The sequence below is a fragment of the Hymenobacter terrenus genome (genome assembly GCF_000972495.1).
GTDB classification, from domain to species: Bacteria; Bacteroidota; Bacteroidia; order Cytophagales; family Hymenobacteraceae; genus Hymenobacter; species Hymenobacter terrenus.
Map to the genome: position 1 here is coordinate 173,015 of NZ_LATM01000003.1, position 218,352 is coordinate 391,366.

At 58.9% G+C, this 218,352-nt stretch carries 171 protein-coding genes and 1 tRNA gene (1 of these 172 running past the window's edge); 78 read left to right on the top strand and 94 right to left on the bottom strand.

Annotated elements, in window-relative coordinates:
* Nucleotides 1–142, top strand: the end of a protein-coding gene (locus WX88_RS07300; protein ID WP_046243677.1) for an acyl-CoA thioesterase. It extends 371 nt beyond the left edge of the window; only the last 142 of its 513 coding nucleotides appear in the window; the start codon falls outside the window, past its left edge; its stop codon occupies nt 140–142.
* Nucleotides 143–389: 247 nt separating this feature from the next.
* Here the strand turns inward: WX88_RS07300 and WX88_RS07305 are convergent, their stop codons facing one another.
* The gene (locus WX88_RS07305; protein ID WP_046243678.1) at nt 390–2,252 is read right to left on the bottom strand and encodes a M1 family metallopeptidase; all 1,863 of its coding nucleotides are present in this window, start codon (nt 2,250–2,252) and stop codon (nt 390–392) included.
* Nucleotides 2,253–2,507: 255 nt separating this feature from the next.
* On the opposite strand from WX88_RS07305, the gene WX88_RS07310 reads away from it, so the two are divergent.
* Entirely contained in the window at nt 2,508–2,708 is a 201-nt protein-coding gene (locus tag WX88_RS07310) for a hypothetical protein (RefSeq protein WP_046243679.1), read from the top strand.
* Nucleotides 2,709–2,909: 201 nt separating this feature from the next.
* On the opposite strand, the gene WX88_RS07315 is transcribed toward WX88_RS07310, so the two are convergent.
* The 3 genes from WX88_RS07315 to tssD (WX88_RS29880) all read right to left on the bottom strand — a co-directional run bounded on the left by WX88_RS07315 (nt 2,910) and on the right by tssD (WX88_RS29880) (nt 5,664).
* Nucleotides 2,910–3,344, bottom strand: coding sequence for a tetratricopeptide repeat protein (locus tag WX88_RS07315; protein WP_197076703.1), 435 nt, complete (start codon nt 3,342–3,344; stop codon nt 2,910–2,912).
* A 530-nt stretch (nt 3,345–3,874) separates the two neighbouring features.
* On the bottom strand, nt 3,875–4,336 hold the full coding sequence (locus tag WX88_RS27335) for an Imm30 family immunity protein (RefSeq protein ID WP_052732446.1): 462 nt from the start codon (nt 4,334–4,336) through the stop codon (nt 3,875–3,877).
* 32 nt (nt 4,337–4,368) lie between these two features.
* Nucleotides 4,369–5,664, bottom strand: a complete 1,296-nt coding sequence (gene tssD / locus WX88_RS29880; RefSeq protein ID WP_156175992.1) for a type VI secretion system tube protein TssD — start codon at nt 5,662–5,664, stop codon at nt 4,369–4,371.
* A gap of 344 nt (nt 5,665–6,008) precedes the next feature.
* Here tssD (WX88_RS29880) and WX88_RS07330 point away from each other — a divergent pair, with 344 nt between their 5' ends.
* The 5 genes from WX88_RS07330 (at nt 6,009) to WX88_RS07350 (ending at nt 10,825) form a co-directional block, all read left to right on the top strand.
* Nucleotides 6,009–6,407: a PAS domain-containing protein gene (locus WX88_RS07330; protein WP_156175993.1), complete on the top strand. Its 399-nt coding sequence runs from the start codon at nt 6,009–6,011 to the stop codon at nt 6,405–6,407.
* A 24-nt stretch (nt 6,408–6,431) separates the two neighbouring features.
* The gene (locus WX88_RS07335; RefSeq protein WP_052732448.1) at nt 6,432–6,944 is read left to right on the top strand and encodes an ATP-binding protein; all 513 of its coding nucleotides are present in this window, start codon (nt 6,432–6,434) and stop codon (nt 6,942–6,944) included.
* Nucleotides 6,945–7,138: 194 nt separating this feature from the next.
* Nucleotides 7,139–7,717: a type 1 glutamine amidotransferase domain-containing protein gene (locus WX88_RS07340; RefSeq protein ID WP_046243681.1), complete on the top strand. Its 579-nt coding sequence runs from the start codon at nt 7,139–7,141 to the stop codon at nt 7,715–7,717.
* 397 nt (nt 7,718–8,114) lie between these two features.
* Complete coding sequence (locus tag WX88_RS07345) at nt 8,115–9,668, top strand: lipopolysaccharide biosynthesis protein (RefSeq protein WP_052732449.1); 1,554 nt, start codon at nt 8,115–8,117, stop codon at nt 9,666–9,668.
* A 2-nt stretch (nt 9,669–9,670) separates the two neighbouring features.
* Entirely contained in the window at nt 9,671–10,825 is a 1,155-nt protein-coding gene (locus WX88_RS07350; protein WP_046243682.1) for a glycosyltransferase family 4 protein, read from the top strand.
* Nucleotides 10,826–10,943: 118 nt separating this feature from the next.
* Here the strand turns inward: WX88_RS07350 and WX88_RS07355 are convergent, their stop codons facing one another.
* The 3 genes from WX88_RS07355 to WX88_RS07365 form a co-directional block, all read right to left on the bottom strand.
* A complete protein-coding gene (locus WX88_RS07355) occupies nt 10,944–12,116 on the bottom strand; it encodes an alpha/beta hydrolase family protein (RefSeq protein ID WP_082115904.1) in 1,173 nt (390 codons plus the stop codon).
* Between the two features lie 374 nt (nt 12,117–12,490).
* Nucleotides 12,491–12,994, bottom strand: coding sequence for a DUF6992 family protein (locus tag WX88_RS07360; RefSeq protein ID WP_052732450.1), 504 nt, complete (start codon nt 12,992–12,994; stop codon nt 12,491–12,493).
* Between the two features lie 88 nt (nt 12,995–13,082).
* On the bottom strand, nt 13,083–13,763 hold the full coding sequence (locus tag WX88_RS07365) for a porin family protein (protein ID WP_052732451.1): 681 nt from the start codon (nt 13,761–13,763) through the stop codon (nt 13,083–13,085).
* A 190-nt stretch (nt 13,764–13,953) separates the two neighbouring features.
* Between WX88_RS07365 and WX88_RS07370 the strand changes: the two genes are divergently transcribed.
* A tRNA-Val gene (locus WX88_RS07370) sits at nt 13,954–14,028 on the top strand.
* Between the two features lie 127 nt (nt 14,029–14,155).
* The gene (locus WX88_RS07375) at nt 14,156–15,061 is read left to right on the top strand and encodes a histone deacetylase family protein (RefSeq protein WP_046243684.1); all 906 of its coding nucleotides are present in this window, start codon (nt 14,156–14,158) and stop codon (nt 15,059–15,061) included.
* 18 nt (nt 15,062–15,079) lie between these two features.
* On the opposite strand, the gene WX88_RS07380 is transcribed toward WX88_RS07375, so the two are convergent.
* From WX88_RS07380 to WX88_RS07390, 3 genes are all read right to left on the bottom strand, one after another.
* Nucleotides 15,080–15,778, bottom strand: coding sequence for a methyltransferase domain-containing protein (locus WX88_RS07380; protein WP_046243685.1), 699 nt, complete (start codon nt 15,776–15,778; stop codon nt 15,080–15,082).
* A 10-nt stretch (nt 15,779–15,788) separates the two neighbouring features.
* Nucleotides 15,789–17,009 carry a type III polyketide synthase gene (locus WX88_RS07385; protein ID WP_046243686.1) on the bottom strand — a complete coding sequence of 407 codons (1,221 nt, stop codon included), beginning with the start codon at nt 17,007–17,009 and terminating at the stop codon, nt 15,789–15,791.
* A 284-nt stretch (nt 17,010–17,293) separates the two neighbouring features.
* Nucleotides 17,294–18,412, bottom strand: coding sequence for an NAD(P)/FAD-dependent oxidoreductase (locus tag WX88_RS07390; RefSeq protein WP_082115905.1), 1,119 nt, complete (start codon nt 18,410–18,412; stop codon nt 17,294–17,296).
* Between the two features lie 176 nt (nt 18,413–18,588).
* On the opposite strand from WX88_RS07390, the gene WX88_RS07395 reads away from it, so the two are divergent.
* Nucleotides 18,589–18,975 (top strand): T9SS type A sorting domain-containing protein, encoded by a 387-nt coding sequence (locus tag WX88_RS07395; protein ID WP_082115906.1) that lies wholly within the window; start codon nt 18,589–18,591, stop codon nt 18,973–18,975.
* A gap of 282 nt (nt 18,976–19,257) precedes the next feature.
* Here the strand turns inward: WX88_RS07395 and WX88_RS07400 are convergent, their stop codons facing one another.
* The 3 genes from WX88_RS07400 to WX88_RS07410 form a co-directional block, all read right to left on the bottom strand.
* Nucleotides 19,258–20,358, bottom strand: a complete 1,101-nt coding sequence (locus WX88_RS07400) for a flavin-containing monooxygenase (protein WP_046243689.1) — start codon at nt 20,356–20,358, stop codon at nt 19,258–19,260.
* Nucleotides 20,359–20,370: 12 nt separating this feature from the next.
* Nucleotides 20,371–23,265 (bottom strand): PAS domain S-box protein, encoded by a 2,895-nt coding sequence (locus WX88_RS27345; RefSeq protein WP_052732452.1) that lies wholly within the window; start codon nt 23,263–23,265, stop codon nt 20,371–20,373.
* Between the two features lie 70 nt (nt 23,266–23,335).
* Nucleotides 23,336–24,694 (bottom strand): sigma-54-dependent transcriptional regulator, encoded by a 1,359-nt coding sequence (locus tag WX88_RS07410; protein ID WP_046243690.1) that lies wholly within the window; start codon nt 24,692–24,694, stop codon nt 23,336–23,338.
* Between the two features lie 364 nt (nt 24,695–25,058).
* Here WX88_RS07410 and WX88_RS27350 point away from each other — a divergent pair, with 364 nt between their 5' ends.
* The 16 genes from WX88_RS27350 to WX88_RS07490 all read left to right on the top strand — a co-directional run bounded on the left by WX88_RS27350 (nt 25,059) and on the right by WX88_RS07490 (nt 44,890).
* Complete coding sequence (locus WX88_RS27350) at nt 25,059–27,302, top strand: T9SS type A sorting domain-containing protein (protein WP_052732453.1); 2,244 nt, start codon at nt 25,059–25,061, stop codon at nt 27,300–27,302.
* A 181-nt stretch (nt 27,303–27,483) separates the two neighbouring features.
* Nucleotides 27,484–28,368: a DNA/RNA non-specific endonuclease gene (locus WX88_RS07420; protein ID WP_046243691.1), complete on the top strand. Its 885-nt coding sequence runs from the start codon at nt 27,484–27,486 to the stop codon at nt 28,366–28,368.
* Between the two features lie 586 nt (nt 28,369–28,954).
* Nucleotides 28,955–29,347 carry an amino acid--tRNA ligase-related protein gene (locus tag WX88_RS07425; RefSeq protein WP_197076704.1) on the top strand — a complete coding sequence of 131 codons (393 nt, stop codon included), beginning with the start codon at nt 28,955–28,957 and terminating at the stop codon, nt 29,345–29,347.
* A gap of 180 nt (nt 29,348–29,527) precedes the next feature.
* The gene (locus WX88_RS07430; RefSeq protein ID WP_046243693.1) at nt 29,528–30,376 is read left to right on the top strand and encodes a dihydroorotate dehydrogenase; all 849 of its coding nucleotides are present in this window, start codon (nt 29,528–29,530) and stop codon (nt 30,374–30,376) included.
* Between the two features lie 42 nt (nt 30,377–30,418).
* A complete protein-coding gene (gene pyrF, locus WX88_RS07435; protein WP_046243694.1) occupies nt 30,419–31,198 on the top strand; it encodes an orotidine-5'-phosphate decarboxylase in 780 nt (259 codons plus the stop codon).
* Nucleotides 31,199–31,249: 51 nt separating this feature from the next.
* Nucleotides 31,250–31,876 (top strand): orotate phosphoribosyltransferase, encoded by a 627-nt coding sequence (pyrE, locus tag WX88_RS07440; protein WP_082115907.1) that lies wholly within the window; start codon nt 31,250–31,252, stop codon nt 31,874–31,876.
* Nucleotides 31,877–32,015: 139 nt separating this feature from the next.
* Nucleotides 32,016–35,072, top strand: coding sequence for an AIR synthase-related protein (locus WX88_RS07445; RefSeq protein WP_046243695.1), 3,057 nt, complete (start codon nt 32,016–32,018; stop codon nt 35,070–35,072).
* Entirely contained in the window at nt 35,072–36,625 is a 1,554-nt protein-coding gene (locus WX88_RS28645) for a phosphoribosylformylglycinamidine synthase subunit PurQ (protein ID WP_072052958.1), read from the top strand. Before WX88_RS07445 ends, WX88_RS28645 begins: the two co-directional genes overlap by 1 nt.
* A 38-nt stretch (nt 36,626–36,663) precedes the next feature.
* A complete protein-coding gene (locus WX88_RS07455; protein WP_072052959.1) occupies nt 36,664–38,040 on the top strand; it encodes a phosphoribosylaminoimidazolesuccinocarboxamide synthase in 1,377 nt (458 codons plus the stop codon).
* Nucleotides 38,041–38,058: 18 nt separating this feature from the next.
* On the top strand, nt 38,059–38,442 hold the full coding sequence (locus tag WX88_RS07460) for a nuclear transport factor 2 family protein (RefSeq protein WP_046243696.1): 384 nt from the start codon (nt 38,059–38,061) through the stop codon (nt 38,440–38,442).
* A 106-nt stretch (nt 38,443–38,548) separates the two neighbouring features.
* Nucleotides 38,549–39,085 (top strand): GNAT family N-acetyltransferase, encoded by a 537-nt coding sequence (locus WX88_RS07465; RefSeq protein WP_046243697.1) that lies wholly within the window; start codon nt 38,549–38,551, stop codon nt 39,083–39,085.
* Nucleotides 39,082–40,371 carry a phosphoribosylamine--glycine ligase gene (purD, locus tag WX88_RS07470; protein ID WP_156175994.1) on the top strand — a complete coding sequence of 430 codons (1,290 nt, stop codon included), beginning with the start codon at nt 39,082–39,084 and terminating at the stop codon, nt 40,369–40,371. The genes WX88_RS07465 and purD overlap by 4 nt, the downstream gene beginning before the upstream one ends.
* A 16-nt stretch (nt 40,372–40,387) precedes the next feature.
* On the top strand, nt 40,388–41,068 hold the full coding sequence (gene purN, locus WX88_RS07475) for a phosphoribosylglycinamide formyltransferase (protein WP_082115909.1): 681 nt from the start codon (nt 40,388–40,390) through the stop codon (nt 41,066–41,068).
* A 140-nt stretch (nt 41,069–41,208) separates the two neighbouring features.
* Entirely contained in the window at nt 41,209–42,711 is a 1,503-nt protein-coding gene (purF, locus tag WX88_RS07480; RefSeq protein WP_046243698.1) for an amidophosphoribosyltransferase, read from the top strand.
* 243 nt (nt 42,712–42,954) lie between these two features.
* Nucleotides 42,955–44,127 carry an AIR synthase-related protein gene (locus tag WX88_RS07485; protein ID WP_052732454.1) on the top strand — a complete coding sequence of 391 codons (1,173 nt, stop codon included), beginning with the start codon at nt 42,955–42,957 and terminating at the stop codon, nt 44,125–44,127.
* A 337-nt stretch (nt 44,128–44,464) separates the two neighbouring features.
* The gene (locus tag WX88_RS07490) at nt 44,465–44,890 is read left to right on the top strand and encodes a hypothetical protein (RefSeq protein ID WP_046243699.1); all 426 of its coding nucleotides are present in this window, start codon (nt 44,465–44,467) and stop codon (nt 44,888–44,890) included.
* Between the two features lie 190 nt (nt 44,891–45,080).
* On the opposite strand, the gene WX88_RS07495 is transcribed toward WX88_RS07490, so the two are convergent.
* The 6 genes from WX88_RS07495 to WX88_RS07520 form a co-directional block, all read right to left on the bottom strand.
* Nucleotides 45,081–46,571, bottom strand: a complete 1,491-nt coding sequence (locus WX88_RS07495) for a nicotinate phosphoribosyltransferase (protein WP_046243700.1) — start codon at nt 46,569–46,571, stop codon at nt 45,081–45,083.
* Between the two features lie 142 nt (nt 46,572–46,713).
* Nucleotides 46,714–48,081 (bottom strand): sigma 54-interacting transcriptional regulator, encoded by a 1,368-nt coding sequence (locus WX88_RS07500; RefSeq protein WP_052732455.1) that lies wholly within the window; start codon nt 48,079–48,081, stop codon nt 46,714–46,716.
* A 40-nt stretch (nt 48,082–48,121) separates the two neighbouring features.
* Nucleotides 48,122–48,523, bottom strand: coding sequence for a type 1 periplasmic-binding domain-containing protein (locus WX88_RS30740; RefSeq protein WP_046243701.1), 402 nt, complete (start codon nt 48,521–48,523; stop codon nt 48,122–48,124).
* 230 nt (nt 48,524–48,753) lie between these two features.
* Nucleotides 48,754–50,907, bottom strand: a complete 2,154-nt coding sequence (locus WX88_RS07510; RefSeq protein ID WP_046243702.1) for a glycoside hydrolase family 97 protein — start codon at nt 50,905–50,907, stop codon at nt 48,754–48,756.
* 188 nt (nt 50,908–51,095) lie between these two features.
* Complete coding sequence (locus WX88_RS30745; protein WP_197076705.1) at nt 51,096–51,362, bottom strand: hypothetical protein; 267 nt, start codon at nt 51,360–51,362, stop codon at nt 51,096–51,098.
* A 144-nt stretch (nt 51,363–51,506) separates the two neighbouring features.
* On the bottom strand, nt 51,507–52,892 hold the full coding sequence (locus WX88_RS07520) for a 3-keto-disaccharide hydrolase (RefSeq protein WP_046243703.1): 1,386 nt from the start codon (nt 52,890–52,892) through the stop codon (nt 51,507–51,509).
* 757 nt (nt 52,893–53,649) lie between these two features.
* Here WX88_RS07520 and WX88_RS07525 point away from each other — a divergent pair.
* Together WX88_RS07525 and WX88_RS07530 are read left to right on the top strand one after the other, a co-directional pair.
* Nucleotides 53,650–54,648: an FAD:protein FMN transferase gene (locus tag WX88_RS07525; protein WP_197076706.1), complete on the top strand. Its 999-nt coding sequence runs from the start codon at nt 53,650–53,652 to the stop codon at nt 54,646–54,648.
* Nucleotides 54,645–55,871 (top strand): Gfo/Idh/MocA family protein, encoded by a 1,227-nt coding sequence (locus WX88_RS07530; protein WP_046243704.1) that lies wholly within the window; start codon nt 54,645–54,647, stop codon nt 55,869–55,871. Before WX88_RS07525 ends, WX88_RS07530 begins: the two co-directional genes overlap by 4 nt.
* 157 nt (nt 55,872–56,028) lie before the next feature.
* Here the strand turns inward: WX88_RS07530 and WX88_RS07535 are convergent, their stop codons facing one another.
* From WX88_RS07535 to WX88_RS07565, 7 genes are all read right to left on the bottom strand, one after another.
* Complete coding sequence (locus tag WX88_RS07535; RefSeq protein WP_046243705.1) at nt 56,029–56,469, bottom strand: lipocalin-like domain-containing protein; 441 nt, start codon at nt 56,467–56,469, stop codon at nt 56,029–56,031.
* A 68-nt stretch (nt 56,470–56,537) separates the two neighbouring features.
* Entirely contained in the window at nt 56,538–56,849 is a 312-nt protein-coding gene (locus WX88_RS07540; RefSeq protein WP_046243706.1) for a hypothetical protein, read from the bottom strand.
* Nucleotides 56,842–57,105 (bottom strand): hypothetical protein, encoded by a 264-nt coding sequence (locus WX88_RS07545; protein WP_231590653.1) that lies wholly within the window; start codon nt 57,103–57,105, stop codon nt 56,842–56,844. The genes WX88_RS07540 and WX88_RS07545 overlap by 8 nt, the downstream gene beginning before the upstream one ends.
* 778 nt (nt 57,106–57,883) lie before the next feature.
* Nucleotides 57,884–59,023 (bottom strand): cytochrome-c peroxidase, encoded by a 1,140-nt coding sequence (locus WX88_RS07550; RefSeq protein WP_197076707.1) that lies wholly within the window; start codon nt 59,021–59,023, stop codon nt 57,884–57,886.
* Between the two features lie 59 nt (nt 59,024–59,082).
* Nucleotides 59,083–60,750 carry a DUF6850 family outer membrane beta-barrel protein gene (locus WX88_RS07555; RefSeq protein ID WP_156175997.1) on the bottom strand — a complete coding sequence of 556 codons (1,668 nt, stop codon included), beginning with the start codon at nt 60,748–60,750 and terminating at the stop codon, nt 59,083–59,085.
* 63 nt (nt 60,751–60,813) lie between these two features.
* On the bottom strand, nt 60,814–62,118 hold the full coding sequence (locus WX88_RS07560) for a DUF4876 domain-containing protein (RefSeq protein WP_052732457.1): 1,305 nt from the start codon (nt 62,116–62,118) through the stop codon (nt 60,814–60,816).
* Nucleotides 62,119–62,169: 51 nt separating this feature from the next.
* A complete protein-coding gene (locus tag WX88_RS07565; protein ID WP_046243709.1) occupies nt 62,170–64,950 on the bottom strand; it encodes a TonB-dependent receptor in 2,781 nt (926 codons plus the stop codon).
* Nucleotides 64,951–65,376: 426 nt separating this feature from the next.
* Here WX88_RS07565 and WX88_RS07570 point away from each other — a divergent pair, with 426 nt between their 5' ends.
* The 7 genes from WX88_RS07570 to WX88_RS07595 all read left to right on the top strand — a co-directional run bounded on the left by WX88_RS07570 (nt 65,377) and on the right by WX88_RS07595 (nt 82,052).
* Entirely contained in the window at nt 65,377–68,226 is a 2,850-nt protein-coding gene (locus WX88_RS07570) for a hybrid sensor histidine kinase/response regulator transcription factor (protein WP_052732458.1), read from the top strand.
* Between the two features lie 462 nt (nt 68,227–68,688).
* Nucleotides 68,689–69,582 carry a carbohydrate kinase family protein gene (locus WX88_RS07575; protein ID WP_046243710.1) on the top strand — a complete coding sequence of 298 codons (894 nt, stop codon included), beginning with the start codon at nt 68,689–68,691 and terminating at the stop codon, nt 69,580–69,582.
* A gap of 96 nt (nt 69,583–69,678) precedes the next feature.
* A complete protein-coding gene (locus WX88_RS28650; protein WP_072052960.1) occupies nt 69,679–73,344 on the top strand; it encodes a choice-of-anchor D domain-containing protein in 3,666 nt (1,221 codons plus the stop codon).
* A 512-nt stretch (nt 73,345–73,856) separates the two neighbouring features.
* On the top strand, nt 73,857–77,129 hold the full coding sequence (locus tag WX88_RS27355) for a choice-of-anchor Q domain-containing protein (protein WP_082115911.1): 3,273 nt from the start codon (nt 73,857–73,859) through the stop codon (nt 77,127–77,129).
* Between the two features lie 163 nt (nt 77,130–77,292).
* Nucleotides 77,293–77,454 (top strand): PID-CTERM protein-sorting domain-containing protein, encoded by a 162-nt coding sequence (locus WX88_RS29890; protein WP_156175998.1) that lies wholly within the window; start codon nt 77,293–77,295, stop codon nt 77,452–77,454.
* 71 nt (nt 77,455–77,525) lie between these two features.
* Nucleotides 77,526–79,337 carry an endo-1,4-beta-xylanase gene (locus WX88_RS07590; protein ID WP_046243711.1) on the top strand — a complete coding sequence of 604 codons (1,812 nt, stop codon included), beginning with the start codon at nt 77,526–77,528 and terminating at the stop codon, nt 79,335–79,337.
* Nucleotides 79,338–79,418: 81 nt separating this feature from the next.
* Nucleotides 79,419–82,052, top strand: coding sequence for a beta-mannosidase (locus WX88_RS07595; RefSeq protein WP_046243854.1), 2,634 nt, complete (start codon nt 79,419–79,421; stop codon nt 82,050–82,052).
* Between the two features lie 475 nt (nt 82,053–82,527).
* Here WX88_RS07595 and WX88_RS07600 read toward each other — a convergent pair whose 3' ends face one another.
* Nucleotides 82,528–83,187 carry a response regulator gene (locus WX88_RS07600; RefSeq protein WP_046243712.1) on the bottom strand — a complete coding sequence of 220 codons (660 nt, stop codon included), beginning with the start codon at nt 83,185–83,187 and terminating at the stop codon, nt 82,528–82,530.
* A 261-nt stretch (nt 83,188–83,448) separates the two neighbouring features.
* On the opposite strand from WX88_RS07600, the gene WX88_RS07605 reads away from it, so the two are divergent.
* Entirely contained in the window at nt 83,449–84,099 is a 651-nt protein-coding gene (locus WX88_RS07605) for a LuxR C-terminal-related transcriptional regulator (RefSeq protein ID WP_046243713.1), read from the top strand.
* A gap of 76 nt (nt 84,100–84,175) precedes the next feature.
* Here the strand turns inward: WX88_RS07605 and WX88_RS07610 are convergent, their stop codons facing one another.
* Nucleotides 84,176–84,682: a KdsC family phosphatase gene (locus WX88_RS07610; RefSeq protein WP_046243714.1), complete on the bottom strand. Its 507-nt coding sequence runs from the start codon at nt 84,680–84,682 to the stop codon at nt 84,176–84,178.
* A gap of 160 nt (nt 84,683–84,842) precedes the next feature.
* On the opposite strand from WX88_RS07610, the gene WX88_RS07615 reads away from it, so the two are divergent.
* The 3 genes from WX88_RS07615 to WX88_RS07625 all read left to right on the top strand — a co-directional run bounded on the left by WX88_RS07615 (nt 84,843) and on the right by WX88_RS07625 (nt 86,802).
* On the top strand, nt 84,843–85,775 hold the full coding sequence (locus WX88_RS07615) for a DUF4440 domain-containing protein (protein ID WP_046243715.1): 933 nt from the start codon (nt 84,843–84,845) through the stop codon (nt 85,773–85,775).
* Nucleotides 85,776–85,962: 187 nt separating this feature from the next.
* Complete coding sequence (locus WX88_RS07620) at nt 85,963–86,541, top strand: sigma-70 family RNA polymerase sigma factor (protein ID WP_046243716.1); 579 nt, start codon at nt 85,963–85,965, stop codon at nt 86,539–86,541.
* A gap of 9 nt (nt 86,542–86,550) precedes the next feature.
* On the top strand, nt 86,551–86,802 hold the full coding sequence (locus WX88_RS07625) for an anti-sigma factor family protein (protein ID WP_197076708.1): 252 nt from the start codon (nt 86,551–86,553) through the stop codon (nt 86,800–86,802).
* 152 nt (nt 86,803–86,954) lie between these two features.
* Here WX88_RS07625 and WX88_RS07630 read toward each other — a convergent pair whose 3' ends face one another.
* The 3 genes from WX88_RS07630 to WX88_RS31740 all read right to left on the bottom strand — a co-directional run bounded on the left by WX88_RS07630 (nt 86,955) and on the right by WX88_RS31740 (nt 88,682).
* On the bottom strand, nt 86,955–87,278 hold the full coding sequence (locus WX88_RS07630) for a 2Fe-2S iron-sulfur cluster-binding protein (RefSeq protein WP_046243718.1): 324 nt from the start codon (nt 87,276–87,278) through the stop codon (nt 86,955–86,957).
* A gap of 90 nt (nt 87,279–87,368) precedes the next feature.
* A complete protein-coding gene (locus WX88_RS07635) occupies nt 87,369–88,385 on the bottom strand; it encodes an NAD(P)/FAD-dependent oxidoreductase (protein ID WP_046243719.1) in 1,017 nt (338 codons plus the stop codon).
* A 174-nt stretch (nt 88,386–88,559) separates the two neighbouring features.
* On the bottom strand, nt 88,560–88,682 hold the full coding sequence (locus WX88_RS31740; RefSeq protein WP_262489821.1) for a hypothetical protein: 123 nt from the start codon (nt 88,680–88,682) through the stop codon (nt 88,560–88,562).
* A gap of 173 nt (nt 88,683–88,855) precedes the next feature.
* Between WX88_RS31740 and WX88_RS07640 the strand changes: the two genes are divergently transcribed.
* The 7 genes from WX88_RS07640 to WX88_RS07670 all read left to right on the top strand — a co-directional run bounded on the left by WX88_RS07640 (nt 88,856) and on the right by WX88_RS07670 (nt 99,385).
* Nucleotides 88,856–90,193 carry a hypothetical protein gene (locus WX88_RS07640; RefSeq protein WP_156176000.1) on the top strand — a complete coding sequence of 446 codons (1,338 nt, stop codon included), beginning with the start codon at nt 88,856–88,858 and terminating at the stop codon, nt 90,191–90,193.
* A 195-nt stretch (nt 90,194–90,388) separates the two neighbouring features.
* On the top strand, nt 90,389–90,799 hold the full coding sequence (locus WX88_RS07645; RefSeq protein WP_046243721.1) for a hypothetical protein: 411 nt from the start codon (nt 90,389–90,391) through the stop codon (nt 90,797–90,799).
* A 106-nt stretch (nt 90,800–90,905) separates the two neighbouring features.
* The gene (locus WX88_RS07650) at nt 90,906–92,381 is read left to right on the top strand and encodes a hypothetical protein (protein ID WP_046243722.1); all 1,476 of its coding nucleotides are present in this window, start codon (nt 90,906–90,908) and stop codon (nt 92,379–92,381) included.
* Between the two features lie 186 nt (nt 92,382–92,567).
* Nucleotides 92,568–95,960: an acetate and sugar kinases/Hsc70/actin family protein gene (locus WX88_RS07655; RefSeq protein ID WP_046243723.1), complete on the top strand. Its 3,393-nt coding sequence runs from the start codon at nt 92,568–92,570 to the stop codon at nt 95,958–95,960.
* Nucleotides 95,938–96,870 (top strand): hypothetical protein, encoded by a 933-nt coding sequence (locus WX88_RS07660; RefSeq protein WP_046243724.1) that lies wholly within the window; start codon nt 95,938–95,940, stop codon nt 96,868–96,870. Before WX88_RS07655 ends, WX88_RS07660 begins: the two co-directional genes overlap by 23 nt.
* A 246-nt stretch (nt 96,871–97,116) precedes the next feature.
* The gene (locus WX88_RS07665) at nt 97,117–98,610 is read left to right on the top strand and encodes a hypothetical protein (protein WP_046243725.1); all 1,494 of its coding nucleotides are present in this window, start codon (nt 97,117–97,119) and stop codon (nt 98,608–98,610) included.
* Nucleotides 98,611–98,725: 115 nt separating this feature from the next.
* Nucleotides 98,726–99,385: a hypothetical protein gene (locus WX88_RS07670; protein ID WP_046243726.1), complete on the top strand. Its 660-nt coding sequence runs from the start codon at nt 98,726–98,728 to the stop codon at nt 99,383–99,385.
* Between the two features lie 114 nt (nt 99,386–99,499).
* Here WX88_RS07670 and mgrA read toward each other — a convergent pair whose 3' ends face one another.
* From mgrA to WX88_RS27365, 5 genes are all read right to left on the bottom strand, one after another.
* Nucleotides 99,500–100,492 (bottom strand): L-glyceraldehyde 3-phosphate reductase, encoded by a 993-nt coding sequence (gene mgrA / locus WX88_RS07675; RefSeq protein ID WP_046243727.1) that lies wholly within the window; start codon nt 100,490–100,492, stop codon nt 99,500–99,502.
* A 208-nt stretch (nt 100,493–100,700) separates the two neighbouring features.
* The gene (locus WX88_RS27360; RefSeq protein ID WP_052732461.1) at nt 100,701–102,083 is read right to left on the bottom strand and encodes a peptidoglycan DD-metalloendopeptidase family protein; all 1,383 of its coding nucleotides are present in this window, start codon (nt 102,081–102,083) and stop codon (nt 100,701–100,703) included.
* A 109-nt stretch (nt 102,084–102,192) separates the two neighbouring features.
* On the bottom strand, nt 102,193–103,275 hold the full coding sequence (gene fbaA / locus WX88_RS07685; protein ID WP_046243856.1) for a class II fructose-bisphosphate aldolase: 1,083 nt from the start codon (nt 103,273–103,275) through the stop codon (nt 102,193–102,195).
* Between the two features lie 235 nt (nt 103,276–103,510).
* Nucleotides 103,511–103,933: a T9SS type A sorting domain-containing protein gene (locus WX88_RS07690; protein WP_046243728.1), complete on the bottom strand. Its 423-nt coding sequence runs from the start codon at nt 103,931–103,933 to the stop codon at nt 103,511–103,513.
* 363 nt (nt 103,934–104,296) lie between these two features.
* Entirely contained in the window at nt 104,297–106,231 is a 1,935-nt protein-coding gene (locus WX88_RS27365) for a gliding motility-associated C-terminal domain-containing protein (protein WP_052732462.1), read from the bottom strand.
* Between the two features lie 557 nt (nt 106,232–106,788).
* On the opposite strand from WX88_RS27365, the gene WX88_RS07700 reads away from it, so the two are divergent.
* Together WX88_RS07700 and WX88_RS07705 are read left to right on the top strand one after the other, a co-directional pair.
* Nucleotides 106,789–107,322, top strand: a complete 534-nt coding sequence (locus tag WX88_RS07700) for a hypothetical protein (RefSeq protein WP_046243729.1) — start codon at nt 106,789–106,791, stop codon at nt 107,320–107,322.
* 295 nt (nt 107,323–107,617) lie between these two features.
* The gene (locus WX88_RS07705; RefSeq protein WP_046243730.1) at nt 107,618–107,827 is read left to right on the top strand and encodes a hypothetical protein; all 210 of its coding nucleotides are present in this window, start codon (nt 107,618–107,620) and stop codon (nt 107,825–107,827) included.
* A 135-nt stretch (nt 107,828–107,962) separates the two neighbouring features.
* Here WX88_RS07705 and WX88_RS07710 read toward each other — a convergent pair whose 3' ends face one another.
* The 6 genes from WX88_RS07710 to tssD (WX88_RS07735) all read right to left on the bottom strand — a co-directional run bounded on the left by WX88_RS07710 (nt 107,963) and on the right by tssD (WX88_RS07735) (nt 110,984).
* The gene (locus tag WX88_RS07710) at nt 107,963–108,340 is read right to left on the bottom strand and encodes a hypothetical protein (RefSeq protein WP_156176002.1); all 378 of its coding nucleotides are present in this window, start codon (nt 108,338–108,340) and stop codon (nt 107,963–107,965) included.
* 12 nt (nt 108,341–108,352) lie between these two features.
* The gene (locus WX88_RS07715; protein WP_156176003.1) at nt 108,353–108,766 is read right to left on the bottom strand and encodes a hypothetical protein; all 414 of its coding nucleotides are present in this window, start codon (nt 108,764–108,766) and stop codon (nt 108,353–108,355) included.
* Nucleotides 108,763–108,918: a hypothetical protein gene (locus WX88_RS07720; protein ID WP_197076709.1), complete on the bottom strand. Its 156-nt coding sequence runs from the start codon at nt 108,916–108,918 to the stop codon at nt 108,763–108,765. The genes WX88_RS07715 and WX88_RS07720 overlap by 4 nt, the downstream gene beginning before the upstream one ends.
* Nucleotides 108,894–109,427 (bottom strand): hypothetical protein, encoded by a 534-nt coding sequence (locus WX88_RS29895; protein ID WP_156176005.1) that lies wholly within the window; start codon nt 109,425–109,427, stop codon nt 108,894–108,896. The genes WX88_RS07720 and WX88_RS29895 overlap by 25 nt, the downstream gene beginning before the upstream one ends.
* A gap of 116 nt (nt 109,428–109,543) precedes the next feature.
* Nucleotides 109,544–110,041: a hypothetical protein gene (locus WX88_RS07730; RefSeq protein WP_046243735.1), complete on the bottom strand. Its 498-nt coding sequence runs from the start codon at nt 110,039–110,041 to the stop codon at nt 109,544–109,546.
* A gap of 19 nt (nt 110,042–110,060) precedes the next feature.
* Nucleotides 110,061–110,984 (bottom strand): type VI secretion system tube protein TssD, encoded by a 924-nt coding sequence (gene tssD / locus WX88_RS07735; protein ID WP_046243736.1) that lies wholly within the window; start codon nt 110,982–110,984, stop codon nt 110,061–110,063.
* A gap of 424 nt (nt 110,985–111,408) precedes the next feature.
* On the opposite strand from tssD (WX88_RS07735), the gene WX88_RS07740 reads away from it, so the two are divergent.
* The 11 genes from WX88_RS07740 to WX88_RS07790 all read left to right on the top strand — a co-directional run bounded on the left by WX88_RS07740 (nt 111,409) and on the right by WX88_RS07790 (nt 130,788).
* Nucleotides 111,409–111,633, top strand: coding sequence for a hypothetical protein (locus tag WX88_RS07740; RefSeq protein WP_046243737.1), 225 nt, complete (start codon nt 111,409–111,411; stop codon nt 111,631–111,633).
* 219 nt (nt 111,634–111,852) lie between these two features.
* Nucleotides 111,853–113,592 (top strand): circadian clock protein KaiC, encoded by a 1,740-nt coding sequence (gene kaiC / locus WX88_RS07745; protein ID WP_046243738.1) that lies wholly within the window; start codon nt 111,853–111,855, stop codon nt 113,590–113,592.
* 47 nt (nt 113,593–113,639) lie between these two features.
* A complete protein-coding gene (locus WX88_RS07750; protein ID WP_046243739.1) occupies nt 113,640–113,948 on the top strand; it encodes a circadian clock KaiB family protein in 309 nt (102 codons plus the stop codon).
* Between the two features lie 10 nt (nt 113,949–113,958).
* Entirely contained in the window at nt 113,959–114,288 is a 330-nt protein-coding gene (locus WX88_RS07755) for a circadian clock KaiB family protein (protein WP_046243740.1), read from the top strand.
* Nucleotides 114,281–115,999, top strand: a complete 1,719-nt coding sequence (locus WX88_RS27370) for an ATP-binding protein (RefSeq protein WP_052732463.1) — start codon at nt 114,281–114,283, stop codon at nt 115,997–115,999. Before WX88_RS07755 ends, WX88_RS27370 begins: the two co-directional genes overlap by 8 nt.
* Nucleotides 116,000–116,052: 53 nt before the next feature.
* The gene (locus WX88_RS07765; RefSeq protein WP_046243741.1) at nt 116,053–116,475 is read left to right on the top strand and encodes a response regulator; all 423 of its coding nucleotides are present in this window, start codon (nt 116,053–116,055) and stop codon (nt 116,473–116,475) included.
* A 325-nt stretch (nt 116,476–116,800) separates the two neighbouring features.
* Nucleotides 116,801–117,547 (top strand): ribose-5-phosphate isomerase RpiA, encoded by a 747-nt coding sequence (rpiA, locus tag WX88_RS07770; RefSeq protein WP_046243859.1) that lies wholly within the window; start codon nt 116,801–116,803, stop codon nt 117,545–117,547.
* A 504-nt stretch (nt 117,548–118,051) separates the two neighbouring features.
* Nucleotides 118,052–123,586 (top strand): leucine-rich repeat domain-containing protein, encoded by a 5,535-nt coding sequence (locus tag WX88_RS07775; protein ID WP_082115912.1) that lies wholly within the window; start codon nt 118,052–118,054, stop codon nt 123,584–123,586.
* Nucleotides 123,587–123,589: 3 nt separating this feature from the next.
* Nucleotides 123,590–124,057, top strand: coding sequence for a hypothetical protein (locus WX88_RS07780; RefSeq protein ID WP_156176006.1), 468 nt, complete (start codon nt 123,590–123,592; stop codon nt 124,055–124,057).
* A 603-nt stretch (nt 124,058–124,660) separates the two neighbouring features.
* A complete protein-coding gene (locus tag WX88_RS07785; protein ID WP_156176007.1) occupies nt 124,661–125,290 on the top strand; it encodes a hypothetical protein in 630 nt (209 codons plus the stop codon).
* Nucleotides 125,291–125,298: 8 nt separating this feature from the next.
* A complete protein-coding gene (locus tag WX88_RS07790) occupies nt 125,299–130,788 on the top strand; it encodes a hypothetical protein (protein WP_046243745.1) in 5,490 nt (1,829 codons plus the stop codon).
* 110 nt (nt 130,789–130,898) lie between these two features.
* On the opposite strand, the gene pgl is transcribed toward WX88_RS07790, so the two are convergent.
* The 4 genes from pgl to WX88_RS07810 form a co-directional block, all read right to left on the bottom strand.
* Complete coding sequence (gene pgl, locus WX88_RS07795) at nt 130,899–131,627, bottom strand: 6-phosphogluconolactonase (protein WP_046243746.1); 729 nt, start codon at nt 131,625–131,627, stop codon at nt 130,899–130,901.
* A 4-nt stretch (nt 131,628–131,631) separates the two neighbouring features.
* Nucleotides 131,632–133,146 carry a glucose-6-phosphate dehydrogenase gene (gene zwf / locus WX88_RS07800; RefSeq protein ID WP_046243747.1) on the bottom strand — a complete coding sequence of 505 codons (1,515 nt, stop codon included), beginning with the start codon at nt 133,144–133,146 and terminating at the stop codon, nt 131,632–131,634.
* A 110-nt stretch (nt 133,147–133,256) separates the two neighbouring features.
* Nucleotides 133,257–134,756 carry an NADP-dependent phosphogluconate dehydrogenase gene (gene gndA, locus WX88_RS07805; RefSeq protein WP_046243748.1) on the bottom strand — a complete coding sequence of 500 codons (1,500 nt, stop codon included), beginning with the start codon at nt 134,754–134,756 and terminating at the stop codon, nt 133,257–133,259.
* 274 nt (nt 134,757–135,030) lie between these two features.
* Complete coding sequence (locus WX88_RS07810; protein ID WP_046243749.1) at nt 135,031–135,636, bottom strand: NUDIX hydrolase; 606 nt, start codon at nt 135,634–135,636, stop codon at nt 135,031–135,033.
* Nucleotides 135,637–135,928: 292 nt separating this feature from the next.
* On the opposite strand from WX88_RS07810, the gene WX88_RS07815 reads away from it, so the two are divergent.
* Together WX88_RS07815 and WX88_RS07820 are read left to right on the top strand one after the other, a co-directional pair.
* Nucleotides 135,929–137,146, top strand: coding sequence for a DUF4861 domain-containing protein (locus tag WX88_RS07815; protein ID WP_052732464.1), 1,218 nt, complete (start codon nt 135,929–135,931; stop codon nt 137,144–137,146).
* A 136-nt stretch (nt 137,147–137,282) separates the two neighbouring features.
* The gene (locus WX88_RS07820) at nt 137,283–138,212 is read left to right on the top strand and encodes an ROK family protein (protein WP_046243750.1); all 930 of its coding nucleotides are present in this window, start codon (nt 137,283–137,285) and stop codon (nt 138,210–138,212) included.
* A 332-nt stretch (nt 138,213–138,544) separates the two neighbouring features.
* Here the strand turns inward: WX88_RS07820 and uxuA are convergent, their stop codons facing one another.
* Both uxuA and WX88_RS07830 read right to left on the bottom strand, forming a co-directional pair.
* Entirely contained in the window at nt 138,545–139,729 is a 1,185-nt protein-coding gene (gene uxuA / locus WX88_RS07825; protein ID WP_197076710.1) for a mannonate dehydratase, read from the bottom strand.
* Nucleotides 139,730–139,742: 13 nt separating this feature from the next.
* On the bottom strand, nt 139,743–140,558 hold the full coding sequence (locus WX88_RS07830) for an SDR family oxidoreductase (protein ID WP_046243751.1): 816 nt from the start codon (nt 140,556–140,558) through the stop codon (nt 139,743–139,745).
* 472 nt (nt 140,559–141,030) lie between these two features.
* On the opposite strand from WX88_RS07830, the gene kduI reads away from it, so the two are divergent.
* On the top strand, nt 141,031–141,849 hold the full coding sequence (gene kduI / locus WX88_RS07835; protein ID WP_046243752.1) for a 5-dehydro-4-deoxy-D-glucuronate isomerase: 819 nt from the start codon (nt 141,031–141,033) through the stop codon (nt 141,847–141,849).
* Nucleotides 141,850–141,924: 75 nt separating this feature from the next.
* Here the strand turns inward: kduI and WX88_RS07840 are convergent, their stop codons facing one another.
* Nucleotides 141,925–142,284 carry a winged helix-turn-helix transcriptional regulator gene (locus tag WX88_RS07840; RefSeq protein ID WP_046243753.1) on the bottom strand — a complete coding sequence of 120 codons (360 nt, stop codon included), beginning with the start codon at nt 142,282–142,284 and terminating at the stop codon, nt 141,925–141,927.
* Between the two features lie 145 nt (nt 142,285–142,429).
* Here WX88_RS07840 and WX88_RS07845 point away from each other — a divergent pair, with 145 nt between their 5' ends.
* Entirely contained in the window at nt 142,430–142,687 is a 258-nt protein-coding gene (locus tag WX88_RS07845; protein WP_156176009.1) for a hypothetical protein, read from the top strand.
* Nucleotides 142,688–142,741: 54 nt separating this feature from the next.
* Nucleotides 142,742–143,392 (top strand): NAD(P)-dependent oxidoreductase, encoded by a 651-nt coding sequence (locus tag WX88_RS07850; protein ID WP_046243755.1) that lies wholly within the window; start codon nt 142,742–142,744, stop codon nt 143,390–143,392.
* A 97-nt stretch (nt 143,393–143,489) separates the two neighbouring features.
* Here WX88_RS07850 and WX88_RS31745 read toward each other — a convergent pair whose 3' ends face one another.
* The 4 genes from WX88_RS31745 to WX88_RS27375 form a co-directional block, all read right to left on the bottom strand.
* A complete protein-coding gene (locus tag WX88_RS31745; RefSeq protein ID WP_262489822.1) occupies nt 143,490–143,615 on the bottom strand; it encodes a hypothetical protein in 126 nt (41 codons plus the stop codon).
* Between the two features lie 61 nt (nt 143,616–143,676).
* Complete coding sequence (locus tag WX88_RS07855) at nt 143,677–144,693, bottom strand: NAD-dependent epimerase/dehydratase family protein (protein ID WP_046243756.1); 1,017 nt, start codon at nt 144,691–144,693, stop codon at nt 143,677–143,679.
* A 331-nt stretch (nt 144,694–145,024) separates the two neighbouring features.
* Nucleotides 145,025–146,467: a pyridoxal phosphate-dependent decarboxylase family protein gene (locus tag WX88_RS07860; protein ID WP_046243757.1), complete on the bottom strand. Its 1,443-nt coding sequence runs from the start codon at nt 146,465–146,467 to the stop codon at nt 145,025–145,027.
* 154 nt (nt 146,468–146,621) lie between these two features.
* The gene (locus WX88_RS27375) at nt 146,622–147,473 is read right to left on the bottom strand and encodes an arginase family protein (protein ID WP_052732465.1); all 852 of its coding nucleotides are present in this window, start codon (nt 147,471–147,473) and stop codon (nt 146,622–146,624) included.
* A 149-nt stretch (nt 147,474–147,622) separates the two neighbouring features.
* On the opposite strand from WX88_RS27375, the gene WX88_RS07870 reads away from it, so the two are divergent.
* The gene (locus WX88_RS07870; RefSeq protein WP_046243758.1) at nt 147,623–148,498 is read left to right on the top strand and encodes a LysR substrate-binding domain-containing protein; all 876 of its coding nucleotides are present in this window, start codon (nt 147,623–147,625) and stop codon (nt 148,496–148,498) included.
* A gap of 58 nt (nt 148,499–148,556) precedes the next feature.
* Here the strand turns inward: WX88_RS07870 and WX88_RS07875 are convergent, their stop codons facing one another.
* The 4 genes from WX88_RS07875 to WX88_RS29900 form a co-directional block, all read right to left on the bottom strand.
* On the bottom strand, nt 148,557–149,588 hold the full coding sequence (locus WX88_RS07875) for a DUF1259 domain-containing protein (protein ID WP_046243759.1): 1,032 nt from the start codon (nt 149,586–149,588) through the stop codon (nt 148,557–148,559).
* Nucleotides 149,589–149,634: 46 nt separating this feature from the next.
* A complete protein-coding gene (chrA, locus tag WX88_RS07880; protein ID WP_046243760.1) occupies nt 149,635–150,975 on the bottom strand; it encodes a chromate efflux transporter in 1,341 nt (446 codons plus the stop codon).
* Between the two features lie 101 nt (nt 150,976–151,076).
* Nucleotides 151,077–151,922 (bottom strand): chromate resistance protein ChrB domain-containing protein, encoded by an 846-nt coding sequence (locus WX88_RS07885; protein ID WP_046243761.1) that lies wholly within the window; start codon nt 151,920–151,922, stop codon nt 151,077–151,079.
* Between the two features lie 375 nt (nt 151,923–152,297).
* Complete coding sequence (locus tag WX88_RS29900) at nt 152,298–152,480, bottom strand: hypothetical protein (protein WP_156176010.1); 183 nt, start codon at nt 152,478–152,480, stop codon at nt 152,298–152,300.
* 127 nt (nt 152,481–152,607) lie between these two features.
* On the opposite strand from WX88_RS29900, the gene WX88_RS07890 reads away from it, so the two are divergent.
* Together WX88_RS07890 and WX88_RS07895 are read left to right on the top strand one after the other, a co-directional pair.
* Nucleotides 152,608–157,014: a CusA/CzcA family heavy metal efflux RND transporter gene (locus WX88_RS07890; RefSeq protein WP_046243762.1), complete on the top strand. Its 4,407-nt coding sequence runs from the start codon at nt 152,608–152,610 to the stop codon at nt 157,012–157,014.
* Between the two features lie 38 nt (nt 157,015–157,052).
* The gene (locus WX88_RS07895; RefSeq protein WP_046243763.1) at nt 157,053–158,231 is read left to right on the top strand and encodes an efflux RND transporter periplasmic adaptor subunit; all 1,179 of its coding nucleotides are present in this window, start codon (nt 157,053–157,055) and stop codon (nt 158,229–158,231) included.
* A 91-nt stretch (nt 158,232–158,322) separates the two neighbouring features.
* Here the strand turns inward: WX88_RS07895 and WX88_RS07900 are convergent, their stop codons facing one another.
* The 12 genes from WX88_RS07900 to WX88_RS07950 all read right to left on the bottom strand — a co-directional run bounded on the left by WX88_RS07900 (nt 158,323) and on the right by WX88_RS07950 (nt 171,086).
* Complete coding sequence (locus WX88_RS07900; RefSeq protein WP_046243764.1) at nt 158,323–160,578, bottom strand: sugar-binding domain-containing protein; 2,256 nt, start codon at nt 160,576–160,578, stop codon at nt 158,323–158,325.
* Nucleotides 160,579–161,074: 496 nt separating this feature from the next.
* On the bottom strand, nt 161,075–162,478 hold the full coding sequence (locus WX88_RS07905; protein ID WP_052732466.1) for a sugar porter family MFS transporter: 1,404 nt from the start codon (nt 162,476–162,478) through the stop codon (nt 161,075–161,077).
* A 110-nt stretch (nt 162,479–162,588) separates the two neighbouring features.
* Nucleotides 162,589–163,389: a DeoR/GlpR family DNA-binding transcription regulator gene (locus WX88_RS07910; protein WP_046243765.1), complete on the bottom strand. Its 801-nt coding sequence runs from the start codon at nt 163,387–163,389 to the stop codon at nt 162,589–162,591.
* Between the two features lie 137 nt (nt 163,390–163,526).
* Nucleotides 163,527–164,303 (bottom strand): glucose-6-phosphate isomerase family protein, encoded by a 777-nt coding sequence (locus tag WX88_RS07915; RefSeq protein ID WP_046243766.1) that lies wholly within the window; start codon nt 164,301–164,303, stop codon nt 163,527–163,529.
* Between the two features lie 8 nt (nt 164,304–164,311).
* The gene (locus WX88_RS07920; protein WP_072052961.1) at nt 164,312–166,210 is read right to left on the bottom strand and encodes a class I mannose-6-phosphate isomerase; all 1,899 of its coding nucleotides are present in this window, start codon (nt 166,208–166,210) and stop codon (nt 164,312–164,314) included.
* Between the two features lie 159 nt (nt 166,211–166,369).
* On the bottom strand, nt 166,370–166,915 hold the full coding sequence (locus tag WX88_RS07925) for a glucose-6-phosphate isomerase family protein (protein ID WP_046243865.1): 546 nt from the start codon (nt 166,913–166,915) through the stop codon (nt 166,370–166,372).
* 1,013 nt (nt 166,916–167,928) lie between these two features.
* Nucleotides 167,929–168,504, bottom strand: a complete 576-nt coding sequence (locus WX88_RS07930) for a tryptophan-rich sensory protein (protein WP_046243767.1) — start codon at nt 168,502–168,504, stop codon at nt 167,929–167,931.
* Nucleotides 168,505–168,718: 214 nt separating this feature from the next.
* Nucleotides 168,719–168,916: a hypothetical protein gene (locus WX88_RS07935; RefSeq protein ID WP_046243768.1), complete on the bottom strand. Its 198-nt coding sequence runs from the start codon at nt 168,914–168,916 to the stop codon at nt 168,719–168,721.
* A 174-nt stretch (nt 168,917–169,090) separates the two neighbouring features.
* Nucleotides 169,091–169,465 carry a hypothetical protein gene (locus tag WX88_RS07940; RefSeq protein ID WP_046243769.1) on the bottom strand — a complete coding sequence of 125 codons (375 nt, stop codon included), beginning with the start codon at nt 169,463–169,465 and terminating at the stop codon, nt 169,091–169,093.
* A 125-nt stretch (nt 169,466–169,590) separates the two neighbouring features.
* Nucleotides 169,591–169,875: a hypothetical protein gene (locus tag WX88_RS07945; RefSeq protein WP_156176011.1), complete on the bottom strand. Its 285-nt coding sequence runs from the start codon at nt 169,873–169,875 to the stop codon at nt 169,591–169,593.
* The gene (locus tag WX88_RS30750; RefSeq protein WP_197076711.1) at nt 169,862–170,050 is read right to left on the bottom strand and encodes a hypothetical protein; all 189 of its coding nucleotides are present in this window, start codon (nt 170,048–170,050) and stop codon (nt 169,862–169,864) included. Before WX88_RS30750 ends, WX88_RS07945 begins: the two co-directional genes overlap by 14 nt.
* Before the next feature lie 223 nt (nt 170,051–170,273).
* Entirely contained in the window at nt 170,274–171,086 is an 813-nt protein-coding gene (locus WX88_RS07950; RefSeq protein ID WP_072052962.1) for a DUF1223 domain-containing protein, read from the bottom strand.
* Nucleotides 171,087–171,515: 429 nt separating this feature from the next.
* On the opposite strand from WX88_RS07950, the gene WX88_RS07955 reads away from it, so the two are divergent.
* The 3 genes from WX88_RS07955 to WX88_RS07965 all read left to right on the top strand — a co-directional run bounded on the left by WX88_RS07955 (nt 171,516) and on the right by WX88_RS07965 (nt 174,263).
* Nucleotides 171,516–172,244, top strand: coding sequence for a cytochrome b/b6 domain-containing protein (locus tag WX88_RS07955; RefSeq protein ID WP_046243771.1), 729 nt, complete (start codon nt 171,516–171,518; stop codon nt 172,242–172,244).
* A 41-nt stretch (nt 172,245–172,285) separates the two neighbouring features.
* Nucleotides 172,286–173,128: a molybdopterin-dependent oxidoreductase gene (locus WX88_RS07960; protein ID WP_046243772.1), complete on the top strand. Its 843-nt coding sequence runs from the start codon at nt 172,286–172,288 to the stop codon at nt 173,126–173,128.
* 556 nt (nt 173,129–173,684) lie between these two features.
* The gene (locus WX88_RS07965; protein ID WP_046243773.1) at nt 173,685–174,263 is read left to right on the top strand and encodes a hypothetical protein; all 579 of its coding nucleotides are present in this window, start codon (nt 173,685–173,687) and stop codon (nt 174,261–174,263) included.
* 500 nt (nt 174,264–174,763) lie between these two features.
* On the opposite strand, the gene WX88_RS07970 is transcribed toward WX88_RS07965, so the two are convergent.
* Together WX88_RS07970 and WX88_RS07975 are read right to left on the bottom strand one after the other, a co-directional pair.
* Nucleotides 174,764–175,345, bottom strand: coding sequence for a Crp/Fnr family transcriptional regulator (locus WX88_RS07970; RefSeq protein ID WP_052732468.1), 582 nt, complete (start codon nt 175,343–175,345; stop codon nt 174,764–174,766).
* A 181-nt stretch (nt 175,346–175,526) separates the two neighbouring features.
* Nucleotides 175,527–176,237 (bottom strand): hypothetical protein, encoded by a 711-nt coding sequence (locus WX88_RS07975; RefSeq protein ID WP_046243774.1) that lies wholly within the window; start codon nt 176,235–176,237, stop codon nt 175,527–175,529.
* A 181-nt stretch (nt 176,238–176,418) separates the two neighbouring features.
* Between WX88_RS07975 and WX88_RS07980 the strand changes: the two genes are divergently transcribed.
* Nucleotides 176,419–178,176, top strand: coding sequence for a hypothetical protein (locus WX88_RS07980; RefSeq protein WP_046243775.1), 1,758 nt, complete (start codon nt 176,419–176,421; stop codon nt 178,174–178,176).
* Nucleotides 178,177–178,225: 49 nt separating this feature from the next.
* Here the strand turns inward: WX88_RS07980 and WX88_RS07985 are convergent, their stop codons facing one another.
* Nucleotides 178,226–178,450: a hypothetical protein gene (locus tag WX88_RS07985; protein WP_046243776.1), complete on the bottom strand. Its 225-nt coding sequence runs from the start codon at nt 178,448–178,450 to the stop codon at nt 178,226–178,228.
* Between the two features lie 165 nt (nt 178,451–178,615).
* Between WX88_RS07985 and WX88_RS07990 the strand changes: the two genes are divergently transcribed.
* Nucleotides 178,616–179,485 (top strand): AraC family transcriptional regulator, encoded by an 870-nt coding sequence (locus WX88_RS07990; RefSeq protein ID WP_046243777.1) that lies wholly within the window; start codon nt 178,616–178,618, stop codon nt 179,483–179,485.
* A gap of 22 nt (nt 179,486–179,507) precedes the next feature.
* Here the strand turns inward: WX88_RS07990 and WX88_RS07995 are convergent, their stop codons facing one another.
* The 5 genes from WX88_RS07995 to WX88_RS08015 all read right to left on the bottom strand — a co-directional run bounded on the left by WX88_RS07995 (nt 179,508) and on the right by WX88_RS08015 (nt 184,914).
* Nucleotides 179,508–180,698, bottom strand: coding sequence for an endo-1,4-beta-xylanase (locus tag WX88_RS07995; protein ID WP_052732469.1), 1,191 nt, complete (start codon nt 180,696–180,698; stop codon nt 179,508–179,510).
* A 57-nt stretch (nt 180,699–180,755) separates the two neighbouring features.
* On the bottom strand, nt 180,756–182,384 hold the full coding sequence (locus WX88_RS08000) for a 3-(methylthio)propionyl-CoA ligase (RefSeq protein ID WP_046243778.1): 1,629 nt from the start codon (nt 182,382–182,384) through the stop codon (nt 180,756–180,758).
* A gap of 173 nt (nt 182,385–182,557) precedes the next feature.
* The gene (locus WX88_RS08005) at nt 182,558–183,463 is read right to left on the bottom strand and encodes an SDR family NAD(P)-dependent oxidoreductase (RefSeq protein ID WP_046243779.1); all 906 of its coding nucleotides are present in this window, start codon (nt 183,461–183,463) and stop codon (nt 182,558–182,560) included.
* A gap of 60 nt (nt 183,464–183,523) precedes the next feature.
* A complete protein-coding gene (locus tag WX88_RS08010) occupies nt 183,524–184,237 on the bottom strand; it encodes an alpha/beta fold hydrolase (protein WP_052732470.1) in 714 nt (237 codons plus the stop codon).
* Between the two features lie 110 nt (nt 184,238–184,347).
* Nucleotides 184,348–184,914, bottom strand: a complete 567-nt coding sequence (locus WX88_RS08015) for a Crp/Fnr family transcriptional regulator (protein WP_052732471.1) — start codon at nt 184,912–184,914, stop codon at nt 184,348–184,350.
* Nucleotides 184,915–185,063: 149 nt separating this feature from the next.
* Here WX88_RS08015 and WX88_RS08020 point away from each other — a divergent pair, with 149 nt between their 5' ends.
* From WX88_RS08020 to WX88_RS31335, 4 genes are all read left to right on the top strand, one after another.
* The gene (locus tag WX88_RS08020) at nt 185,064–186,347 is read left to right on the top strand and encodes an MFS transporter (protein ID WP_046243780.1); all 1,284 of its coding nucleotides are present in this window, start codon (nt 185,064–185,066) and stop codon (nt 186,345–186,347) included.
* A 135-nt stretch (nt 186,348–186,482) separates the two neighbouring features.
* On the top strand, nt 186,483–187,967 hold the full coding sequence (locus WX88_RS08025; protein WP_046243781.1) for a flavin-containing monooxygenase: 1,485 nt from the start codon (nt 186,483–186,485) through the stop codon (nt 187,965–187,967).
* Between the two features lie 38 nt (nt 187,968–188,005).
* Complete coding sequence (locus WX88_RS08030) at nt 188,006–188,920, top strand: haloalkane dehalogenase (RefSeq protein ID WP_046243782.1); 915 nt, start codon at nt 188,006–188,008, stop codon at nt 188,918–188,920.
* Nucleotides 188,921–189,263: 343 nt separating this feature from the next.
* Nucleotides 189,264–191,384, top strand: coding sequence for a sensor histidine kinase (locus WX88_RS31335; protein ID WP_231590654.1), 2,121 nt, complete (start codon nt 189,264–189,266; stop codon nt 191,382–191,384).
* Nucleotides 191,385–191,888: 504 nt separating this feature from the next.
* Here WX88_RS31335 and WX88_RS08040 read toward each other — a convergent pair.
* The 5 genes from WX88_RS08040 to WX88_RS08060 form a co-directional block, all read right to left on the bottom strand.
* Nucleotides 191,889–195,458, bottom strand: a complete 3,570-nt coding sequence (locus WX88_RS08040) for an ABC transporter permease/M1 family aminopeptidase (protein ID WP_046243783.1) — start codon at nt 195,456–195,458, stop codon at nt 191,889–191,891.
* Between the two features lie 12 nt (nt 195,459–195,470).
* The gene (locus WX88_RS08045) at nt 195,471–196,361 is read right to left on the bottom strand and encodes an ABC transporter ATP-binding protein (RefSeq protein ID WP_046243784.1); all 891 of its coding nucleotides are present in this window, start codon (nt 196,359–196,361) and stop codon (nt 195,471–195,473) included.
* A gap of 100 nt (nt 196,362–196,461) precedes the next feature.
* Nucleotides 196,462–197,334 carry a carboxypeptidase-like regulatory domain-containing protein gene (locus tag WX88_RS08050; RefSeq protein ID WP_046243785.1) on the bottom strand — a complete coding sequence of 291 codons (873 nt, stop codon included), beginning with the start codon at nt 197,332–197,334 and terminating at the stop codon, nt 196,462–196,464.
* A 158-nt stretch (nt 197,335–197,492) separates the two neighbouring features.
* Nucleotides 197,493–198,257: a LytR/AlgR family response regulator transcription factor gene (locus WX88_RS08055; protein WP_046243786.1), complete on the bottom strand. Its 765-nt coding sequence runs from the start codon at nt 198,255–198,257 to the stop codon at nt 197,493–197,495.
* A 15-nt stretch (nt 198,258–198,272) separates the two neighbouring features.
* Entirely contained in the window at nt 198,273–199,505 is a 1,233-nt protein-coding gene (locus WX88_RS08060) for a sensor histidine kinase (RefSeq protein ID WP_046243787.1), read from the bottom strand.
* A 432-nt stretch (nt 199,506–199,937) separates the two neighbouring features.
* Here WX88_RS08060 and WX88_RS08065 point away from each other — a divergent pair, with 432 nt between their 5' ends.
* Entirely contained in the window at nt 199,938–202,712 is a 2,775-nt protein-coding gene (locus WX88_RS08065) for a TonB-dependent receptor (protein WP_046243788.1), read from the top strand.
* 62 nt (nt 202,713–202,774) lie between these two features.
* On the opposite strand, the gene WX88_RS08070 is transcribed toward WX88_RS08065, so the two are convergent.
* From WX88_RS08070 to WX88_RS08085, 4 genes are all read right to left on the bottom strand, one after another.
* Complete coding sequence (locus tag WX88_RS08070) at nt 202,775–203,275, bottom strand: hypothetical protein (protein ID WP_046243789.1); 501 nt, start codon at nt 203,273–203,275, stop codon at nt 202,775–202,777.
* 174 nt (nt 203,276–203,449) lie between these two features.
* On the bottom strand, nt 203,450–204,310 hold the full coding sequence (locus tag WX88_RS08075; protein WP_046243790.1) for a DNA/RNA non-specific endonuclease: 861 nt from the start codon (nt 204,308–204,310) through the stop codon (nt 203,450–203,452).
* Nucleotides 204,311–204,477: 167 nt separating this feature from the next.
* The gene (locus WX88_RS08080) at nt 204,478–204,993 is read right to left on the bottom strand and encodes a DUF4112 domain-containing protein (protein ID WP_046243791.1); all 516 of its coding nucleotides are present in this window, start codon (nt 204,991–204,993) and stop codon (nt 204,478–204,480) included.
* A gap of 232 nt (nt 204,994–205,225) precedes the next feature.
* On the bottom strand, nt 205,226–205,642 hold the full coding sequence (locus WX88_RS08085; RefSeq protein ID WP_046243792.1) for a TerB family tellurite resistance protein: 417 nt from the start codon (nt 205,640–205,642) through the stop codon (nt 205,226–205,228).
* Between the two features lie 264 nt (nt 205,643–205,906).
* Between WX88_RS08085 and WX88_RS08090 the strand changes: the two genes are divergently transcribed.
* The gene (locus WX88_RS08090; protein ID WP_052732473.1) at nt 205,907–206,467 is read left to right on the top strand and encodes an HdeD family acid-resistance protein; all 561 of its coding nucleotides are present in this window, start codon (nt 205,907–205,909) and stop codon (nt 206,465–206,467) included.
* 99 nt (nt 206,468–206,566) lie between these two features.
* Here WX88_RS08090 and WX88_RS29905 read toward each other — a convergent pair whose 3' ends face one another.
* From WX88_RS29905 to WX88_RS08125, 8 genes are all read right to left on the bottom strand, one after another.
* On the bottom strand, nt 206,567–206,824 hold the full coding sequence (locus WX88_RS29905; protein WP_156176013.1) for a hypothetical protein: 258 nt from the start codon (nt 206,822–206,824) through the stop codon (nt 206,567–206,569).
* 176 nt (nt 206,825–207,000) lie between these two features.
* A complete protein-coding gene (locus WX88_RS08095; protein WP_046243793.1) occupies nt 207,001–207,258 on the bottom strand; it encodes a hypothetical protein in 258 nt (85 codons plus the stop codon).
* A gap of 486 nt (nt 207,259–207,744) precedes the next feature.
* A complete protein-coding gene (locus tag WX88_RS08100; protein ID WP_046243794.1) occupies nt 207,745–208,182 on the bottom strand; it encodes a hypothetical protein in 438 nt (145 codons plus the stop codon).
* Nucleotides 208,183–208,230: 48 nt separating this feature from the next.
* Nucleotides 208,231–210,000, bottom strand: coding sequence for an RHS repeat-associated core domain-containing protein (locus tag WX88_RS08105; protein ID WP_156176014.1), 1,770 nt, complete (start codon nt 209,998–210,000; stop codon nt 208,231–208,233).
* A gap of 53 nt (nt 210,001–210,053) precedes the next feature.
* Nucleotides 210,054–210,500 (bottom strand): hypothetical protein, encoded by a 447-nt coding sequence (locus tag WX88_RS08110; protein ID WP_052732475.1) that lies wholly within the window; start codon nt 210,498–210,500, stop codon nt 210,054–210,056.
* Nucleotides 210,500–214,822, bottom strand: a complete 4,323-nt coding sequence (locus WX88_RS27380) for an RHS repeat-associated core domain-containing protein (RefSeq protein WP_052732476.1) — start codon at nt 214,820–214,822, stop codon at nt 210,500–210,502. Before WX88_RS27380 ends, WX88_RS08110 begins: the two co-directional genes overlap by 1 nt.
* Complete coding sequence (locus WX88_RS08120; RefSeq protein ID WP_046243795.1) at nt 214,819–215,676, bottom strand: hypothetical protein; 858 nt, start codon at nt 215,674–215,676, stop codon at nt 214,819–214,821. The genes WX88_RS27380 and WX88_RS08120 overlap by 4 nt, the downstream gene beginning before the upstream one ends.
* Before the next feature lie 53 nt (nt 215,677–215,729).
* The gene (locus WX88_RS08125; protein WP_046243796.1) at nt 215,730–217,577 is read right to left on the bottom strand and encodes a type VI secretion system Vgr family protein; all 1,848 of its coding nucleotides are present in this window, start codon (nt 217,575–217,577) and stop codon (nt 215,730–215,732) included.
* Nucleotides 217,578–218,352 lie beyond the last annotated feature (775 nt).

Below are 218,352 nucleotides of genomic sequence, written 5' to 3' on the forward strand. Positions count from 1 at the left end.
CACCCGCACCGACCACGCCAACGCCATGATGGAACTACTCGACAAGCTCGACGTGGAGGACGTGAGCTACGACCCCGACGGGTTTGATGAACGCGTGAAGGAAGTGCGCAAGCAGCTGAAGAAGCTACGGCACGAAGAGTAAGCTCGCCGAGCCCGGTCCCACCTTCGCTCGGCAGAAGGAGAGGCGCCGAATGAGCAGGACGTGGAGCCATCAAGCGAAAGTAAGCACCTAAAAGCCCGCTCTGCATGGCGGCCTCCTCAGCAGGAGGGGGGCTAAGTCACAGCTATGGCTGACCACAAAAAAGTAAAGGGATAAAAAGCAGCCGCTTTTTATCCCTTTACACTCAATCATGCATCAATGTCAGGCTCCGGAGCTGGGTTGGGAGAGCTTACCGGGGCCAGACGTTGTCCTTTTCGGTGGCATCCATGAAAATACCGCCGAGCAGGGCCACTGATTTCACGGGTTTTGGTGCCGTGATGACGGCCTGTTTGGGGTTGGCCTTCCACACGGCGGGCGACTGGTGTAGCGTCTCCTGGCTGCCATCGGCATATACCACGGCTACATCGAAGGGGATGGCGAAACCGCCGATGTTGTCGACGGTGATGGTGGAGCCGGCCACGGGCGCCACGACTAGGTCGATGTAGTTGTTGGTGAAAAACCAGTTGTTGAAGAACCAGTTCAGGTTTTGGCCAGCGGTGTCGCTGAAGGAGTTGAAGTAGTCCCACGGAATGGGGTGCTTGCCGTGCCAGCGGTCCATGTAGGTGTGCAAGCATTTCTTGAACAAGGCATCGCCCAGCATGTCTTTAAGGGCCAGGTAGCTGAGCGAAGGTTTGCCGTAGGAGTTGTTGCCGTAGCCGGCCCGCAGCTCACTGCTGGGCGTGATGATGGGCAGGTCCTCGGCCGTGGCGGCGTCGTGAATCCAACGGTCAACGCGGAATTTCTTGTAGAGTTCATCGGCCTCCTTGACGCCGTTTTCAGTGCGGCCGATGAGTAGCTCGAAAGTAGTGGCCCAGCCTTCGTCCATGAAGGCGTAGCGGCTTTCGTTGATGCCCATGTAGAATGGGAACCAGGTGTGAGCAATTTCATGGTCTTGCACGAACTGGGCAAACTTCGGGTCCTGCTGGGGGCTGTCGTTCACCATCATGGGGTATTCCATGTCGGCGAAGCCCTGGAAAGCCGTCATTTTGGGGAAGGGATAGGCTACGCCGGGCCAGTTGCTAGGGTTGGAAAACCACCCCAGCGCATTCTGGCCGTTTTTCACCGACTGGCGGAAGTCCACGGTGGAGTCGGCGTAGGCAGCCTGCATGCTGGCGCGGCGCTTAGTGGCGGCATCGACGATGACGCTGCCAGCATCCCAGACGTAATGGTCGCTCAGGCCCACCGTGACGTCGGAAATGTCGCGGGCAGTCCAGACCCAGGTGTTGGTGGGCCGCTGGGCGGTGATGCTCTTCTTGGCCAGGTCGGCAGCGGTAGCCACGTGAATGACTTTGTCGCTGGTCATGGACTGCTTCAGGCGCTTGGCCGCAGCGGGCTGGAGGACTTGCTGCGGGTTTTGGAGGGTGCCCGTAGCCCACACAATGTAGTTGGCCGGGGCTTTTACGCGCAGGGTATAGTCGTTGAAATCGTTGTAGAACTCCTTACTGTCGACGAAGGGAGTGCGGTCCCACCCGGCGTAATCGTCATAGACGGCGATGCGCGGGTAGAAGTAGGCCAGGAAGAAAGTAGTGGGGTCAATCATGCCCTCACGGCCGCTTTCGACGGAAATGGGGTAGTGCCAGGCAATGGCGAAACGTACGGAATCGCGGGGGGGCAGCGGGCGGGCCAGGCGCACGCCCTGGATGGTGCCGAGGCCCTGGTTGGGCGGCATGACGCGGACTTGGCCGGCGACTTGCAGGCTGTCGATGACGAGGCCGGTGGTGAGATAGTTGGGGGAAACATCGCCGTCGCGGGATACGCCAGGGCGGTGGATGTTCATGATGAGGCGCAGGACAACCTGGCGCAGGGTATCGGGGCTGTTGTTGAAGTAGGTGATGGTTTCGCGGCCGCGGATGTCGCGGGCGGGCGGGGCGGCCTCAACGGTGATGTCGTAGCGGGCGCGGTTTTGCCAGTACTTGGGGCCGGGGCGACCGTCGGGGGAGCGAGTTCCGTTGGCGTAGGCCCGCTGGATGTCGCGTGGCATGTAGAGGGTTTGGGCGGCCGCGGGGCGGAGGCTCCCAGCAAGCAGGAGCACGGCAAGCAGAATTCGAATCATAAGGAACGACAGACGGTAACGAGACAGTGAACGTTGCACTCACAGAAGACAAAAGTATACGCCAGCGTACCGCCAGAAATAGTAGGCGAGATGGAGTGCAAGGAAGAATGTACTAGCTACTTGCGGTTTTCAAACGCAGGCTTCTCGGCAGTCCCGGTGCCCAACTGCATCGGGGCCACCCCCACGAACCTCGGCGACCTGAATGACGACACGGATGAGATTGGTCTCTTACCGGAGTGGTTTACCAGCTGCTGAATGAGCTATTTCGTGTTCACCTACCGGGCGGGCAAGTGGGAGCAACTGGTGAAGCCCTTTCCCACCCATTGCAACCAGTGGGAAAGCAACGTAAAACCCATTGAAAAGGATAGTAGCAAGAAGGGCAATGTCCTGATTCGCTACAGCGAGCTAGCGGATAGTGAGATTGTGGTAAAAACCAAATCGTTGCCCGTTCGATAGTCGAAAGCTGCTTTGGCTATTTCAGGGCCACGCGTTGGATTGCGGATGCTGGCCGGTGGGGAGTGGGTTCGGATGCCCGTGGGGCGAGTCAGTGGGGCGGGCGCATAGGCCTTGGGCTGCCAGGCACGTAGGCTCTGCCTGCAAAACTGCTTGCATTAGCCAGAACGAAGTAGCGACGCTGCCCTTGGCATCACAGCTTCTTTAGAGCACCGCATTCCTTTTGAGGAAGGCAAAGTATTTTTCATCCTCACCCTCGAAAATCTCCTCCCCGCCTCCCATGTAGGCCCTCAACAGTTCGTCGGCTGCTCGCTGGGTGTTGCCTAATTCGAATTGCACTTCCCCCAATCGAAGGTGAATATGGGGGGTGCCGATGGCTCCTGGCACGTGCATGGCCTTGGCTAATGCGGCATGAGCATGGAGGTACTCGCCGGTGAAGTAATAAGCTTCTCCCAAAGAGGCAAGCAGCCCTAACGAAGCATCCGAGTCTTGATAAGGTTCGGGGACTAATTTGAATGCAGCTCTGAACTCGTCAATAGCACTCACATAGTTTCCCTGCTCCATGTATTCATTCCCAGCAGCACTACGCCGTGCAATTTGTTGGTGAGTGTTATCGTCCAATTCCTGAATGGCAGACATAATTAAGTTGTTTTAAATGTAGTCAGTAGCTGTTGTTGAGCTGGCTCCAGTAGAAACCCTGCTGCGTAATTGCTGGGCTCAGCATCCATTTTCGTACTTCAGGGCGCTTTGGTGAGGCTCCGTTAATAGAGTAGCCTAGCCATATAAGCGGCTTCTAAGGTAGCTATTCGGGGCGTCTCCCGCGCCCTGTTCGGGTCTAATCCATAACGGGAGTCCTGTAGCATTCCGGTGGTACGTTTTCCACTCAGCAGCGTGGCCAGAGTCGTCACGGCTGTTAGTAGGCGTTAGCCGAGCCCGCCCGTGCCACTGCCGCCGCGCTCACCCCAGTAGCTCGGTGCCCAGCTCCCCAGCCGGCATAATGACTTTCTTTACCAGCCCGCCGGCCAGCTGCTCGGCCTTGAGAAGTACAGTGTCGTGATCAAAGCAGCCTGCTGATGCTGGCCGCGTGCCTCCAGCCGACAGTCGTAGTACACCAGGGCCGCGTCGCAGAAGGTGTAGCGCTTGGCCGTCTGCCCTCCGCCAGAAAAAACTTAAACGACCTCGTTCACCTTCGCTTTAAATTTGCTTGGGTCGTCGGCAGCGATTTTTTGTAATATGCCCCGGATAAGTTCTTTAGCGTCTGGATTGCTCTTGGCCAGTAACTGGCTAAACAAAAGCCTAGAATTAGCATCATTTAGGATGCGCACAAGCATTGTTCTCAGCCAGTCGGCAGCATGTGGTAGCATAGAAGGAGCAGCTTGTATAAAACTATCTATTGCCTCTAATGGGGAGGATATTCTGTCATATCCTTCAATCGTATGAATCAAGCCAAACATAACTTCACTGTGTTCTGTCTGGTCATCAAAGCCCTGACAAAGAGCAGAAATATGCTCAACCTTTTCATAACTGCTAATTTGTGCTAACGCATCCTCGAAAAGCTCGATTTGCTCATTATTTTTCATCAAACGGTTAGCGCGTAACTGCTGCGTTATTAATTCCATGTTAGTAGCCATTGAGCAAGCTTTTATTAGTGATAGAATTTTTATTAGTGGCCATACAATTTAGGGAATTTAGTCTTGTTCTGGTTGAGTACTTCTTGGAGCTTTTTCTCCATTTTAGTATCAAGTTTACCTTCTTCCCTAAAAATCTCGCGCACATTTTGGATGTCATAATCTAAGGCTTCTTTAGGAGGCAGCTTATAGTAGGCTTCACGCTCAGCATCCGTCATGTTCCGTCCAAATGTTTTGGTTCTTCTATGACGCCCTCCATTCTGAGGCTGCTCCATGTTAATACATACCCCATCATTTTTTGCTACGCCGTGCTGCTTAATATAAGCATCAGAAGGTACATGGTGTGGAGTAATATTGTCACCTCTAGAGCCCGCATCAAGCAATTCTTTATAGGTTCCCACCTCACCCTCACCAGGTAGCAGTGGAGTAAAAATAGGGAGTGCGACTCGTCCATTGGTTTTGGGTCCGGGCAAGTCCGCGAGTTGGTTGATGTGAATGCCTTTGACCTTGGCCAGTAAGGCAATCAACTCCGCTTCCTCCTCCGGGGTAAGGGTTCCGTGCTCATATAGCCGTTCTAGTTGGGCCAAGCGCAGTTGAGCCGGTGTTAAGGAGGGAAATAGCGGAGGCTGGTGATTGCGGTGGTACATCTCCCACTCTGCCGCGTAGCCAGGGTCATCACGGCTGTTCGTGGGCGTAAGTAAAATACCGGCCGTGAGCGAAGCTACCCGTGCCACTGCCGCCGCGCTCACCCCCAGCAGCTCGGTGCCCAGCTCCCCAGCCGGGGTAATGACTTTTTTGACCAAGCCGCTGGCCAATTGCTCGGCCTTGAGCAGGCTTTCGCGCACGACGACCCCGAGCCCGGCCCAGGGCTGCGGTTCGGGCAGCTTGGTTAGGGCCCGGAAGCTGGTGGCCGAGTCGGTCCGCCAGGGGATGACGCTGTAGGTCTCGACGCGCTGGCCTTGCACCTCCACCGTGGGGGCCGAGAAGTGTAAGGTCGTGACCAGCGCGGCCTGCCCGTGCTGGCCGCGCGCCTCCAGCTGGCAGTCGTAGTACACCAGCGCCGCGTTGTAGAAGGTGTAGCGCTTGGCGGTTTGCCCGGTTCCCTTAAAGAAGATGAGATGCCCGCTCACCCGGCGGAAGGGGTCGAGCTTTAACTCAGGCCAGATAGACAAGCAGGCGGCTTGGCCGGTAAGTACCACTTCCAGCAAGCCATTATGCACGGTCGAGCTGGGGCGGCCCTCGTAGTCAGTGGCTTGGTGAAAGGAGAACGAGGCGGTGGCACAGGGCACCTGACGGCCTAGTAGCTGAAGTTCGGCATGAAGAATCGGCACGGTAGAGATGGATTCGGCTGCGGAGGTAGGGCTGGCTAGGCCAGAGTTTTGGCTACCGCACATCACACCCGTGGGCTAACCCTGCGTGCTGCCACGCTGGGTAACAAGTTATTTATTATTTCATAACTCGTTACCATATGGGTAACAAGCTAATTATTATTTTATGACTCGCTACCATATGGGTAACGAGCTAATTATTATTTTTAAACTTGTTACCATTTTGGTAGCGAGTTAATTTATTTTTTATGGCTTGGTACCCACGAACGCACCAGCTATCCCTGACATGTTCCAACCCAATTCTCGAAATGCTCCGCTTATCCTAGTTAGCACCGTGTGCACCTACTTTGGCCTCACTCAAACCGGGCTGGCCCACTTCACCACCGCCGCCCGCCGCTAGGTGCATCCCCAACGGCGAGCCCTTCGAGGGCTTGTTCCGAATGCGACGGCACGATGGGCGCTACCGCTGGCACATCATCCGGGCGCGCCAACTGGCCGATGCGCGCGGCCTCCCGTGGTTTGGCGCCTGCACCGACGTGGACGACCAGCACCGCCTGCGCGAAGTGCTGCAAACCCAGTACGACGAGCTGGCCCGCACCAACCGCGACCGCGACACCTTCGTCTACACCGCCTCGCACGACCTAAAGCAGCCCCTGCTGAACCTGCGGGGGTTGTTCGACGAGCTGCGTCGCAGTGCCTCCTTCGCCGACCCCGACGAGGCCAGCATTCAGCGCATGGTCGGCTAGGCACTCAATCAGCTCGATGCCGCCGTGCAGGAGCTGGCTGCCACCGTGCAGGACCAGCGCGGCCTGACGGCCCCCGTCGAGCCGCTGGACCTGCGCAGCGTGACCGACGAAGTGCTGCTGGGCCCGCGCACCCAGGTGCAGGAGTCGGAGGCAACCGTCGAGCTGGACTTCGGTGCGGCCCCCACGCTGACCTACGGCCAGGCCAACCTGCGCTCCATCCTACACAACCTGCTCAGCAATGCTCTCAAGTTTGCCGACCCCAGCCGGCCGCCTTGCATCAAGGTGCGCAGCGGCCTGGCCGGCCCCGACCGGCCCACCCTCACCGTGGGGGACAATGGTCTGGGCATGATACTGCCCGGCCGCCCGGCGCCGGTGTTCCAGCCTTTTGCCCGCCAGCACCCGGGAATCGGGGGCGCGGGCGTGGGCGTGGGCATGTACCTGGTGCAGCGCATCATCACCAGCCGCGGTGGGCACCTCGAAGTGGCCAGTAAGGTGGGCGAAGGCACCCAGTTTACCATTCATTGGTTTGATGCCTGAAGCAGAGTAGGAAGGTAGGAGGAAAGTGGGCTTAACTCATTGAGTAAAAAGTCAGAGACTGGGGTTGATTCCCGGTGGGAAGCTACGCCGCATCTGGCCCAGCGCAAGGGCGCGCCAGGAACTAAAGACCACGAAGGGCGTACAGCACAAGGCCGGGCATATTCTCGGCCTTCCTTTTTCCCTCCATACCATCGATGAGCCTTTTCAGCAGCGACAAACTCAAGGGCAGGAAAATTGCCATCATTGCCACCGACGGCTTCGAGCAGGCCGAGCTTGACGAACCCAAGAAATACCTGGAAAACGAGGGCGCCGAAACCCACGTCATTTCCCTCAAGAGCGGCTCCATCAAAGGCTGGGACGGCTCAGCCAAAGACTGGGGCGACACGGTGAAAGTAGATAAGGTCATCACCGAGGTCAGCCCCGCCGACTACGACGCCCTCGTGCTCCCCGGCGGCCAGATAAACCCCGATATTCTGCGCATGGACCGGGATGTGGTGGCCTTCGTGCGCGAGTTCGCCCAGTCGGGCAAGGTAGTAGCCGCCATCTGCCACGGCCCCTGGACCCTCATTGAAGCCGACGTGGTACGTGGCAAGCGCGTGACCAGCTGGCCCAGCCTCCACACCGACCTCCTGAATGCTGGTGCCTACTGGGAGGACTCCGAAGTCGTAACCGACCACGGCCTCATCACCAGCCGCAAGCCCGGCGATATTCCCGCCTTCAACCAGAAAATTGTGGAAGAAATGCTGGAGCCCCAGCACGGTGGCCGTCGCTGAGAAGTGGCCAAGCTGCTGAAACGAGTTAGAGGCGCCACCCCCCGCGTCTCATCGCCCGCATTTCGCCCACACATTCTCTGCCAAGTACCATCCTCAGCTAGCAGCCAGTAGGCTTCCACTTATGTTGTTCGGCTCCACCAGGGCCACTTGCCGAAATATTTTAACCGCTACGGCAAGCGGCCCTAGTGCAGTTGGACTATTCCTTTTAGGCCCTATAGTAGAAAAGTAATATGGACTTGATTGTCCAGCTGCATACTACTGGCTCCTTATTGGAGTTAGAAGCATCAGCAGGCCTGTAATAGTCCAGCTTTGATTCAAAGCTGGTTTATTATACTGAACTTGCAGGTCAATTGTGAACCTAAGCTGAAGCACTCACAGCATTAAACAGTTGAAGAGTATGGAAAATGACGTAGTACTAGATGTTGCTAAAGAGGATACTTGGTTTGATACACTACACCTGAAACAGGGTCTTAAGAGCCATTCAATAAAAGGCGGAATAAGCACGATTGCCGGCCAAGCAGGTTCGTTTATCCTAAATACGTCTTCTACAATTATCCTGGGGCGGTTACTTCTGCCGGAAGATTATGGGTTAATTGCCATGGTGGCTAGCATCACGGGCTTTGTCACTATTTTCAAAGATTTAGGCTTATCCTCAGCCGTAATTCAGAAAGAAAAACTAACTCAAAGCGAAGTTAGCTCGGTCTTCTGGGTGAATGTGCTCATAAGTCTAAGCATCGCTTTAGTGGTGGCTTTGCTGTCGCCTCTTATTGTTTCTTTCTATAAAGAAGCTAGGATTCTCCAAATCACGCTCGTCTCCGCCCTCGACATATTTATCGTGGGTCTTTCTTTGCAGCACAACGCGCTGATGAAGAGGCAAATGAGGTTTAATAGTTTGGCCTTGATACAGCTAGGTGCAGTAGGAACAAGTCTGCTGGCTGGTATAGTTTCTGCTTGGTTGGGCTTAGGTTATTGGGCTCTGGTAATCCAAGGATTGGTTTTTTCGGTGGTGCAGACGGTCGCTTTATGGGCAATATGTGATTGGAGACCAAATTTTGGATTTAAAAAAGAAAACGTAAGTTCTTTCTTGAAGTTTGGCGCGGGAGTTACCGGTTTCGATGTAGTCAATCATTTCTCCAGAAACATGGATAATGTTTTTGTCGGAAAATTTGTCGGCTCGGTGGCGCTGGGGCTGTATTCTAAAGCGTACCAGTTGCTAATGCTGCCCATCGTACAGCTAAGGAATCCGCTGAATTCCGTCGCTCTTCCAGCGCTAAGCTCTCTCCAAAACGATGCGGATAAATATCGGAATTTCTACGCCCGATATTTGTTTATTTTAGCTTTTTTCTCAATGCCAGTAGTGGTTTATTTAGGGTTATTCGCTGATGAAGTAATCTTATTAGTTTTGGGAAAACAGTGGGTAGGAGCAGGCGTAATTTTCCAGCTTCTGGCCATTGCTGGCTTTATTCAACCCGTAACCAGTACCACCGGACTGATACTGATAACTACGGGCAGCGTTAAAAGATATTTTATTATTGGGCTTGTCAATGCTATTTGCATGGTTTCAGGCTTTGGCATAGGCGTCATGATGGGCGGAGTGAAAGGCGTAGCAATATCACAGGCAATAGTGGCCTACGGGTTATTTTTTCCATCACTCTATTATAGTCTGCACAAAACCCCCGTTTCGGTTGGGCTCTTTTTAAGAGAAGTATCAATGCCGCTGGTCTTCTCTTTACTAAGTGGCGTGGCTATGTTGGGTTATGTCCGTTATGTGGACCATCTGCATTTGCAGATGCACCCGGTTTTATATTGTGCGTGCGGTTTTGTTGTGGGGGCCGTGACCTATGTTGGGCTGATGAGCCTGTTTAAGCCCACTAGGGAGAAGTTTACTCATATTCTGGATATGGGCTCTTCGCTTTTCGCTAAGTCATTAAGCAAACACACTAAAAAATAGATATGAAGAACCTCGCCATATTCTCACCAAATCTTGGGGCCATTTCTGAGAGCTTCATCAAAAGGCATATGCAAGAGCTTTTGCCTGGGCGCTCGGTAATAGTTGCGGGCTCTGATAAGCCTCCTTACTGCGGACATTGGGATGTGGACGCACCTAAATTCATGCTTCCGGAGCTTGACGGGCAATTAAATTTAGACCGTAAGAAAAAGCTTTATAAAGTGGCTCTGGGAATGGTGGGCATCAAGCAGCGGTCTAACTTTCTTTACAATAGCGCTCTGCAAGGTTTTTTAAAAGACCACAACGTATCCGTACTGTTAGGAGAATACCTCGATGTCAGTACTACCATTATTGACCTTGCCTCTAAGCTGAACATCAAGCTTTTCGCGCATGCTCACGGGTATGATATCTCAGTAAAGTTGCGGGAGAAGTTTTGGCGAAGAGAATACCAAAACTTCAATAGAACTGCCGGCGTTATCACAATGAGCCAGTATAGCAAGCAGCTTCTAATTGATTTAGGGATAAAGGAGCACCTGATCCATATAATTCCCTACGGAGTTTATTTGCCCGAAGCTATAAAAGCCCGGCAGGAAAACGCGACTGTCAAGTGCCTTGCAGTTGGCAGAATGGTACCCAAAAAGGCGCCGGTTCTGTTGCTGGAAGCCTTTGCTAAAGCTGCCAAAGAAAACCCAAAGCTTACGCTGGATTACGTAGGGTCCGGCGAACTATTCCAGTCGGCCGTAGACTATATTAAAGAGCACCAGTTGGAGGATAAGGTCAGCCTGCATAAATCGCTGCCCAATGAAGAGGTTCATAAGCGCATGCTCGAGGCGGATATTTTTATCCAACACTCTATTACCTGCCCATTAACAGGGGACCAGGAAGGGCTGCCGGTTGCCATTTTAGAGGCCATGGCACACGGCTTACCTGTTGTTTCTACTCGCCACGCTGGCATTCCGGAGTCCGTATCGGATACGGTCAGCGGCTTCATTGTTAATGAAAAGGATACGTCCTCAATGGGCCAAAAAATCCTTGAGTTATCGAAGGATAAAAGCCTACGGGAAACGATGGGAAAAGAAGGTAGAAAAATAGTTGAAGCGAAGTTTACTTGGGAGATAGAAAAGAAGTCTTTGCTGAAATTAATTGAAGCCAATCTTTAATTAAATAGCCAACCCTTAACTATGCACACAAACCTGCCCTGCTGAGCGTATTCCAAGCAGGGCAGGTTCGTTTTGTAATGCAGTTCCTTGGCTCGGCTCTTACTGCCAGGTAAAAATTCTATTTCTGACTCATAATCCAGGTGCGGATGTTGGCTGGGGCATCCGGGGAGGTGGGTGCGGGCGACACCCCCGCGGTTTTGGCACTGGAAAACTGCAGGGCATGGTTGAGGCCGGGGTAGCGCAACTCAGCAACGTGCGGATTGCTGTGCAGGCCCTTTTTGAGCAGCGTCAGGTTCACGGTTGCATTCACTTCCGCGTCGTCCTCGCCTTGCAGCAGCAGCACCGGGCAGCGCACGTTGGCCAGCGTTGGCTGTGGGTCGAAAGCGAGGTAGCTGCGGTAGGCGGGCGTGGTGAGCAACTGCACGCTGGCTTGCACATCGGTGGGGGCAATGTTGGGGTAGCGCTGGCGCAGCATGTTGCTCAGAATAGCCTGAGCCTGGGCATTATCAGGAGTTTGACGCACGATTTCAAGCATGGCGCGCTGGTGCTTGATGCGGGCTTCCTCATCGCGGCGTATGGCCGTCTTCTGGCGCAGGTGCTGCTGGTCGAGGTAGGTTTGCACCTGAGCAGCGTTGGAGCCTTGGGTGCGCATTTTGGCAGCTTCCTGCTCAGCAGCCAAGGCTTGGCGCTGATACTCTTGCTGGCGCTGTGCATCGGTAGAGTCGTGGCCCAGCACCTTACCATACATAACAGGCTGATTGGCCAGCAACTCGCGGCCGGGCAGTCCAGCGGCGGCTAGGGCCACCACAAAAGCAGGAGCCAGTGGCTGGGCACCGGCCAGTAGTGCAACGTTGCCACCCTCACCGTGGCCAACCAGGCCAATGTGCGTCACATCGAGCTGAGGCCGGGTACGCAGGTAGTTGAGTGCCGTAATGGCATCGGCCGTGCGTTCGGCGAGTGTGGTGGCGCTGAACGAGCCTTCGGAGCCGCCCTGGCCTCGCTCTTGCAAGCGCAATACGGCCACCCCTTGGCTAACAAAGTAATCAGCCATACCGCCGAGCAGCTGGTTTTCGGCTGAGTTGAAGTCGCTGGCATCGGTGCCGTGCTCGGACAACAGCACCACGGCGGGGAAAGGACCAGGGCCTATTGGCAGGCGCAACGTGCCATTGAGGCGCACGCCGCCAGCCGGCGAGGTAAGCACAACAGCCTCAGCACGGTCAAGGGGCTTGGATAAGGCGCCGAAGCTCAAAAGGATGCAAACAGAAAAAAGGACGATTAGGAGGGAACGCATAGCAAACTGGAAGTGGCAGGAGCGGAATAACCGTCAGGCCTAATGCAACTAACGAGTGCTCAAAATTCAGACAGCCAGAATGTGGAATAAGCTTTATAAGCTGAACCAGGTGTTTTTGTCGATTTACGGCATCTTTTTCTTGGTGAATAAAAACACCTTTTTCTCAGAATGGGGTTGATGTCCCATAATGAGATGAACTTGGCGGCGGTGATTGAGGTAACGTCACGAAAGCCCTGCGGGATGAGCCTTTTCAAACGAGAGGGGAGCCGACGACTATTCTTCGTGAAATTCCTCAAAGCGTACCTTTTTCCGGTTGAGAGAAATTGCGGGTGTGCTTAGCGGGGGGTGAACGGATTTGAGTATCGGGTTTATAATCAGAGCGAATTCAGCAGTATGCGTCCTTGCCAGTGCAGCAAGCTCCACATCATGGCGTCGAAGACAAGCAGGAAACTCCCTTGCAACCACAGCGACTTTCCAAAGCCCAGTAACCGCTCCGATTTCAATTGGTCTGGTACGGCTGCTTGCGCCCGTAGATAGAAGCCGGTCATGATATAGGCCACATCCAGGCCAGCGTTGAGCAGGAATAAGTTTTCGTTGAAAAGCTGCGCCTGAAAAAGTTCACCTATTCGCAAGTTGGTAGGGGCCTTCGGTTGCTGATGAAGGATGCCCCAAACCGCTAGCGCGGTATTGACTAGGCCCCAGCCCACATTCATGCCGTGGAAATAATAGGGTTCGTAGCGGCGGTCGGCTCGGGATAGAAGATACCCGCTTCCCAACAGATTGGCTAAGGCCCAGGCCGCTAGCACGGCCAAGCCTTGGCCCAGTAGCATTTCCCGGGCGTGGTGCAAAGTGGCGAGTTCAGTAGTGGGTACTGGCATGGCAACGAGAAACGGGTGAGAAGTCTACAAACAAAAAAGGAAGCCTGTCAGGGCTTCCTTTTTGAGAAAATAAAGGTGAATGGAAGGACTATTGCGTGAAGCCAATGCCTACGTAAACCTGTAAGAGGTTGTTATAGATGTCAGAGTTACCAAAGTTGGTGCTCACGGCGGCATTCTCAGGGGTGCTATCCTCAAAGATTTTGCCTAGGCTCAGGTTATAGCGAGCACCAATCCGCGCCGGACCCACACGGGCTTCCAGCCCGCCAACGCCCCCAAAATCAAGGGTATTGAAGCCATTACGGGACAGGCCCAAATCCCGGTCTTCGAGCTTGGCCTTGGTGAGCAGCGATACCTGTGGGCCAATATGAAAGCTGATGGTCTCCGTCACGTTGCCCACATACATCACAGGGAGCATCAGGTAATCGAGGCGGTATTGTTGACGCGCCCCGGCTGTGCCGGTGTTAGCTTCAAAGCCCTGCCGCGAATACAGGAGCTCAGCTTGGATGGACGAGAAATTATTGAAACCGAACTGGCCATATAAGCCGGCGTGAAAATCGTTGCGTGACTGACGTTCAATACCTTTGATATCGCTGCCGCGCACGCCGCTAAGGTTGTAGCCTCCCTTAATACCAAAGCCAGTGTTGCGAGAATCAGTAACCCCACCGCCGGTGTAGTCTTTGGAGGAAAGTGAGCCACCCGGACGGGCCTGAGCGAAAGCAGCCGGCATGGAAGCCACAGTCAGTAATAAAAACAGAAGAGTCTTTTTCATGAGTGAAAGCAGATAAGATAATGAGATATGAGCCGGGAAGATTACTATTCCCGCTTCCCACTATACTTTTCCGAGGCCAGAAGGTTGCCCAACATTCCTAGAAGTCAGTAAAAAAAACACGCTAGCCAATGCACTAAAGGCGGCGCGGTACTACCTTTGGGGCGGCCATGCGATAGTATGTAGCCATTCTGGGGTGTTAGCTCAGTTGGTTCAGAGCGCCACCCTGACACGGTGGAGGTCGTTGGTTCGAGCCCAATACGCCTCACGAAAACCCTCTTTTCTGGAAAGAAAGAGGGTTTTTTATTGTCATGTACCCAGTGTGCTCGTGGCTAAAAAGCGCACCCAAGAGAAAGCGTCTTGGCAAACCACGTGGCTCACCTGTTGCTACCCTGATGCTGCCTATTGCTTTTGCTCCCAACTACGCCCATGCCCTGCCTGAGGGGCACCGCTTTCCGATGCTGAAATATGAGCTGCTACCTGAGCAGCTTTTGCGTGAAGGCACAGCCACGGCGGCCGACTTTTTTATTCCTACTCCACCGCCAATAGCGGATATTTTGCTGGTGCACGCCGCCGACTACTACGAGCGACTGCGCCTGGGCCAGCTCACGCGGCAGGAGGAGCGAGCTACCGGGTTTCCATGGTCGGTGGCGCTGTTTGACCGCGAAGTAACTATTTTGGGTGGTACGATTGAGTGCGCCCGTCGGGCATTGCAGCACGGTGTGGCATTTAACATCGCGGGTGGCACGCACCACGCGTTTCGGGCGCGGGGCGAGGGATTTTGCCTGCTAAACGACCAAGCCACAGCTGCCGCCTGGCTGCTGGAGCACGAGCCTAGCATTGGAAAGGTGCTCATCGTGGACCTCGATGTTCACCAAGGAAACGGTACGGCGGCCATTTTCCAGCACGAGCCACGGGTGTTTACTTTTTCCATGCACGGTGCCCGCAATTATCCCGCTCGTAAAGAACTATCCGATCTGGATTTACCGTTGCCCGATGGCACCGACGATACCCGGTATCTGCAATTGTTAGCCGAAGCCCTGCCCCGCCTTGTGGATGAGGTGCACCCCGACTTTATATTCTACCTGGCTGGGGTTGATGTGTTAGCCACTGATAAGCTTGGGCACCTGGCCCTCACCCGTGATGGTTGCCGTCGGCGCGATGAGCTGGTGCTCAACCTCTGCCATCGCCAGCAGTTGCCAGTGGTGGTCTGCATGGGCGGCGGCTATTCCGAGCGCATCATCGATATCGTAGAGGCTCACGCGAATACGTTTCGGGTAGCGGCCGGGCTGTGGGGATGATGAGACCAAGTGAAAGGGTCAGCCAATAATTACTTGCCAGCGAAAGGCCCAGCGCCAGCGCAACTCGTATTTCATGACGCCAGCCCGCGACATTAACTTCACCCAGTCTTGCCGCCGGAAAGCCCGGGCTACTGACAGTGGCGCATCGTGCCGTACCAAGTAGGAGCCACCCAGCAACCGCGTGAGCCATTTGATGCTATGGTAGGCCAGCCAGTGCCGATGCAAGTCGTTGATGACGACGGCGACCCGCGCCTGTTGCTGCCACTGCCGGAGCAGAGTCACCAACTCATCATCCGTGAAGTGGTGACAGAACAGGCTGCATGTGAGAACATCGTAAGGCTGGTCCTGAAACTCCGGCGAAAAAATATCGAACTGCTGATAGCTAATTTCCGGATAGGCCTGGCTTTTCGCCATGGCGTAATCCACCATGAATTGGTTGGCATCAATGCCGGCTAACTCCATTGAAACTCCCTTTTTGCGGGCCCACCGGGCTACGTGGCGCAGCGTGTCGCCGCCGCCGCTGCCTAGGTCGGCCAAGCGCACAGACCGGCCTTTCGGAAAGCGGTGCCGTAGCCGTTCCAGGGCGTTGAGGACGGGCTGGTAGCCGCCCAGCCAGGTGTTGATGGTTTCTAGCTCGTCGAGGTTCTGGCGCAGGGCGTCGGTTGCCAGCGTTAGGTCGTCCATCAATTCCGGACCGGAAGCTCTCTCATTCAGCATGTAACAACGCTCATTTAATAAGTGAAGCAACGGCCCGCTCGCGGGCCGGTTGGTGAGCGGCAACTTTCTCCTGTGACATCACCGCGTGCTCTTGGTCGTTAAATGATGATCGGTAATTCGAAAATGAAACCTCTAGCAGCATGGCTTCCATGGTCAGGCCGGGGCCGAAGGCGAAGCTAAGTACTGGTGCGTCGTGGTCGGCGGGGGAAGCGTGGGTTAGCACGTCGCGCAGCACAAACAGCACCGTGGCCGATGACATATTGCCGTAATCACGTAGCACCCGGTAGGCGTGGCGATTATCATCGCGGGTCAGGCCCAGAGCGGTTTCGATGGTTTCGAGAATCTTGCGACCGCCGGGGTGAATGGCAAAGTGCCGAATGTCGCCCAACTGCACGGACAGGCTGTCCAGCAGCCCATCGGTAAGTTGACGGATGCCGCGCTGAATCAGCTTGGGCACGTAGCTCGAAAGAGTCATCTCAAACCCAAAATCATTGATGTGCCAAGCCATATCGTCGCGCCCATCAGGCTCCAGGCCGCAGTGAAAGGCTTGCAGGGTCAGATTGGGGGCATCGTTGGGCAGTGGCTCGGCCTGCACGAGGCACGCGGCCGCGCCGTCGCCAAACAAGGCGTTGCTGATGAGATGGTCCTCCTCCGGGCTCTTCTGAAAGTGAAGCGTGCACAACTCCACGCTCACAATCAGGACCCGGGCGTGGGCGTCGGCCTGGCAAAAGGCATCGGCTAGCTTCACGGCATTCATGGCGGCGTAGCAGCCCATGAAGTTCACACAGGTCCGGCGCACTTCGCGCCGCAGGCCTAGGGCCTGCACCAGTTCAATATCCAGCCCCGGCGCATACATGCCCGTGCAGCTGACCGTGACGAGGTGGGTGATGCTGGACGGAACCACGTCGGGCACTTGGCGCAGGCAGTCGCCCACGGCTTGGATAGCCAGGGGTAAGGCCTCGCGGCGGTAAGCTGCCATGCGCTGGCCTACGCTCGGAAATGGCTCCAGATTGGGCGTATTAGGGAAAAACGTGTATTCGCCGTTGGGCCGCCCATAATCGGGCAGTACCGAATAGCGGTGCTCAATTCCCGACACCCGGTACAGCGCCCGCAGCTTGCGCGTGTCGCGCTTGCCAAAATCCAGGGCCTGGGCCATGAAGTCGGCAATTTGCGGCTGAGCAATGCGATGGACAGGGTTAGCAGTGCCAATGGCACCTAAATGGCTCGGCATTCGGGGATGAGTTACAGATTCAAAAGAGGGGCTTAAAGCAACTGAATGTACAGGATGTTGGCTACATTCAGCCACTGCTTACGTATAACAAACGGTTTTACGCTTTGCTCAGCCAATTATAACGTCAACAACATTGTGGCGTTGGTAGTATGGGGCCACGCATTTTTATCATGAGCATCCCAATACTTGGGCAAGCTTGGTGCGGCTTTCCGAGCAAGTACCGTGCAGCTATCAGGCACTCGGTCAGCTGAGGAAGTAGTGTCACCACTAAATTACCGGCAATCCTAAAATGCTGCTCCGTGCGTGCGGCGCATAAGGGCCTGGACGGCACTTGGCCAATAGCGCAGGCTACCCACTACCAGCTCACTCAGCACCGGCCCACCAAACAGCCGCTGCACTGCCCGGCCCACCCGCAGCCGGGCTCCAAATTGGGCGTGCCAAGCCCGGGAATAGGCAGTTTCCATTGCTGGCCGCGTGGTGTGGGCTTGCAGAAAATCGTGCGCCGCCCTTGCGGCCAGTGCGGCGCCGTGCAGCGCCATGGCCATGCCATTGCCACATAGCGGAGTTATTAGGCCAGCCGCGTCCCCCACCATCAGCACATGCTGCTCTACCGGCTGTTTGGGCGCAAACGAGATTTCGTTGATGACTTCGGGTTGCGAATACAGCATTTCAGCCGACTCCAGAATCTCCCGCAGCCGGGGGTTCTGGGCTATTACTTCCCGCTCCATGGCTGAAATGGTACCATGGCGCTTGAGGTTTTGACGGGTAGTGAGGTAGCAAAAGCACAGCTTGTCGTCCTCAATGGCCGAGATGCCTGCATAGCCATCGGCAAAGTTGTGCAGGGCAATCAGGTCGCGTGGGAAGCCCGGTAGGCGCAGGTGATATTTTACCCCAAGGTAGGGCGAGCGTTTGGTGAAAAACGGGCGTTGAAGCTGCCGGTCGAGGTTGGCACGCTTGCCGTAGGTGCCCAGTACCACGCGGGCCGTCAGCTGGCGGCCGTCGGCCAGGGTTACGTGGTGTTGATCGGTGACTGGGTCGTAGGTCACGTTGGTTACCGTGTTCTTCAAATGAAAGGTAACGCCCCGGGCCACTGCTAACTGGTACAGGAAATCGTCTAGCACGAAGCGGCTCACTCCAAAGCCACCCAAATCGAGCTTGGCTGTGAGGATGCGGCCGCCCGGCGACGACAGCATGAACCTACTGATTGCTGCTGGGGTCAGTGCCGCCGGGTCGGCATGTAGGCGACGCAGGTAAGGCAGCACCTCATTGCTAATGTACTCGCCGCATACCTTGTGAAAGGGATACTGCTTGCGTTCCACCACGGCCACACGGTGGCCGCGTCCGGCTAAGTCCAGAGCTGCGGCCAAGCCCGCCAAGCCACCGCCAACCATTAAAATGTCCACTTATTTTGTTGATGAAGTGAGAACCGTGGGTGAGAAAATACCGTAACCCATCGATGTTTCCTTATATACTACTAGGCCTACTGGCTTCGTTGACGTACCTTTGCCAAACTAAAATCAACGCCATTCGTTAAGCCAATGCGCTCTGCGCTTGTTGCTACCGTCCACTAACTCTTACTATGATGCAACGCTTACTGCTACCATTGTTATTAATTGTCTGTCTTAGCTTCAGCTTAGGACCGCTCTTTAATACAATGCCCACCGCCGCCGCTACGGCCCTGGTACGTCCCGGCCAGCAAGGCAAGCCCGGCGACGACAAAACCTTGTTAGTATACCCAAATCCCAGCACCGGTATTGTTCATTTGACCATCAATAATTTGCAAGGCAAGAAGGTGGAACTGAGCGTACTAAACGTTATTGGTTCGGTTATGTATCGCGAAACGCTCACTGAGATGAATGACCGGTATACCAAAATGCTTGATCTAAGCAAGTTCGCGAACGGTTTATATTACGTGCGTCTTGAGGCAGATAATACCAGCCAAATGTGCAAGCTTGTCATTCGCTAATTTTGCATAAATACCAGTAAACAGCAATAAAAAAGCAGCTTTCGGGCTGCTTTTTTTATGTCGATACCTGCGAGAATTACTTCTTTACCCGAACCGGAACCGGCTCAGGAGCAAGCATTTCTTGTATGTTCGAAGCTGTTTTGAGGGCAAGGATGGCGGTGGCCGCTAACAGGGAAAGCATGAAAATAAACATAATTCGAGAAGTATCGGGTGAATGAAAAGAGACTCCTAAGATAGGAGGTCGAACTTTAATTATTCAACCCAAAAATATAAAGCTGGGTTTCAACAAAATTTCGGCATTCGGAGCAGAGCCGCTACCACGCGCCGGGCATCGGCGCCGACGCCGTTGAGCAGCGCCGAGCGGCGGCTGTCCAGCCACTCGAGTCCTAAAAAAGCTACGCCCGGAGCCGCTGTCAGGCCCTGCTGGTGCCGGGGGCTGCCGTCGGCCTCAAAAATGGGTAAATCAATCCATGCGTAATCTGGCTGGTAGCCCGTGGCCCACACCACCGCTGCGAGCGGCGCCGACACTGCCCGCTGTCCCTGAATAGCGCCCGTGGGCGAGGCGGCCTCTGCCCGGCCAATAAACTGGGCATTCGCAAAACGGCGCAACTTTGCCAAATCGCCGCTTACCACCGGCTCGGGGCGACTGCGCATTTGGCGGCCCAATGCCGTGTGGCGGGAAATTCCCAATAGGCCGGTGGCCGTCAGAAGTGCCCAGATGAGTTGATTGTTGGGAAAAGCCGGCGTTTTTTCGTCGAAGGCCACAAATACGGCCCGGCCGGTGGCGGCCACATCGGCAGCAATTTGCAGGGCCGAGTTGCCACTGCCCACCACGACTACCGGGCCAGTTTTGGGCAGCTGACTGGGGCGCTGGTAGTCACGGCTGTGCAGCTGAACCATGGCCGCCGGCAATTGGGCGGCCCATTCAGGTACCCGTGGTGTGGTATAAGACCCCGTGGCCACAATGATGCGAGAGGCTGCGAAGGAGCGACCCGCGGCAGTTTCTACTATGTAGCCTGTGCCATCTGGGGCGGGGGCCACACGGGTCACCCGTTGGCTGGTTTCGAGAGGAAAATTAAAGTAGGCGGCGTAGTCGCGCAGGTAGGCGGTAGTTTCGTCGCGGGTGGGGTAGCGTAATGGGTTGCCGGGCCAAGGCCGGCCGGGCAGCCCGCTGGCCCAAGCTGGCGAAAACAAGCGTAGCGAATCGTAGCGGTGCTCCCAGGCTGCCCCTGCCGTAGGAGCCGCATCCAGCAGCCGGAAATCTACTCGGCTTCTCTGTAAGTAGTAAGCCGCAGATAGCCCTGCCTGACCCGCACCGATGATAATAGTGTCGGTGCGGGTGAGTAGCGGGGTGGGGTAAACCGACGCGGCGGGCTCGCTCATGCGAGTGAGATGCTAATAATGCTCGGGGAATTCGAGCCGAAGGTCGGCCATTACCTGTTCGGTGGTAGCGCGCACCCGAGCCACCTGTTGCGCCGCATGGACTGCGGAGGGCGGCGGAGTTTCGCCATAGGCTTCAATCTCACGGATAATGTGGCGCAGGCTTTCTACCCCGAGGCCGTCGAGGGAGCTTTTGAGGTGGTGGGCGGCGTCGCCAACTGCCTCCCAGTCCGCACGGGTCAGGGCCTCGTCGAGGGCCGTGAGAATGGCGGGCGTCGATTCGATAAATGCCCAGGCAAGGCGACGAACAACGGCTTCGTCCTGGCGCACCAGCTGGCGCACGTTGCTCAAGTCGTAAAGAGGGAGGGTAGGAGGCATAGTATTAACTTTATTATATGGCGGGATAGGTTCGGCGGCTAGGTCTTGACGAGCTAGCACCGCATGCATGGTCTCAAGTAGTTGTTCTTCGCGGTAGGGCTTGGCCAGGTAACCAGCAAAGCCCGCCGCCTGCAGCCTTTCGGCCTCGCCAGCCTGGGCGCGCGCGGTGAGTGCAATAATGGGGGTGCCGGCCCGAGCGGGGTCGGGGTGCTCGCGCAGAGCGCGGGCGGCCGTTTCGCCATCCATGCCGGGCATCTGAATATCCATCAGTACGAGGTCGAACGGACGGTACTCAAACAATTGGATAGCCGCGGGGCCACTAGCAGCCGTGGTCACCTGCCAGCCCCAGTTGCGCAGGACAGTTTCGGCTAGCAAGCTATTTACTAAATTGTCTTCTACCAGCAAGATGCGGCCGGCCATGGGCAGTGGTAGCAAGTTGGCCGGCGCGGTAGGTAGCGGAGCGCTGGCAGCCACAGGCGCGAATGCCAGCGTGAAGGCAAACGTGCTGCCTCGGCCCAGTTCGCTGCAGACCCGCAACACCCCGCCCATTAGTTCCACCAGGCCTTTCGAGATACTCAGGCCTAATCCGGAGCCGCCGTACTGCCGGTCGGTACTGGCTGTGGCTTGGGTGAAGGGCTCGAACACCTGTTCCATGGTTTCGGCCGCGATGCCCACTCCCGTGTCGGTGACCGTAAATTGTAGCCATACAGTGCCTTCGGGCTCCGTGTGATTCACGGGGCCGGGCACGGGGCGGCAGCGTAGCAGCACCTGACCGGTTTCAGTGAACTTAATAGCATTGCTCACCAAGTTGAGCAATACTTGCCGCAAACGGTGTGCATCGCCCAACACTTCGGGTAGCTTTTTGGGCTTCTCGACGCGCATGCGCAGGCCCTTCTCGCGGGCCCGCGGCCGCAGCAGCGCGGCGCAGCCCATCAGCAACTCCCCGGGGCTGAAGGGACTGGCTTCGGGGCGTAGCTTGCCGGCCCCCAGGCGGGCAGTAGTCAGCACGTCGTTCAGCACCGTGAGCAAGTGTTCGGCCGACTCACCGAGCAGGCGCAGGTAGTCGTGCTGGCTACGGCTGAGGGTCGTTTTGGCCAGCACGCCCGTCAGCCCGAGGATGCCGTGCAGGGGAGTACGGATTTCGTGGCTCATGTTGGCCAGGAAATCCTGCTTGGCCTTTGCATCCACTTCGGCCTCGCCAATGGCAGCCTCCAGGGCCTGCTGGGTCAGCTTTAGCTCGGTAATGTTGCTGTCGACGCCCAGCACTTGGGCCGTGCCGTCGGCCCGCACGAAAAGGCGCTTCACGCTGCTGAACCACAGCACTTGGCCATCAGGGTAAGTGTAGGATTCCTCCAGGGTTAAATCCTCGCCGGTTGCCAGCACCTGACGGTCCTGAATCATGTAGCGGGTGGTGTCGCCGCTGGTACCCACCGGAATGTTGGCTTCGCCGTAACCCACCAGCTCATCGGGCGACATGTCAAAGAGAGAAGCAAGGGCTCGGTTGGCCAGTAAGTAGTTGCCGTGGCCATCTTTTAAGTAGATAGGATGCGGCAGGGCGTCGATGACCTGCCGAAACAGACGGTACTGTTCGGACAGGCGGTCGGTGGCAGCGTGACTGAGCTCGTCGGCTCGCCGCCGCTGGGAAATGTCCTCGGCTACTCCGATAATACTGGTTACCTGATTGTTGGAATTGCGTGCGAAAGGCGTGTGTGTGCTGCGTAGCCAGAGCAGTGAGCCGTCGCGATGGTGTACGGGGAATTCAAGCGTCAGCGTTGCCCCATCGGGCAGTTTGGTTACTTGGTCCCAATGCGCCCGTAGCTCCTTTAGTGCATGGGCTGGCACGAGGTTCAGCAAAAGCTTGCCCTCGGGAAAGGCGAGGACTTCTTCACTGGAATACCCTAATACCGCCTCCATGCGCTGGTTGGAGTAGGTATTACGCTCCTGCTGCAGGTCGTAGATATAGATGAGGTTTGGCACGAGGTCCACCACTCGCCGCAACATGTGGCGGTTCTGCCGCAGCGCACTCACCGCCGCCCGGTGGCGAGTCACGTCCTCGGCGCTGCCCATGATTTCCAGCACCTGGCCATCGGGGGCTGCCGCACTGGCCCGAAAGCGGATGCGCAGCCACCGCGAAGTCCCGTCACGGTGGTAAAAGTGGCAGTCCCAGCTCAGGGCCTGGTCGCCGGTGAGCAGCGCATTAACATCCTGTTTGAGCAGTTGCGCGCGGGAATCGGGGTCCAACATCTTTGAGGAGAAAGCCGGCCCAAGGTCCAGCAGCTCCTGGCTGGTATAGCCGAGCACCGTCTGGCAATGTCGGTTGCAGTGCAGCAGCTGCCGGCGCCGCAAGTCGTAGCTGAATAAAATGAGCGGCACCTTATCAGCCAGGCCCTGCCCAAATAGCGGGAGGGTGGCGGTGCTGGGCGGCGTACTGGCCTTGGGTAGTACCGGGCGGGTAGTGCTCCTGGTCACCCGCTGCGCAGCCGGAACAGCCGCGCGGCGGGCCAGACGGGAAAGACGGGAGCGGCGCATCATCGGTTGTGAGCTGAGCGGTAGGAGGGGAACGATTCGAGCTAAAGGTAAGGCGGTGAGGCAATGGTTGTGCTTAGCTCACGCGTAGTTCCTGCTGCTGTATCATCCGGTAAATGGTCGACTTGCCAATGCGCAGCTTGGCCGCGACGGCCAGCACGTCGCCGTTCATTTCGTCCAGGCAATTCTGCACAATGGCCGTGGTCTGGTCGCGCAGCGAAAGCTGGCTGCCGGCGCCTATCGTGGCGCGGCCGGGGCGCAGGGGCAAGTCATTGGCTTCAATCTGCTCGCCGTCGGCTAGCACGGTGGCCAGCTCTACCACCGCCTTCAGCTCGCGCACGTTGCCGGGAAAAGGGTGTTCCATCAGCCGGGTACGAGCGCAGTCGGTCAGTATTCGCGGGGGCAGGTTGTTGAGCAGGCAAAACTCGCGTATGAAGGCTTCGGCCAGCAGCAGGATGTCGGTCCCGCGCTGCCGCAGCGGCGGCAACACAATTGGCAAGCCCAGCAGGCGGTAGTATAGGTCCTCTCGGAAGCGGCCAGCCTGTACTTCGGCCAGCAGGTCGCGGTGCGTGGCTACAATCAGGCGTACATCGAAGCCCACTGCCTGGCTGCCGCCCACGCGGGTTACTTCCCGCTCTTGCAGCACGCGCAGCAGCTTAGCTTGCAGGCTGAGGTCGAGGTCGGCTATTTCGTCCAGGAACAGGGTGCCACCGTTGGCTTCTTCCAGGCGGCCCACGCGGCGGGCTACAGCGCCCGTAAAAGCACCCTTCTCGTGCCCAAACAGCTCGCTTTCTACCAGCTCGCGTGGAATAGCGGCCATGTTCACGGCCACAAACGGCTGGGCCGCCCGGCTTGACTGGAAGTGAATAGCTTTGGCCACCAGCTCTTTGCCAGTGCCTGTTTCGCCACTCACGCTCACCGTGATAGTAGTGCGCGCCGCCTTCGTGATGAGAGAATGCACGAGTTGTACCGACGCGTGCTCGCCCAGAATGGCCTGCCCAGGCCCGAAGCGGGCCCCAATGTGCTGGCGCAGCTGCGTGTTTTCGCGGCGCAGTGACACTTGCTGCGCCACTTTGCCCACGATGTTCCAAAGCCGGTCGAGGGTGTTTTCGTCTTTTACCAGATAATCGTAGGCTCCCTGCCGCAGCATGCTCACGGCCGTCCCCACGTCTTCTTGGCCTGATATGACGATTACTTCTGTACCGGGAAGCCGTTCCTTAATCTGGCGTAGCACTTGCTCGCCTTTGGCATCGGGTAGCGAGTAGTCCAAGGTAATAAAGTCGGGCTGTTCGCCCAGTTGGTCGAGGCAGGCACGGGCCGTAGTAAATCGGTGCACACTGTGGTTGGGGTTTTGGCCCAATCGGTGCACGAGTAGCTCGCCATACCATTCGTTGTCTTCAACCACGAAAATCTTGAAGGGTAGAGGTAAGTTCATAAGAAAGAGGTCAGATGAAGGGCTTCGCTACGCAGGATTGTAATAAGCTAATGTATAAGTAAAACAATGAGTTATTTGCGTCATTGGAAAAATTATATTGCAAAAATACGCCACAATATGTCCTCGGAACAAAAACATTAGCAAAATGAGGCATATACGGGGCTTAGGCATAAGAGGATTGCGTTTAGTTTTAATTGTAATTCTCGTTTTAGGAATAAAATCCAAATTTGGGAAAGAAGAAGAGGAGCCCGAAAATGTATGTGGCTGATTCTAAGCCAACCAGTAAAGTGGAACAGATATGGCCGCGGAATTGCAGTGAATATAATGGCATGTTGCCAAGGAGTTAAATAAAATTTATTATATCATGCAAGTGTTTACCTCTCCTTCCGTCTCGTATTTGTTTGCCCAGTTCAGGACCTTGTTGGTGGGGGCTATCATTTTATCGTTAGGCATCGGGCATGCCGGAGCAGCCCCTATTTATTCTAACAATGGCCAAGTATATACACCTAACCCCTATTCTTACACATCCTTCGCCGGAATTATTTTGACGGAGTCGGGTATTCGGTACCCCGAGCGAGCAGCAGATAGCGATTTGAAGAACTACGCCATCGTCAACAGTGGCCTTTCGGTTGCATCGGTCATGCGACTGCAGTTGGGCCTCAACACCACCACTGGGGGGAAAGCCGGCGACCGGGCCGGAGTACTGGTAGGTACTTTTAATACGCTCGGCAATGCGTTGAACATAAACGCCTTGGGCGCTATCACACTGCGTACTTACAGTGGCGGTCTGCTAAGAGAAGCGAAGATAGTATCGGCCGAGGTGGCTCGTGATATCCTGCTCAACAATGAACGGCCCACGCAACTGGAGTTTATAGCAGGGCAGAACTTCGACCGCATCGACATTGAAGTAGGCGGCCTGGCCGGCGTTTCGTACAAGCTCAAAGTATATTATGCTTATGTAGTGCCGGCGCTGGTGAAGCGGCCGGTGCGGGGGCTGGCATCGCGGTTTGCCGGTTCGGGCACGGCTCTGGATTCGTATTACCGGGCGGGTGTTTCGCCCACTCCTGGCATTGTCAGTGCCTGCCTAAACACGGGCGTCTTGGCCCCCGGCAACGCCGTGAGCAGCGACATGACTGATTATGCCTCTTTTGCCAGCACGGCTACAGTTGCTTGCCCAGCCGCTCTGGCCGTGAAGCTGGAAGGAATGCGGACGGCTCCGGCGGGCTACTACGCTGGCTTTGTAGTAGGCGGGGCTGGTGTGCTCGATTTGAACGCGCTTTCGGGCATTCGCCTCACTACGTACCGCAATGGGGTGCCGCAGGAATCAGCCACCGGCCAAGGCCTGCTGGACCTGAAGCTGCTGCCCGATGGTCAGTCGCAGGTGAGCTTTCCTACCACCCAGGCTTTCGATGAAGTGCGGATTGAGCGGTTAGGAACGTTGTCGGTACTCGATAATTTGAAAATCTACTACGGCTTCGGCGTCGAGCCAACTGCTTTTCAGGGAACCACGCGCATTCTATCGAACTTCGGTATGACCACTGCCCCTAGCAAGTATTCAGTGAATGTGAATGCAGGGGTATGCGCGGCCTGCAGCATCACCAATGCTGCCGGAGCAGCCGACAACGACGCCTCCACCAAAGCCGTGCTAAACGTACCCGTTGGGGTTCTGTCCAATGTTGAACTGAAGCTGGACCTCAACGGCGCTGGCGGAGGCAATGTGGGCGTAGCCGGCTACCGTGCCGGAATGGTCATCAGCAACAACCAAGGCTTAGTTGATGCCGGGGTGCTCCAAAACCTGACGCTGACCACGTACGATGCCAGCGGCAACCTCCTCGAAAGCGCTTCGGGGGCGTCGTTGCTGGGGCTGAACCTCCTGCCCGATGGCAAGCAGGAAGTATCCTTCCTTACCACCCAGGATTTCGCGTCGGTGCAACTCAGCGTTACCGGGGTACTAGGGGCGGCGCTCAACCTTAGCGTATACCAAGCCTTTGCCGACAACTTTGCCGGGGCTCAATTCGCCAACATCACCCCGCTGCCAGTGGAGCTAACGGCCTTCAAGGGTCGGTGGACCAACGGCGCGGCCGAACTGAGCTGGAATACCGCCTCGGAGAAAAACAGCAGCTACTTCTTGGTGGAGCGCTCCACTGGCGGCGACGCAACCTTCCGGTCGGTCGGCCAGGTGAATGCGGCGGGCAATAGCAGCAGCCCTTTAAATTACAAACTGCGCGACGCGGAAGCCAGCGCTCAAGGCGTATCTATGCTGTATTATCGTCTGCGGCAGGTAGATTTGGACGGTAAGCAGGTCTTTTCGCAGGTGATATCCTTAGCCGTCGGCAAGCAGGAGGCGGTGGCTCCGCAGCTGGAGCTGTACCCCAACCCTGCTCCCGATGCCCAAGCCGTGATGGTGCACTTCACTAACTTGCCCACCACGGGCGGCACGGTGCAGACCTATTCCCAACTGGGCCAGCTAGTAAGCCAGCTGCCGGTGACGGGAGCCACTGCTAACTTAGCCTTGCCCGCACTGACCCCAGGCCTCTACCATGTAGTACTGCGCGATGCGGCAGGCCAGTCGTTAACCACCCAGCGGTTGGTAGTAGGTGGGCGCTAAGCCTTGTCAGTATTGAAAATAAAAGCCTCGCTGGTAGTGCCAGCGGGGCTTTTATTTTCAATACTGACAAGGCTTAGCGCAGGTAGCCCAACATAGCCGTAACACTGCAATAGTAATGGGGCAACGTGAGGCAAGGAATTTTGTGGTCCCTTTCCACTATTTTCTTTTTGCCATCATTTACATGAAGTACGTTTTTTTCCGAATCAGCAGCCTGGCGTTGTTCGCGGCTCTTGCCACTGCCTGCTCGAAAGAAGAGCTGACTACCCCAGCTAGTCCTACCACTGCTGGGGTAAGCCAGGATGCCAGCCGCGACAGCAACCTAGCCCTAGGTAACCCCAGCGGCGCCGTGACTGACGCTGATAACTCGCCCAACAACTACCTGATGACCAAAACCCAGTACACCCTTTCGTACAGCCGCGATAAGGGCAAACCGAACTGGGTGAGCTGGCACCTGGGCAACGCTTGGCTGGGCAGCACCAGCCGCCAGAATAATTTTGCCGCTGATGCTACCCTGCCCAGCGGCTGGTACCGCGCGGGCAGCACCAGCTACAGCGGCTCGGGCTTCGACCGCGGGCACGTGTGCCCTTCGGCCGACCGCACCAGCTCGACGGCTGATAATTCGGCCACGTTTCTCATGACTAACATGATGCCGCAGGCATCCACTAACAACCAGAGAACCTGGGCCGGGCTCGAAACATATGGCCGCACTCTAGTGGACGAGGGCTATGAAGTGTACATCATTGCTGGAAGCTACGGCCGCGGTGGCACCGGCGCCAACGGTTTTGCTACCACCATCAGCAGTGGCCGCATCACCGTGCCTAGTAACTGCTGGAAGGTGATGGTGGTGCTGCCGGAAGGTTCCGATGACGCCAGCCGCGTAACCGCTGCTACCCGCGTTATCGCCGTGGACATGCCCAATACCAACGCCATTGGTACGGCCTGGGGCAGCTACCGCACCAGCGTCGACGCCATTGAGTCGGCCACGGGCTATGATATTCTTTCGGCCGTGCCGAATACAGTGCAGGAGACTATCGAATCGCGCGTCGACAACGGCCCCACGAGCTAAATAAGGCGGCGGCAGCAGTACCCGTGCCGTGAGAAGACAAAAGCCCGTGACTCCGCAGGAAGGGTCACGGGCTTTTAATTGCCTGATAATTGGCGCACTAAAAAACGTGCGGATTGTGGCGAAATAAAGAGTCAAAGTTACAGCAAAAAGCAAACGTAACGCAACTGCTGGTGCGGGCTTAAAAAGAGATTTCCAATCATTTGACTCAAAAAATGCTGGCTATTTCTTTGCAATCGCAGAAAATAATTGTTGAATATTTTTTTGGAAAAAGGCCCAACAAAAATTTAACATTACCGATGAATTGCGCGGCGTAATCATTTCGTAATTTTGCATCGTGCTTCACCCCCAATTCCAATTGATGAAGTGCGGAACGCTCAACCACGCCGTTCCGCAGCGAGACCAGAAGGTCTTGGCCCCCGTTGGTTTTTCTGTTTTTTCTGGTTATTGCCCCGCTGCCGTTTCGGATTCCGAAACGGTTTTTTTATGCCCGTCGGGTTTGTCGAGATACCTATCTAGCTGCTGTTAAAGCCACGCATTCACTAAATCAGCCATTTTCCTGATGGACTTTAACACCCTTTCTCCAACCGTGGCTGCAGCTACCCTCGCCTCGGCAACCGCCAGCAACTGCAACCTGAGCACCGACCCCAAGCGGATGGCGGTGATTAACGTGCGCAACAACGACGACGACCCTCGCGTAGTGAACTCGTCCGACTTGTTGCTGCCGTTGTCCGGCAAATCAACTGGTTCGGCTGAGCGCGAGTTCGACGGAGCTAAGCTGCATCACAAGTTGGAAACCAATTCGATGCTGGCCGGCCTCATCCGTCAGGGTATGAAAATAGAATACTCTGAGTGGTACCTGAACTTCCATGAGCAGCACGACGTGAAGCTGCACTTGGGTGCTGGCGTGGGCATGGCCCGCGTGGCTCAGTTCATCCTCGGCCAGACCGAATATCCGCGAGTGCGTGCCCTTCCTGATTAACCGCGAAAACGTAATCTAACCTTTCTGTCGGCCGATAGCAGCTAGCTATTAGCTTTATTGACAAGACTCCAGCCACATGGACACTCGTCGATGTTTGGCTCATAAATCAAGTATTGGCTGTTGACTTTTCGAAGGGGAAGCCAACAGCCAACGACTATTAATTGACAGCCCTATTTGACTATGAAACTCGGCGCCATTACGTTACAAAATTCCGTGTGCTTGGCCACGGCTCCCTGGGAGCTCGAAGGCTCCGGTTACGAGCAGCTAGGTGCGATTTTCACCAAAACGGTAACCATGGAGCCCCGGGCGGGGCTGCCCGGTGACGAAGGCATTCTGCAAGTGGCTGACCAAACCCTGCTCAATCGCACCGACCTGCGCATTGAGGGCGCCGAACTGCTGGTGCAGGAGCACCTGCCGCGGCTGCGCCGCTTTGGAGTGCCGGTGTTCGTGAGCATCACAGCACCGGGTGTGCCGGGCTTCCGTAAGATTGCGCGCTACCTGCAACGCGAGGCTGGTGAGCAGCTAGCCGGGCTGGAAGTGTACATCACCTCGCCGCATTCGGGGGCCGGCCCCGATGTGACAGCCCGCTTCGTACGGGAAGCCACCGAAGCCGTGCGCACCGAGCTACGCGACGATGCTGCCGTGATTGTGAAGCTGCCACCGTGGCCCGACCACATTCGGGGCTTGGCTCTGGGTGCGCAGGAGGGCGGCGCTACGGCGTTGGCCGCTACGAATACTCTAAAGGTGCTGCACCTGCCTGCGAACCCCAACGACGCGCCGCTGGTAGGTGGCCTCTCGGGCGAGGCGCTACGGCCGTTGGCTCTGCGTTGCGTTTGGGAGCTGGCCAATGATGAAAAGCTGCACCTGCCAATTTTCGGAACAGGCGGCATTTTTACGTTCCGCGACGTGGAAGACTATCTGCGGGTAGGCGCCCACGCTGTGCAAGTGGCCAGTGGCGAATGGCTCTCGCCGGGCCTCTCGGCGCGGCTGGCCGCTGAGGTTGCTCACAAGGCTCCCGTGGCCCGGTAAGCCGTTACGTTTTTCCCTTCATCTTCCCTGGCCAACGTTCCGATGCAAAAGCTCCTCACTCGCGTTCAAACCGCTAATTCTCTGCTCTGTGTGGGCTTAGACCCCACGGGCGACGATGCCTCAACGGCGCAGCGGCTGCGCGAAGTAATTGCCGAAACTGCCACCTATGCGGCGGCTTTCAAACCCAACCTAGCGTTCTTTCTGAGCCGGGAAAACGGAGTGGCACTGCTTCAGCAAACGGTGCGCAGCATCCCAGCCGACATTCCCGTAATTCTGGATGGCAAGTTTGGCGACATCGCTAATACGGCCGAGCACTACGCCCGCTTTGCCTACGATGTAATCGGGGCCGATGCCGTGACCGTGAACCCGTATATGGGCGACGACGCCATCCGGCCCTTCGCCCGGCCTGGCAAGCTGGTGTTTTCCCTGGCCAAAACCTCGAACAAACCCCAACACGGCCTGCAAGACGAGGCCCTGACCCGTGGCGGCGTGCTTAGTGACGCCGCTGCCCGCATCGCCCGGCTGCTAGACGAGGAGCTAATCGAATCTACCATCGGTTTGGTGGTAGGCGCCACCGAGCCGGCGGCGCTGGCCAACGTGCGGGCCGCTTGCCCCAGCCAGTGGTTTTTGGTGCCGGGCATCGGGGCGCAGGGTGGCGACCTGGCGGCCACGCTGCAAGCCGGCCTGCGCTCCGATGGCAGCGGGGTGCTGATAAACGCCTCGCGCAGCATTTGGCAAGCCAATGACGCGGGAGCCGCCGCCCGCGAGTTGATGGAACAAATTAACCAATTTCGGGCGGTGACGAGCCCAGCCCACGCCTGAACAAAAAAGCCGCTTCACCGCGGCTTTTTGCATAGTAATCTTCTGCAAATAATGACTCTATCTCCCGAAACCAATTCTGTCACTGTGCTTGAGGCCGGCTCGCTGGAGCAGCAGCTGCGGCGGGAAGACGCGCTGCTGAGCGGGCACTTCCGGCTGTCGTCGGGCCTGCACTCGGATACGTATGTGCAGTGCGCTCGTTTCCTGCGCCGTCCCGAATTGGCGGCGCCAGCTGCCGCCGCGTTGGCCGCTCAAATTCAGGCTGCTGGCCTGCAAGTTGATGTGGTAGTTGGCCCGGCCATGGGCGGCGTGGTGATTGGCTACGAGCTGGCCCGTCAGCTGGGCGTGCCCGGCATTTTTACGGAGCGCGATGCCGATGGTCAGATGACGCTGCGCCGCGGTTTCAACATAGCGCCGGGCGAAAAAGTCATCATTGCCGAAGACGTAGTAACGACTGGCAAGAGCACTCTGGAAGTAGCAAAAGTGCTGCGCGAGCTAGGCGCGGAAGTGCTGGCCGTGGCGTCGCTGATTGACCGGACCGGCGGCAAGGGTGGGCTGGATTTCCCACATTTTGCGCTGCTTTCGGTGCAAGCTGCCACCTTTGCCCCCGAAAGCTGCCCCTTGTGTGCCGCCGGTGTGCCGGTGGTGAAACCCGGCAGCCGGCCGGAGAAAGCATTTTGATTGGAGAGTTAATGAAGAACGTCATGCAGAGCGCAGCGAAGCATCTCGCTTGCCACTACTACTAATGATGTTTGAACGATTGGATTACTATCACCGGCGAGATGCTTCGCTGCGCTCTGCATGACGTTCTGATTCCTCAATGTCTGATACCACCCACACCATCCAGCTCACGCTGAAACCCGGCCAGCACGACGGCGACGGCCAGCGTGTAGCCGAAGCCGCCGCCCGCCATCTGGGCCTGGCCACTGGCCGCGTGCGCAGCGCCGCCCTCTACACGGTGCGCTACCCGCTCACCGAAGTACAGCTGCGTAGCTTCGCCACTCGCTGCCTGGCCGACCCAGTGCTGCACGACGTGCGCCTGAACGAGCTAACGGCTGCGGAAGGCTTCGCAACCTATATTTTGGTGGCCCGCCGGCCCGGCGTGACCGACGACGAAGGCACCTCCGCTCAAAATGCTCTCGCCGACCTGCTGAACGAGCCGCTGGATACGCATACCCAGCACATTTTCAGCAAGCGCCTGTATTTGTTTGAAGACGACCTGCCGGATACGGACCTGCGTCGCATTGCCGAAGAGCTGCTTGGCAACAAGCTCATCAACTGGCTGGAAGTGGGCCGCGTGGCCGATGGCATCCGTGACTACACGCCGCGCCCCGGCGGTGGCGCTGAAGCCATTACGCAAGTCATTTCACTGACTGGCCGCAGCGACGCGGAGCTGCTGCAACTATCGAAGGAAAACATCTACGCGCTGAATTTGGAGGAGATGCGGGCCGTGCGCAACTACTTCGCGGCCCCCGAAACCCAGGCCGAACGCCAAGCCGCTGGTCTGCCTGTCGACCCTACGGACTGCGAGTTGGAAATCATCGCCCAAACGTGGTCGGAGCACTGCAAGCACAAGGAATTTTCGGCCCTGATTAAGTACAAAGACGTAGCGACGGGTGAGGAAAAGCAGGTTGATTCGCTCTTCAAAACCTACATCAAAAATGCCACTGCCGAAGTAGACCGCCAATTGCGCGCCAATGGCAACGACTGGTTGGTGAAGGTGTTTTCCGACAATGCCGGCGCCGTGCGTATCAACGCCGATTCGCTCTTTGTATGGAAGGTGGAAACGCACAATTCACCCTCGGCCATCGACCCCTACGGCGGGGCCATCACGGGCATTTTGGGGAATAACCGCGACCCGTTGGCAACCGGTATTGGCGGCGCGCAGCTGCTATTTAATACCAACGTGCTGTGCTTTGGCAACCCGCAGTACGACGGGCCGCTGCTGACCGGGCAGCTACACCCGCGCCGCATTCTGGAAGGCGTGCGCAAGGGCATTGAGGATGGCGGTAACAAGTCGGGCGTGCCGACCGTGAACGGCGCTATCGTATTCGATGACCGGTATGCTGGCAAGCCGCTGGTGTACTGCGGTACCGGCGCGGTAATGCCCATGCAGTTCGCCGGCCTCGACAGTTGGGAAAAGAAGATTGACGCCGGCGACCGCATCATCATGGCTGGTGGCCGGGTGGGCAAAGACGGCATCCACGGGGCTACGTTCTCTTCGATTGAACTAGACGAAACGGCCCCGGCCACGGCCGTGCAAATTGGCTCGCCTATCACCCAAAAGCTGGCCATGGATTTCCTGATGCTGGCCTCACGCCGTGGCCTGCTGAAATGCAGCACCGACAACGGCGCGGGCGGCCTCTCGTCCTCCGTGGGCGAGCTGGCGGGCATCAGCGGTGGCGCGGTGGTGGAACTGGAGCGCGTGCCGCTGAAATACCCCGGCCTGCGGCCGTGGGAGATTTTCGTTAGTGAGTCGCAGGAGCGGTTTACGCTGGTGGTGGAGCCGGGTAAAATGGCCGAACTGCTGGCGTTGGGCCAGGAAATGGAAGTGGAGTTGACCGATATCGGCCATTTCACCGCCGATGGTTTCCTGGACGTACGCTTCGATGGCGCGCCGGTGGCGCGGCTGAATATGGGGTTTTTGCACGAGGGCGTGCCACGCAAAGTCTTGGAAGCGGAGTGGACACAACCGGTGCTCACGGAGCCGGTGATTGCCGCTTCATCCCCCGACTACACCGCCACGCTCGGCCAGCTGCTGGGCAGCCTCAATATTTGCTCGCGCGAGTCGGTCATTCGCCAGTACGACCACGAAGTGAAGGGCCGCACCATTGTAAAGCCTCTGATGGGCGCGACGGGCCAGGCGCCGCAGGATGCAGCCGTGGTGCGCTTCAATTTTGAAAGCTGGGAAGGCGTGGCGGTGAGCAACGGCATCATTCCGCGCTACGGCGATTTGGATGCTTACCACATGTCGGCCGGCGCGTTTGATGAGGCTGTGCGGCAGATTATCGCGGTGGGAGGGAAGCTACCTAATTTGACGCCCGGCGATGGCATTTTCTGGTCGGTGAACGACAATTTCTGCGTGCCCGATTCAGTGTACGACCCTGTCAGCAACCCCGACGGCAAACAGAAGCTGGCCAAGCTGGTGCGCATGTGCGAAGCCCTGCGCGACGCCACCGCTGCTTACTGCATCCCGCTCACCAGTGGGAAAGACAGCATGAAAAACGACTTTAAGGCCGATGGCGTGAAGATTTCGGTGCCGCCAACCGTGCTTTATTCCATGACGGCCAAGATGGAAGACGTGCGCCGCGCCGTCACCAGCGACTTCAAGCAGGCCGATGACGTGGTGTACCTGCTCGGCGAAACCTACAACGAGCTGGGCGGCTCCGAGTTCTACGCCTTGCACGGCGAGGTGGGCGCCAATGTGCCCCAGGTCCGTTTCGAGCAAGCCAAGGAGCTATATATCCTCGTCGGCACGGCTAACGAGCAAGGTCTCATCCAGTCTTGCCACGACTTGAGTGATGGTGGCTTGGCCGTGGCACTGGCCGAATGCACGTTCGGCTACGGCTTTGGTGCTGAGATGGATTTGCCGGAAACGGGCCCGGCGGTTCTGGTGCAGTTGTTTTCGGAGTCACATTCGCGCTTCCTAGCCACCGTGGCGCCGGAAGATGTGGTGGCTTTTGAGCAGCTGCTCGGCCACCGCGCCACTCGGCTCGGTGTGGTTACCAAGGAGCGGCGATTGGTGGTGCGCTACGGTGGCCAGCCGGTAATTTCTGCCGACAGCGATGTACTACGGAGTATTTGGACGAATGGCCCTGTAAATCAGCTGTTGGGCGTTGGTTCGATGGCTTCCCAAAGCCATTCAAACTCCCTGTAATGGCACAAGAATCCTTTCCCTTGGCCCAAAACACTTTTGAAATGGTACAAGAACCCAATCAGGTAGCACATAAAGTTCAATCGGAAGCACAAACTCAAGGTGCGGCGACGCAGGGCTCGGTGCGTGCCCTGATTCTGACAGGCTTTGGCATTAACTGCGAAGAAGAAGTGGCCGCGGCCTACCGGCTGGCGGGGGCTGAAGCCACCATCGTGCATCTCAACCAGGTGCTACACGGGCAGGTGAGCATTCACGATTTCGACACGCTGAATTTCCCGGGCGGCTTTTCCTTTGGCGATGACCTCGGCTCGGGCGTGGTGCTGGCTAATAAGCTGCGCTACCGCCAGACCGGTGCCAACGGCCGCACCCTGCTCGACGACATCAAGCAGTTCATCGCCGACGGTAAGTTTGTCCTCGGTATTTGCAACGGTTTTCAGGTGCTGGTGAAGCTGGGCCTGCTGCCCAACCTGAGCGGCGACGTGACACCCGAAGTGACCCTGACCCACAACGCCAGCGGCCGCTACGAAGACCGCTGGGTAACGCTCCGCGTAAATACACGGGCCCAAACACCTTTCCTGAAGGGCATCGACACGCTCGAAGTGCCCGTGCGCCACGGCGAAGGCCGCCTCGTGATTCCCGATGCCGCCATTCAGCAGCGCATCGAATCCGCGGGCCTCAATTGCCTGAGCTACCTCGATGCCAACGGCGACGGCACCGACGTGTACCCCTTCAACCCTAATGGCGCAGCCCTGAACTGCGCGGGCCTGACGGACCCTACCGGGCAGGTTTTTGGCCTCATGCCGCACCCCGAGGCATTTCTGTCAGCTTACAACCACCCGGACTGGGCGCGGCGGCGGCGGGCTGGGCAGACCAATGAGGAAGGGGAGGGCTTGCGGATTTTCAAGAATATCGTGGAGCACATTGCGCAGTCGCAGTTGCCTCACCCCCCCGGCCCCCCTCTCCTTCAGAGAGGGGGGAGCCTGGAGAATTCTGTAAGTAGGACGGATGGTGATGATGCTGTTGATGGTATTGCTGATGGGGTAGAAGAGCCCGCCGCTGGTTATGGTAATGCAGCCCTGCCGCTGCACCTGACAGCGGATAAGCGGGGCTGGCATCGGCAGATAAAGGGGTTTGGGCAGCACATGCGCAAGCAACCGACCGAAGCAGAAGAAAAGCTGTGGCAGGAACTACGAGGCCGAAAACTGGAAGGCTATAAATTCCGTCGTCAACACGCCATTGAGCATTACATTGTCGATTTCATCTGCTTAGAAGCAGGGCTAATCATCGAAGCAGATGGTGGTGTCCACCACGAGCCTGAGCAAGCCGAGTACGACCAAGGGCGTACCCACGACCTGCAAGCTTTGGGGTATCATCTCCTGCGATTCAGCAACCACGAGATTCTCACCCAGCCAGCGGCAGTATTAGCCACTATTACGCAAGAAATCCGCCTCAAACTAAAACCCAACCTAACCACAGCGCCCCAATCTCCAGGCTCCTCCCTCTCTGAAGGAAAGGGGGGCCGGGGGGGTGAGGCATTTGTTGAACAAGCCGCGTGAACACACTGACCCAATTCGCTTCTCCCCAACTTCCCCTATTGCACCGCGGCAAAGTTCGCGACAGCCTGCGTGCACCCAGCGGCGACCGCCTCATCATCGTCACCGACCGTCTTTCCGCGTTCGATTCGGTGCTGGAAACGGCTATTCCGCACAAAGGGGCGGTGCTGAATGGCTTGGCTAATTTCTGGTTTGACAAGACCCAGGATATCATTCCCAACCACGTTATCAAGCTCGTGGATGCCAACGCCATGCTGGTGAAGGAAGCCGAGCCCATCAAGGTGGAAATGGTTGTGCGCCAGTACCTGACTGGGTCGATGTGGCGCGGATATCAGGCCGGGCAGCGCACGTTTTCGGGGGTGACGGTGCCCGATGGGCTTACCAAAAACCAGCCGTTTCCGCAGGCGATTGTTACGCCGACGACCAAGGAGGAGTCTGACCGCGAAATCACGCCCAATAACCTGGTGAGCGAGGGCTGGGTGACCAAGGAGCTGTATGACCAGATGGCCGTGAAGGCGCAGATGCTGTTTGCCGTGGGCGCGCAGTTGCTTGCGGATAAGGGCATTATTCTGGTGGATACCAAGTACGAGTTTGGCTTGCTCGATGGGAAGTTGATTCTCATTGATGAGATACACACGCCGGATTCGTCCCGGTTCTGGTCGGCCGAGGATTATGCGCAGAACCCCGAAACGGCCGAGCAGATGGACAAGGAGTACGTCCGCCAGTGGCTTATTGCCAACAAAAAGGACGGCCAGTATCCCCGCGCCCTCACGCCGGAAGTAGCTCAGGAAGCCAGCCGCCGCTACCTCGATATTTACCAGCGCATTACCGGCCAGGCCCTGTCTACGGTCGAAACCGAAGCTGCCGACGCGCCCCACACGGGCCGCCAGGATGCCCGCGCCCGCTTGCTGGCCAACCTCGTGCAGTCGGGACTGGTGAAGGACGCCTGGGTAAACATCGTGATGAGTTCGCCCGCCGACAAGGAGCACTGCGAGAAAATCCGCCAGCACTTCGAGGGATATGGCGTTTTCACCCAGCTGCGCGTTACCTCGGCCTATAAAAACGGTGAGGGGATAGCCGACATGGCTGAAATCTGGAACAACAGCATCGAGCCCGGCGTCATCATCGCCGTAGCGGGTCTGTCGAACGGCCTGGGCGGGGCGCTGGCGGCCAACGTAAACGTGCCCGTCATCAGCTGCCCGCCGTGGAAGGACTACGCCGAGTTGGCCATGAACCTCAATTCGTCAGTCATCATGCCCAGCGGTACTCCCAACCTGACGGTGGTGCAGCCCGATAATGCGGCCCAGGCGGCCCTGCGCGCCCTGAACATTGCTCGCCTGCGCGAGCGGCTGAGCCAGGATATCAAAGCCACCACGGCCAAGCTGCGCGCCGCCGACGAGGAGCTGCGGGCGCTGTAATTCGGCAACATAAAAGACATGAAAACTGCAAATTACCGGCAACTTGTTGAGAGATACATCGAAGCCTACAACCAATTTGATGTAGAGGGTATGTTGGTGCCGTTGCACAAGGACGTGGAGTTTCGCAACGTGGCGAACGGTGAAGTAAATTTGGCCACCTCAGGCAAAGCCAGTTTCCGCCAGCAGGCGGAACAAGCCACGCAGTATTTTTCCCAGCGGGAACAACGCGTGACCGAATGGAAAGTAGACAACGACCAAGTGGAGGCAACGATTGACTACTCGGCCATTGCTGCCCTAGACTTCCCCAATGGCTTGAAAAAGGGCGACTCGTTGCGCCTGTCGGGGCAGTCCATTTTTCGGTTTGCCGACGGGCAGATTATTTTCATCGAAGACAGAAGTTAAGTCCCTCAAGTTCTGCTCAGTCCTCCTGACTAGCACCTAAATCCTCCTCAACTGCGCGCCGCCGAGGAACTGCTGGCGTTGTAAACGAGCCGTCATTAAACTCAACATGAGCCTCATCATCCGCAAGCTTCAGCCCGCCGACCGTCCGTCGTACCGCCAGGTGCGGCTCGACTGCCTGCGGGAGTTTCCAGCCAGCTTCGGCTCGTCTTACGAGGAGGAGCGGGAGAAGCCCGAGTTACACTTCGAAGGTCGCATCGAAGCGCAGTCGGATAGTGAATTCATGATGGGTGTTTTCGACGGGGAAACCCTCGTGGGCATTTGCGGATTCCTCCGGGAAAGCCGCGCGAAAACCAGCCATCGTGGCGAGTTGGTTCAGGTATATGTCCGGCCCGCTTACGCCGGCCAGGGCCTCGGGCGCCAGCTGCTGCTAGCCACCATCGCCGAAGCGTTTAAGGACCCCTCCCTGGAGCAAATCCAGTTGGGAGTCATCGCGGGGAATGTGGCGGCGAACAGCCTATATGAGCGGCTGGGTTTTAAAGAATTTGGCTTTTTGGAAAATCATCTGCGGGTCAACGACCAGTACCTACATCAACGTTTTATGATACTGACCCGGCCGGTGGCCGCTAGTATCCTTTCCCTGTGAACGAAATCCCTACCATTCTCCTCCTCGGTTCTGGCGCGCGTGAGCACGCCCTGGCCGAAAAGCTGACCCGCGACGGGGCCACGGTGCACGTGCTGCCCGGCAACGCCGGCATCCCCAATAGCCACCCCGACGTGAATCCGCTGGATTTTGAGGCGGTGAAAGCCTTTGCGCAGGCGCATAATGCTAAGCTGATAGTGGTGGGCCCCGAGGCCCCGCTGGCGGCTGGCATCACCGACTTCTTTACCGGTTCCGATATCAAGGTGTTTGGTCCCACCCGTGCCGCGGCCCGGCTCGAAAGCTCCAAGGTGTGGAGCAAGGAGTTCATGCGCCGCCACGGCGTGGCCACGGCCCAGGCCTGGCAGTTTCGGAGCGACGACATTGCGGCGGCCCGCGGCAAGGCTGCTGAGCTGGGCGGGCACGTGGTGGTGAAGTACGACGGCCTCGCCGCCGGCAAGGGCGTGTACGTGTGCTCGTCATTGGAAGAAGCCGAGGCGGCCCTGAATGAGCTGCAAACGCAGTTTATGGGCTGGTTTTCCTTCCTGCTTGAAGAGAAGCTGACTGGGCCCGAAATCAGCATCATCGGCCTCACCGATGGCCGCGAAATCAAGCTGCTGGCCACCTCGCAGGACCACAAGCAGCTGCTGGCCGGCGACCAGGGCCCCAACACCGGCGGCATGGGCGCCTACTGCCCGGTGCCCTTTGCCGACGATAACGTGCTGGCCGCCATTCGCCGCGACATCGTGGACCCGACGCTGCAAGGATTGCAGCGCGAGCAATTTTCCTTTCGCGGTTTCCTGTATTTTGGCATCATGCTCACGCCCACGGGACCCAAGCTGCTGGAGTACAACGTGCGCCTCGGCGACCCCGAGGCGGAGGTGCTGCTGCCGGCTCTGGAAAGCAGCCTGCTCGACCTGATTGAAGCCGTCTTGGACGGCACGCTGGCCACCCAAACCGTGCGACAGCGGCCCGGCGCCTACGTGGGCGTGGTGCTGGCTTCGGGCGGGTACCCGGCGGCGAAATTCCCGACCGGCTTCCCCATAACGGGCCTCGATAACCTGCCGGCCGACGTGCGCGCCTACCACGGGGCCACCCGCCGCGCCGCCGATGGCCAGCTCGTGACCAACGGCGGCCGGGTGCTCGTGCTCACCGCGCAGGGCCCCGACCTGCAAACGGCCACGGCCCGGGCCTACGAAGCCTGCGCCCAGGTCACGTTTCAGGATGCCTACTTCCGCCCCGACATCGCCCAGCGCCCGGCGCCCGTGCTAACCGCCCGCGTTGTAAATTGAAGCTGCAAACCCAACCATGAACAACGCCGTCCCGCAAGCGCAAAATCGTCAGGCTTCTCTCTCCGCCGGGGAGGGGGCGCACCCGGCAGGGCCGGAGGGGAGGCTAGGGGGCCGCAAAGCCCGCCTGGCCATCCTGCTCTCGGGCCGGGGCTCCAACATGCTGGCGCTGGTGCAGGCCACCCAAACCGGCATGCTGCAAGACTTGGCCGAAGTAGCCGTGGTATTCAGCAACAAGCCCGATGCGCCGGGGCTGGAGCTTGCGGCTGCCCACGGCTGCTCGGTGGCGTCGCTGCCCAGCCAGGGCCGCAAGCGCGAGGCGTTCGATGCCGAGGCGGCGGCGCTGCTCCAGCAGTATCAGCCCGATTTTGTGGTGCTGGCCGGCTACATGCGAATTCTTTCCCCGGCTTTCATTCAGCCGTTTGCGGGGCGTATCCTCAACATCCATCCGGCCGATACCCACCAGCACCAGGGCCTGCACGCCTACGAGTGGGCCTTTGATAATAAGCTGACGGAAACCAAAATCACCGTGCATGTGGTTGACGAGGGCCTCGACACCGGGCCCATACTGGCCCAGCAAGTAGTGGACCTGCGCGGGGCCGACACCCTGGCCGAAGTAGAGCGCCGCGGGCTGGCCGTTGAGCATCGTCTTTACGCCCAAACCCTCGCGGATTTAATTAGAAGCAAACACCCCGTCTAGAAGCAAATGGCCTGTTATGTCGAGCGCCGCCGAGGCATCTCGCTCGCATCATTGCAACAATTGAATTACTACTGCACGCGAGATGTCTCGGCTGCGCTCGACATGACGTTCTTAATTGACAAGAAAAAACTCCAATTGATATGTGTGGAATAGTAGGTTTTCACGGCCCCGACGATGTGGTTGCCGACATGGTGGTGGGCCTCACCGCTCTCCAGCACCGGGGGCAGGACGCGGCCGGTATCGCCACGTTCGACGGCTTGTCGTTTCACCTTCATAAGGGGCAGGGGCTGGTAAATGACGTCTTCAAACCCAAGCACCTGAAGAAGCTGAAGGGCAACAGCGGCATTGGCCACGTGCGCTACACCACGCAGGGGGCCAACGATTCGGACCTGGCGCAGCCTTTTACTACCAGCTACCCCTTCGGCCTGGCTATGGTGCACAATGGCAACGTCATCAACTTCCGCGAGGCGGCCAAGCGCCTGCACGAGAAGTACCACGTGCTGCCCAAAACCACCAACGACCTGGAGCTTATCATGTACACCTTCGCCTCGGAGCTGCGCGTGAAAAACCTGGACAACCTCTCCGTCGTCGATATTTTCGACGCCGTGGAAACCACCCAGGAGCTGGTGAAGGGCGCCTACGCCACCGTCACGCTCATTGCCGGGCACGGCCTGCTGGCCTTCACCGACCCGCTGGGCATCCGGCCGCTGGTGCTGGGCCGGCGCGATACCGCCGCCGGGCCCATGTACGCCTTCGCCTCGGAAAGCACGTGCTTTGACTTCCTGGGCTTCGAGTTCATGGAGAACGTGGGCCCCGGTCAGGCGGTGTTTATTGACAACAACTACAACGTCCACTACAAAAACCCCTACGCGCTGCCCAAGGCTTTCTGCGCGTTCGAGCAAATCTATTTTGCCCGCGAAGACTCCATCATTCACGGCCGGCTGGTGGCCCGCGAGCGGGTGCGCCTCGGCAAGCGCCTGGCCCGCAAGGTGGCCGATGCCGGCCTGAAGCCCGATATGGTGATTGACGTGCCCTCGTCGGGCTACTTCGCCGCCTCGGGGCTGGCCGAGGCCATTGGCGTGCCCTACCGCCGGGCGCTGGTGAAAAACAACCACATGGGCCGCTCCTTCATCGTGGCCACCCAGGCCGGGCGCGAAGACGTGGTGAAGAAGAAGCTCAACCCCATCCGCGAGTTCGTTCAGGGCAAAAAGGTGGCCGTGGTCGATGACAGCATTGTGCGCGGCACCACGTCGCGGCGCATCGTGCGGCTGCTGCGCGATGCGGGCGCTACCGAAGTGTACTTCATTTCCAGCGCGCCGCCCATCGTGTCGCCCTGCATCTACGGCATCGACATGGCCATGAGCACCGAGCTTATCGCGGCCAATTATTCGGAAGATGAAATCTGCCGCTACATCGAAGCCGACCGCGTGATTTACCAGGACCTGGAAGACTTGCAGCAGCTTTTTTCGGAAGAAAAAGGCCACGGCGGTAGCTGCTTCGCCTGTTTCTCGGGCAAGTACCCCACCGGCGACGTGACCCACTACCTGCGCCACGTGCAGGAAGAGCGCGCCAGCCACCGCCCCGAAAAAGGCAAGAAAAACCTCTCCGTGAGTGCCAAGGCACCCGAGCCAACGGAGCATTAAAGGGAGTAGGGGAGGGCAGAACAGCAGCTCCCCTCCTTACCAAGGAGGGTAGGTGAGCGCCGACGAGGCGCGAACGGGGGTGGTTTCGGGCATTGAGCCGAAGGTCGGCGCCGCCAACGACAACCGCCCGCCCAATCTCACGAACCCAACGCAAGTCGTTCAACGAATTCAACCACCCCCGTTCGCGCTGACGCGCGAACATCCCCTCCTCGTCTGAGGAGGGGAGTTGTCGTTTCACTATCCATGTCCGCTTCCACTTCCAACCACCCCGCCGGCTACTCCATCGAAGAAGGCAATGCCGCTTCCCGCAACGCCTACGGCTGGTCGAAAAAAACCTTCGCCAACCGCACCGGCAAGCCCGGCGAGCCCGCCCAGGACTTAGACGGCGGCTTCTCCAACGAAATCCGTTTCGGCCAGGAGCGCCTCGGCATCAGCTCCGACGGCATCGGGACCAAGATTGAAGTGGCCGAGCGGCTGAACAAGTACGATACCCTCGGCTACGACCTCATTGCCATGACGGCCGATGACCTCATCGCCGCTGGTTTCGTGCCCACCAATATCTCCAACATCATCGACGTGAACCACCTCGACTACGACGTGGTGGATGAGATGATGCGCGGCCTACACGACGCCGCCAACTTCGCCCAGCTGGCCATCACGGGCGGCGAAATCGCCGAGCTGGGCAACCGCATCGGCGGCTGGCCGGGCGCCAAAATGAACTTCAACTGGTGCTCCACGGCCATTGGGGTGCTGCACCCCAGCCTGGCCCAGCCCCTGAGCGGCAAAACCGCCCAGGCCGGCCACGTGGTAGTGGCCCTGCGCTCGCCCTCGTTCCGCTCCAACGGCTACTCCCTGGCCCGCAAAACCCTGCAACGCGTGTTCGGCGACAACTGGCACGACGCCCCCTTCGGGGAGTTAGGAGTTAAGAGTTATGAGTTAGGAGTTGAAAATGAGCAACCCGATAGCGAGCAACTCCTACCTCTTAACTCAAAACTTCCAACTCCCCAGACGTGGGGCGAGGCCATGCTCGCGCCTTCGCTCATCTACGCGCCCGGGGTGGCGGCCCTGCTCGACGCGGGGTTGCCGCTCCACGGCGTGGCGCACATCACCGGCGGTGGCTTGGCCGACAACTTCCAGCGCGTGCTCAAAAACGGTCTCGGCGCGGTGCTCGACAACTTGTTTGAGCCCCTGCCGGCCATGCACCGCCTCTGCGAAATCGGCAACATCAGCGCCGAAACGGCTTACCTCTACTGGAACATGGGCACCGGCATGCTCATCGTGACGGAAGAGGCTTCTGCCGCTGCCGTGGTGGCCTCGCTGCAAACCAGCGGCTACGATGCGCAAGTGGCAGGCCACCTCACCGCCGAAAGCGGCGTGACACTGCGGGTGGGCGCGGGGGAATTGCGCTACGCGTAAGGCCCTCCGTAGCCGGATACGATACAGAGAGGCGTGGTTTATGAACAACCGCACGCGGCTACTATACAAAAAGGTGTTTAAATAGCCCAGTCGCGGGGTAATTGCATACATCGCTGCGTATTGATAGACTAGCCGCAAGCGGATGGTGTGCATTCAGGTAGAAAATAGCGACAGCCGTGTGGTGGTACCATACAGCAAGGCTTTAAATAGATAAAGCCACTGGGTGTTACGCTACAATAGCGTACATTTAGGGAGTTGCCGGGCCGCTTTTCAGTACCAAGACTTGGGTTGGTAGCGGGGTGCTGGCGCAGTACTGGTCCTCCCGAAGCTTTTGCCCATGCCCCCGCCCCCCAACGCCACCATTGAGCCGCTGCTTGATGGCCTCGCCAACCGCATTGCCCGGCGCGACCTGCCGCCCGTGCTGCCCAACGTGAACCCCTTCGCGCCCGAGCAGGTGCTGCTGCGCCTCTTGGCCGCGCTGGCGCCGCTGGTGCCCGGCCGCAACTACCGCGGCCGCCTCTCCCAGGCCCGGATGCTGTACCGCTTCTTCGAACACGAAGCGCAAACCGCCGCCGATCTGGCCACGGCCGCTGGCATCGAGCGGGTGGCGGGCAGCCACGCCCACACCGGCCTGGTGCGCGTCGGTCTGCTCCGCTGGGCCTACGAGGGCCCGCGCCGCACCTTCCGCCTCACCCGCTGGGGCGAGGAGTGGCTGCTGGCCGTGGGCCGGTGCGAGGCGGTGCCGGCCCGCCCCACGACCTGAGCGCTTGGTATTGGCGCTATTCAGTTTGAATTCCGGCGTAGCCGCAGCGCAGTCGTGCCCGGTAGGGCGGCAGGCATGTAGAAGTCTTGAGGGAAAGAACCGCAAAGCCGCGTGGCGGCGACAGAGGCGTCTCTGTCGCCGCCACGCGGCTTTGCGGTTCGGTGATAGTCTGGTTTCGTCAGGCAGCCGGCTACGCTCCGCGCACCGGCCGCTTGTCCAGAATGAGCTGGGTGCGGTAGTCGTAGAGGCTCTTTTCGAGGCCCACGGGGTAGGAGTGGGGGTTGAGGAAGCGCCGGATGCTGGGGTCGAGGCTTTGCACTTCGCGCTGGGCGTGGGCGCGGCTTTCGGCCAGGGTGGGCAGGTCGAGCACGCGCCGGCCCTGGCGGAAAACCGGCTCCAGCAGCTCGCGGAAGGTGGTTTCGGGCTTGATGGCCAGGCGGCGGGTGATGTCGAGCGGGTCGACGAGGGTGATGGTATCGGGGAGGGGCTCGGCGGTGTTGTAGAGCATGTCGGCGCGGGGCTTGCCGTACTCGTTGAGGTAGCGGCGCACTTGCAGGATGCCCGGAATGCTGGTTTTGGCCACCTGCTCGGAGAGCTTGATGGTGAAATCCCAGCCCGAGTCGTCGGCTTTGCGCAGGGCAGCGAGCTTGTACACTCCGCCGAGGGCGGCCTGGTTGTAGGCCGTCACGAGCTGGGTGCCCACGCCCCAGGTGTCGATGCGGGCGCCCTGCTGCTTGAGGCTGGTGATGAGATTTTCCTCCAAATCATTGCTGGCCACGATGCGCGTGTTGGTAAAGCCGGCTTCGTCGAGCACCGCCCGCGCCTCGCGGCTGAGGTAGGCCAAGTCGCCCGAGTCGAGGCGGATGCCGGCCAGCTCGTGGCCGTTGGCGCGCATCTCGCGGGCCACGTGAATGGCCTGGCGCACGCCCTCCAGGGTGTCGTAGGTATCGACCAGAAACACGGAGTCGTCGGGGAAGGCCTGCGCGTAGGCCGAAAACGCCTTAATCTCATCACCAAACGACATCACCCAGCTGTGGGCGTGGGTGCCGCGCACCGGAATGCCGTAGCGCTGCCCGGCCAGCACGTTGCTGGTGGCGTCGCCCCCGCCGAGGTAGGCGGCGCGGCTGGCTCCCAGGCCGCCATCGAAGCCCTGCGCCCGCCGCAGGCCAAACTCCAGAATCTGGTCGGTGGGCCCGGTGGCCTCGCGGATGCGGGCCGCCTTGGTCGTGACCAGGGTTTGGAAGTTGACCAGCGTGAGCAGGGCCGTTTCGAGCAGCTGGGCCTGCAACAAGGGGCCGCGCACCCGAATCAGGGGCTCGTTGCCGAATACCACGGTGCCTTCGGGCACGGCATCCATGTCGCAGGTGAACTTCAGCCCCCGCAGGTATTCGAGGAAATCGGCGGGGAACAGCGCGGTGCCCTTGCTGCCGCGCAGGCTGCCCAGGTAGGCAAGGTCGTCTTCGGAAAAGTGCAGGTTTTCGAGCCAGTCCACGGCCAGGGCCAGCCCGGCCGCCACCGCGTAGCCCCCCTGAAACGGCGCCTTGCGGAAGTACAGGTGAAACACGGCTTCGCGGTCCTGCATGCCCTGCTGCCAGTAGCCGTAGGCCATCGTGAGCTGGTAAAGGTCGGTGACGAGGGCGAGCGAGGGCGCGTACAGGCCGGAAAGCGGAGCGGAGTTCATAAAAGGCAACAGAAAAAGGCGTTGAATTATGGTGCAAAGGAAGCTACGGAAGAGGCAATAAGTGTTGGCGGGCGCTGGGGCCTCCCGTCTCACCTTGTGCCCGCTGCCGCCAGCCTCCGCAGATAGGGCAAGCTGGGCCGCCCTACGTCCGGCTCACGATTACCTGCTCCTTCTTAATCCCGAGCTTCTCCATTTTGGCTTCCAGGGTTGTCGGCTTCATGCCCAGGATAATAGCGGCGCCCTTTTTACCCCGGATACGCCCTTTGCACTGCTGCACGGCGGCCAGAATGCGCGCGCGCTCCAGCAGGTCCAGCTCTTCTTTCAGGGAAGTGCTTTCCGGCCGCTCCGGGCCGGGACTGCTGGCCGCCACGCCCGGCGCCGTGGGAGGGGCCTGTAGCCGCCGGGCCCAGGTCAGGGTGCCGGAGCAGATGATGACGGCCTGTTCCACCAGGTTTTCCAGCTCCCGGATGTTGCCCGGCCAGGAGTAGGCCAGCAGCTCGTCGAGGGCCGCTTGCTGAATGCCGAGGTAGGGCTTGCCCAAGGCCCGCGCAAACTTGCGGGCAAAGTGCTGGGCCAGCAGCGGAATATCGGCTGGCCGCTCCCGCAAAGCCGGCACGTGAATGGGGAGCACGCTGAGCCGGTAGAATAAATCGGCCCGGAACCGGCCGGCAACCACTTCCTCTTCCAGCGCCCGGTTGGTGGCAGCCACCACGCGCACGTCGACCTTCACCACCGCATTGCCCCCCAGGCGTTCGAGTTCCCGCTCCTGGAGCACCCGCAGCAGCTTGCCCTGTAGCTCCAGGGGCAGCTCCCCAATCTCGTCGAGGAAGATAGTGCTGCCCTGGGCCAGCTCGAACTTGCCCACCCGCTTCTCCACGGCGCCGGTGAAGGCCCCCTTCTCGTGGCCGAACAGCTCACTCTCAATCAGGTTGGCGGGCAGGGCCGCGCAATTGAGCTTGATGAGGGTTCGTTCCCGGCGCGGCGACAGGTTGTGCAGGGCGCGGGCAATAAGCTCCTTGCCCGTGCCGGTTTCGCCGGTGATAAGTACCGTGGCGGCCGTATTCGCCACTTGGCTAATTTGCTCGAATACGTGGTGTATCATGGGGCTGTCGCCCACGATTTCTCCAAAGTTGTGGGCCGTTCTAACCTCTTCGGCCAAGTACTTCTTCTCCTGCTCGGCGCGTTTGCGCAGCTGGTTTAGTTCTTCGTGGGCCACCAGATTTTCCACCACCAACGCAATCTGGGCGGCGAAGGGCAGCAGTTGCCGCAGGTCATCGTCGGTGAAGGCATAAGGGGGCCGGCTGCCGAGGACCAGCACCGAGTACAGGCCATTCCGCACGGGCAGCGGCAACTCCAGCACCGAGGCAATGCCGAGCCCGTCGCGCTGGAGCTGATAGAGCTGGTGCTGCTTGCACAAGGCCGCGAAGGCTTCACCCGTATAAATGGCTGGTTGGGGGGAGCGCTGGGTGAGCAGGGCAGTTACCTCCGCTTCCGTGGCTGAGTGCGCCACCGGGGAGGCATCGGTGATGTCGGAAAACTGTCCGTCGCTCTTAACTATAGCGGGAGGTCTTTACGCGCTGGTCCAGCACTACTACTGGCACTCCCCGGTCGTAAATCTCTTGCACGGCTGGTGCTACCGTGATGTTATTTGTGCCGCAAGGCGTGACAATTAATAAATCTATTTCCCCGGGGCGCAGGGCTCTTATCTGAGCCAACTGCTTTTCCGGTCCTTTGTCACCGCTGCTAACCACCCGAAACTGCACCTCTGGGTGGAAGATCAGCCCCCGGTTCATCCCGTCCAACAGGGCTTGGCGCCAGCCCCCGCCAGCGCCGCATTGTGATAAGACAATGCGATAGGCGGGGCGTTGCGAAGACTTTGGGGCGCACCCCATGGGTAGCCCCGCGCACAGGCTCCCTATCAGAAGCAGGAAGAACTGGAAATAAGCCCTCACAGGAAATCGGGCGGGAAATACAAAGAGTAAGGACAGGCCTGAAAATATTGAACTAAGGGCGAAAGCGCCGGTAGTAAGGAGGAGATATGAGCATCATTTTACCGCCTGCTGCAACAAGGCGTTTGGCGAGCTACTCCTGCAAGAGTGATTATTCAGCTTCGTCTTTTAGTGAGGCGGTTTTACTGGTTAGCGGCTATAGAATGGGAAAGAGCGTTTATTGTGGCAATACTTCAACGCCGGCCAGCCGCCTCCACCACGCTGATGGCATAGCCGCCCCCCGGTGCGCACAATTGCGCCAGCTTTGACTTACGCGTCACGTTGACTTTGCGGATGGCGTAGGCTTGCGGATTTTTCTCATAGTGCGCGTCCTTGGTGTCGGCGTAGATGGTGGCCACGTACTTCTTGCCGGGGTCGAGGAAATCGAGCTTGATGGTTGAGGTGCGGCCGTTTTCATCGCAGGTGCTGCCGATAAACCAGCTGCTTTTGCCCTTGGCCTTGCGGGCAATGGTGATGTAGTCGCCGGGCTCGGCTTCGAGCACCTTGGTGTCGTCCCAGTCCACGGCCACGTCCTTGATGAACTGGAAGGCATCGAGAAACTTGTTGTAGGTTTCGGGCAGGTCGGCGGCCATTTGCAGGGGGCTGTACATCGTCACGTACAGGGCCAGCTGCCGGGCCAGGGTGCTGTGCACGAAGGAGTGATTATCGGGGTTGTAGGCGCTGACTTTCGTTTGGAAGATGCCCGGCGTGTAGTCCATCGGCCCGCCAATCAGGCGCGTGAAGGGCAAAATGGTGGTGTGGTCGGCGTTGCTGCCACCAAATGCTTCGTACTCGGTGCCGCGGGCCGCTTCGTTGCCTATGAGGTTGGGATAAGTTCGCGCGAGGCCCGTGGGGCGCACGGCTTCGTGCGCATTCACCATGATTTTGTAGTCGGCGGCTTTGGTGATGGCGTAGAGGTAGTGGTTGTTGAGCCACTGCCCGTAGTGGTGCTCGCCGCGCGGAATGATGTCGCCCACGTAGCCGCTCTTCACGGCGTTGTAACCGTTGTCAGCCATGAACTTATAGGCCCGGTCGAGGTGCCGCTCGTAGTTGCGCACCGAGCCGCTGGTTTCGTGGTGCATGATGAGCTTCACGTTTTTGCCGGCCGCGTAGCGGTGCAGCTCCTGCACGTCGAAATCGGGGTAGGGCGTCACAAAGTCGAACACATAGTCCTTGCTCTTGCCGAACCAGTCTTCCCAGCCCGTGTTCCAACCCTCCACCAGCACGGCATCGAACCCGTGCTGGGCCGCGAAGTCGATGTACTCCTTCACGTGGGCCGTGTTGGCGGCGTGAGTGCCGTTGGGCTTTACCTTGCTGTAATCCAGCGAATCGAGCTTGATGTTTTCCTGGTTGGTGTACGACCAGGTGCTCTTGCCGGTAATCATTTCCCACCACACGCCCACGTATTTCACCGGCTTAATCCAGGAAGTGTCCTTGTATTTGGTGGGTTCGTTCAGGTTCAGCACCAGCTTGGATTCCAAGATGTCGCCGGCCCGGTCGCTGACAATCACCGTGCGCCAGGGCGAGTGCACCGGCGTTTGCAGGTGGCCTTTGTCGCCGCGGGCGTCCGGGGTCAGGTGTGATTCCAGTACGAAGTTCTTGTCGTCCAGCTCCAGCGACATGCACGAATAATCGACCAGCGCCGCCTCGTGAATATTGATGTATAAGCCGTCCTGGCTCTTGAGCATGAGCGGAGTTTGCACGCCCGTGGCCGAAAAAGTGGTCTGCGAGGCGTTGGGCGTGACGGCCGCTTTCATCCTGCCGCGCACTTCTGACAGGTTGGACGTCACCGTGCTGTACTCCTGGGTGTCGTAGTCGCCGGGCAGCCAGAACGCCTTGTGGTCGCCGGCCAGCGCAAACTGCGTCCGCTCTTCCTTGATGACGAAATAGTCGAGCTTGGGCTGGCGCGGAAACTCGTAGCGGAAGCCCAACCCATCGTCGAAAACCCGGAAACGCACCCGTACGGTGCGCTGCGTGGCCGCCTGGGTGAGCGTCACGGCCAGCTCATTGTAGTGGTTGCGGATGGTTTTCACCTCGCCCCACACCGGCTGCCAGCTCGCATCGAACGCGGCCTGTTTGGTGTCGGTCACGGCGAAGCCGCTGGTGAGGGCCGGGGCGTTTTTCAGCTCCAATCCCAGCTTGCTGGGTTTGATGACCGGTCGGCCTTTGTAGGTAAGTTGGTAGGTGGGCACGCCATCCGCTTGCAGGGTAAACGTGAGCGTGAGCTTGCTATTGGGCGACTTAATGGTCTGGGCGCCGGCTGTTTGGCAAAGCAAGCCCAAGCAGACGATTAGAAAGCTGCGGGCGGTGAGGAAGAACGAGGACAACAGGGATGGGGGATACTTCATGCAAAAGGGTTGGGGCGTGTCAGGCAACAAACGCTTTGCCACCTACCATTACCTCCTGGGTTTTTTCGTCGAAGGTAGCTTTAAGACCCGTATGGGCCGCCGCTGTGGTCATACATATTGGCAATGGAGTCGTAGTAACCCGCTTCCACCGGAGCATTAGGCTGCTGGCGGCTGCGGATGCACTTCATTCAGTTGCGCACGTGATTGGAGGTGAGGTGGTCGCCGCCCGTGTTGGCCGAGGTCACCGCCGCTTCGGCGTCCGACAAGCTAAACTCCGGCAGTAGGTTGGCCGGCATCTTCATCTCGTCGGCAAGTTTCTTGGTCAGGCCGCCACGGGGCAGCACCTTGTTGGTGTTCAGGGTCAGCATGCCGCCGATGGAGTAGTAAATTTCGGTGGGGCGCTCATCGCCGTTGTGCATGCGCGCGCCAAACAGCACCTGAAAGCCGCTGCTCAAGTCCGTGCTCGGCCCGTAGTCGAACGCTGCCGTGATGGTGTCCCAATTGCGGCGGCCGTCCTTCCACGCGTAAATGCCGCCGTTGTCTTGAGAAATTCACGCCGTGGGTTTGCCATGGGAATTACGTGGTGTAGAGGTGAAAAACTACTTCAGCTCCTTGATTTTAATGCTCCGAAACGACACGTTGTTGCCGTGGTCTTGCAGCAGAATGTGCCCAGCCGGCGCCTCCCCGAAATTGGGCCAGGTTTTATACTTGCTGATGGCCACCAGGTCCCGGAACGCCTGCGAGCCGCGCGTGTATTCCAGCACTTTCGCGCCGTTGAGGTAGTGCTCCACGCGGTTGTCGGGGTACACCACCACGCGCCCCACGTTCCACTCCCCAATCTTGTGGATGAAGCGCGGGCTCTTGTCGGCTTTTATCAGGTCGTAGAGCGAGGCCAGCGTGCGGTTGCCCTCGCGGCCGAGCTTGGCATCGGGATGCAGCTCATCGTCAAGTACCTGGTACTCCAGGCCAATGGCCGAGCCCTGGCTTTTTTCGGCCAATGTCACGAAGTATTTCACGCCGCTGTTAGCGCCCGGCGTCAGCTTGAATTCAAAAGACAGGTCGAAGGCCTTGTATTGGTCGACGGTCACAATGTCGCCCCCGTTGGTTGATTCCTGGCCTTCCGAGGGCAGCACGCTGATGGCGCCGTCGGCCACCTGCCAGCCCTTGGCGGGGAAGTCCGGGCCTTTGGCACTGCGCCAGCCCGCCGGTGTTTTGCCATCAAAGAGCAGCTTCCAGCCGTGCTGCTTCTCGTAGGCGGTAAGCTGGTTGGGGGCGAAGTTGGCCACGTAGATGTCCGCTGGGAAAGCGCTGGATTTCAGGTTGGTGGTTTTGATTCTGATGTTCTTGAAGAACACCTTCTTGCCGGCCTGCTCCCTGGAACTAATGGCGTGGACCTGCAAGCCGATGAAGCCCTGGGCGTCCACGGGGTCCACCACGTAGGCCACGGGCGTGCCGTTGAGCCAGGTTTTGGTTTCGTTGCCGATGCATTCCACGGTCAGGTGGTTATACTGCCCCACCTTGAAGAGCGGTTTGGCCTTGGCATTCAGGTCGAGCGGGTACAGCCATTGCCGCCGCGCCTCGTCGTAGATGCCGCCCGACCAGCTGCGCGCCGAAGGGTCAATTTCTACCTGCCGGCCGTACACCTTGTTCTCGAAGCCCGGCGTGTTGAAGTGGCTGCGCGTCTGCACCCCCGAGTTACTGACTGCGCTTTCCACCATGATGTCCAGCTCCAGCTGAAAGTCGCCGTATTCTTTTTCCGTCACCAGAAAGGTGTTATCCGAACCCTCCACCGTGGTTCCGACAATGGCGCCGTTTTCCACCTGGTAGTCGGCTGTGCCCGCTACGCGCTTCCAGCCCGTCAGGGTCTTGCCGTCGAACAGGTTCTGCCAGGTATCGGCGGCCTTCGTGGGCGCGGCACGAGGCTGCACGAAACCCATCAAGGCCACGGTGGAGAGGGAAGCGAAGGATAAAAGCGTTTTCATCATGCTAATTCTTTGAAGTGAGGTTGGTAGTTGATTTGACGGGCCCGAGGGCCGCGTAGCGTGTAAAGAAAGGCTGCTGGTCTGGCTTGCGTCCTGCAGCCTCTGTCGCAACCGACGCCCTCCACTGGCTTGGTACTTGGCTGGCCTTGAGCAGTTCGGGATAGCGCAGCTGCTCTGGTGGTTTGTGCTAACTGCTGCCTTGCGCCACGTGCTGGTGCGAGCTGGCCAGCGCGGTCGATACCAATGAAGGTGCATATGCCCGGCACAACTTTGGTATTTTGATAAATGGCAGGCCATTAAACAGCTAGCTATAAAAAAGGAAAAGTATCGGTGAAACTGATATCGCAAGTGCTACTTGCTTCAGCTGGTTCAACGCACAAAACCGAATTGACCGAAACTACTATGTTTTAAAACGAAACCTAACCTGATTCTCTGCCAAAGGTAGAAGAGCCACCCATTAAAAAAGAAGAAAAACAAGTGAATTATTTGCGCAAACGTTTGCGATATGATTAACGAATGAAAACAGGTGTTTTATAAAAGTTGGCAATGAGCCTACTAGCAGTTTTTTACTTTTTCAGGTGACTAGTTGCTAATGACAGTAAGACACCTACACACAATTACTTTAACTTTATCAGCTAGCATAACTACCGCTACTGCTGCTTATGTTTATGCTCCCTTGCCGGCGCGTGGTCCTATAGCTACCACCAGCGGCCCCAAGTTAGGGGCGAATTAATATTATCAAGTCGTGGCGTTCCACTTTTTGCTTGCGCTAATTCTAGGATGGTCTTCGCCTTCGTTGGGCGGTGCTCCGCTTTGCCCGTATCAGCTACGGGGCTACGCGCAAGGTACCACCTACAGCATCACCTACTACGCGCCCGACAGTGTCGTGACTAAGGCAGACGTGGACAGGCAATTGGCAGAAATTGACCATTCGCTTTCGCTTTACGAGCCGGGCTCGCTCATCAACCAATTCAATGCCTCGCCCAAAGGCCTAGTGGCCGACCCGCACTTAAAGCGGGTCGTTGCCAAAGCGCTTCGGGTTTACCAGGAAACCGACGGCCTCTTCGATGCGACCGTGGAACCCTTGGTTGCCGCCTGGGGATTCGGCATGAGTCGCGCCGCCACCACGCCCACGCCCGCGGCTATTCAGGCCATTCTGACGAGCGTGGGCTCCGACAAACTGGGACTGCGGGGCGACTCATTGGTGAAAACCGTTCCTGCCCTGCATCTCGACCTCAATGGCATTGCGCAAGGCTACACCGTGGATGTGCTGGCCACGCTGCTGGAACGCAAACGCATCCGCAACTACCTGGTGGAGCTGGGCGGGGAAATCCGGGTGCGGGGCCGCAAGTGGCCGAGCGGGGAGCTGATGCGCATCGGCATTGAGCGACCCGACACCAATGCCCTGAACGCGCCCGTGATGCAGCAGGTGCTGCGCTTGGCGGCCGGCGGGGTCACCACTTCCGGCAACTACCGCCAATTCCACCAAACCGGCACACGAAGGAATGCGCACCTCATCAACCCCAAAACGGGGTATCCCTTCCAGAACGAGCTGATTAGTGCGACCGTGGTTGCCCCCGACGCCCTCACGGCCGACGCCTACGACAATGCCCTGATGGGCATGGGCCTGGCCCACGCGCTGGTTTTCCTGCGGCAACACGCCGATTTACAAGCCTACCTCATCTACCAACGCCCCGATGGCACCACTGCCGAAACGGCCACGCCCGGCTTTCAACAGCTACTTCAGATTCAGCCATGACCAACCTAGAGCGCAGAGATTTTATCAAAAAAACCGGCCTGCTGAGCGGGGGACTGCTACTGGGCCACGGGCTGGCCTCGACCCTCGCCGCCGCGGCTCCAACTGCCAATAAGCTGAAAATCGGCATCATCGGCTGCGGAGACAGGGGCAAGGGGCTGCTGAAGGTGTTGCAGGAATTGCCCGACCAGTTTGAGGTCGTCGCGCTGTGCGATGAGCTGCCGTTTCGCCTGCGCGATGCTCAGCAAATGGCGCCCGCCCGCAAGCTGAAAACCTACGCCGACTACCGGGCCCTGCTCGACGCGCCCACCGTGGAAGCCGTTATCATCGCCGTGCCGCTGTACCTGCATTATGCCGTGGCTAAAGCCGCGCTGCTGGCCGGCAAGCAGGTGTACCTGGAGAAAACCATGACCTACGACAGTCAGCAGGCGGCAGAGCTGGTGGCCCTGGCGCGGCAGCGTCCCGGCCAAACGCTGCAAGTCGGCCACCAATACCGCTCGTCCCCGCTCTACTACCGCGTCAAGGAAATGATTGCGCAGGGCTACCTGGGCAAAGTGACGCAGATTGACTGCCGCTGGGACCGCAACGGCAGCTGGCGGCGCCCGGTGCCTGAGCCCGGCCTGGAACGCAAAATCAACTGGCGCATGTACCGTGAGTACTCCGGGGGCCTGGTCGCAGAGCTACTGTCTCACCAGCTCGACTTTATCCACTGGGCTTTCGACACCTCGCCCGACGAGATATTCGGCACCGGGGGCATCGACTATTACAAAGACGGCCGCGAAACTTACGACAACGTGCAAGTGATGGTGCGCTACGCCCGTGAGGGCATGGTCGGCAGCTTCGGCGCTACCTGTGGTAATGCGCGCGACGGCTACCTGTTCAAACTCAAGGGTACCAAAGGCACCATTTCGCTGCTCATTGACGAAGGCATTTATTATCCCGAGAAAGAAACGCTGAAGCAGTACGGCACTGTGGACGGCGTAACCGGGGCCACCAAAATCGTGTGGGATAAGAACGGCGGCATTCCTATCACCACCGGGCCGGGGCCGCTGAAAGACGGCTCCTGGTACGCTCTGCGTGATTTTCACCGGGCCGTGAGCGAGAAGAAGCTGCCCGATTCCAACGTGTTCACCGGGGCGCGGGTGGCATGCGCCGTGCACCTGGCCAATCAGGCCATCTACAACCACACCATCGAAAAGTGGCGGCCGGAGTTCAGCTTCAGCTAGCGAAGGCGGCACTGATTGGTTTCAACGTGGTATTGCGGCTGGGGCTTTTTTGCACCGTGCCCGTCGCGATTCAACCGTATATGAAATAGGGGAAAACCTCCGGAGTCGGAAGTTTTCCCCTATTTGTTGAACAGCACCCTCGTGCTAACCAATCATTTTACTTCTTGGCGTACACGAGCGTATAGATTTTCATGTTCGTCGGCACAACCCGTGGAGTCAACTTCATGGACGCATCAGTCAACTCACTTATATCATATTCCTGGTTATTAAAGGTGAGGGTGACATCATTATTCGCAAGGGTCCAAGTAGTTTCTTCTACTTGAAGATCATCTGGGTCGCACTTAGTTGGGCCTTCGTTTAGGACGGCAAGGTTGGGCCTCGTAAAACGAATGAAGTCATCTTGTTCACAAGCATCATATTCCTCCGCATATACACTAGTCGTCGTCGTTGAACCGATTGTTGTCTCAAGGTAATCCTTCAACACCCAGTCCTTATCGACTAATAAATCGGTGCGTGATGGAGTCGGGGGAGTGTCTTTATCATCGTCGCAGGCAGAAAACAGGATGGCTCCGGCGGCCAATAGGGTGAGCTTATTCATGAAAACTGGAGTATTCTAAAATGTATGTTGTGAAAAAAAGAGTGTACAGGTAGCCCCGTTAACGGGGGCTATTTGTAAGCATGAGGGAGCCAACAGACAAAAGGTTGTGTGGGGTAGGAAATTTCTTTTCTCGCTTGCGCCTCGCCCCACCGGCGGTTTTTTTGTCCTTTTCTCCCGTAGCTGATGGCATTGAAGTCGCGTTTGGAGAAGTGAACCTCAACGCTGTCCTCGTTTTTCCAAAGAAACAAGCCCGTTTTGGGGTCAAGCGGATAGCGGACGCTGACAAAAATGTTTGAAAAGAGAATGGACGGGCGTGGAATCAAAACCTGGACATCGTGCATGATGATGCCATTGACCTTGGTGGTAGAAAAATCAGCCATTAGTTCGAGTGCGGTTTGATGAAATTAGGGGGGGGCCAGTGGGTGCTGACAAGAAGCGTAGGGTATCGCTAAAATTAGCGGGGCCGGTGGCCAGCAAGGAGTCCCGCAAGCGGTAGATTTCGGCACGTTGGGCGGAGCGGGGGAAAATCATGTTCCGCCGCCGGCCGTTCACGGAGCCGTAGCTGCCGGAGCCGCTGTCAAATTCTTTAGAGTTGGCCGCCGCCGCCGAATCGTCGTCGTGAAAGGCAATTAGCATGTCAGTCACATCCCTGATGAGTGCCTCTCGGGGAGAAAGTTTCGCCAAGTCCGCTTTGGTTTCAAAGTGGTATTGCTGTTGCGGCGGGGGTGTCCCGGTCGTGGCAGCCGGTTAGGGCCGCACAGCTCAACAGGCTAAGGCCAAGGGCGAAAAAAAAGCCGGCTTGGGCCGGCGGACAGTCTTGTACTCATGAGGTAGGCGGTAAAAGAGTGGAACGGTAGCCGCTGGCGAGCTTGCCAGTTGTGGCGCGGGTAAATATAAAGGTTTCCGCTTGTGCCGACCCGTGCTGGCAAGGGTGCCAGCAGGGCGCTTATTCCGCGATGGTAACCCTATGTTTTCAACAGGTGCCAAGCAAAAAGTTTGTGGACTATTTTCACAAAACTGAAAAATAGTCCACACTTTTCTGCCCATTCTCGTGGACTATTTTTCAGTTTTGTGAAAATAGTCCACAAACTTTCATGCTTCCTTTGCCTTGCTGCCCCACGCTGGCAGGGCGATTCTTGCGCTGTTTTTTACAGAAGGTTAGAAAAACAGCGCAACTTTTCCATATTTTTTGCGCTGTTTCTTGTTGAAAGTTTAAAAAACAGCGCAACATTTTTCTCCTCCACTGCTTCCATTCGCATTTGGCTGAGGTGGCATAGGTTGCCCTTCTACTCAGGCGTCAGTCCGCCTTTGGTATGCGCCTTGAAATCGGCCGGCGCTACCGCACGTCCACCACGAACGTGGCCTTGCGGTTGCTCTTCTACTCCCCAGCCGGGCCCGCCATGCGGGACGCTGGCTATTGCGGCAGTTTGGGCCGCTCAATCCGGTAGGAGTTGGTGGTGATGGTGCCCAGAAAGGCAATCAGGGCGTCTCTTTCCGGCTCGGTCAGGCCGAGGGGCTTGAGCAGGGGGGACGTGACGGGGAAGAGCGGGTCGTTTTCCTGGCCGGCTTTGCGTTTGGGGTGGAGCATGCCATTGTTGTACATGCCGACCACGCCATCCATTTCATCGAACATGCCGTTGTGCATCCAGGGGCGGGTGCGCAGCACCTCGCGCAGGCTGGGCGTGCGGAAGCGGCCCACGTCTTCGGGCTTTTTGGTCACGGTGTAGCGGCCCAAGTCCTGGAGCTCCCGGCCGTAGTAGGTGAGGCCGTCGTTGTGAAACTGGTTGTCGGTGAACAGCGGGCCATTGTGGCAATTGATGCAGCGGGCCTTGGTGCGGAACAGGTGGAGCCCGAGCAGCTCCTGGTCGTTCAGTGCTTCGGGGTGGCCGGTCAGGAACTTATCGAAGCGCGCACGGCGGCCCTGCAAGCTGCGCTGGAAGGTGGCCAGAGCGTGGGCAATGCGGAGGCCATCGATGGCCTCGGTGCCGTAAGCCTGTTTGAACAACGGCCGGTAGCCCTTCACCTTGCTGATTTTGCGGGGCAGGCGCTTCACCACCTGGTGCATTTCCAGGGTATCGTCCACTGGTATCAGGGCCTGCTCTTCGAGGGTAGCGGCGCGGCCGTCCCAGAACAAAGGCGCTGGCGCCACGGCCCACACGTTGAGCAGCGAGGGCGCGTTGCGCTTGCCCAGGCGGTGGCCGTGGCCCACGGAGGTGGAGCGGTTGTCGGTGAAGCTGCGTTCGGGGTCGTGGCAACTGGAGCAGGAAATTTGCCCGGAGCCCGACAGCCGCGGGTCGAAAAACAGCGTTTTGCCCAGCTCAACGAGCGGTTTGAGCGAGTCGGTGTGGGCCACGGGCGCGCGGGGCAGCTCACCCAGTTCCCGGAAGTGTGGGCGGGCGGCCGAATCCACGGTGGGGGCGGGCCACTCGGCAACTGGGCGGCTGTAGGCGGCGCGCAGGGCCGCGGGGTCATCGGCCAGGGGCACTACCATCGTGAAGCCGAGTAGCAGCCCGCTCAGGAGGACCAGATAAAAAGAAAGACGCGGAGCAAGCAAAACAGGAAAGGCAATAGATGTGAAGCAAAGATACAGGAGCAACCAGAGGGGCGCTTCGTTCAATGAAACACCTGCAAACTCAGGCGGGCATCCCAGCGGGCGCCGTTCGGAGTAAACGGCGGCGGGTAGGCAGGGGCGGTGCGGGTGGTGAGCGGCGTCAGATAGTTGCCTTCGGCCAGCACTCGCACGCGCACCCCCGGCGCGGCGGCGCGCTCTACGCCCAGGGTGAGGCCGGCGCGCCCGGTATGCTGCAAGTCGTAGGCATGGTCGGGAAATACCACGTTGCGGCTGAAGCGGTTTTGCTGTTGCACAGGCACCGACAAGCTGCTGGCGGCATTCCACTCTGCCCCGCCCTGTGCCCCCACGATGGCGCGCCAGCCGCTGAGCAGCGCGTGGTAGTGGCGGGCCTGCAGGTCGAGGCCGGCGCGGCGGGTCTGGCGGCGGTGGACGGTGGTGCCATCGGCGCGGCGCTCGGCCCGATAGTAGAGGCCGCCGCCGTACTCGGTGAGGTGGCCGGCTGGGTGGCGGCGCAGGGTGCCCGCTTCGAGCCGGGTGTGCTGGGAGGTGTAGCGGTAATTATTGCCCAGTCGGAAGGTGTTGTTCTCATCCTGGCCCTGCGCCAAATTGAGCAGGAGGCGCTGGTAATGCTGGCGGCCGGGGGCAGCCTGCTGAAAGCGGGCGGCGCGCAGGTCGAAGGCGGTGAGGGTGTAAGTGCCAACCAGGTCGTCAATCAATGCCCCGCTCGAAGTCAGCCGCTTCCGAAATTCCTCGGTGCTGCGGTCGGCCGCCACCGTGAGGAGGTAGGTGCTGGCGGCGCAGGTGTGCTGCACGCTAAAGCTGCCGTGGTGCAGCCGACGCTGGCTGCGGAAGAGGTTGTAGCGGGCTTCCAGCAGAAAGCCATACCCGAGCACGTCGTAGATAGTGAAAGGCGTATCGCTGCCCTGCTGACTCAGGTCGCTGCCAAACTGCGTGCGGGTGATGTCGCTGCCGTAGCCATAAGTGTAGCCCAGGGCCAGCAGCCAGGCCGGCCGCAGCGCATAGCCCACCGAGGCCCCCACGCGCAGCTGGTGGCGGGTCATTTCGGGGCGCGGGTCATTGGAGCGGGCGTAGTTGCCCACGTTGTAGGCCGTATTCAGGCCCGCTGTCAGGCGGCCCCCCAGCCAGTGGCGGGCCCCGGCCGCCTGCATGCTGTATACTTGATTGTCCCAGCTGCCGGGACGGCCGGCGGCCAGGTAGTACGGCCGGCTGGGCGCCGGATTGGGCGTGAGGCTCCAGCGGATGCTGTCGTGCCATTGCCGTTCAAACTCGAACTGCCCCCACAAGCGCCAGCCCTTCCAGTCGCGCAGGCCTTCGGTGCGCAGCCCAACTGTTTGGCTACGGGTAGGGTCTTGAGCGCGGCGGAAGTCGCCCTGCTCCCGGCCATACCCCACCTCGGTGCGGGCGTAGCGCCCCAGTGGGGCCAGGGGCAGCAGTGCTGCCTGCCGGCGAAACTCCGTCAGCAGCACCTGCCCCAGATTGGTGGCCGCAACCGGTAGTAGCGTATCAGGCCCAAACCCAGCCCCCAGGTAGCCAGGGGCCACATCTGGTGCGGCCACGGGCGGCGGCACCTGCCGCTGCCCGCTTGTTGAAGCGGTATCGGTGGGCAGCTGCTGGGCCCCGGCGGCAGCGGCTGCCAGCAGCCCAACCAGCCCCAGCCCCACGCTCTTATTCAAGAAAAACAAAGCCATCCGCACGAAAAAGCCAGCCGGCAGGCGGCCCGCTGGGCCCCCAACCGGTAATACCAAAAGAAATTAGAAGCCAAACGGCACCGGCAGGTTGAGCGCCTGGAAGTCGTTGGTCGAGTTGTTGGTATCCTGCAGAATGCGGCGCGTACCGAACGTGCGGACCACCTTGCGGATCACCGCCTGCGACGTGTAGCGGCCACGCGGGCAGTACGCATAGCCCGCGTCCAGCTCAGCCGTAAACTTCTTCGGAACCAGTTGAGTGGAGCTTTCCTGGCATTCCACGGCATCCAGCAGGATGCTCTTGGGAACCTGGTAATAGTAGTTTGTATTCGACGAGACACTGGCCGTATTCGGGCGCGGATATTTATTGAACGTGGCCGCGTCGCTAGTCGAGCGGAAGATGGCAAACCCATCACGGCCGGCGTTGTCGAGAATCATATCCGTACCGAAGGTTTGCACGAGGCGCAGGTTGGGCACGGCCGGGTTGTCGAGGTCCGAATCCAGTCCCTGGTTGTAGTAGGCTTCAAACGAGGCGGTGCTCAGGTCGATGGTCAGGCTGGGGTCCCGCACGGTTACGACCGTCCCGTCGGTGCCGGTGTAAGGTGCTTTATGGTTGAGAGCGGTCTGGGCAATGACGATGCTTTGGCCGGGCTGCACCGGGTACTGCTGACCGGTGCCCGGAATCTGCCATAGGGCGCGCGTATACACGAAGTCCTCATTGGCCCGCACCGTCCGCGGCATCCCAATGGACTTGCTCCAGTCGTACTGGCCGCTGGGCAGCAGGTGGCCGGGCAGCGCGCCGGTGGGGATGGTGCGGTTGCCTTCAATCTGGGCCAGGTACAGGCCATCGGCGTAAAGCACCGCGTCGGTGTTATTATACAGCTCGATGAACTGGTCGCGGGACTGTGCCCCGTTCACCCGGTCGGAGCCGGCATAGTACAGTTGCTTGATGACCAGCTCGCCCGACGTGCCGGCTTTCAGCGTGAGGGCCACCGCGTTGGTTTGGCCCGGCGTAATGGTTTGGTTCTGGGCCGTGGCCTGGAACAGCACCGGCGCGCTCACCTGCACCCCGGCAAATGTCAGAAACTGCGCCGGGCTCATTTCCAAACGGGCCGTCACGTTGTAAGCCCCGGCCGGAATGCTGCCGAACGTGGCCTGCCCCTGGGCGTCGGTGGTGGCGGTCAGGCTTTCGCGGGTGTTGATGTTTTCAAGCTTCACTTCCACGGCTTCGGCAACCTGGTTGGCATAGGCAGCATCAAAGGTCACGGTGGTCTGGGCCTGGGCGGCCGGGGTTTCGGGGTCGTCTTTGTCGCAGCTCCAGAGAGTGGGGAGCAGCAGGCACAGGCACAGCAGGCGCGATAGGTGTTTCATAGGTGGTAAGAGGTAAATATTAGCCGGAGGAAAAGACCAGACCACGGGCGGTTAGAATGTAAGCACCAGCTCCGAGCCGAACGTAGGGTTTTGATTGTAAACTGTAAGTACCTGCGTATCGCGGTTGAACTGCTCCGGGCGCAGGTTGAGGAAGTTATTGGCGAAAAAGGACAGCCGGGCCAGCTTGCCCAGCTCCTTGGCTAGGCGCAGGTGCAGGTTGCCGTACACGAACGGCTGGCGCTCCTCTTCCTGGTCGATAGGGTTGCGCAGGTTCTGATAAGCCCCGTTCTGCTGCTCGGCCCGCGACACGGCTACGTATTGGCCGCTGGGCCGGTAGAAACCCTGGGCGTATTCAAACGGCTCGCGTCGGCTCGACCAGCTGCCCCAGAACAGCTGCCCGCGCAGCGTCACCACGAGGCCCAGCCGCGAAAGATGCGTGGTGGAGCTGACCGTAGACAGGGCCGACTGGCCGTTGCGGTCCGCCTGCTGGTACACCACTTGCTCGATGTCGCGGAACTCGGCCGAAAGCGGGTCTTTGCGGGTATAGGTAAGCCGTCCGGCCGAGAGAAAATAGCTGTTGGTATAGGCCGTGCTCAGATCGAAGGAGGTTTGCAGGGCCCGCAGCTTGGGCGTGCGCACCAGCAGCTCCAGGCCGTAGTTGGTGGTGCGCAGGTTGTTTTCCACTACGCCGTAGTTATAGGAATACACGCGCTGCTGGCCCGTCGGCTCAGCCGTAGGAGGCTGGCCCGGCACCGGGCTCGCCAGCCGGTACTCTGGCAGCTCCAGCTGCAACCGCCGCTGATTGACGCTGAAACCGTCTTCATCCTGCTTGCGGTAGGCCGTCACCGACAGCGCATAGCCCCGGCGACTGCGGACATTCATGCCCACTTCCAGCGTCCGGGCCCGGGCGGGCCGGAGGTTCGGGTTGGCCGGATTCACCACTTGCGTGTGCACCAGATACAGGCTCTCATTCTCGCGGCCATTGAAGCTTACCAGCAGCGGCGACTCGAAATAAAGCAGGCCGGGGTAGCGGTGAATCAGCCCCGGCGCTTTGGCTGACACGCCGTAGGCGGCATTGAGCTGCAGGGCCTCGCTCAAAAACAGCTTGGCATTGAGGCGCGGCGCCAGGGTCGAAAACCCGTTCTGGTTGTCGTAGCGCAATCCCAGGTTGGCCACCAGCCGGCGCGGGCCCCATTGGCGCACCACCTGGTTTTCCAGAAACGCCCCGGCCTGCACCATGCCCGGCACCGAGCTAAAGTCGAAGGGCCGCGTTCCTTTCCCGTCTACGTTAGCCTGCACGGAGGTAATGGGCCGCAGTGGGTTGAAGAGGCGGCCCGCGCCCAGGTTCCGGTCGTAGCTCACCGAAACGCCCCCCGTCAGGGTATGGCTCCAGGCGCCCGTAGCCCAGAACAAGGTGTTGTCGGCGCGGGCGTACAAGTTCAGGGGGCGCCCAATAATGCGCTGCTCGACATCGTACACACCTGGCGTGAAGCTACCCCGGCTGATGCCCGTGGTCATCGCATCGGATACGGGCTTTACCTGCTGGTTCTCAAATCTGTAGTGGTACGTGTCCTGATAAGAATAGGAGGCTCCGAACTGGTAGCTCACGTACTCCGACCAGGGCCGCAACAGGTTCAGGGTGCCCCGGTTGCTGAGTGCCAGGCGCTGGTCGCGGGAGTAAGTGCGGCGGGTGTCTTGGTCATCGGGGTCGGTGCGGGCATCGTCCAGGGTCGAGTGGGCGTCGAAGGCCAGGGAGTTGCGGTGCCGCCGCGCCGGGCCGAACTGAGCGGTATAAATCGTGCCCAGCGTCAGCCGGTTGAAGGCTTTAGTTTTGAATTGCGGCTCCGGGTTGGAGTTCACAAACGTGCCCGATACGTTCAGCGCGTTACCATTAGCCAGCCCGATTCCTTTACTGGCCGTCAGTTCGGTGGTGCCGCTCTGGGTGCGCGTACTCACGCGGTAGGGCGTGCGGCCCGCCTGCCGGTTCACAATGATGGCGCCGCTGCTCAGGTCGCCGTAGCGGGCCGATGGCACTCCCTGAATCACCTCCACGCTCTCGATGTTGTTGGCCGGAATCTGCTTTAAATCCAGCGAGCTGCCCGCGTAGCTGCCCGATGCGTAGTCGCCACCCCGGGAGTTGTCCGGCACCGAAAAACTACCGATAACGCCCCGCCGGCCAGGGTCGTCGGCCTGTAGGTTGCCGTTGTTGCCCCAGGTAGCCCCGTCCACGATGATGGCGGTCCCGAACGCGTTGTTCTGGCTGAAGGCGGCCGTTTGGTCGGTGCCCCGTGTGACGACGGGCGCACTACGCAGTGTAATGGCCTGTGCGCCCTGCAAATTAGTGTTGAGCAGGACCTTGCCCGGCAGCAGCTGGAGTACGTCACCAAGGCTATAGGCCTGGGTTTGCTCAATGGCCTCCCGACCCAGGGTAATGGTCGAGTTAGACACCTGCTGCCCCGAGCGGGTGGCATTGACCTGCACATCGGCCAGGGCCAGGGAGCGGAGCGGTAGTTGCAGGTCACGGCGGGTTTCAGCATCGGCGACCAACTTTATGGGCACTTCCACATCTTGGCGGCCCACGTAGGTGGCGCGCAGCGTAACCTGCCGGGCCGCGCTGGCCGGCACCCGCAGCCGGTACTCGCCGGCCTCATTAGTAGCCGTGCGCACCCCCAACTCCACAATTTCAAGCACTGCTGCGGGCAAAGGCTTTCGGCTTTCGGCGGCCAAAATATTGCCCGTGAGCGTATTATATGACTGCACTGGTTGCGCCTGCAACGTAAAGCGCCCACTTAGAAGAAGAGCTAGAACCAGGATAATGGTAAAAGGACGCATGCAGTGGCGAATGGACAGACCACAAAAGTAACTACCTATTTAGAAGATTCTAAATAAGCATTTAAAAAACCACAAAGTATTCTTGTTTGCGCACTTACAGGGTTGTTTAAAAGCCTGTACTACTTGACTTGCGCCCTGTTTTTGCTAACCCGCTGTCGGTTAAAGATGATTTATTTCCAAAACACAGATTGACAATGCCTCGCGTCCTATTTCAAGTAAGGAAGGTTTCGTTGTGAGGATACGGTTTATTAGCACGCCTACGTTAGATGCGTTCCCTTTATTAATTAGGAACAGTTGACAACCGGTTACACTTCCTAAATTTATGGGATTATTGACTAGCTCAAAATTTCTGCTTTTCTCACCCCTACTACCTTGCTCATTATGCTTCACTTAGCCTCGTATCACTTTGTCAGACACTCTAGGTGGGTGGCAGTCAAGGTACTGGGCTGGGTGCTGGCTATTGCACTGTTTGGAGGCTGCTCCCCAGCACAGCCGAAACGTCCGACCTACCGCATTGTGTTTTCGCAGTGCACCAGCAAAGGTTTGTGGCGGCAGGCAATGCTGGAGGGCATCCAGCGCGAATTGAATTTTCACCCGGAAGTGCAATTTCAGATGCTCGACGCGCATGGCGAAAGCAAGGAGCAGCAGGTTCAGATTCGCTCACTGCCTCGGGGGAAAGTAGATTTATTGATTGTGACCCCCTGCGAAACGGTTACGCTGGCCGCGAATATGCAAGACCCCTTGACGGCTGTCGTGGAACAAGTCTACGAGCAGGGATTGCCAGTAGTCGTGCTCGACCAGGCCCTTAATTCGCGCCGCTACACGGCCTATGTGGGGAGTTCCAACCGGGAAATAGGCCGGGCCGCTGCCAACTACGCTGCCACTCTACCCCAACGGCAAGGGCACGTAGTGGAAGTGTTAGGCATGCCTGGCACGACCGCCGCCGCCGACCGGCACCAGGGCTTTGTGGAGCGCCTGGCCGCTCACCCTCGCCTGCAGTTGGTGGGGCAGGTATCCAGTGACTGGCAGTCTCTTACCAAACAGGCCGAGCTGGAGGCGCTGCTGCGCGCCCACCCCGAAGTGGACCTCATTTTCGCCCACAGCGACGTGCTGGCGTTGGGAGCCTACCGCGTGTGTCAGCAGCTGGGCCGGGCTCGTAAAATGCGCATCATCGGGGTAGATGGGCTCCCTGGCCCTCAAGGGGGAATTGGACTGGTGCAGGACGGCGTGCTCTCGGCCTCCATTTTGAATTTGCCAGCGGGCGAGGAAGCCATGCGTCTGGCCATGCGCATCCTTGATAAACAGCCCTATGTTCGCGAAAACATGTTGGGCATCACGGTTATCGACTCAGCCAATGTGTTGATGATGCGCCAGCAAACCGACCGGCTGGCCAGTCAGCAGCGCGATATTGAGCGGCAGCAGCAGCTAATGGATGCCTTACAAGCTACTTACGCTAGCCAGCAAACGATGCTCTATGGTTTGATGGGGGCTTTGCTGGCCGTGGCAGGGTTTGGGGGCTTGGCGTGGCGGGCCAACCGTCAGCTGGCTCTGCGTAACAAGGAAAATACCCGCATTAACGCCCAGCTGACGGCTCAGAACGAGGAAATCAGTCATCAGCGTAATAAACTGGAGGAGCTGGCCGCCGAGGCCCGCGCCGCCACGGAGGCCAAACTACGTTTCTTCACCAACTTCTCGCATGAGCTGCGTACTCCGCTCACGCTGATATTGGGGCCGGTAGAAGAACTGCTCACGGATAAAGTCGGCCTGACCGCTGTGCAGCGCCATGACCTGGGGCTGGTGCGCCGCAATACCCAACGCCTGCTCCAGCTGGTGAACCAGCTCATGGACTTCCGCAAAATGGAAGTGGGCAAAATGCGCGTGCGCGCTACCGAAGGCAACCTGGTAGACTTTGTCCGCGAAATCGTGGATGTGTTTGAGAAGCCCGCCCGCCTGCGCGGCATCGACCTGCGCTGGCTACCGGCCACGCCCGTGTGCAGCATGTGGTTCGATGCCAATATTCTGGATAAGGCCCTGTTTAACCTTCTTTCTAACGCGCTCAAATTCACCCCCGAGCATGGTCAGATTATAGTGCGGGTGCAGCCCGCCGACTCAGTTGGTCGGGCAGTACGCATTAGCGTAGAGGATACCGGGCCGGGCATCAGCGACGTCGACCAAGCGCACATTTTCGAATGGTTCTATCAAGGGCAGGCGAATGGGTCGGGGTCGGCCCAGGGCTCGGGCATGGGGCTGGCTCTGACCATGGGATTGGTGCGGCTGCATCAAGGCCAACTGGTTGTGCGTAGTCAGCCCGGGCAAGGCAGCGTGTTTGAGCTGACCTTACCCCGCGAGCTGCCCACCGAGTTACGAGCCCCCCTTGTTCCTGCCAGCATTGCCACCCACGAACTACCCGCAACGCAGCGGCTATCTAATAAGTCATTGCTAGAGAATATAGTAGTTGAGCCCGTGACGGAGGCAGAAACCGAGACTAGCGCTGCCACGGTGCTGAACGAAACAGTCGTGCTGGTCATCGAAGACAATGTGGAGGTAAACGATTTTCTGGTACGCAAGCTAAGCGCTGATTATCAGGTGCAATCTGCCGCCGATGGCCTGACGGGACAGCAGTTGGCCATCGAGCTGATTCCGGACCTGATAGTGTGCGACGTGATGATGCCCGGCCTGAACGGCCTCGACTTAGTGACCCAGCTCCGGGAAGACTGGCGCACGAGCCACATTCCGGTGGTGTTGCTCACGGCCCGCAACGCGCCCGAGCAACAGGTAGAAGGCGTGCAAGCCGGCGCCGACCTCTACCTCACCAAACCGTTTCATCCGGCGCTATTGTTGGAAAGTGTGCGCACGCTGCTGGCCAATCGGGCCCGCCAGCGTGAGCATTTCCGCCGCGAGCTGAGCCTCGATAAAACAACGGTGGCGCCAACCGATGGCGACCAGCAGTTCCTAACCGACTTAGCCGCCATCGTCGAAGCCAACCTGGACAATACCGACCTAAGCGTAAACAGCATCGGGCGTAGCATGAACCTCTCGCGCATGCAGCTCTACCGCAAAGTCAAGGCCCTGCTGGGCATCGGCGTTTCGGAGTACATCCAGCACGTGCGCCTGACCAAAGCCCGCCAACTGCTGCTCGATGATACCTTGACTATTGCAGAGGTTGGCTATGAACTGGGTTTTTCCACGCCCTCTTACTTCTCCACCAGCTTCAAAGCAAAGTACCAGGTTTCACCCTCTGAGTTTCGTGCAATACACACCACGCCCGACGCTTGAGCGTGAATGCCGGAAACCCCTGCGCGGCCAGTTGGCGACGCAACTACTACTCCTGCTTGCCGGCGGCACCATTGAGGGCCCGGAATTGAGCAGGGAGTAAACTATCCTGGCAGGAACAATCCGCCAAGGCATTCAAATGCTGTTCCTGCTGACGGACCTATGGTTGCTGTCCGATTTGGGCGGCACACAGGCGAACGTAGTTGGTGGGCACAAGCATAGCCACAGGTTTGGTCAAAACCCGTAATAAAGGTGTTCAACCTAGTTTGAAGGGGTGTGCATTTGCGAAAGTGTGTTTCAAAATTGAAAGTGGAAGAAGTATAGCGAAACTATTTAAATTAATAAAATACTGATAATAATTAATTTATGCTCCAAAAGCACATGTGAAGAATCCGCATAAGCTTTTGTGCAATCCAAGAAAGTGCGGGGTGGGGGAGTAGCGGAACTTTGAGAAAACCGTTTCCCATGCCAGCGCCTACTACTATTGTCTGCTTCGGAGAAACCCTGTGGGATGTGCTGCCCAGCAGCCGTCAGCCGGGCGGAGCGCCCTGTAATGTTGCCCTGCATCTGCTCCAGTTAGGCCAGTCAGCCCAGCTCATCAGCCGCGTGGGCGACGAAGAACTAGGCCACGAATTGCTGACTTTTTTAGTGGCCCGCGGCCTTGATCCGGAGCTGGTGCAGCTTAGTCATTCCCACTTAACTGGCATGGTGAAGGCTAACGTTAACACAAATGGCCAGCAGGTGAACTACCGAATAGTACAACCGCTGGCCTGGGACTATATTCAATTCACGCAAAAGCTGCGCACGGTTACCAGCCAAGCCAATATAATGGTGTATGGCTCCCTGGCCGCCCGGAGTCAGGTTAGTCGCGAAACCTTGTATCGGCTGTTGCAATACGCTAGCTTCAAGGTGTTCGACTTGAACTTGCGGCCGCCGCACTACTCTCGCGAAGTAGTGAAATACCTGCTTAAGCAGGCTGACCTGGTAAAGCTCAATGAAAGGGAACTGACAGAAGTTATGCAATGGCTGGGGCATCCGGCTACCCCGCATTCGGCCCTGCCGTGGCTAGCCCAGCAGTTCAACCTGCGGGCCATTTGTCTGACTAAAGGCGCCGCTGGTGCCTCGCTTTACATTGATGGCGCTTGGTGGCACAGTGCGGGCTTCCCTGTGACAGTAGCAGACCCCGTTGGCTGCGGCGACGCGTTCTTGGCTGCCTTTTTAGCCAGTTGGGTAGCTGGCCAGCCACCTGCCCAGTGCTTGCGCCGCGCCTGCGCGGCGGGGGCCGTAGTGGCCAGTCGGCACGGGGCGACGCCGACTTTAACGGAAATGGACCTTCATGCTATTCTTGAAAAAGGCTAAGCCCCCATTCTTTCAGTTTCACGGTTTGTGTCGCTTGGGCGGCGTCAACCTCCTGCAGTATATTTATTCATCGCTCACCCTTTAACCCAAATTCCCATGAAAAACAAAGTACCGCAACTGCTTCTGTGGTTGTTATTATGCTGCGCGTTTTCCAACGCTTACGCCCAGAATTATTACGTGTCAGCTTTAATCGGCTCGGACAGTAATGATGGCTTAACCCCCGCTACCCCCGTGGCCACCATCCAAAGAGGGTCGGATTTGGTGGGCCCTGGAGGAACGGTGTATATTATGAACGGCACCTACAGGAAAACCACCTTCGGCGCCCTTCTGGACTTCAAAAAGTCTGGTGCCCCCGGCGCCTATATCACCTTCACTCCTTACCCGGGTCATAGCCCTCTGCTAACGGCTTCGGGCGGTTGCTGGGAGGCGGTCGTCATTGATGGCTCCTACGTGATTCTCGACGGCTTGGAATTGGAAGGCCGCAATGCCGATCTAACGTTGGCTGGGGCCGAGGAGGCTTACCTGAAATCCTATGGGACACCGAGAGTATTCGATGCCAAGTATAATACGGGAGGAATTAGCATGGCGAAGACGCCGGGTACCAATCCCCATCATATTATTATTCGCAACTGCAAAATCCATGATTTTCCTGGCGGTGGCATAGGTGCTGGCGTGGGTTCTGGGGACGCAACAACGGCTGCGGGTTGCGATTATGTAACGATAGAAAACAACCTGGTATATAACAACTGTTGGTATACCATGTATGCTGGTAGCGGCATTAGCGTTTTTGGCCCTAAACCGATTGACAGCTTCACGGGCTACAAAATTTTTGTGCGTGGCAACACAGTGTATAACAATTTCATTCAAGTGAAATGGCGGCGGGGCAATCAAGCGACGGATATCTTTTCCGACGGCAACGGCATCATCCTCGATGCCAACAATGGCACCCAGAACCGACCAATCTATACGGGCCGCACGTTGGTGGAGAATAATGTGAGCTACAACAACGGTGGCGGCGGGGTGCATGGCTTCCAAGCCGCACGCATCGATATCATCAATAACACCGCCTATAACAATGGGACGACTGTAGGGTACCCGGAAATCGATGGGCAAGACGGGACGGATGTGAAGATTTACAACAACATCATGTACGCCCGCACCGGTGGCAATTGCAACGGCAACGATGCTGGCGCCACCTACGATTTCAATGTCTACTACAACGGCCCCTATTTCCGGGCGGGCACCAACGACATCGTGGCCAACCCCAATTTTGTGAGACTCGGGGTGGATGGCAGTGCCGATTTTCGGCTCCAGGCCCCTAGCCCGGCCCTGAATTCGGGCAGTGCAACTCCCGGCTTCTTCAGCTCTGTAGACATCACTGGCGCTATCCGCCCGCAGGGCAGCCAATCGGACCGCGGCGCCTACGAGTTTCAATCGGGCACCCAGGCCCAAACCATCACCTTCGCCGCCTTGCCCGCGCTAAAAGTGGGCGATGCCGACTATGCTCCGCAGGCAACGGCTTCGTCGGGCTTGCCCGTGTTCTATCGCAGCTCCAATCCGAGCGTGGCGGTTGTTATTGATGGGAAGATTCAGCTCGTGGGTGGGGGAACCACCACCATCACGGCCTCGCAGGGCGGCAATGTGACCTACGCGGCGGCACCCGAGGTCAGCCAACCGCTTACCGTAGACGGAACCGGCTTTGGCACGCTGAGCATGAACTCCACGTTTGATACTGGCACTCAGGGGTGGCGCACCTTCGTCAACAAAGCACCTGCTACGATAGCAATTGCCGCAGTGCCCAAGGAGGGTTATACTGGCAATGCGTTAGAAACGACGGTGGTCCCCATCACCGGTAGCACCGGTGGCACCTTTGATGTGCAGCTGATTCACCCCCTGCCAGTGGAAGCAGGCAAATCCTACACCATTCGCTTCCGGGCCAGCACGGCCACTCCCGCCCCCGTGGATCTGGTGGTACAGTCCGACAAAGCGCCTTTTACCTCGTATCGGTCGTTTTTTGGGACCCGCTTCACGGCAACCCCCACCACGTACACCTTTACGTTTACGCCGCCCACCAACGACGATACCGCGCTGCTCAAGTTCATGCTGGGCCGCTTCACGTCCCCGGTGTATATCGATGATGTTGTCATTACCTCCACGCCGGCACCCGTGATGGTGGTTAAGCAGGGCACGACGGTTATTGCCGACAATACGCCCACCAACACGAACAGCAATTATGATTTTGGTGCGGTGACGTTCGGCCAACCCAAGAAGGTCACGTTCAGTCTTGAGAATATCGGTACGCGGACCTTGAATTTGCTGTACGCGCAGAAAATAAGGGTGACGGGCGCAGGGTTTTCTCTGGCCACCAATGTGCCCGCGCCTACTATTGAGGCAGGTGGCAAGGTTACGTTTGAAGTGCAGTTCACAGCCCCAGGTAGCGGCGTTTTCAAGGGCAGCCTCATCATCGCCAATAGCGACCCAGCTGTAAACAAGAATCCTTATAACTTCACCTTTACGGCCACGGGCGTGAAGGCCGATCAAACCATCGCCTTCAACGACACCACGGCCCTTACCTACGGCGACGATGCCCGGACGCTAGCGGCCACAGCCGCTTCCGGCTTGCCGGTGACGTATACCTTAATCAGCGGCCCGGGCGCCATTAGCCAAGGCAACGTTCTTTCCTACACTGGGGTGGGCGAGCTGGTTGTCGAAGCCACTCAGGCGGGCAATGTTGGCTACAACGCCGCCGCGCCGGTGCGCCGCACCATCGTGGTGAGCCCGAAAGAGCTGCTGGTAACCGCCGCCGACAAGACCGTCACCTACGGGGCCCCCGCACCGGCCTATACCTACACCATCACCGGCTTTGTGCTGGGCGAGACGGAAGCGCAAATCACCGGCAGCCCGGTGCTCAGCAGTGCATACACACCGGCCACGCCAGCTACCGAGGCGCCCGTTATCAGCGTGGCGCAGGGCTCCTTGAGCGCTGCCAACTACCGCTTCACCTTAGTGAACGGTCGGGTCACCATCAACCACACCTTCCCGCTGTTGCTGGAAGCAGAAACGGCCACGGTAAATGGCGGCAAAGTAGCCTCAATATTCAGTGGCTATACCGGCACAGGCTACGTTGGCAAAATCAACCGGACGAACGACTACGTGGAATGGACTGCCAACGTCTCGGGGGCCGGGGTCAGCAATCTGGTATTCCGGTATGCTTCGGCCAATGGTCCTCAAAGACTGTTTTTAACCGTCAATGGCGTCACGCTGCCGGCGCGGGTTCAATTCGTCAATACCTGTGACTGGAGACATTGGACGACCGTCTCGGTATCGGCCAACCTGAATGCCGGCCTCAACACCATTCGCCTCAGCGGTGGCGGCAATGCCAGCCCCAACATCGACCACCTGCTGATTACCAACGATACTTATGGAACCTCGGCACCCCTGGCTCTGACCAGCCTGACGGGTAATAGCAACCAACAGGGCAGCCCCACATCCGCCCAAAACCTGGACGAACTGAGCATCAAGGTGTATCCGGTGCCTGCCATTACCAACTTGCAGCTGGCAGTTCCGGCGCAGGGCCATGGCGAAATCCTGGTGCAAATCATGGATCAATACGGACGGGTAATCTGCTCGAAGAGCGTCCCGGCTAAGCAGGGCCTGAATGATTTCGACTTCGACGTGCGAGCCGTCCCCGCCGGGAGCTATATCCTGCGAATGACTACTGCTGAATTCAGCAAAACACAATTCGTTTCAATAGACAAATAACCCCTTTCCGGTTTCACGCTCAAGAAACACCCTTGCTGGCTATGTCGGCAAGGGTGTTTTTCGCCGACTACGGTCGGCATCAGAGCTCCTGTATTCGACCAGTCAGTTATCGCCGTTAAACGGCCTCTTCTCTAACTCATCTACAAAAATCCGCCCCATAACAGGAAGCCGTTTCAAATCCTATTTCCTCAAGGATTGCCGGGCATGAACGTTAGCTTCAGGCCTACTTCTCCCGCCTAAAGGGGGCCGTTGTGTGCTCTGCGGTATTTACCACCAACCGTGACACCGCTCATTTGTGAAGAACAGGAAACTAGCTGTTGAATAGGCTCATGCAGTGGATACTTGCCACTGCATGAGCCTATTCAACCTGTCCCTGGCTGGGGACGACAGTGTTTGGTCATTCGACCTAACCACAGGCGCACATAACGTGCTGCCCGCTGCTACCACTGAATTTAGTATTTTTCTCTTTCAATTTTCTTGTTTTTCACTAATCCGTTTCACTAAATCCCACTATGAGGAATACATTTTTACTCTTTTATCTGGTGCTGTGCTGTTTTTCCAGCGCCCGCGCTACGAACTACTATGTCTCGTCGGGAGCCAACTCTCCTGTGCTAGGCATCAACTCTACAACAGGCGGGCGGGGGCTGAGTCCAAACCTGCCTTTTGCCACTATTCAGTACGCGGCCGACCTCACTAATCCTGGCGATACCGTTTTCGTACGTTCCGGTACCTACATCCGGCCCTTTTCCTTTTCCCTCGGGGTGGTCGATATCACCCGCACGGGCACTCCCTCCCAGTGGATTGTATTTCGCAACTACCGCGAGGAGAAGCCGCTGATTACATTCAATACCTACAACGGCTTTCGGATCAACGCCGCGGTGGCATACATCGAAATCAGTGGATTCCGCATTCAGGGCAACAACGGCAATGTGACCCTCGCTGCCGCTACCAACCAACCCGGTAGCTGCGCCCTGAATGGCGTGGGTACACCTCCACCCATCTACAACGGTACTGGTATTTCGGCCGATGGCCGGCCCAGCCAAAGCACGGGCCATCCGCACCACCTGCGCTTCGTCAACAATGAGGTGTTCGACTGTGGCGCGGCGGGCATCACCGCCATCGAGTCCGACTACATCACCATCGAGAACAACCTGATTTATAATAACAGCTGGTACACCGTGTACGGGGGAAGCGGCATTTCCTTCCTCGCCAGCTGGAACCTCGACACGAACCCGGGCTACCACATGATAGTGCGCAACAACCGGGTTTTTGGCAATCGTCTCTTCGTGCCTTGGTATAATAAATTCTCTACTGCCGCCAACAAATGTCAGGGCATCACCGACGGTAACGGCATCATCGTCGACACCAACCGCGAGTTGGCCTACACGGGCAGCACGCTCATCGCCAACAATGTCATTGTTAACAACGGTGGCGCCGGCGTGCAGGTCTTTAAGTCCGACAACGTGGACATCATCAACAATACCTTCTACCAGAATGCGCGCAGTCCCGAGCTAAACGCCAGCCGCGGAGAGGTGTTTACCAATCTATCGGATAACATCTTAGTGCAGAATAATATTCTGGCTACCGACAACCTCAATCCGGTCAGCAGTACCAGCCGCACGCCCAACCTAGTCTACAACTACAACCTCTTGTTCGGCGGCCGGCCCATGACCACGCCCGTGCCCGGTACCAACGTGGTGCGAGCCGACCCGCAGTTTGTGAACCCAACCACGGACCCGTTCACTGCCGATTTCCGCCTAAAAGCTACCAGCCCAGCTATTAATGTTGGAGTCAACAATCTGCTCTCGGCTACTGACCTCCTCGGCAACCCCCGCGTGGCGGGTGCCAACCCCGACTTAGGCGCCTACGAGTACGATGCCGCACTGATCATCCCTTCCACTACTTGGCTGGGCGGTGGTACCACCGATTGGAACGCGGCCAGCAACTGGTCGGCCGGGATACCGACCAGTACTTTGGATGCCTCCATTCCCGCTGGTGCGTCGCCCTATCCGGTGGTTGCCACTGCCGCGACTGTGCGCACTCTGACCATCGGTGCCAGCGCCAGCCTAACGATGGGTGGGGGCACGCTGGAGGTGAAAGGAGATATCCGCAACAGTGGCACCTTCAACGCCACCGGCGGCACCGTCACCTTGAACGGCACCACGGCGCAAACCTTGGGCGGCACCACGCAATTCTGGAACCTGACCGTTGCTAACAGTGCCAATGTGTTCCAGGGCGGGGCCGTGAGTATTCGCCGCGTGCTCACCCCAGTCACCGGTACCCTCATTGCCAACGGCCAACTAACGCTGCTTTCCGACGCGGCGGGTACGGCCTTGGTCGACAACAGCGGAGCAGGCTCGGTGAGCGGCAGCGTAGTGGTGCAACGCTACATCGACCCCAGCTCCAATACCGGCGCGGGCTACCGCCACTACAGCTCCCCCGTCGCGGGCAGCACCGTGGCTGACCTGACCACGACCGGCTTCACCCCAGATGTGAGCCAGGCCGCCACCTACAATGCCTCGGCGACGCCTGGCACCACCACGCCGTTTCCCACCGTTTTCGCCTACGACCAGAGCCGCGTGACGCTCACCAACAACTACACGCCGTTTGACCGTGGCTTCGTGGTGCCCACCGCCCTGACTACTCCCCTGGCAGTGGGCCGGGGCTATGCCGTTAATATCGATGCTGCATCGGTGGTCGACTTCGTCGGTACCCTGACCAACGGCCCGCTGACCCTGGCGCTGACGCGCAATGCCGCTGGCTCGGCGAATGCCACCGAGGCTGGCTGGCAGCTGCTGGGTAACCCATACCCCGCCCCACTCGACTACAGTCTGGTGGCGGCTAGTGACCGCACGGGCCTGGAGGCGGCTATCTATGTGAACGTGAGCACCAGCCAGTATGCGGGCACCTACCGCAGCTACGCTAACGGCATCGGTAACCCCGTGCTGCCGGTTGGCCAAGGCTTCTTTGCCCGCGTGGCCAATGGCCAGACCAGCGCCTCACTCACCTTCCGCAACAGCCAGCGCCTGACCACCGCCAACAGCACCACCTTCCAGCGCGCCGCTGCCGACGTGCGGCCCTTGGTACAGCTGGAACTGCGGGCGACGACCGGTGCTGCTGATGCGTTCTACGCCTATGCCGAAACCGGCGCTACCTCGGACTTCGACGCCCAGTATGACGCCCGTAAGCTGCCCAATTCCTCCGGCCTGAACCTGGCTTCGATAGCCAGCAGCGGCGAGGGGCTGTCAATCGACGGCCGCCCGGTTTTCACCGCTAACACCGTGCTCGCTCTGACCGTGGGCGTGCCCAACGCCGGACCCTATACCATCACGGCCGCCGCCATCAACAACCTACCCGCCACGCTCGACGCCCTGCTCACTGATGCCCTAACGGGCCAGACCGTGAACCTACGCCAGCAGCCGGCCTACGCCTTCAGCGTGAGCCCAGCCGAAGCCACTGCCCTCATCAGCGGCCGCTTCAACCTACGTTTCGCCGCACGTACGCCTCTGGCTAGCAAAGGTGCCCTGACGGCCGCTGCCGTAGCCCTGTACCCCAACCCGGCTTACAGCACCTTCACAGTGGTGGTGCCTGCCGTAGCCGGCACCACGCAGCTGCGCGCCGATCTGCTCAACGCCCTAGGCCAGGTAGTGCGCCACCAGGATGCGGCCTTGTCCGCTACCGGCGCCCGCCTCACCATGGAAGCCACCGGCCTCGCTGCTGGCATCTACACCCTGCGGCTGCAGGCTGGCGCCACCACCGTGGCCAAGCGGGTTATTCTACAATAAGTCTGATTATCGCAGGCCGCCCTGTTCGGGGCGAGCCGGTTTTTCTTTCACCATCACGATTTGCCTGAAATAAAAATCTTTTCTACGAAACGTTTCTATGTGAATTCCTCCAATTAGAAAGGTCTCCGGCTTTTCAGCGGCGCGGCTGCTGGCTACTTGGGCCGTGGCTGGCAGTCCGGCCGTGGCCCAACCCAGTTCGACGAGCCCTGGCCTGAGCGTGCCGGTCACCGAAATGCCCCTCGATGGCGGCGCCTTGCTGTTATTGGCCGGTGGCGTGGGCTACGGGCTCCGCCAGCTACGCGCCTGCCAACTCGCCCGCTGCTAGAAAATAGCCGATGCCCGCCTCCCATTGGAAGGTGAAGGCGGGCATCGGCTAAAATCTCTCAACAAAGCATCATGAAGTATAAAATAAGAGTCACTACATTCTTCCTTCAGCTATTCTGGCTCTTCAACCACGCTGCTCACAGCCAAAAACTACCACCTCTTCCAGCTGCGTTAGAATCGCTAAAACCGGTCGATATTTTTCCAAATGACGCGGCCAGTCGTTACACGTTCAATGACGGCAATAAGGCCAGCAAACCGAGCCTGTTCGGCGCAAATGCACAGGACAATCAGCCGGTTTTCACCACCGAAGTATTTGCCCCAACCAAGAGCCATTACCAAGTGCAAGCTTCTTGGGAAAGCGGCTTACCAGTCAAAAAAGGCGATGTTCTACTGGCACGGTTGGCCGTTCGGGCGGTTTATGCCAAACAAGAATCCGGCGAAGCGGTAATCAACTTTTTTGTTCAGCAAACTCAACCGCCGCACGAAAAAAGCGTCATCATCGAGTTGAGTATTGGGCCCGAATGGAAAACAGTTGACATTCCCTTTGTGGCGGCAGCAGACATGCCGGCGAGACAGGCTACCATTTGCATTTCCTACGGGGCGCTGGCGCAGAAAGTGGAAGTGGCGGGCATTCAGGTGTTGAATTTCGAACAGCGCATCGCCCTACCGCAACTGCCAACCACGCGCTTCACTTACGCCGGCCGGGAGGCCAACGCCGCTTGGCGGACCGCTGCCCGGAAGCGCATCGAGGAAATCCGGACGGCGCCGTTGACTATTCAGGTGACCGACGCCAAGGGCCGGCCCGTACCCGGCGCCACAGTGAGGGCCCGGCTGGTGCAGCCGGAATTTGTGTTCGGCACGGCCGTTTCGGTAAAGGACATCAACGCGACCGACCCCAGCGCCGTCACCTACAAAAAGACCCTGAAGGAGCTGTTCAACACCGTGGTGATTGGCAACGGGCTGAAGTGGGAGCCCTGGCGCGACACCGCCCGGCGGCGGCAAACCAAGCTCGCCATCGACTGGATTCAAGGCAACGGGTTCCGCCTGCGGGGGCACAACTTGGTGTGGCCAGGCAAGCAGTTTACGCCGACGGTGTTCAAGCAGCAACCCAACTTCGGGCCGGGCTTCGCTGACTCCATTCGCGCCCACATTCGCAACATTGTGAGCTACACCAAGGGCAAGGTCATCGCCTGGGACGTCATCAACGAGATGGTGCACGAAAAGGACTATTTCGCCGTGATGCCGCGCACCGAAGCGGCCGAGTGGTTTAAGCTGGCCAAGAGCATCGACTCGAAGCCTCAGTTGTTTCTTAACGAATACGGCATGCTAAACAGCGTGGCCAGCCCGCGGAACATCAAGGACTACCTGGCTTTGCTGGCCGAACTGCGCACGGCCGGCGCGCCCATCGATGCCATTGGCATCCAGGGCCACGTGGGCCGGCAGCCCCGCAACCCGGCCCAGGTGCTCACCGACCTGGATATGTTCAAGGACGTGGGGTTGCCCATCCAAATCACGGAGTTTGACATTAACATGAAGGACGAGGAGCTGCAAGCCGACTACACCCGCGACTTCCTCATTGCCTGCTACAGTCACCCGAGCGTGACGGGCTTCACCATGTGGGGCTTCTGGGAAGGCGACCACTGGAAGCCCGACGCTGCCATGTTCCGCAAAGACTGGACCCCGAAGCCCAACCTGGCCGCCTGGCGAAACTTGGTTACCAAGGAATGGAACACGTCTGTAAATCAAACCACCGGCCCCACTGGCGCGGTGAAAGCGCGCGGCCATCTGGGCCGCTACGAGATAAGCGTCAAGAAGGGGAGTATTGTGAAGAAAGTGGTTTACCAGCTTACCAAAGCGGGGGCGCCGGTCAAAGTGAAAATCTAATTCTTTTGCTCAGGAAAAAGCGGCCAAGTACTGGCGGCTGGGTTTTCGTGCAGAAGCTACAACATGAATAAAATCGAGAGTATGCGTATTACGCAAGACATTATTTTGGGCTGGCTGCTGCTGGTTCTTTTCACGAGTCAGGCGGTGGCCCAGGCGGTAACAGCCGCGGCCACAGGCGGCAAAACTTCTACACTCTTGTCATCGGGCTGGCGGTTTCGGCAGGTGGGCAAAGACAACTGGGCGCCGGCCACGGTGCCGGGTTGCGTGCACACCGACCTACTCGCCAGCAAGCAGATTGAGGACCCGCTTTACCGCGACAACGAAACCAAGCTGCAGTGGATTGGCAAAGTGGACTGGGAGTACGAAACCACGTTCACGGTCGCGCCCACCACGTTGCAGCGCAGCAACCTGGAGCTGGTCTTCCAGGGTCTCGACACCTACGCCGATGTAACGCTCAACGACGCGGCCATCCTGCACGCCGACAACATGTTCCGGGAGTGGCGGGCCAACGTGAAGCCTCAGCTGAGGGCCGGCGAAAACCGCCTACATATCCGCTTCCGCTCGCCGCTGAACGAAGTGGCGGGCTTGCCGGCCAAATACGGCTACAACCTGTTCGCCATCAACGACGAGCAGGCCATGGGCATCGTGGGCGACAAAGGCCCGGTGCTGAGCGTGTACACCCGCAAGGCGCCCTACCACTACGGCTGGGACTGGGGCCCGCGCCTGGTGTCGTCGGGCGTGTGGCAGCCGGTGCACCTCGAAGCCTGGGACGACGTCCAGCTGACCAACCTGCGCGTGGTGCAGCGGCAGCTGAGCGCGCAGCAGGCGCAACTGGCGCTGGAAGTGGAGTACGAAGGCGCTGCCTCAGCTGCTAGCCGCGAAGCCACGCTGGTGGTCGAAACCACGGGCCCCGACGGCCAGGTTACCGACTCGCGCGTCGAGCAGAAAGTCACCCTTCAACCCAACCGCCACACTCTCACGGCCGAGCTGCGCCTCGACAACCCGAAACTGTGGTATCCGGCCGGCTACGGCGCGCAGCCGCTCTACTCGTTCCGGGCCCGGCTGCTGCGCAACGGCCAGCCGCTCGACGAAGCCAGCACCCGCACCGGCTTGCGCACCGTGCAGCTGCGCCGCGAGAAGGACGCCATCGGCCGCTCGTTTGAGTTTGTGGTGAACGGCGTGCCGATTTTCGCCAAGGGCGCCAACTGGATTCCGGCCGACATTTTCCCCACGCGCGTCACCCACGGCCGCTACCGCACGCTGCTGCAAGCCGCCAAGGACGCCAACATGAACATGATACGGGTGTGGGGCGGCGGCATCTACGAAAACCAGTATTTCTACGATACCTGCGACGAGCTGGGCCTGCTGGTGTGGCAGGACTTCATGTTCGCCTGCTCGTTTTACCCCGGCAACCCCGAGTTCGTGGCCAACGTGCAGGCCGAAGCCACCCACCAAGTGCGCCGCCTGCGCAACCACCCCAGCATCTGCATCTGGGTGGGCAACAACGAAAACGAATGGGCCTGGCAGGACTGGGGCAAGGTGCCCGAGCGCGTGGGCAACTTCCGCCAGGAAGTGTGGGGCAACTACCTGAGCATGTTCCGCGACCGGCTGCCCACGCTGCTCCAAACCGAAGACCCCAGCCGGCCCTACCTGTCGTCGAGCCCCTCGGCCGAGTTCGAGGACCAGGCCAGCTCGCAAACCCACGGCGACATGCACTACTGGAGCGTGTGGGGCGGCACGGCGCCCATCTCTGACTACGAGAAGCAGGTGCCGCGCTTCATGAGCGAGTACGGCTTCCAGTCCTTCCCCGAGTTCAAGTCGGTGCAGCAGTTCACCAAGCCCGAAGACCACGACATCCTCTCGCCGGTGATGCGCCAGCACCAGCGCAGCAACGTGGGCAACCCGCGCCTGGTGGAGTACCTGCTGCGCGACTACCGCCAGCCCAAGAATTTCGAGTCATTTCTCTACGTGAGCCAGGTGTTGCAGGCCCAGGCCATCAAGCTCGGCGCCGAGCACCTGCGCCGCAGCCGGCCCCGCACCATGGGCTCGCTGTTCTGGCAGCTCGACGACTGCTGGGGCGTGGCCTCGTGGTCGTCTATCGACTACTACGGCCGTTGGAAAGCCCTGCAATATTACGCCCAGCGCTTCTACGCCCCCGTGCTGGTGAGCCCGCACGAGGAAGGCGATAAAGTGCGTTTCTACGTTGTCTCGGACCAAACCCGCGCCCTGCCGGCCCAGCTCGAAGTGCGCCTCACCGATTTCAACGGCCGCGTCTTGTTCCAACAAACCGAAAAGCTGCAGCTCGAACCCCTCACCAGCAAAGCCTACCTCGACATCCCGCGCCGCAAGCTATTGGGCAAAAACGACCCGAAAAAAGCAGTGCTCAGCTGCACGCTCCAGCAAACCGGCGGCCCGGTGCTCAGCACCAACACCCACTATTTCGCACTGCCCAAGGAAATGGCTCTGCCCAAGCCAACCATCCAAGCCACCTGGACGCAAACCACCGACAGCACCTTCCAGGTGCAGCTGCAAAGCAAGACGCTGGCCCGCCAAGTGCACTTGCAGCTGAGCGAAAAGGACGGCTTCTTCGCCGACAACTTCTTCGATTTGCTGCCGGGAGAAAGCCGAAAGTTGACCTTCAAAAGCCAAGGTCCCAGCACCCTGGCCGAGCTACGCAAACAGTTGGTCGTTCGCTCTTTAGCAGATGCGTTTTAGCGGAGTTTGGAAACCGTTATATTTTCCGCGCTTTACATCACGGGTCCGTTTTCGTCCTGGTTCAATTTAGGATAAATATTTGAAATCCAATGCCTAGGCTCCTATTAGTCCAAGTAGTGGATTTTCACGGCGATTTTATGCTCAAAAGCCTGGAGCGGGTCATCCCGATGTGCTCAACGTGGAAGCCGCGCAGGGGCTTGTGTGGCGCAAGTCCTTCACGCAGATTACTCCTGCGAATACCGCATGATTGCGGACCGCTGCATGACTCACTTGTTGCTAGCAGCTAGCCTTAATTCACACTTTTGTCCGCTGGAAATGCTGACCGATGCGCACCTAGGCCTACGATAAAAAACCGAAGTCTCGCGTTACTCACGGCCGTCCCCAACTGTGTCGTGTGGGACTAGTCCCACACGACACAGTTGGGGAATAAGCAAGGTTGTTTCGCTGTAAAACCCAATTTACCAGCTATTAACCGCTAAGAAATTAGTCCTCGACTGACAGCCAGTTTAATGAGGGCGGCGGTATTTTTAGCCTGGGTTTTGGCGATGATGTTCTGGCGGTGCGTTTCGATGGTGCGCTTGCTGGTGAAGAGCTTATCGGCAATTTCTCCGTTGGTGAGTCCCTCAGCGATGAGCTTGAGCACCTCCAACTCGCGGGCCGTGAGGTCGGCGCCGGTGTGGCCCCCATTTTCAGTTGTTAGCATGCCGCCCGAGGATTGGGCCACCGTTTTGTAGAGCATACTGAGGCCGATTTCGGTGCACAAAAACGGGTTGCCAGCCGCCACCGTCCGGATGGCATAGGTAATTTCGGTGATGGCGGCGTTTTTGAGTACATAGCCGAGGGCGCCGGCTTCCAGCATACGGGCCACATAGTTTTCGTGGTCGAGCATCGTGAGCACGAGCACGCGCACCTCCGGAAATCGGCGCCGTAGCTCGGGCATCGTGGCAAATCCATCTAGTACAGGCATCTGCACGTCCATCAGTACAACATCGGCGGGGGTGGCTTCGAGCATGTCAAGTAGCTCCGCACCATTACTGGCTTCGCCCACCACTTCAAGGTCGTCGGCGGCCGAGAGCAACGCCCGGATACCGTCTCGTAAAATGGTATGGTCGTCGGCAAGCAGAATACGGGTCATAGCTGGAAAGATTAAGGTAGTCGAACGAGGGGATAGTCCACAAAGTTGGGCAAGCCCGGGAATACGGAAAAACCATGTCCGTATTTGTACGAACTTGCAAGATGGGGACTTGGGTTTCGAAGGGATTTATACGGCTTTTATTGTGCAGTTTATAGTTGAGCTTCTCCAAGCAAGTATTTTTGAGGCGCTTAAAATCAATTTGTCAATGGTTACCGTTATAGGCGGACGAGTTCTGACCCGCTTAGCTCACGCCATTTTTGTATGATTCGCCTACTCCTTACCGATGGCCACGCCCCGACACGTGAAGCACTACGCATCGGCCTTGGAACAGCTACGAGCCTGGAAATAGTAGGCGAAGCGAGTACTGGCGACGAACTGCTAGCCCAGTTAAGCAGCACCGTGCCAGCCGTGGTGCTACTAGACCTAAATTTGCCCGGCCCCGATGCCTTCGCGTTGCTGCCGGCCATGCGCGAGCAGTATCCACAATTGCGCATTCTGGCCCGGGGCGACCTCACCAATGAGCACTATGTGGCCCGCTCCTTCGACTTGGGTGCCCACGGCTACCTGCTAAAAAATGCCCTGCCCACCGAACTCGTCCATGGCCTGATTACCGTGGCGGCCGGCCGGCCGTTCCTCTGCACGGCTATTGGGCTGGCGGCGCTGAGCCGGTTCTATGCCGGCACTCCCGTCACCGGCGATGCTGCCCGGGCGACGCTGGGCCTCAGTAAGCGCGAAATGGAGGTACTAAATCTGGTGGCCGCCGGCCTGACCAATGCCGAAATTGCCATTAAGCTCTTCACCAGCAAGCGCACTATTGAGACGCATCGCCAGAATATTATGGAAAAAACCCGGACCCGCAATACAGCTGCGCTTATCAGTTTAGCTGCCCGTCAGGGACTGCTGCCGGACTAGGGTGTTGGGTGACTAAGTGAGAAAGTGGAACGACGCTACTAGCTTTAAATCAAGGAGAAAGGTGTCATTTTTTGTCTCATGATTTCGTTGCTTGTGCGGCAATGATAAACTCGGCTAGCTCGCGGAAGCAGCCGTGACCACCTGGGGTTTGGCAGTGAAAGTCGGCTACGGCGCGAGCAAAGGAAGTGGCATCACCGGGGCAGGCGGAAAAACCCACAAGGCCCAGAATCCCAACATCGTTGGTGTCGTCGCCGATGAAAGCTATTTCGTTGGGTGACAAGCCCGTGCGAGCCACGATTTCCTGAAGACACGCCGGCTTGTCCTTAATGCCCAGGTGCAGTTCCTCAATTTGAAGTTTGGCGGCGCGGGTGCGCACCGAGGGCGACATTTCGCCCGTCATAATACCCGATGCAATGCCGTATTCCCGCAGGCGCACCACGCCCATGCCGTCGCGGATGTTGAAGCGCTTCATCTCTTCGCCGCGCTCGGAATAGTACACGCCACCGTCAGTCAGCACGCCATCGCAATCGGTGAGTACGAGGCGGATCCGCCGGGCGCGGGCGGTGAGTTCAGCTAGTTTCATAAAAGCAAGAGTAAGAAAAAAAAAAGATTAGCCAAAAAGGGCTCTGCGGCATAAATTCGGCCACAAGAACGACATGAGAAAGCAAATTACTGCACTAATGGAATTGTAATTATCCCGGAAAGCGTATCTTAGCTTAATGAACCTATTCCGCTTGTATCCTATGAAGAATCAATTGACTATAGGGGTTGTAGCCGCCCTGTTGCTATCCTTTGCCGCTCATGCGCAAAGCCCCCGAGAGGCTGTCATAGCTGCCGAAACATCGTTTGCGGCGCAAGCTGCGAAAGTGGGTACCAAAGCAGCCTTTTTGGCCAACACTGCCCCCGAGGGCCTCGTAGTTGAGGAAGGTAAACTGACTAGTGCTCAGGAACTGTGGCAAAACCGGCCAAACCGGCCCGGCTCGCGCCTGACGTGGTATCCCGTGCTGGCCGACGTGGCGCAATCCGGGGATATAGGCTACACCACTGGCCCGTGGAGTTCTTTTCAGAACGACCGGCCGCAATCCTCCGGTGAGTATGTGACGGTGTGGCGTAAGCAGCCGGATGGTCAATGGAAATTCATGGTAGACATGGGAATAGAACGCATCGGGACGGCACCCGCGCAGGCAGCCACCGTGCCCTCGCCGCGGCTGCAGGCCGCCGCGGCCACTCCTAGCACCGCGCCATCTTACGTAATACTTGACATCGACCGCAAGTTTTCGGAAGCCGAGCAGCTGAAGCCCGGCGCCACTTACGAGCAATACCTGAGCACCGAGGCACGCCTCTACCGCCCCGGTCTCTCGATGATGCATGGGGCCGCTGCCGCTGCCAACATGAAAAATCTGGATGGCGGCTATCTTTTCAAGGCCACGGGCGGCTACCTAGCCGCTGCCGGCGACTTGGGCTACGTGGTAGGTACGTTGCACCGGCCTTCCGCTGGTACCAAGCACCCCCAGGAAAATGGCAGCTATCTGCGCATCTGGCGGCGCGAGGCCGATGCCGGCTGGCGCGTGGTGCTGGAAATCTTCAACTTTACAGCTAATCCATCTACTCCGGCCGATACAACCATCGACGGCGTTCGCACGGCGGGCCAGACGCCTACCAAGCGCGCCCAGTAGGGTACGGCCATCGTTTGGAAATTAAGAATGACAGACCGCGATAAGAAAGCCTTCATCTAATCAGATGAGGGCTTTTCTTTTTGAGCCGCTATCGTCGTGAGGCTGCTTTTCTTGGTCCATTGCACCGTTCAGTTCTACCATATATAGTCTGGTAGTGCGACCTTTGTCAGCTAATTCGTCGCCCTGCATGACTCCTTCAACTTCCGTTCCGGCTCAGTGGCCTGACCGCTACGGCGATGAGCTTTACCGCTTTGCCCTGAGCCGCGTCAGCGACTCCGATGTAGCCGAGGAACTGGTGCAGGAAGCTTTTCTGAGCGCGCTTGATGGCTTAGCCACGTTTCGGGCCGAGGCATCGGAGCGCACGTGGCTATTTGTCATTCTGCGTCGCAAAATCATCGACTACTACCGCCGGCAGGCTCGTGCCACCCACGTTGGGCTCGATGAAATCAGCGCAGAAGGCCCTACGGAAGCTGATTTTTTCGTTCCTAAAAACGGCCACTGGACCAGCCAGCAAGCACCCACCAGCTGGCTCAATGCCGATGCCGCACTGGAGCAGCAGGAACTGCACGACATTCTGCAGCGGTGTCAGAAGCGCCTACCAGCGCAGCAAGGCGCCGTCTTTGCGCTGCGTTTCATTGAGGAATTATCGGCTGAGGAAATTTGTCAGGAACTCGGTCTCAGTTCCGCCAACTACTGGATTATCGTGCACCGAGCTAAGCTTCAGCTGCGCCGCTGCCTGGAAAAACATGGTCTGGGAAAGGATTAACTATTGATGATGCTACGTCTTATTAGCTGTCAGAACGCAACGATGCTGCTGGAGCAGCAGGCCGACCGACCTGCGTCGGAATCCATGCCGGCCAGCCTCTGGCTGCACCTGCGCTACTGCCCTTATTGCAGCCGCTACGCCAAGCAAACGATGCTAATCGCAGAATGGGCGCGGGCGTCGGCCGCTCGCCAGACAAGCACCGGGCCGGCCTTGTCGGACGCGGCCAAGGCGCGAATGCGTGAGCGCTTGGCGGCGGGATAGTCGTCTACGCAACCGTTTGAAGCTTTCCGCATTAAAAAGGCCATTACAGTAATGTAATGGCCTTTTTGAGTCTGTGAAACGTTAGCTTTTTTAGCCCCTCTTAGGAAATGAGGCTCGCATAAGCAGCTGAAATTTCAATAGCTCAGCTACGCCTATGCGCCGGTGGGTGCCAGGCGTACGACCAGCCCGTCGGTGTGGGGCGTAAGGCGAATCTGGCAGCTCAAGCGGCTACCGACGTGCACTACGGGCAGGGTTTCAAGCATGTCGAGCTCGTCATCGCCCGGCTCGGGTAGGGCGGGGCCAGCCAGTACTTCCACGTGGCAGGTGGCACACAGGGCCATGCCGCCACAGGTGGCCTGAATGTCGTAGCCACTGGCTTTCAACAACTCCATTAGGCTCAGGCCCATATCGGTGGGGCCGATGAGCTCGGTGCGTTGGCCAGGGGCTTCTTCGACGTAGACGCGAATATCATTCATAGAAAATATGAGGTATGGGTTATAAAGGATGGGTTATGGAGAGGACTGATGCAGCCAACTCATAACTCATCCTTTATAACTCATACCTTTTTACATGCTGGGTACCCCGTTTACAGTCGTGTATTTGAGGGTGTATTTTTTGTCGGGATAAATGTATTTGAACGCGCCCTGGCACATGAGAGCGGCTTCGTGGAAGCCGCAGAGGATGAGCTTGAGTTTGCCGGGATACGTATTGATATCGCCAATGGCGAAGACGCCGGGCAGCGAGGTGCTGTAATCCATGGTGTTAACCACGATGGCGTCATCGGTGAGGTCGAGGTTCCACTCGCCGATGGGGCCGAGTTTGGGCGTGAGCCCGAACAGCGGGATGAAGTGGTCAAGCGGCACGGTTTCGGCAGTGCCGTCGTTGGCGGTGATGGTGACTTCGGCGAGCTTGCCGTTGCCGTGCAGGTGCGTGACGTTGCTCGACAGCACCAGCTTGATTTTGCCGGCTTCAGCCAGCTTCTGTACTTTCTCGGCCGAGTCGGCGGCGCCGCGGAAGGTGGTGCCGCGGTGCACTAGGGTCACATCGGCAGCTACGTTAGCGAGGAAGTTGGTCCAGTCCAGTGCCGAGTCGCCGCCGCCGGCAATGACGATTTTCTGGTCGCGGAAGTGCTCGGGGTCGCGCACCATGTAGTGTACGCCTTTGCCACCTTCGAACTGCTCCAGATTTTCGACGGCCGGCTTGCGAGGCTCGAACGAGCCCAGGCCACCGGCAATAGCCACCGCTTTACAGTGGATTTCGGTGCCATCGGTGGTGTAGAGCTGGAAAGAGCCGTCGTCGAGCTTGGCGAACCGCTCCACCCGCTCGCCGAGCGTGAAGGTGGGGTGGAAGGGCTCAATCTGCTTCATCAGGTTATCAATCAGGTCGCCCGCCAGAATTTCGGGGAAGCCGGGAATGTCGTAAATCGGCTTCTTGGGATAAATTTCGGAGAGCTGGCCACCGGGCTGGGGCAGGGCGTCGACCACGTGGCAGCGGAGTTTCAGCAAGCCAGCTTCAAAAACCGCAAACAAGCCGACCGGGCCGGCCCCGATAATACAGATATCAGTGGAAATGGTGTTGGGCATAATAGCAGTAAGAGCCTGACAAGGCGCCGAATGAAAAGCGGCCGCACCCGGAGAAGCGACCAGTGCAAAGGTACGGCCCGGGGCCGGGGCCGCCACTACGGCAGCCGGTTTATAACAACTGCCCCAACCAAATCGTTGGCTGATAGCAACTCGTAAATGCGGATGTGGGGCCTCTCAGTTGCTCAAAAGCAGCCGTACGGGCAGGCCCTGGCTGGTGGTGACGACGGCTGAGTAGCTGCGGTGAATACAGAAGCCACCGCCCGGCGCAAGTCTGGCTCGTGGTCGATGGAGGGACATGGAAATGAAAAAATGCCGACAGATAAGCGCAAAAGCGGGTCATTCGCCCTAATTTCGGCTCGTAGCAAAAGTACGCGGACCGGGCGCGTTCAGCCGTTGTGGTTTTCGGCCGCGGGGCACTTCGCTGCGTAATGCCTATACTTCGCCCCCAAACCTCTCCTAGCGCTTCCTTTATGCCAATATCCGTTTCCGTGGGACCACCTGCGTCGCGTTTTTTTCGTGGTTTCCGGCTCGCCGGAGTGTTTTTTGGGACAATTTCACTACTGGCGGGCTGCGGCACCGAGCCCGCCGAAACTACCGCCAGCAAGCCTGCTAAAGAAATTAAGCCAGCTGCCACCGCGCCCGCTTCGGCGGAAGTGGCCCCACTCCGCGTCAGCGTTTTTCTGGAGTATTCGGGCGGTATGAAAGGCTTCGTGCCCCGCGGCGGAGCGGATAAGCCGGCCACCGAATTTCAGCAGCGCATTGGGGCGCTCATCACCGAAACCCAGGTGAACGGGGCCGTGGCCGAGCGCAAATACTACCTCTGCGAAAACGCGGCGCCCAGGGCAGTCCCGTTTCAGCAACTGCGCGACGTGGTGCAGGGCGAAGTTAACCAGGCGGCCCTCGGCACTGAGCTGCCGCAAATGCTGGAAGGCATTTTGGCGATGCCGCAGGCCACGCAGCAGGTGAGTGTGGTGATTTCCGACTTCATCTATGGCCCGGCGCGCAAGTCCGACTTTTCGCAGCTGCCCAACCTGATTCGCACATCCATTGCGCCCGTGAGCCAGCAGCAACTGGCCGTGGCGGTGTTTAGCGAAACCTCGCGTTTTTACGGCAGCTACTTTCCGGCCGTGAAAACGCCGATGCAGAAGCGCACGCTGAACGGTGAGAAAGTGCCGTACTATGTGTGGGTCATTGGCCCGCCCGCGCAAGTGGCGCGCTTCGCCGCCGAGGTCTTTAAGAATGCTCCCACCCAGCAAGCCTTTTTTGGATTGAAAACGAGCAAGCCGGCCTTTGCGCCCCTGCTCACCAAGCTTACCGACCCGAAACTCAAGTCGAGTGGCGGCACCGTGTATGCCGAAAACAACGGCTTGACCCTGAACCCCTCCGACGACCCGGTAGACTTCTCCGTCGGGCTCGATTTGAAAGAATTGCCCACGGCGTGGCAAAAAGCGGCATTTTTGGCCCAACATCTGCAAGTGCGCCTGCCTAACGGACAAGCTGCATTGTTGCCTAACTCGGTGCGCCTGCTCACCGAAGAGGAGCAAAGCGGCCAGCCGGTGCTAGCGCCCTACACCCACGTGCTGCGCCTGCGGGTGAGTAAGCTGGCCGCCCCCACCGCTACACTCAGCTTGGCCCTGCCCGCTCCGGAAACGCCGGATTGGGTAGCCGCCTGGTCTACGACTAACGATAATACTCCAGCCCCGCGCACCTTCGGCCTCGACCAAATCCTGGCCGGCGTCCGTCAATCGTATCCAACTCCGTTACCGCCCGTATTTACGGTTCAGCTTCCTCTCAAAAACGATAGGTAATAATTAGGGTGATGCTTGATTGTTGGTACGTAGACCGTCATGCCGAGCGGAGCCGAGGCATCTCGTCCGCTTCGTTGAACCAACTGTCGGCGAAACCAACGATTGAATTAGTGCGGCACGCGAGATGCTTCGGCTCCGCTCAGCAGGACCGTCTAATGACTTACAATTAAACACCAATAACTAAGCACTAAATAAATGCAGACCTTCTTCACCAGCCTGTACTCGGCCCTGATTTCCATCTTCCAAAGCCAGCGCCCGGCCGATTACGGCTTGTACAAAACGGATTTGTTTTCGCTCGTGGGTTGGAGTACGCTGGGCGTGGCGCTGGTGCTGGTGCTGGCGTTTTACTACTTGTTCAACTCGGCCCTGCGCACGGGCATGTTCCGCACCATGCACTGGGTGTTGACATTGGCGCTGGCCGCTGGCCTGGGCACACTACTGGCCAATACCCTCAGCAAAAGCCACGGCGCCGAATCCAGCAGCTACCTCGGCTACTTCATGGTGGTGAACATGGTGGTGGCCGCGCTCTGGTTCCTGCTATTTTCCGTCCTGCTGAAGCGCTGGAGCACCTACGCCCGCACTACGCCGTTTATAGGGCCGTTTTAAGGATAGGATAAGAGTTAAAAGCTATGAGTTAAAAGTTGGGTGCATCCTAACCTTTAATCTTGACTTCTGACTCTTAACTTTTAACTCATAACTCTTAACTCAATAAATGAAGCTATTTATTTTCGCCGTCGGCGGCACCGGTGCCCGCGTACTACGCTCCCTTACCATGCTGCTGGCCTCGGGCGTGCGCATCCCGAATTGTGACCAGGTGGTACCCGTCCTCATCGACCCCGATACCCAGAATGGCGACGTGACCCGCACCGTGACGCTGCTGAAGCGCTACGCCCGCATCCACGAGGCGCTGTACAGCGACGGCCAGAAAGAAAAAACCGGTTTTTTCAGCCAGCCCATGAACACGCTGGCCCACCTCAACACCGGCGGCTCGGAGGAGTTGCGCGACTCGTTCGTGTACGATTTCGGTGGCATCAGCCAGCCCTTTCGCGATTATTTGAAATACAACGACCTGTCGGTAGAATCGCAGGGTTTGGTTGACTTGCTTTTTACGTCTGATAGCTTGGCGGCTAACCTCGACGTAGGTTTCCGCGGTTCGCCCAACGTGGGCTCGGTCGTGCTCAATGCCGTGGTGCAATCTAAGGAAATGCGCTACCTCGCCCAGAGCCTGCAGGACGGCGACCGGGCATTTTTCATCAGCTCGATTTTTGGCGGGACAGGAGCGGCCGGCTTTCCGCTGCTGGTCAAAAACCTACGTGATGCCAACTCGCCCCTGGCCCACCCAGAAGTGCGCCGCCGCCTCAAAGCCGGCGCGCTGGTGATGCTGCCCTACTTCAAGCTGCAGGAGCCTTCGGCCGATGAAAAGGCCGCCGGACAGGATTTCATCGATTCCAACACCTTCATCACGAAGACCAAAACGGCCCTCTCGTACTACGCCGATAACCTGAAAGGGCTGGAGGCTATGTACTACCTGGGCGACCAGCCTGGCCAGCCCCTGGCGAACCACCCCGGCCGCGCCGAGCAGCGCAACCAAGCCCATTTACTGGAGCTGCTGGGGGCGCTATCGGTGCCCCACTTTATGGCAGTGCCGGACAACCAGCTCGACGGCGGCCAGCCGCTCTACCACGAGTTTGGCCTGAAAGCCGATTCCCCCGACGTAGATTTCGGCCAGTTGCCCACCAACCTGCGCCAGGAAGTGGCCCGCCCGCTGATTCAGCTGCACTATTTCGCCCGCTATTTCCTCAAGCACACCCCCGACGACGCCAAAGCGCCCTACTACGATGCCGGCGACCTCGCGGCCCAGCTGCGCAACAACCGCGCCCTGCGCGAGCTGTATGACTTTTTCGGCGAATACAACGAATGGATTCGTGAGTTGGGTGTGAACCAGCGCCGCTACACCGCCATCCGCGCCGAGGAAATGGACTTCAACAAAATGGTGGCCGACAAAACCGTCGAAACCGGCATTTTCAGCAAAGGCATCACCCCCGGCTATTTCCGCGATGAGCTGACCAAAGCCGTGGGCAAAGCCACCCTGAACAACCCGACGGAGAACGAGGCCCTGCGCTGGGTGGTGAAGGCTTTTGAGGATGCCACCGGCGAGATTCTGGACAAGAAGCTGCAATACTCCTGACGCCGCGCACCTCACCCCCTGACCCCCTCTTCGAAAAAGAGGGGGCACCGGTTCGTGAGGACGACTTCTCTACTGAACTTGCCAGGAGCAGGTCCGGTGCCCCCTCTTTTTTGGAGAGGGGGTCAGGGGGTGAGGTTGACACGGGGCTGATAACAGATAACTAGCAACAGAATAACTAATCGATTAATGGCTAAAATCCTGCGACTACACGATACCGGCTCCAGCACCCACGAGGGCTGGGGGCCGACTGGTAAAATTGGCCCCCACGAAGTGGAGCGGCTGCTGGACCCCCAGGGCGGGCGCGCTGCCAAGGTGGCCGTATCCATTCCATCGCCTTTTGCCCGGATGCACCTGGTAGAAACGGCGCTGCGATTTGTGACCCAGGGCGGCACCAGCCAGGACTCCGTTTACCACCAGCTCGTGAGCCATTTCTGGGATGTGTGGGAGATGGTATTCAACTACCACCAGCGCAAGCTGGCCAGCCAGCGCCTGCAAATCCGGGCCTGGCGCAAGGACGAGGAGCTGGCCAAGTTGCGCGCCAACCCCGCCACCCGGCCCCTGGCCGACGTGCTGAGCCTCTACCTCGACGGCCGCTTCGCCAAGCTCACCGAGCTGCACCTGATTTACTTCCCCGGTGCCAATGGCGTGCCACAGCTCATCGGCGGCACCTCACCGCTCACGCTGTTCTTCCCGGCTCCTAACCTACGTCCGTTGCCCGTGCAGCGGCCCCAGGGCGGTGGCTACTATTTCGATAGCCAGTATGTGCCGCTGGCCAACCGTGAGGCGGCATTTCGCGACTATGTGTACCAGGAGTTTGTGGGCGACCCGACGCTGACGGCCCTGGCCCCGCTGGTGCGCGACACCCTCGACCGCGGCTTGCTGCAAAAGTGGGCCATGGAAGGCGGCGCGGGCCTTAGCAATTTCCCGGTGCTCACCGATGCCTCGAACAACCAGATTGATGTGGCCGGCGTGCTGCTGCGCGTGCGCCCCGACGAAGGCACGGTGCGCCATTCCGACCTGTTCATCCGGCCCAGCCGGCCTGGCATCGCGGGCCCGCTGCCCATCGTGCTGCGCCCCGGCCTGAAGGCAGTGGGCAAGCGCTACTTCAATGAAACCATGTTTGCCGACAGCGGCGCCATCGTGCCGCACGCCGATACTCGGCCGCTGAAGGAGCGCACCCTGCCTGGCCCGGAGCTGCCCTACCCGTACCTGACGGTGAGCGACCTGCTGGAAGACACCTTGCTCACGGTGCCCTACGAGGTGGACGAAGCCCGGTTCTACTGCGGCAACATTAGAATTGCGCCCGGTTTCAAGCCCAACAACTGGCCGCTGCTGCCCCTGAAGCCGGCTTACTTCGACTACTTCACGCCCCAGGAGCTGGCCGAGCACCTGAGCATAGAGCTAGACCCCGCCTGCGTGCGGGTGAAGCTGCGCGTGCCAGTGAGCGGCGGCGATTTCGTGGACTACGAGCGGGCGTACTACCCCAATCCGCAGGGCGACAACATTGGTCGCTTGCTGGTTACCAACGTGGCCCTGTCGGTGTTTCCCTTCGTGAAAGTGGCGGATGCGCCGCAGTACAACGACTTTTACAAAATCATGCTGGTTGATGCCAACAACATCGACCCGAGCATGGTGACCAAGAAAGTGGACCTCCGCTTCTGGGTGGATGGCCGCCCGCTGGGCGAAACCGGCACCGGCCAAAGCGCCACCCGCTACGAGCGCACGCCCAAAACCGGCCAGGACGAAGGCAGCACCTACTACGAGGTGCGCGGCACCCATTTCGATTACCTGGAGGTGCTGAACCCGGCCCCGGCCGCCGGCTCGGCGCTCATCATTCCGCGCTGGCCCGAGGTGCGACAGGGCACCAAGGAATACCGCTTTGCCATCGACTTTGGCACCACCAATACCCACGTGGCCATGCAGGACAGCCCCGGCCAGGAGCCCAAGCCGTTCAGCTTTGGCCTGACCGATACGCCGGTGGCGCTGCTGAAGAAAGCCACCGCCGAGCCCGACCGCAGCGCCTACGAGCGCCTGTACCGGGGCATTGATGACGACCCGGCCAACTTTGTACAAATCAAACGTTGGCAGCAGTATCAGGAGCGCGAATTCGTGCCGCCCATCATCGGCGCCGACACTTCGCCCTATGCCTTCCCGGCGCGCACGGCTACCTATGAGGCCGCTAACTACGCTACCCAGGAACTGAGCGTGTTGGGCAACATCAACGTGGCTTTCGGCATCATCACCGAGGAGCAGCGCCGGCCCAACTACCACACGAATTTGAAGTGGGACAACTCGCTGAACCAGGCTAACACCAACCGCGTGCGGGCCTTCTTCCAGGAAATCCTGCTGCTTTGCCGCGCCAAGGTGGCCCTGAACGGTGGCAACCTTGCGGCTACCCAAATCACCTGGTTTGCGCCGCTGAGCTTCTCCATGTACCAGCGCAACCTGTACCAGCGCGAGTGGGATACGCTGTTTCACCAGGTGTTTCACACCACCAACTCCATGCCGTGCATGGTCGAATCGACGGCGCCGTACTACTACCTCACCCGGCGCAACATCGTGACGCTGGGGCCAGGCGAAAACGCGGCGTTCATCGACATCGGTGGGGGCACTACCGACGTGCTGCTGTATGCTGACCGCAAGCCGGTGCTCAGCACCTCGTTCCGCTTCGCTGGCAATGACCTGTGGGGCGACGGCGGGGCCGAGGTGCGCGGCGCCAAAGACAACGGCCTCGTGCGCTTCGGCGTGGCCGGGGTGCAGAGCGCGGTGCTGTCGCCGGCCGCCCGCCGGGCCCGCGAATACGTGCTGGTGGCCGAAGGAACCGACAATTTCGGCTCTGAAGACGTAGCTAGCTTCCTCTTCAACTACGACCAGCTGCTGGGCTTCAGCGAGCGGCTGCTGCGGGCCGAGCACCTGCGCGTGCTGTTCTACCTGCACTTTGGCGCGCTGATTTACCACGTGGCGCAGGTGACGGTGGCCAACGGCCAGCAGCTGCCGCGCTACCTGTGCTTCACGGGGCGCGGCAGCTTGTATGTGCGGCTGCTGGCGGCAGGCTCCAACTTGCAGCCGGTGGAGCGGCTGGCTCGCCTCATCATGGAAAAAGCCACCGGCCAGACCATGCCGGCCGATTTCCGCATCAAGCTGGCCGACGACCCCAAGCAAACCACCGCCAACGGCGGGGTACTCGCCACCGGCCAGATTCCGCAGGACCCGCCTCTGGTGCGCCCCGTGGGTACCGGCACCGAAATCGACAAAGGCGAGCATCACCTCGAAGCCGCCGCCGTGACCGACGAAATCAAGCAAGCCGTGCTGACCAACGCCCGTGCCTGCCTGAAACTGCTCCTCGAAGACCCCGAAGTGAAGCGCCTGCAAGCGGACCTCGGCGTGAAAAACGACCCCGGCCTGGTGATGAATACGCTGGAGCGCCAGCTCGGCGACTCCTTCAACCTCTACCGGCAGCAGTACGCCGACGTGCTGCGCGACGGCGACACCATCCCCGAAACCCTGTTCTTCCTGCCGTTCAAAAACGCCCTGTATGAGCTTTCCAAGGTGCTTCATGACGCACAGCCCGTTCACTAGCCCCGCCGGCCGATGGCTGTTGCTGCTGTGGCTGGCCTTGGGCTGCGGGCCGGCGGCTCTCGCCCAGCCCGCAGCCCAGTCCGCCCAACCGGCGCCGGCTTCCAACTGGCCCTGGGTGCTAGGGGTGCTGGGCGGCATCGCCTTGGGCGTGTTGGGTGCCCGGATGTGGGCGCGGTCATCGAAGCCGGCCGCGGTGAGCGTGCCGGCCGGGGCCGCGCCGATTGCCGCCCCGAAAAAGCCCGCCGAAAACGTGGTGCGGACGCCCGTCGGGCCGCCGCGCGTGGCCCCGGCCAGCGCCGCCGCGCCGGTTTCGCCGCCCAAGGCCGCGCCCAAGCCGTCGGGCTCGCCGGGCAAAGCCAAGCACAAATCCAGAAACAGCGCCTCGTCGTCCTGGCCAACCAACGTTCCTCAACGCTCTGCTGCTATGAACCCTTCCCAATTGCCCGGCCTGCCCACCGACCAGCCCCTGGAAACCGGCCAAACCGTTGAGTGGGCGGCCCCGACCTCCACGCCGCCCGCCATTCAGGAATTGATTGATGCCAGTGCCCACGAAGTGCCGGGTGCAACGGCCGCCCCAGCCGCCTCGAATGGCCCGGTGCACTACTACGCGCCGGCGCCGGATGTGCCCAGCATCGAGCACCGCAAGCTCAGCCCCAACCCGCTGCCGCAGATGCCCCTGCTCATCACCCTGCCGCATGCCGAGGCCACCACGGCTCATTTCTCGTTCAGCCCGCAGGCCGACCAGTCGCGCATTATCGGCAACGGAGTGCGGGAACTGAAGGAGTTTTTCGCCTTTGAGCTGCCGCCCACCGAGCAGTTCACCTCCATCACGAACCTGACGGCTGGCCAGCTCGAAAAGCGCGACGACACCTGGCACGTGGTGCAAAAGGCTGATATCGCGTTGAGCTAGGGCTGTAGCGTGGACTTTGTAGTCCGCGTCCCCGCGTCGGTCGGGTATCCGCCAGAACGCGAGCTACAGAATCCGCGCTACGTGCCACGTGAAACCGCCCCTGAAAACCATCCCCACCCGGCCGTTCGGGTGCCTATCCCGACTAGGTCGGGATGGTTTTCAGGGGCGGTTCCTGTTTATTCCGTGCGTTATCCGCTAGCCCCTTGGCTGGGGTAGTAACTTCGACAATTATTTGACGAAGCGTTTATGCTCTTACTTGAAATCCTATTAATTCTGGCGCTGGTGGCGTGGCAGGCGGTGGTGTTCTGGCGCAACCGCCAGCTGGCCGATAGCGTGGGTGCGATGTACCCCGTGGCGGGTGCGGTGGCGGTGCAGCCCATTCCGTTTACGGCCGCGCACCCCGAGAAAAACTTCGACGTACAGTACGATGCCCTCATCACCCGCGACGCGTCGCCGGAATTTGGGCAAATCATCACCGACACCAACGAGTACCTGCTGAACAACCGCGGCGCGGCGGCGGATTTTAGCATTCTGAAGGACATTTCGGAGCGCCACGCCGAAGCGCTCGACGAAGAGATTCAGGCCCAGATTGCCACGCCGCTGTACCTGGGGCTGCTGGGCACGTTCACGGGAGCCATTCTGGGGCTGGTTTCGCTGGTCGGCAATCCGTTTGCCGATGCGGTGGCCGACCCCGCCCTGGACACGTCGTTTAGCAACGCCGACGTGCAGCATTTCCTCGGCGGCGTGCTCATTGCCATGATTGGCAGCTTGTTTGGCCTGGCTTTCACGCTGGCCGGCAACCAGCTGCTGAAGCAGGCCCGCACCCGGCGCGACCGCAACAAAAACGCCTACTACACCTTCCTGCAAAAGGCGCTGCTGCCCAAGCTCAACTCCGATATGCAGGCCGGCATGAGCAACCTGAAAGCGGTGCTCGACACGTTCAACGCGGACTTCTTCAGCCAGATACAGAACGACTTTTTCAGCAAGATTCACGAGTTTACGCCCCTCATTGCCAGCATCACCGAGAACGTGAGCGTGCAGAAACGCTTCCTGGAGCAGCTCGAAAAGATTGGCTATTCGGAGCTGGCCAATGCCACCATCAAGGTGTTTGACAGGGTGGATGAGAGCGCCCAGACCTTCGAGAAATTCCTGGGCTACCAGCAGGCCCTGAACAGCACCGTAACCCACGGCGCCGAAGTGGCCCAGGTAATAACGGCCCTGCTCAACCGCCTCACCGCGCTGGAAGAAGGCCTCGCTAGCGTGCCGCAGTACCTCCAGCAGCACGACGACGCTCTGCGCCAGCAAGTGGCGTTTTTCAGCCAGCACGGCAAGCTGCTGGCCGACTTGGGCGCGCAAATCCGCCAGGGTGTGAGCGAAGGCGTGCACCGCATGGATGTGGAGCTCGACGGCCGCCTGCAAGAGCTGCAAAAGGAAGCCAGCGCCGCCCACGAGCAGTGGCAGCGCCATTTCCGCGAGCTAAACCAGAACAATGTCTACCAGAAAATCACGGAGTACCTCAACCCCTTCACCCAGCTGCCGGCCCAGCAAAAAGACCTGAATACGCTGCAAGAGCGCCAGGCTGCCCTCGCCGCGCAAGCCCTACAGCGCCTGGAGGTACGCATCGCCGCCGACGCCGCCCTGCAACGCTCCCTCCTGGAGCAGGTGGAGCGGACCAACAACGTGCTGGAAGAAATCACCCGGCCCAACTGGTTTCAGCGCACCATTCTGGGCAAGAAGTAGCCGGGGTGAGAGGGGGAGTAGGGAGCTGGAGAGAAAAAGTAATGCTTGTACAGACTGCGTTTTCGTTGGGGCCGCCCCATCCGTGGAACCAGTAAAATCCGACTAAATCCGTGATATGAAGGAAAACCGCGACTTCTTTTGGCCTAGCTACGTGGACCTTATGACGGCCTTGTTTTTGATCATGCTCGTGCTGTTCGTGCTCAATTACAAGCGTTTCCGGGACAAGCAGCGCGACACCGACAAGCTCATCTACGACCTGAAGGTGCAGGTGGCCGAAAAGCGCAAGCTCGATGAAATCAAGGCCGCCCTCAAGCGCCTCGAAAGCAATTATTTCGAGTATAACCCCACCTACAAGCGCTACGAGCTGAAATTCCCGGTTACGTTCGCCCCCAAGAGCGACGTGCTGCCCTACGATGCGCAGGCCCCGCTGGTGAGGGCTGGCCGCTTCCTGCTCAACCAGGTCCAGGCCATCAAAAACGACGACAACGTGCAGTACCTCGTCGTGGTAGAGGGCCGGGCCGCCAAAGACCTGCGCTACCCCGCCAACGACCCGCACAACCGCGATGGCCCGGCCGTGCGCCAGCTCAGCTACAGCCGCGCCCTGGCCGTTATTCGGCTCTGGGAGCAGGCCGGCCTGCGCTTCCCCGCCAACCTAGAAGTGATAGCCGCCGGCAGCGGCTTCCGTGGAGCCGGCCGCTACACCGGCGCCCAGGAAGCATTAAATAAGCGGTTTATCATCCAGATTCAGCCCAAGATTGGCTCAATTGGGAAGTGATAGTAGTATATAAGTGGAATCCGTCATGCTGAGCGGAGTCGAAGCATCTCGCGTGCCACCACTAATTCAATCCCCAGGCGAAATGCTTCGACACCGCTTAGTATAACGGGCTTTTTAATCTCGCAGAATCTGCTCAATTGCCGCCAGTTCCTCCGGGCTAAATGCCAGGTTCTCTAAGCAGCGTAGCGAGTCGTCGAGCTGCTCGGGCTTGCTGGCGCCGATGAGCACGGACGTTACCCGCTCGTCTTTCAGCAGCCAGGCCAGGGCTAGCTGGGCGAGGCTTTGGTTGCGAGCCTGGGCCACTTCGTTGAGGCGGCGGGCCTGGTCGAGTCGCTCGGGCGTGAGGTTGCTGGCTTGCAGCGAGTCCGTGCCCTTGGCCACCCGCGAATCGGCGGGAATGCCGTGTAGGTATTTGTTGGTGAGCAGGCCCTGGGCCAGCGGCGAGAAGGGGATGCAGCCTACCCCTTCTTTGCCCAGCAGGTCGAGCAGGCCGTCTTCTACCCAGCGCTCAAACATCGAATATTTGGGCTGGTGAATGAGGCAGGGCGTGCCCAGCTCACGCAGCAGGCGCAGGGCCTCGGCCGCCTCGGTGGGCTGGTAGTTGGAAATACCCACGTACAGAGCCTTGCCCTGGCGCACGATGAGGTCAAGCGCGGCCATGGTTTCGGCCAGGGGCGTTTCGGGGTCGGGGCGGTGGTGGTAGAAGATGTCTACGTAGTCCAGGCCCATGCGCTGCAAACTCTGGTCGAGGCTGGAAACCAGGTATTTCTTGGAGCCCCACTCGCCGTAGGGGCCGGGCCACATCAGGTAGCCGGCTTTGGTCGAAATGATAAGCTCGTCGCGGTAAGGGCGGAAATCCTCGCGCAGGATGCGGGCAAAGTTTGCCTCGGTTGAGCCGGGTGGCGGGCCGTAGTTGTTGGCCAGGTCGAAGTGCGTAACCCCGCTATCGAAGGCCCGGCGCAGGATGGCGCAGCCGTTGGCCAGCTTGTCTACGTCGCCGAAATTGTGCCACAGGCCCAGGGATAGGGCAGGCAGTTGCAGGCCGCTGCGTCCGCAGCGGCGGTAAGTCATGTGTTGGTAGCGGGCTGCGCTGGGCAAGTAGTTCATAGCAAAGAAGGCAAAAAGGCCGGATGGCCAAAAGTAAAACCGCCAATCCTATCAAGTCATTGGCCGCCGCAGAATCCCAGTGATTGACGGGTCCCACGGCGGCCAATGATAAACAAATAATCCTGAAATTGGCCGGGATTTGGGAATGCTTAGCCATGCAAAGTCTGCCAACCGTTTAGCAGCCAATCAGTGGCGTAGCCAGTTATTCTTATTCCAGCACCAGCTTGTGCTGCTCCACGGTGCCGTCGGTGCGGAGCAGGCGCACTAGGTAGATGCCCTTGGCGCGCAGGTCCGAAAGGTCGAGCGTAGGTTGGCGCAGGTTGTGCGTTGTGCGCACCACCTGGCCCAATAGGTTGAGCACCTGCACGCGGGCAATGGGCAACGGGCCAGTGAGGCGCACGGCATCGATGGCGGGGTTGGGGTAAAGTTGGTACAGCACTGGCCGGGCTGCCACCGCAGCAGTCACGAGGTTCACCGTGAACGTGCGCGTGCTGACGGTGCCCTGAAACTGCGCCTCAAAGCGCCACTCGCCGGTGGGCGCGTTAGTCGGCAGCTGGTAGTTCCAATACCAGTAGGAGGCAGGGTAGTGGGCTACCGTCGAGGCATGCGTCCAGGTCCTAAATACCGAGTTATCGGGCCGGTAAATGGTATACTGGGTTTGCTGGCCGGCCTGCTGGTCGTGGTAATAAGCGGCGGTGTATACCGTGCTGCCGGGCGCGAAGGTCCGGCTCTCGTTGGGGGTATCGGGTGCCGGGCAGGTGTTGAACACCGGCGCGGCGCTGTGGGTGAGCAGCGTGTTCACGGTGGGCTCGTAATACGTGCGGGCCGTGGCCCACGAGCCAGTTGCTGGGCTGCACGGCCCGCTGTAGGGGTCGAGCACCACGCCGGAGGCACTGTGCAGTTCGAAGTGCAGGTGCGGGCCGCTGGAGTTGCCCGAGCTACCCACCGTTCCCAGCACTTCGCCCAAGGCTACGCTGGCCCCCAAGGGCTTGGCCGTAACCGAGCCGGTCTTCATGTGCCCGTACCAGCACACCGTGCCATCCATGTTTTGCACATACACTGCATTCCAGTTCGCGCCCGTCAATGCGCAGCTACGGTCGGGGTTGCCATCGGTTTTTCCTATGATGATGCCCGGCGCAGCGGCGACAATTTCTACCTGGCTGCGGTCCATCATGTTGAAGCTGAACGGCCACGGGAAAAGGTCCAAGCCAGCGTGGTTGTAGCCCGTGCTGGTGTCGTAGGTGCGCGTGCCGCAGTTAAAATCCTGCACCGCGTTGGGGAAGGCGGGGTTGTGGTCCACGAAGTTACTAATACCGTATGTGCTGGCATAGTCAAAGCCTGCGGCCTGGCGCAGCGGCCAGCTCAGGGGCACTGTGGTGGAGCGAGCTGCTCCGGACGCGGGCAGCAGGCGCTGCCCGCGCAGCCGGGCAATGTTGGCCGACAGCAAAGTCTCAATCTGCTGGCGTTGGGCGGGCGTCACGCACTCGGCGGCGGGTGGCTGGTAGCCGCCCCCACCTGTGGGGGCCACGCTTTGCGCCAAGCTGCTGAGTGCGCAGAGGGTCAGACAGAAAAGAAGGTAGGCGTTTTTCATGTATTGGGACAGAAAACAAAAAAGACTTTCCAGCAAATATATGCTTGCCGGAAAGTCTTTGTATCTCACGCCCCGAGTGGCGGTAGTGCCGGGCTGTGCCGGCCAGTGGCTAGGGCCGGCGATTAATGCAGTTTAAATCCTCAAAAGCCTGCTTGAGACGCGCTACGAAGGTTTCTTCACCCTTGCGCAGCCACACGCGCGGGTCGTAATATTTTTTGTTGGGCGAGTCGGCGCCGCTGGGGTTACCAATCTGGCTTTGCAGGAAGCCTTCGTTCTTCACGTAGTAGTCCTTAATGCCTTCCCACAGCGCCCATTGCAAGTCGGTGTCGATGTTCATCTTGATAGCACCGTAACTGATGGCCTCGCGGATTTCCTCCTGGCTGGAGCCCGAGCCGCCGTGAAATACGAAGTCGACGGGCTGAGGGCCGGTGCCGAAATGCTCTTGCACATACTGCTGCGAGTTGAGCAAGATTTTGGGCTGGAGCTTCACGTTGCCAGGTTTATATACGCCGTGCACGTTGCCAAAAGCCGCGGCGATGGTAAAACGTGGGCTCACCTCGCTCAGTTCTTTGTAGGCGAAGGCCACTTCCGAAGGCTGGGTGTAGAGCTTGCTGGAGTCGACGTCGGAGTTGTCCACGCCGTCTTCTTCGCCGCCAGTCACGCCCAGCTCAATCTCCAGCGTCATTCCGATTTTAGCCATGCGCTCCAGGTAGCGCTTGCAGATTTCGATGTTCTCCTCAATCGGCTCTTCCGAAAGGTCGAGCATGTGCGAGCTGAACAGCGGCTGGCCGTGCTGCGCGTAGTATTTCTCGCCAGCATTGAGCAGGCCGTCAATCCAGGGCAGGAGCTTTTTGGCGGCGTGGTCGGTGTGCAACACCACGGGTACGTCGTAAAGCTCGGCCATGAGGTGCACATGGTGGGCGCCCGAAATGCCCCCGGCGATGCTGGCCCGCTGCCCGTCGTTTGAGGCGGACTTGCCGGCGAAAAACTGAGCGCCACCGTTCGAAAACTGGATAATAACCGGCGAGTTTACGGCCTTGGCAGTTTCCAGCACGCCGTTCACAGTGTTGGTGCCAGTTACGTTCACGGCGGGCAGGGCGAAGGCGTTGGCCTTGGCATATTGAAACAACGATTGAACTTCGTCGCCGTGCAGGACGCCCGCTCGCAGGCCGGTAAGGATTTGGTCAGCCATAAAAATGAGTTGTGCGGCAGCGCCGCGGTGAAAAAAGCTGGAAAAGCCCAGGCGGCCCAACCGAACCGCCCGCGCAGCAAAGTACGGTCGGCGTTGCTTAACGTGAAAGGCCGGTCCGAAACGAGCCGCACCCGTACCCGCAACCTACGTTTTGGCGTAGGCGTGGGCACATACAAAAAGAGGCCGACCGTTATTTAACAGTCTGCCTCTATCTGTGATTCTGTCGCGGCCGGTTTTAGGCGGCCGTCATCAATTTGGCCTGCTGAAACACGCCGTGCTTGGTCATGACCTGTACTTGATAAGTGTAGTCGCCGGGGGGCAGGCCCAGGCCGTGCAGATTCAGCGTGATGCTCTGCGGACCCGGCCGCCGGGCTTTGCGGATAACGCTGGCCAGTTTGCGCCCCTGCCTGTCGAACAGGTTGAGCCGCACATCAGCGGTCGTGGTCAGGACGAAGGGCACCGTGGTTTCGTCTACGAAAGGGTTGGGGTAGTTCTGCTCCAAGCTGAACGGGCTACCGAGTACCTGATTGAAGACAGCAACAGAAACCGGCTTGCTCTGTTCGGGCAGCACGACGTCGGGCGTGAGTGCGCAGCCACTGATGACGACGTCAGGGTCGTCGGGTAAGAGGTAAAAGTCGGTTTGAGACATTTGCAGCATAGGTGACAAAGAGAGAGAAGAAAAGGTCGTCATGTGGAGGCAAGAAGAACCGGCCGGGTGCCGATGAGAAATCAAAGTTGGTGGGTTGTTGCCGGCAACACCAATAGAATCGATGATTTGGCTTGAAAAGGCGATGAGCAAGAGCTTAGAAGCTGTTAATGACGAGGGCCGCGAATTAAATAGCGGCGAGTGGTTGCGCCATCGTACCAATGCCGCTCACTTTCTTTCGCACCGATAAAACGATTTAGCAGCGGCGTGGGAAAATGAGCAACAGGAGCTTCACTGCAAGGAAAATGCCAGGAAAAAAAAGTTGCGCTTTTTGAACGAGTGAGTACGGTAAAATCTTGTCTCTGCCGAGGGCCGCTACGGGAGCACCTCTACCCAGCCCCTGAACTTACGACCATCGGTGTAGGTGACGAGGTAGTAATAGGTGCCGGCCACGCCCGCGCCGCCCCAGCGGAAGCCCCGGTCGGGCGACTGATACACGAGCTGCCCCCAGCGCGAGAAGATTTTGATATTGGCGAAGCGTCGGTCACAAAAGTCGAGCGGCAGGTCGGGCATGACGAGGAAGTCGTTTTTATTGTCGCCGTTGGGCGTGATGACGTTGGGTGGTCGAAACGCGATGGAATCTGCTACGGACTCTACTTCAAACCGGATGACCCGCTCCTGGGGCAGCGGCACGCAGGGACCGGCTTCGGCCAGCTTGAAACGCACGAGTAGCCCGTTGCTGGCGCCCGCGGCGGCTACGGCCGCGCAGGTGGGCTCCCACACGAAGGTTCCGCTAGCCTGGCCCGCGCCGTTTTGGGCTGTGAAGCTCATGCCCGCCGTGGCCAGGTCGAAGCCGGTGCCCGTGGCCGTGAGGGTAAGCGGATTGCGGTCGGCATCGGTGCCGGCGAGGGTGGCTACGAAGCGGCGGCCCAGGGGCAGACGCACCAGCGCCGGCGTGCCCTCCAACACGGGCAGGGGTGCCGGCGGGAAACTCGTAGTGAGTACCGGAGCGGCATTCGGCACCGGCGCGGCGGTGAAAGCCACCCGCAAGGTGTCGCGCTTGGGCAGGCTGCACCCGTTATCGGCCACGATGAGGTCGAGCAAATAAACCTGGCCCTTGGTATCGGTGCATTCGGGAAAGCAGAGGGTGGCGGTGAGGGTATCGGCGGCGCCGGCGGCGCGCACGGTGCCGGTAGTGGTGGTGGTGAACGTGGGCGCGGGCACCGTGAAATTGACGGGCCGGCTGGTCATGGTAAGCACCGAACTGGGGTCGGGGTCGGTGTAGCGAATGGTCAGGCAACGGTTGCCGCCCGGCAGCAGGCGCAGCGTATCGCGGCCGGGGCGATAAATAGCCGTGCTGCCGGTAGCCCGCATTTGCAGCTGCGGGGGCGTATTGGTGGGGCAGTTCAGCACGTAGAGCTGGAAGTCGCGCCGGGTTTCGCCAATTTTCACGCCGCGCCGGTATTCCGAGCAGCGCACTCCAAACACAAACAGCCCTAAGTTACGCGGCCGGACGGTGAGGCGCCCGGTGCGCGCGTCGATGCCCAGGGGCGGGCTGCCCGGAATCTGGTTGGTGGTGCTCAGGCCGGGGGTCCAGCTTATTAGCGAATAGGGGGCCGGGGCGGCCTGGGGGAGCGTGGGGTTGACGCCGCTGGTATGGCCGTTGAGCGGCGTTACCATGTCGTAGCTGAGGGAGTCGCCATCGACGTCCTGCCCGCCGAAATCGTAGTAAAACAGTTCGTTGCGGCAGGCATAATCACCCAGGGGCGGGAAAATGCGCGGCGTCGAATCGATGAAAGCCGCCCCGTTGCGCACCACGGCCGGAAATTCCAGGTAGAAAGCCTGGGCTGCCGCGCCGGGAGCGACAATGTTGCTGATGGCCAGGTTGCGGCAGCAGCGCTCCACGGCCACGTAGTAGCCCCCGGCGCTGGCATAAGTAGCGGCCGTGAGGGTGATATCCTTGCTGTATACCAGCTTGCGCGTACTCAGGGAGCCCACGGTGCAGGCCGGATTGGTATAATTGACAAACGTGTTGCTGGTCAGGGGCAGCAGCACATCGGTGACGCGCTGGTTGGTGACTTTGTTGAAGATGCCCGCTGTCAGTTGCTGGTCGAGAGCGCCGGTGCTACCATTGATGGCGTCAAAATACAAATTGAGGGTGAGGGTGTAAGTGCTGCCTGTCTTGTGCTGCAAGTCCAGCTCGCCACCCACAATGTGCGTGGCCGAGGCCGCCAGTGGTGCTAGGAGCGTCAGTGCCAGCAGCCAGCGACGGCAAGGCACCAGGAGTAGGGCGAGTATCGTCTGTTTCATAAGTAGGAAGATAAGCAAGAATAACACAAAATAACCATGCGGGCGCGCATCCTCACTCAAACTTCACGTCAGGCCGCCTTGAAATAGAATGATTCAATGGCAATGCTGCTATCGGTTAGCTGTTTGAGGAGGCCGTCGATCCGGTCTGGCAGCATTTCGTGGCCAGGTATGGCTGCTGTCGGTCAGGCACACCTGATGGATACGATACGTCCCGTGTCGAAAGCGCCGGAGGGGAGTCACGGAGCCCACCACGCGGAGTTTAGCATAGGTGGGATACAAGCCAATATTTCAAGGATAACGCAACATAAAATGGGGTAAAATTACCCCGCCATGGGCGAATTCAGGCTCATTTCATGCGCATTGTCCGCCGCTGGGCGCCACAGCAGTGATGAGGAACAATTCCAGGCATTGTGCGTTGTAAGAAAAGAGGGTGTAAGAAAAATAAATCTTACACCCTCTTTTCTTACAACGCACAAATTGATAGCCGACGCTGCCTCCGCCCTTAATTTATTGCAAGCTGTACGGGTACACTTTGGCGTAAGCTTACGCGCCTTGGGGTGTCGGAGGCCACGCTGACGCAGGCTGCCACGGGCCGGCGCGAGCTGTCAGTGGGCGCCTACGTGCGGCTGCGCCCGCTGGCCGAGGCCCTGCCGCCACCCTGGAACCCGGCTCCACTGCCCGCTGCCCTGCCAGTCCCGCTGCCGGCTCCGGACCTGGGCGCTGCCCTGCTGCCAGCGCTGCCCCACGCGCCCGACCCCGCCGTGCTGCGCGCCCGGCTGGCGGCGTGCCAGCACTTGCTCCTGGGAGCTGCGCGAACCCTGGCCCCGCTGCTGCGCCGGCAGGCCCAGGCCCGGCGGCTGGGGGCGGTGCTGCCCACGCTGGCCACCGCCTTCGCGCCGGCGACCGATGTGCTGGCCGCCCGCTGGCTGCCGCAGTTCGCGGCCCAGGCGGCCGAGCGGCTGGGGCCCGCCGCCAGCACCACGCTGGCGGTGGCGCTGGCTCGGCAGCAGGGGCTACGCCTGGAAGCGGCCCAGCTTACCGCCTGGCTCGGCGAGGCGGCGCGCGACCCCGCCGACGGCCCGCAGCAATAAAAATTCAATTACTATTTTATGTATACATTTGGCTGGTCGGGAACCACCGGCCGGGCACTCTGCCCGGCGCGTTTATCACCCCCGCTTTTTTGCGTTATGGCGTATGACTTAAGTTCTCTTACCCGCAAGGCTATGTGCGACCGGGCCCTCGCGCTGGCCCAACCCGTGCGCGACGACCTGGTGTTTCAGCTCTCCCTGCTGGCGCGGCAAAACGCTACTGCTACCGAAGGGGCCAATGTGACCGATGCGAATCTCGACGCAGTGACCATTGAGTTCACGGCCCTCAGTGGCCGGGATGGCCCCCGGCGTTGTGCGCGAGAAGTACGAGCGCAAGCTGCGCCGCATCAGCGAGCGTCAGGCCCAGCTCACCGACCGGGCGACGGATTTCGACGGAGTGGTGCTCACCGATAATGAGTTCGACAATCGCCGCCTCACCGTGGCCCTCGCCGAAACCGACACCTACATCGCCGAGGTAACCGCCCACCGCGACACCCTGTCCAACTAAGCAGGCAGTCGGCAGGTCAGCGGCGCTTCCTCCGCGGCGCCATACAAACACAAAACCCCTCACCAGCCGGCGAGGGGTTTTGTGTTTGTATGGCGCCGGGCGACGTTCGGGGCGGCGGGGAGGATGCCGTACTTCTTACCCCAGGAAAAGCTCCAATTTCCCAGAAGCCAAGTCGTCGGGATTGACGGCTTCCAATTCGGCAATCAGATTGGCGATGCGGCGCGTGATATACTCGTATTCTTTGTCATCTGGGGTGTAGTAGCGCGGGAATGCTGCTTGGAGCTGGCGTAACTCATTCAGCACTTCGGGAAGGTTCTCCGCGTCTAGGTCAAGACCGGGGTCAATAATGTCCAGCCAGGGGTACCCCTCTTTTTCAATAACTGGGTACCAATACTTATAGAAACTTTCCTCCCCCGAGACTGGCACTAGCCAACCGCGTGTCATCAATTGGTCTGTATTATCAAAACGCGGAACCAATTCATCAGGAAATTGGAAAAGTAAAGCGACTGACATGATTTTTATTGCTTAATTCTTACCGTATTGAGCTGTAATTTCCCAACCTGGATTTTCTACCCGCAACCGCTTCATGGCATCCTCTGTAGCTGCCCGTACCTCAGGGGCATCAGCATCGATTCGGAAATGCAAGCGGCGGAAATTTCGGATTTGTACAATATCTAGGGCGGGCTGGGGATACGTGTATTTGGCGATTCCCAGCCCCTCAATGCGTTTTTTTGTTTTATTATAGACATGTTTCTCAGCCCACTCGTCTGCTGTTTGGTAAGATAAACCTGTCTTTGGGTTCACCCTTATCAGTCCCTCAGCGCTTTTATCCTCAATGAATATCTTTTCCTTCAGATTCACGCCGTCGAATTCACCAACCGACTCCCGGCGTAAGCCAGCCAATTCAATATGCCTAAAATCCGGTGCCAGTGCTCTCAATGCGCCTCGCGTAGCTGCTCGTCCAACTTATCCAAGTGGATGCCCCGGACCTTAGCCAGCAGGGCCAGATACTCGGCCTGTTCCGCTTTCGTGAGCTTGCCCAGCTTTTGCAATCTCTCTAACTCGGCTAGGCGCAGCGCGTCTTTGGGCACGACGGGTGGGTGCTGCGGAATGCCGGGCGCATGAGCGGCTTGCGGCAACAAGAGCAAGCCCGCCAGCATCGCCGGAAAGCTGGCCCCCGCTTCGAGCACGCGTAACATCCCCGCTCCCAGCCGCGTCCAGACCGATTCCTCCACCAGTGCACCACTTTAGGCAGCACGGGGACCGGCTTCGGCACCGGCGGGGGCGTCGGGATAATCGACGGCACGTTCAGGTAGGCGTTCGGGCCCCGGCCGCGCTCCCAGGTCCAGCCGTCGGGGTCGGAGAGGGTGAAGTGGCACACGTAGGCCCCCAGGTGCTCATTACCGGACTCAAACTCCTCGTCGTAGCCCACGCAGTAGGCAGCTTTGAAGGTGAGCGTCTCGACGGCAATGCCATTATCGAGCACCACGAGCCGGGCGGGCAGGCGCTTGAGCGGGTCCCCGGCCCAGCCTTCCAATAGGTGATGGTCGGGCACGTCGGCCGTCGCGTGAAGCAGGCCTCGCACCACTTTGGCCACCACCCGGCCCCGCTAAGCTTACAAAATGCTGTAGCTCCTACACTGCCTTTCGTAGACAACAAAACCCCAACCAGCAAAGCGGTTGGGGTTTTTACTGGTTCAACTTTTGGCCATGATAGCTATTCTACAAACTCGGGTTCGTCCGGGAATTCACTGAAATCGACAGGCTTGGGGTTTACTAGTGATTCGATTTCACGTAGGAAAGCACCTGGGTTTCGCTTACGTATGAACCGCTTAAGTGACCCCAATGGCTCGAATTCAAGCCCTTGAATTCGAGTGAAACCATCAATCACGTACAGGCCCCAATGCATCGTATTGTCTTCGCTCATGCTAAACTTCCAGTAACCGCCATAATTCTCGCGCACCACCTCACCCAAGTAGTACCAACATAGTGAGCGGTGGTGCATAGCTTCATCTGAGGAACCCTGAAAATTGATTCCTTTTTCCAGGACGTAGCGTTCCAACTCAGTCAAGCTGGTGAGAGGGTGTTCTTCATCCAGTTGATAACCCTGTTGCCGGGCCTGCTTAATAAAGCTTATCTCTTCCTCAATCATGTTGAAGAGGAAGATTTGCAACTTGTCGTCTTCCTCCTCCTGGTTATAGTTGATTCTGTCCATTGGTATGAATGGTTATGCTTTAAGGAATTTGGGGACCGATTTTAACAGTTGCGCCTATCTTTTTCAATGCTGCCAGCAGTGGTTTGGAGCCGCCTTTCTCCAGGATGTATTCGACCTCATAGTTACGAGCTATGAGTGCCGCGTCTTTTTGCAAGTCTTTTTTGGCTTGTTTGCTCAGGCCTACTTTGCCAGTTTTCAGTTGGCCGCAGTAGTATTCGTCTTGAATGAAAATATCAATTTGGCGTAGCGTGTAAGGCGTTTTCAGTGTCTTACTCACTCCACCCATTGCCCTCGCATATTCGCGCTCTCTTTCCAAGCCGTAGATAGCGTTGGCCATGTTGACGTCGTACTGCTTACTCCAACGCGCCTCTGACCATATCTTGGGGTCGTTCTTGTGCTTTTTCTGATACCGCGCCCATCTATCAGCCTTGTGTTCCGGTGTTCCTGCCACCAAGTCGTCATCATCTGCGACCTTACGCTTGACTGCCCTTGCCGTAGCGGCGGTAGCAACGGCTACTACAGGCGGGGGCGTCGGAATCATGGGCGGCACGTTCAGGTAGGCGTTCGGGCCCCGGCCGCGCTCCCAAGTCCAGCCGTCGGGGTCGGAGAGGGGGAAATGACACACGTAGGCCCCCAACTGCTCATTCCCCGACTCAAACGCCTCGTCGTAGCCCACGCAGTAGGCCGCTTTGAAGGTGATTGTCTCGACGGCGACGCCGTTGTCGAGCACCACGAGCCGGGCGGGCAAGCGCTTGAGCGGGTCCCCGGCCCAGCCTTCCAATAGGTGATGGTCGGGCACGTCGGCCGTCGCGTGCAGCAGGCCCCGCACCACATTGGCCACCACCCGGCCCCGTTGGTCGGGAGCTTGGTTAGCCTTGTACCGGAAGCGGAGAATGCGGATGATATAGCCCGTTACGTGCAGTTCGGCATAGATAGACGCCATCGGTAGAGTTAGGTGGTTGGAGAGAGAGGAGGGGCAAAGCTAGGTGCTGGCCGCGGATTAGGGCTGCTATACCGGGAGTGGGGAGCGCACTGCTTGCTATTCAGCAGTAGTATCCTTCGATTTAACTATTACAAGAGCATGTTTGCTCCTGAAAAGATAGCTAGGCAGCCTCTTTTGATGAAGCTGCTTAGGAGTCATGCAGGCAGCAACAGCTTCCGTATTTGTGATAGCCTGCCTTGCCTCTAAAATAGGGTAAAAACGGCTTCAGGTACCACCTTCGGACCTTTCTGATACTTAATTTATTGCGCTGCTCCCACCCGGTGCGCGCCACTGTCTGCTATGCGAGAAGGTGCGGCACGCGAGGCACAAGACCAGGATAAGTTCACGGTATCTTAATATTTTCGGGGTTACCTTGCCATCCTAAATGAGCCAGCTTCTACCTGATTTTATTGATATGGAAGGCCATCCCGAACCGACCAGCGACGCCAGCCTGGACGCCGAGCGCAAGCTCAAGGTATGGGCCGTGCTCAACGCCGTGCACCAAGGCATCATGACCAAGGAAGAAGCCCACGCTGCTTACGGCATCAGCGCCAGGGAAATGGAGCAGCACCGCGCCGGCTGGCTCGATTTGGACTCCGGCAACCGGTAGCCGCACGCATCCGCTCCGCCCATGGGTACCTCTTGCCGTTGCCGGTCCCTCGGCGCTGCTACGCCATTCTTTTCAGAGGAATTGCTGCAGCTCTCACCCTCAATTCGCTGCGAAACCACGGTTAAGCTTGGCCGATAATCAACGTCAGCTCGATCCGGGCCGTAAGAGGCTAATGTCCGTCCCTACGGCTTAACTTTGAGAGGCTATCAAATTTCCTTCATGCAAGAGCCTAATCCAGCCACTGCCGCACTGCCCCAGCTACCCAAAGCCCCCACGGGCATTGTCGGGCTTGACGAGATTACCGATGGCGGCTTGCCGCAGGGCCGCCCCACCCTGATTTGTGGCAGCGCCGGCTGCGGAAAAACCCTGATGGGGATAGAGTTTCTGGTGCGAGGCATTCAGAACTTCAACGAGCCGGGCGTGCTAATGGCTTTTGAGGAAACCGGCGAGGAACTGGCCGCCAACGTGGCCTCCCTCGGCTTCGACCTGAAGGAGCTGCAAGACCGCAAAATGCTGCGGGTCGACCACGTGCACGTCGACCGGTCCGAGATTGAGGAAACCGGCGAGTATGACCTCGAAGGCCTTTTCATTCGCCTAGGCCACGCCATCGATTCCATTGGAGCCAAGCGCGTGGTGCTCGATACGATTGAGGCGCTGTTTTCGGGTTTTCCGAACCAGGGCGTGTTGCGCTCCGAAATCCGCCGGCTGTTTCGCTGGCTCAAGGACAAGGGCGTAACCACCATCATCACTGCCGAGCGCGGCGACGGCACGCTCACTCGCCAAGGGTTGGAAGAATACGTGTCGGACTGCGTAATTCTGCTCGACAACCGTGTTATCGACCAGATTACCACCCGCCGGCTGCGTGTGGTGAAATACCGTGGTAGCACCCACGGCACCAATGAGTACCCCTACATTATCACCGAAGATGGCATTGCCGTGCTGCCCGTAACCTCGCTGCGGCTCGACCACGAGGTGTCGGACCAGGTTGACTCTTCGGGCGTGCCGGCCCTGGACGAGATGTTTGGCCGGCGCGGCTTCTACCACGGCAGCAGCGTGCTGATAACCGGTACGGCGGGCACCGCCAAAACCACGCTGGGCGCCGCTTTCGCCCAGCAAGTGTGCAAGGAAGGCCGCCGCTGCCTGATGTTCGTGTTTGAAGAATCGCCCCAGCAGCTGATTCGCAACATGCGCTCGGTGGGCATGGACCTGGCGCCGCTGGTGAAGCAGGGACTGCTGCGTATTGAGGCCTCGCGCCCCACGCTCAACGGCCTGGAGCGCCACCTCGTCACCATTCACCAGCTGGTGAAAGAGTTTCAGCCATCCGCCGTGGTTATCGACCCCATCAGCAACCTGATTTCAGTGGGCAATATCAACGAGGTACGCAGCATGCTCACGCGGCTGATTGACTTTCTGAAAGTAAACAACATCACGGCCTTATTTACGGCCCTGGTGAACACCCGCACTTACCAGAACGAGATGACCGAAGAAGGCGTATCATCGCTGGTTGATACCTGGATTAGCGTGCGGGACCTGGAGGGCGTCGGCGAGCGCAACCGCGGCCTGAGCATCCTTAAGTCGCGCGGGATGGCCCATTCCAATCAGGTGCGCGAGTTTTTGGTGACTGACAAGGGTATTGAGCTGCTGGATGTGGTGATTGGCCCGACGGGCATCGTAACCGGGGCCAGCCGCCTCACGCAGCAGCTGCAGGAGCATGCCCAAACGCTGGCCGCCCAACAGGAAACCGACCGGCGCGACCGCGAGCTGGAGCGCCGCCGTCGCGTGCTCGAAGCCAATATTGCCAACCTGCGCACCGAGTTTGAATCGGTGGAAGAGGAGTTGCGGCAAATCAATACTCAGGAGCAAACACGTCATCAAACCCTGACCAGCGGCAAGCAGCGCATTGCCGCCGCTAACCCGCCCGCGCAAAACGCGCCTGCCCCCGGCGAAAGCCCCGAGTAGCCCGTATACCTGAGATTACCCCGGCATTCGCTCCCAACCCCCATTCCATGTCAGAAGTAGAACCATCAGAAGAAGAGACCTGGGAGTTGCGCTTGTACGTAGCCGGCCAAACCCCAAAATCCGTCACGGCGCTGGCCAACCTGAAAAAACACTGTGAGCAGCACCTCAAGGGGCGCTACAAGATAGAAGTTATTGACCTGCTGGTGAGTCCGCAGCTGGCCGAAGGCGACCAGATTCTGGCCATTCCCACGCTGGTGCGCAAGGTGCCCGAGCCCATTCGCAAAATTATCGGCGACCTCTCCAACGAAGAGCGGGTCCTGGTCGGCCTCGATGTGCGGCCCGTCGTCAGCAACTAGCCCCGGCCCAATGGAACCACTGATTAACCCAGCGGACCAACCCGAGCACGCCGGCCCTGAGTACGTGTTGCACCTGTTCATCACGGGGGCCACGCCCAATTCGACGCGCGCCGTGCGCAACATCAAGGACATCTGCGAGCAGCACCTGAAAGGGCGCTACGAGCTGCTCATCGTCGATATTTACCAGCAGCCTGAGCTGGCTCAGCAGGAAGACCTCATTGGAGTGCCCACGCTCATTAAGCGGCGCCCCGGCCTGGTGCGCCGCCTGGTGGGCGACCTCTCCGACTACGAGCGGGTGCTGAAAGCCCTGGGCATAATGCCGACGCTTGGCCATGAGTGAGCAAGAACCCACGGCCGCCGACCTGGCCCGCGAAAACGAGGGGTTGCGCTACCAGCTAGAGGAAGCTCAAGAACTAATTAACGCCATCCGAACCGGGGCCGTGGATGCCCTGGCCGTGCAGGGCGCCGAAGGGCCGCGCATTTTCACGCTGCAAGGTGCCGACCAGAGCTACCGCACCCTCATCGAACAAATGAACGAAGGCGCCCTGCTGCTCAGCAAGGATGCTACCGTGCTCTACTGCAATGCCTGCCTGGCCGACCTGCTCGGCCGCGACTTGGGCGAGGTGATGGGTAGCTGCTTCGACTGCTTCGTGCCACTGGCGTTCAAAACCTATTGGGCGGGGCTGGTGCAGAAGGGCTGGGCCGGCAAAAGCAAGGGCGAGCTGCCGCTGCAAACGAAACTGGGCGCGCTGGTGCCCTTTTCGGTGTCGATGAACGTGCTGGCTTTCAACGACACGCCCGCGCTGGCCGTGATTGTCACCGACTTGTCGGCGCAGCGTGAAATCATGGCCATTCAGGCCCAGGTAGCCCAGCAAAATACCCTGCTGAGCCGCAAAACCGAGGAGCTAAAGCGTGAGGAAGCCGCCCGCCTGGCTGGCGAGCGAGCCGCCGCCGAAGCCAGCCGCCTGCTTGAAGGCATCTCCCAGATTGCCTGGACCACCAACGCCCAGGGCAGCCACACCTACCGCAACCGCCGCTGGTACGACTACATTGGCCAGGAGCAGGGCCAGGGCCGGCCCGAGGGCCGCTCCTGGCGGGAGCGGCTGCATCCGCACGATGCTGGCCCCACGCTGGCGCAATGGCACCAAAGCCTGCGCACCGGCCAGCCATTTGAGGTAGAATGTCGTCTGCGCAACGGCACCGGCGACTACCGCTGGATGTTGGGCCGAGCCCTGCCGTCGCGCAACGAGCAGGGCGAAATCATCCAGTGGATTGGCACCTACACCGACATTCACGAGCACAAGCTGGCCCTGGAGCGCATCGACCAAGGCCAGCGGCAGCTGCGCGACAACAATGAGCAGCTCACCCGCGTCAACGTCGACCTCGACAACTTCATCTACACGGCCTCGCACGACCTGAAAGCGCCCATCAGCAACATCGAAGGCCTCCTCGATGCCCTGCTGCTGGAGTTGCCCCCTCAAATAGTGCAAGGTGAGCAGGTGCAACCCATCCTCGACCTGATGCTGGATTCCGTGAACCGCTTCAAGCGCACTATCGAGCACCTGACCGATGTATCGAAGCTGCAAAAGGAGCACGGCCACCCCACGGAGCCTGTGGACCTGGCCGCCGTCATCCATGATGTGTGCCTCGATTTGGAGCCGCTCATCCAGTCCAGCGGGGCTCGGCTCGACGTGGACGTGCAAGCAGAGCCCACGGTGTCGTTTTCGGAGAAAAACCTGCGTAGCGTGGTGTTTAACCTGCTTAGCAACGCCATCAAGTACCGGGCCCCCGACCGGGTGCCGCACGTGCGCCTGCGCACCCGGCCCGAAGGTGCCTTCGTGGTGCTCGAAGTGCAGGACAATGGCCTGGGCCTGGATGCCGCCAACGAGCGAAAGCTCTTCGGCATGTTTCAGCGCTTCCACGACCACGTGGAGGGTTCGGGCATTGGCCTCTACATGGTCAAGAAAATGGTGGAGAACGCGGGCGGGCATATCGTCGTAAACTCTAAGCCCGACTTTGGCACCATCTTCTGCGTTTACTTCATTAGGTAAGCCGCGCTCACCCGTGCCCCGCATCAGGGGTAAATTTTGCCGCCTGACTACCCATGCAAAAGCTTACCTGCGCCCTCCTCGTCGACGATGACCAGACGACCAACTACCTCAACCAGCTCCTGATAAAGCGGCTCGATATCACGGATAAGCTCCTAATTGCGCTCAACGGCCAGGAAGCCATCGACTTGCTGTTGAAGCATCGTCATGAAATTACTGATGAGCGCCCGGCCCTGGTTCTGCTCGACGTGAAGATGCCCGTCATGGACGGATTTGCCTTTCTCGAAGCCTACGAAAAGCTGGCCCTGCCGCAGAAGCAGGCCATTATCATCGTGATGCTCACCACTTCGCTGCACCCACAGGACGTGGAGCGGGTTTCAAAGCTCAACATCGCTGGCTTTCTCAATAAGCCGCTGACCAGGGAAAAGTTAAATGAAGTGCTGCAAACCCACTTCAATCACCATTTGTCGGAGGACTAGTAAGCAATTCGAGTCAGTCAGCTAGCTGCCAGCACGGTGTAGAGACCCACCCTTGGCGTCTCGTCGTTGAACGAATGCAGACGAATGGAAATGCAGACAAATGGAATGAAATACCGGCGGACGGCACCAGCGACGAGACGCCAAGGGTGGCGTCTCTACACCGTGCTGGCCAATGCAAACTGTTTCTAACACGACTTAATTGCAGGCTGATTAAGAGTTGAGGGTTAGAGGGTAACGCCATTTGGTGGGTGTTTGCCCCGCGTGCGGCCTGGAAAACAACTCTAAATTTAGCCCGCGCAAGCTCTTACCAAACCAGTATACCAAGATGCCAACTCCCGAAGACCAAGTGCGATTAGAGAAGGAAAAGCACCTCGCAGCCACTGCCGCCGTGCGTTGGGTGCGCGACGGTATGCTCGTCGGGTTAGGCACCGGTAGCACCGCGGCTCCTTTTATTGCCCAGTTGGGCGAGGCCGTGCGCGGCGGATTGCGGGTGCAAGCCACGGCCACGTCCATTGCCAGCGAGAAACTAGCCCGCGAAGTCGGTATTCCTTTGGTAGAGCCCCGGCGCGGTCTGCGCTTCGACCTGACCGTGGACGGCGCCGACGAGCTGGACGCCCAGCTACGACTAGTGAAAGGTGGTGGTGGGGCTTTGCTGCGCGAAAAGGTACTAGCCACAGCCTCCGACTACCTGCTCATCGTGGCCGATTCGTCGAAAGAAGTGCCGCAGCTGGGCCGCTTTCCCCTGCCCCTCGAAGTCGTGTCGTTCGCGCTGCCCTGGGTGCTGGATGCCGTAGCGGCCCTCGGTGGCGCCCCAGTACTGCGCATGGACCGGCAGAATCCTACGCAAACCGCGCATTCCGACCAAGGTAACCTGCTGGTAGATTGCTATTTCGAAGTACTGCCCGACCCGGAGCAGCTCGCCCGACAGCTGAAAACCATCCCCGGCATTGTGGAGCACGGCTTGTTTCTGGGTCTGGCCCGCGCCGCTCTGGTTGCCCGGGGCGAGCAGGTGCTGCTGCTCCGCCCCGGTGCCGAGCCAGCTGACGCGGCGAGCTTCTCGGAGCTGCCGTAAAAAAATACTGCAGAGTTGTGGCCGATAAGGCGAACAACGTATTCACGACTATATCAGTTTCTAATTGCTCTGACCTCTTCTAGGGTAGAAGCTTTTCTCGTGACTTTAGCCCGGCAAGAACGGCAGCTATTCGTTCAGCAAAACCGGTGAATAAATTGAACATAACAATTTATTTTTACACTTTTCTTGGCCTTCTACCACCTGGCCACTTAATTTGTACCACGTTTCCACAATAGCTCTTTCTTCTTTTTTGCAGTCGATACTTTCTTTTGTCTGCTATTTTCTTTCGCAGCGTCGCGCTGCCGCTGAGCTTTAATCAGCTCATTCCTCAAAACCAGGTGTCTGGTTTTGTTCGCACTGATGGCATCTGCCGGATTCCGGCCCAAGCCCTAGCTGCTCCCTGCTCTAATCCCCTCCCGCCTCTCTCATTCAGTAATTACGCTCATCGCGCACGGATGCTCCGTGTGCGGTGGCAGTCGCGGCTACGCGGCGCCCTACCTACCTATGATACAACGCTACCTTTTGCTGCACCGGGTTTGGTTATTGATTGGCTGCTTGCTGGCGGCGAGTGTTGCTGGATACGCCCAGCCGACTTCGGAAGGCCGGGTTCCCGACGCCATCGAGCTGGCCGCACTACGGGCCCTGTACAACAGTACCAATGGCCCTAACTGGACTAACCATACCAATTGGCTGACCGGCACTACGATGGCTGATGCCGCCAAGTGGTATGGCGTGTCCGTATATAATGATGACGTAACAAATATATCTCTAAATATTAATAATCTCAGTGGTTCGTTACCAGCTGAATTGGGCCAACTTACCGAATTGAATACCCTACAACTACTTATTAATCGTATCACAGGAGCATTGCCAGTCGAGTTGAGCAAACTTACCAAGTTAAGATTGGCTTATTTATCTGTTAATCAGTTTAGTGGGCCGTTGCCGGCCGAATTGGGCGAACTTACCGAATTGCGGGAGTTTCAACTAAGTGATAATAGGTTCAGTGGCTCACTGCCGGCCGAATTAGGCAACCTCGCCAAGTTGGAGGTACTCAATTTGAGCCGAAATAGCTTTAGTGGGGCAATACCTGTCAAGCTAGGACAACTCACTAGGCTGGGTGGGCTTAGCTTGGCTGATAATCAGTTCAGTGGGGCATTGCCAAGCAGTCTAGTTACTCTTCCCCTATTGAGGCAGATTGACGTGCAGAACAATAAATTGACGGGGCTGCCCTCTTTCCAACAGAATCCCAACCTGTCCTACTTTTCGCTCAATGTGAGCAACAACCAACTGGGTTTTGAGGCACTTGAGCCCAACTTCACGGGCCCCGGCCAATCGTTTATTAAGAATATTACTTACTCACCGCAGATATCCTCGACAGATGAGCAAGTGACAACGGTAGTGGCCGGCGGGAGTTTCACGCTACGCAGCGATATTGGTGGGGCCCGTACGCGCTACCAATGGCAGCGGGAGGTGGCCGGCAATTGGGTGGTCATCGCAGGCGCCACCAGTGCTAACTTCCAGGTCGCGCAAGCCACGGCCCAGCGCCGGGGCCGCTACCGCTGCCGGGCTACCAACGACTGGGTAACCGGTCTCACGCTATATTCACGCTTGCACCGGGTAAATATTACGAAGGTGCCCCCACCCAGTGACCCCTCCGCCGACCTGGACCGCAACTGGACGTTCTCGCGCACCTATGATTTGGCGGGCAACATTACCAGCGAAAGCAAGCAGTTCTCGGATGGCATGGGCCGGCCGACGCAGAGCCAGTCGAAAAATTTGGCGGAGCGCCACGTATTTGCCACGCAAACATTACATAGTAGCAATGGCGTAGCCGTTCTCACAACACTGCCAGCGTCTACCAACAATCAGGAGTTTAAGTATAAAAAAGGGTTTGTCACCGCTACTACGTCGGTGGGCGGAGGAGCCCCCGTAAGCCGTGACTACGCGCCTGTCAACTTTGAGAAGCCCACTAGCGCGGCTGTTGCGACTGACCCTTTGGATGAAACAACCCCGGGCACGTTAGGCTACTACTACAGCACCAACAATACCTGGGAGCCGGCCATTGCCGCCACGCGCAACCCCTTCAGTATCTCCGAGCCCATGCCGGGGCCACTGGGCGGCATGCGCCGGGCGGCTGGCCCGGGCGATGAATTTCGCCTTGGCTCAGGCCACGAGATGAGGGGCCGCGATTTTCCATTGCTTAATGAAATGGATCATTATAGCCAGCTGCGGGCGCGCTTCGTCCCGGGTAGTCCGGTGCCCAGCCTCCGCGCGCAAGGCCTGAAATCGGTGAGTATTAGTCCCAACGGTATTGAGTCCATTTCTTTCGCTGATCGGGAAGGCAACGTATTGGCTAGCTGTTTAAGCGGTGATCAGTACCCGGCCAGTACGCTAGCAGGCAATCTGACTGTTAATATGTTCGACCAGGCTAATAGCTCGGCCTATCAGGATATTCACGTCGCGAAGTCGGCTACGCCTACCACCATAACGGTGACCGATGGGCGGTCGACAACTCCCAGCCTTTTCGCCGTTACGGATTTGTCTCGGAATCCGTCGGTGATAACTGCTTATAGTGGGACAACGACATTCACCCTAACCCCGGGTTTCTACCGATTACAAGTCACGGACGGCTCGATAAGCTTCTCATACCCGGTTCGCTACGGCGATTTCAGCTACGTCTTCTACGACGACGCAGGCCGCGCCGTAGCCAGCATTGCTCCGAAAGGGGTGGCCGAATTGCTCCCTACCGGGCTCAATACGGGCCTCAACGTCGCACCCAAATTTTTGACTCGCAACGTGTTCGACACTTCCGGGCAGCTATTGAGCACTACCTCAACCGACGAAGGCACTACCCGCTACGTGTACGCCCGTGATGGCCGCATCCGCTTCTCCCAGAGCGCCCGGCAGGCACAGGGCAGCGGCGGCACCGCTCCCCGTTTCTCGTATTCCAACTACGACCGGTTGGGGCGGGTAGTAGAATCGGGCGAGTACACCCAGGCTACTACCCCGGGCCAGGGCGTGGTGTTTGAGGATATGCTGACGGCTACCCCCGCCGCTAACAGCGTCTTGCAACCCGCCTTGCTGGAAGACCGCACCGCCACTGGCGGCCTCGATGCTGCCTTCTGTAGCCAGCGTAACCAGGTGTGGTATGATGTGCCGCAGCCGGATGCCGCTTTGGGTAGTCGGCAGCAGGATTTCGTGCTGGGCGCCGTCGCTAAAACCAGCAATGGCCTGACCACCACGTGGTATAGCTACAATGACCTGGGCCAGCTGACCTGGCTGGTGCAAAAGGCCCCCGTAGTGGGAGTGAAGACGGTGGACTACACCTACGATGCGGCGGGCAATGTCACGCAGGTAGCCTATCAAAAGGGGCAGCCCGATGCCTTTTACCACTACAATACTTACGATGAGAACCAGCGCCTGCTGACAGTGAAAACCAGCCCGGACGGGATTACCCAGACCGAACAAGCGCGCTATGTATACTACCTGCACGGCCCACTGAAGCGGGTAGAAACAGCCAGCGGCCTGCAAGGCACCGACTATACCTACACGGTGCAGGGCTGGCTGAAGAGCATCAACGGGGCCAACCGTCGCCTGGATGGTGACAGTCCCACGGCCTCCGGTTTTGTCAAGGACCTGTTCGGCCTGACCCTGGACTACTTCAGCGGCGACTACCGCAGCGCCCAGGCCAGCCTGGCGACGCCCACCATTGCCAATGCCCCGGCCCCGCGCTACGACGGCTTGGTGCGCTCAGCGGCCTGGTTCACGGTCGCTAACCCGGCCATGCGCCAGCACGTGTATACCTACGACGCCAAGAGCCAGCTAAAGCAGGCCACCTTTGGGCAATTGGTGCCCGGCAGTACTCCCACGGCGCCCGGAAGTTTCGTGGCTGCGATACCCCATGCCAACGAGGAGGGGAATATGGAGTACGACATGAATGGCAACCTGAATAAATTGCGCCGCTACGATGGCGCCGGCGTTGTTACGGATGATTTCACGTACCAGTATGCTTTTGGCTCCAACAAGCTGGCCCGCGTTAACAACCCAGCGGGCGCGGCGGTGCTCGACTACGACTACGATGCCACCGGCCAGATGATTCGCCAGCGCGACGAGCAGGGCCAGCGCTACCTTACCTACGACGTGACGGGCAAGGTAACGGGCGTGTACCGCGACGCCGCCTACCAGAAGCCCTTGGTGGTATTTACTTACGACGACCGGGGCTTTCGGGCCAGCAAGGCCAGCTACGACCCCATCACGTTTCAGCTCAAGCGCACGACCTATTCAGTGCGCGACGCTTCGGGCAACGAGCTGAGCACTTACGTGCAGGAGGCGGCTGGCTCACTGACGCGGACCGAGGTGCCCCTGTATGGAGCCAGCCGCCTGGGCACGCTCACGCGCCTCGACGACGGGAGCGAGGACTACCGCTACGAGCTAAACGACCAACTCGGGAATGCCCGCGTCATCTATCATCAGCCGACGACGACGACCTACACCGCTACCATGGAGCCAAGCGCATCCAGTAAGGAGCAGCAGGACTTTGCCAACGTAGCTACTACCCGCTTCATGGCCCCGGGCCATAATGGCAGTGCCGCTGTGGCCCGGCTGGGACTCACGGCCGGTTTAAGTACTGGTCCGAGCCAGACGCTCACCGTAGCGAAAGGCGACACGGTTACCTTCACCGCGTATGCGTGGCTGACCGCCGCGGTAGCGTCCCGCACGGCCCCGCCGCAGGGCAAAGCCAGTCGGCTGGTCCCGCTGGTTGGATTAGCGGCTCCGCTGAGCTCCGCCGCCGTTAGAACGGATGGTCGCCCAGTGGGTGGCCTGTCGGCCCTGAGCGGGCTCCGGCTGGGCGCCGCGTTCACCTTAGGCAGTGGGAAGCTGACGTCCGCGCTCCCGGCGCAACAGCGCTCGACGGCTGGAGGCTTTGGCAACGCGCAGCTGCATTACATCGTCCGCGACGACAAGGGAGCCATCATCCAGGATGACTACCAGCGGGCCACCCCGGGCAACGCGGGCAGCTGGCAGCAGCTGCAAGTCGGGCTGCGGCTTGGGCAAGGCGGTACGGTAGAGCTGCGGGTGGAAACCGATGGGGCAGGTGGCCCGGATGTCTATTTTGATGACATCCAGGTGGATTACACGAGCAGTACCATCGTGCAGGAGCAGCACAGCTCGGCGTATGGTTCCCCGCTGGTGGGGCTGAACTACACGGTTGGTAACAAGAACTACCGCCACGGCTACCAGGGGCAGTTTACTGAGAAAGACGAGGAAACGGGCTGGGACAACTTCGAACTGCGCATGTACGACTCGCGCATTGGGCGCTGGACGGCACCGGACCCGGAGGGTCAGTTTGATTCTCCTTATGTGGGGATGGGGAATAACCCCGTTTCCAGCGTGGACCCCGATGGCGGGTTCTCCGGAATTCCTTTTATCCAGATTCTCGGTAGAGGGTTGGTACATGAGAGCTACCGCCTAGTGGTTAATTGGGGGGTACTGGGTAATGCTCTAAAAGCAGTAGGAAGTGCAGTAGGCCGCGCTGTTGTTAGTGCCGCACCGTATGCATTGCAGGCTGGAGCTAGTAATATTTCTTATAGTACTAGAAGTGCACAAGTGCCTGGAGTACCCGCATCAATGCAGTTTCACTTTTTCGATAAAAGTAGAGAAGCAGAGGCTTATGATTATATGCAACAGAGTAAGTCGAAAGAAGTGTTTGCATATCTGGTATCAGATATAAAGACTAAGCAGCAGGGTGTACTTGTTTTGCCCTGGATACACAATGGCATAGACATCTCTGATCCTACAATTCACTACGATAACAGCACCAAGCTTATTCGAGATGATAATGGCAGGACATTTAAGGTACTTGTTGGCGTTCATACTCATTTTAGAGTAAGTTATCCATCTAAAGATGATGTAGATACTTTTAGTAAGCTTAAAATTCCAGGGTATATTCTACTCAAAAATTGGTTTTATGGAGTTAACCCGAATAATATCATACTTGCACCTCCTGGAAAAAAATATCCAACCTTGTTTCCGCGATAAATCATGAGGATCATAAATTTCGTCATTATTGCTTTGTATGTTTCTTCATGCTCAAGAGGAGTAGAAGGAATGGAAATGAACTGTACAGGCACAGTGGATATTACAGACTTAACACTGAAAAAGGAAATAGATAATTATTTGTCAGCAAATAATTTAGATCTAAAAAAGGCCATTGTCACAGTCGATATTGGACAAACAGACTCTGTCGTATCTTACACGATATCAAATACCAAAACCAACCCATTTTATTTTGAGAATAAGCCATTTGCTTACACAAAGCAAAATAAGGCATGGGTCGTGTTCTTTTTTCCAAAGCAAAATCCGTTGAGGTCAGAAATACTAATGAAAAAATTTCTTGCTTTGACAAGTAAAGATGGATTAATCTTAAGAAATTATTCAAGGCTGTATAGCCCGAATACGACAAAAATCTATATTCACACTGATGGATCAATAAGCAAGCAGGAATTATAGTAATAAGCTTTGTCCTATCCTAATAAGTCATGTACTGGAATTGATGCTAATATAGAATTGATTTTGGTTGATTTGTCAGAGCTTATCGGTGCAGAAAATCAAGCAAACTGCTAGAATAGTTTTGATACAGTTTATGCTTCTCGTATCGAAAGAGTCGCATTATTTTAAGTAAGTTACTTTGAATTTTCACTCAGCCAGTTTAACGTTTTTGTTATGCATGTGTCCTGCACGGCGAAATAATCAATTTATTACGTGAGTCCCAACAAGCTGATTCAAAGCTAATACATAGGTATTCTAAGCCAAAGCAAAATGCACCATTAAATTAACTAATTCATGCCCTCGTCTAGTCTGCCCATTGCACATCCGCCTTGCCCGAGTAGGGTCTAGCAAGGCGGCACGGTGGAGTTGCGGGTGGTCTGGATGTCTATTTTTGACGATGTTCATGTGGACGCACCATCGTGCAGGAGCAGCACAGTTCGGCTTATCGTTCTCCACTGGTCGGGCTCAACTATCCGCTGGTAGCAAGAACTATGGAGCATTGTTCTAAATGTTAGATTCACTGCAAAAAAAACCTGCTTATTCGAATTTTACGATTCTCGTAAAATGAAATCAGGAATAGCTTTAACAATGGGAAAAATAGTAAAATACGGCTCCTACATGATTTTTGCTTTATCAACAAACTCTCTAGTGGGTTGTGAAGGGAAGCTTAATGTTGATGACTATCAAAATTATTTGCATGAACATAAAGATGACCTCACGAAGACGTTTTCTCAAAATGGCTTAGCTATAATGTGTTCATACAAGCCGGCAGAGCTTGTGTTTCTTCAGCAGAAAATGAACTTTAGTGACGTTCAAAAGGGAGATAGCCTGAGCGAGTCTATTAAAAATATCTACTGTTCGCTTGATTTCTCAATTAACGGACAGGAAATAGAGAACGGATTTTTACAAAATGAACAGTTATACACTGCTTGTTTAAATTATCTCACTAATTACGTCTACACAGATGTATCACTTTGTACAGCAAAAGACACCTTACCCGCGATTGCCAGTGTTTATGCCCGGCAATACGGAGCTACAAAAAAGTCCTCGGTCCTGGTCGTATTCTCCAAAGGCAAAACAGATTTAAGCCAGGGCTTTGACATTTTGTACCGAGGCGACAAGTTCGGCATCGCTACCGTCCGTTTCCCTTTCACCGCGGAGGCAATCAACAACATTCCTCAACTGCACGACTAGCTACCTTCATGAGACTAACCCGACGCACGATACGCTTCATTGCGTTATTCTTTTTAACTGAAACCGTGGGTAGCATTATCGCGCCTACGATAAGCTACGCGCTGACTACTGGCCCGAACCAAACGGAGTTTACCTCCTATGAGCCGGTTGGTACGACCGACATGGTCAATCTCATTACCGGGGATTTCACGTATAATACCCCGCTCATTGATGTGCCCGGTCCCGAAGGAGGCTTCACGCTACCACTGGCTTACCACAGCGGCATTGGCCTGGAGGACGAGGCTAGCTGGGCCGGCTTGGGATGGAATATAAACCCGGGTTCAATCTCCCGCTCCAAAGTAAGCAGCGCGGACGATGACTACGATAATGTCACCAATGTCAACGTTCAGGACCCCGGTGGTAGTGGCTATATCAAGAGCTACGGGTTGTTTCAGCGAAGCTGGGACTCTGAAAAAGGATACGGAGGTGTAATCAATCTCTTAGATATAGCGGGTGTTAGCTGGAACGACCACACTGGCCTGCAGAATGGCTCTGTCATGGGTACTACGTTCAACAAAGACAAGGCATCCTTTGATGTGGGACGATTTTTTAGTGGCCTGACCAAAATTGCTTCAACTGCGGCCACCGCTGGTGCTAGCACTGCGCTATCTACCGGCATGGATATAGCAGCATCAATTGGGGGAACTCTGTTCAGTGGCTCCAAGTCCCAGGGTTCTACCGGTAGCATTGTCGGAGGGTGGAACGTTGAAAAAACCCCCACCCGTTCCGGCTATAAGTATAGATACTGGCTAGATAATAACAGGAGGGAGCACAATTACGGAGCCTTGTACCTTGGCCAGATGAAGAATAATACGTCCGTGAATCCGAGCCCTTCTTACGGCGCAGACGGTATTGGCTGGCCTCGCATCGGCACTCCGGCCAGCTCAACACCGGCTCTCGCTTTCCCACAATCTATTTACCTTGACCAAGGTTTTCCCGCACTCACGAGTGATATGTACACCTATGTTGAGCCGGGAGCAAACTATGCGTATTCGTTTAATCCCACGCATATTGCCTACGACGCGTATTCGGTCATGGGGCCCGGCATCGGGGGGAGCATGGCCCCTTACCGTCCCGACGTTGGTGCCCTGAACTTTCCAAAAAGATTAAATTTCGGCTCCAGCAAGGTTAATCTGGTCCCATTCCTAGAAGAAGGCGTTGATATTGATAAGATTCAATTCAAGTACAACGGCGACCTCGGCAACTCGTACGTCTACCACAACAGCGGCGGGCCCGGCATCTCTATCTCCAGCGCTGACAACGGCGGCGGCAGCGCGCGGAGGGTATACTATCAGGTTACGGACCCTAAGCTCACGAACGCGAGCCAACGAATCGAAGCGGACCGTGATGGCTTATATAACAAGAAGTTGGCCCAAGGAAAGCACGTGGAGTGGTTCTCAAACGATGAAATGGCCAGCAACACGCCATCGCGAACCGGTAGGGTAATGGAGTATAAGGCACTTAGCAATACCAGCCGCACCTCGAACCGCAGTATTGTATGGCCCCGCAAAGGCATTGGGGCATATGCTATCACAAATGCAGATGGTACTACTTACCACTATGCACTGCCGGTATACAACAAAAAACAGGAAGATTTTACGGGGGTGAGTAGTGATATCGGCCGCAAATTTTCGAGAAGCACCAATGGAGACGTGTATTCCCGAAATGCCGAGAAAGGTGATTGGTACGCCACTACTTGGCTGCTCACGGGCATCACGGGGCCCGATTTTGTGGATAAGGGAGAGATGGGCTCCATTGATGGCGAAGATTTGGGCTACTGGGTTAAGTTTGATTATGGGCGGTTCGCAGAGTTTTATCAATGGCGCTTTCCGTACACTGAGTATACCCAGGATGGTGACCGTTCTACTTACAGCAAAGGGCTAAAAGAAACATATTACCTAAATACCATTCAGACCCGAACCCATACAGCCTTGTTCTTGAAAGATATTCGCAAAGATGGCCGGGGTGCTTACACGCTGCTTTCGGGTGGAGGAACGCCCCCGTGGGCGGTGGTCGAAGATTTCAAATATCCCGCTTCTAGCCTTTTACTGAGCGAAATTGTTTTACTTAATAACGCCGATTTCCAACAGCTTCAATCCATCGGATTCGATAAGAACTCCACATCCGGAACTACCATCGACCGAACCCAGCTTAACGCCCCGGCCTCCGCGCAGCAACCCGAGGTATGCTCATTGCGCGATGTGTTCGATGTGTACGACGTTCAGGAAAATCCTGCATTTCGCACGTTCCTGGATCAGAAAGCCCAACGGAAGGTGAAGTTGAATACCTCTTATACGTTGTGTCCTTCCACTATTAATTCCTTTGCCTCGGCGGCCTCCCCACCTCTCCTTGCCCCGGGAACTTACACAGCTAATCGACTGGGAAAACTAACCCTGAACAGCGTCAGCTATTATGGCCCCAGCAATGTAAAGCTGTTTCCTGATTTTAAATTTCTTTATAATTCACCCAATCCTGCTTACAACAAGGATGCCTGGGACGGGTGGGGTTCCTACAATGCGACTGGGTCAACCTCGCACTACTCCGGTTACAGTGACCCAACGGCGTGGCACCTGACGGATATTATTTCTCCTCTGGGCGGACGTATCACAGTAGGCTATGAATCGGACGATTATAGTTCGATAAGTGGGGAACCTATTAAGCAAAGAGTTCCAATTAATGGATTTAAAGGTTTGAGTAGTACTGCCGCCTCATTACGATTTGATATCAAAAGCATTGCGCCTTATAATATTGTAGATAGAGTTCTCACTGGCTCTTCTGTGGATGTTAAAGATTTTAACACCCTACCGACGCCCAAGTGTTTGAGTCAGAGTTTGGCACTTGGTAATATCGTATTGAATACACAAGCTAACAGTCTCGATATACAACGCACACAAGGCTGCCCCGACGCTGACTGGAAGAGTGCTAGTGGGTATATAGATGTTCGCTTACCCTCCAAACGTGGGGGAGGTGTGCGGGTTGCATCCATAACCATGCGTGATGAATCGGATAACGCATACAAGACCGGGTACATCTACGGACTATATGGAAACCGCAATGACCCTTCTTCGGGCGTTGTAGCGCAAGAACCTGAATTGGTAAGAACGGTGGACTATCCTTTCTACCAGCTATACGATTTCCCCAATACCCCAGTACTTTATTCTAAAGTTACGGTGGTAGAAGGCATGAAGTCCGACTCCGATTTTACGCATAAGACCGAATACACTTTCAACACACCAGACCAAGCCTGCATACAGGTTACGAACACACAGATTGCCCTGAATACGTTGAACTGGCCCTATAATAACAAAGGCTCGTTAGAGAATTCTAAGCTGTTCTATTTCGATGTACGGAATCGTGCTTCGCGGGTTGGCCGCCTTGAAAGGATTAGAACCCTTGAACGGGGTGGTAATACGGTAGGGGATGTAACGTTTGGCTATACGGATCAGGTCCCCGGTGCCAGTGAACAGGGAAAGTTTACTTCCGGCTCTATCCTCTGTGAAGTGGCGCAAGGCCCCACTCAAAACGACAACACGTATTTTAAGCTTAGCCGCACGAATAATACAACTTATCCGAACGTACTGCTGGCCGTTCAGACAACGTCAAAAGGTGTAGTGACAACCAAGCTGAATACAGCCTGGGATTTTCTAACGGGCAAAGTCACGCAGGAAGAAACCAAGGATGCCATCGGACAAAAATTCCAAACGAACCTTGTACCGGCCTACACCAAGTATCCGGAAATGCGCTCAAAAGCGGAGAATGCTGCCAACAAGCACATGCTTGATCAAAGCACGGCGGCCTACACGTATAAGATGTATAAGAGTATCCCGATGGGTGTCGTTAGTGCCAGCGTTCAAACGTGGAACAAAGATTGGACTGACTACCGGACGTTCAATGCTACGTCTGACCAATATGAAGCCGAGGTTAACCCCGTTGCGGTATGGCGTAAGCACAAGAGCTTCGTGTGGAATGACAACCAGCTGGGCACAGATGGCACTACCGCGACCAGTAAATTCACAGATTTCAATTGGGTTGCCAATGCTACACAAGCAGCAAAATGGCTCAATACTTCCGAGATTACTAAATATAATCACTACTCAAGAGAGCTGGAAGCTAAAAACATAAACGGTGATTTTACATCTAATAAGTACGGCTATAATCAAACAAAACTCATTGCTCAAGTAGCAAATGCCAGGTATACTGAATTCGCTTATTCAGGTGCGGAAGATGCTACTAGTTGGGGGCACTTTAGCGGCGAGGTTCGCGATGGTGGTCGCAAAGACCCGGCACTTTATCATACTGGTGCATTCAGCACTAAGTTGATGCCAGGGCAAACCGGCTTCTCCTATCGGGCAGCAGTAGGAAAGGATCTAACGGCCGGGCGAACATACCGGCTTAGTGCGTGGGTGCATTCAAGTGACGTAGGACAGTCTAAGGGGAAGCTTTATGCGACACTGAATGGTGCTCCCGCCGGGGAGGTTAGAATTAACTCTAATTCAACCAAGAGAGCGGGTAATTGGTGTTTATTAAATCTCGACGTAGCCATCCCGGCGAATGCAACAGGAAAGAGCCTGGTAGTAGGCTGTCAGAACACCAATGCCAATAGTAGCGGAGCCGCCGTCTATTTCGATGACTTCAGGTTTCATCCCCTAGATGCGCCTATGCAGTCCTATGTGTATGATACTCAGTCGTGGCAACCTACCTACACGCTGGATGGTGATAACCTGTATACGCACTATGAGTACGATGCGGCGGGTCAGCTTGCCAAGGTGTACAAAGAAGTGCTGACATCTATTGGTAGCCCCGCTCTGGCCGAACGGCTCATTAAAGAGTCATCCTACAACTACGCCCGAAATTCAGTGTTTGCGGTGCGGGCCATTCTGAACGGAAGCGGTAAAATCACGTCCTCGCTGGATGGAGGGCTTGTGAATCAGGTCGAAATCGGTAATGATGTGCGCTATACGGCGGAAAGTATCGATTGCCGTTCTCTATTTAATAGAGGCGTATTCGATGCCATCAAAGTAGATGGCGTGGCTATTAATTCGGACCGTACCCTAACGGATGGCACGCGTGTTAGCCCTTTATCTGATGGCTGTCTTTTGTCGAATGTGCGTGGGGCACACACCGTAGAATTGAAATTCACAACCTATGAATTCGAGGAGGTAGATACGCGTGTCAACGGACAGTGCGAGATATGCGAAACCACTCAACAAAATACCGGAGTATACAGGTATCAAGTAGCAGACGGTTGCGGCGGATACAAGTATAATGGAGAGTTTCAGTCTGAGTATTCAACTAGTATTTGCCCGCGTGGTACCACATCAGGAAGTGGACCAATAGCGGACTGTCCGGTTGCTCTTTCCGGCGTTATCATAGGTCGTCCTAATGTCAAACGTATCGTCCAAAGTATAAAAAGTCAGACTCCAAAGCCAAGTAGCAAGACTAGAGCAGACTTAAAATGATTTAGGACTTCATGAAAAGTGTCTGCTCCTAGCTTCGTTACTCTCGCGACGAAGCTAGGAGCAGACACTTTTCATGAAGTCCTAAGTGCCGTTTACGCTCAGGTTTGCCGCTACTGCCCTTTCGTTACCAAGGATGCCGCCGCGTCATCCAAAAACCAATGCAGCTCGCCAGCGGGCGCAATCAACTGCGCGGGAAACTCGTCCACGTTCCTGGCGTCGTGTAGTATGTGATACACGGCGGTGGCTTTATCGGCGCCGTATACTAGGAAGGCGACGGCTTGCGCCTGGTTGATTAGTGGGGCGGTCAGGGTGATGCGGTAGGCTTGCTTTTCTTCTACGAAAACCTCGCGGGCGCCCGCGCTGGCGTCGTGCAGCACGGGGGTGTGGGGAAAGAGCGAAGCCGTGTGGGAGTTGTCGCCGAGGCCCAGCAGCACCAGGTCAAAGCGTGCTTCGCCGGGAGCAAAGAAGGCTTGGATGGTTTGGGTATATGCTCGGGCGGCCTCAGCGGGCGGTAGGGAAGTATCAACGGCGAACACCTGGGATGGCGTTATTTGCAGTGGCTCCAGCAAGGCAAGGTTGGCCATGCGGTAGTTGCTGTCCGCATCGGTAGGGGGCACGTTACGCTCATCGCCGAAGAAGAAGTACACCTGTGCCCAAGCCACCTTATTCCGGTAGGCCGGAGAAGCCAGCAGCTCGTACAGCTTCTTGGGGGAATTGCCGCCCGAAAGCGCGACCGAAAACCGGCCATGGTCCGCAATGGCCTGGCTGGCCTGGCCGACGAAGTACTGGGCCAAACGGTCCAGTACTTCGTCGGGAGTGGCGAAAATATGCAGGAGCATAATGCTATTTCTTTCCGTTGAGCGGGAGCGTGAACCAATGGAAGCCGTCGCGGGCAATCAGCGCTTCGGCTACTTCCGGGCCCCAGGAATCGGCCGAGTAGTTGGGGAAGTTCTGGCTGGCCCGGTTCTGCCAGGAGGTGAGGATGGGCATGATGAGGTCCCAGGCCGCTTCCACTTGGTCGCCGCGCATAAACAGGGTCTGGTCGCCCTCCATGGTGTCGAGCAGCAGGGTTTCGTAGGCTTCCGGGGCCTCGCTGGTGTAGGTGCCTTTGTAGTCGAACACCATGTCCACGGTGTTGAGCATCATGTCGAGGCCGGGGCGTTTGGCCTGCAGCTGGAGGCGGATGCTCATTTCCGGTTGAATGCTGATAACCAGACGGTTTTGCTGCCAGTTTTCGCCGGTTTCAGCCGGAAATATGGAGTGGGGAGCGTCCTTAAACTGAATGGTGATGATGGACGCCGAGCGGTGCAGGCGCTTGCCGGTGCGCAGGTAAAACGGCACGCCCTGCCAGCGCCAGTTATCCACAAAAAACTTCACAGCCGCGAAGGTTTCGGTGTTGGAAGTGGGGTTAGCGTCGGCTTCTTCGCGGTAACCAGGCACCTGCTTGCCTTCCATCCAGCCTGAGCCGTATTGCCCGCGCACGGCCAGCTCGCGCACATCTTCCGGCGTAAACCGGCGCATGGCGCGCAGCACGTCCACCTTGCGGTTGCGCACTTCATCGGCCGTGAAATTGACCGGCGGCTCCATGGCCACCAAGCACAGGAGCTGCAGCAGGTGGTTCTGAATCATGTCGCGCAGGGCACCGGCACCATCGTAGTAGCCGCTGCGGTCGCCCACGCCCAGCTGCTCGGTCACCGAAATCTGCACGTGCTCGATGTAGTTGCGGTTCCAGAGCGGTTCCAGCAGCGCGTTGGCGAAGCGGAAAGCCATGATGTTCTGCACCGTTTCCTTGCCCAGGTAGTGGTCGATGCGGTAAATCTGGCGCTCGTGAAAAATCTGGCCCAGCAGCCGGTTTAGCTCCCGCGACGACTCCAGGTCGTGGCCGAAGGGCTTCTCGATGACGATGCGCGTGCGGTCGGTGTCGTCCGCCAGGTTACTTTGGGCCAGGTTTGAGGCGATGATGGGGAAGAAATCAGGAGATACGGCCAAGTAATAGATGACGTTAGCCGGCGTTTTCCATTCCTGCTCGTAGGCTTTGATGCGCTTGCCAAATTCCTGGTAGGAGGCCGCCTCTTTCACGTCGGCCATCTGGTACACCACGTGCTCGCTGAACTTGCTCCACTGGTCTTTCGCGGCTTTGCCGGTGCGCGAAAACTGGTTGATGCCATCCAGGAGCTTGGCGCGAAACTTTTCGTCCGACAGCGCCGTGCGGCCCGTGCCGATAATGGCAAACTGTTCGGGCAGCCAGCCGTCCAGAAACAAATTATACAGCGCGGGGGCCAGCTTGCGGGCATTCAAATCCCCGGTGCCCCCGAAAATAACGAAGACGGTGGGCTGATTTTTTTTGGTGGAGCTCATGCGAAAGGTTGGAAAGCGGGGGTTGCCTTAATTTTTTAAAGCGAAAATGTTAGACATAAAAGGTGGGCCGGCAGGTCGTATGACAACCTAACCGCACCCCTTTCTACGGCCTACTTGTTGGGAATTACGGGCTGCTCGCTTTTGTTTTCCGGTCCTTCCTGCGTGTCTTGCTTGTTAGCCGCGTCCTCGTGCGCGGGGGTCCACTGCGTGTGGAAAACGCCTTCGTGGCCAATCAGCTCGTAGGTGTGCGCTCCAAAATAGTCGCGCTGGGCCTGAATGAGGTTTGAGGGCATGCGGGCGGTGCGGAGCGTGTCGAAATAGCTCAGTGAAGTGGCATAGGCCGGCACCGCCAGGCCAGCCGCAACGGCGGCGGCTACTACTGTCCGTGCGCCCGGCACGGCTTGGGTCACCAGGTCGCGCACCCGCTCATCGAGCAGTAAGTGTTCGAGCTGCGGAGCTTGCTGGAAGGCGTTGAAAATATCGTTGAGGAAGCTGGAGCGGATGATGCAGCCGCCGCGCCAGATTTTGGCAATTTCGGCCAGCTGCAACCCATAAGAATATTCCTTGGAAGCCTTCGCCAGCAGCTGCATGCCCTGCGCGTAGGTGATAACCATGTTGAAGAAAAAGGCCTGCTCCAGGCTAGTGAGGAAGGCTGCGTGTTCTACAGCCAGTGGGGTGGGGGCCGGACCGTAGAGGGTGGCCAGCTGTTCGCGCAGGACCTTATATTTCGACAAGTCGCGCAGGGCCACGGCCGTGTCAATAGTTGGGACGGGCAGCTCTAAATCCATGGCTACCTGCGACGTCCACTTGCCCGTGCCCTTGGAGCGGGCCTCGTCCTTGATGTCGTCCAGGAGGAGGTGGTCGGTGTTGGGCGCCTGGAAAGCGAAAATGTCCTTGGTGATGTCGAGCAGGAAGGATTGCAGGCGGCCGTTGTTCCACTGCGTGAATACCTGGCCAATGGCGGCATTGTCGAGGCCCAGGCCGTTTTTCAGCAGGCCATAGGTTTCGGCAATGAGCTGCATCAGGCCGTACTCGATGCCGTTGTGCACCATTTTCACGAAGTGGCCTGCCGCGCCGGGACCGATGTAGGTCACGCAGGGCTCGCCCTCAACGCGGGCCGCGATGGCTTCAAACATCGGCTGCACTACCTGGTAGGCCTCTTTGTCGCCGCCAGGCATCATGCTCGGGCCAAAGCGGGCGCCTTCTTCCCCGCCCGAAACGCCCATGCCGAAGAAGTGAAACCCGGCTGCTTCCAGCGCCGCGGCGCGACGGTCGGTGTCGGTAAAGTGCGAGTTGCCACCGTCGATGATGATGTCGCCGGGCGCGAGCAGCGGCCGCAGCTCCTCAATCACGCTGTCGACAATCTTGCCGGCGGGCACCAGCATCATGATGGACCGCGGCGTATGCAGGCTGTCCACAAATTCGGGCAAAGTCGAAAAGCCCTGAACGGGTTTGCCGGCGCCTTCTTCGGCCAGCAAACTCACTTTACTGGCATCTTTATCGTAGCCGGCCACGGCAAAATCGTGGTCGGCGAGGTTCAGCAGCAGGTTGCGGCCCATGGTGCCGAGGCCAATCATGCCGAAGGAGAAGGTGGTGGGCGTTGCGCTCATTACGGGTTGTTTTCGGGGTTATTTTTTTAAGATGTCAGAGGCAAAAGGAGGTGCTCAGTCAGCAAAACCTCCGGGGTTGACGGATGGCGCTTGAAAATGTCGTACGCAGGCTCGGGTTATCTAACGCGACGCCCCGCCAGCTGCTGGCAAAAGCATTGCTTCGCGGTCGAAATAACGGAGAAAATCAGCGCCCGGCTCTTCCGCCGCCATATCCGGGCATAAACTGGGCAAATGCCGGAAGGTTATACGGCCGAGCTTCAGCTCTGGCTACCCGTTATGGCTCAATGGCTTCATCAACATCGGCTGGGGGTGGGGGTGGGATTATGACTTGGCGCAACTTGCTCATGGCCAGTAAGCACAGAGCTACTGAGCCGGAAACCCGAATGTTACCGGCCTGAATTTGGGCCTCGACCTGGTTGAGGGGCACCTTCACTACCTCAATTTCCTCGGTTTCGTCGAGGTCTTGGGCGGCAACTTGCTGTGCGTTGCGGGCCAGGAAGAAGTAAATGGTGTTGGTGTCCTTGGTGGGGTTGTCGATGACGGACTGGAGCAGCTCGATTTCGTCGGAAGTGTGGCCGGTTTCCTCTAGCAGCTCGCGTTTGGCGGCTTCGAGCGGCAGGGTTTCGCCTTCGTCCATAATGCCGCCCGGCAGCTCCAGTAGAATCTGGCCGGCGGCGTGCTTGTACTGGCGCACAAAGAGAACTTCGTCGGTGGTGGTGAGGGCAAAAATCAGTACTACGTTGGGGCGCACGCTCACAAAATAGTCGTCGAGCACTCGGCCATTGGGCAGTGTCACATGGTCGCGCCGCAGCTTATACCACTTGTGGTCGAAGACCAGCTCAGAGCGAAGCGTCTTCCAGGGTTTGATTTCTTTGGGCATGGATGGGGGGAGGGCCAGGCCCGCAAGATACGGGGCCGGGCAAGCGGAGCCGGCTTCAGACGTGTGCGCCGTCGGGCAGCTAGGCGCCCGAGAGCATGTAGTCATTTTTAGCCCGCTACTTTTTTCTGAAGCTCGCGCTGCCAATCCAGCGCCAAAGCCGATAGGTATTCCGACGGGTTCTACTGCTGGGCTTAGCGCAGCGGCTCATCGGGCTAGTTATCTATCCGGTGTAGGAGTAGTAATTTGCGCACTCAGGCCCGTCCAGCCCGTTCGAAATCACTTGCCTCCGTCTATGACTCGCTCCTTTGTTAAGCTAGCTACTTGCGCTGTTGCGCTGAGTACCGCCGTGCCACCCGCCCCGCAACCGCTGGCTCTCACCATTCAAAATAAGCTAGGGCTTGACCGTCAAGCCGAAACAATCAGTATTCCGGCCGCCCGTATTAGTACATTGCTTCAAGCCTATGGCCCCGGCGGCGTGCTGGTAAAGGACGGCCAGACCGGCAAATTTATCGTTAGTCAAGCCGTCGACAACGATGGCAACGGCACCGTTGATGAACTGCTGTTTCAGACTAATATTAAGGCCAATGCGAGTCAGAAGTTTACGGTGGTTGGGCTGAAAGATGGAGCGCTTCAGCAACCCAAAAGCGAGCACACTACCTTCTCCCGCCTAGTGCCCGAGCGCATCGACGACTACGCTTGGGAAAATGACCGGGTGGCCTTCCGCACCTACGGCCCCAAGGCCCAACAACTCACCGAATCCGGCTCGAAAGACGGCACCCTCACCAGCGGCATGGATTGCTGGTTGAAGCGCGTCAGCTACCCCGTCATCGACAAATGGTACGCCGGTAACTTAAAGGAAGCGAGCTACTACCACAAAGACCACGGCGAGGGCTACGACCCTTATCACGTGGGCGCCAGCCGCGGCTTTGCCGGTGTCGGCGTGTGGGAGGGCGATTCGCTGTACGTTTCCAAAAACTTCGTGACCTACAAGACGTTGGCCAGCGGACCCATTCGCACCCGATTTGAGCTGACCTATGCCCCCTGGAACGCCAACGGACGGACCGTCACGGAGAAGAAAATCATCAGCCTCGACCTGGGCAGCAACCTGACGCGGTTCGAGGAACGGTTGTCGAGCGACAAACCCCTCCCCAACCTCACCATTGGCACCACGCTGCACGCGGACCCCAAAGGCGTGCCGGGCGAAGTAAAAGGCGAGCCCAAACAAGGTTGGTTTCGCTACTGGGAACCCATTGATGACTCTTTTGTGGGCACGGGCATTGTGCTGATGTCCAGTCAGGTACAGGGCTGGAAAGACCGGCGCACCAACGCCAAGGACCAAAGCCACCTGCTGGTGATGACCAGCCCAAGCAACGGTGCGCTGACCTACTACGCTGGCTTCGGCTGGACTAAAAGCAATCAATTCAAAACCGCGGCCGAATGGGACCAGTATCTGGCCCAGTATGCCCAGCGCCTGGCTTCGCCGTTGGTAGTAAGCTTCGGCGGCAAATAGCGGCCTGCGGCTTGGCCGTGGCGCAAAGCAGAACCTTTGTGCTACGGCCAGATACCACTCATATCCCTGCGCTATTCCCTCCTGCCACTGCTGCTGGCTAGCTCGAAGAGCTGGTCAGCGAGACAACCCACACCATATGAACAACTTTTTGCACAACGAAACACTCTGGGGCCTCGACTTGGGCGGTACTAAAATCGAGGGCGTTATTCTGAAATCAGTCCACGAGCCCGAAGTATTGTTTCGCGACCGGGTGCCCACCGGCGCCGACCAAGGCTACGAGCACGTTCTGGGCCAGATTAAGAAGTTGGTCGACCACATGGAAGCATCGGTGGGCTACCAAGCCCCAGCTATTGGGCTAGCCACGCCGGGCACGCTGGTGCCGCGCACCGGCCTGCTCAAAAATAGCAACGCCACCTGCCTCAACGGCCAGCCCATGAAAGCGGATTTGGAAAAAATACTCGGCGTGCGCGTAGAAATGGCCAACGATGCCAACTGCTTTGCCTTGGCCGAAACCCAGCTGGGCGTGGTAAAACAACAGTTTCCCAAAGCCCGGGTGGTATTCGGCATCATCCTGGGTACGGGCGTGGGCGGTGGGCTGGTGGTAAATGGCCAGGCGCTGGACGGCTTCCACGGCCTGGCCGGCGAGTGGGGACATAACTACCTCAACGAGGCCGACGGCTCGCCCTGCTTCTGCGGCAAAACCGGCTGCAACGAAAGCATTCTGGCTGGCCCTTCGCTGCAACGCTACTATGCCAAGCACGCCGGGGAGTCCCGCTCGCTGCCCGACATCGTGGCGCGGGCCGAAGCCGGTACCGACCCCGTAGCTGAACAAACCCTGCAGCGCCTGACTACTTATTTCGGCCTGGCTCTGAGCGCAATCGTGAATATCATCGACCCTGACGTCATCGTTATTGGGGGTGGTGTGGGCAACATCAACCGCCTCTACACCGAAGGTGTGAGCAAAGTAGCGACAAACGTATTTGACCACGTCTTCGAGACGCCCGTGGTGAAGCCAAGCCTGGGCGACAGCGCAGGAGTATTTGGAGCCGCCTATCTGGTGGCCTGAGCCCGGCGCCCACAATGGTTTACCAAGTCATATTCGGGCCGTAGAGACGCGATACTCCGCGTCTTCTCGTTGAACGGCTACCTCCGCTGCGTCTACTAAGCAAGCAGATCGAAAGGTCAGCGATGCGAATAAGGAGACGCCTGAATCAGCTCAAATTGCGACAAAGCCGCGTCGTGGCTATTCCGCAACTTGAACTGAGCGGTTCAGAAGTTGCTGTCCAAGTCGTTCGGCTCCCCTCTCCTTGGGAAAGGGTCCCGTTCGCGTCATATAAGAGCCCTCATGCCGAGCGGAGCCGCACGCATGAGGGCTTTTTCTGAAAGCTTTTCCTTGAATCAACCCAAACTGCGCGCGATGCCCATTTCCAGGCCGCGCAGCTCAGCCAAGCCGCGCAGGCGGCCGATGGCGGAGTAGCCGGGATTGGTCTTTTTGTGCAGGTCGTCGAGCATCTGGTGGCCATGGTCGGGACGCATGGGCAGGCTGACTTGGCGCTGCCGCATGGTTGCAATTAGCTCGCGCATCACGGCGTACATGTCCACGTCGCCTTCGAGGTGGTTGTCCTCGAAGAAGTCCCCGTTCTCGTTGCGGCGCGTGCTGCGCAGGTGGATGAAATGAATGCGGTCGGCAAACTGACGCACCATGGCGGGCAGGTCATTATCCGGCCGCACGCCGAAGGAGCCGGTGCAAAAGCACAGGCCATTAGCAGGTGAAGGCACGGCCGCCGCCAGCGCGGCCACATCGGCGGCGGTGCTTACCACGCGGGGCAGGCCCAGAATCGGGTAGGGCGGGTCGTCGGGGTGGATGGCTAGCTGTATCCCAACCTCTTCCGCCACCGGCACCACCTGCTGGAGGAAGTAAACCAAGTGCTGGCGCAGCCGGTCTGCATCGACGCCTTGGTACGCGTCCAGCGCCTGCTGAAACTGCTGGAGGGTGAAGCTTTCTTCGCTGCCGGGTAGGCCGGCAATGATGTTGCGTTGCAGCTGTAGCCGCTCGGCTTCGCTCATGCCCGCGTGGCGCTGACGGGCGCTGGCCAGGTGCTCGGGCGAGTAGTCTTGCTCAGAGCCGGGGCGTTGTAGAAGCAGCACGTCGAATGCTACGAAGGCCGCCATTTCGAAGCGTAGTGCTTTGGAGCCGTCTTCCACTTCGTAGCTCAGGTCGGTCCGTGTCCAGTCGAGCACGGGCATGAAATTGTAGGTAACTACTTTGATGCCCGAGACTGCGAGGTTGCGCAATGACTGCTGGTAGTTGCGAATGTATGTTTCGAAGCCGGGCAGCTGAGTTTTAATGGCTTCGTGCACCGGCACGCTTTCCACCACCTCCCAGGTCAGGCCAGCTTGCGCAATTTCTTGTTGGCGGCGCTGAATTTCTGCCGTGGTCCACACCTCGCCGTTGGGTATGTGGTGTAGGGCCGTAACCACGCCGGTGCAGCCGGCCTGCCGGATGTCAGCCAGGCTGACAGGGTCGGAGGGGCCAAACCAGCGCATGGTTTGCGTCAGGCGAAAACCGAGGGGTTTTTCCATATTAGTCACTATATCAGACCCCACCGAAGACGGAAAAGCCGCCATCCACGCAAATCATGGAGCCGGTGACGAACTGCGAGGCGTCGCTCAGCAGCCAGACGAGGGCGCCCTTCAGCTCATCAGGGTGGCCGAAACGCTTGAACGGTGTTTGCTTAATAACCAACTGCCCGCGCTCGGTGAAGCTGCCGTCGGGGGTGGTCAATAGCGCGCGGTTTTGCTCGGTGAGGAAGAAGCCGGGCGCCAGCGCGTTCATGCGAATTTTGTCGCCGTAGCGGTTGGCCATTTCCACCGCGAACCACTGCGTGTAGTAGTCCACGGCGGCCTTGCCCATGTTGTAGCCCAGCACCCGGGTCACGGCGCGTTTCGAGTTCATGGAAGAGATATTGACGATGCTGCCCCGGCCGGAAGCAGCCAGCGCCTGCCCGAAAACCTGGGTGGGCAAAACTGTGCCCCACAGGTTCAGCTCCATCACGCGCTTCATGCCGGCAAGGTTCATGTCGAACACGTCACCGTCGGGCAGTAGCACGCCGTCGGGGCCGTTGCCACCGGCGGCGTTTACCAGGCCGTCGAGGCGGCCAAAAGCATTCAGAACTTCCTGGCGGGCGGCAACCAGCTGGGTTTCTTCCATCACATCGGCCACCAGGGCCAGAGCCCTGCCGCCACAGGAGTTGATGGCCGTAGCGCGGGCGTGGGCTACTTCCGCGTTGCGCCCTAGAATGCCAACCGCCCCCCCAGCCTCGGCCACGGCGTCGATGAAGGCGCCGCCCAGAATGCCAGTACCGCCGGTCACGACGATGACTTTATCTTGTAATGAGAAGTTTTCAGCCATAAGTAAGTTCGGGAAGTTGAGAGGAAAGCCGTGTTGCGCTGTACCATTTATTGTCGCGCCAGGCGGCAGTTGAAATGCGGGGAATACAAGTGGGCGAAAATAGACTAAAGTGACGGCGCGGGCGCAAAGTCTACTATCAGTACCAGAATTAACATGCCGAATCTTCGGGCTGCAACCAGGAGCTAAGTGGAAGATTACACGAACATTGCCAGTCGCTTGGCCCCGCGCCGAGCCAGGTGGCGATGCTGGGAATGCCGGCAAAGAAAGGGATAGGATAACGGGTATCGGAGCGGTAGCGCGAACTTTGTCGTCCGCGGCCCCGACCGACCCTTCCGGGGCGTTGTCGCAAACAATAAAGCGCGCTGCACGAGCCGCGAGCCACCTATTTTTCGGTAGGGTAGGAGGGTTTACCTTCAAACTCTACCCTTCTTTGTGAACAGACTCTTTAATCTCCTTAACCTTACCCACCACCATGACCCAACGCTTTGCCTGTAGTCCTCGCGAGACTGCTACGATGAATACCGCCCAGTTGCGGGAGCATTTTTTGATTGAACAGCTGTTCGTAGACGGCGAAATTACGCTGACTTACAGCCACTACGACCGCCTGGTGGTGGGTGGAGTGGTTCCGCAAAGCCAAGGGCTGCCGCTGCCCTGCCCCGAATCCCTAAAAGCCGATTACTTCCTGGAGCGCCGCGAGCTCGGCATTCTGAACGTAGGCAGCGCAGGCCAGGTAGCGGTGGACGGCACTGTGTACGAACTCGGCAACCAAGATTGCCTCTATGTGGGCAAGGGCAGCCGCGACGTACACTTCAGCGGCGAAGGGGCGCGCTACTACCTGCTCTCAGCGCCGGCGCATCATACCCACCCCACCACGCTGCGCACCCGGGCCCAGGCCACGCCCGTGGAAATGGGGGCCTCTGAAACGGCTAATGAGCGCACGATCTACAAGTACATCTACCAGGAGGGCATCCAAAGCTGCCAACTAGTGATGGGCCTCACGCAGCTAAAGCCCGGCTCGGTGTGGAACACCATGCCCAGCCACACCCACGACCGCCGCATGGAGGCCTATCTCTACTTCAACCTGCCCCCCGGCCAGCGGGTGCTCCACCTGATGGGCGAGCCGCAGGAAACCCGCCCATTGTGGGTCGCCAACGAACAAGCCATCGTCTCGCCGCCGTGGTCCATTCATTCGGGTTGTGGCACCACTGCCTACGCCTTCGTCTGGGGTATGGCCGGCGAAAACCGCGAATACACCGACATGGACCCGGTGGCCATTCACGAGCTTCGATAAAAAGCTGCCAGGGCCTCTAAATGGCAGCATGAAAAGCGCCATTCCAACCCTGGAATGGCGCTTTTTATATTGTAGTTAGCCAATCGACTGCTGCGGCCGGCCAGCCTGGATGTGCTCGGCGTAGATGCGTCCAAATTCGGCGGTGGCGGCTAGTACTGGCAGGGCCTGCCGGCCGAGTGGAGTGAGATGGTATTCTACCCGGGGCGGCACTTCGCCATGGTTGGTGCGCACCAATAGTTCAGCATTAGCCAGCTGTTTGAGTTCCTGCACCAACACCTTCTCGCTGATGTCGGGTAGCAGCCGGTACAACTCGCCAAAGCGCAGCGGGCCGCCTACCAGCTGATTCAGCACGAGAAGGCTCCATTTACCGCCGAGCATTTCAAGGGTGGTACGGATAGGGCAGGAAGGAGTGATGCCCGAAGGAAAAGTATGCATGCTTACCTGGAGGTGGGTACCGCACAGTTGGGACGGTTTTGCAAGATAAATAACTTTGAACATTCGAGGCTTCGATGGGTGCTGCGCTTCCAGTAAGGAGCCGCTTTTCGCTTGTTGCTGCCGACGGACTCCCACGCAAGCACCGGTGCTCGTTTCTGCTTTTTCCCCTGATTCCGACAGCCAGCTGAACTTGGCCGAAGCAACCGAGCAGCTGCTGCGGAGCCAGAACGTCGTAACCATGCTCCGGCTCATCTACAACTACCAGAGTGGCCCCGACCCCGAGCTACAAGCCGCGCTCAGCGCCTATGTAGAAGGCGCTCTCCTGGCGCCGGCTCTGAAGGCCCGTTGCCTGGCGCTTTTGCACGGCAGTATTCTGGCGCAGTCCTCATCTGTCAACCTCTAGGGGCATGCTAAGAGCGCTGGCTCTACATGCCCACCGTAACCACTCCTCATAACCATGCCCGCCGACCATAGTCAACTCACCATCGCGCTATTTGGCGCTTCTGGCAAAACCGGCCAGCAGTTTCTCACTCAAGCCCTCAAGAAGGGCTATCAAGTCAACGCGCTGGTACGCACCCCGGTGAAGCTGACGGCCAGCAGTCCACAACTGAAAGTGCTTGCCGGCGATGTGCTCAATCCCTCCGATGTGGCGCGTACCGTGCAGGGCAGCCACGTGGTCGTAAGCCTCTTCGGCCAGGTGAAGGGCTCGCCCAAGCAGTTGCAAACCGACGGTACTCGCAACATCGTGGCGGCCATGCGCGCCCACGGCGTGCCCAAAGTTATTAGCCTATCAGGCGGCGGGCTCCCCGACGAGCACGACCAGCCCAAGTTTGCTGACAAGCTCATTCGCGGCATCATGAAGCTCGTGGTGCCCCACATCCTCACCGATGCTGCCGGCCACGCTCAGGTGCTGCGCCAGAGCGGCCTCGACTGGCGGATAGTGCGCGGCCCGCGGCTCACCGACCAGCCCTACACGGGCCGCTACCGGGTGGGCTGGGTCGGCATCAATGCCAGCACCTCCATCGGTCGTGCCGACCTGGCGGAGTTCATTTTACGGCAGGTAGAGTCAGACGAGTTCAGTGGCCAGATGCCGTTTGTGAGCTATTAATCAGCTAATGTTTCGCGCTCGTAACAAAGATGGTTAAGTCAAGCAAGTCCGGAGCCGCTTCACTGCGGGAATAATTAACTCAGGTTGCAGCCAAGCCTCAGCAGCGGGGCTTGGCCGCAACCTGAGCTAGCTGCTCAAAGCTGTGGGAATCAGTGATGGCAGCGGGCGAGCATCTGGTCAATGCTTCGTAGCCGGTGAGCTGCACTATTTTCCCAATGAGCATAGATAGAAGAGATTAGGGGGAAGAAGCAGAGGACGGCCACCCGTGCCAAAGTCAGCCCCGGCTATCCTGCCGCGAGCAGCGCCGGGTGCTGGCGTAGGTAGAGGATGGCTTCGCGCACCGATTGTTCGACGCATCGGGGGGCAAAGCCTAGCTCATACCGGGCCTTGCTGATGTCGTAGTCCCGGCGCAGTCCCCAGAGCATGTCTACGAGCGAAGTTTGTAGCAGCGGTGCCTTGCCAGCCAGCCGGCTACTCGTTTCCATGAACCAAGCTATGCCGCGGAGCAGTGGGCGGGGTGGGCGGGGGGGCACTTTGAGGTGCTGCTCGGGAAATAGACGGTTGAGCAGCTCCAGGGTTTCGCGCATGCTGGTGCCTTTTTCCTGCGCCAGCACGTAGCGCTCGCCGGCCCGCCCCCGGGAGCTGGCCGCTACGGCCGCCTGGGCCACATCTTTGACATCTACCCAGTTGAGGTAAATATTAGGGTCGATGGGCATCTTGCCCTGGTAGATATTGGCCAGAATCTGGTACGACTCGTTCAGCGCAAAGTTTTCGCCGCCAATCATCGTGGCCGGCAAGATGCTCACCAACTCTAGCCCCAGGCTGGCGGCCAGCTGCATCGCCATTTCGTCGGAGTCGTTTTTGGAGTTGTAGTACACGTTGCGCCGGTCGGTGTTATAGCCGCAGGCTTCCGTGGTGGGCAGACAGGAGTAGTTGAGCGCGGCGGTGGACGAGACGTACACCACGCGCCGTACGCCGGCGGCGGCGGCGGCTTCCAGTAGCAGCCAGGTGCCGGCCATGTTCACGTCGTAGATTTCTTTTTGGGGATTCTTAGCCCAGAACTTAAACGCGGCTGCCACAGCATATACTGTATCTACGCCGCGCATGGCGGCTTGGAGTTGCTTCGGATTGAGGATGTCGAGAGCGACCCGCTCACAATTGAGGCCGGCAAAGGGGGCGTGGTTACGAAGATTGCGAACACCAGCGCGGACCGGGATGTGCTGCCGTAGCAGCTCGCGCACAATGTTGTTTCCGAGGTGGCCGTTGGCCCCCGTCACTAGGGCTAGAGGTGAAATTTGCATGGGCTTGGGCTATCAGTTGGTAGAAAAAGTACCCAAAGAAATACCGTGGAGTATAGTCCACGGTCAAGTGTTTTTCTTAATTATTTCTTCAGAACCTATCTCTTAAGCGATGAAAAGGCAGTTTTTATTTTCTTCACTTGTGGTCTGAAGAATCATTTCAACGGAGGCATCCAGTGCCTGTAATACCTTCACTAGTGCAAAAGTAATACTTCACCCTTCCATCTTACCGCATGCGGCCAGGGTAGTGAAGCTATTGAGTACAGTGGAGGTGTGAGCGAGACCTGCAAATCTTCGGGGCAAATGAGATATCACCCCGGCGCTCAAGCTGCTCTTATTCTTCTCGGACGTAGTCATCAACCAAGCGCTGGCATTCGTCCAGCAGGGCCGTGAGGTGGGCGTCCGTGGTAAACGGATTCATGAGTGAGACGCGCAGGTACAGCTGGCCGCGCAGCGTAGTCTGGACAATGTAGAACCGACCCGCTTCCACAAGCTGCTGGCGGATGCGTGCGTTCAGCTCTGCCGTCTGGGCCGGGGTGCGGCCTGCGTCCACGTAGCGGAAGCAGACGATGTTGCTCTCTGGCTCCACGGCCAATTCGAAGCCGGGCCGGCCGCAAACCTGCGCCGCAAAGCGCCGCGCCAGGCCGTAAAGCACGTCTACATTGTCAGCAAAGACGCCCTCGCCGTAGGTGCGCAGCACGGTGTAAATGGCCACGCTCATCATCCGTTTGGTGCATTCAAACGTCCGCTTCCCCGAATTGAACCAGTCGGGCGCCGTGGCATCGGCCCACAGGTATTGCGCTTTTTGCTGAAACGTGCGAAAGGCGTCGGCGTCTCGCCGGTAGAGCACGGCCGTTATCAAAGCCGGCGTCATCATCATTTTATGAAAATCGACCACCACCGAATCGGCCCGCTCGATACCGCTTACGAGCGGCCGGTAGGTGTCCGACAAGGCCGCCGCCCCGCCGTGTGCCCCGTCGGCGTGAAACCAAAGCCCGTGTTGCTCGCAGAAGTCGGCAATGGCCATCAGGTCGTCGTAGGAGCCGGTGGAGGTGGAACAGGCGCTGCCGATAACGGCAAACACGGTCAGGCCGGCCGCCCGTGCCTGAGCCAGGGCGGGCTCCAGCAGCTCCGTGCGCATCTGAAACCGGTCGTTGGTCGGGATTTTGATGAGTCCCTCGGTGCCCAGGCCCATGATGCGGACGGCCCGGTCGGCGCAGTAGTGGGCTTCTTCCGACACGAGGATGGCCAGCCGGCTCGTGGTGCCGACTTCCCACACATCGGCGGGCGCGGCCGCGGCGCGGGCCGTCAGCAGGGCCGTGAGGGTGCCCAGGGTGCCGCCAGAGGTTAGTAGGCCGCCGGCCGTGGCACCCAGCCCAAGCTTGCGGGCCAGCCACTGCGTCGTCAGGCGTTCAAGGGCGTTGGCACTCATGCCCATTTCGTACACGGCCTGGCCTTGGTTGAGCACGCCCGCGAGCAAGCCGGTGAGGGCTGCCAACGGCAATGGCGGCGCCACTTGGTGCCCCATAAAGCCCGGGTGATGCACGTGAATAGACCGTTGCACCAGTTCAGCAAACAGTGGCAATAGGTCAGTAATTGGTGGCTGGTTGAAATCGGCTTGCCAATGAGCCAGCTGGTCGGCTGGGTCGTGGTAGGTCAGGATGGGGTCCGTACCCGCCTGGGCGCGCTCCAGGTGGTCGGCCAATAAGTCGACCAAGGCATGACCCTGCTGCCGAAAAGCAGCAGCAGAGTAGGCGTTAGCGAGAAGTTCACTCATGATGTTAAATTTTTCCTCAAAGCAACGAGCTAGATTTGATGCCTAGAAATGCTTATTTATGATGAACTGATAACTGAATCACATCAGTTGCCTGATTAGTTTACTGACGTTCGTTCTACAATGAACAGTGCTTAGTCCGTTCCAGCTGTCATGCTCACGAAGCCGCTATGGTAGGCTTCAGGAGCCAGTCCCGGTACAGGGCTAATATGGGTTGAATCGGGGCCAGGTCTTCCGGCTTCGTGGCTGTGGTTTCGGTTAAAGACATGCCCACTACATGGTGCACTTCCAGCAAGTGGCGCAGCAATTGGGCAATGTCTTCGGCTAGGTATCCGCCCGCCACGGGGCATTGGAGGTCCGGAAACTGTTGGGGATTGAGCACGTCTAAATCCAGGTGGATGTAGATGTTCCGGGCCTTGGCGCGTGCCAGAAGCGGGGCCAGGTGCTCGGCCAACGGAGACCCCGTCGCTAGCACGGGGATGGCGTGGTCGGCAATGTAGCGGTCCTCCGCCGGGTCCGTATCGCGCAAGCCAACGAAGACCACCTGCTGGCTCGTCAGGGGACTTTCTGCGCGAAAAGCCGTTGCGGGAAACTGCCCGTCCAGCAACAAGCGTAGCGGCATCCCGTGAAAATGGCCGCTCGGCGAGGACTCCGGCGTGTTCAGATCAGCGTGAGCATCCAGCCAGAGCACCAGCAAGTCGCCCTCGTACCGCTGATTGAGGTAGCTGATGGGGGCAATTTCGGCCGCACAGTCGCCGGCTACCAGCAGGAGCCGAGCGGGTTGTTGCTGTTCGAGTATGGTTTGGGCCTTGCCCAGCTGGGTGAGCAAGGGCTGGTAGCCACTGATGCCGAAGCAAGTTGTCAGGGGCTCGTCCGATAAGGGGATGGTAATGGGCTGAGCCTCGGAGAAGGCAGCCCGGAGCGTTTCGGCGCCGGTTTGGATGGCATTGGTCAGGCCGCATCCCTGCCATTGGGGGAAGTACAGGAAAGTTGGTCGGTTATCGTTCATGAGGCAAATCGAAAAGCTGGTGAGAGCAAGCCGGTGGCTCGTTTCAGTAAATGAAAAATGTCCCCATGGGCTTTTGTTTGACATCCTAAAAAATAACCCGACCTTTTTTCAGATAGTAGTTTTGGACCAAACTTTCGGCCAAGCCAGCAATGGATCTGCACACCCTCAAGCACTTTCTGGCCCTAGCCGATACGCTCAATTACCGGCGGACGGCCGAAGCTGTGTTCATCGCCCAGCCCGCCCTGAGCCGGCAGATTCAGCAGCTGGAGAGTGAAATCGGGGCTCAGCTCTTTCTCCGCGACAAGCGCAACGTGGCCCTGACGCCCGCCGGCGTATTCCTGCGGCAGGAAGCCGGCCGACTGATTGAGCAATTGGAGGAAGCGTTCCGGCGCGCGGGCCAGATTCACCGGGGCGAAGCGGGCGAGATTCGCATTGGCCACGCCAGCTCGGCTATGCATTCTATTCTGCCCCGCCTGCTGGTCGGCCTACGAGAAAAGACTCCAAACTTGCGCGTGCTGCTGATGGAGACAACCAATCGATTTCAATTGCAAGCCTTGCAAAACCGGACCATCGACGTCGGCTTTTCGCCCAACATCACCTCTCCGCCGGGCGTCAGCAGCCGGGTGGTGTACGAGGAAAACCTGGTGGTCGTCCTGCCGGCTCACCATCCGGTGAGTGCCGATACATTCACGGATTTATCGGTTTTCGCCCACGACGCCTTCATTCTGCCGCCCCTGGCCGAGGGCAGCGGCTACGTCGAAATCATCCACGCCCTGTGCCAGCAGTACGGCTTTCTGCCGCGCACGGCCTACGAGTCAGCGTATTCCGGTACCGTATTGCGGCTGGTGGAGGCGGGCATGGGCATCAGCATCGAGCCCGCGTCGGCTCTGCGCGGGCAAGACTTGCCCCTCAAAACCATTGAGCTAAGCAACGTGCCCCAAAAAGCCGAGATGCGCATGCTCTGGCTGACCGAGCGGACGGCGGAGCTGCAACCGTTTTTCGACTTCGTAGACCGGCTGCTGTGAGGTAAATTCCTGTTAGTCTCATTGAAGCCGCAACTTGAAGCTTGCCAAGTTGCGCAGCTCAGTGCTTCATGTGCATGCCCTGGCTGCCGGTTTTGCCCAGTTGGTCGAGGGCGGCGCGGAAGCCCGCGGCCAACTGCGCGGCCGGTCCACGGCCGTAGTAGTGGAGGAACATCATGCGTGGCTGGTCGAAGAGCATGTGGTTGTGCACGGCTACCACTTCCAGGTTGTGGGCCCGCAGCGTTTTGATGACTGGGTTCACCTCGGCTTCGAGCATGGCAATGTCGCCGGCAATGTGGGCGTCGGCCTGCCGGCCGGCAAAGGCGGCCCAGGAATTCAGGCCGATGGCGGCTGTCATTTCCGTGCCCATCATGAGGGATTGCACGTCGGCCCGGCCCACGGTGTACTTGTAGGTCGGGCCATTGACCACGCCCTGGTAGCCCACCAGCTTATCGAGGGCCGGCAAGTCGAATAGCTCCTTGCTGGTGGGGGCGGCGGTGCTCGGTGTGGCAGTGTTGCCGGTTGGTGCCGTGGGGGTGGCCGCGGGCGGCTGGTTGGCCGGCAGCAGCTTGGAGTTTTTGAGCGTAGCGGCAAACTTCTTCGCCAATTCTTCCGGCGTGCCCATGCCGTGAATATGCATGTAGAAGATGCGCGGCTCTTCGTAGAAAAAGTGATTGTGGACGGCCCCGATTTCCAGCCCATTGGCCAGCGCCGCCGACATCAGCGGGTTCACTTCCTCCTGTAGCAGCACGGTGTCGCTCATGAGCATGGCCGCCTTACCGTCGAGCGTGTGCTTGATGGCTACCCAGCCACCAAACCCAAACGAAATCGGCACGGCTTCACCCTTGATGGTCACCTTCAAATCGTTGCGGGGCAGGGGCGTGGTGTGGGTGGCCTGCGCTTCCACGTAAGTGCCCTTCTTGCCCATGGCCGCCTCAATGGCCGCGATTTCGGCGGGCGTCAGGGCCGGGGTCTTGCCGGCTACGGGTATCGCGGCACTGGCTCTGGTGGGCAGCGTGCCGAGCAAAACGGGGGTGGTGGCCAGGGCGGCGGTCTTGAGCCAGTCGCGGCGAGAGAAGCGGGAATCGGTCATGAGGTAATGTAAGAGCAAGCAAAAAAGTCCAGGAAGTAGCAGATTACTATACAAAAGGCGCCAGCAGATAGGCCAGCAGGCCGGCTCCCGCGCTTACCCCAATCCAGAGAATCATGTTCACCTTAAAGCGGTAGAGCGCGACCAGCGACACCAGCAGCCAGGCGAGACTGGGCCAATGTAGCCCCGTTGCGTCGAGGTGGCCTGATGGGAAAAGCACCGCCCGGCCCAGGTACACGGCCAGGTTGAGCACTACGCCCACCACGGCCGCCGTGATGATGCCGAGCACCGCTTTCAGGCAGGCGTTGTGCTGGGTGCGCTCAATCAGCGGGGCCCCCACCAGGATGAAGACGAAGCTCGGCAGAAAAGTATAGTAGGTGGTCGTTAGCAGGCCCAGCGTGCCGAAGGCCAGCGAGCTGCCGAAGTGAGTGTAGCCGCCCATGAAGCCCACAAAGGCCAGCACCATGATGAGCGGCCCCGGCGTGGTTTCGCCCAGGGCCAAGCCGTCGAGCATCTGCCCCTGCGTGAGCCAATGCAGCTTGGCCACGCTTACCTGCGCCACGTAGGGCAGCACGGCATAGGCCCCGCCAAAAGTGACCAAGGCCGCCTGGGTAAAGAACGCGCTCAAGCCCCGCCAGAAGTCAAAATCCGGGCTCACGGCCGCGAATACGGCCAGCGGCACTCCCCACAGCACTCCAGCCGCCACCACCTGCCGCAGCAGGCGTGCCGCCGAAAACCCCGTGCCCGCCACTACCGACCGGGTGGTGAGAAAGTAGCCTTCCTCGGCCTGCGCGGCCCGGGCCTGGGTAGCGGCCGTAGCCGTCGGCACTGGGAAAAACCGCCGGGCCAGCAGGGCCACGGCCGCCGCCCCCAGAATGAGCAGCGGGAAGGGCACGTTCAGCCAAAAAATTCCGATGAAGCTGGCTACCGCCACCGCGTAGTGCAGCAGGCTAAGCAAGGACTTCTGCCCAATTTTGACCATGGCCAGAATAATGATGGCGACCACCGCCGGTTTCAAGCCTATGAATACTCCTTGCAAGGCGGGCAGCGTGCCCACTGTTACGTACAGAAGGCTCAGCAGCAGCAGGATGAATACTGAGGGGAGCACGAAGAGCAGGCCGGCCGCGAGGCCGCCGCGGGTGCCATGTAGCAGCCAGCCAATGTAGGTGGCCAGCTGCTGAGCCTCGGGGCCGGGCAGCAGCATGCAGTAGTTGAGCGCGTGCAAAAACTTGGCGTCCGAAATCCAGCGCTTCTCCTCCACCAGCACCGTGTGCATGATGGCAATCTGGCCGGCGGGGCCGCCGAAGCTGATGAAGCCGAGCTTGAGCCAGAAACGCAGGGCTTCGGCAAACGCGGGTTTGGGAATGGGAGTGAGGGTGGTATTGGACATGGCAGGGGGCCGGGCCCTTTGGCGGGCCGGGCTTAATTGGCTGCAATGGTACGCGGCGGCAGGCCGCGAAAATAGAACAGCCTTTTCCCCTGGTATAATCTTTACGTCGGCCGCTGCTGCTTGCGGTGAGCCGAGGGACTTTGGCCGGTGTGCTGCTTAAAAATGCGGGTGAAGTGGCTTTGGTCCGAAAAACCGGTGAGGTAGGCAATTTCCGCCAGCGAGTACCGCGTGGTATCGAGCAGATGCAGCGCCTTCTCGATGCGCAGTTTGCGGATGTACTCGCCAAAGGAGAGGTTGTCAAAATGGCGCGCAAATTCCCGCGACAGGTAGGTCGGATTTACCTGCACGGTGTCGGCCACGTCGGTCAGGCGCAGGCTCAGGTTGGTATCGAGGTGGTCCTGAATAAGCTCGCGCAGCTGGGTGGCCCAGGCCGGCGGGGGCGTGCCGCGGTCCTTCGTCCGTTGCAGGTAGGCGGTGTAAACCTGCACCAGAAGCTGCTCCTCCGGCTGTTGGGTGTGGGGCTGGTCTTGTAGGTGCCGGGCCCAGGTATAGAGGGCGTCGTAGAGCACCAGGCCCTGCCGTAGCAGCTGCTGGTCGTCGGGAATGTTGTGCGCCAGTCCGGCCGATATTGCCCACAGCCCCGCCGCCTGCTGAGCCAGGGCGTGGTTGTCGGTATCGGCACCCCGGATGATGGGCGCCATCGCCAACAGGGCCGGGTCGGAGAGGGCGTACTTCTTCAGGAAGTAATCGAAGGTGCATTCCGGGCCGTAGTGCGAGAACTCCACGTTGGGCACGTCGAAGGGAGTGGCGCCGGTACGCTCGGCCGTGGGCACTACCTCGGCAGCGGGCACATACAGGATTTCGGCGGCGGGGTCGATGAACCGCATAATCAGCCAGGGACAGGCTAGGCGGTCAATTTTGGGACGTTCGCGGGTGACCCACTGCATGATAAATCCGATGATAAGCCCCGCGTACCAAATCGGCTGCGGGAATAAGTTTAGAATGCTTTTTCAGAGCTCGGTACGCGCTACCATGCCGGCTAGCAAAACTGGCTGTAAAGAAAGCGGGAACCATAAAAAAAGCTGAAGTGATATTGGCAACCGAGAAATATCCATCCGTCACTCCGACAATCGGGCTGGCTTGGCAGCGGCAGATTTGCCCTTGGCCATAAAGAAAGCGCAGTACAAAGAGTGCTTTACCTTTGCCAGCCTATGTTCCGTCTGCCGCCCACTACCATTTGCCTCACCACGACGACCTTAGACCTTACTGGTTGTTTTCCTGAATCCGTTGCTGGTACCAAGGCCGCGCGGGCAGCAATGCACCTACAGCACCACGAGGCCGGGAAATACCTTCACCTGCCGGCCATGACGCAGGCTCCTCACCACTACGAAGAGCCCGTCGGCCACTCGCCCGCCTTGGCGCGGCACTTGTCCAAATCCCACCAACATCACCGGGCTTGCACCAGCGAAGATGAGCCGCCGCTGACTCCTTGGTTCGCTGCTCATCTGAATAGTCCACGCTCGCCAAGGTCTGCACCGGAACGGTTCCGTCATGCCCGGTGCGGACTTTTTGCATGCTGACGTTGGCTCCGTTCTTTGTTGCCAGCTTACTGCCCTCACCGTTTAGCAGCCTATGCTCGACCGCATCATTCACTTTTCGATTGGGCATAAGCTGCTCATTGGCCTGCTCACCCTGGCCCTGATTGCTTGGGGCTGCTACTCGATGGCTTACCTGCCCATTGATGCCGTGCCCGACATCACCAACAATCAGGTGCAGGTCATTACCCAAACCCCTTCCCTCGGCGCGCCCGACGTGGAACGGCTGGTGACTTTCCCCGTCGAGCAGGCGCTGGCTACCATCCCCGACGTGCAGGAAGTTCGCTCTTTCTCCCGCTTCGGCCTCTCGGTGGTCACCCTTGTTTTTCCCGACGAGACGGACGTGTACTGGGCCCGCAACCAGGTCACGGAGCGCCTGAAGAATGCCGAGCAGCAGATTCCGCCCGGCACTGGCTCCCCCGAGCTGGCGCCCATCACCACGGGTCTGGGCGAGATTTACCAGTATGTGCTGCAAGCAAAAAAGGGCTACGAGCACCGATATTCGACCACCGAGCTGCGCACCATGCAGGACTGGCTGGTGCGTCGGCAGCTGCTCGGCACGCCCGGCGTGGCCGACGTGAGCAGCTTCGGCGGCTACGTGAAGCAGTACGAAGTAGCCCTTGACCCCGAGCGCCTGCGCAGTCTCAATGTGACGGTGGCCGATGTATTTAACGCCGTGGAGCGCAACAACCAAAACACCGGTGGGGCCTACATCGACAAGAATCCGGCCGCCTATTTCATTCGCACCGAAGGGCTGGCCGGCTCGCTCGAAGACGTGGGCCGCATGGTGGTGCGCGCTCCTACCAGCGCTACCGGTGTGCCCGTGCTGGTGCGCGATGTGGCCGATGTGCGCTACGGCCACTCCGTGCGCTACGGCCTGCTGACCCGCAATCAGGAAGGCGAAGCGGTGGGCGCGCTGGTGCTCATGCTCAAGGGCGCCAACTCGTCGGCCGTCATTAAAGCCGTGAAGCAGCGCATGGCCACCATCCAGAAAACCCTGCCCGAAGGCGTGGTTATTGCCCCTTTCCTGGACCGCACCAAGCTCGTAGACCAGGCCATTGGCACGGTGACCAAGAACCTGGCCGAAGGCGCGCTGATTGTGATTTTCGTGCTAGTGCTGTTCCTGGGCAACTGGCGGGCCGGCTTGGTGGTGGCCTCGGTCATTCCGCTGGCCATGTTTTTTGCCTTGGGTATGATGTGCCTGTTTGGCGTGTCGGGCAACCTGCTCAGCCTCGGTGCCATCGACTTTGGGCTGATTGTGGATGGCGCCGTAATCATCGTCGAAGCCATTGTGCATAGGCTTGCCGGGACCGCCCCCAGGGCCTCATCAGTGCTCAACCAGACCGAAATGGACGGCGAAGTGTACCAGGCGGCCAGCAAAATCCGCTCCTCGGCCGCCTTTGGCGAGGTCATCATCCTCATCGTGTACCTGCCGCTGCTGGCCCTGGGCGGCATTGAGGGAAAAATGTTCCGGCCCATGGCCCAAACCGTGGGCTTCGCCATACTGGGCGCCTTCATCCTCTCCCTCACCTACGTGCCCATGATGGCGGCGCTGACGCTGAGCCGACAAACAGCCCGGCAGAGCTTCTCCGACCGTATTCTTGGCAGGCTCTCCCGGCGCTACCAGCGCGTAGTCGCTTGGTCGCTAGAGGCCAAAATGCTGATTCTCGGCCTTGCCCTGGCGCTGCTGGTGGGCACGGTGCTGCTGTTTCGCACGTTGGGCGGTGAGTTTATTCCTACGTTGGAAGAGGGCGACTTTGCTGTGGAAACCCGCGTGCTGCCCGGTTCGTCCATCACTTACACCGCCGAAAAAGCCCAGCAAGCAGCCGCATTGCTGCTTCGGCATTTCCCCGAAGTCAAGGAAGTGGTGGCCAAAGTGGGCTCTTCCGAGATTCCCATCGACCCTATGCCGCCCGAAGCCTGCGACCTGATTGTCGTGCTCAAGGACAAAAAGGACTGGACTTCGGCCGATAGTCGCGAAGGCTTGGCGGAAAAGATGTCGGCGCGGCTCAGTACCATTCCCGGCGTTAGCTTCGGCTTTCAGCAACCCATTCAAATGCGTTTCAATGAGCTGATTTCCGGTGCCAAACAGGACGTCGTAATCAAGATTTTTGGCGAGGACCTGCAGCAGCTTGATGACTATGCCGGCCGGGTGGGCCAGCTGGTGAGGGGCCTGCCCGGTGCCACCGACGTCTACGTGGAGCGCGCCACCGGGCAGGCCCAAATGGTAGCCCGGCTCGACCGCGACAAGCTGGCCCAGTACGGGCTGTCGGTCGACGAAGTGAACCGCACGGTGCAAACGGCCTTTGCCGGCCGGGTCGCGGGCCAGGTGTTTGAGAAGGAGCGGCGCTTCGATTTGGTGGTGCGCCTGCGGGAAAATTACCGCCAGGACATCAGCAACCTGCGTCAGCTCTTCGTGGCCACGCCCGACGGCCGCCAGATTCCGCTGGAGCAGGTAGCCAACGTTGCCCTGATTTCCGGCCCCAGCCAGATTCAGCGCGACGATGCCAAGCGGCGCATCGTGGTGGGCTTCAACGTGCGGGGCCGCGACGTGGAAAGCCTTGTTAGACAGGTGCAGCAGCGCATCGAGCAACGCCTGAAGTTTGCCCCCGGCTACCACCTGGCCTACGGCGGCCAGTTTGAAAACCTGCGGTCGGCCCGCGCCCGGCTTCTCATTGCCGTGCCCGTGGCCCTGCTGCTCATCTTCCTGCTGCTCTACGCTACTTTCAACTCAGTGAGCCAATCGGTTATGGTTTTTACCGCCATTCCGCTCTCGGCCATTGGGGGCGTGCTGGCGCTGTGGCTGCGCGGCATGCCGTTCAGCATCTCGGCCGGAGTGGGCTTCATTGCCCTGTTTGGCGTGGCCGTGCTCAACGGCATCGTCCTCATCGGTTACTTCAATCAGTTGAAAGCCGAAGGCCTGACCGACCTGCGCGCCCGCATCCTCGAAGGTACCCACATCCGCCTCCGCCCCGTGCTGATGACGGCGGCCGTGGCCTCGCTCGGCTTCCTGCCCATGGCCTTGTCTACCTCCGCCGGTGGCGAGGTGCAAAAGCCTCTGGCTACGGTGGTTATCGGCGGGTTGCTCACGGCCACCTTACTCACGCTGCTGGTGTTGCCAGTGCTCTATTACCTCGAAGAAACCTGGGCCGCCCGCCGCGCAGCCCCGGCCAAGCTCGGCGTAACCAGTGTTGCCTTGGTGGCGCTGTTCCTGTTGCCCGGTAGCGCCCAGGCCCAGCAGCCCGGCACCCCATCCGACGGAGCACTCACCGTTAGCCAGGCCGTTGATGCGGCCCTGATCCAAAGCGGTACCATCCTCGGGGCCGAGCAGCAGTTGGAGGCCCAGCAAGCCAGCGTGCGCGCCGCCCGCGACCTTGGGCGCACCACTGTGCAGGGCAGCTACGGGCAGTATAACTCTATTCATAACGACAATCTGTTCAGCATCACCCAGCCCGTGGCCTGGCCGGGCTACTACCGCACCCTCACGGCCCTGGCCAAAGCCCAGGTGGCCACTAAGGAGCAGCAGCTCAGCCTGGCCCGGGCCGACGTGCGCCGGCAGGTGCGCCTGCAATACGAGGCGGCCGTGCACGCCCGCCACCGCCTGCGCACCCTCCGCACGCAGGACAGTCTCTACACCGCCTTTGTGCGGGCCGCCCAGCTGCGTTTCCGCACCGGCGAAACGGCCCGTTTGGAAGTGGCCACAGCCGTAGTGCAGCAGGGCGAAACCCGCACCCGCCTTGCTCAGGCTCGCAGCGAATATCAGGTAGCGGTGCGGCAGCTGCAGGCCCTGCTCCAACGCCCCCAGCCCGTGGCCGTGGCTGATAGCACACTGACACCCCTGGCACCCAAAACCACCCTTACCGCCGGCGACACGGCCGCGCTGGCTCGCAGCCTGCTGGCGCGGGTGCTGCGACAGCAAGTAGCCGTGGCGCAGGCCGAAACCCGAGTTACCCGGGCTCAGGGCAAGCCGGGGCTAAGTGTGGGCTACTTCAACCAGTCGATTATTGGCCCCCAGGTTGTCGACGGTACTACCCGGACTTACGGGGCCGGCGACCGGTTTCAGGGGGTGCAGGCTACTGTGGCCGTGCCCCTCATTCAGGGGCCGCAACGGGCGCGAGTGCAGGCCGCCCGCCTCCAGGAAAAAGTAGCTCAGACTGGCCTCAGCCGCTATCAGGCCGAGCTAGCGGGCCGGGTAGATGAGCTGCTAATTCAGCGGGCCGAGCAGCAGCAGCGCATGGGGTTCTACGAGCAGACCGGCATGCCCCAGGCTGCCATTATCTCCCGCGTGGCCACCAAGTCTTTCAAAGCCGGCGAAACGGGCTACACCGAGTACCTGCTCAACCTGGACCGGGCCCTGCGCCTGCGCACCGACTACCTTGACGCGCTACTCCAGCACAATCAAACGGTTATTGAGCTCGACTACCTGCTCAGCCCCGGCGAGTAAGCCGGCCACTTCGTTTCTCCTTCTGCTATCCTTCCCGCATGAATATCCCGTCGTACAAGCTCGCCATGCTGGCCCTGCTGCTAAGTGCCGGCTGCACCAGCAAAAACCAGCCGGCTGACGAAGCAGCTGGTGCCCCAACCGAGGCCGACGGCCCTGCCGCTCCCGCCGACCAGGTTACCCTCTCGGCCGCTGAGCAGCAGCTGGCCACCGTGCGCACCGGTCCGCTCACGCCGCGGCTGTTGGGCGCCGGCCTTAAGGTGAATGGTGTGCTGGACGTGCCGCCCGACCAGCTCGTTTCCATCAGCGCCCCGCTCGGTGGCATTGTTGAGCGTACTTCGCTGCTCCAAGGGGCGCTGGTGCGCAAGGGGCAGGTGTTGGCTGTTATTCGCAATCCAGAATTTATCCAGCTTCAGCAGAGCTACCTCGAAACCCAAAGCCAGCTCACGTTTGCGCGGGCCGAGCTGAACCGGCAGCGCGAACTGGTGCGGGAGGAGGTAGCCCCGGCCAAAAACCTGCAGCGGGCCCAGGCCGAATACGGGGCCTTGCAAGTCCAGGCTGCCGGCCAGCTGGCCCGGCTGCGGCTGGCCGGCCTGCCAGTGGGCACCCAACCGCTGGCTTCCACCGCCACACTGCGCGCCCCCAAAGATGCTTTTGTCAAAACCGTCAACGTCACGGTGGGCCAGAGCGTGACGCCCACCGACGCCCTGTTTGAGCTGGTCGACCCCGACCATCTGCACGTCGAGCTGACGGTATTTGAAAAAGACGTGCCCCAGCTTCGGAAAGGCCAGCGCATCCGCTTCACCTTGCCCAACGACAGCAGCGCCGAGCGTACCGCCAAAATCTACCTCATCGGCCGCACCGTGGATGAGCAGCAGCGCACCGTGCGCGTGCACGGGCACCTCGAACGCGAAAACGACCCGGCTCTGCTGCCCGGCATGTTCGTGCGGGCCGTGGTGGAGACTACCTCGCGCCGCGTGCCAGCCCTGCCCGACAAAGCGGTGGTTGACTACGAAGGCAAGCAATTCGTTTTTCGTCAGCAGCCTTCCGTAGCTGGCCAGCAAATATTTAAGATGCTGGAAGTCCGGCGTGGCGAGCAGGCAGATGGCTACAGTGAGGTGCTTATCCCTGGCCCCGCCGCCACCGATACAACGGCCCAGTACGTGACCGAAGGCGCTTATTCGCTGCTGAGCAAACTCAAGAATCCAAGCGAGGAATAAACTTTTCCCCAGCGCGACTTAGTAGCCGGTAGCCGGCCTACTGGGCCTTACCACCGTTTCGAGGTCGGTGCATAGCAGCCTGAGAACCGCCCTAGTATGCAGTCGCTGGTAGGTTGTACCAGGCCGTGGGCGCTGGCGCGCCCGCCGCGCCCACTCGCACGTAGCGTCGGCTGATGACCGGCCTTTTTTCGCCCTTGGGCGTGAACTCGGCCAGCAGCAAGTAGCCGCCGGGCTGCTGGGGCAGCGTCAGGCTCAAGGGTGCTTCTTGCTCGCCGTAGGCCGGAATGCGCATGTTTTGGGACTTCTGCAGCACTTCGCGGCCCTGGGCGTTCAGCAGGCGCAGGCGGACGGCGCCACTGGCTTCAGTGCTCAAGTCGTTGACGCCGGTGAGCACCACGGGCAGGGCCGAACCGGGCGCGTGAGGCGGCACGTGCTTCATGTAGCGCTCATCGGTGAAGTTGAGGAATACGGCCTGGGGGGCGAAGCAGTGCCGGAACCAGCGCTGCATGGGCGAGGGGTTGAGCTCGGCGATGGGGCCCACGAAAGAGTCGCCGGTGAAGCCGTAGTTATTGGTGAGGTAGCAGAAGTGCATCACGCCGGCCAAGCTGCGCTCGGCCCGCAGCCACTCGGTTTGGAGCTGCAGCGAGTAGGCCTGCAACTCCTGGTTGGCGGCGGGGCTGGAGTTGGGCTTAAGGTAGAAGTCGTAGTTGGGCACGGTGAGCTTGCTGGGGCGGCCGTCACGCCAGAGCCACATCCACCCATATTCGTTCACGAGCTGGGGCAGCTGGGCGTCGTGGAAACGTTTGGTCCAGCCCTCCACTGTGTCGTGCAGCATGCCCAGGTTGTAGGGCCGCTTCGTGCGAAAGGCGGGATAATTCGGCGCCTGAGCGTTATCCACATAGGGGTGGGGCTCGTCCATGTCATCCTGCGCACCGGCGCCTTCTTCGGCCGTCATGTAGCCGGCGTCCCAGATGCGGGTAGGATCTACTTTTTTCAGTTCCGGGATAAGCTCGGTGCCGATGAACTTGTCATGGTTTTCGTTGATGCCGTCCCAGATAACGATGCTGGGGTGGTTGCCGTCGCTCCACACCCAGTTGGTGTATTCGCGGCGGATTTGCTGGTCCCAACCGTGGTTTTGCCAGTACATCCACTCATTCTGAAACATCAGTCCGTTTTCGTCAGCCAAGTCGTACCAAAAATCGGGCGCTAAGCCCACGCACACCCGCATGATGTTCCAGTTAGTGGCCTTTGGAATATCGGTGAGCAGCTTTTTTACCCAAGCCCGGTCCCAGGGCAGGGCACGAGCTTCGGGGTCCTCGAAAAAGCGGTGCAAGGTGATGTTGGTGCCGCGCAGTTGGATGCGCTGGCCATTCAGGGTGAAATACTTGCCCTGCCGGCCAAATTCGCGCATGCCGAAAATCTTGTCTACGGCGTCGGAAGGCACGTTTTTATCGAGCAGCCGGACGGTGGCCGTGTAGCGGAACGGGTCGTCGGGCGTCCAAAGGTGGGACTTGGCAAAAGGCACGTCCACGGCGGCTTCGGTCTGGTTGTCGCTGCGCACCACCACGGTTTTTTCGGCCTGCGCCACTTTCTTGCCCGACTTAGTTTCGCGCACCGTTACCTGCACCCGGCAGGTATCGAAAATATTAGCGCCGAACAGCAACTGCGGTGGGTAGAAACTGCGAATCAATAGCTTGGCTGTTACCTTATTCTCCTTCAGATTAGGCAGCAGGATGGCTCGGTTCACCCGAAAGTTGCGGGTGAAGCTCACGCTCACATCATCCCAAATGCCGGGCAGGTAGGCTACTTTTTCTTTGTCGGTGCCCCCGGCGGCCTCACTGGGCAGCCAAGCCCGGTCGCCCACCGAAATCAGCACTTCATTGTCGCCCTCCTTCAGGTAACGGCCAATGGAAAACTCAATCGGCGTGAAGCATTCCATGGAGCTGCCCGCGTCGAAGCCGTTGACGAACACGTGGGTGACGTACTGGCTTTTCTTGATGCTGATGACGGCCGCCTGCTTGAGCTGCGCCGCTGACACTGGAAACGTGCGCCGGTACCAACTGTATTTGGCCACGTAGTTGCGGTCCTCCACGTTGTGCTCCGCCTGGTATGTTACCCCTTCCGGTTTCTTGAAAAAAGCGTCGTAGTCGGGAATTTTCGGCTCGGCCAGATGAATAAGCCCCGGTACCGGGATGGTCCGCGTAAACTTGGCCGGTGGCACCGCCGAAAGGGTTTGGTCGAATTGCCAGATGCCGTTGAGGTTGATGGTTTCGCGGGCATTGGTTTGGGCCTGAGCGGCAGCCAAACCCAGTGTCACAAAGCCAAGTAAGGCAAGCAAAAAGCGCATGGTCAGGAAAACGGGAGGGTGGGAATAAATAAGTAAAGAGGGTAGCAGCTATTGAAGAAGACGCCTTTTTGCAGATTATTCCGCTAAGTAATCACAAAAATGATTATCAAGGCCGTATTAATTCGATTTGTTTGATAAAACGGTCACGTATATAATCCGGGTATGCACCTCGTGGTCTTCTCGCCAGAGAGAATGGGGTCAGATGCCATTTGGCAAAATCACTCGTTGGCCCGCAATTGGTAGGGTAGGTCGTAGAGCACCTGTTGCCATCTGCTAACTAAAGTTCTATAGCAAGCAAGGATACGTTCACAGGCGCCGCGGAAGTACTTTAGCTTACCCGTTCATAGCCTACAGGTAGTACTAAAGTGCTATTAAGGTTAGTGCGGAAGTCCTCTCTCTTTTGACTTCGCGCAATCAAGCAAACTGGAGTCGTGCGGTCCCTCCACCCACGCCAGGTATTCCGAAGCTAAAAAAAGGCGCTTGTGCCATCGACATCTCAGGCCCAGTCACGCTCAATTTCTTCCAGCGTGCGTCCCTTGGTTTCGGGTACAGCCCGCCATACAAAGAGGAACGTAAACACCGACAGCACCGCGTAGAGCCCAAAGGCCCCGGCAATGCCCATTATCTTGACCAGCGATAGAAAAGTGAAAGTGATGAGTGTGCAAGCCGCCCAAAGCGCCACCGTAGCCAGCGAGCCTGCCCGGCCGCGCATGGCATTAGGAAAAATCTCGGCGATGACCACCCACACGCCTGGCCCCAGCCCCACCGCGAAGCAGGCCACGTAAAGCAGAATTAGACCCAGCAACCACGGCCCGGCTGCGTGCTGAGCCAAGGCTACGGTCAATGCTCCCAACGCCAGCGCCATGCCGCCCGATGCAACCAGCAGCAGTGGCTTGCGCCCTATCTTATCAATAATGAGCAATGCCGCCACCGTACCCACAAAATTAATGCCTCCGATAAGCGCATTGGCGCCAATAGCCGAGGCGGCCGACTGCCCGCTGTGCTCGGTAAAAATGATTGAGCCGTAGTAGAGAATAGTGTTGATGCCCGTGATTTGTTGCAACACCGCCAGGGCCACTGCAATACCCAAGGGCCGCCGCAGGCGCGGCTGCGACAAGCGGGTATCGGCGCCGCGCTCGGCAGCCAGCGCGGCCTGAATGCCGGCCGCTTCGGCCGCAGCAGCCACTGGTCCGTTGAGGCGGGTGAGGGTGCCCAGGGCTTCAGCGGCCCGGCCCTGGCCCAGCAGCCAGCGGGGGCTTTCGGGCACGAACAGCAAGGCCAGCATAAAGAGCAGCGACGGCACGGCTGCCGAAGCGAACATCCAGCGCCAGGCCACCAGCCCAAGGTCTGCGAGGTAGTAGCTGACCACATAAGCCAGCAAAATACCGGTCACGATAGCCAGTTGGTTTAGCGTCACGAGCTGCCCCCGGATGCGGGCCGGCGCGATTTCGGCAATATAAAGTGGGGCCAGTAGCGAAGCCACCCCAATGGCCAGCCCACCCGCCAGTCGGGCCACCACAAACTCGGCCAGCGTGCGCGGCACGGCCGCCCCCAGCGCCGAAACCATGAACAGCGCTGCCGCCCCAAACAGCACCCGCCGCCGTCCGTAGCGGTCGGTCAGCCAGCCGGCCAGGGCCGCGCCCGCCACCGCCCCAAACAGAATGCTGCTGGCCGCCAGCTCAGTTTGGGCATCATTCAACCCAAAGTCCTTCTTCAAGAACACCAGCGCTCCATTGATAATAGCGGTGTCGAAGCCAAACAGCAGCCCACCCAGCGCCGCCACCGCCGCAATAAGGTAAACGTAGCCCGTACTACCTGCCGGACCCTCATTGGGTGGGAGCAGGGTAGAGTGGGCCGGTTCGCGAAGCAAAGAGCCAGGGGCGCGGTGTGGGATGGGCATGGGTGGGTTTTTTAAGTGTGGTGTATCACGGGTGCGCCGCAGCCGCTCACATAGGGCCACCCTCTCAAGGAGTGTGGCCCTATGTGAGGTACTTCCCCCTGCCGCCTACCTCACACCCGCAGCACCTCGATTCCGAGCTTGAGGAAGGGAGCAATCTGCTCGTCGGTCGCGCCGGTGTCGGTGATGAGTTGGTGGATTTCGGTTGTGGGGCAGATCAAGCAGGGCACGACCACGCCGAACTTAGTGTGGTCGGTCACCACGATGCGGCGTTTGGCTTGCTGAATCATGACGCGGTTCGTGGCGGCTTCCTCATGGTGAAGGTCGGTGAGGCCTTTTGCCGCGTCGATGCCATCGACTCCGATGAAGACTTTATCGACAAAAATCTGGCTCAGCGCATGGGTACACGCCGGGCCGACCAGTGAAAACCAGCCGCCGCGCAGGAAGCCACCCGTCACTAATACCTGCACGTCGTCGCGCTGGCTGAGTTCCATGGCCACGTTCACCGTATTGGTTACCACAGTCACGTTGGCATGGGGGCGCAGGCTGCGGGTAACCTGCGTGGTAGTGGTGCCAGCTGTTAGCGAGATGGTTTCGCCCGGCTCGATGAGGGACGCGGCGGCCAGCCCGATGCGGCGCTTTTCGGCGATATTGCGTTCAATCTGCTCGTGAAAGCTGGAGTCGTTGCGGAAGGGCTCATAGAGTAGTGGCTCCACGGGCTTGGCCCCGCCATGGGTGCGTCGCAGCCGGCCGCGCTGTTCCAGCTCTACCAGGTCGCGGCGGACGGTGGCCACCGATACCCCAAATTGCTCCGCTAGCTCTTCCACGGTCACAGAGCCCATGTGCAGCAGCTTTTCAAGAATTATCTGAGACCGCAGCGCGGCGGCTTTGTCGGGGGTGAGAAGGTCGGACATCTTATTGGCAACGAATAAGGAGTGAGGAATGAGGAATGCTTGGCAGCGGGGTAGATAAATTGCCGAAGGCTTCATCTACCCCACCTCCTGACAACTAAGATATCAGCCGATTGCTCCCTCAAACTAATCAACGGCCACTATGGCTCGAAATCTCTCCAAATATTCGCTACCAATTCTGGCTGCGACACCCATTGCACCCTCGCCGGGTCGTGGGCAAACTGCGTGTAAATCGGCACATCCGGCAACATGTGTAAGTCAGGGTAGAGGCGGGGTGCCTTCTGAATCAGTTCCGAAGGCTGGTAGTGTGGGTTGGCCTGCCAGTGCAGCTGGTCATTTTCGTCCAGCAGTGGGTACCAGGCCAGGCCGTGGCGAGCGCGCACGGCATCGTACGCAAAGCCGTATTCCCGGTCGCACCACGCCCCAAACGTGAGCGGTTGCGTAGGGTCGGCCGAAATGGTGGCGTGGGCCCAGCCGGGCGGCACCACGATAACCTGGCCGGGGCCGGCTGTCACGGCAAAGCAGCGGCCAGGCTCATCGGCGGCATACTCTTGCATGTACACCACGGCCCGTCCGGTCCAGATTTCATACACTTCCGGCGGCGACCACCCACTGTGCTGCGATACCTTGTGCACGTGGCCTTGGGACCGCACCGGTTCCTGACCCAACCGCCCGGCCGCATAGGTCACGGCGCCGAACAGCAGCATCCGGGTCTGCAATTCAGGGCGATGCTCCTGGCAGCCCACATCCATGGCAATGCCGTACACCACGGGCGGACCGGCTGCCGCGGGGTCGCGCAGGCTGGCCCGAATTGCGTCGAGGGTGCGGAATTCAGGTTCCGGACCAAACACATTGAGGCCGTAGCGAAAGCCCAGGTCAGCGGTGGGCTGAATATCGAAGCCGGGAGAAAAGGTCATGTAACAAGTTATTTAACGGTCAACAGGCCGTCGCGCTCATCTGACGACGATGGCGCCAGAGGATCAATTAACCCGCTTGGTCCAACGAACAATGCGTCGACTTCCAAGATGCTATTCCCCACCGGTGAGGGGGCAGGGATGGGGTGAGTGCGCACGAAGGCCTTCAGCGTCGCGCATTCCGTTCCTTCGGCTGCGCCATGCGGCCGGATAGTATATTCCCCCACTGCGGCCGGCACGATGAACGTTTCGGCGTAGTGCACCACAAAGGGCTCGAAAGCGTGGTCCGGACTTTCCACAATAGCCTCGGCACCTTGCACTAGGTTGAGCACGTTCACGCCGCCCCCGGTGTGATGGGGCACCGTACCCGTAAACCAGTGGCGGCGCGTTTCGATGAATTCGCGCTCGTGCAGGCCCGTGCGCTCCTCGTGCCAGCCGTCGCCTGAGGCTACCAGCTCGAAGCGGTTCACCAGGTTTTGCTCGACCCAGGCGGTGGTGCGGTCAGGCTGAATATTGGCCGCGCCGTGGTCCAGGTGAATGGGCCGGGGCCGGCCATCGAGCCCCAGCCGGGCCCAGTCCCAGAGCTTAAAGGTGAAGATGTAGGGCGTCGCCGATATCTCCAGCACCATACTTCCGGCGCCTGAGCAGTGAATGGTGCCGGCCGGTATCAGGAAATGGTCGTGCTTGCGGGCGGGAAATTGGTTGATGTATTTCTCGTCGGGAAACGGCGCGTTTGGCTCCTGCTGCGCCCGCTGCAGGTCGGCGAGCAGGGCATTATAGTCAGTGCCTTCTTTGAGGCCAAGGTACACTACCGCGCCGGGCTCGGCATCGAGCATGTAGTAGCTCTCATCCTGCGTATAGGCCATCCCGAATTTGTCCTGGATGTACTCGGTGAGCGGGTGTACTTGCAGCGACAAGTTGCCGCCACCCACGGTATCCAGAAAGTCGAAGCGAATGGGAAACTCGGTGCCGAAGCGCCCGTGCACAGCCTCGCCCAGCAGCTCGCGCGGGTGCTCAAACACGAGGTTGATGCTCGGTATTTCCACCCGCTCCTCCCCAAAACCCAGCAGTAAACTATTTTCTTCGGGCACGCAGTCGAAGCACCAGGCGTAGTTGGGTGGGCCGTCGGGCAGGTCGCATACTTCACGCATCCACTGCCCACCCCAGGGACCAGGGTCAAAGAAGGGCACCACCCGGAAAGGCCGCCGCACGGCCGCCGCCATGCCCACCCGCAAGGCCGTCCCGGTAATTAGCTTGGGTGTGGCCGCATTGTTGGTATCGAGTAGAAAGTCGGCGCGGCGCAGTACCTGTTTCTTGAGCCGGTCGGCGGCCCGCCAGTCCACAAAATAGGCCCGCTTGTACTTCAGGCTGGCTTTTTCGGCGAAGTTGGCGCTGCCCAGGTTAGCGATTTCACCCCGGCGCTGGCGCTGCTGAATTTCCCAGCGTGCCAGGTCGGCGTACACAACTACGGTGGCAGTGGGGGCCAGTAGCGTGGCGCCAGTGCCCAGCACGATTACCAGCCCGCCAGTGGCCTGGGCCAGTAGGTCGCGGGCACCTTCCAGCTTGGCCGGGTCAAAGAAATCAGCCACTGTCAGCCCATTGAGCCGGCCAAAAACGGGGTCATCGGTGAGTGGCCCGGCCACTAGCGTGTCGATGGTGCCCGTGGGCAGGTATAATTCATCCACCACCACACAATGGGCTGGTTCCAGCGCCCCCACCAACTCCTGCTGCAGGGCCACCAGATTGGTGCCGGGGTAGCATTCGACGGCTAGCACCAGCGGCCGGCCGGTTGGCCGCGGGGCAGCGTTTAGTGCGGCCTGCAGCGTTTCGCCAATGGCCAGCCAGCCAGTTTGGCAAGCCGCTTTGTCGGCGGCAACGGGGATAAAGGGCACTTTATCGTAGCTGGACATTTCGCATCTAAATTTAAAAATCAGGAGTATTGAGCGAATATTGATGAAAGCTGTTTAGTTGCTCAGCGTAAGCAAAAGCCGGCGGCTTGGTGCCTTCGAGTAAATCCTATGCAGCCTTAAAAAATGGAAGTAGTAGCGAGGGAGAACCACAGCTGACTTCTAATTCGGAATTAATTCCGGCTTGCCATTTACCGCTCGCATGCGGGCGCCAAAGCCTTGGTTGACAATGGTTTCGTAGTCATGTCCGGCATCCGAGGGCCAGCAGGCGAGAAAGGAGAGCACCGTGTCACCGGTATTTGCTACGCGGTGAGCCGTGCGGCCAGGAATGTAGTGCACCGAGCCGGGATGCATGACCTCATGCCACGTGTGGCCCGCTTCGTCCATCAGAATCAGGGCACCATGGCCTTGCACGGTGGTGTAGTATTCGGCGCGGTCGCGCTGGGCATGGAAGTGGCCCTTCGTCATGAAATACTCGTCACCCACCAGACCAGGCTCGATAAAGGTATTGCCCCAGAACAATCCGCCCTGGGTGCCTTCAGGTACGGGCAAGTAGAGTTGTACGCGGTAAGCAAGCTGGTTGGGCGGCAGCGCTTGACGGGCCGCCTCATCTAAGAAAACACCCGCTAAATCGGCTAGGTTGCGGCTGCTTTCCGCCACGGCAGAGCCATTGAGACGGCCGGTAGTAAAATCAACGGTAACGGGCATAAAGGCGGGTGTGAAGGACAATGGATAACTAACTCATCCCTTCTTGTGGCAAAGGATGCTCGATTGTTGATTGTTTAGAGTGCAAACGTGCAAAATATTTTCGATTTATCGATAAGAATTTCGTGTCTGCTCGGAGTTATAAGCAGAAAACGGCAGTGTTTAATTGATGGTTCGCGTTTTTAAATAGCTGGTATTGATAATACTGCTGTATTAACTGTTGTTTATACAGTATTGCGCTATTCCAATCTGGAATTCGGCAGCATCTTAGCATTTACAAGGGAGCCGGCCCGAGCATCTGGCCCGCCTTGATGACTTCCCGGGCCGTAGCTGGGTGAGCAGGACTACAATTGCTGATAGATAAGCGGTGGCCCTGATTCAAGCGGCCAGATATACAATCGTATTTATTGCTTCAAGTACTTCACACTGCTGTCACGCCACCGGTAGCACAACGACAGACTGAAGCAGTGTAGCGCCGCCTTGTTGGCGGTCTTGGTGCCAGGAAAGAGGACTTGCGACCCTCCCGAAGTTCTGCCAGTAATAGGGGGAGCCGGCTCTAGCAAGGCCTAAGGCCGTGAGTACTGGCAAGAGAAGAATGAGAATGTTCAAAAAGGGGTGGGCATCCACCGGAAACTTGAATTTGGCGCTAATATGTTGTTGGATGGCGTAACGTCTGCGGATGAATGATGTGCACGACCCAACCGTATTATCGGCCACCGTTGGCAGCTGAGAAATAGGCCCCTTCTTTTGCTAGAAGACCAGGTCGAGGAAATCGTTAGGCGGAAGTCGTTTTAAATCAGCACTATTGTTCCAAGTACAAGTCTGTACGATGCCGCTGGTAAAGAACTGCCTCACTTACCTACCAGCGGTTCTCGGGTTGGTAGACGTGTGCCCCTACAGGGTCGTACGCGGCAGAGCCCGCCCTACCGCGTACGACCCCGATTCGCTTGATGCGCGAAGCCTCAGGGGCGGGGAGCCGAACGAACAACCGCACACAAACCGGAGAACCGCTCTGACTAGGAGGCTGGCGTGACTTTCTCCAGGGCTGGTACGGGCGGTTCCGTGAGCAAGGCGGATGTACCCAAAAAATGGTCGGGGTTGCGTAGTGCGTCGTATGCGGCGATGGTGCTGGCAAAGCAGGTCCAGGCCGTGATTGGCAGGTAGGCGTTGGGCAGCTTATCGTCGCCGGTGCGGCGGGCTAATACCAGGCTGGCCACTGAGGCAGCCGTATCAGTCAGGGTCCACACGGCGCTGAGCACGGGGCTGCGCAAGCCGAAATACGCTATTCCATACGTCACGAAATCAACCCACAGCACGGCTTGCAGAGCCAGCAGCTCACGGCGGTGAGGCAGATTGCGTGGGGCGTTGAGGAGCCGCAGCCCACCCCAGGTGAGGGCCAGGTTGTTCAGGGGCCAGATGATGGGAAAAGTGACGGCCGGCGGCGCCCACACGGGCAGCTTCTCGCTTTCGTAGAATTTGTCTCGCTCGCGGCTTTTGCGCCGGCCCGCGGTGAGGGCCCCCACGGCCGTGATGCCACCGAGAAACAAGGCGCCGTGCCACCAGCGGTAGCGAGGAGCGGTGGTTGCTTTCATATTAGCTTATTATTCAAATTGGGGCGTAGTCGCGTAGCGACAATCGATTGGTAGAGACCTATACAGGCATTCTATTACCGCTACGCGGCTTTTAGCCATTTGTTCTACCAACTGATTGTCGCTATGCGACTACGCCCCAACTTAGGTCTGCCAGGCTTACCGTCATTCAGAAGGCGTTGCGTTCACGCGCGCGTTTCTTGTTACTTGACGCATCTTACCACTCCCAGGCTACGCCCACTGTGTATTGGTTACCCGAATACACGTTGCGCAGCTTGCCGAAACCCGAAGCCCAGTCGGCCGTGGCCGAGAGATTCTTGGTGAAATTGTAGCTGGCCCCCAGCCCGGCGGTGGAGTAGGCCACTCCCTCACCCAGGCCAATGGTACCAAATTTAGCGAGGTTGGGCGCGCTCACTTTGTCTAGGGTGCTGGCCGTGGCCGTTATCCAAACCTTGTCGAAAAACTTGTAGCCCAGCTGGGCGCCATAGGTATACTGATCAATGAAGCCGCCGGTGCGCTTATTGTAGCCGGCGCTCAGCGTGAAGAAAGCAGGCAGTTGGCCCAGGCTGTACGAGAGGGAAGCGCGGGTCTAGATGTTCCACTCGCCGTCGCCGGTGGGCAGGCGCAGCACGATGCTGGGGTCCGTTTTGCTGCGACCAAACACGTTGGGGTTGCCCAAGGGGGCCTCCACGGCCACGGCCACGGCCACGGCTAGCGGCCATTTTCCCGTCAGCACCCCGTAGCGCAGGCCGATTTCGGGGTCGCCCACGCCCTGGCCGGGGGTGAGGTTGGGGAAAGTAGCGCGCCGGAAAAACGGAAAATTCAAGGTCGCCTCCAACCGGTCGGTGAGGCCATATTCGCCATAGATGCCGTACACCTGCTGCTGAAAGCGGGCCGTTTCGATGGTGCCGCCCGTGAGCGGGTGGTAGCGGTCGGTGTTGACGGTAGTCAGGCCGACTTTCACGTAGCCTTTCTTCTTCTTACGGGTCCAGCCCCCGCTGGCAAGGCGGGGGGGCTAGCCAGCAGCCACAGGGCTAGCAGCAAAAGTTGGCGCGACTGGGATAGGAAGCAGTCGTTCTGAAAACATGATTATTTCAGTGGGGCCGCTCCAAAATTGTATTCTGCTACTTCGCAGTGAATGATGACGTGCGTAAAGCCCGCGGCAGTACCCGGAATGGCCAGCGTCTGCGCCCCATCGCGGGTGACGGTGCCCACGCGCAGCACATTCGTTGGATCGGCCTTCCGTTGCACCCGAACCAAGCCATTGGATTTGGCCAGGTGTACACCCAGCGAGCTGGTGTGGAAGTCGGTGCGGAAGTCAGGAGCGAAGCGCACGAACTCCGCGCCGGCTGCGTCGCGCTCAATCGCTACCATGCCGCTGCTCTGCACTCCTCCCTGGGAACATGGTGCCCGTGCGAAGGGTAGCCGTACCAGTGACCGTAGTAGGAGTTGACAGCGGCTCTGGGTCGACCACTTTCTTGTTACAGGAATTCAAGCCCACATTCGGGCCCAGAAAAAACAGCAGCGAAATTCGGTTAGAGAAGCGCATAAGACAGGGTGTTTAGGATGATGAAAAATTTACTAATAGCTTATTAAGCTGTTGGTGGCGGGCAGCAGCCGAGTGGTGGACAGAGGAAGACACTGGACGTAGTGCCTGGGCCACGGACAACTATGATGGCACAGGTTATCAGTTGCTGGTGACTCGATGCTGTGGTCATTTGGTTTCCTCATGGGTACCTGTCAGGTAGAAAATACAAGAAAGCAGCCGGAACTTACAGCTTGATTCCCGGATGTAAGGCCTGTGCGCTCAGCGGCAAGCTGGCTGCGCCCACAATGTGACGCGAGTTCTTTTCCTGCACCAGTACCACGGCGCGCAGGTTCTGGCTTTTCCATTGGCCGTCCAGGGCTAGTGAAGTCGTGGCGTTGAAAGTACCATCGGCAGCTACCGGGCCGAGGGAGCGCAGAGCGCGCACTACGGCGGCGTGGCGCAGCAGGCGGCCCGAATTTTCGCCCCGGCCTACTTGGCTCGAAAGGCCGGCTTCGGTGAGTACTAGCAGAACCTCAGCGGAGTTGGTGCCAGTGGGCAGGGAGGTCACGTGCACAGTGAGCGCGCCATTGGCGGCGCGGGTCACGCCCACCGTGGCGCGGGGCGCTTTGGCAGCCTTCAGCACAGTGGCATCCAACTCTCCGCGGCGGCTGCCCACGAACTCATATTGCCCGTTCACCACGGCTTGCGGCGTGTAGGAGCCTTCGCCAAACCCCTTGGCGTACTCGCGCTGCCGTTCGGTGAAGACGGCCGACGAGAACGGGTCTTTCCAGCCCAGACGGTTCCAGTAGTCTACATGCTGGCTGAGGGCAATGACTTCGACGCCGGCCAGCGACTGACTGGTTTCCAGCTCACGCAGCGCCGCATCGGCAGACGGACAGCTGGAGCAGCCTTCGGAGGTAAATAGCTCCACTACCACTGGCACATTGCCCACGCCGGTATTAGGCGTGACCGGCCGGCTGGCCATGCGGGAGCCAACCAATGCCGCCATCGAAGCAACCATAAGCAAGGATATGATAGCGAATATGATACGTTTCATAGCTAAGGAAAGCGATAAGTAAAAGCGAAAGGAAACTTGTTGGGCTTCTGACAGGCTGGACGCGGGAAGAGGGATAACCTTGCAGCCGGCGCGAAAAAAGTTTATCAGCGAGGAGTGGAAATAAGCAGGAGGGAGGCTAAAGTCTGCATGGCTCGGAGACTGGAGAGCCGTGCGCCCATTGCGTGGTCCGCCATGTTCGACATGCGCTGCGTTTGGGTCTTACAGGTTATTTTTAGCTAAAAAAAAGTGTGGGGAACCCTTGTAAGGAGCGCCGTCTTCTCACGTCAGGTATCTCGTAGCTCCGGTGGAGCTAGCTGCCTGCTGGCCGCTCTTTTTCTATTCGTCCCATCTTCGTGCTGGTGCTTCCGGTCTGCTGCGGAGCTTTTGTTTGCATCAACTTCTTGTCTTCTCACCATTAGACTATTCATTATGAAAGTCGTCGTCGAAAAGCACCCACTGGCTATCCGTTGGTTTCATTGGGTCAATTTCCCCGTGCTCGCCCTGATGATTTGGAGCGGAATGTGGATTTATTGGGCCAACGATGTGTACCGGCTCGGCTGGGGCAATACCACGTTGTTCAAGTTCTTCCCCACCTCATTTTACCGGGCCTTTCATATCGACCATAAGCTGGCCCAGGGCATGAGCTGGCACTTCGTGCTGATGTGGGTGTTCTTCCTAAATGGCCTGCTGTACGTGCTCTACACGGTTTTCTCGGGCGAGTGGCGCTACCTGCTGCCCAACCGGCATTCCTTCAGGGAAGCCATTCAGGTCACGCTCCACGACCTGGGCCTGCGCAAGGAGCATCCGCCCATCCGCAAATTCAACGGAGCCCAGCAGATTGCCTACACCAGCGTGGTGCTGATGGGACTGGGGTCGGTGCTCACGGGGCTGGCTATTTACAAGCCCACGCAGCTTGGCTGGCTCACCACCTTGCTCGGCGGCTATGAGTTTGCCCGCATTATACACTTCGCCCTCACCATCGGCTACGTGCTGTTTTTCCTGGTACACATCGCCCAGGTAGTGCGGGCGGGCTGGAATAACTTCCAGGCCATGGTCGCCGGCTTCGAGATTCAGGAGGTGAGCCCGGCCATGGGGGAGGTAACGAGCGGCCCCACAGCCCTGCCTGCTGCCGATTCCTCACAAAAGATAAATCGCTAAGTAGCTGCTGGCTAGCAGCTACTTATAAATAGCCTGTTCCCATGACCGAACAATCCCGCCTTACGCCGCCCCCGGCCTCGTACGACGAGGCTGCCGAAGCCGCCGCGCTCCAGGCCGCTGCCAAACGTTCGCGCCGCTCCTTTCTCATCACGGGCGCTTTGGGGCTGGCGGGTCTAGCCGGCTGGCGCTGGCTCGATTCGCGCCCGACAGTGGAGGGCATTCCCGGTCCACTGCGCAAAGTGCTCGACTTCAACGCGGACCTCACCAATGCGTACTACAAAAACACCCGTCTGGCGCCCGAATTTGCCCGGTCGCGCGCGCGAAAAATCCGTGTCAACGGCAAGGTGGGTCTGAGCAATGGCTTCGACCCCCAGACTTGGAAACTCACCGTGCAGGCCTACGCGCCGGTGGGCACCTCGCCTCAGGTGCACACGTTTACTATTGAGCAAATCAAGGCTCTGCCCCGCACCGAAATGACTACCGAGTTCAAGTGCATTGAGGGCTGGAGCACCATCGTGCACTGGGCGGGTGTGCGTTTGTCAGATTTCCTGGCCAAGTACCCGCTGGCCACCCGCTCGGGCCAGCGCATTGCCGACCCCCATAACCCGCCCGCCGACGCGGCAGCCTATGTGGGCATGACCACGCCCAACGACGGCTACTACGTGGGCCTGGAAATGCAGAGCGCCCTGCACCCCCAAACCCTGCTTTGCTACGAGATGAATGGCCAGCCGCTCAGCCTGGCACACGGTGCCCCCCTGCGGCTGGTGTCACCGCTCAAGTACGGCGTCAAGCACATCAAGCGCATCGGTACCATCGCCTTCACCGATGTCCGCCCCAAAGACTACTGGGCCGAGCTGGGTTACGACTGGCACGCAGGGCATTGATTGAGCAGGTGGTTTCTTCGGCCAGTCACTCTCTGCATGCTTAGTTAGCCCCACTCCATGCCTGAAGAATTGCTGACGGGGACGAAATAGACCCTGGCGAAATACGGCTGGCAATTGGCACCCCTCACCCTGTCGTATTTGGTTGCTAAATGATGATACAGATTCATCCTAGCGCTGGGAGCCCGCACGATAAATAAAAGATAGGAAACCCAGCCATTGGGTTAGTCTCTGCGGTGCCTAGTTACGGACGTGGCTCAACCTCGCTGGGCAATTTCAACGACGGATGGTGACTGTTTTTAAGTGCCCAGTTTATGCGTTCGCCGGGCATTTTGAAAAGCTTAACATTGGAAAAGCCCATTTTGGACCGTTTTCCGAACTTGGGACGTAATAATTTTGTAACATTGCGCTATGGAATCACAATTACCCCCTTCGCGCGATACGGTCATCATCACCGTGTTTATGGCAAGTATGGTCGTGTTGGCGTTGGTGCTGATGATCTTGCGTTAGCCTCTGGTCCGAGCCCGCCTGAGGGTGAGACTTTTATTCTCTTTAGTATATGAGTAGTTCTAAACAACATCTTGCCGACCAACTGGCAGTAGCCGTGGCCCCGCACCTCGGTCTCGACGAAGCCGGTGCCAATCGCCCCCCCAAGGCCGTGGCCAAAACGCTGCGGCAACTGGCCAAACAGTTGGCCAAGCAGCAAGCTAAAGCGGCCAAGGCTGCCCAGCCCGCCGCGCCAACTGGCAAGCGGGCGCGCAAAGCTTTGGCGGGCGAATTAGCCACGGCCCTTCAGCCCTACCTGGGCACGGCGGAGAACTCCGCTGCCGAGGTATCGAAAGGCGTCAGCAAAACCGTCAAGCGCTTGGCCGCCCAGTTGGTGAAGGAGAGCCGCAAACAAGCCAAGCGCACCACGAAAGAGGCTAAAAAGGCCGAAAAGGGTGAAAAATCAGGAAAGGAAACGGCTAAGGCCGCCGGCTCGACTCCTGATGCCGGTGCTGCCACTCCGGTAGCGAAAGCAGCCCGGCCAGTAGCCGCTCGTAAACCGGCCGCGTCGCGCCCAGCAGCTACCAAGCAGTCCGTGCCCAAAGCCACTGCTCCGGCCCCCATTAAAACAGAAACTGCCCCCGCAGCCTAACTTTATTCCTACCCTTCTTCACTCACCCAATTCTTGTCTGCTTGAAGGTGACGGCCGAAAGGTCTCTCTACCTTAGTGCAGCAGGATTTTTAAAAGAAACAGCCCCAATTTGCAGATTGGGGCTGTTTTTGTTTATAGGGAAAGGATACGACACGCGGCATATTTCTTAATTAAGTACGAGATGGTAGTGCCCGCCTGACCCACCCAGACCACGCGGGACTTATTCCCCTCTTCGCTACAAAGGTACCCCAGCCAGTAGCCCGCCAAATGCCCTTTCAGCAACCATAACCGAACGGTAACCAGTGCGCAACATGGCCGACGAAAAATGAGCCGCGACGTCAAAATGAAAGATGGCAAGATGAGGGACAGCAGGAGGTAAGCTGTCTGCTTTTCGACAACGCGAACGGGCCTGGTCTCACTATGAGACCAAGCCCGTTCGCGTTACAATTCTTACTAAGAATGAATAGTGTGATTGGTGAGTATTAGCGTCCCCACCAGTTCTAGACGCGGCTCCGGATACGGCTGAGCGTTTCAGGCGCGATGCCTAGGTAAGCGGCAATTTCTCCCTGCGCCAGCTGTTGTGCCACCTGGGGTTGGCGGCGTAACAGTTCCTCGTAGCGCTGCTGTGCCGACTGAAACTGGAACGTAAAAGCCCGCTGTGCCAGCTGTACTAAGTAGATTTCGGTGATGAGCCGACCGCAGCGCTCCCAGGTAGGGCTGGCGTTGTAGAGCTCATCGAGGTGGATGCGGGTGAAGCCGTACACCTGCATGTCGGTAGCAGCCAAAATGTTGGTTGAACTGGGCCGGCCGCTGAAAAAACTTTCGGCCTCGGTCATGGCATCGCCGGCGAACGACAGCCAGGTGATGCCGCCCGCATCCCCCGGATAAACGTGGCGCGCAATGCCGGCCTGAATGATGAAGGCCTCTTCGCACACCGATCCGGCCTGGCAGATGAGCGTGTTTTTCGCAATATTTCGCTGCGTTACGCGACCTCTCAGCAGTGCGTAGTCGACGGACGTAGGCTGCACGAACTGCTCCAGATAGGCTGCTAGTGGGGCGAGAGAGAAGGATAATTCAGACACGAAATAGAGGAAGGACTAACGAGATACTATAGCGGTTTCGGGATGGGTGTACCGTAACCGCTATAGTGCGCCACGCTCGACCTGATTTTTCAACTGAAGAGCCTTTCTAATTTACTAGGCTAAACTTCAAAAGCAAGTCCCAGACGCTTACACGCTGGGACTTGCGAATGGTGACGAAGGGCTACTGTACCGGAACGGTTTTGCCCTGGCCCTGGTAGCGGGTGAGGAGGGTGCCGCCCGCACTGCTGCCCTGTTGTAGGGGCAGGAGCAGGCTGCGGTTGATGACGGCCTGCGCGGGGCCATTAAGTAGCAGCCCAATACGGTTGGCTTCGAGGACTACTTCGGTCGCTCCCACGCCTGATTGCAGGAATACCTGGATGGGGTCGCTCTGGCCGGCGCCGTCCACGGTCACGTCGAGCACTTCGTTGGCCCGCACGGGTGGTCCGTCCCAGGTCACGGTATAGGCACTGCCCTTGGAGAGGTTGGTGAAGGAGGCCGGCAACTCGGCCGGTACTAGGCCGCCGATATTGTTGACGTACGTTTTGCCGTCGAGGTCCTTGAAGGTAAATGTGCCCTGGGTTTGCTGGCCTGCGAAGGTCTTTTCGTAGTAGTTAACCAGCGGTACGAAGGTCATCACGTCGTTGCCAAAGCGCACTTCTGACGGGGCTTTCAGCTCCAGCTGGGTGCCCGTGGTGCTGCCAAACTTAAAGGCGGCGCGAGCGTAGGTTTTGTCCTGCGCTTTGTCGTAAATCAATGAGTAATCGACGTATATGCGGTCCTGAGCCACGGAATCGGAGTCTTCCTTCTGACAGCTGGTTGTAACCAGAGCCAAGCCGAGCCACAGGGCAAAGCCGGTGATGAGACGGGTAAATAGAGGCAGGTCGAATTTCATAAAATTTGAGAGGGATTGGTGATTGGAATTAGAGAAACCAAACTTAGTGCCAGAGGATAAGGGCTTGATTTGACTTAAGTCAAAATCGAGTAACTCGCCCAGCAAGTGCTTCGCCGCCTACGTACGGAAGGGCTAATGGGAGCTTTGGCATCTCACTTTTTCTTAATTATTCGTCTTTGATATGTATCTCACTCGTTTACTGTTAATAGCCAGCATGCTGGTTTTGTTGCTCGGTGGTTGCCGGAAGGCAATCGTGAACCTGCTCATCCCCGACGCGCCGCCCTACCCGCACTACCAGAACAAGGCCGCTACCGTGGCCGAGGGTCAGCGTATTTCTGACCGCCTCGAAGCCTACATCAAGCGCTGGCTCGATGGCAAAGCGCCGGCCCAACTACCCGATAGCCTCCTGCCCGTGGGTGCCACGCCCGAGGTAACCCACTGGGTGCTGCAACGCCCCGAGCAGGTGCGCGCCGAAACGCAGTGGCTGATTCGCGAAGCTGGCCCCCTCAACCCCCAGCGCCTGCAGGGATACTACCCCGACCTGCACTGCACCTACCTGGTGCTCGGGGCCTGTTTCGCCCCATTCGGCACCAAGCTGATTATTGAAGGCGAATTTCCGCACAGCCGTTTTTTTGACATTCAGCTGTCTCCGCCCCTGGACCCGGCTTTTTACTATTATGACGGTACCTTTGGTTCGCCGGAGGTGCCCATCGTGGATGTTGATATTGACCCTCTGCCGGGCCACAACAACCCCTTTCGGGTGGGAGCCAACCGCCAGGCCACCAAGCGCGGCTACCGGGTAGAATACCAATTGGCCAATGGCAATGGGGCTGTGCTGGATCCAGCCTACCGCCCGCCGCACTTCCGGGCGCCCGGCAACCGCCGCTTCGGCAGCGCCATCCAATATCAAGGCGCGCTGGCCGACCCTAAGTTCTCGATTGGCGGGCACAAGCGCGGGGTTTGGAACACGGGCTCGCTCTGGGTGCGCTACTATGCCCCGGACCGGGCCGCTGGGTCGCGCGGCGGGGTGCCGCTGCCCAAGGTACTGTTTGAGCTGGCCGATGGCCGCCGCTTCTTTCTCAATGCTGACTTTTCAGCCCTCACGGCTCGCCTTAATAAGGCCTCGGCGGGTCGGCCCTCGCCGCCGGCCGACCCCGGACCTGAGCAGGGGCCCACCGTGGGTTGGGCCCGTGACCTGGATATTTTTCACAACGGCTTGCTTGGTATTTTTCAGGCTAACGGCAAAACCACTGCAGCTGACAAAACTGAAATCCGGGACCTGGATTTGGGCGTTACCGGCCGGGGGCCGCAGCAGCCCGCACCCGGCAACTACGAGTCGTCGGCGAGCCGCTGCCTCTACATCAGCTACCTGAGCCGGGGCATGACGCTGGGCAAAGACAAAGTAATCGTGCTTACAGGCCGGCTGCCCACCACGCCTCGCACTCTGGCCGGCAACCCACGCATGGAAAAAGCCCAGGCCCGCTATTTCTCTATCACGGCCTACCCGGAGCCAAACTGGTTGGATCTGAGTACTATCGGCATACCTTCTTCATGCGTGATGGATGAGGAAATAGTGACCGACAAGGATGGCCGCTACGTGCTGGTGTACTCGCTGCCCGAAAACCGGCCGCGCAACGCTACCCCCGCCAACGGTGTCACCTGGCTCGACTGGGGCCCGCAAGCCCACGGCGGCTGGACTATTCGCTGGCTACACGTATTTCCCGATTGGAAAGACTTGAAAATTACTCCCGACGAAGCCAACCTGCCTGCCCGTTTCAGCGACTGGGCCAGCACCACCTACAACCCCGCGCTCACCGGCCGCAACGACCAGTCGGGCTTCTTAGGCGAGTACCAGCCCCAGGTGCATTACCTGACAAAATTCGATTTTGAGGCCTTGGGCAATGGGTTCAGCCCACGGCAAGTGCCGGTATGGAAATAGCCTTATTATTGGTAGCCAAAATATGGGCGGTGCATCAGCCCGTCTGTGGTTATTTACCGGTCGTTTCGAAGGGCAGTCCAGGTGCTTCGAGGGCGGGGGTAGCAGCCCAAAAGGGTCGGATGAATTTATGTTGACGGTAGGCCAACCAGACCAAATAGGCCCCTGGCAAGGTGCCCAAAGCAATGGTCAGCCAGAAAAATGCTATTCCAAACGCACCTCCGGTCAGGCGTTCGTCGCCCAGTAGCCCGTTCAGTAAATTCCAGGTGGCATGCATGGTGATGCACAACTATAGCGTGCGAGTAAGCATGTAGAGCGCTGACCAAGCCTGCCTCTAGCCCGATAGCAATGGCCTACGGCAGTCCGTTCCCGGAGGCGCGCCTGGAAATATCCCGTATCCAACCTAGCAGACTATTCTCCTTCAAACCGGTTATTTCGTTGCGTGAAAGACATCTTCCCCTACTACTCCATCGGCCATTTTATCAACGAGCCGGACAATCCCACGGCCTTTGAAATCGTGCGCTTTGAGGACCTGACCGAGCCCGATGTGGAAGACCTGCATAAGCACACCTTCTACGAAGTTATCTGGACCGAAACCGGCGTCAGCAAGCAGGTGATTGATTACCAGGAGTACATCATTGCGCCGCAGAGTCTGTTCTTTATTTCGCCGGGGCAGCTGCATCAGTTCGAAGAGTGGCAGCACGTGACGGGCGGCAGCATTTTCTTCACTGAAGACTTTTTTCTGCTGCACCAGCAGAATCATGACGCGCTGTTTGAGCTAAGCTTTTTGGACAATTTCTACGGGCGCCCCTTCGTGCAGCCTGACGCGGGCAGCTACCGGGAAATCCGCCAAACTATCGACTTGCTGCTGGCCGAGCACCGGCGGCCCGACCAGGCGCCGCGCATTGCGCAGGCATTGCTGCACGTGCTGCTGGCCCAGATTCAACGCTGCGTTGACGCCGAGACGCCCCAGCTGGTTTCCAAAAAATACTTGCTGCTCTACAAGCGCTTCAAGCTGCTGGTCGATGCTCATTTCAACGAGCCTTTCACGGTCAGCGACTACGCCGACCGGCTCCACATTACCCAGCATCACCTCAACCATGTGGTCAAGCTCGTGACCGGCCGCACGGCTAGTGAGGTGCTGCGTGCCCGCCTCGTGCTGGAGGCCAAACGCCTGCTGTCCTTTACCGACCAGAACGCGACCGAAATTGCCGCCCAGCTTGGTGTGTTCGATTCGTCGTATTTCGCCAAGCTTTTCCGGGCCGAAACGGGTGTGTCGCCGTCGACCTTCCGTCGCCAGCATCTCCGATGAATAGTGGACTAGGCCGCTTTGGCTAACGCTGAGCCTGGGCCGGTGCAGAAGCGGGCTGCGTGAGCTGCTTGATCAAAGCAACCTCGGCCGGGCGGTAGGGCGAGCCGTCGGGCCGCAGGATTTCGTGGAACCATACCGTGGGCTGTCGGCCATTCACGTAGGGCTTTTCCCAGCTGTCCCAGGGCAGGTAGGTTTGGGTGCGGCCCGCCACGAAGCCCCAGCAGTACATGCCCACGTTGGCCTGCTTGGCCACGGGCAAGTGCGTTTCGAAGCGGCTAGCGGCCCCGCGGGCCATGAATTCGGTGCACATCACGGGGCGGCCCAGCTGTTGCAGCTCGGTTAGGCGCTTGGTGAAGGCTTGCTGGTCGGAGTAGTTATGGAAGGTGATGACATCGGAGTTGGCCAGCTGGATTTGCTCCATACGACGGGCTCGCAGGGGTTCCTGCCAGTTGGTGAGGCCGTACTCGTAAGGCCCCGAGGTGAGGGGCTGGCTGGGCCGGGCCTGCCGCGCCCACTGAAATACGCGGGGTAGCAGGTTGATGACCAGGCGCACCTTCTCCGCCGGCTCTCGCATGCGGTAGCTGACGTAGTTGATGTTGCTGGGCTCGTTCCAGACATCCCACAGCAGCACCCGCTCATCGTCCCTGAAGGCGCCGACAATGCCCGTTACGTAGGCTTGCAGACGGCGGTACTGGGTGGTATCCTGGAGAGCGGTTGCGCCGGGGCTTTGCACCCAGGCGGAATTGTGCACGCCGGGCGTGGGCTCGGGCTGCTTGCCCGGCTTGGGGTTGGGGTCCCAACAGGAGTCGAACAACACGAGCATGGGCCGAATATGGTGCTTCTGGCAGATGCTCAGAAACTGGCCAATGCGTTGCTTGAAGCCCTCCGGGTCTTGTTGATAGGGAAGGTCGTGCAGAAACACGCGTAGGGTATTGATGCCCAGACTTTCGGCCCAGCCCAATTCTTTATCGATAGTGGCCGGGTCGAAGGTGGCGGCCTGCCACATTTCCAGCTCGTTGATGGCCGTTGCCGGGATATAATTGGCCCCAAACAGCCAGGGCTGGCCCGCATACCAGGCATTGGCCCGCGCTGCCGACCACCGGCCGGGCGCCGACGGCAGCACGGCTGGCGAGCGTTGCAGATATAGTAAGCTACCCCCAGCCAGCACCACCAACAGCAGCACCAAAAGCGCCGCCCGACGAACATATTTCATGAGAAAGGAAATAGAGTAAGAGCGAGGATTGAAAAGAACGCCGTAAGTCGTTCCTGATTAAGCCAGCGCGTAGTTGGCGAAATCCTTCCGAAGCTGAGTTTTGAGCAGTTTACCGGTGGCCGTGTGGGGCAGCTGGTCCACAAATTCCACGGCGTCGGGCTTCCACCAGGTAGCGACTTTGCCGTCGTAGAAACTGAGTAGCTCCTCGGCCGTGATGCCCTCGTAGCCGGGGCGGCGCACCACCACCAGCAAGGGCCGCTCGCTCCACTTGGGGTGGGGCACGCCAATGACGGCCGCCTCAGCCACGGCCGGGTGAGCCATGGCTTGGTTCTCCAACTCGATGCTGGAAATCCACTCCCCACCCGACTTGATGACATCTTTCGAGCGGTCGGTGATGCGCATGAAGCCAGCGGCATCAATAGTGGCTACGTCGCCGGTGCGGAACCAGCCGTTGGTGGTGAGCTGGCCGGGCGTGAGGCTGCCGAAGTAGTCAGCGGCCACCCAGGGGCCGCGCACCAGCAGGTCGCCAAAGGCCTCGCCGTCGTGGGGCAGCTCCTGGCCGTCTTCACCCACTATTTTCATGTCGATGCCAAAAAGCCCCCGTCCTTGGCTGGCCAGCGCCTCAAATTGCGCCTCGGCCGACAGCGTAGCCTGGTTGGCTTTCAGGGTAGCCACGGTGCCCAGCGGGGACGTTTCGGACATGCCCCAGGCGTGGCGGATTTCTACGTGCAGCTCATTGGCGAAAGCATAGAGCAGAGCCGGTGGGCACGCCGCCCCGCCGATAATCATCTTGCGCAGCGTACCGAATCGGCGCTGGGTTTCGCGCATGTATTGCAGCAGCCCAAACCAAATGGTGGGCACTCCGGCGGAGAAAGTCACGCTCTCATTTTCAAATAGCTCACACAGGCTGATGGCGTCCAGGCCGGGGCCGGGCAGCACGAGCTTGGCCCCAACCATCGGGGCCAAATAAGGAATGCCCCAGGCATTGACGTGAAACATGGGCACGACGGGCGAAATCACATCCTGCGCGCCGCAGTTGAAGGCATCGGGCAGGCCGGCGGCATAGGAATGCAGCAGCGTGGAGCGGTGGGAGTAGAGCACACCCTTGGGCTGGTCGGTGGTGCCGGAGGTGTAGCAGAGCGACGAAGCCGTGTTTTCATCGAACGTGGGCCACTCGTAGTCGGCGGTTTCGGCGGCCAGCAGGCTTTCGTAATCGCGCAGATTAGGTAGCTCGGAGGTGGCGGGCAGGTGCTCGGGGCCGGTCATCAATACCCAACTTTCTACCCTGGGGCACAGCGGCGCCAGCTTTTCCACCAGCGGCAAAAACGTCACATCGAAAAACAGCAGCCGGTCCTGGGCGTGGTTGATGATGTATACCAACTGCTCAACAAACAGGCGCGGGTTGATGGTGTGGCAGACTGCGCCGGACCCCGAAATGCCGTAGTACAGCTCGAAGTGGCGGTGCGTGTTCCAGGCCAGCGTGCCAATCCGGTCACCCTCCCGAACGCCCAGCCGCGCAAAAGCGTTGGCCAGCTGCCGTGCACGGTCGTAGGCCTCAGCGTAGGTGGAGCGGTGCAGGCCGCCCTCGGGCTGGCGCGACACGATTTCGGTGGAGCCATGCCACTTGGCGGCGTGCCGAAGAATCCCCGCGATAAGCAGGGGCTGGTGCATCATGAGACCTTGCATAGGAGATTTGAATGAGGTATGAGGTGATGCGCGGAGTTTTGTTAGGTGCTTGTTATTTGTGAGCCTCCGGCCTGCCCATCAGAAGGATATCTGCACGGAAGCCTGAGCGAAATCGCGCAACAATATGTAGGCCAGGGGCTTGCTGATAGTCAGCACACAGCATGCCCGCACCATCAAGCGCCAGCAATGCTGTCCGATAGGCTGCTTATGCTCGTGCGGTTTTGGGGGGGGGCCAGCGCCAGCGCTTCCTTGGGCGAAAACGTGCGCTGGATGAGCGGTACTAGTATGCGGCTGTGGGCGACGGGCAGCAGCCGCGTGAGCCAGTCGATAATGCGGGCGTCGGCGCCGATGAGGATGCGGACCTGGTTGCGGCGGATGCCGCGCAGGATAACGGCGGCCGCCTGCTCGGGCGTGGTGGGCGAGCCTTCGGCGAATTTCTGGTTGACAATCTGCTGCTGCTCGGCGGTGCGGCCAGCGCCCAGGCGGGCCCCCACGGTGATGTTGGTTTTGACCCCGCCCGGGAAGACCGTCGATACCTGAATGCCGCTGCCCTCCAGCTCGTGGCGCAGGCACTCGGTGAAGCCCCGAACCCCAAATTTGGCCGTGCTGTAAGCGGTGCTTTCCGGTGCCCCAAACATCCCGAATACGCTCGATACGTTGGCGATGTGGCCGCCGCTGGCAGCGCGCATCAGCGGCAGAAAGGCCTGGGTCATGCGCACCACGCCCCACAAGTTGATGTTGAGCAGCCAGGCAAACTCCTGTAGCGTGTTTTCCTCGAAAGAGCCCGCGCCCAGGGCCACGCCCGCGTTGTTAAGCAGCACTAGCCGGCGGCCGGGGTAGTTGGCCGCCACTTGCCGGGCGTAAGCCAATACTTGCGCCTCGTCGCCCACGTCCAGCAGTGCGGTTTCCACGGTTCCACCGGCCTGCTTAATGACTGCCTCGGTGCGGGCCAGCCCAGCGGCATTCACGTCGGATGCCAGTACATGGGCCCCTTCGGCGGCGGCCTGAATGGCGGTGGCCTGCCCAATACCGGAAGCAGCCCCGGTCACGATGAAAACAGAATCCTTGATGTGCGTCATGGCAATGGGTGGGATGGGGAGGGTTGGTGGAAGAGTGTTGCCGAAGAAATGAAGTACTTGCTAGCGCCTGTGCCCGCTCAGACGGGCCTGCATTGGCTCATTCATTTGCTTCTGGATGAAGCTTTGGATGGCAGCGGCAGCGGGCTGGGGGTAAAAAACGTGGGCGAAATGGTCGCCGGGAATCTCGACAAACGGCTCGTCCGGCGGCAAAATCACGTTGTCCTGGCGCGAGTGAACGCGCAGATCCGGCGCCGTGGTGAGCGGCGGCACCGGCGCGAATAGTACCTGCAGCTGCTGGTGCATGTAGCGCCGCCGAAACCGCACCGAGCGGTCCACGAGCTGCGCGTGCAGCACCCGCGACTCCTCAAACTGGTAGCCCTGCTTCCAGCGGCGACGCATAAACCGGCTCTGCATCAGCCCTAGCCAGGCGTACCAACCCAGCACGCGCGGATTGCGGAGGTCGGACACGATTTTGCGCTGGTCGGTAAATGAGTTGATGAGGATGGCCGCGGCACCGGTCAGCTCTTTCACGTATGCGGCAATCCAGCCGCCCATGGAGTGGCCAATGAGCACGTCGGTGGGCCCGATGGTGTAGTGCCGGGCCAGGTGCTGGGCCAGGGCCACCACGTTGGATGGGCCATCGGGTCGCCAGTGCCCTGCGGCTTGCTCCAACTCGATGGGCACCACTTCGGTCGCCGTCGGCAGCAGGGGCCGGAGCGAGTCGAAGATGGTGGAATCCTCGATGTAGCCGTGAAGAAGTAGGATACGTTGCATGCGTCGGGGGCAGTCCCCGACCACGGCAAGCGTCCACGTAAGTGCGGAGCCGGCGGCGAGCTACCCGGCACAAAAGTGAGGCGCTGGCACCCGCAAGCATTTGATATTTATCAAATTCGGCCGGCGCGGATGCGGCTTAGGGTTTCGAGCGTGATGCCCAGGTAGGAAGCCACGTGAGTGAGCGGCACGCGGTGGGCAAAGCTGGCATACATGGTCAGGAAACTTTCGTAGCGCTCGTGCGCCGACTGAAACCGCTGGGTGTACATCCACCTTTCGCCCATCAAAAAAATATCGAGCGTAGCCAGACGCGAAATGTGCTCGAAAGCGTGTGAGCGGGCAAAGAGCGGCGTCAGGTCATCGTAGGCCAGGGAGTAGAGGCGGGTGGGTTCCAGGGCTTCGATGGTGTAGGGCGAGGGCGAGCGGTTTACCAGGCTGTCGAGCACCGTCATCGACATATTGGCTCCCGCAAATGAAGCGGTAATATCCTTTCCCTCTTTAAGATAGCAGTATCGCACCAAGCCGCTTTCGAGGTAGTACATCTGCCGGCACACGTTGCCGGCCTGCAGCACGATGCCATGCTTAGGATAGTCGCGCAGCGTCAGGTGTTCGGCGATAAAGTCCTTATCCGCATCGGGCAGCGGGCCATATGATTCCAGATAGGCAAGCAAAGACTCCATGCGGGGTAAACGAATAATTTGATATAAATCAAAGGACTGTCGAAGGGTAGGGGGGACTTTTGTCGCCTGCTTCGTCCCAAATCTAAGCGAATGGCCGCAGATGCCAACATGTGCCGGCCGGCTCGCCTTCCCACCCAATCTTCCCGCTTATGGCACCCGTGCGCCACCCGTACCTGTTCCTGTTCTTTTTCACGCTGCTGAACGTGTTGGGCTTCGCCGATCGGAGCCTGCTGGCCGGCTTCTCACTGCAAATCATCAGCGAGCTGAAGATGAGCTACGCCCAGTTTTCCTTTCTGTCGGGTGTGGCGTTTATTTTCTTCAATTCGGGCTCCCTGCTGGCGATGGGCCACCTCGCCGACCGCGTGCACCGGCCCCGGCTCATCGCGGTGGGCATGCTGCTCTGGTCCCTGATGACGGCCTTTTCGGGCCTGGCTCGGGGCTTTGGCATGCTGGCCTTCACCCGTGGCATGGTGGGTGTGGGCGAGGCCAGCCTAGCGCCCTCCAGCCTGGGAATGCTGAGCGACGTGTTTCCCGAGCGCCGGCGCGGCTTCGTGCTGGGCTTGTACTTCGTGGGCACGCCGGTGGGTGTGGCCGTCAGCTACTTTATTGCTGCCGTGCTGGGCCCCAAGTTGGGGTGGCGCAACTGCTTCCTGGGCCTTGGGGCACTAGGCGTAGTGTTTAGCCTGGTGCTGCCGTTTCTGCGCGACCCGCGCCCGGCCGCCACTACTGCCACTACCGACGGCCTGCCCGCCGATGCCGGCCTGCGGGTGCTGCTGGTCATTCTGCGCCGGTCGGTGCCGTTGCAGCTGTTGCTGCTGGGCGGCATTCTCATCAACTTCAGCATTGGGGCCACCGTACTCGATTTGGTGTGGTTGGTGAAGGAAAAGGGTTTCCTGGAGAAGGAGGCACAGGGGATTGCGGGGAGCTTTTTCCTGGTAGGGGGCATCATGGGCACCTGGCTAGGTGGAGTGGGCGGCGACTGGTTTAGCCAGCGCTTTCCCGGTGGCGGGCGAGCGCTATTCTTGGCGGTGGTCTACGCGTTTCTGGCCCCCATGAGCGTGGTGCTGCGGGTGATGCCGCCTACGCATATTCTCTTCTATCCTTTCGTATTCGTGGGTTGCATCAACATCATGCTGGCGTCGGGTGTGCCCATCGCAGCGGCCACCGAGCTAGTGCCGGAGCGCATCCGCTCCTCGGTCATTGCCCTGAGTATTGTTGCGACCAGCGTGTTTGGCTACAGCTCGGGCAGCTACCTGGTAGGCGTGCTCAGCGACTATTTCACCAGACTGGGCTACGCTTCCCCCATCTCATGGGCCGACCTCTGGATTACGGTGGCAGCCCTGCCGGCCGTGGCCTGCTTTTACCTCTGCTACCGCAAGCAGCAGCCCCAGCTTCAGCCCGCGCCGCTGGTAGCCCAGGCCCAGGCCGGCTGAAACTCTGAATAATTTATGGTGGACAGTCGCCGCAACCCGCACGGGCTGGGCGCGCCATGCCCAATGATGGGCGTTGAAGCTCGGAATGATTTCGGGCCTGCCTTCTTCTTTTCCTTTCAATTAGGCTGATTTTCTATGAGCAATACCGTGAACGTAGCCATTATCGGGGCCGGCTTTGCAGGCCTGACGGCGGCCATTCGGCTCCAACAGCGTGGCAACACGTCGTTTATGATTTTTGAGCGGGCAGCGGAAGTGGGCGGCACCTGGCGCGACAATATTTACCCCGGTTGTGGCTGCGATATTCCCTCGCCGCTGTACTCGATGTCCTTCGCGCCCAACCCCGACTGGAGCCGGATGTACTCGGGCCAGCCCGAAATTCTGGCCTACATCAAGCAGACCGTCACCCAGTTCAACCTGCGCTCCCACATCCGCTTCAATACCGAGATTGTGCGCACTGAGTTTTCGGAAGCTGAAGGCGTTTGGCGGCTCACCGACCGGGTGGGCCGGGAGGTGACGGCCCGCGTGGTTATCGTGGCCATCGGGCCGCTCAACCGTCCGGTCCGGCCCAGTCTGCCGGGCTTGGCCGATTTTCAAGGCACTACCTTCCACTCCTCGGAATGGGACCCGAACTACGACTTTATGGGCAAGCGCGTGGCCGTGATTGGTACCGGCGCCAGCGCCATTCAGTTCATCCCCCAAATTGCGCCCCACACCCAACAGCTGCACGTTTTCCAGCGCACGGCGCCGTGGGTGCTGCCCCGGCCCGACCGCGCGTTTTCGCCGCGGGAGCAGCGCTGGTTCCGGCGGCTGCCGCTGTTGCAGCGGCTGCAGCGCGAGCTTATTTATTGGCGCAGCGAGCTGGGCGGACTGCTCTTTATGGGTAATGAGTGGCTGGGGCGCATCACCCGCGAGGCGGCCGTAGCGCACATTGCGGCGGCCATCCAAGACCCGGAGCTGCGGCGCAAAGTCACACCCAACTACCGTGTGGGCTGCAAGCGTATCCTCATTTCCAACGACTATTACCCCGCCCTGGCCCGGCCCAACGTGGAGCTGGTCACCGACGGAATCGACCACGTGACGTCCACTGGCATCGTCACGCACGACGGCACCGAGCGGCCCGTCGATGCCATTATTTTCGGCACCGGCTTCGTGGTTTCCGAATTTATGGTGGACCTGCACATTCGCGGGCGCGGTGGCCGCAGCCTGTTTGGCGAGTGGCACGAATCCAGCGCCGAGGCCTACCAGGGCACCACCGTATCGGGCTACCCCAACCTGCTGGTGCTGGTGGGTCCCAATACCGGCCTGGCCCACAATTCCATCATCCACATCATGGAATCACAGGTGAACTACGTGCTCGACTACCTGCGCGTGCTCGAAAAGGCCGGGCCCGGTGCCTACCTTGACGTAAAGCCCAAAGCCCAACGCGCCTACAACGAAATGGTGCAGCAAAAACTGAGCACCACTGTGTGGGCTTCGGGCTGCAAAAGCTGGTACCAAACGGCAACCGGCAAGAACACCACCCTGCTGCACACCCTCACTGTCAGCTTCCGCCGCAACACCCGTCACTTACGAGTCGGCGACTACGAGCTGCTGCGCGCCCCGGTGCCAGCAGTGATTTAGCGTACGCCTGCCATTCTCCCCCGTTATAACAACTTGCTATGTCCGTTCTCCGCACTCCCGATTCGTGCTTCCACGACCTGCCCGACTACGATTTTGCGCCGCGCTACACCCAGGTGAAAAGCCCGCACAACGGCCCCCTGCGCCTGCACTACCTCGACGAAGGTCCGCGCGATGCCCCCGAAACGGTACTCATGCTGCATGGCGAGCCCACGTGGTCGTACCTCTACCGCAAGATGATTCCGATAGTGGCCGCCGCCGGGCACCGCGTCATCGCCCCCGATTTGATTGGGTTTGGCAAGTCCGACAAGCTGCGCGAGCGCAAATCCTACAGCTACGCCCAGCACGTGGCCTGGCTCACCGAGTTCATTACGAATCTGAATTTGCAGCGCATCACGCTGGTTTGTCAGGACTGGGGTGGCCTGCTGGGCCTGCGCCTGGCGGCTGAGAATGAGGAGCGATTCGTCCGCATCAGCGCAGCCAACACGTTTTTGCCCACCGGCGACCGGTCGCTCGGCCGCACGTTCAAAATCTGGCGGGCTTTCTCCCAATACATGCCCTGGCTGCCGGTGGGCCGCATCGTGAGCGGCGGCGCGGCGGCCCACCCACTGCCGCCCGAGGTGGTGGCCGCCTACAACGCACCCTTTCCCAGCGAGCGCTACAAGGCGGCAGCACGGCACTTTCCGGTGCTGGTGCCCGCCACGCCCGACGACCCCGCCGTGCCCGCCAACCGCGCCGCCTGGAAAGTGCTCCAAGCCTGGCACAAGCCTTTCCTGACCGCCTTCAGCGACGGCGACCCCATCACGGCCGGTCTCGATAAGGTGCTGCAAGAGGCCATTCCCGGCGCCAAAGGCCAGCCGCATGTCACGCTGCCCGGCGGCCACTTTCTTCAGGAAGACGCCGGCCCCGAGTGGGCCCGGATTGTGGTAGAATTCATGCGGGCCAATCCGTTGTGAGCCAAGTTGCAGCCTAGCCATGTCGCCGCGATGCGGCTAGGTCGCAGCTCAAATTAGAGCAGTTTCAGAATAGTATCCAGGTCGTCAGGCTCCCCTCTCCTGGGGCTTCGCGCATCAAGCGAACCGGGGCCGGGGGTGAGGTTCTCCCGCCTGCGCAATAACTTTGACAACCGCTCCACCATGAGAAATAGATAAAAAACTGATTACTTGCGGGGCATTCTCGTTTTCTTCGTCCCGAAGAACAAACGAGGTAACAAAGCCAGGCATGAGGAGGATTTGTACGCTGGCGAATGGGACAATCATCCGGTTGGGAGTTTGTCTCTGTCTCGTCCTGTTGGGGTGGGTGCCGGTCGCCACGGCGCAGCACGTCACGATTGAAGCCGATGGCGAGAAGCTCATTAAGTCGGAACCCTGGCGGTTTCGAGCGGGCGATAGTATCGACTGGTCTACTCCGGCTTATCGCCATCACCATTGGGATAAAATCAGCCCAAACGAAAGCCTAGACGACAATCCAGCCCTGTGGCAGACTGGTCAGGGCTGGTTCCGGCAGACTTTCCGGTTGAAGCACCTCAGCGGGAAAAACGTGACGATGGCCATCCGGCAGTTTGGCGCCTCCGCCGTTTATCTGGATGGGCAGCCGGTGGCGACCCTGCATCCCGCCCGGTTCGATTCGGGTGGTTCGCAGCGGATTACTGCTCTGCTGCCGGTTGTCATTGCTGATACTAATCAGCATGTGGTTGCCATCCGCTACTCCTTCCGGCGCGACCCCTTGATTGGCCGTCTGGTAGATAAAGAGGCCTTTCAGCTTTATTTTTACCCGTCTGAGCGGGCGGCTACCTACCTGATGGATGGCCAAGCTGACTCGGCCGGGTTTGAGTACCTGCTTACAGGGCTGTTTGGCATCCTGAGCCTGCTTCACTTATTGTTCTACCGCGCCAATCCGGTGCAGCGCGTGCATAAGGTGCTGGCCCTGATGATGTGCGCCTTCGCCCTGCTTTTTCTGCTGGACCAGTTCAACAGTCGCACGGGAACGTTGACGTCCAACTCCTTGCTGACAAGTTTTTTATTGGTTGATGCTTATGCGGCCTTTGGGCTGTTGCTCCTGGCTGTCTACACCTACCTTGGTCGGCGGCTCGATTGGATTTTCTGGACGCTGGTGGCCTTATTGGTGGGAGTGCTCGGTATCACATTGTCGAACAGCTCGTTCGTACAAGGAGTTGCGGGTCTTCCCTTTGGGCTGATACTCGTCGACTACATCCGGGTGAGCTGGCTGGCCAAGCGCCGCAGCCAGGGTCCCGATGCCCGCCTGCCCTGGAATTCGCTGAAGTTCTTCCTGTACTCGCTCTTGGCTACTATTCCGGTCGCTTTTTTAATAGAAATGGGCAGTGAAGCGTCTAAAAGCCAGGTTAGCTTCAAACTAGTGCTTATCCTGCTGATATTTTTGACGTTGCTCATGCTCTGTAGCGTGCCCCTGGGCCTGTCGCTCTCGCTCGTGCGCGACTATGCCCAGGCCTCGCAGTCGCTGCGCAAGCAGTTTGAGGAAGTCAGCCGGCTATCGGCCCAAACGCTGGCTCAGGAGCAGGAGAAGCAGCAGCTGCTCGCCAGCCAAAAACAGGTATTGGAACAGCAGGTAGCCGAGCGCACGGCTGCCTTGCACGACTCGCTTACCGAACTCCGCGAAACCCAGGCCCAGCTGGTGCAGCGCGAAAAGCTGGCCAGCCTCGGGGAGCTGTCCGCCGGCATCGCCCACGAGATTCAGAACCCCCTGAATTTTGTCAATAACTTCTCGGAGGTTTCCACCGAGCTGGTCGCGGAGCTGACGGAGGAGGCCGGCAAGGCCGAGCGCGACGCGGCTCTGGAAGCCGAGCTCCTGGCCGATTTGGGGCAAAACCTGCAAAAGATAAGGCACCACGGCGGGCGGGCCTCGGCCATTGTGAAGGGCATGCTGGCCCACAGCCGCAGCATGACCGGCGAAAGGCACCCCACGGACCTGAACGCCCTGGTCGAGGAATCCCTGAACCTGGCTTACCACGCCATCCGCAGTCAGGCCCAAACCTTCGAGGCCACGCTCAGCACCAACCTCGCCGCGGATACGGGCTCCATCACCATCGTGGCGCAGGAAATTGGGCGGGTGCTGCTCAACCTCTTCACCAATGGGTTGTACGCGGTTCGCAAGCGCCAGCAGCGCGCCGGAGCTGGTTATGTGCCCACCCTCACCGTGAGCACCAGCCGGGTGGGCAATCAGGTCGTCATCCGGGTGCGGGACAACGGGACGGGCATTCCGGTGGCGGCAAGGCCCAAGGTGTTTCACCCTTTTTTTACCACCAAACCCAGTGGTGAGGGCACAGGCCTGGGCCTGTCGTTAAGCTACGACATCATCACGAAGGGCTACGGCGGCACGCTGTCCTTCGAGACGGAGGAAGATTCCTTCACCGAATTTACTATTGCGCTGCCTTTAGCATGAGGTTCTTCTGTGCTCCATGAGGATAAAATATAGTGCGGAGCCATGGGGTAGGCTGTCTCGGGCGTCAGCCACATTGCCAGGAGCGGTTACCAAGCCTGGCTGCCCCTCACTCAAGGCCACTATAGTAGGCGGCGGCTCTCCGCTCCCGGACCGGCGCCTTCTCCAAACCCATGCCAGCCCCCCCTGAAACAACCTCAGCCTGCCCCCAGCCTATATCAGCCCCCCTGGAAGCAGTATCGGCTCTTGTCTAACCCACCTCAGTCCCCCTTAAACTTATTCCAGCCCTATTATAAGCTGACTCAGCCCCCCTGGAAGCAGTTTCAGCCCTATTAGTATCTAACGCGGCCCCCCTAGAAACAGTGCCCGCCTCTCTGCCAGCTATTTCAGCCTCTTCTGAATTTATTTCGGTCTTACTTGAACCTATTCCGGCCCTATCCAAGAGCATTCCAGCCTCGCCGGAGTCCGCTCCTAAACGCTATCGGGTCGTACCATCCTGGTGTGTGCTTATCGTTCGCCACCAATGCGGATAGCCGGTTTAGTGTTGTCGTCAGTCTTGCGGTCAATCAGCAGCAAGTCCGGGTCGATGGTCGCGCTGGCCGGCACCGCGGGTACTGTGAGCTGCACTTCCTGGCGGTTGTTGGTCAGGTGCAGGCGCTGGCGGTAGAGCACCTGCTCTTTGGTGCCATACACGGCCACGTCCACATAGTCGCGCAAGGGAGCCTCGGTCTCCTTGCCCAGCGAGTCGGCGTAGTACTTGTGGCTTTCGAGCTGAAGCAGCACGCGGTAGCGGCCGTCGGGCAGAGGCTTGTAGGCCACTTCCTTCACCTGGTTGTCGTAGAGGGTGATGCGCCGGAGCTGGTCATCGAGCAAATACTGTAGGGAGTCGGGGGTGGCGCGTTGGAGGTAGGCGTAGAGGTCATCGGCCACGGGATAAGGCGCGCCTTTGCCTTTATAGTCGGCGATGAACTGCGCCAGGGCCCCGTGCAACCGCTGCTCGCCCAGGTAAGCGCGCAGGCTGTAGAGCACGAACGCACCTTTTTCGTAGTAGATATAAGGTTGCGTTTCGCAACGCAGCAAGGATTCTTCCCGGATGGTTTCGCGGCCTCGGCCGCGCAGGTACTTATCGAGGTCATACTTGCGCACCCGCAGCACCGGCTTAGCGCCGTACTGGCGTTCCAGCAGCACGGTGGCGAAATAATCTGCCATCGACTCGGCCATGAATGCGACTCCTTTGACGGGGGATCCTACCACCTGGTGTGCCCACCACTGGTGCGCCATTTCGTGGGCCACCACCCGGAACACGTTGTCGAGGCGGCGGTCGTCGGCACCGAGTTGGGTGATAAACCCAATGGCTTCAGAATAAGGCATGGTACCAGGAAAAGCTTCGGCGAACTCCTGGTAGCGTGGAAACTCGATGATACGGGCCTCGCGCAGTGGGTAGGGGCCAAGCTGCTGCGAGTAATAGGCCAGTGACTGCCGCAGGGCGAGCTGCATCCGGTCAAGGTTGTATTCGTGGCCGGGCTGGTAGTACACTTCCAGGTTCACGTTGTTCCACCGCGCGCGCCGCACGGCATAGCGGGCCGACACGATGGCGTAGATATTGAGCACAGGGGCTTCGAGCCGGTAGTGGAAATAGCGGCGTCCGCCCTGCATCCACTCTTGCTGTAACTCGCCGGGTGCTACGGCCAGCTGGTCGGGGCTAGTGCCGACGGTGGCCTCGAAACGGATGCGGTCGGCATCGGGAGCAATGACGTTGTGGGCGCGGGCCCGAAGGTCGCTTGGCTCGGGCAAGCGCTGGCGTGGGGGTAGGCCGAAGTCGGCCCGCTTTTTCTTGCTTTCCAATTCTTTATCGCGGGCATAGCCAACGGTAGGGGCCAGTTCTCCGTTGTTGAGGAATATGCCATTGTCGTTGATTAGCTCCCGGCTTACGCGGTTTTCAAAGCCCTGAGCCTGATACTGGGCCGCGTAGCGGAGCACCAGCGAGTCGCCGGGAGCCAGAGCCGTTGCGAGCCGGTAGGCGTGGAAGCCGCAGACCGAGTCGGCTAGCACTGCTTGGCCCCCAGGCACGTTGAAGCGCCAGCGCTGGAGGTAGTCGGCATGGGTCAGCAGCAAGGTGTCGAGGGGCCGGGCGGTTTTATTGGTCAGCGTCAGCACTCCCCGCACATGCACGGCGCGGGTTTCCGGATGCAGGTCCACGTGGAGGTTCACCGCCGTCAGGCGAGGCTGGACGACGTACTCGTAGCGTTTGTAGCGCTTTTCATAGGTGGCTTGTCGGGTGTTGCTGGTGTCTCTGGTTTGATACTGGTTGCGCACGTTGGTGTTGTAGAAAATCCAGGCGCCCAGCCCTAGCCAGGCCAGCAAGCTCATGGCCGCCAAGCCGCGTAGCGGGGGCGTGAATGACTGCCGCAGTTGTGCCGGATGCCACGCGAGCCTGCTTGGAGCCTTGCCCCGCTGCCACAGCCCCGCCGATAGGGCCGCCAGCAGTAGCGCAAAAGCTGTCCAGTACAGTTTAAACCAAACAATGCCTGTTACAAAAGGACCAAAGCCGTTCATGGCCGAGTACGTGTAGGACGGCGTATCGGCGAAGAGGTATAGGTTGTGTTCCCAGCCCCACGCCTGGTTGCTGAGCGGCTGGATGACGACCAATAAAATGGTGAGCAGATACGCCAGGTAGCGGTTGCGCAGCAGCACGTGCAGGAATACCGTACCCACGGCCAGCATGGCGTAGCGGGTGAGCTCGATGCCGAAAACGGCGCCGCCGTATACCCCCCATTCAAACCGGGTGTAACCCTGCGCCGCTTGCACCGCCACGCAGACCAGCACGCCCAGAGCCAACAGCACAAACGTGAGGACGAATAAAGCCAGCATCTTCGCCGTGTAGGGCGCCCACGATGGCCGGGGCGAGGCGTCCAGAATTTCGTCTAGGTGCGCATCCTGCTCCTGCCACACTAGCGCCCCACCATAATATACCAGGATGGCGATAACAAATACGCTGTACGAACCGGTCATGGCTTCCAGCATGATGTACGTAACCGGGTAAGTATGGCCACCTAGCCAGGTATTGGCTTCAGCGGCGCTATTTAGCAAATTCAGCAAGCCGAGCCCGAGCAAGAGCAAAAAGGGAATTCCTTTCAATACGTTGCACAATTCCAGCTTTGCCTGTTCTGTAAATTGCACAGCCTGTGCCCAGGCTGTGTGCTGCGCTCTTACCCGAGGCAACCCAACAGTAACCGACGGTGAGGCAGCTATTTCGACCGGTTGGCGCTTGTCGCGTCCTTTAGTGCTGGCGGAAAATGAAAATGCCCCGTGCGTGAGTGCCACCAAGGTCCCGGCCACGCCCAACCACAGGAGCCGATTGGTAAGCAGCAACCCAGCAGCCGGCAACACCAGCGTATTTTTTTCCGCTACCGTCCAGTATTTGGTCAGCAGTCTCAGCGTGTTTATTCCAAACGGGTCTAGGAGTACCACGCGGGCGGGCGTTTCCTGGTCACGGGTCCACTCGCTCACCACTAGGTAGCCTAGCAGCAGCACTAGTGCGGTGATGAAGGCATACACCGACCGCCGCGTGAGCACCGTAACACAGTAGACCAGGGCGCCGACCAATAGCACGTTGGGCACAATAAACAGGCTCACGGCCTGCAGGTAGGGTACTAGTTGAAAGGCGCCAACCTGGTCCGGGTCGTTGAGTGGTGTACCTAGCAAAATGGCCACCAATACGCCCATCATTGCCCCACTGGCAACCAGTGTGCTGCCGACGAAACGGCCCCACAGGTATCCGGCTTTGTCTAACGGAGCGGCGTACAGCACCTGCCCGAAGCCCGAATCGGTATCGCGGGTAGCCGCGCCGGCCATAATGGCCGTCACAAAGAGCAAGCAGAGCAGGCCCATGTATCCGACGCGGTTCAAAATGGCATAAGGTGCATTGACGTGTAGATTTTCTAAGTTCTCTCCTAGTTGAAAGTTCGACCAGAGCATGGCTGTAAACGTGAGCCCGAAGGTGACGAGGAAAAAGACATACACCAGCGGTTGCCGGAGCCGAGCCACCAGCTCGAAGCGCAGAAATTCAATAAACATGGCTAGAGTCAGTTACACGTGCGCGGCGGGAGCAGCCTTGCGCTGAATGGTGGAAAAGAACACGTCTTCCAGGCTGGGCTCCACGGCCCGGAAGCCGGCGCTCGCCACATCCGGGCCCAGCACGTGAATCAGGGGCTGGCCGGCCAGCAGCTTGCTGGAAATGACCTGGTACTGCTGCTGGTAGGCCGCCAGCTCCGCTTTCTCGATGGTCTTCTCCCACACCCGACCCTTGAGTTCGTTCAGGGCCGCCTGCGGCTGGCCGGCAAAAAGCACCCGACCCTGGTCGATAATGGCCATGTTTCGGCACAGCTCACGCACGTCATCGACGATGTGGGTACTCAGGATGACGATGATGTTCTCCCCGATTTCCGAAAGCAGGTTGTAGAAGCGGTTACGCTCGGTCGGGTCGAGGCCAGCCGTGGGCTCATCGACGATGATCAGCAGGGGCTGGCCGATGAGGGCTTGGGCGATGCCGAAGCGCTGCTTCATGCCCCCGGAGAAGGTGCTGATGCTGCGCTTGCGCACGGAGTAGAGGTTGGTTTGCTCCAACAGGGCCTGCACCAGCTCGCGCCGCTCACCCCGATGCACCACCCCCTTCACCACGGCCATGTGGTCGAGCAAATCCTCGGCCGACACCCGCGGGTAGACGCCGAACTCCTGGGGCAGATAGCCCAGCACCCGGCGCAGGGCCATCTTATCGTGCAGCGCGTCGATGGCATCGAGATGGATGCTGCCCGCGTCGGGGTCTTGCAGCGTGGCAATGGTGCGCATGAGCGTGCTCTTGCCCGCCCCATTGGGCCCGAGCAGGCCAAACATGCCCTGCGGAATGGTCAGGCTCACGTTGTCGAGGGCCTTAACTCCGTTCGGGTAGGTTTTCGACAGGTTCTTGATTTGCAGTTCCATGAACTTCTCTTGTTGAAGCGTTATGACTAGGGCGCGCAGGCTATCGGCATTGGTTGCCGTGAGCGTTGCGCTAAAAGGTATCTGGTCGAATCGGCTAGGCTTACTTATCGTAACACAAAGCCGTAAAATACAGGCTAAGGTTGGCCTTGAGAGTGTCCCACTTATCTTGGCTCTTGCTTCGATGAAGAGTGGTGTGAAAAGGTGCGGGAAAAGTGCCTGGAATCGTAAATATTGGTTTCCTGTAAATTGATTCGCCGGAAATGTATTGGAGTGTTACTGCTACCTTGTCCCTTTTTTCTAATAATATATTATACTTTCTCAAATCAATTTTCAGCCAACCAACTCCTCGGTCTGAAATGTCAAATAAGATATCCTCATTTGAGATAATACTATTTGGTAAATTATCTATTACATCGTAAAATATTAGCCTGACCTTAATAGCACGGAAATAATTATGCTCCACGTAAAAATTAAGTTCTTCCAAATAACAGTGGTTATTGATATTAATGATTTGTCCTACTTCACCGCCAGTGTAATCAACGGCGAGGTCCGCGTGATAAAGTATCCCCTTCGCATTGTTTCCTATGATTCGCTTTTTAAGTTTCTGGGCTTCTACTTTGATTTCTGTTAAATTCACATCGCTTGGCAAGAGGCGCACAACCTGAGGCGCAACAGCAAGCTGGGAAACGGTAAATTCAAGCGACTGAAATCCCACGCAGGAGATTATAACTTTCTCGGTGGCAACAATGCTATCAGGAGAAACCGTAAATGCAAATTTGCCCTGCGCGTCGGCCACGGCGCCAATCGGTCGGCCCACCACGCCGATGGAAGCGTAAGCAACCGGCGTTCCGGTAGTCGCATGCAGGATTTGCCCGGCCAGCTTCAGTTGTTGGGCATAAGTATTCCCAATGGTGAGCAACGACAGGATGACGGATGACAGAAAGCGCTGAGAAAGCAAAACGGGAGTGAGCATCAGGATAAGAATGGAAGACAGTGTTTAGCACCGGTATGCATCACCGCATTGTCCGGATACTTTACAAACGTCTTCTGCTTTCCCTGCTCCCGCAAGCCAGAATGAGTGGCTGGTTGCGGCGGCTTAGAATTCGGTTGGGTTCGGTGAGACCCGCCACGCTAGCCGCCGGGCAAGAACCGCTTCATCAGCTCGTCCTTCTTGCGGCGCGAGACTTCGATGATGGAGTCGTCGGAGAGCTGCACGTAGCCGCCGCTGCCCTTGATGTAGCGCTTCACGTGGTCGGCGTTGATGAGGTGCGACTGGTGAATGCGCAGGAAGCCGCGGTCGCTCAGCAGCTCTTCGTATTCCTTCAGCGTGCGGCTCACCAGCAGGTTGGGCTGGCCCGTTAGCACGAAGCGGGTGTAGTTGTCGTCGGCCTCGCAGCGCACGATGCGGGCCACTTCCACCACCTCGAATCCTTGCAGCGTGGGCAGCACCAGCTTGCCGGCGCCGGGCTGGTGGCGGGTCGAGATGTTGTCATAGAACGTACGGACGGCCGTGGCCGACGTGGCCGGCTGCCGCTGCGATTTCGCCACGGCTGCCCGCAAATCGGCCACGCTCACGGGTTTGAGCAGGTAGTCGAGGGCACAGCATTTAATGGCCCGCAGCGCATACCGGTCGTGGGCGGTAATGAAGACGATGTTGAAGGGCACGCCGCCCAGCGCTTCCAGCAGGTCGAAGCCCGAGCCCAGCGGCATTTCCACATCCAGAAACAGGAGGTCCGGGGCCTGCTCGCGCAGAAGCCGCAGCCCTTGCTCGGCCGAATTAGCTTGCCCTATCACCGTCACCTCCGGGCAGTAATGCTCCAGCAGTGCCCGCAGTGCCTCACTGCTGTTGGGCTCGTCATCAATAAGAATAACGCGAATCGGGGGAGGAGCAGTCATGGGAAAGTGCGGCGGCTATAAGTCCTGAAGCGGGATGCGGATGACAACGCGCGTGCCTTCGGCGGGCGTAGCGGCGGTTTCCAGATCAACAACCTCAATTCGGATTGGATGGCTCAGCTGCCGGTTCAGCAAAGTAATGCGCTCTTCCACAATCTGCATGCCCCGCGAGGGGTGCCCGTGGTGCAGGCTGGCCCGCTGGGCGGCGCGCTGCCGCCCGATGCCGTTGTCCTGCACCGTGGCCACGAGGTAGGGCCCGTCCTGTCCGAAGTGGATGGTAATGTGGCCTTTCCCCGTTTTGTGAGTGAGGCCGTGCCACACCGCATTTTCCACGAATGGGTGGATGAGCATGACGGGAATGTCGCGACTGAGCAGGGCTTCGGGTGTCACCGTCAGTTCATAGTCGAACTGGTTTTCGAACCGCATGGCTTCCAGCTCAAGGTAGTCGCGCAGCATCTGCACTTCCCGGCTCAGGGGCAGGGTGGGGTGGCGCGACTGCTCCAGGATGGTGCGCATCAGTCCGCCGAACTTAGCCAGGTAGGTCTGGGCAGCTTCGCCCTGGTTGCGTAGAATGTACTTCTGAATGGAATTGAGCGAGTTGAATACGAAATGCGGGTTCATCTGGGCCAGCAGCGCCCGCTGTTCGGCCTGGGCCAGCTGGGCCGGCAGCTGGTAGGCGCGCCAGGATTTACGTCCGCGGCGGGCGAGCACGACGCCCGCCGTGGCCACCGCCAGCACCCCGCCCAATAAGCCCCACCATTTTCCGTCGCCGCTCCGCTCTTTGGGAATGCGCACCACGCCCCGCCCCGTGACGAACACCCAATAATCGGTGGCTTCGCCGATGCCTTGCACGGCTGTGGTCCGCAGCGCCTCAACCGCCTGCAGGCGGTGGTCGGCATAGGTGAGGGCACCTTCGGGCGTGGCTATCCACAGGGGGCCCTGCGACCCCTGGTACAGGTAGTTAATTTGCTTGCTGGGCAAGCCATCGGTGTAGCCCAACTCGCGAAAACCAGCATCATCGTACACTAGCAGCCCATTGCGAGTGCCAATCCAGACCTGGCCGCTCAGGCTTTCCGCCAGGGCAGTTATGGTGTCGTTAGGCAGGCCGTTGCGGGTGGTAAACAGCGTTTTCTGGTTCTCCCGCGTCAGCCACAACCCCGTCGGTGCCGCTTGCCACACCCGGCCCTGGTGGTCGACCAGCAGCGCGGGCCGGGCCGGCGGCTCGGCTTCCGCCGCCGCGCTGAGCTGCAAGCCCCAGCCAAGTAGAAATAGAAAGAATGTTCTTCTAAAGGCTGACCAGTCCACTGCCATTGACGCGTCTTTGCCTCAAAATAACCAAATAAACCCGGCTTCGGCCCGCGCGGGACGTTGAGGAGCTTGCTGCTATACTTAACCAAGTTGTCCGGCAGGCCGTCACATTACACTAGGTCGAGGCCAGCGTTGCATTTTTTGATAAATGTCAAATGCAGCGCTTTGAGGAGCAAGGACCTTAGCTGCCACAAATAGCCCCCTTGTCCGCTGTCTCCAAGCATTGACCAGCGGGTTTTAAAATGCGGCTGCTACGGCTACCGGCACTGGCACACAGCGCCGAGCCCCTGCCGGCTTCACGGGTGGGCTATTGCTAAGGCCCTGGCCCGTGGCAGACCAACTCACTACTCTTTTCACCAACCCCACCCGACGCTTATGAAGAATATTTGCTACCTGATTTTTGGGTGTTTGCTGGCCCTGAGCCTCCACCCATTACGAGCCCAGGCCCAACAGACTGTTACCCTGACCGGAACGGTGCGTTCCGAAGCGGAAGGGGCCTTGCCGGGCGCTACCGTGTTCATTCAGGGTACTTATATTGGGGGCAGTGCCAACAGTGAGGGGCAGTTTAAGATAGATGCCTCTCAGGCTACTTTTCCATTGGTACTTACGGTATCGTTTGTGGGATATTTAACTCAGCAATTCCCGGTGCGCACTGCCGATGGAGCCCTCAATATCGTGCTGCAACCCAGCACCACGCTCACCAATGAAGTGGTGGTATCAGCCTCCCGCACAGAGGAAAACATTCAGCGGGCCCCGGTGACGGTGGAGAAGCTCAACGAAGTGCAGCTCCGTCGCCTCACCACTCCCAATCTGCTGAGCAGCCTCGCCCAGGCCAAGGGCGTCGATGCTAATACCACTGGCTTTCTGATGAGTAGCATCAGCACCCGGGGCTTCGGCGGGCCCACCAGTGAGCGCATGCTGCAGCTAGTGGACGGCATGGATACCCAGGCCCCCAGCGTGAACCTGAACTACGGCAACTCGCTGGGACTACCGGAGTTGGACCTGGCGAGCGTGGAATTGCTGTACGGGCCGGCTTCAGCGCTCTACGGGGCCAATGCCTTCAACGGGGTACTTCTGTCTACGTCTAAGGACCCATTTACCGACCCGGGCCTGAGCGTGCGTCTGCGTGGCGGCAACCGCAATTATTACGACGCGCAAGTGCGCTACGCCCTGCGCCTGGGCAAGCGGGCGGCCTTCAAAATCACGGGCTCCTACCTGGAGGCGAAAGACTGGATTGCTGACACTTATGCCGCCCAGGAGATATCGAAGGTGGTGCCCTTCAATAACGCCGCCGGCTCGCCCTACGGCTACGACGCCGTGAACCGCTACGGCGACCTCGGTACCACCTTCGACGCCCGCGGCGGGGCCCTGGCCGGCAAAACCGTTTTCACGCCCGGCTACACCGAAGCCGCTCTCATCGCGGGCGACAACAAAACCTACCTCTTCCGCCTCGTGCCCTCGTTCTCGTACCTGATTACCGACAAAGTGAAGGCCACTGTGGAGTTTAAGCGCGCCCAGACCACCACCACGCTGCACACCGTCAACCGCTTTCGCTCCAAAAACGTGGCCACCAACCAGTACCGTGCCGAGCTGCGTTCGGACCGCTGGTTTGTGCGCGCCTACCAAACCCAGGACTTCGGCGCCGATAGCTACGACCTCGTCAACCTGGGCTCCTACATCACCTCCAGCGTAGACCCACGCACTATTGACCCCACTACCGGGCTGGGCCCCACCTACCTTGAGCGGTTCCAGGGCATATACGCTACCACCTACAACGCCTTCCTGGCCAGCAACCCCGGCCAGGAAACCCAGGCCGCCGTGGCCGCCCAAACGGCCGCCAACGCCGTCCTGCCCGTGGCAGGTTCAGCGGAATTCAACTCCCTACGCCGGCGCCTCATTACCGACAGCACTCCCGGCCGCGGGGCTCGGTCGAACCCCAGCTCTTTTTTGTCGGATGTGAGCGCCCAGCATAGCTTCACCCTGCCGTTTGCCGACCTGATTCTGGGCGGCGCCTACCGCGAGTTCCGGCTGGGCTCGAATGGCAACCTCTACAGCGACTTCGACGGGCAGCGTATCCGCAACTACGAGTACGGCGGCTACGGGCAGCTGCTGCGCGGCCTTTTCGACGACCGGCTGAAGCTGGCCGTGGCCGCCCGCGTCGACAAATTTCGGAACTTCGACGTCACGTTTTCGCCCCGGGGCTCGGCCGTGTATTCGGCGGGGGCCAACAAGCAGCACAACTTCCGCGCCTCCTTCGGCCGGGCGTTCCGCGCGCCCACTCAGGTAGACCAATATGGCTACGTCGACTTTGGGCGAGCTGTGCTGCTGGGCAACATTGGCAGCGGGTATCGGGGCTACAATGCCGCGTTGTTCAGCCCCGCCAACCAGGCCGATTTTGGGGCCCTGCTGGGAGCCGCCGCTAGCGGCAATTTCGGAGCCGTGCAAGCTGGCCTCGACAAGTACAACGTGAACTATGGGGCCGTGAAGCCTGAGCAGGTAAGCACCGTGGAAGTGGGCTACAAGGCCTTGCTGGGCGAGCGTCTGGTGGTAGATGTGAACTACTACCGCAACTACTTCCGCAACTTCATTGGTGGCGTAGTGCTGGTAACCAATGTGTCGGATGGCACCGTGCCCACCGTGCCGCAGTTTCTGACCTCGCTGCAAGCCGGCTTTCAGGACCGGTCCCAGTCGACCCGGATAGTGCAGGTGCAGTCCAATATCAACCAGGAGGTTCAGTCTTTTGGCAGCGCTATTGGCCTGACTTACTCCGTAGCCAAGGCCCTGAACCTGACCGGCAACTACAGCTACAGCGAGCTCGATAACAGTAACCTGTCGGCCGAATTTCAGACGTTTTTCAACACGCCCCGCCAGAAGTACAACCTGGGGTTCAACGGCACGGCGCTGCACGGACTGAGCTATAGCTTCAACTACCGCTGGGCCGAGGGCCACCGCTACGAAACTCCCCTGGCCAACGGCTTCTTGAAAGCCTATTCTTCGACCGACGCTCGCGTGGGCTACACCATCACCAAGCTCCAGTCCACGTTCGAAATCGGCGGCTCCAACATCTTCAATACCCGCAACGTGCAGGTGTACGGCGCCCCGCAAATTGGCCGCCTAGTGTACGCCGGCCTGGTGGTCGACCTAAAATAAGGCGCCCTGCCGCTCTAGCTCCCGGGAGGCCACGAACTACCAAGTTTGTGGCCTCCCGTGCGTTATCCGTGATTTTCCTCAGTGTCACGCTGCTCTTCGGTAGGGTTGCGGCTGTGCATGCCGATATTCTGGCGGAGTTCCTCGTTTTCAGGTTGGGAGTAGTCGCCGCCACCGTAGCCACCGCGCAGCGGATTGCGGTCGGTATCGAAGTGCCGGTTGCTCAGGTCTTCGCGGCCGCCGCTGGTGCCCAGGCCGCCGCGGTAGCCGCTTTCGTCGTAGCCACGGTCTTCGTCGCCATTGAAGCCAGCGCGGCCCATGCCACTCGTGCGCCCCACCGTGCCGTACTCGTCATCCGGGCCAGTGGCACCCTGGCGGCGTCGGTTGTCAAAATCCGAGCCTTGGGCCACTTCACGGGCTTCGGCGGCGCTGTAGTCGCCGGGGGCTTCGTCGCGAGGCACCGTATCGGAGCCGGCTTCATTCTGCGCGTAAGAGCCGTTGGGCAAGTCGTTGTGGTCGTCGTTCCGACGGTCCGGGCTGGGGGTGGAGGGTTGGGGCGTAGCCATGATATCGGGGCGGTTGAGTTGCCGAAAAGGAGAAAGTCACCCCTTCGATACTGGGCTCACCGGAGAAGGGTTATGCCGAGCTTTCTGACCGCCGCCCACGTTTGCGCCCAGGCCCTCGACCACGTAAAAGCGCACTGCCCGCGTCCTGACCGGGTCCCGCTTCCAGAGCTGAACTCAGCTGGTGGGGCCGTTGTCGGTGCGGGCTTCAATGGCCTGCTGGACGGCGGCGGGCACGGCGGAGAGTAGGTCGAGGCCGGTGGCACTTTCAATGGCATCGACGCTGGTACGGTAGCTGCCCCAGGCTGTGCTGAGGCCGTTGTCGTTGGGCGTGTCGATGGCAATAATGCGGGTGCTGGTGCTCACGCGGTTCGCATCGTCGGTGCCCACGGGGAGGATGACTACCACTTTCCAGCAGCGGGCGGGAACCGTGACGCGGCCCTGGTCGAGGGTGGTGGCGTAGCCGTTGGTGCCCGTGCCCCCGCGGCCGTAGCTGCCGCAGATGACGTAAACCTCGTTACCGGTGCCCAGAAAGGAGCGGCAATAGTCCTCCAGGTTGGCCCAGGTTTGTTGGTTGTTGCGTGGGGCCTGGGGCATCATATTGGTCATGAGGAAGGTGGCCGAGTTATCCGCTACGGTGTTGGTGCGGTCAGCGCTGGGGCAGTTGTGGCCGCGGTCAAAGCCCGAGCCGGTATAGCTGGTGGCTTGCACTTGGTACCACCCGGCAGGCAGGGTGTCATCGGGGCGGAAGTCGTCTTGCCGGGCGGCGCTGCCGCGCCACTCGGGCCCCAGGTGCCAGCTCACCCAATTGGGAATGCCGCGGTCGCGGTGGTAGGAGAGGGCGTATTGAGGTTTGGAGAGCAGGTAGTTGGTGGGCTGATTCTCATCAGCAGTGGCGCCGCTGGGGTTGCCGAGGGTGAGGTGCTCGGGCAGGGGCTGAGCGGTTGGGCTGGGCGCCACGGCCTCCTTCCGACACGCGGCCAGTAGGAGCGCCAGGGCGAGGGCTGGCAGGCGTAAGCGAATAAAGTCCTTGCTCATATTAGTTGGTTTGTCGATTGCAAAACTAATCCTCCCGAAGTGTCGAAGGACTGACATACCCCCCCGTGCCAGTCCAGCTAGCTCCCACAGCCTATCAGAAAATGTGGCCGTGGCCAGGCTTGGTTTCCAAGCTCACTTGCGGCGAAAATCGTCACTAATCCTAACTGCTACGTGCTTAAAATGGGATGGGCATCGAAATACTGCCAGACCCAGCGTAGCAGGGCTACACTCCCCCAGGCCACTAAGCCAAAAACCACCAAGAAGCCCAGTAACAGGAGCGCCACCAGGCCTTTGCCGCTGCCACTATGCCGCCCCTCGGCATAGTGGCGACGCAGCAGAACCACGTTACGCTCGTTGCTTTTGTAGGCGAAGTCGAAAACATTGCCCACCAATGGGATGGCGCCAATAAGGCTGTCGAGCAGAATGTTGAGGGCCATGCGCACCACTACCGCCCCGCTGGCGCCGTGCCGCAGCATGGTGAGCAGCAAGGCGCCCGACACGGCCAGCGTCGAGAGGTCGCCCACCACGGGCAGCAGCCCCAGCAGCGGGTCGAGGCCGAAGCGAAACGCAGTGCCGGGCAGCCGGAACTGGCTGTCCATGAGGTGGGCAATGCGCTCCACCCAGCGCAACCGCTCATCGGTGTCGAAAGGGGGGACTACGGGAGTACGTTTGGGCTGGGACATGGTCAGGACGGTAACGCGTTGTCTCCTATACGCCCCCCCGCGCCGGAAGTACACCCTTATCGAAAGTAAACGGGCCTGAAAATGCCGCCTTCAGGCTTTGTCGCCGCTTCGGCTGTGTACACCCGTGCGGTAGCGCGGACTTTTAGTCCGCGCTACGGTATACCGACTGAAACCGCTCTAGTTGGCGTCTAGGTCGTCTGGCTAGGGGGCGCGTGAAGTTCCCCGGCTGCGCCTAACTCACTGTTGGCGGGTTGGGGTAGGGGTTGGGCGGGCCGCCGGCCAACTGGCTCACCATGTCATCGAGAATGGCTTTGCTGTAGCCAATGCGGTGAGCGTACTCTTGGCACAGGCCGTACTCGCGGGCATCTATCTGGCCGTCTTGCAGCATCATTTGCACCAGAGTTTGCAGCTCCAGGGTGCGCTGGATTCCTTCGGCCGGCACCACAAAGCTGAGCACCCCCAGGTTGTCGGCAATTGGCATTACTTCTTCGGGCTTCAACCCCAGCTTATTGCCAATCTGCAACAGAAAATCACCTTCATCCTGGCTCAGCTGGCCATCGGCTGCGGCAATCAGGACCAGGTTCTGAAAGAAGGCCAGCTTCTTCTGGGGAGTATTCAGCACGTCTTCAAGCGAATGAGCCTCTGGCATATTCTTGGGTGGGTTTGTTCGATGAATTGAAACACCCCGGGCGGGGTGGCTTCATTGAACGACACCTTATCCGGAAGGTTATTAGCCTTACTCACAAGTGGCCGGCTCCCCTGGTGCTTCGCAACGGTCGTAGCAGTCGGGTAAAAGTACCGAGCCAGGCCCGTGAGAATACGTAAATTGATTTTAATCAATTGTTATTCGCAACACCAGCCAGCGGAGGCTAGTAGGAGGGGAAATTATTATCCTTGCTACACGACCTCTCTGATGATGCTATCCGTCTTGCATACCAACTGGTGGGTGCTAGCCCTGCGCGGCCTGGCTGCCGTCATCTTCGGCCTGCTCACCTTCCTCATGCCCGCCCTCACGCTGCTGATGCTGGTCAGCTGGTTCGGAATTTATTGCCTAATTAATGGCATCCTGACGCTGATTACGGCTTTCCGCCGCAGCCGTGGTCAGCCCCGGTGGTGGGCCCTGATTCTGGAAGGCGTGGCGGGCGTGCTGACCGGCGTGCTCACGCTGCTCTGGCCGGGGGTTACGTCGCTGCTGCTGCTGTACCTGGTGGCTCTGTGGGCCATTGTCACGGGCTTCCTGCAAATTGGGACGGCTATCCGGTTGCGCAAGCAACTCACCGGTGAAGGGATACTGATACTCGGCGGGCTACTCTCAGTGGTGTTTGGGCTGGTACTGCTGTTTTCCCCAGTAACCGGTGCGCTAGTGGTGACTTGGTGGATAGGCGCCTACATCTTTGTCATCGGCATTACGTTGAGCATTCTTGCCTTCCGTTTGCGCCGCTCGGCGAGCCACGACCGGCCCAGCCGTCAGTAGCCTTCGCTAGCCACTTAGCCAGGTTTTCCAGTTCCGTGTCCCAGGTGTAGCGCTATGTCTGGCCGCTCTGATTTGTCTTGCTGGTTTCTGAGCTATGATTTACCAAATACTCATATGTGCTGAACAGAAACCCGTGACAAAATCCATTAAATCAAGAATCTTATCCTCGTGTTCTTCAGCAGATATTGTATCCCGTAAATGCTCTAAAACGTGCATAGCATCCTGTTGGCTGCCTCCTATTAATTTATATTGACGAATAGTATGCACCAATTCCTGCAAAGAGTCATCTGCCGACAATTGTAGGCGTAATGCTTCTTCTAGCCTCTTCCTTTCAGTTAGAAGCAAGTTAGTTTCCATTTTAATTACGTTTGTGTGAGTGCTTTCTGATATTCATCGAAGGTCGATGTTTTTGATGATTGTATAGGTCCGTGTACAGGTTTGTCAGGTACATGCTCAACGTTGCAAAGCTGAGTCTTCTATTTTAGAGCGGTTTCGGAGTGGGTGTACCGTAACGCGGACTTTTACTCCGCACGTCAGCTGGTCGGGTGGCCTCGCGGAATAAAAGTCCACGCTACCGCGCGGCGGTACACAGACCCCGAAACGGCTCTAGGTGCGCCGTTGTAGTAGTTCTCGTCGCCCCAGGTGCGGTTGCAGCGCCCTTGGGCGTCGTACTCGTAGTAGAAGGAGGTGCCGGTGGCGAAGGTCTTCTGCACCAGCCGGTGCCCCGCGTAGCCAAAGCGCCTGACGTGCCCCTCCGCGTTGGGGGATTGGCTGGCTCCGAGCAGGGCCAAGAGGGGTAAAAAGTTATGGACTATTTTGACGAAAGTGAAAAATAGTCCACAACTTATGGCGAAAAAGTGTGGACTATTTCTGCGAAAGTGAAAAATAGTACACATATTGCAGGCATGGAAGTGGGAGCAGCTACGATTGGGTACCACGTTTGCATCCGGCCCTGATAGCGGAAGGGCAGCCGTACGGCTGGCACTGGCCTTAGCGCACCTGCCCGTAGCTGTCGAGGTGAGCCTGCCACGTCTTGGTCCCGGTCCGTAGAGTTCGAGCGGGGTACTCAGGTGGTCGGCCACGACGCTATAGGCGCCCTGGGCCGTGAGCTTGGCGGTGGGCGCAAAGCTGGTTTCTTCAAAAAGCCAAGTGGCTAAATTATCCGCACTACCCGCGCCGGGGCCTATTTCCAGCTTGGTCCACTCGTGCAAGGGCATGTCGCCGTCCCAGACCCAGCGCGTGACCCGGCCCCGGTAGCGCCCACGGCTATTTGCTTCTTACTTGATAAATAAATCATACGAGTACTCTTCGTCCATGAGAGCTTTTAGATAATTGCCCAAGATATCAGCCAAGAAAAAGTCCTTGCTACGTGATTGCATTAGATAATTGTTGATAAAATCTTTAAAGTCTACTATTGAAATAAGAAACCAAAATTTCCAAAAATCTCCAGCTGGTTTAAAAAATACTTTTGATCCACTAGGTTCGCTTAATAAATCGATTACCCACTGTGATAGTTCGTCAGTGGAACAGTCATGCGCTAGCCTCGCGGTTGGGACAGAAGAAATTTTGATTACCTCATCGACCATAGACTGAATTGATTTAGGGAGTTCATCAATAGAAACTACCTTTTCCACCTGTACGCCCGTGAAGGTTTTTCCATACCTGATTGCTTCTAGGTATTGGCGTCTTTCGTATATCAAATCTTTTCTAAGCATGACTGTTTGTTAACCAGAGTAGAGTTGAACAATAAGCACAAAATCTCCTTACTTGTAATCTATGTGGTGGTCACCGTCTGAATTTGGATCTGGGTTATCTATTTTTCGATACCTCTCTGCTTTGAAATCATACGTCATAGACTTTGCATTATCTTTTGGCATGCCTGCATGTGTGTGTGGACCTCTGGGGTCATTTGTGTGTTCTACTACCACGCGCTTTTCACCCTGTGCGTTTCTGTATTCATAGAATCTACCATGTTCAGTTGGGTTCTCGGAGTAATTGTAATTTTTCATACCGCGGCGCATCACATTATTACCGACTTCCCATTGTGTCTCGGGTTGTTGAGACCGGGGAATACCTGCCCTATCTTTCGCTAAATTCAATGCTTGACGCCGGTTAGGTTTTGAGCAAGCAAGGCCATAAGCATCAATCCAGCTTGTTGGATTATCTACGTAAGCATACAGTACATTTCCACCTGCTAATCGAATAGGGTCCTGACTAATATACTGCCCCGTCTCGGGGTCGTAGTAGCGAAAGCGGTTGTAGTAGAGGCCGGTTTCGACATCCTCATATTGGCCTTGGTAGCGGAAAGGGCAATCCTGGGGCTTGCCTTGTCCCTGGCGCACGGCGCCGTAGCTGTCGAGCTGGGCTTGCCAGGTTTTGGTGCCTTGGCTATCGTAGAGTTCGAGCGGGGTACCCAGGTGGTCAGCCACCACGCTGTAGGCGCTTTGAGCCGTGAGCTTGGCGGCGGGGGCAAAGCTGTTCTCCTCAAAGAGCCAGGTGGCTACATTCTCCGCCTGCCCCGCGCCGGGGCCTAGTTCCAGTTCGCTCCATTCGTGCAGGGGCACGTCGCCGTCCCACACCCAGCGGGTCACCCGGCCCCAGTAGCGCTTGCGCACCCGCCGGCCCAGCGCATCATAGGCAAACGTGACGGCGTAGCCGCTGGGCAGCGTGACGCTACTGAGCTGGCCGGCCCCGTCCCAGGCGTAGCGCCACGTCTGCCCGGCCCGGGTGGTCTTGCTGGTGCGGTTGCCTTCGGCGTCGTAGCGGTACGTGGTGCCACCGGCCTGGCGCAGCTGTCCGCCGGGGGCGTACTGGCGGTCATCGAGCGTGGGGGAGCGGAAGAGGTTGCCCACGGCGTCGGCCAGGCGCAGGTCCTGGCTGCCATCGGCGTAGCGGGCGCCGGTGAGCGCTCCAAGGGCGTCGTAGGTGTAGCGGGTGGTGCCGGTTAGGCTGTCCTCAATGGCGGTGAGCTGGTCGGCACCCTGCCACTGGTAGCGGCGCTGGCGCACGGGCTGCGCGCCCACGTCTACACGCTGGCTGGTGGGGCGGCCGGCCGCGTCGTGCTGCCAGTCCAGGCGCAGGCCCCCGCTGAGCTGGCGCTGCACTTCCAGCCCCCGGGCATCGTGCACGAGCTGGGCCTGCCAGCGCTCGCCGGCTTGCATGCCCGCCAGGTGGCCTATGGCGTCGTGCTGCCAGGCGAAGGCGGCGCCCAGCGAGGAGTGCAGGCCCGTGCGCTGGCCCCGGGCATCGTAAGCATAGTCAATGGTGTGCGTCCCCTGCTGCTCCCGCACCACCCGGCCCAGGGCGTCGCGCTCGAAGCGCACGCTGGTGGTGGGCGTGTGGGCTTCAAGCAGTGCGCCGGCCGCGTCGTAGGCGTAGGTGAGGGGGGCCTCGTCGTCATGGGCCACGGCGGCCACGCGTCCGCCCGCGTCGTAGCCGTAGGTGGTGGTGCGCCCGGCGGGCCGGTGCACGGTGCTTACCCGCCCGGCCGCGTCGCGCTCGTAGCGGCGAGTCAGGCCGTCAGCCCCGCGCATGGCCACCACCTGATCGAGGCATTCCTAACAGCGCTGCCCCTGCTGGACCATCCTTATTCCACTTCAAAAAACCAAAATAGAAAAGAATTTAAACTACCCCATTGCGGTTGGAATTGATTAGCGATAAGCTCATTTATTTCAAGCTCGCTAACTAAACTAACCGAATCAGTCAGGTAGTTATAAATAAAGATTTTCTCACCTTCAAAAGAACTGAGAGGAATGTAGTTTCTTGGTAATACGCCCCAAGGTCTTCTCTCCCATAAGTTCTTTAGCAATAACTCGTAATCATAAGTATTGATGAACGACCAGCATATGTGGAATACCTGGTATGACCTGCCAGAAAAACTTATCTCATCGTAGGTGAGAAAAAAATCAGCCACATTTGAACTAATAGGAATGCCTAGCTTCGTCAATACGTCAATATAATTCTGACGCCCCGTTTCGCTTAGTCTTGGAATCCCTCTTGAATCGAGGTAATTTTTGATTTTTTCGTCAATCATCAGCAAGGCCTTGTTAAGTTGTTTCTAGTATTTACTTCTTGTTCAGCACGCCACTTCCAATAGGCATCTCTATCAGTATTAAACGGCGAATGGTCCACTGGGTCAAAAGGGTGCTTGCCGGGCAGGTGAGGATGCAATGCATTCGTATAACGGTATCCCTCATGAGTAGCAGCCGACAATTCAAATAGAGGACCGTGCGCCTGCTGATTAGAGTGATGAAGATTTATTTGACTGTATCGCCCATTCTTGACAACAAAAGGCGACCTTCCACTTTGAGCAAGTTCAAGATTGGTTCTAACGCCATCTGCTGTGTTAACTGGCAAATCCCAATTTATCGGTTGTTGATAAACAGTATAATTATACCCCGTTCCACTGCTAGGTGCCGTCCAAGGCACTGGTGAAAATCCTGCAAGGCCAAGTATATCTATACAACTGTTAGGGTCATCAACATACGAGTAAAGCTTCATTCCCCCAGCCAGTCTGATGGGGTCTTGACTGATATATCGTCCTACTTCTGGGTCGTAGTAACGGAAACGGTTGTAGTATAAACCGGTTTCAACATCTTCGTATTGCCCCTGATAGCGGAAGGGGCAATCCTGTGGCTTCCCTTTCCCCTGCCGCACCTGCCCATAACTGTCCAATTGCATCTCCCAGGTTACACTCCCGCTCTGGTTGTACATTGCCAGCGGAGTACCTAAATGGTCAACAACCACGCTGTAATTACCTCGGGGTGTAAGTTTTGCTATCGGAGTAAAACTATTTTCCTCAAATAGCCATGTGGTCAAATTATCAATGCTGCTGGCCCCTGGGCCTATCTCAAGTTCCGTCCATTCATGTAATGGTACATCTCCATTCCAAATCCATTTTGTTACCCGTCCCCGATAATGTTTGCTCAACCGTCGTCCAAACGCATCATATTCAAACAGGACTGTGTAACCGTTTGGCAAAATGACAGAAGCTAAATGACCTGCACCATTCCAAGCATACCGCCATACTTGGCCCGTTCTATTCGTCTTCAGTATAAGGTTACCTTCACCATCGTACCGGTAGCGTGTGCCATTAGCTTCTCGTAATTGACCGCCTTTTGTATAGAGGCGGTCATCACACGTTGGCGAACGAAATAGATTACCTACTAAATCGGTGAAACGTGATTCGTGTTGGCCGTCGGCAAAAACAGTCGCCACGAGAGTCCCTGAAAGATCATACTTATAGTGGGTAGAACCGCTAACGTTATCTTCGATAGCAACGAGTCGGTCAGCTCCTTCCCATTGGTAACGCCACCACCGGTCACCACTGGCTGCTGTCACACGCTGGCTTACTGGCCGTCCAGATGTATCGAGTTGCCAACTGGCATTTATGCCACTTAATCGACGCTGCACTTCTAGGCCACCGGCGTTGCGCAAAAAATCAGCTTGCCATGAATCAGATAACATGGTATCAACTTTTCCAAGCGCGTCGTACCTCAAATCTAAACATGCATCGAGAGAAGAGCGCAAACTCGTGCGTTGGCTGCGAGCATCATACCGTTGTTCAATAAAATGAGAGCCTTGTGTTTCCCGTATTATTCGGCCTAGCTCGTCGCGTTGTAAGGTTATAACAGCCGAGGAGTTACGAGCTTCTACTAGTGCCCCGTTGGCGTCGTATAAATAACTCTCCTGCGCCCCATCGCTGTAATGGACAGAGCGGACGCGGCCCGCGCTATCGTAAACGTAGGTCGTACTTCGGTCCTCGGGTCGATAAATTGTGCTTATACGTCCGCTGGCATCATGTTCGTAGCGTCGTACCAGTCCATCAAAACCCTGCTCTTCTATTACTCTACCCGTTTGATCCAACTTAAAATCATACTGTTGACCAGCTTCATTGGTTATACCAACTAGTCGCCCTTCGCGGTCGTAGCTAAAGCGCACTTCCTGTCCGGCCTGCCGCCGCCGGGCCAGGCGGTTGACGGCCGTGTAGGCAAACGTAACTTCCTGCTGGCCGTCGTGGGCGCGGATGACGTTGCCTTCGCCGTCGTAGGTGAGGCGGGTTTGGCGGCCGTCGGCCCCGCGCACGGCCACGACCTGACCGAGACGGTCGTAGTGGCGCTGCTCCTGCTGGCCCAGCGCGTCGGTGCTGGTCACCAGCCGGCCCAGCGCGTCGTAGCGGCGGGAGCGAAGGCTGTTGTCGGGGGCGACGAGGTGGGCCAGGTTGTGTTGCGGGTCGTAGCGCAGGCGCGTGGTGTGGCCCAGCGCATCGCGCACTTCCAGTAGCCGGCCCTGCGCGTCGTACTGGTAGCGGGTGCGGGCCCCGGTCGGGTCGCGGCGCTCCGTCAGCTCGCCGCGCTCGTCGTAGTGCCACTGCCAGGGGTGGCCAGTGGCGTCGGTGGCCTGGGCGGGCTGGTCGTGCTGGTTGTACTGAGTGTGGACGGTGGCCCCGTCGGGGTGGGTGACGCTGGTGCAGTTGCCGCGGGCGTCGTAGGCGTAGGTGGTGGTGTGGCCCAGCGCGTCCTGCTCGGCTTCGAGCTCGAGGAACTGGTTGTAGCGCCAGTGGTGGGCGTGGCCCAGGGCGTTGAGGTGGGTGGTGACCAGGCCCTGCTCGTGGTGGTAGACGTCCACAGCCACCGGGTCGTCGGTGTAGACCGTCGTGTGGTTGGGTTCATACACCAGCCGGCCGTTGTAGTAGTTCTCGTCGCCCCAGGTACGGGTGCAGCGCCCTTGGGCGTCGTATTCGTAGTAGAAGGAGGTGCCGGTGGCGAAGGTCTTCTGCACCAGCCGGTGCCCCGCGTAGCCAAAGCGCCGGACGTGTCCCTCCGCGTCCGTCACGCTGGTCATGTGGCCGTGCTCGTCGTAGGCGTACCGCACGGCGGGGAAGGTGCCGGGCGTGCCGTCGGGGTGGGGCAGGTCCAGGGCCAGGAGGCGGCCGGCCGCGTCGGTGCGCACGCCAACGGTGCGCCCCACGCTGTCGGTGATGCCCGCCAGTGCGCCGCTGGCCGCGTAGGTAAACGTCAGCGCGTGCCCGTAGCCGTCCTCGATGGCCGTCAGGTGGTACTGGCCGGCCTTGCTCGAAGACGGTGCGAAATGATAGGTGCGCCGCTCCCGCACACTGTACACGGCGTAGCCGTCGGAGCCGTCGGGGGCGGGGCGCAGCTCCAGCTGGCGCGCCCGGTAGTAGCCGCACTGGCCGTTGTCGGGGCCGGGAGCATCGAACACGGCCAGGCGCCCATCGCCCAGGCGCAGGGACACGGTGCCCGTTTCGGCATCAGGCCACAGGGCTTGGTCGTAGGCGTGGTGCCAGCCGTAGCCCAGCGGCCCCCGGCGCTCCGAAGTGGAGTAGAACGTGCGCTCCCACACCAGTGGCACGGGGCCGGGCAGCACGAAGTCGACCGAGGTGAAGAACATGGCCCCGCTGGCGTAGTCGATGGGCTCCTTGCCCGCCGTACAGCGCCGGGGTTCCGGCCCCCTAGTTGCTTCCAGCTCCTTCACCCCCCGCACCTGCCCCTCCACGAGCCGGCCACCCAGCAGCACCACGACGTCACCCAGCAGCACCAAGCCGTTTTTCAGCGTGGGCTGTTTGTAGAAGGCAAAGGCATCGGCGGCGGTGGCCACGCCAAAAGCGGCGCCCGAAGCTCCGAGAAAAAAGGCCGCCCCGGCTCCTCCAACAGCGGCCGCTGCCGCCCCCACACCACCAATCAACGCTCCAAACATGGCCCCTTCGGCGGCCCCCTCGGCCGCTCCCCGTGCCCCATCGCGCGCGTAGCCTTCGATGCCGCCGGCCACGGTGCCGACTGTCGCGCCCACGAAAGCCCCCGCGGCCGCGGCCTCGCCGGCCACTAGCAGAATCGGACCTAGTGCCGCTCCTCCGGTGGCTACCACTGCCACCCCGGCCACCAGGATGGCCGCCCCCAGCAAAAGCGCCGCCCCAAGTTTGGCCCGCTCCGATATCCCGTGCGCGGCGGCAGCTTGCTCGGCATTATCGGCATCCGTGGCGGCCTGCATGGCCTGCGTGACGGCGGCCCGCGTGAAGAAAATATCAATCTTGCCGCCCACCGTGCAAGGCAGAAAAGAATTGTCGAGCAAGGGGTTCTGCGGAATGCCCCCGGCATCAATTTGCAGGGCGCCCATCAGCGTATTCTGCCAGCGTACCGTGAGCGGTACGCAGGGCGAGTGGGTGATGGCGCACATCCCAAACGAGGTGACGTTGACCATCGGCAGGGCGTCGCCTTCCACGGCCCACTTTTCGTCGTACAGGTCGGGCCCCGGCCGCATAACCTTCAGCTGGCAAGGCGTCACGCCCTTGTCGCAGCGCAAAAAGACATTGGCGGGTACATATTTCTGCTCGCTCATGCGGTCGGGGGCTGGGGAAATACGTCGTGCGTGATGCGGTTGAGGTAAACGCCGGGCACCTCGGCGGCGAGCTGTTGCTGCGAGCGGAGCAGCTCCCCCGTCCGGGCCGCCAGCAAATGGTTGGCGCGGTGCGTGAGCGTCAGGTCCACCGGAAACTTATAGTCATCGACGATGCTGCGCATCAGGCGCCGGAAATCTGTTGCCGCGAAGGATTCCGCATCCAGGCTAGCCGTGGCCGTCACCTGTACGGCATCCTGAAACGCAGTTTCCTCGGTCGGCTGGGCTGTCGTGGCCACGGTCAGGGGCAAGTCGATGTCGTGAAAAAAGCCACTGATTTGCTGCCGGGAATGCACCGGCTCTTTCGCGTAGGCCTGCCCGTATACTTTCGGCAGTAGCGCGCCATACAAGCCCTTGTTGCGCAGATTTGGGGCCATGCTGTCCGGCACGGCCAGCTGCTGCTCAAAGGCGTCGAGGTAGGGCCGGACGGTAGGCTCGGCCGCGTATTTAGCCTGCACGGCTTTGCGCATGGCTTGCCAGGCGCGCAGCACCTCGGGCTGGTTTTCCACGCGCAACAGCTGCCCGTGCAGGTCCGTTTGCAGCACCAGCCGGCGGGTGGCCTGGTTCAGGTCGGCCGTCACGCGGCTGAACAAATCGGTTGCTTGCTGAATGGCGTGCACCACGTCGATTTGCAGCAGGTAGCCGCGCTCATTGTTGCCCAACACCGTCTGCTCCACCACGTAGAGCAGCTCGTTTTCGAACTTCATCGCGCCCACCTGCACGGCCGTGGTCGTCCGCACCTGGTAGCGCCGGGGCTGGCCAAAAGCGGTTAAGTGAAGGACAAGACCAGGGTTCATGAGCTGGGTAGAGCGGGCGACAAAAGCAGCAAAGAAAGGGAGTCGTCGCGTAATTAGTGCACCTTGGTTTTGCCCGATTGCAGCGTGGCCTTGCTGCCGCCGTTGAGGGCCAGCTCCGTGTTGGATTCCACAGTGGCTTTGTCGCTGCCCGCGGCCAACAGCTCCTTCGATGTAAGCGCCATCTTTTCCTTCGCTGACAAGGAAATCCCCTTGGTTTTCGAGCTGACCATCACGTCGTCCTCGGCCACCATGGTAATGTTCTTGGCGTGCATCTTAATCTCGCCCTTCTCGCCGGCATCCAGTGTAATGACGCTGCCATTAACGGTGACTGGGCCGTTGCTGTGAATGTGCACGCTACCGTCGCCCTTGAAGCTGACGGCCACGGCCGTGCCCTTGTTGTTGGAGTTGGAGATGAGAATGTGCTGTTCGCCCTTAGTGTCTTTCATCACGAACTTGTTGCCCCCGGCCGTTTGCAGGCCCTTGAGGTGGTTGTCCGCGGGGCTGTACTTAGCGGCCTGCTTGTTCTGGCCGTGCACCAGGTTGCCCAGCACCACGGGCGTCTCGGCCCGGTTCTGCTCGTAGCCCACCAGCACCTGCGAGCCCAGCTCGGGGTTGAAGAGCTGGCCCTTGCCGTCGCCTGAATATGGCGTCGTCATGCGCACCCAGTCGGTTTCGGCGTCGGCGGGGCTCGCCACCTGCCACGGATAGCGCAGGCGCAGGCGGCCCAGGCGCTCGGGGTCCTTTAGGTCAATTACTTCGGCCAGTTCGGGATGGCCCACCGGGGGCTGAACGTGGGGGTTGAGGGGCGGGTGCTCCGCCGACCACGGTACCGCCTCAAACACATTGTGGTAGTTGTCCTGGTCAATAATGTGCGTGACGGTGGTCAGCAGGTACTTGCCGAACGACTCCTGGGCCACGGCCCGCGTGCCCAGCCCCTTGCCCGACGCGTCGATAATGCGGCCCAGCGTCATATTGGGGTTTTCGCCCCAGCCCTTGCAGGTGACCAGCCGGGCAGCCTGCTGAGATTTGAGCTGGGCGGCGTAGCGCGCGAGCGCCGGCTGGCTGTCAAGCACCACCGTCGGGGACCGAACCCCGGCATCGGGAAACAGGTCCGCCGAGGTTTTAGCCGCGAACGCGGTGAGCGGGTGCTGCCCAACCCACGGCACGGACTGGCTGCTGGAGTTGGCCCGTAGCACCTCGTGGCGGCCGGGCTGATACTGGGCTACGGCCGTATCAGCGGCCTGCACGCCGAAGCGCAGCTGGCAGCCGGCCCGCACCCCATCGGCATGGAAGGGCAGCGCGTCTCCGGTGGGCCGGCCCAGGCACAAGGCAGTACCATCGTAGTACAGCCACTCGCCGTGCTGGGCAGCCAAGCGGTGCAAAAACACAAAGTCGCTTTCGCCATACTGGGCCACGTAGCCAATGGGCGCGGTGGTGGCCGGCTTGAGCTGTTGGGCGAGGCGGTTGCTCGGGTAGGCCTTTAGCACCGTGCGAAAGATATCGGCCAGCGTCTTTTTTCGAAAGGTGCGGTAGCGTGGCACGTCAGTCAGCACGTAGGTCGGGCTGAAGCCCTGCACGCTGAACGAGCCAGTCAGGTCGCCCTGCGTACCAACTTCCAGATGCGTGACGAGCCCCTTGAAGGCGAACGTATAGGCCGCCGCGGCCGGTTGGCCATCGCGTGCCGCAGGCAAGGCAGAGCTGAAGGAAACGGTGATGGGCTGGGCCACCAGGTCCTCGTGGGCGCTGGTCAGAAACCCGTGCTCACTGCCTTCGAGCACGTCGAACGGTATCTCCACGCTCACGTGGTGGTGCCCGAAAAGGCTCTGTTGGATGACCAAATTGCTGAAATCGGTAATCTTCTTCTTCCCGATGGACAAGTGAGTAACGATTGGCAGAGACATCTACGAAGGCGTGAGCGGTGAATGAAAAGCTTTCTCGCCCCAAAGATGGGCATTATGGTCGGACATCACGCGATATTTTGATGTCATGCACCACGTTAGCAACGGCGGTGGGGGCGTTTTCAAATGCACAAAGAATTGGCACTTGCGCCCCGTGGTCGGGTGGTGATAATAGAGTCCAGTCAGGTGCACTTCGGGTTGGATGGGCTCTTCTTCCCGAATGTAAAATTCTCCTTGCCACGGGCCAAATTTGGCCCTCAACTCCTCTGGCCACACAGCCAGTGCCGGGTTGGAGTGTCGGTGAGGGAGGTCTATTTGAACACTGTCTTGCCGGCCATATGCTATGAAGTCAGCTCGCAGGGCACATTCCGCTGGTTCGAGGGCTACTTCCGGATAACGCGAGTCTGAGCGCACTAGAATGGCATAGCTGTGGGCACGTATTGGGTAAGCAGCCAGGAAAAAGCCCGGCTATATGGGCAGGCCTCGGTAGTGGCAGCAAGCTGTTGAGGGGCGGCTGAGGTTAGGCCAAAAGACGGGCGTAAAGAACGGACACTTGCCTGTGGCCTTAGGGCTTCCGCATCGAAAGAAGCAGTGGAAAGTGATGGGTGCTTTCAGCGGCATTGGCCGGACGCGTGGCTGCTACCTCGCAAAGCATTGGAAGCCAGTTGTTGATTGAATGAGTATTAGTCGTTTGTCAAGCCATCTATTCTCAAAAAAACGGATAATCAAAACTGCCCCTGCAAGAGGTAGTGGTCGGTCCGGGCGAAGAGCCGGGAGA

What these genes read in the sequence shown, in the direction of transcription:
- WX88_RS07740 (WP_046243737.1), top strand. Translation starts at nt 111,409, where the DNA reads ATGAGCCAGCTTCTACCTGATTTTATTGATATGGAAGGCCATCCCGAA.
- WX88_RS08105 (WP_156176014.1), bottom strand. Translation starts at nt 210,000, where the DNA reads ATGCGCGGGGCTGACGGCCTGACTCGCCGCTACGAGCGCGACGCGGCC.
- WX88_RS07485 (WP_052732454.1), top strand. Translation starts at nt 42,955, where the DNA reads ATGTCCGCTTCCACTTCCAACCACCCCGCCGGCTACTCCATCGAAGAA.
- WX88_RS07850 (WP_046243755.1), top strand. Translation starts at nt 142,742, where the DNA reads ATGCCCGCCGACCATAGTCAACTCACCATCGCGCTATTTGGCGCTTCT.
- WX88_RS07820 (WP_046243750.1), top strand. Translation starts at nt 137,283, where the DNA reads ATGAACAACTTTTTGCACAACGAAACACTCTGGGGCCTCGACTTGGGC.
- WX88_RS07950 (WP_072052962.1), bottom strand. Translation starts at nt 171,086, where the DNA reads ATGAAACGTATCATATTCGCTATCATATCCTTGCTTATGGTTGCTTCG.
- pyrE (WP_082115907.1), top strand. Translation starts at nt 31,250, where the DNA reads ATGACTCTATCTCCCGAAACCAATTCTGTCACTGTGCTTGAGGCCGGC.
- WX88_RS07780 (WP_156176006.1), top strand. Translation starts at nt 123,590, where the DNA reads ATGAGGATCATAAATTTCGTCATTATTGCTTTGTATGTTTCTTCATGC.
- WX88_RS07960 (WP_046243772.1), top strand. Translation starts at nt 172,286, where the DNA reads ATGACCGAACAATCCCGCCTTACGCCGCCCCCGGCCTCGTACGACGAG.
- WX88_RS07400 (WP_046243689.1), bottom strand. Translation starts at nt 20,358, where the DNA reads ATGAGCGAGCCCGCCGCGTCGGTTTACCCCACCCCGCTACTCACCCGC.
- WX88_RS07420 (WP_046243691.1), top strand. Translation starts at nt 27,484, where the DNA reads ATGAAGTACGTTTTTTTCCGAATCAGCAGCCTGGCGTTGTTCGCGGCT.
- WX88_RS07980 (WP_046243775.1), top strand. Translation starts at nt 176,419, where the DNA reads ATGTATCTCACTCGTTTACTGTTAATAGCCAGCATGCTGGTTTTGTTG.
- WX88_RS27375 (WP_052732465.1), bottom strand. Translation starts at nt 147,473, where the DNA reads ATGAACGATAACCGACCAACTTTCCTGTACTTCCCCCAATGGCAGGGA.
- WX88_RS07855 (WP_046243756.1), bottom strand. Translation starts at nt 144,693, where the DNA reads ATGCAAATTTCACCTCTAGCCCTAGTGACGGGGGCCAACGGCCACCTC.
- zwf (WP_046243747.1), bottom strand. Translation starts at nt 133,146, where the DNA reads ATGAGCTCCACCAAAAAAAATCAGCCCACCGTCTTCGTTATTTTCGGG.
- WX88_RS07605 (WP_046243713.1), top strand. Translation starts at nt 83,449, where the DNA reads ATGATTCGCCTACTCCTTACCGATGGCCACGCCCCGACACGTGAAGCA.
- WX88_RS07900 (WP_046243764.1), bottom strand. Translation starts at nt 160,578, where the DNA reads ATGCGCTTTTTGCTTGCCTTACTTGGCTTTGTGACACTGGGTTTGGCT.
- WX88_RS07925 (WP_046243865.1), bottom strand. Translation starts at nt 166,915, where the DNA reads ATGCCCGTTACCGTTGATTTTACTACCGGCCGTCTCAATGGCTCTGCC.
- WX88_RS08080 (WP_046243791.1), bottom strand. Translation starts at nt 204,993, where the DNA reads ATGTCCCAGCCCAAACGTACTCCCGTAGTCCCCCCTTTCGACACCGAT.
- gndA (WP_046243748.1), bottom strand. Translation starts at nt 134,756, where the DNA reads ATGAGCGCAACGCCCACCACCTTCTCCTTCGGCATGATTGGCCTCGGC.
- WX88_RS07350 (WP_046243682.1), top strand. Translation starts at nt 9,671, where the DNA reads ATGAAGAACCTCGCCATATTCTCACCAAATCTTGGGGCCATTTCTGAG.
- WX88_RS07945 (WP_156176011.1), bottom strand. Translation starts at nt 169,875, where the DNA reads ATGGTAGCGATTGAGCGCGACGCAGCCGGCGCGGAGTTCGTGCGCTTC.
- WX88_RS07610 (WP_046243714.1), bottom strand. Translation starts at nt 84,682, where the DNA reads ATGAAACTAGCTGAACTCACCGCCCGCGCCCGGCGGATCCGCCTCGTA.
- WX88_RS28650 (WP_072052960.1), top strand. Translation starts at nt 69,679, where the DNA reads ATGAAAAACAAAGTACCGCAACTGCTTCTGTGGTTGTTATTATGCTGC.
- WX88_RS07385 (WP_046243686.1), bottom strand. Translation starts at nt 17,009, where the DNA reads ATGCCGAGCCATTTAGGTGCCATTGGCACTGCTAACCCTGTCCATCGC.
- kduI (WP_046243752.1), top strand. Translation starts at nt 141,031, where the DNA reads ATGACCCAACGCTTTGCCTGTAGTCCTCGCGAGACTGCTACGATGAAT.
- WX88_RS07430 (WP_046243693.1), top strand. Translation starts at nt 29,528, where the DNA reads ATGAAACTCGGCGCCATTACGTTACAAAATTCCGTGTGCTTGGCCACG.
- WX88_RS07915 (WP_046243766.1), bottom strand. Translation starts at nt 164,303, where the DNA reads ATGACCTTTTCTCCCGGCTTCGATATTCAGCCCACCGCTGACCTGGGC.
- WX88_RS07545 (WP_231590653.1), bottom strand. Translation starts at nt 57,105, where the DNA reads ATGCTAATTGCCTTTCACGACGACGATTCGGCGGCGGCGGCCAACTCT.
- WX88_RS07790 (WP_046243745.1), top strand. Translation starts at nt 125,299, where the DNA reads ATGAGACTAACCCGACGCACGATACGCTTCATTGCGTTATTCTTTTTA.
- WX88_RS27380 (WP_052732476.1), bottom strand. Translation starts at nt 214,822, where the DNA reads ATGAGCGAGCAGAAATATGTACCCGCCAATGTCTTTTTGCGCTGCGAC.
- WX88_RS27365 (WP_052732462.1), bottom strand. Translation starts at nt 106,231, where the DNA reads ATGAAACAGACGATACTCGCCCTACTCCTGGTGCCTTGCCGTCGCTGG.
- WX88_RS08100 (WP_046243794.1), bottom strand. Translation starts at nt 208,182, where the DNA reads ATGCTTAGAAAAGATTTGATATACGAAAGACGCCAATACCTAGAAGCA.
- WX88_RS08110 (WP_052732475.1), bottom strand. Translation starts at nt 210,500, where the DNA reads ATGATTGACGAAAAAATCAAAAATTACCTCGATTCAAGAGGGATTCCA.
- WX88_RS07315 (WP_197076703.1), bottom strand. Translation starts at nt 3,344, where the DNA reads ATGTCTGCCATTCAGGAATTGGACGATAACACTCACCAACAAATTGCA.
- WX88_RS28645 (WP_072052958.1), top strand. Translation starts at nt 35,072, where the DNA reads ATGGCACAAGAATCCTTTCCCTTGGCCCAAAACACTTTTGAAATGGTA.
- WX88_RS07460 (WP_046243696.1), top strand. Translation starts at nt 38,059, where the DNA reads ATGAAAACTGCAAATTACCGGCAACTTGTTGAGAGATACATCGAAGCC.
- WX88_RS08000 (WP_046243778.1), bottom strand. Translation starts at nt 182,384, where the DNA reads ATGCAAGGTCTCATGATGCACCAGCCCCTGCTTATCGCGGGGATTCTT.
- WX88_RS07875 (WP_046243759.1), bottom strand. Translation starts at nt 149,588, where the DNA reads ATGACCGATTCCCGCTTCTCTCGCCGCGACTGGCTCAAGACCGCCGCC.
- WX88_RS27345 (WP_052732452.1), bottom strand. Translation starts at nt 23,265, where the DNA reads ATGATGCGCCGCTCCCGTCTTTCCCGTCTGGCCCGCCGCGCGGCTGTT.
- uxuA (WP_197076710.1), bottom strand. Translation starts at nt 139,729, where the DNA reads ATGGAAAAACCCCTCGGTTTTCGCCTGACGCAAACCATGCGCTGGTTT.
- fbaA (WP_046243856.1), bottom strand. Translation starts at nt 103,275, where the DNA reads ATGGCTGACCAAATCCTTACCGGCCTGCGAGCGGGCGTCCTGCACGGC.
- WX88_RS08070 (WP_046243789.1), bottom strand. Translation starts at nt 203,275, where the DNA reads ATGGCTACGCCCCAACCCTCCACCCCCAGCCCGGACCGTCGGAACGAC.
- rpiA (WP_046243859.1), top strand. Translation starts at nt 116,801, where the DNA reads ATGCCAACTCCCGAAGACCAAGTGCGATTAGAGAAGGAAAAGCACCTC.
- WX88_RS27370 (WP_052732463.1), top strand. Translation starts at nt 114,281, where the DNA reads ATGAGTGAGCAAGAACCCACGGCCGCCGACCTGGCCCGCGAAAACGAG.
- pgl (WP_046243746.1), bottom strand. Translation starts at nt 131,627, where the DNA reads ATGCTCCTGCATATTTTCGCCACTCCCGACGAAGTACTGGACCGTTTG.
- WX88_RS08015 (WP_052732471.1), bottom strand. Translation starts at nt 184,914, where the DNA reads ATGGAGTCTTTGCTTGCCTATCTGGAATCATATGGCCCGCTGCCCGAT.
- WX88_RS08005 (WP_046243779.1), bottom strand. Translation starts at nt 183,463, where the DNA reads ATGACGCACATCAAGGATTCTGTTTTCATCGTGACCGGGGCTGCTTCC.
- WX88_RS07590 (WP_046243711.1), top strand. Translation starts at nt 77,526, where the DNA reads ATGAAGTATAAAATAAGAGTCACTACATTCTTCCTTCAGCTATTCTGG.
- WX88_RS07490 (WP_046243699.1), top strand. Translation starts at nt 44,465, where the DNA reads ATGCCCCCGCCCCCCAACGCCACCATTGAGCCGCTGCTTGATGGCCTC.
- WX88_RS27350 (WP_052732453.1), top strand. Translation starts at nt 25,059, where the DNA reads ATGCAAGTGTTTACCTCTCCTTCCGTCTCGTATTTGTTTGCCCAGTTC.
- WX88_RS07730 (WP_046243735.1), bottom strand. Translation starts at nt 110,041, where the DNA reads ATGGACAGAATCAACTATAACCAGGAGGAGGAAGACGACAAGTTGCAA.
- WX88_RS07625 (WP_197076708.1), top strand. Translation starts at nt 86,551, where the DNA reads ATGCTACGTCTTATTAGCTGTCAGAACGCAACGATGCTGCTGGAGCAG.
- WX88_RS07355 (WP_082115904.1), bottom strand. Translation starts at nt 12,116, where the DNA reads ATGCGTTCCCTCCTAATCGTCCTTTTTTCTGTTTGCATCCTTTTGAGC.
- WX88_RS07510 (WP_046243702.1), bottom strand. Translation starts at nt 50,907, where the DNA reads ATGAAGTATCCCCCATCCCTGTTGTCCTCGTTCTTCCTCACCGCCCGC.
- WX88_RS07410 (WP_046243690.1), bottom strand. Translation starts at nt 24,694, where the DNA reads ATGAACTTACCTCTACCCTTCAAGATTTTCGTGGTTGAAGACAACGAA.
- WX88_RS30750 (WP_197076711.1), bottom strand. Translation starts at nt 170,050, where the DNA reads ATGCGCTTCTCTAACCGAATTTCGCTGCTGTTTTTTCTGGGCCCGAAT.
- WX88_RS07595 (WP_046243854.1), top strand. Translation starts at nt 79,419, where the DNA reads ATGCGTATTACGCAAGACATTATTTTGGGCTGGCTGCTGCTGGTTCTT.
- WX88_RS07520 (WP_046243703.1), bottom strand. Translation starts at nt 52,892, where the DNA reads ATGATGAAAACGCTTTTATCCTTCGCTTCCCTCTCCACCGTGGCCTTG.
- WX88_RS07765 (WP_046243741.1), top strand. Translation starts at nt 116,053, where the DNA reads ATGCAAAAGCTTACCTGCGCCCTCCTCGTCGACGATGACCAGACGACC.
- WX88_RS07340 (WP_046243681.1), top strand. Translation starts at nt 7,139, where the DNA reads ATGAGCCTTTTCAGCAGCGACAAACTCAAGGGCAGGAAAATTGCCATC.
- WX88_RS07710 (WP_156176002.1), bottom strand. Translation starts at nt 108,340, where the DNA reads ATGTCAGTCGCTTTACTTTTCCAATTTCCTGATGAATTGGTTCCGCGT.
- WX88_RS07445 (WP_046243695.1), top strand. Translation starts at nt 32,016, where the DNA reads ATGTCTGATACCACCCACACCATCCAGCTCACGCTGAAACCCGGCCAG.
- WX88_RS07840 (WP_046243753.1), bottom strand. Translation starts at nt 142,284, where the DNA reads ATGCATACTTTTCCTTCGGGCATCACTCCTTCCTGCCCTATCCGTACC.
- pyrF (WP_046243694.1), top strand. Translation starts at nt 30,419, where the DNA reads ATGCAAAAGCTCCTCACTCGCGTTCAAACCGCTAATTCTCTGCTCTGT.
- purF (WP_046243698.1), top strand. Translation starts at nt 41,209, where the DNA reads ATGTGTGGAATAGTAGGTTTTCACGGCCCCGACGATGTGGTTGCCGAC.
- WX88_RS07645 (WP_046243721.1), top strand. Translation starts at nt 90,389, where the DNA reads ATGCAGACCTTCTTCACCAGCCTGTACTCGGCCCTGATTTCCATCTTC.
- WX88_RS07305 (WP_046243678.1), bottom strand. Translation starts at nt 2,252, where the DNA reads ATGATTCGAATTCTGCTTGCCGTGCTCCTGCTTGCTGGGAGCCTCCGC.
- WX88_RS07920 (WP_072052961.1), bottom strand. Translation starts at nt 166,210, where the DNA reads ATGTCCAGCTACGATAAAGTGCCCTTTATCCCCGTTGCCGCCGACAAA.
- WX88_RS07555 (WP_156175997.1), bottom strand. Translation starts at nt 60,750, where the DNA reads ATGGCTTTGTTTTTCTTGAATAAGAGCGTGGGGCTGGGGCTGGTTGGG.
- WX88_RS07615 (WP_046243715.1), top strand. Translation starts at nt 84,843, where the DNA reads ATGAAGAATCAATTGACTATAGGGGTTGTAGCCGCCCTGTTGCTATCC.
- WX88_RS07360 (WP_052732450.1), bottom strand. Translation starts at nt 12,994, where the DNA reads ATGCCAGTACCCACTACTGAACTCGCCACTTTGCACCACGCCCGGGAA.
- WX88_RS08020 (WP_046243780.1), top strand. Translation starts at nt 185,064, where the DNA reads ATGGCACCCGTGCGCCACCCGTACCTGTTCCTGTTCTTTTTCACGCTG.
- WX88_RS07995 (WP_052732469.1), bottom strand. Translation starts at nt 180,698, where the DNA reads ATGAAATATGTTCGTCGGGCGGCGCTTTTGGTGCTGCTGTTGGTGGTG.
- WX88_RS07565 (WP_046243709.1), bottom strand. Translation starts at nt 64,950, where the DNA reads ATGCGTCCTTTTACCATTATCCTGGTTCTAGCTCTTCTTCTAAGTGGG.
- WX88_RS07560 (WP_052732457.1), bottom strand. Translation starts at nt 62,118, where the DNA reads ATGAAACACCTATCGCGCCTGCTGTGCCTGTGCCTGCTGCTCCCCACT.
- WX88_RS07890 (WP_046243762.1), top strand. Translation starts at nt 152,608, where the DNA reads ATGCTCGACCGCATCATTCACTTTTCGATTGGGCATAAGCTGCTCATT.
- WX88_RS07870 (WP_046243758.1), top strand. Translation starts at nt 147,623, where the DNA reads ATGGATCTGCACACCCTCAAGCACTTTCTGGCCCTAGCCGATACGCTC.
- WX88_RS29905 (WP_156176013.1), bottom strand. Translation starts at nt 206,824, where the DNA reads ATGGAAACTAACTTGCTTCTAACTGAAAGGAAGAGGCTAGAAGAAGCA.
- WX88_RS07930 (WP_046243767.1), bottom strand. Translation starts at nt 168,504, where the DNA reads ATGAAAGCAACCACCGCTCCTCGCTACCGCTGGTGGCACGGCGCCTTG.
- WX88_RS07345 (WP_052732449.1), top strand. Translation starts at nt 8,115, where the DNA reads ATGGAAAATGACGTAGTACTAGATGTTGCTAAAGAGGATACTTGGTTT.
- WX88_RS08055 (WP_046243786.1), bottom strand. Translation starts at nt 198,257, where the DNA reads ATGACTGCTCCTCCCCCGATTCGCGTTATTCTTATTGATGACGAGCCC.
- WX88_RS07660 (WP_046243724.1), top strand. Translation starts at nt 95,938, where the DNA reads ATGACGCACAGCCCGTTCACTAGCCCCGCCGGCCGATGGCTGTTGCTG.
- WX88_RS07395 (WP_082115906.1), top strand. Translation starts at nt 18,589, where the DNA reads ATGATGCAACGCTTACTGCTACCATTGTTATTAATTGTCTGTCTTAGC.
- kaiC (WP_046243738.1), top strand. Translation starts at nt 111,853, where the DNA reads ATGCAAGAGCCTAATCCAGCCACTGCCGCACTGCCCCAGCTACCCAAA.
- WX88_RS07465 (WP_046243697.1), top strand. Translation starts at nt 38,549, where the DNA reads ATGAGCCTCATCATCCGCAAGCTTCAGCCCGCCGACCGTCCGTCGTAC.
- WX88_RS08085 (WP_046243792.1), bottom strand. Translation starts at nt 205,642, where the DNA reads ATGCCAGAGGCTCATTCGCTTGAAGACGTGCTGAATACTCCCCAGAAG.
- WX88_RS07600 (WP_046243712.1), bottom strand. Translation starts at nt 83,187, where the DNA reads ATGACCCGTATTCTGCTTGCCGACGACCATACCATTTTACGAGACGGT.
- WX88_RS07655 (WP_046243723.1), top strand. Translation starts at nt 92,568, where the DNA reads ATGGCTAAAATCCTGCGACTACACGATACCGGCTCCAGCACCCACGAG.
- WX88_RS07895 (WP_046243763.1), top strand. Translation starts at nt 157,053, where the DNA reads ATGAATATCCCGTCGTACAAGCTCGCCATGCTGGCCCTGCTGCTAAGT.
- WX88_RS07375 (WP_046243684.1), top strand. Translation starts at nt 14,156, where the DNA reads ATGCTGCCTATTGCTTTTGCTCCCAACTACGCCCATGCCCTGCCTGAG.
- WX88_RS08125 (WP_046243796.1), bottom strand. Translation starts at nt 217,577, where the DNA reads ATGTCTCTGCCAATCGTTACTCACTTGTCCATCGGGAAGAAGAAGATT.
- WX88_RS07535 (WP_046243705.1), bottom strand. Translation starts at nt 56,469, where the DNA reads ATGAATAAGCTCACCCTATTGGCCGCCGGAGCCATCCTGTTTTCTGCC.
- WX88_RS08075 (WP_046243790.1), bottom strand. Translation starts at nt 204,310, where the DNA reads ATGAGCAAGGACTTTATTCGCTTACGCCTGCCAGCCCTCGCCCTGGCG.
- WX88_RS07670 (WP_046243726.1), top strand. Translation starts at nt 98,726, where the DNA reads ATGAAGGAAAACCGCGACTTCTTTTGGCCTAGCTACGTGGACCTTATG.
- purN (WP_082115909.1), top strand. Translation starts at nt 40,388, where the DNA reads ATGAACAACGCCGTCCCGCAAGCGCAAAATCGTCAGGCTTCTCTCTCC.
- WX88_RS07750 (WP_046243739.1), top strand. Translation starts at nt 113,640, where the DNA reads ATGTCAGAAGTAGAACCATCAGAAGAAGAGACCTGGGAGTTGCGCTTG.
- WX88_RS07665 (WP_046243725.1), top strand. Translation starts at nt 97,117, where the DNA reads ATGCTCTTACTTGAAATCCTATTAATTCTGGCGCTGGTGGCGTGGCAG.
- WX88_RS08040 (WP_046243783.1), bottom strand. Translation starts at nt 195,458, where the DNA reads ATGTTTATTGAATTTCTGCGCTTCGAGCTGGTGGCTCGGCTCCGGCAA.
- WX88_RS07705 (WP_046243730.1), top strand. Translation starts at nt 107,618, where the DNA reads ATGGCCCCCGGCGTTGTGCGCGAGAAGTACGAGCGCAAGCTGCGCCGC.
- WX88_RS31745 (WP_262489822.1), bottom strand. Translation starts at nt 143,615, where the DNA reads ATGCTCATTGGGAAAATAGTGCAGCTCACCGGCTACGAAGCATTGACC.
- WX88_RS07540 (WP_046243706.1), bottom strand. Translation starts at nt 56,849, where the DNA reads ATGGCTGATTTTTCTACCACCAAGGTCAATGGCATCATCATGCACGAT.
- WX88_RS07975 (WP_046243774.1), bottom strand. Translation starts at nt 176,237, where the DNA reads ATGAAATTCGACCTGCCTCTATTTACCCGTCTCATCACCGGCTTTGCC.
- tssD (WP_046243736.1), bottom strand. Translation starts at nt 110,984, where the DNA reads ATGGCGTCTATCTATGCCGAACTGCACGTAACGGGCTATATCATCCGC.
- WX88_RS29900 (WP_156176010.1), bottom strand. Translation starts at nt 152,480, where the DNA reads ATGAGCAGCGAACCAAGGAGTCAGCGGCGGCTCATCTTCGCTGGTGCA.
- WX88_RS08025 (WP_046243781.1), top strand. Translation starts at nt 186,483, where the DNA reads ATGAGCAATACCGTGAACGTAGCCATTATCGGGGCCGGCTTTGCAGGC.
- mgrA (WP_046243727.1), bottom strand. Translation starts at nt 100,492, where the DNA reads ATGAACTACTTGCCCAGCGCAGCCCGCTACCAACACATGACTTACCGC.
- WX88_RS07310 (WP_046243679.1), top strand. Translation starts at nt 2,508, where the DNA reads ATGAGCTATTTCGTGTTCACCTACCGGGCGGGCAAGTGGGAGCAACTG.
- WX88_RS27335 (WP_052732446.1), bottom strand. Translation starts at nt 4,336, where the DNA reads ATGGCTACTAACATGGAATTAATAACGCAGCAGTTACGCGCTAACCGT.
- WX88_RS07530 (WP_046243704.1), top strand. Translation starts at nt 54,645, where the DNA reads ATGACCAACCTAGAGCGCAGAGATTTTATCAAAAAAACCGGCCTGCTG.
- WX88_RS07635 (WP_046243719.1), bottom strand. Translation starts at nt 88,385, where the DNA reads ATGCCCAACACCATTTCCACTGATATCTGTATTATCGGGGCCGGCCCG.
- WX88_RS07985 (WP_046243776.1), bottom strand. Translation starts at nt 178,450, where the DNA reads ATGCATGCCACCTGGAATTTACTGAACGGGCTACTGGGCGACGAACGC.
- WX88_RS31740 (WP_262489821.1), bottom strand. Translation starts at nt 88,682, where the DNA reads ATGTCCCTCCATCGACCACGAGCCAGACTTGCGCCGGGCGGTGGCTTC.
- WX88_RS07365 (WP_052732451.1), bottom strand. Translation starts at nt 13,763, where the DNA reads ATGAAAAAGACTCTTCTGTTTTTATTACTGACTGTGGCTTCCATGCCG.
- WX88_RS07380 (WP_046243685.1), bottom strand. Translation starts at nt 15,778, where the DNA reads ATGCTGAATGAGAGAGCTTCCGGTCCGGAATTGATGGACGACCTAACG.
- WX88_RS07965 (WP_046243773.1), top strand. Translation starts at nt 173,685, where the DNA reads ATGAGTAGTTCTAAACAACATCTTGCCGACCAACTGGCAGTAGCCGTG.
- WX88_RS07640 (WP_156176000.1), top strand. Translation starts at nt 88,856, where the DNA reads ATGCCAATATCCGTTTCCGTGGGACCACCTGCGTCGCGTTTTTTTCGT.
- WX88_RS07650 (WP_046243722.1), top strand. Translation starts at nt 90,906, where the DNA reads ATGAAGCTATTTATTTTCGCCGTCGGCGGCACCGGTGCCCGCGTACTA.
- WX88_RS08050 (WP_046243785.1), bottom strand. Translation starts at nt 197,334, where the DNA reads ATGCTCACTCCCGTTTTGCTTTCTCAGCGCTTTCTGTCATCCGTCATC.
- WX88_RS07815 (WP_052732464.1), top strand. Translation starts at nt 135,929, where the DNA reads ATGACTCGCTCCTTTGTTAAGCTAGCTACTTGCGCTGTTGCGCTGAGT.
- WX88_RS07690 (WP_046243728.1), bottom strand. Translation starts at nt 103,933, where the DNA reads ATGCTGCAAATGTCTCAAACCGACTTTTACCTCTTACCCGACGACCCT.
- WX88_RS08090 (WP_052732473.1), top strand. Translation starts at nt 205,907, where the DNA reads ATGATGCTATCCGTCTTGCATACCAACTGGTGGGTGCTAGCCCTGCGC.
- WX88_RS07910 (WP_046243765.1), bottom strand. Translation starts at nt 163,389, where the DNA reads ATGTCCGACCTTCTCACCCCCGACAAAGCCGCCGCGCTGCGGTCTCAG.
- WX88_RS07495 (WP_046243700.1), bottom strand. Translation starts at nt 46,571, where the DNA reads ATGAACTCCGCTCCGCTTTCCGGCCTGTACGCGCCCTCGCTCGCCCTC.
- WX88_RS08030 (WP_046243782.1), top strand. Translation starts at nt 188,006, where the DNA reads ATGTCCGTTCTCCGCACTCCCGATTCGTGCTTCCACGACCTGCCCGAC.
- chrA (WP_046243760.1), bottom strand. Translation starts at nt 150,975, where the DNA reads ATGTCCAATACCACCCTCACTCCCATTCCCAAACCCGCGTTTGCCGAA.
- WX88_RS07775 (WP_082115912.1), top strand. Translation starts at nt 118,052, where the DNA reads ATGATACAACGCTACCTTTTGCTGCACCGGGTTTGGTTATTGATTGGC.
- WX88_RS08120 (WP_046243795.1), bottom strand. Translation starts at nt 215,676, where the DNA reads ATGAACCCTGGTCTTGTCCTTCACTTAACCGCTTTTGGCCAGCCCCGG.
- WX88_RS27355 (WP_082115911.1), top strand. Translation starts at nt 73,857, where the DNA reads ATGAGGAATACATTTTTACTCTTTTATCTGGTGCTGTGCTGTTTTTCC.
- WX88_RS27360 (WP_052732461.1), bottom strand. Translation starts at nt 102,083, where the DNA reads ATGAAAAACGCCTACCTTCTTTTCTGTCTGACCCTCTGCGCACTCAGC.
- WX88_RS07830 (WP_046243751.1), bottom strand. Translation starts at nt 140,558, where the DNA reads ATGGCTGAAAACTTCTCATTACAAGATAAAGTCATCGTCGTGACCGGC.
- WX88_RS07885 (WP_046243761.1), bottom strand. Translation starts at nt 151,922, where the DNA reads ATGCAGTGGGTCACCCGCGAACGTCCCAAAATTGACCGCCTAGCCTGT.
- WX88_RS07905 (WP_052732466.1), bottom strand. Translation starts at nt 162,478, where the DNA reads ATGCCCATCCCACACCGCGCCCCTGGCTCTTTGCTTCGCGAACCGGCC.
- WX88_RS07785 (WP_156176007.1), top strand. Translation starts at nt 124,661, where the DNA reads ATGAAATCAGGAATAGCTTTAACAATGGGAAAAATAGTAAAATACGGC.
- WX88_RS07955 (WP_046243771.1), top strand. Translation starts at nt 171,516, where the DNA reads ATGAAAGTCGTCGTCGAAAAGCACCCACTGGCTATCCGTTGGTTTCAT.
- WX88_RS07620 (WP_046243716.1), top strand. Translation starts at nt 85,963, where the DNA reads ATGACTCCTTCAACTTCCGTTCCGGCTCAGTGGCCTGACCGCTACGGC.
- WX88_RS08065 (WP_046243788.1), top strand. Translation starts at nt 199,938, where the DNA reads ATGAAGAATATTTGCTACCTGATTTTTGGGTGTTTGCTGGCCCTGAGC.
- WX88_RS07810 (WP_046243749.1), bottom strand. Translation starts at nt 135,636, where the DNA reads ATGCCCAAAGAAATCAAACCCTGGAAGACGCTTCGCTCTGAGCTGGTC.
- WX88_RS07755 (WP_046243740.1), top strand. Translation starts at nt 113,959, where the DNA reads ATGGAACCACTGATTAACCCAGCGGACCAACCCGAGCACGCCGGCCCT.
- WX88_RS08045 (WP_046243784.1), bottom strand. Translation starts at nt 196,361, where the DNA reads ATGGAACTGCAAATCAAGAACCTGTCGAAAACCTACCCGAACGGAGTT.
- WX88_RS08010 (WP_052732470.1), bottom strand. Translation starts at nt 184,237, where the DNA reads ATGCAACGTATCCTACTTCTTCACGGCTACATCGAGGATTCCACCATC.
- WX88_RS07575 (WP_046243710.1), top strand. Translation starts at nt 68,689, where the DNA reads ATGCCAGCGCCTACTACTATTGTCTGCTTCGGAGAAACCCTGTGGGAT.
- WX88_RS07860 (WP_046243757.1), bottom strand. Translation starts at nt 146,467, where the DNA reads ATGAGTGAACTTCTCGCTAACGCCTACTCTGCTGCTGCTTTTCGGCAG.
- WX88_RS07630 (WP_046243718.1), bottom strand. Translation starts at nt 87,278, where the DNA reads ATGAATGATATTCGCGTCTACGTCGAAGAAGCCCCTGGCCAACGCACC.